Genomic DNA, 226,827 nt, shown 5'->3' with positions numbered 1-226,827 from the left:
CCGAGGTCGGCCCCGACCACCACGCCGCCTGCCTGTTCCCGCTCGACGTCGAGGCCGCCGTTCCGGCGTAGGATCGACGCCGATGACGTTCACCACCCGCCCGACGCTGCGCGGCACGTTCGGCATGGTCTCCTCGACGCACTGGTTGGCGAGTCAGTCCGCGATGGGCGTGCTGGAGCGGGGCGGCAACGCCTTCGACGCCGCGGTCGCCGCCGGGTTCGTGCTGCACGTGGTCGAGCCGCACCTCAACGGCCCCGCCGGCGAGGTGCCGGCGATCGTGGCCACGGCGGGTGATCCCACCCCGCGGGTGCTCTGCGGTCAGGGGCCGGCCCCGGCCGGCGCCACGATCGCGCACTTCCGTTCGCTCGGCCTGGACCTGGTGCCCGGCTCCGGGCCGCTGGCCGCGGTGGTGCCCGGCGCGGTGGACGCCTGGCTGCTCCTGCTGCGCGATCACGGCACCCGGTCCCTCGGCGAGGTGCTGGAGCCGGCGATCGGCTACGCCGCCGCCGGACACCCGCTGGTCGGCGCCGCCGGGGAGACCATCGACCGGGTCCGGTCGCTGTTCGTCGAGCACTGGCCGACCTCCGCCCAACTCTGGCTGCGCCACGGTCGCCCGCCCGCGCCGGGGGAGATGGTCACCAACCCGGCGTACGCGCGGACGCTGCGCCGCCTCGTCGACGCCGGTCGGGCGGCCGGGTCGGATCGGGTGGCGCAGATCGAGGCGGCCCGGCGTGCCTGGCGCGAGGGGTTCGTCGCCGAGGCGGTCGATCGGTTCAGCCGCCGCCCGTTCCGGGACTCGAGCGGCCGCCCGCACGCCGGCCTGCTCACCGGCGCCGACCTGGCCGGCTGGTCCGCCGGCTGGGAGGAGCCGGCCACGCTCGACTGGCGCGGGCACACGGTGGCGAAGACCGGTTTCTGGGGCCAGGGCCCGGTGCTGCTGCAGACGCTGGCGACCCTCGACGCGCTCGACGATGCCCGGGTGCTCGATCCGTCCTCGGTGGACGGGATCCACGCCCAGGCCGAGGCGCTCAAGCTGGCCTTCGCCGACCGGGAGGCGTGGTACGGCGACACCGACGTCCCGGGCGACGCGTTGCTGTCGCCGGCGTACGCGCGGTCGCGGGCCGCGTTGGTCGGCGACCACGCGTCGACCGAGCTGCGCCCGGGCCGCCCGGCGGGTGCGCCGCCCCGGCTCCCGGCGCACCTGCACGCGCACGCCGGCCGGCGGGCCGGCCCGCAGGATCCCACCACCGGCGAGCCGACGGTGCGGGCCGACGGGGTGACCCGCGGCGACACCTGCCACGTCGACGTGGTCGACCGGTGGGGCAACATCATCTCCGCCACGCCGAGCGGGGGCTGGCTGCAGAGTTCGCCGGCCATCCCGGAGCTGGGCTTCCCGCTGGGCAGCCGGTTGCAGATGTGCTGGCTGGAGGAGGGGCTGGCCTCGTCGCTGCGGCCGGGTCGTCGGCCGCGTACCACGTTGAGTCCGACGCTGGTGCTGCGTGACGGTGAGCCGGTGCTGGCCTGCGGCACGCCCGGTGGCGACCAGCAGGACCAGTGGCAGCTGCTGTTCCTGCTGCGCCACCTGGCCGGCGGGCAGGAGTTGCAGGCGGCGATCGACGCGCCGGCCTGGCACACCACCAGCCTGCCGGCGTCGTTCTACCCGCGCGAGGTCGAGCCGGGCGTGCTGGTGGTGGAGGACCGCGTGGACCCGCAGGTGCTGGCCGGGCTGCGCGCGCGGGGCCACACCGTCCGCCTCGCCGACCCGTGGAGCCTGGGCCGCCTCTGCGCGGTCACCCGCGACCCGCGCACCGGCGTCCTCTCCGCCGCCGCGAACCCCCGGGGCGCCCAGGGCTACGCCACCGGCCGCTGACCCCGGTCCGCCCCGGCGATCTTGGAGTTGCGGCACCTCGGATGCCCCGGATGTCCACTTCGTCAACGACCACAACTCCATGATCGACGGATCGGGGCGGGGCGGTTACGATCTCGCGGTCGGTTCACGGGGAGGAGAGTGTCGTGGGGTTGTTTCGACGGCTTCGGGGGCTGGCGCAGGAACCGGTGGGCGGGCCGGTGCTGGATCCGGCGTTCGGGGATCCGGTGGCGCGGGCACTTGTCGACGCGCTTGAGGCGCGGGACTGGCGGGCCGCCCGCGACGTGCTGACCCCGGTCACCGACCCGGACGACCGCGCGTACCTGATGGAGGCCGCCGGCCGGGTCGGCGGCGTGCAGGACTGGATCGGCGAGTGGGTCTCCGCCGAGCCGGACTCGACGCTGCCGGTGCTGGTGCGCGGCTGCCACGCGGTCTACTGGGCGTGGGAGGCGCGCGGCGGCAGGCGCGCCGAACACACCGGCCAGGACCAGTTCCGGGAGTTCCGCAAGCGGCTGCTGCTGGCGGAGAACCTGCTCGACGAGGTGGTGGCCCGGGACCCGGACGACGTGACCGCCCGGACCTGGCTGGTGGTCACCTCCCGGGGCCGGCAGGTCGACCCGGACGAGGCGGCGGCCCGCTTCGACGCGGTGGTCACGCGGCACCCCGGCCACCAGGTGGCGCACGAGCACCGGTTGCAGTACCTCTGCCCGAAGTGGTTCGGCACCGAGGAGGCCATGTTCTCCCACGCCCGGCAGGCGACCGCGGCCGCGCCGGCGGGCAGCATGTTGCCGGCGCTGATCGCCGCCGCGCACCTCGAGAAGTGGCTGGAGCTGCCGGCCGGGGAGGACGACGCGTACATGCGGTCGGACGAGGTCGGCGCCGAGCTGCTGGCCGCCGCCGACCGGTCGATCCTGCACCCGACGTTCCGGCCCGGTGCCGGCCTGGCGCCCCGGGCCGGCCTGTTCGCGCTCGCCCTGGAGCTGGCGCACGAGTTCGAGGCCGCCGCCCGGGTCTTCGACCTGCTCGGCGACCGGGTCAGCGAATGGCCCTGGGCGTACGTGGGCGAGCCGGTCGCGGCGTTCGTCCGGTCCCGGGACTGGGTGCGCGAGCACGTGTCCTGACCGGCCGGATCATCGCCGGTCGGCGACCGTGACCCGGCCGTGGCGCAGCGACCGGGCGTGGCGGATCGGCGTGCCCAGCCGCCCGGCGGTGTCGAGCAGGTGCTCGTCGTGGCCGACGGTGAAGCCGTGCCGGGCGAGCAGCCCGGCCATCGCCGCCGGACGCCATGTCGAGCGCCACGGCTCGTCCGCCCAGACGCTCGACCGGCCGGCGCCGGCGCTCAGCAGCCGGGCCGCCACCCGGCCGAGCACGGTGGTCACCGCCGGCGTCTGATAGTTGACCACCAGGCGGCTGCCCGCTGCCGAGCACGCCGCGACCGCGGCCACCGTGGCCGCCACCTGCGTCCTGGTCAGGTACGGCACGACGCCTTCCCAGATCCAGGTGCTCGGCACGTCGGCGCGGTGTCCGGCGCCGGCCAGCGCCTCGCCCAGCCGGTCCCGGCGGAAGTCCACCGGGACGTAGTGGGGCGGCGGCCCGAACAGGGCGCCGGCCCGCTCGCGCTTGTCCTGCTGGCTCGCCGGGTGGTCGACCTCGAAGACGGCCGCCCCGGCGAGCTCCGGCATCCGCCACGCGCGGCCGTCCAGCCCGGCGCCGAGGATCACCACCTGCGGGTGGGACCGGTCCCGGACGGCGTCGTCGACGGCGACCGTGCGGGGCGCCACCACCTCGGCGCTGGCGCGTACCGTCTCGTAGTCGACCCTGGGTCGCCACCCCTGCGGCGCGACGCCGGCGCGGACCTGGTCCACGGCGGCGCGCTCGTCCGGGCGCAGCAGCGGCGCGGCGGTGGGGTCGGCGAAGCGGCCGGGGGCGAGCCGCCCGTCGGCGGCGGCGCGGCCCTGGCACACCAGCACCGCGGTCCGGCTCGCCCGCGTCATGCCCGCGCCCTCCGTGCTCAGCCGTCGATCCGGGTGATGTTGCGGATCTTGTTGGCGGCGTCCAGCGCCGCCACCTTGTACGCCTCGGCCAGCGTCGGGTAGTTGAACACCGCGTCGAGCAGGTAGTCGACCGTGCCGCCGCAGCCCATCACGGCCTGCCCGATGTGGATGATCTCGGTGGCTCCGGTGCCGAAGACGTGCACCCCGAGCAGGCGTCCGTCCTCCGGCGAGACGAGCAGCTTCAACATGCCGTACGAGTCGCCGACGATCTGCCCCCGGGCCAGTTCGCGGTAGCGGGCGATGCCCACCTCGAACGGGGTGGAGCTCTCGGTCAGCTCGTCCTCGGTCTTCCCGACGAAGCTGATCTCCGGGATGGTGTAGATGCCGATCGGTTGCAGGTCCGGCAGGGCGCGGGCCGGTTCGCCGCAGGCGTGCTGCGCGGCGAGGCGGCCCTGTTCCATCGAGGTGGAGGCCAGCGCCGGGAAGCCGATCACGTCGCCGACGGCGTAGATGTTGTCGACCGAGGTGCGGTAGTTGGCGTCGACCTGGATCCGGCCGCGGTGGTCAGCGGTGAGGCCGGCCGCCTCCAGCGCGAGGTCGTCGGTCTGGCCCTGCCGGCCGGCGGAGTACATCACCGTGTCGGCGACGATCTTCTTGCCGCTGCGCAGCACGCAGAGCGCGGCGGTGCGGTGCTTCTCCACGGCGGCCACCTCCTCGCCGAAGCGGAAGGTGACCGACAGGTCCCGCAGGTGGTACTTGAGGGACTCGACGATCTCCTCGTCGCAGAAGTCGAGCATCCGCTCGCGGCGTTCGACCACGGTCACCTTGGTGCCGAGCCCGGCGAACATCGACGCGTACTCCATGCCGATCACGCCGGCGCCGACCACCACCATGCTGCGCGGCACGGCCTGCAGGTTGATCACGCCGTCGGAGTCGACGATGGTCCGGTCGTCGAAGTCGACGCTGTCCGGGCGGGCCGGCCGGGTGCCGGCGGCGATGACCGCCTTGTCGAAGGTGACCCGGTCCTCCCGACCGGAGCCGGCGTCGACCCAGACCGCGTGCGGGTCGGCGAACCGTCCGGTGCCGGTGATCATCGCGATCCGGTTGCGGGCCAGCTGGTTGCGGATGACGTCGGTCTGCCGGGTGATCACGTGCTGGGTGCGGGCGGCCAGGTCGGCGACCGTGATGTCCTCCTTGACCCGGTAGCTGCTGCCGTAGAGGTCACGCTGGCTCAGCCCGGTCAGGTAGAGGACGGCCTCGCGCAGCGTCTTGGACGGCACGGTGCCGGTGTTGATGCACACCCCGCCGAGCATGTCGCGGCGGTCGACGATGGCCACCCGCCGCCCCAGTTTGGCCGCGGCGACGGCCGCCTTCTGTCCACTCGGTCCGGATCCCAGCACCAGCAGGTCGTAGTCATACACGAGGGCCAGCGTGTCAGGGTGTGCGACTCGACGCCAGCCGTGGGGTCCCGCGCGATGGGCGGGACCCCACGGTGTCAGCGGCCCTGCAGCGCGCGGACGTTGTCGCCGAACGTCCAGCCCTTCGACCCGTCCCAGTTGATCGACCAGGTCATCAGCCCCTTGATGCCCGGGACGGCGTTGTGGGCCTGGCTCACCAGCGACGGGCTCAGGTAGCCGCCGCCCGCGCCGGGCTGCGCCGGCAGGCCGGGGACCTGCTTGTCGTAGGGGACGCGGATCGTGGTGCCCTGGACGGTGAGCCCGTTGTTCAGGCACTGCGTCTGCACGGTGAAGCCCTGCACCGTGCCCGCCGGGTACGAGTCGCCGGCGCAGCCGTACATCGAGCCGTTGTAGTACTGCATGTTCAGCCACCAGAGCCGGCCGTTGTCCGCGTACTTCTTGACGATCGGCAGGTACGCGCCCCAGATCGAGCCGTAGGTGACGCTGCCGCCGGTGACGTACGCGGTCTCCGGCGCCATGGTGAGCCCGAAGCCGGCGGGCATCTGGGCCAGCACCCCGTCGATGATCCGGATCAGGTTGGCCTGCGAGGGCGAGAGCTGGGTGATGTTCCCGCTGCCGGTCAGCCCGGTCTCGATGTCGATGTCGATGCCGTCGAAGTTGTGCCGCTTGAGGATCGGCACGACGGTGGCGACGAACCGGTCGGCGACGGCGGCGGAGCTGAGGTCGATGCCGGCGGCGGCGCCGCCGATGGAGAGCAGCACGGTCAGCCCGGCGGCCTTGGCCTGGCACACCTGCGCCGGGGTGGGCACCCTGACGCCGGCGTCCATGCCGTCCTCCCAGAGCACGGTGCCGTCGGCGCGGATGACCGGGAACGCGGCGGTGACCACGTTGTAGCCGTGCCCGGTGATCCGGGAGTCGGTGATCGGGATCCAGCCGAGCCCGGGGTGCACGCCGTTGGCCGCGCCGTCCCAGTTCTCCCAGTAGCCCTGGAGGACCTTGCCGGCAGGCCGGGACCTCAACGAGCAGGTGTCGCCGCCGGGCGTGGTCGGGCTGGACGTCGCGGTCGGGGTGGGCGTCGCAGTGCGGGTGGGGGAGGGGGACGCGGTGGGCGAGGGTGGCCGGGTGGTCGGGCTCGGTGACGGCGTGCCGCCGTCGCAGGCGCCGAGGTCGGTCCAGAGCGCCGGCACGGCGGCCGGTGTCCACCCCGCGCCGGCCGGCGGGGTGTGCGTCACCAGCGCCCGGTAGAGCCGGCCGGCGTAGCTGGCCCGGCTGCCGGCGGTCCAGGTGACGCCCTCGGCCCAGGCCGGCGCGTCGCAGGCCACCAGCGCGGTCCGGGCGGTCGCCCCGCCGCTGGCCGCCGGTAGGACCACGGCGGCGGCGAGCAGCGCGACGCCGCCGAGCAGGGCGGTCATCGAACGTCCGAGTCGCATGTCATACCTCCTCGTCGATGCGCCGGAGGTTATCAGTTAACTTTGTTAAATGTAAATGTCCAGTAGCCTGTCAGCACTTCGTTCAGGACGTGAAATGCGGGAAGGACGGCGGCGGACGTGGACGCCAGACGCACCACGGTGCGGGACATGCGCCGGGCCAACCGGTCGGTCCTGCTCACCCGGATCTGGCTGGACGGGCCGCTCAGTCGGCACGAGCTCGGCCAGTCCACCGCGCTGAGCCTGGCCAGCGTGAGCAACCTGGTCGGCGAGATGATCGCCGAAGGTCTGGTCGAGGAGGCCGGCTCGGTCGAGTCCGACGGCGGCCGGCCCCGGGTGCTGCTGCGCGTGGCGCCCGGCTACGGCTACCTCGTCGGCGCCGACGTGGGCGAGACCCGGGTCCAGGTCGAGCTGTTCGACCTGAGCATGACCGCGCTGGCCAAGGCGGAATACCCGATCGCCGCCGCCGAGCCCGACCCGGCGCGCGTCGCCGACCACCTCCGGCACGGCCTCGCCGCGGTGACCGAGCAGGCCGCCGTCGACCCGGCCGCGGTGCTCGGCTTCGGCGTCGCCGTCTCCGGCACGGTCGAGCGCACCGCCGACGCCGTGGTGCACGCCCAGACGCTGGGCTGGGACGGCGTGCCGCTCGGCGCGATGCTGCGCGCCGGCACCGACGTCCCGGTGCACGTCGACAACGGCGCCAAGACGCTCGGCCAGGCCGAGATGTGGTTCGGCGCCGGTCGCGGCGTCCGGCACGCGGTCATCGCCCTGGTCGGCTCCGGCGTCGGCGCCTGCGTGGTCGCCGGTGGCGTCGGCTACCGCGGCGCGCACAGCAGTGCCGGCGAGTGGGGCCACACCACCATCGTGTACGGGGGCCGGCGCTGCCGCTGCGGCAACCTCGGCTGCCTCGAGGCGTACGTCGGGGCGGAGGGGGTGCTCGACCGGTTCCGACAGGCCAACCGGGGTCGCCCGGCGGCCGGCGGGGACGAGGAGACCGCCTTCGGCGAGCTGCTGCGCGGGACCAGCCGCACCGCCGCGAAGGTGATCGACGAGACGGTCGGCTACCTGGGCGCCGGGGTGGCGAACCTGGTGAACCTGTTCAACCCGGAACGGGTGGTGCTCGGCGGCTGGGCCGGGCTGGCCCTGGGCGAGCGGCACCTGCCGGCGATCCGCGAGGCCACCGCGCGGCACGCGCTGCGCCAGCCGTACGCCCAGACCTCGATCGAGCTGTGCCGGCTCGGACCGGACGCGGTCGCGATGGGCGCGGCCACCCTGCCGATGACCCGGCTGCTGCGCGACGGCGGCGTGCGGCGCGAACCGGGGCTCCGACCCGCGCCGGCGCGCCGGCCGCGCGGCCGCTGACCGGCCGGGCCGGCGTTCCCGCCGGCCCGGCCGTGACGCTCAGGAGGGCAGCGTCCACTTCTGGTTGGCGCCGCGAATGAGCGAACCGTTGTTCCGGGCTTAGGTCAAGACATGAAAAAAAGGGCGGCCGCCCGGGAGGACTCCCGCGCGGCCGCCCCGGACGGTCGCCTCAGCGCTGCCCGCGCACCCGCCGCACCGTGTCGCGGTACCAGAGCGCGCTGCGCTTCGGGGTACGGCGCTGCGAGTCGTAGTCCACCCGGATGATGCCGAACCGCTTGTCGTAGCCGTACGCCCACTCGAAGTTGTCCAGCAGCGACCAGGCGAAGTAGCCGCGCACGTCCGCGCCCGCCTGCCGGGCCCGGGCCACCGCCCGAAGGTGCTCGGCCAGGTAGGACACCCGGTCGTCGTCGGCCACGAACCCGTCGGCGTCCGCCTCGTCGTCGAACGCCGCCCCGTTCTCAGTGATCACCATGGGCACGCCGGGGTAGTCCCGGTGCAGCCGCACCAGCAGGTCGGTGAAGGACTCCGGCACGATCTCCCAGTCCATCGCGGTGCGCGGCAGGTCCCGGCGGACCACCCGGCGCACCGGCTTGCCGTCGTCGTCGCGCTCGCGGCCCCGCTCGTCCACCCCGGAGTGCAGCTGCCCGAAGTAGTAGTTGACCCCGAGCACGTCGATCGGCGTGGCGATGATTGCCAGGTCGCCGTCCTCGACCGGGATCCGCACCCCCTCGGCGGCCAGGTCGTCCACCACGTCCTGCGGGTACGCGCCGCGCAGCACCGGGTCGAGGTAGAGCCGGTTGCCCAGCCCGTCCGCGGCCCGCGCCGCGTCCCGGTCCGCCGCGCTGTCGGTGGCCGGGTCGGCGGTGGCCAGGTTCACGGTCAGGCCCAGCTCGATCGGCGCCTGCGCCGCCGCGCGCAGCCGCTGCGCGGCCAACCCGTGCCCGAGCAGCAGGTGGTGCGCGGCGGCGATGCCGTCGCCCAGGTTCCGCCGGCCCGGGGCGTGGTCGCCGTACGCGTAGCCGAGCATCGCCGAGCACCACGGCTCGTTCAGCGTGGTCCAGGTGCGTACCCGGTCGCCGAGCGCGGCGAAGACCAGCTCCGCGTAGTCGGCGAAGCGGTACGCGGTGTCCCGGTTCGGCCAGCCGCCCGCGTCCTCCAGCTCCTGCGGCAGGTCCCAGTGGTAGAGCGTCACCCACGGGTCGACGCCCCGACCGAGCAGCTCGTCCACCAGCCGGTCGTAGAAGGCCAGCCCGGCCGCGTTGGCCGGCCCGCGCCCGCCCGGCTGCACCCGCGGCCACGCCACCGAGAACCGGTAGGTGTCCAGCCCCAGGTCGGCGATGAGCGCCACGTCCTGCGGCATCAGGTGGTAGTGGTCGCAGGCCACGTCGCCGTGGTCACCGTTGGCCACCGCCCCCGGGACCCGGCAGAAGGTGTCCCAGATCGACGGGGTACGGCCGTCCTCGGCCACCGCGCCCTCGATCTGGTACGACGACGTCGCCACCCCCCACCGGAAGGTCGGCGGCAGCGTGTCGATCGGGTCGGCCTGATCGACACTCGGGCGGTTGAGGTCGGTGTCCATGGTTCTCCTCGCGGTAGCGGTGGGCTCGGACTTCTCAGCGGGGCAGGGGTGCGACGGCCGGGTGCAGCCAGCACGCGACGGCCCGCGTCGGATCGTCGACGCCGGGCGGGCCCAGCAGCGGGACCCGCTCGTCGCACGGGTCGAACGCCTTCGGGCAGCGCGGGTGGAACGCGCAGCCGGCCGGCATGGCGCGCAGGTCCGGCGGGGAGCCGGGGATGCCGGTCAGCTCGCGGCGCGGCCCGTGCAGCGCCGGGAACGAGTGCAGCAACCCCTCGGTGTACGGGTGCAGTGGTTCCCGGTACAGCCGGGCGGCGGGCGCCTCCTCGACGATCCGGCCGCCGTACATGATGGCGATCCGATCGGAGAACTCCACCAGCAGCGACAGATCGTGGGTGATGAACAGCACCGCGAAGCCCAGCCGTTCGCGCAGCTCGGCGAGCTGGCTGAGGATCTGCCGCTGCATCACCACGTCCAGCGCGGTGGTCGGCTCGTCCATGATGACCAGCTGCGGCTCCAGCGCCAGCGCCATGGCGATCATGACGCGTTGGCGCATGCCGCCGGAGAGCTGGTGCGGGTAGCTGTCCAGCCGGTCGGCGGCGATGCCGACCAGGCGCAGCAGGTCCCGGGCGCGGGCCAGCCGGCCCGCCGCGGTGCTCTTCGGCTCGTGCGCCCTGATCACGTCGAGGAGCTGCGTGGAGACCTTGTGCACCGGGTTGAGGGAGTTCATCGCGCCCTGGAACACGATCGACGTCTCCGCCCAGCGGAACTCGCGCAGCCGGGCCGGGCTGAGCGTCAGCACGTCCACCGGCGGGCCGTCGGCCGGGTGGTAGATCACCTGGCCGCCGCTGACCACGCCGGGCGGGGGCAGCAGCCGGGTCAGCCCGTACGCCAGGGTGGACTTGCCGCTGCCGCTCTCCCCGGCCAGGCCGAGCACCTCGCCGCGGTGCAGCGTCAGGTCGACGTCGCGGACCGCCCGCACCGCGTCCGCGCCGATGCCGTAGTCGACGCACAGCCCACGGATCTCCAGCACCTTGCCGTTCATGGGGTGACGTCCTCTCGGGTGTGCTCCGCCGCCCCCTGCATCGGCACGGTGGCCGCCTTCGGGGCCAGCACCGGGGTGAAGCCGACCCGCATCCGCACGGTGCGGCCGTCGGCGGTGCGGATCCGGGTCCGGCCGCCGGTGCGCAACCGGGGGCTGACGAACTCGTCGATGCCGAAGTTGATCAGCGCGAGCGCGGTGCCGAGCAGCGCGATGGCCAGCCCCGCCGGCACGAACCACCACCACGCGCCCTGCGCGAGCGCCTGCTGGCCCTGGGCCCAGAACAGGATCGTGCCCCAGTTCCAGGAGCTGACCGACGAGATGCCGATGAACGCCAGGGTGATCTCCGACATCACCGCGAAGATGACGGTGCCGACGAAGCCGGAGGCGATGATCGCGGTCAGGTTCGGCAGGATCTCGAACCCGATGATCCGCCAGGTCCGCTCGCCGGTCGCGCGGGCCGCCTCGACGTAGTCGCGGCGGCGCAACGACAGCGTCTGGGCGCGCAGCACCCGGGCGCCCCACGCCCACGAGGTGAGCCCGATGATCAGCGCGACCAGCAGGTCGCCGGCCTGGTCGACGAGCGACGCCACGATGATGATCAGCGGCAGCGCGGGGATCACCAGGAACACGTTGGACAGCGCCGACAGGCTCTCGTCGGCCGCGCCGCCCAGGTAGCCGGCGGTCACGCCGATCAGGACGGACAGGACGGTGGCCAGCACGCCGGCGGTCAGCCCCACCACCATCACACTGCGCGCGCCGACCAGGATCTGGCTGAAGATGTCCTGCCCGAGATGGGTGGTGCCGAACCAGTGCCGGATCGACGGCGCCTGGAGCACGTCGGTGCCGCGTGCGTCCGGGGCGTACGGGGCGATCCACGGCCCGATCACCGCCAGCAGCGCGTACACGCCGAGGAGGACCAGCCCGGTGGCGGCCTTGGCGTTGGCCACGAAGCGGAAGCGGCGTCGCCGCGCCCGGGCCGACGGCTGCGCCATCGCGCCCTGCCCGGGGATGACCTGCTCGATGCTCGACGGGGAGATTGTCATCGGCTCAGCTCTTTCGGGTCCGCGGGTCGAGAAGCAGGTACGCGACGTCGGCCAGCAGGTTCGCCACCAGCACCGAGATCGTGATGATCAGGAAGATGCCCTGCATGAGCGGGTAGTCCTTGCTGCCGACGGCCTGGAAGAGCTGGAACCCCAGGCCCGGGTAGGAGAAGACGATCTCCACCAGCAGCGTGCCGCCGACGATGAAGCCCAGCGACAGCGCGAAACCGGAGACGTTGGGCAGCAGCGCGTTGCGGGCGGCGTAGCTGAGCGCCACCCGCCGCTCGGAGAGCCCCTTGGCGTGCGCGACGGTGATGTAGTCCTCGCTGGCGACGGTGACCATCATGTTGCGCATGCTGAGGATCCAGCCGCTCATCGAGGAAACCAGGATGGTCGCCGCCGGCAGGATGCTGTGTTGCAGCGCGCTGGGAATGAAGTACGCGTCGAACGCCGGCACCAGCCCCGGCTCGTAGCCGCCCGAGGAGGGGAAGAAGCTGCCCGGGCCGGCGAACAACGCGATCGCCACCAGGCCCAGCCAGAAGTAGGGGATCGAGGAGAGGAACGTGGTGGCCGGCAGCAGCCCGTCGATCCACGAGCCGCGCCGCCAGCCGGCGCCCACGCCGAGCGCGGTGCCGAGCAGGAAGCTGACGACCGTGGTGACGCCGACCAGGCTGACCGTCCACGGCAGGCTGCTCCCGATCACCTCCGACACCGGCGCCGGGAAGAACGTGAACGACAACCCCAGGTCGCCGTGCAGGAGCTGGCCCCAGTAGGCGACGTACTGCTCCCACAGGTTGCGGTCGGAGTCCAGCCCGAACAGCACCCGCAGCGACGCGATCGCGTCGGCGCTGATCCGGCCCTGGTTGCGGGAGATCAGCGACTGCACCGGGTCGCCCGGCACGACCCGCGGGATGAAGAAGTTGAGCGTGATCGCCGCCCAGGCGGTGAACAGGTAGAAGGCCACCCGTTGCAGCAGGAACCTCATCGGGCCGCCTCCTGTCCGGCGGTGGCGCCGGTCTTCCCGGCCGCAGCGGTGGCGCCGGTCTTCCCGGCCGCGACGGTGGCCGGGTCGAACAGCCAGCACGCCGCCCAGTGTTCGGGCCGGTCGTCGACCGGGATCGGCGGCGGCAGCTCGGTCGTGCACCGGGGCATGGCGTGCGGGCAACGCGGGTGGAACCGGCAGCCGGCGGGCGGTCGGATCAGGCTCGGCGGTTCCCCCTGACCCCGCTCGGTGGTCGCGGCGGCGTCGGCGCCCGCGCCGGTGATCCGCTCCGGGTCCGGCGCCGAGTCGGTCAACAACCGGGTGTACGGGTGGGCCGGCCGCTGGGTGACCGTCTCGCTGTCGCCGCCCTCGACCATCCGGCCGGCGTACATCACGATCGTCTCGTCGGCGAAGTAGCGGGCCGACGCGATGTCGTGGGTGATGTAGAGGATGGCCAGGTTGAGCCGGTCCTTGAGGTCCTGGAGCAGGTTGAGCACGCCGAGGCGGATCGAGACGTCCAGCATGGAGACCGGCTCGTCGGCCAGCAGCACCTCGGGGTCGGCGCCGAGCGCGCGGGCGATCGCGACGCGCTGGCGCTGGCCGCCGGAGAGTTCGTGCGGGAACGCGTCGAGGTAGCGCTCCGGCGGGGTGAGGCTGACCCGGGTGAGCAGGTCGGCCAGCGCCTTCTCCAGCCCGTCCGGGCCGGACCCGGCGTTGCCGTGGATGCGCAGCGACCGGGTCAGGTGGTAGCGCACGGTGTGCACCGGGTTCAGCGAGGCGAACGGGTCCTGGAGGATCAGCTGCACCCGGCGCACGTACGCCCGGAACCGGCGTCCGCCGCGTACCCGGGTCGAGGCGCCGTGCAGCCGGATGTCGCCGGCGGTGCGCGGGTAGAGCTGGGCCAGCAGCCGGGCCACCGTGGACTTGCCGGAGCCGGACTCGCCGACCAGCGCGGTCACCCGGCCGCGGCGCAGCGCGATCGAGACGTCGTCGACGGCGTGCACCACCGCCGGGGTCCGGGAGAGGAGGTCGCGCAGCCGCCGGCGGACCGGGAAGTGCTTGCTCAGGCCGACGGCCTCCAGCACCACCTCGTCGGCCGGCGCCGGGGCGCTCTCGGTCGTCGTCATGCCGAATTCCTGTCTGGGGTTTGCCGGGGTGAGGGCGGGGTCCGCCGCCCCGGCCGGCGGGCGTGCCGGCCGGGGCGGCGGCGCCGGGTCAGCCGGCGGTCGGCTTGAGGTGCAGCACCACGTCCAGCGCGTTGGGCTGGGTGGGCTGCAGCGCGCCGTACGGGTTCGAGTCGTCCGGCCAGCCGGTCCAGTTCTTCGCGCTGTACGCGCCGCCGATGTTGTCCGCGCCGACCGGGATCATCGGCGTCTGCTCGACGAAGATCTTCTGCAGCGTGGCGAGCGCTGCGGTGCGGGCGGCGTCGTCGGTCGCCGTGGCGTACGAGACCAGCGCGTCGGTCGCCGCCTTGTCGTTGAAGCGGCCGAAGTTGCCGGCGGGCGACGCGGTGCCGATCGGCTTGAGCACCCGGCCGTCCATGATCGTCCGGTAGATGTCGTACGGCGTGGCGCCGCTCTCGGTCCACCGGAACGTGGCGTCGAAGTTGCCCTGCTCCACGTTGCGGAACCAGGCGTCCTGGTTGGCCTTGTCGATGGTCGCCGCGATGCCGATCTTCGACAGGTTGTCCTTCACGATCTCCAGGCTGGTCTGGTAGTCGGACCAGCCGGCCGGGTCGGTCAGTTTGATCGTGACCGGCTTGCCGCTCTTGTCCTTGAGGGTGGTGCCGTCGAGCTTGTAGCCGGCGCTCGTGAGCAGCGCCTTGGCGCCGTCGACGTCGACCTTGTGCTCCTGCCCCTTGTACTCGGGCGCGATGAACGAGTCACCGGCCGGGCTGGGCAGGCCGGTCACGCTCTTGACCTCCGGGTGGAAGTAGGCGGCCGACGCGGTGGTGAAGATGTCCGTCCGGTCGACGACCATGTTCATCGCCTTGCGCAGCGCCGGGTCGTCGAACGGCTTCTTCGTGGTGTTCAGGTAGAGGCCGTGGATGCCGAGCACCGGCGGCGCCCACACCTTGTGGTTCTTCTGGTCCTTGGCCACGAAGACGGCCTGGTAGTTGGGGATGAAGACGAAGCTCCACTCCGACTCGCCGTTGGCGAGCGCCGTGGTCTGCGCGCTGTTGTCGGTGTACGAGGTGAAGCGCAGTTCCTTCACCTTCGGCGCGTCCTGCCAGTAGCCGCTGTCGCGCACGGTCAGCGTGGTGGTGGCCGGGGTGAACGACTTGAGCGTGTAGGGGCCGCTGCCGACCGGCTGCTTCACCGGGTCGGTGGTCGGGTCGGCGATCTTCTCCCACAGGTGCTTCGGCACGATCGGCACCCGCCACAGCACCTTCTGCTGGTTGACGAACTGCGGGCTGGACATGGTGATGGTGACGTCGCTGCCGCTCGCGGTCGCGTCGGTGTACGGCACGCCCTGGTCGTTGAGCGCCGGGAACTTCTTGACCAGGTTGTAGGTGAACGCGACGTCCTCGGCGGTGACCTTCTGCCCGTCGGACCAGGTGGCGTTGTCGCGGATGGTCACCTTGACCGACTTGTAGTCCGCCGACCACTCGGCCTTGGTGGCCAGCCACGGCTTGAACGGCTCGGCCGGCTTGACCGGGTTCCACATCATCAGCGGCTCGTAGAGCTGCCAGCGGTAGCCCAGCGACGCGGCGGCGGAGGTGGTGAGGAACGGGTTGTTGTTCTCCGCCTGCGGGCCGTTGGGCATGCCGACGTTCAGCACGGTCGCGGCCTGGCCGCTCTTCTTGTTCGCGTTCGGGCTGTCGCCGCAGGCCGCGACGGTGGTGGTGACCATCGCGCCGGCCAGCGCGACGGCGAGGAGTTGCCTTCTTCTCATGGAGGTCTCCCTCGGTGGTCCCGCATGTCCTCGGCGGGATGTGGTGGATGGAGGGTGTGCGGTGGTGCCACCGGCGGGCTGGGTGCTCGCCGGCGTGGTCGCCGGGTGCGGCGGGGGTGACGCTCAGGTGACGTGGGTGGAGGCGCGGGCGGCGAAGCCGGTCGGGATGACGGTCGGGGTGTCGGGCAACGGTGTGCCGGTGAGGTGGGCGATGAGGAGCCGGGCGGCGGCCGTGCCCATCTCCCGCAGCGGCTGGCGCACCGAGCTCAGCGGCGGGTGGGTGTGCCCGGCGAGCGGCAGGTCGTCGAAGCCGACCACCGCCACGTCCTGCGGGACACGGCGGCCGGCGTCGCGCAGCGCCTGCAGCGCGCCCGCGGCGGAGAGGTCGTTGTGCGCGAAGACCGCGTCGAACGGCACGCCGTCGGCGAGCAGCCGCCGCACCGCCGCGCGCCCGCACTCGAAGGTGAAGTCGCCCTCCACCACCCGCTCCGGCGCGATGGGTACGCCGGCGTCGGCGTACCCGCCGGCGAAACCGGCGAGCCGTTCCCGGGTGCAGCCGAACCGGCGCAGGCCGGTGATGACCAGTGGCCGGCGGCGTCCGAGCGACAGCAGGTGCGCGGCGGCGGCCCGCGCGCCGTCCTCGTTGGTGGTCCGCACCGACGGGAAGCCGGGCTGGTGACCGCGGTCGTCGATGAGGATGACCGGCAGGCCGCGCCGGTGCAGCCCGGTGATGTATTCGAGGGTGCCCTCGGGCTCGACCACGAGCAGGCCGTCGAAGGACTTGGCGGAGACCTGGGAGGCGAACCGCCGCATCGACTCGTCGCCGTGGGTGCAGGTGAACAGCAGCATGCCGTAGCCCTCGGCCTCGACCGCGTCGGCCGCGCCCTGCAACACCTCGCCCATCCAGGGCCAGGTCAGGGCCGGCACCAGCATGCCGACCACCCGGGTACGCCCCCGGGCCAGCCCGACCGCGCGGGCGCTCGGCACGTAGCCGAGGTCGCTGATCACCGCGCGTACCCGGTCGGCGGTGCGGATGTGCACCTCACCCTTGCCGTTGAGCACGCGCGAGACGGTCGTCTTGCTCACGCCGGCCCGGGTCGCGACGTCGGCGATGGTGATCGGCACGTGACGCTCCCGGGTCGCAGGGGATGAGGGGTGTTTCGGAACCGGTTGCGGTAGCGGTTCCGTGGCAGTCAACCGAAGTGGCGACGGTCACGTCAATAACGGACCGGTAACGAAACACGCCTAAGTTCGACCTCTGAAAAAAGCGGCGGGGCAGCGGATGCGTGGATCAAGGCGGTGAGCAGCGTCAATGCGCCGCGCCGATGTCGGTCCGATGTGGACGAACGTCAGCTCCGCGCGTACACGTCGCCGGAGTTCGCCTCGTGCGGCAGCGCCTCCAGATACGCCGCCACCTCGGCGGCCGATCGCCACCCGGGAAGGGCGAACGTCATCTCGTCGCCGAGCGCCACGGTGAACGCGGTGAAACCGAGCGCGGTGAGCCGGTCCAGGCAGCGTCCGGCCAGGTCACGGGCGATCGTGGTGAACTCGAACGACAGCGCCGGCACCGGGCGGCTCAACCCGGCCAGCACGGCGTCCTCGAAGCCCTCCACGTCGATCTTCACGAACGCCGGCACGCCGTGGGCGTCGACGAGCGCGTCCAGCGTGGTGCCGGCCACCTCGATGTCGCCGTCCCAGGTCTCGCCCTCCCAGCCGGCGGCGTGCCCGGCGGCCCGGACGAAACTCCGGGAGGCGGTGGAGACGGTCGGGTTCGCGGAGTTCACGTGCAGCCGTACCGGTCCGGTGGCCCGTCCGCAGGCCGCCTCCACCACCGTCACCGCGGCGTCGCCGGCGTGCAGGGCACGCAGCACCCGGGCGCACAGCGGCTGCGGTTCCACCGCGACCACCCGGGCGCCGAGCCGGCGGAAGCTGGCCAGCCGGTCGCCCACGTGCGCGCCGACGTCGAGGACCAGGTCGCCGGCGCGGACCAGGGGCGCGTAGAAGGCGTCGAGCGCGGCCTCGCGTGCCGGGTCGCCGTGGTAGAAGTCCAGCGACCGGCGCAGGCTCGACATCGCCGGATCCGCCTTCAGCGCCTCGATCGCCCCGTCCCGACCCCCCACACCACCGACCGTAGCCACCCCTCGGCGGACGTGAGTGGCATTCGCCCAGCGACAGCCACCACGCTATCCTCCTAGGATGCCTTACGCGGCGTGACCCGCACCGAGATCGTGGCAGGAGGGCGATCGAGGTCGTCGTCCGGTCGGGCTCGCCGAGCAGCCGCAGCGCGTAGGCGACCTTCTCCGGGGCCGTCGCCGGCGGCGGCCGGGTTGCTGTCCTGGACAGCACGAGCCGGTGGACCGGTGGTGCCGAGGGCCGTCAGTGTCGCTGGTCGTAGTCCTCGCGTGCGGTCATGATCGCGGGGATCTCGGCTTCGAGCGCGTCGAGAAGGGCGCGCAGCGCGGCGGCGATGCGGGTGCCCGGGGCGGTGAGCGTGTATTCCACCCGAGGTGGAATGGTGGCTTGCACGTCGCGGGTCACCAGGCCGTCGCGTTCCAGGGCTTGCAGGGTCCGCGCGAGCATCTTCTCGCTCACCCCGTCGACGCGGCGGCGCAGGGCGTTGAATCGGTAGGCGCCCTCGGTGAGGGCGACCAGGGCCAGCGTCCCCCATTTGTCGGCAACGGTCTCCATCGCCTGGCGAGACGGGCAGGCGCGGTTGAACACGTCGATGATCAGTTCATCGATCGGGTCGGCGGCGGTGTCTCGCGATGCAGCGCTGGTCATGCCTACGACAGTAGCCGCCGGGACGTGCCGGATTCAATGACAGTGCTCACCATTTGCTGGCACTTTCTAAAAGTTAGTGCAAGCTAGGAGGCAGGCATCTGGCCAACCAACAATCGGGAGAACCGAAATGATCACTGTCACCGCCGCCACCGGTCACCTGGGCCGCCTCGTCGTCGAGGATCTGCTGCGGCGCGGTGTGCCCGCCGGCGAGATCGTGGCCGCCGTGCGTAACCCGGACAAGGCCGCGGACCTTGCCGAGCGTGGCGTTCAGGTGCGCGAGGCCGATTACTCCCAGCCCGACACCCTCGCCGCGGCGTTCGCCGGCACCGACAAACTGCTGCTGATCTCCGGCAACGAGGTCGGCCAGCGGCTGGCGCAGCACACGAACGCCGTACAGGCCGCGACGGCCGCTGGTGTCCAGCTGATCGCGTACACCAGCACCCTGCGCGCGGAGACCAACGGCACGATTCTCGCCGAGGAGCACCGGACCACCGAGGCGATGATTCGCGAGTCCGGCGTGCCGTACGTCTTCCTGCGCAACGGCTGGTACATCGAGAACACCACCGACAACCTCGCCGCCGCGTTGCAGTACGGAACGATCGCCGGGTCCGCGGGCGACGGTCAGATCTCCGGCGCCACCCGGGCCGACCTCGCCGCCGCTGCGGCCGTCGTGCTGACCAGCGACGGTCATGAGGGCGCCGTGTACGAACTGGGCGGCACGCCCTACACCATGACCGAGCTCGCCGCCGAGGTCGCCACCCATAGCGGCAAGCCGGTGACCTATCAGAACCTGCCCGCCGAGGCGTACACCGAGGTGCTGGTCGGCGCCGGCGTGCCCGCGCCGTTCGCTGCCCTGCTGGTCGACTCCGACCTCGGCATCAGCCGCGGCGAACTGTTCACTCCCAGCACCGACCTGCAGCGACTGATCGGACGCCCGAGCACGCCGCTCGCCGACACCGTCGCGGCCGCGGTCAAGACCGCCTGAACCGGCCACACCACGAACGGGGTGGGCGTCCGTACCGACGCCCACCCCGTTCGTGGTGTTCTCCCAAGCGATCCGGACGGCGGGCATCGCCTGCCCTGGCGAGCGAGTTCCCGCCGGACGGCCCACCGGGGGAGCGTCCGGGTCAGGGAGCCTCGACGACCTCCTGGCCGAGCGGCCAGAGCGCAGCCGGAACCAGCTTGAAGTTGGCCACCCCGAACGGGATGCCGATGATCGTCACGCAGAGCGCGACCCCGGCGAGGATGTGCGACAGGGCCAGCCACCAGCCGGCCACCAGCACCCAGAGCACGTTCGCCAGACCGGAGGGGACGCCTGCGCCCGGCTTCGGCACCAGCGTGCGGCCGAACGGCCAGAGCGCGTACGAGGCGAGGCGCAGCGAGGCGACGCCGAACGGGATGGTGACGACCAGGACGAAGCAGATCAGGGCGGCCACGCCGTAGCCCAGGGCCAGGACGAAACCGCCGCCGAAGACGAGCCACAACAGGTTCAGCAGGAAGCGGATCACCACTCCATGGTGCCCGACGCCCGCAAGCGACCAATGGGCCCGGCGTTCCCGGCTAGCGTCGGGAGCGGCGGCCGGACCGGCCGCCCGGAGAGGAGCCAGCCGTGACGGACCGGTCGACCGAAGGCGTCACCCGCACCGAGTTGCAGCGTGCCCACGCCGAGGTGCCCGGTCGCCTGATCGTGCAGACCCTGTTCCGGATTCCGGTCGGCCACGACTCAGGACGGCACAGCCATCCCGGCGAGGAGGTCGGCTATCTGATCCAGGGCGACATCGTCATGGAGTTCGACGACCGGCCGGCGCTCGGCGTGGCCGCCGGAGAGCCGTTCCTGATCCCGCCGGGCGTCGTGCACAACGCCCGCAACGTCGGCGACGTCGAGACCCGGATGCTCTCCTCGTACTTCGTGGACGACAGCCAGCCCCTGGTCACCCCGCACTGAGTTCGGTCCGGCCCGGCGCTGTCAACAGGGCCGCCACGGCGTGGGCGGTGCCCGGATGCGCGGCGAGCAGCGTCGAGACGCCACTGCCGGCCGGCGGGCCGTGCACGGCGGGGGAGCGCCACGGCGCGTCGCAGCCGAGCAACGCGGCCACCGCGTCCACGGAGTCCGGGTGGGCGACCAGCACGTCGGCCAGCGGGCCCGTCCGGCCCGGCGGAGCCGGTGCCGGCGGCGGCGGCGCGGTGGGCGCGGCGGCCCATGGCGGCGTCCAGCCGTCCAGCGCGGGCAGCGTGGCGGGGAAGGTGCGCTCGGCCTCGCGGACCAGCAGCGGCACCAGCTCCGGACCGTGCTCGCGCAGTGTGGTGATCAGGGTGGGCAGCCAGGGCAGCAGCACCGGGTCGGGCAGCCCGGCGAACGCGGCGGACATGGTCTCGACCACGAACGGCGCCAGCCCCGGCACCGGGTCGAGGGCGTGCACGAACCCGGAGAGGTAGTGCGGGAACGCCGGCACCACAAGCGGGTTGGCGAGCAGCTCGGCGCAGCGCTCGCGCAGTTGCGCCAGCGGCAGCAGGCCGAGCTGGTGGCGGGCCGCCCAGAGCAGCGCGAGCTTGGCCGGCGCCTCGGGGTGGGCCTGGGCGACGGCCAGCTCGAGCTGGGAGCGGTCGCAGCCCAGCGACAGCGCGAGGCTCTCCAGGTGGAACAGGAAGCCGAGCATCGCGCCGACCTGGCGGACGCCGGTCGCCTCGTCAACGAACGCGGTGGGCAGCAGCGTGCAGTAGTGGGCGTAGCCGGTGGTGACGAACGCCCGGCACCAGGCGGGCAGCGTCGGGGCGGTGGTGCGGTGGTGGGCGAGCAGCCGGCGGATGCGGCGCAGCACCTCCGGCGCGTCGTCGACGGTGCGTTCGGCGGCGAGCAGCTCCACCGCCCGCGCGCCGATTTCGTCGACCAGGCGTGGACTGTCGAGCAGGCGGATGGCGTCCTCGACCGCGGCGAGCGCGCGGGCGGCGGTCGCGTCCGGGGCGCGCACCGCGCGGCGGAGCCGTTGCTCCAGCACCTGCTCGACGGTAACGCCCTCGTAGCCCAGCTCGATGAGGGCGCGCTGGTTGCGGCCGAGGGCGAGGTCCCAGCTCTCCTGGGTCGAACGGTGGCCGAGGCGGCGCTCGCCCATGATCGGGCGGACCGCGTCGGCGGGCAGCAGGTGCCGCAGCATCCAGAGCAGGTCGGAGCAGGATTCCAGCGCCGGGTCGCCGCGCAGGTCGAGCAGCGCGCGTTGCACGGTGCGCCGTTCCAGGTCGAGGCCGAGCGGGCGGAGCCGGTCGAGGACGTCGCGGGCCAGCGGCGGCAGGGAGTCGTAGCCGACCTGGCCGATCCGGTCGCCGCCGAGCAGGATCTCGCAGAGCCGGCGGACGTCCCGCCGGCCGGGGACCACGTCCTTCTCGATGCAGGTGACCGCGGCGTCGGCGAAGTCGTACGGCGTGGGCCGGGCCCGGTTGCGCAGGTTGGCCAGCAGGATCGAGGTCTCGAACACGGCGATCGCGTCGGCGGTGCTGGCCAGGTAGCCGTTGCGTCGGGCGAGCCGGACGATGTCGACGCACCAGCCGCGCAGCTCCGCCTCGTCCAGCTGGTCGAGCGCGGGTGGCGCGGCGAGGAAGCCGGTGAGCCGGTCGGTGGTCGCGTCGGGCGGCGCGGTCGCGGTGCTCGCGCGGGAACGTCGCCCCTTCTTCCCGGTCTGCTGCCCGGCCAGCCGGAACGGTGTGAGCCGGGTGCGGCCGATCGCGGCCGTCCAGTTGGCGGCGGCGATGGAGACGGTGCCGGGGGCGAGCCCGAACTGCGCCTCGATGGCGGAGTGGCTGGACGGGATGAGGCCGTAGCGCCAGCGGGTGCCGGTGCGGGGGCTGATCGGGAAGTCCGGCGCGGTGGAGTCGAGGCCGAACTGTTCGACGCGGCTGGCGGCGTGGAAGGCGCCGCAGACGTAGAGGCAGTCGGCCGGGTCGGCGCCGGTGGCGGTGAGGTGCTGGCGCATCCGGGTCCACATGTGGCGCTCGCGGTCCTCGTCGCGGTCGTCCCGGGCGGACCGGCTGGGGCGCAGCCGGCGGAACAGGCTGCCGATCAGCACCATGACCTGCCGGTAGGTGTCGTGGTCGGCGTCGGCGAGGGGGCGTTCGACGTACTGGTCCCACCACTCCGACCAGTGCCGCACCTTGCCGTGGTGCAGCAGGTAGGACTCCAGTTCGGCGAAGCGGGGGCGCAGGTCGCCGATCTCCAGCCCGACGGCGTCGCCGTGCAGCGCGGCGTCCTCGTCGGCGGTGGACGTCGGGTCGGGGCCGGCCGGCTGGTCGTCGCGGGGGGTCCACTGGTAGACGTGGTCGGTGGAGCGGTCCACAAGCACCAGCTCGACGCCGGGGGTGTCCAGCGCGTACGCGATGGCCTGGTATTCCGCGGAGGCCTCGGTGATCGGGGCGATGACGCTCAGCGGGCTCCACTCGGTGGGGAAGCCGTCGAGTTCGGTGGCGAACGCCTGCACGGCCACCGGCAGGCGGCAGTTGCGCAACTCGTCGAGGAGGGGGCGCAGGTCCTCGCAGAGCTCGAGGTAGATGACCTTGGGTGGGCGGGCGCGCAGTCGCCGCGCCATGGCCAGCGCGGACGCCGGGGAGTGGTGGCAGACCGGGAAGATCTCCAGGCGTTCGCCGAGCGCCCGGTCGACGTCGTCGACCATGCCGGCGAGGATCCCGGCGAGCGCGTCGGGGGAGCCGGCGAACGCGGCGGCCGCGTCGGTGAGCTGTTCGCGCAGCGCGCCGAAGAGGCCGGTCGGGGCGGGCGCGGTCATGCCAGCGACGCGATCGCCTGGCGGCCGCCGTCCAGGAAGCCGTCCCATTCGCCGCCGTCGGCCTTGGCGCGGGGCTCGACGACGCCGTGCAGGTATTTGTTGAGGATGGCGAGGTCCTCGGGGCTGCGGCGGGCCAGCGAGCCGACCAGCGAGCCGGCGAGGGTCTGGGCGCGCAGGACGCGGTCGCCGAAGAACTGGCTGTGCAGGACGGCGTCCTCCAGCACGCCGATCTGCTCGGCGGTGGACAGCGCCGACTCCAGCTTCTCGTCGTCGCTGGTGGCGGCGGAGGCGGCGGCGCGCAGGTCGGCGAAGCTCTGCAGCAGGATGTCCAGCAGGGTCGGGGGCACCTCCAGCTCGATGCGGTGCCGGCGCAGCAGCTCCTCGGTGCGGAAGCGGACGATCTCGGCCTCGCTGCGCTTGTTGGTCACCACCGGGATGCGGACGAAGTTGAACCGGCGCTTGAGCGCGGAGGACAGGTCGTTGACGCCCCGGTCGCGGCTGTTGGCGGTGGCGATGATCGAGAAGCCGGGCTGGGCGAAGACGATGTTGTCGTGGTCCAGCTCCGGGATGGAGACGTACTTCTCGGACAGGATCGAGATGAGCGCGTCCTGCACGTCGCTGGTGGAGCGGGTCAGCTCCTCGAAGCGGCCGATGACGCCCTGCTCCATCGCGGTCATGATCGGCGAGGGGATCATCGACTCCCGGGACTGGCCGCGGGCGATGACCATGGAGACGTTCCAGGAGTATTTGATGTGGTCCTCGGTGGTGCCGGCGGTGCCCTGCACGACGAGGGTGGAGTTGCGGCAGATCGCGGCGGAGAGCAGCTCGGCGAGCCAGCTCTTGCCGGTGCCGGGGTCGCCGATGAGCAGCAGGCCCCGGTCGGAGGCGAGGGTGACGATGCTGCGTTCGACGAAGCTGCGGTCGCCGAACCACTTCTGCGGGATCTCCCGGTCGAGGCCGTCGGCGCGTTCGGAGCCGAGCACGAACAGCCGGACCATGCGCGGGCTCAGGCGCCAGGAGAACGGCTTCGGCCCGGTGTCGACCGACTCGAGCCAGGCCAGCTCGTCGGCGTACTTGACCTCGGCGGGTGCGCGGAGCATGTCGGACATCAGGGGTGTTCTCCTAGGTGAGGAAGTTCTTGAGCTCGGTGACGAGCTTGCGGATGTGGCCGGAGATGACGGGGGTGCCGAGGTCCTTGAAACGCTGCCGGAACCAGGGGTTGACGCTCTGGTGGCCGGAGCTGTTGACCGAGCCGACGGGGATGAACCTCACCCCGGAGCGGTGCACGGCCTCGATGCCGTCGAACAGCGGTTGCGAGCGGTCGAACTCGTAGAAGTCGGAGATCCAGACCAGCACGGTGTTGCGCGGTTCGGCGATCTTGGGGCGGGCCAGGGCCATCGCGACCGGGCCGTCGTTGCCGCCGCCGAGGTTGGTGCGCAGCAGCACCTCGAACGGGTCGTGCACCCAGGGGGTGAGGTCCAGCGCCCGGGTGTCGTACGCGATCAGGTGCACGTCGACCTTGGGCAGGCCGGCGAAGATCGAGGCCAGGATGGTGCAGTTGACCATCGAGTCGACCATCGAGCCGGACTGGTCGACGACCACGATGAGCCGGGCCGGGGTGGTGCGGCGGGCGGTCCGCCGGTAGTAGAGCCGGTCGACGTAGAGGCGCTCGTCGTCCGGGCTCCAGTTGGTCAGGTTCTGCCAGATCGTGCGGTCCAGGTCGAGGTTGCGGAAGACCCGCTTCGGCGGCACCGAGCGGTCGACCGCACCGACGGTGGCCTGCGCCACCTGGGTGCGCAGCACCTCGGCGACCTGGTCGACGTAGCGGCGGATCAGCGACTTGGCGTTGGCCAGCGCCACCCCCGACAGGTTCGCCTTGTCCCGCAGGAGCTGCTCGATCAGGGACATGCTCGGGGTGAGCCGGGCGGCCAGCACCGGGTCGGCGAGCACCTCCCGCAGCCGCATCCGGCGGACCAGGTCGCCCTCGAGCCCGGCGAGCGTGGCGCCCAGGCCGGCGCCGTCGCGGCGCAGCTCGCCGGGGGAGACGCCGCACGCCTGCTCGAACCAGCCGGCATCGGCCTGCCAGCGCGCCAGCTGCCCGGCGCTGACCTCGCCGGCGCCGGTGGCGAACACGTTGAGCAGCAGTTTGGACGCCAGCGCGGCCCGGCGTACCTCGGCCTCGCCCGGGTGGAACGGCCCGGCCGGGGCGTCGGGGTCGGGGGTGAGCAGGCCGCGCAGCTCGTCGGCCAACGCCGGGAAGCGTTGGACGACGGTGTCGACGGAGACGGTCGGGTCGAGCAGCGCGGCGGGCAGGCCGAGGTCGTCGACCACGGCGACGCTCGCGGACTCCAGCGCGGGCTGCTCGTCGGGGCTGAACAGGCGGGCCAGCAGGCGCCAGTAGAGCACCTGGCGGCGGTTGGCGTGAGCGCGGTCGTCGGTCATCGGCGCAGCAACCGTCCCGCGCGCTCGCGCAGCACGGCCACGGCGTCGCCCGCCCTGGCCTCGGCCTTGGCGGCCTTCACGTCGGTGACGCCGCACGCCCAGTCGCCGTTGTGCGCCTCGACGGTCTGCCGCTTGACGGTGGCCCGCACGGCGAGCGGTTGCACCTGCCAGCGGCCGGCGTCCCAGCGGAGCAGGCCGAGGCAGGTGGTGGCGGCGGCGAGCAGCGCCGGGGTGAGCGGGCCGGCCGCGGGCAGCCGGTCGGCGGCCAGCGGGACCGCCCGGCCGTCGAGGTCGACCACCAGGTCGCCGTCGTCGCCGCGGACGACCCGGCCCTCGACGAGGACCGGTTCGGCGATCGCGGCGGGATGGCGTTGCAGCGGCGGGACCGCGGCGGCGGTGGCGCCGGCGAGCAGCACCCGGGCGGTGGCGAACGGGTCGGCCGGCTCGGCGAGCTCCGCGCGTGCGTCGACCCAGTGCAGGTCGCCGCCGTGCGCCGGCAGGTCGGTGACGGTCAGCGCCCGCCGCTCGGCCAGCGCCTTGAGCAGCACCGGGTAGGCCTCCAGCAGTCGCCAGCCGGCCGGGCCGACGATGGTGGCCACCTTCGCCGCGCCCACGGTGACCCGGACCAGCCGGGGCGTGCCGCCGTCGGCCGGTTCGAGCAGGGCGTGCAGTTGCGCCTGGAACGCGGTGTCGTGCTCGTGGACGTCGACGCCGAGCGGCAGCAGCCGGCCGGACACCGGCTCCGGTGACGTGGCCTCGGCGGTGGCGGCGCCGGCGGCGAGCAGCACGGCCCGGGTCCACAGGTCGGCCCACCGGCGGGCCGGCGTCCGCGTCGGGTCGGTCACCGGCAGGCCGGCGCGCAACTCGGCGGCGAGGCCGTCGAGCAGCACCGCGAGGCGACGCAGCGTCGGCTCGGCGAGCGCGGCCTCCACCGGCGCGGCGGCGTCGGAGAGCAACTCGTGGTCGGCGCCGCGCCAGCCGGCCAGCGCCAGCTCGTGCAGCCAGGCCCGGGCCCCGGCCCGGGCGGGGGCGGCGGTGGACGGGGCGCCCGGACCGCCGCGTTCTTCGTCTCCGGCGGCCTGCCGGTGCGCGGCGTCGCCGGACTGCGGCGTGCCGGTCGCGGCGGCCCACCGGGAACGGGACCGGTGCAGCGCGGTGTCGAGCCGGTCCAGCAGCGCGTCGTGGACGGCGCCGAGCAGCGCCGCGCGGGCGCCGGCGAGCACGGCCAGGTGCTCCTCGGTGAGCGCGCCGGTCGTCGCGGCGCGCACCGCCTCGCCGGCGCGGTCGGCCAACGGGGTGCCGCCGACCGCCCCGGCCAGCGCCGCCCAGGCGGCCGCGTCCGGCTCGCCGATGCGGGCCAGGCCGCGGGTGAGCGTGTCGTCGACGCCGTCGACGACGGCGAGCGCCTCGGCCAGCCCGGCCGGCGCGTCGTCGTGGAGCTGGGCGAGCTGCGCGGCGAGCATCAGCGCACCGCCGCCGTGGCCGGGAACCAGTGCAGCTCGGGCACCGGCGCGGCGCTCGGCGGGACCTCCAGGTAGGCCAGGTGGCGCAGGAAGCGGCTGAACACCACCGCCGCCGGGCCGGGCTCGTGGCGCGCGTCGGTGCGGGCCAGCAGGTCGGCGCCGCTGTCGACGCCGTCGCCGGCGTCGATGCGCAGGTAACGGGCGACCTGCTCGACGCCGTACTGCAGCACGGCCTCGTCGGCCAGCGCGTGCAGGTGCTTGCAGAGCAGGCTGCCGCGCAGGCCGCCGCAGGGCCGGTTGTTGTTGGTGCTGCAGTTGACCGCGTGGCTGCCGGCGGTCACCGAGGAGACGTAGACGCGCTCCACGTCGGACCCGCTGGACACCACCCCCTGCAGCCGCCCGTCGGCCAGTTCCACGAAGGGCACCTTGGCCAGCTTGCGGGCCCGCGCGGGAGGCGCGACCCGCAGCACGCTCCGTCGCCGCCACGAGGCGCCCGTGGGCTCCGTCATCGTTTCCGACCTCCCCGCCGGCCGGCGGCTCCGGGCAGGCCGGAACGCCGTCGCCGGCCCGTGATCCGTGCCGCTGTGACGACAAGGATCATGGACCACGGGTACGACAGGAGCGCGCCGGCTCACCCGGCGTCGAGGGCCACCAGCCGGGGCCGCAGCTCGGCCACGACCGGGTGCTCCGGCACCAGCGACGCCAGGGCGTCGGCGAGCGCCCGGCCCGGCCCGAGGTGCCGATGGTCGCGCAGCGTGTCGAGCGCCGCGAGCAGCTCCAGCCGGGCCGGTCCGGGCCGGGTCAACTGCTCCCGCACGCGCATCGGCAGCCGCGCGTACGCCTGCGCGCGGAACGCCGGGTCGGTCATGCCCGGCACCGCGAGCAGCAGGTCCACCAGCTCGCCGTCGGCGCCTGTCGACGGCGGGCCCCCGCCCGCGCGCGGCCGGGGGAGCGGAGCCACCGGCGGGCGGTCGTCGTCGCGGGCCAGGCGCAGCAACGCCTGGCGCAGCACGCCGTAGGACCGGTGCTCGGGCGAGTCGGGCCGGACGATCGTGAAGTGGTCGCCGGGCAGCACGCCGGCGTCGGGGAACACGCTGCGGGCGGAGGCCGGCGACACCACGGCGTCGCTCTCGCCCGCGAAGGCGAGCACCCGCATCGAGGGCTCGGCCGGGTGCACGATCCGGTGCAGCACGGCGCGCTGGGCATCGAGGACGGCGGCGTTCAGCGGCCGCAGCTGCCGCTCCTGCGGGTTGGCGCGCAGCAACGCCCGGCGCGCGGAGAGACCGAGGTCGGAGCCGGCCGTCGGGCAGGCGTACATCAGCAGGAGGCGGATCCGGGCCAGGTCGGGGTCGTCGTCGGTGAGCATCCGGGCCAGGGCCCGCTGCGCCACCAGGCCGCCCTGGCTGTGCGTGACGAGCGCCAGCCGGGGCCGGTCGGCCAGGTCGTGGCGCAGGAACGTGCGCAGGCCGTCGGCGACCTCGTCGAACGTCGGCACCTGCCGCAGCGGGCGCCAGGACAGCAGCGAGGTGGCGTACCGGAACGCGTGCGTCTCGACGTCGTCGAGCGCGGGGTCGGCACGGATCAGGTCGCGGAAGGCCGTCCACACCCGATCCGAGGACAGGAAACCGTGGACGAACACCACAGTGGTTCTGGCCACGACGTCACGCTAGCACCGCGCCGCACCCGGACGCCGCCACGGAAGCCGCCGCGCCACGCCACGATTCTTCGGCCCGCCGACCGTCCGGGAGGCTCGCCACTATGGATAATGACTCCCCGTGAATCAACCGTACGCTGTCGACGTCGACTCGGAGCTGATCGATCTGAAGCCGGTCGATCTCGCTCGGCTTCCCGAGCTTGACCAGGAGATTCTCGGCCCGGTCATGGGCCGGCTGCTGCGCCGTGTCGACGATCCCGAGAGCATCACCAGTGGTTACAATCCGCAACGACTCGACTGATCTCGCCCACCCGGGTGGAGGAAGCATGACCGTCACGCAGCCGATGGACGAGCTGGCCCGGCACCGGCTCGCCCGCCACCACTTCGGGGTCCTGGCGGCGGGCGGCGGCGACGCCGGGACCGTCGAGGAACTGCTCGCCGCCGAGCACAGCTGGCGGCTGCTGCAACTGCGCGCCGTGCTCGACGCGGTGGCCGGCACGCCGGAGGTGGCGGGTCCGCTGCCGCCGGTGGCCGAGGCGTGGGCCCTGCTGGTGGCGGCGCAACGCCGCGCGCCGGCCGAGGTCGACCGGCTGATCGCGCACCCGCACGTCGGCACCTGGGCCGGGTACGTGCTGCGTCGGCTGCGCGGCTCCACCGTCACCGCCGACGGCCCGCTCTGGGCGGACCTCGGCTACCTGCACGCCCTCGCGGCCGTGGCCGGGGTACGCGCGGGCCTGTCGTTCGCGTTGCGGGTGCCGGTCCGCGACGGGTTCGCCGCGCTGCCCACGCTGGGCGGCGCGGTGCTGCCCGCGGCGCACCGGTGGACGGTGGCCGAGGTGGCCGGCGCCGACGGCGGGGCGACCGTCTCGCTGGACGGTCACCGGGTCGCCTTCGACGGCGCCGGCGGGGGCGCCGACGGGTGGTTCGCGCTGCCCACCGTCCGGGCCGAGGCCGGCGGCCAGACGCTGACGGTCGGCCTGGACTTCCTCGACCCGTACCGCAACCTGCGCAGCCCGACCCCGCCGGACCTGGACACGGTCGCGGCCATCGACCGCTGGCGGACGCTGCTCACCCAGGCGTGGGAGCTGCTCGTGCGGGTCTGCCCGGAGCGCGCGGCGCCGATCGCCCGCGGCCTGTTCTCGGTGGTGCCGCAGCGGCCGGCGGAGCGGTTCCGCACCATGAGCGCGTCGGCCGGGGACGCGTTCGGCAGCATGCTCATCTCGGAGCCGGAGGACGCGCCGGAGCTCGCGGTGACGCTGGTGCACGAGTTCCAGCACATCAAGCTCGGTGGCCTGCTGCACCTGACGCCGCTGCTGACCGCCGAGCCGCCGCACCGGCTCTACGCGCCGTGGCGGGACGACCCGCGCCCGCTGGGCGGCCTGCTGCAGGGTGTGTACGCGTTCGTCGGGATCACCGAGTTCTGGCGGGCGTACCGTCCGGTGGCCACCGGCGCCGGGGGGCCGGTGGCGCACTTCGAGTTCGCCCGGTGGCGGCGGCAGGTCACCGCGACGCTGGAGATGCTGCGCGCCCGGCCCGAGCTGACCGACGTCGGGCGGCATCTGCTGGACGGCCTGGCCGGCACCGCCGCGACCTGGTGGTCCGAACCGGTGCCGGCGGAGGCGCTCGCCGCGGCCGACGCGGCGGTCGACGACCACCGGGCCCAGTGGCGGCTGCACCACCGACGCCCCGACCCGGCGGTGGTGCGGGCGTTCGCCGAGGCCTGGCAGGCCGGCGCGGCCCGCCCCGACGCGGACTGTCCCGAGCCACCGGTCGTTGCGGACGCCGCCGCGCGGCGCCTCGACACCCGCGCGGTCCTGCTGCTGTGGCGGCTCACCGACCCGGAGGGCTTCGAGCGGCTGCGCAAGGACCCGTCGACGGTCGGTGAGCGGGTCACCGGCGCCGGCCCGGCCGACCTGGCCTACGCCGCCGGCGACACCGCGCAGGCACACCACCTGCATCTCGGGGAGCTGGCCGGTGGTTCGGACACCCCGTCGGCCTGGGCCGGGCTGGCGCTGACCAGCGCCGCCCTGGGTCTCGACGAGGCGGCAGCGGCGCTGCGGAGCCGCCCCGAACTGGTCCGGGCCGTGCACCGGCGGGTCGCCGCCGGGACACCGGCCGACCCGGTGGACCTGGCGGCCTGGATCGGGCCGGCCCCTTCCGCCGGGTGAGCCGGCCCGCCCGGTGGCGGTACGCGAGGCGCCACCGGGGCGGGCCGGCTAGAGCGGCATCGGGTCGAGGTCGCAGTCGCCCCGCCGCGCCGGGTCCAGGCCGGCACGGGTCGCCGGGTGGGCGTCGCCGAGCGTCCGGTGGAACGTCGGGCCGATCTCGTCGAGCAGCGCCCGTCCCTCCGCCACCCGCTCCAGCGCGATCAGGTCCATCGCCAGGTTGCCGAGCGCGATCAGCGTGGTCGGGTGCTCCGGCCCGAACACCTCCCGCGCCCGGTCCACGGTCGCCCGGTCCAACTCGTACGCGGCCCGGTGCTCCTCGAGCACGTACAGGTCGTTGCCGAGGTTGATCGAGGCGGCCAGCGCCAGCGGATGGTCCGGGCCGAGTCGGCGGGTGAGCACGGCCAGACCGGCCTCGTTGACCGACCGGGCGAGCCCCGCGTCGCCGCGCAGCCGGTGCACGATCGCCGCGTTCGCCCGGGCCGCCACCGTGTACGGGTGATCGTCGCCGAAGAGCCGCTGGTAGCTCTCGCCGATCTCCTCACTGAGCCGGGCCGCGGCGGGCAGGTCACCGGTGGCGCGCAGGTCGACGGCGAGGCCGAACGCCGCGAGCAGCGTGTCCGGGTGGCCCTCGCCGTAGCGGGCGGCGAAGCCGTCGCGTACCTCCTGGGAGAGGGCACGGGCGGTGACGTGGTCGCCGGCCTTGCGGACCGCGGAGGCCAACCGGCGGCGGGCCAGCAGCGTCTGGGTCTGCGCGCTGCCCCAGACCAGCGGCAGCCGGTCCACCACGTTCTGCATCTCCGCCCGGGCGGGCAGGTATTCGCCCAGCTCGCGGCGGTCGATGATGAGGTTCAGGTGGGATTCCAGGGTCTGCGCGTGGTCCTCCCCGAACAGCAGCACCCGGTGCGCGTAGGTGGACCGGTCGACCGCGAAGGCCCGCCGCATGTCGCCGGTCAGGCGCAGGCTGACCGCGAGGTTGTGGGCCGCGTTGAGGGTGCTCGGGTCGTCCTCGCCGAGCAGGACCACGTGCCGGCGGTAGACGTCCTCGTCGATCTCGAGGGCCTGCGCGAAGTCACCGGCGACGCGCAGGTCGGCGGCGACCGCGCCGAGGGCGCTCAGCAACTCCTCGGTGTCCTCGTCGGTGGCGCTCTCGTGGGCGTGCAGGATCCGGGTGTTCAGCTCGGCGGCCTCGGAGTGCCGGCCGAGGCGGTAGAGCATGAAGCCGAGCCACTGGCCGATCCGCAGGGTGGTCGGATCGGTCTCCCCGAGCCGCTGCCGCCAGGTGTCGTACGCGTGCCGGGACAACTCCAGTGACGCTTCCATGTCGCCCCACCAGTAGAGGTAGCGGGCCTCGTTGTAGATGAGCTGGTGCACCCAGCCCTGGGCGGACTCGACCGCGCCGGAGACCAGCACGTGCGGGTAGAGGTCGGCGTAGCTCGGCCAGTTGGCCGGCGTGTCCGGGTCGTTGCGGTCGCCGGTGGCGAGCAGCCGGTGGGCGCTGGCCCGCATGGCGTCGCGCTCGGCGGCGTTCATCCGGTCGAGCAGAACCGCCTGGATCAGCCGGTGCATCTGGATCGAGTTGGTCCGGTGGATCACCCGGGCCAGCGCGTACCGGTTGATGTCGCGGATGGCCCGGCCGAGCCGCATCGGGTCGCGCAGCGCGCCGTTGAGCTCGGGGTGGATGTCGGCGTTCTGCGCGCCGCTGAACAGGGTGCGGGGGATGGGCTCGGGGGCCAGGAAGGAACACACCTGCAGCAGCCGGAACGCGGCCGGGTTGGCGACCACCAGCCGGTCCAGCGAGACGTTCCAGGCGGCCGCCACGGGCAGCTGGTAGTCCATCGGCGGGGCCTGTTCGAGCAGCTCGACCCGCTTCTCCTCGAACACCCGCAGGTATTCCTCGGCCGGCATGCCGGTCTCGGCGCGCCAGGCTGCCGCCTGCTCCAGGGCCAGCGGCAGGTCGCCGAGCGCGTCGGCCAACCGGTCGGCCTCGTCGTCGGTGAGTTCCGGGCCGCGCCGTCGCAGCAGCTCGACGCTCTCGGTGCGGGTGAAGACGTTCACCTCGAGGGTGCGGGCCATGGTGGCCCACTGCGGATTGCGCGAAGTGATCATGATGCTGCCGGAACCGCCGGTGGGCAGGTACGGCAGCAGCACCTCCGGGCTCTCCGCGTTGTCGAAGATCAGCAGCCAGCGCGGGTAGGGCCGGCCCAGCCGCAGCGCCTCCTGCACGGCGAGCCGTGCGCTGCCCACGTCCGGCCCGGCGGTCAGGTTCATCCGGTGGGCCAGCTCGACCAGCGAGGCGCCGATCTGGGTCGCGCGTTCGGCCGGGATCCACCAGATCAGGTCGTACTCGCCCTGGTGCTGGTAGACGTACTCGACGGCGAGGTGCGACTTGCCCACGCCGCCCATGCCGTGCAGGGCGTGCGGCAGCACCGCCGTGGTGCCGCCCTGGATCTGCCGGTGCAGCAGGGTCAGCAGGTCGGCGCGGCCGGTGAAGTTCGGGTTGCGCGGCGGGACGTTGCCCCAGACGGCGGGAGTCCGGCCGGGGGTGCTGGCGTCCACTGGGGTCGTCGACAATCCGGCTCCTTCGGCGGGGACGCTACGGGGGACGTCGGCATCGTCGCCTCTGTCCATGATGACATTCGTACCCTGCGATGCGGGAGTGTCGCGGACGTCGCGTTCGTCCGGCGTGTCCCGCTCCAGCGCGTTCCGCAGCCGCCGGGCCCGACCCAGGTAGCGGCCGGAGAGCGCGCGCAGCACCGCCATCTCGACCTCGGCGTCGGCGGCCGGCCCGGGCCGGCCGAGCGGGGCGCCGTCCGGGTCGGACAGCACCGGCCCCCACGCCGCCAGCTCCGGCCGGTCCGGACCGAGCCGCGCCGCGAGGGCCCGCAGGATCCGGACCGTCTCCGCCCGCCGGCCGATCGCCAGCAGCTCCTCCCGGACCCCGGGCCGGAAGTCGAAGCCGAGGCGCTGTGGCGCCGGCCCGACCAGCGGGCCGGTGAGCACCTCGGCGAGGTGCACGTCGCCGGCCTCGGGCACCACCTCGTCGCGGACCGCCGCGATCGCCGCCGGGTCCAGCGGCGCCGCCGCCAGGCCGGTGGCCAGCCGCAGCGCCGCCGGTGACGCCCAGGAGACGAACTCACGCACCGCCGCCGCCGGATCCCACCGCTGTGGGGGACGCCGGTCGGGAGGCTGCGGCGGCCGGGGGTACGCGAGGACGGCCGGCAGGTCGACCCAGCGGGGGTGACGGCCGGCGACCAGGTCCACCCAGGCGGCCAGCCAGCGGGGCCGCAGCTCCACCACGGGCACCGGCACCGCGTCCGGCTCGGCCGGGCGGCCGGCGTCGGCCCACGCCCGCAACGGGTCCGGCTGCCGGCACCACAGGCGCGAGTTCGGCACCCCGGCCCGGGGCGCCCGCAGGCCCATCCGCTGCGCGGCGAGGCCGCCCCGGTGCCACATCTGCTGCGGCAGCAGGTGCACCACCGCCACCGGCTGGCGCCGCGCCCACGCGTGCAGGTGCGGCAGGGCCGCGCCGGTACGCCAGGCCGGGGCGGCCCCGTCGGAGAGCACCAGGACGATCCGGTGCCGCCGTACCGCGGGCAGTCCCGCCGCGGCGGGCACGGCCGGGCCACGCCGGCTGCGGCGCAGCAGGACCTCCTCGGGGCGGGTCCCGTCGGTGGCGAGGTGGCAGACGCGCACGTCGTGGAACGCCACGTGCCGGCGCAGCAGGGTGGTGAAGGTGCGCACCCGGGCCGACCAGACCGTCATCGAGGGGTGCTCGTCCACCACCAGCACCACGTCCCAGCGGGCCCGCGCCGCCCGCCGCAGCACCGGCCGGACCAGCCCCGCCTCCGCCTGGGCGGCGGTGGCCTCCTGGTCGTACACGAACAGTTCCCGCGGCGAGACCAGCCGCCGGAACGGGCGCAGCACGTCGGCGAGGGGCTCCTCGCCGACGGCCGCGGCGCCGGGGTCGGCCGGGCCGGCGGAGAGCCGGGCCGGCAGGATCATTCCGGGTCCGCCGTCGGCCCGCCGCGCCACAGCACCTCGGCGAGACGGTCCCAGTCCGCGGCGTCGTCGGCGTCGGCGGCGGCGAGCTGGACCGCGTCGAGCAGCTGGTCCAGGGTGGGCGCCTCCGGCCCGTGCCGCCGGTCCAGGAACGCCCGGACCAGCCCGGGGGCGCCCGGGGGGCGCGCGACGAAGTGCGCGTCCACCATCCGCAGCAGGGTGGCCTCGTCCGGGTCGGCCAGCCGCAGCCGCAGGCAGTGGCGCAGGAACGCCGGCGGGAACACCCGGTCCTCGGTGCAGGTCATCACCACCAGCGGGAACTCGTGGCAGCGGACCCGGCCGCCGCGCACCGTGGCCCGGCCGCCCGGGTCGGCGGTGTGCACGGTGACCTCGGGGCTGCGTCCGGCCGCCCGGACCAGTTCGGGGATCTCGAACCCGCCGTCGTCGAAGACGGTGCGCAGTTGCTGGGGCAGGTCGATGTCGCTCTGGTCCAGCTCGTCGACGAGCAGCACCCGGGGCGTGCGGTAGGGCAGCAGGGCGGTGCCCAGCGGCCCGAGGCTGAGGTGCTCGCCGAGCTCGTCGCCGACGGAGCGGTCGTGGCTCTGGCCGGCGCGTACCCGCCCGAGCGGGTCGTGCTGGTAGAGGCCGGCGCGGACGGTGTCGTGGGTGGTCACCGGCCAGTGCAGCACCCGGCCCAGGCCGAGTTCCCGGGCGATCCGGTAGGCCAGGCTGGACCGGCCGGACCCGGCGCGGCCGGTGACCAGGAGCGGGCGGCGCAACAGCAGCGCGGCGTTGACCACATCCACCTCGCGCGGATCGGGGAGCGCCGCCGCCGTCGCCGTGCCGAGCCGCCGTTCCAGGTCCGGATCCTCGCGGGGCGCCGGCGGCTCGTCCGGCCCGCCGTCGAAGGCGCGCCAGCGCGGCGGCGCCGGCCAGCGCCGGTCCCGCTCGGCCGGGTCGAGCGGCTCCCCGGTGCCCCGGTAGACCCGCCACCCGGCGGCCCGCGGGGCGTTCACGCCGGCCGTCCCGGTCGGTCGTCGGGCCGGTGCAGCTCCGGGGTGCGTTCCGGATCGTCCCAGAGCACCACCAGGTGGCGGCCGCTGTGCCGGTCGGCGTGCGGCTCCAGGGCGAGCGCGTCCAACCGCGCCCGCCGGGCGTGCACCGGGAGGCGCGCGATGCGTCCGTCGGCGGTCATGTCCCGGATCTCCTCCCAGAACTCCGTGTCGGACGGGCGGGTGCGGTGCCAGACGATCACCGGTAGCCCCGCCCGCAGGGCGGTCATCACTTCCTTGAAGCCGAGCGGGTTCGCCGGCGTCGGCGGGGCGCTGAGCAGCAGGGTCGACCAGCGCGGGTCGGCGGTCAGCTCGGCCTCCAACCGGGTCAGGTACGCCGAGCCGTCCGGCCGGCTACGGAAGAGCCGACTGTGCGCCGGCTCGGCCTGGAGGTGTTCCCACCGCCGTCGCCAGGCCCGGTGCCACTCGGGTTGCCGCAGCCGGTTGAGGCTGCGCACGACCACCGGGTAGTCCATCGCCAGCACCTTCTGCTCCAGGTGGACACTGGCCGGCTCCTTGCGCCACCAGGCGACGTCCTCGTTGAGCAGCTCGACCGGCAGGACCAGTTCGACGGCGACGTCGGCGCGCCGGTCGGACCACTCGATCTCCATCTGGTGGACGATCCGCTCGACGGTCGCCTCCAGGCCGGCGTACGGGACGTCGGTGAGCTGGCCGTGCCGTCGGGAGTGCCACCCCTGCGCGCCCTGCCACTGGCGGTAGTGGGAGACGGTGTAGACGGCGCTGCCCGGGGCCAGGTCCGGCTCGACCTGGATGACCAGGTAGACGTACGGCTCGGGGGTCTGGTCGCCGGCGTTGACCTGGGCCCGGCGGCGGTCCAGGTCGGCGGTCAGCTCCAGCAGGCTGGCCTGGCGCCGGTTGCGGTGCCGGATCAGCTGGGCCGTCCCGGTGTCCACCTCGTGCTCCAGCAGCACCAGGAAGAGCATGCTCGGGGGCAGCCCGCGCGCCGGGGCGTTCTGCCCGCTGAGGTAGACGAAGACGTCCCAGGCGCTGACGCACCAGGGCGGGGGCGTGGCCGTCTTGTGGTCGGTGGCCCGCTGGTAGAGCCAGCCGAGCGAGTCCGGGCGGTGGCCGGAGAGCGCCGGTCGCAGGTCGGTCCAGTCCTCGGCGGCCAGCAGCTCGAACGCGTCGACCTCGTGCCGCAGCCGGTGCAGCGGGCCGAGCTGGGCCGCGGCCGGCTCGAAGAGCGCGACCACGTCGACCAGGGCGGCCAGGTCGCCCAGGCAGACGCGGACCACCTCGATGCTCTGGTCGCGGGGGTTGGCGTAGTCGTTGACGCCGGGGTCGGAGAGCCGCTCGCGAAGCTTGCCCACCATGAGCCGGCGGCTGTCGGGCTCCTGGAGCAGCCGCATCCGGGACAGCAGGTCGACCAGTTCTTCCTCGATGCGGCGTCGCTGGGCGTCGCCGGGGGAGGGAAGCTGCGTCATGGGCCATCCGGTTCGTCACACGGCGGGGTTCGGAGGTCGACCGGCGCGGCCGCGCCGGCACGGCGGCGGGCGGCGGTGGACGTCCATGATCGCAGTGGGGGTGACGGTCTCACGTCGACTGTCCGGTCCCCGACACCGTACGCATCGGCATCCTCCGATCGCTGTGGCGGAGCACGCACCATTCTGACGGTGCGGTCAAGCGCCGACCACGGGCCGTGCGCGGCCGGACTCCCGCCGACGCCCAAACGACCGTTAAGCTTCAGGGGTCCGCACCCCCGGACGCCGCACCGGCTCACCCACCCCACGGAGCTCATCGCGCTATGGACGTCGACCGGATCCTGCCCACCGACGAGGCCCACGACCTGCTGGACCTCGCCACCGAGCTCGCCGACCGGGAGCTGGCCCCGAGGGCGGCCGGCTTCGAGGAGCGCGCCGAGTTCCCCCGCGACGTGCTGCGCACCCTGGGCCGGGCCGGCCTGCTCGGGCTGCCGTACGCCGAGGAGCACGGCGGCGCCGCCCAGCCGTACGAGGTCTACCTGCAGGTGCTGGAGATCCTCGCCAGCCGGTGGCTGGCGGTGGCCGAGGCGGTCAGCGTGCACACGCTGTCCTGCTACCCGCTGGCGCAGTTCGGCACCGACGAGCAGCGCAAGCTGCTGCCCGACATGATCGGCGGGGAGTTGCTCGGGGCGTACTGCCTCTCCGAGCCGCAGGGCGGCTCGGACGCGGCGTCGCTGACCACCCGGGCGGTCCGTGACGGCGACGACTACGTGGTGACCGGCACCAAGGCGTGGATCACCCACGCCCGGGTCGCCGACTTCTACGACATCTTCTGCCGCACCGGCGGTCCCGGTCCGAAGGGCATCTCCTGCCTGCTGGCCGACCGGGGCACGCCCGGCATCCACCCGCAGGCCGCCGAGCGCACCATGGGCCTGCACGCCTCGCCGGTGGCGCAGATCGCCTTCGACGAGGCCCGGGTGCCGGCCGAGCGGCTGATCGGCGGCGAGGGTGCCGGCTTCACCATCGCCATGTCCGCGCTGGACTCCGGGCGCCTCGGCATCGCCGCCTGCGCGGTCGGGCTGGCGCAGGCGGCGCTGGACTACGCGGTCGGCTACGCCCGGGAACGCCGGCAGTTCGGCCGCGCGATCATCGACTTCCAGGGGCTCGGGTTCAACCTGGCCGACCACGCCACCGGGATCTCCGCGGCCCGCGCGCTGATGCTGGCCGCCGCGCGGCTGCGCGACGCCGGCCGGCCGTACTCGATCGAGGCGGCGAAGGCGAAGCTGTTCGCCACCGACCTGGCGATGCGGGTGACCACCGACGCGGTGCAGGTGCTCGGCGGCGCCGGGTACGTCGCCGACCACCCGGTCGAGCGGTACATGCGCGAGGCGAAGGTGCTGCAGATCGTCGAGGGCACCAACCAGATCCAGCGACTGGTCATCTCCCGCGCCCTCGCCAGGTAACGGCTAACCTGTCGCGGTGACCTTCCCCCGGATCACCGTCGACCCCGACGTCATGGGCGGCGCGCCCTGCGTGCGGCAGTCGCGCATCCCGGTGGCCACGCTGCTGGCCATGATGGCCGAGGGGATGTCCGTCACGGACATCCTCACCGACCTGCCGTTCCTCGACGAGGAGGACATGGCGGAGGTGCTGAACTACGCCGCCGACGCGGTCCGCGACCGCACGGCGCGCTGAGCGTCACGACGGCGGGGCGGGTACGCCGTGGGAGCGCTATCTCCGGTAGGTTGCACCGCGTGGAGGACATCGACCGCGCCATCGTCGCCGCGCTGACCGGCGACGGTCGGCTGTCGTACACGGACCTGGCCGAGCGGGTGGGCCTGTCGGTGTCCGCCGTGCACCAGCGGGTCCGTCGGCTGGAGCAGCGCGACGTGATCAAGGGGTACGCCGCACGCGTCTCGTTCGAGGCGCTGGAGCTGCCGCTGACCGCGTTCGTGGCGATCCGGCCGTTCGACCCGTCGCAGCCCGACGACGCGCCGGAGCGGCTGGCCCACCTGCCCGAGATCGACTCCTGCTACTCCGTCGCCGGGGAGGACTTCTATCTCCTGCTGGTGCGGGTGGCCGGTCCGGCCGACCTGGAGCGGCTGCTGCAGGAGATCCGCATCTCCGCCAACGTCACCACCCGCACCACCGTGGTGCTCTCCACGCCCTACGAGAACCGGCCGCCGAAGATCAGTGCCGAGCTGCCTGGTCGGGGGCGGTCCCGCTCGGCGTCGGAGCCGGCAGGTTCCACCGCTGGATGACCGGCCGGCCGTGTTCGTGACCGAGCACGCTGAGCGTGGCGGTGTCCAGGCGCAGCAGCCCGCCGGCCGAGGGCGGCAGCCCGATCCAGCGGGCCCCGAGCACCCGCAGGCTGTGCCCGTGCCCGACCAGCGCGACGCTGCCGCGGTCGAGCAGCGGGGTGACCCGGGCGAGGACCCGGTCGAGACGGGCGGCCACCTCGTCCGGTGACTCGCCGCCGGGGCCGCCGTCGGTCCAGATCGTCCAGTCCGGCCGTTCCTCCTGGATGGCCGCGGTGGTGCGTCCCTCGTACTCGCCGTAGTTCCACTCGGCCAGGTCGGGATCGGTGGCGTCGACGGTGAGCCCGGCGAGGTGCGCGGTGCGGGTGGCGCGCTGCCGAGGGCTGGACAGCACCCGCACGAAGCGCCGGCCGGCGAGCAGGGGAGCGAGCGCGCGGGCCTGCCGCTCGCCGTCGGCGGTCAGCTCCAGATCGGTGTACGAGGTGTGCCGGTGGCTGGCGCTCCAGCTGGTCTCGCCGTGCCGGACCAGCAGAATCTCGTTCACCGGCCCAGTCAACCACGCCGTCGGCGAGGTCGCCGGATCAGTCATCGTGGCGCTTCGGACGCGTGTCCCTCTCCGGCTCCATGCCTTACAACCTATTATCCTAGGATGCCTTAGCGGTTGTGCGTAACCACGCAACGTTTGACCACCCACGCACCGGGAACGCAGGCGGCGCAACGCTCAGCCGGACGAGGAGGGCGACATGAGCTTCACCGATAAGGCGAAGAACAAGGCCCAGGAGATGAGCGGCATGGCCAAGGAGCGCATCGGCGACGTGACCGACAACGAGCGGTTGCGTGCCGAGGGCGCCAGCGAGCAGAGCACGGCCCGCGCCAAGCAGGCCGGGGAGAACGTCAAGCAGGCCGGCCGCGACGTCAAGGACGCGTTCGAGAAGTGACCACGAGCGAAGGCGGGCCACCGGATTCCGGTGGCCCGCCTTCCTGTCCGGGAGCGCGGATCAGTCGTCGCGGTGGGCGTGCCACCAGGACTGACCGGACTCGGGCAGGGTGTCGATCGGGTCGTAGTAGGCGTAGCGCTTGTTGAGCGCCTCCAGATCGGCGGACTCGATCGAGGTGCGGTAGTTCTTGGTCCAGTAGGAGATGCCGCGCTCGCGGTCGTAGTCGGTGAGCATGTGCACCCAGCGCTTGCCGACGAACGGGACGTCGCAGACGATGCGCGGGGTCGCGTAGCCGGGCAGGTAGCCCATGATGTCGTGCTGGAGCTGCTGGGCGTGCCAGACCGGGACGCGCCAGTGCTCGGCGTTGGGGATCATGTCGCACATGTAGAAGTAGTACGGCAGGATGCCCGTTTCGCCCTGGAGCGCGAAGCAGAGGTCGAGCAGGTCGGCGTTGGTGGCGTTGACGCCGCGCATGAGCACGCCCTGGTTGCGCACGTCGCGGACGCCGACGTCGAGGGCGGTCTGGGCGGCCTTGGCGACCAGCGGGGTCAGCGACTGGGCGTGGTTGACGTGGGTGTGGATGGCGAGGTTGACGCCGCGGCGGGCGGCGGTGCGGGCGACACGTTCCAGGCCCTCGACCACGTCGGGCTGGAGCCAGTGCTGGGGCAGGCCCATCAGGGCCTTGGTGGCGAGCCGGATGTCGCGGATGGTCTCGATCTCGAGCAGGCGCATCAGGTAGGACTCGAGGTTGCGCCAGGGCACGTTGGCGACGTCGCCGCCGGAGACGACCACGTCGCGGACGCCGGGGTGGGCCTTGAGGTAGGCGATGTGGGCGTCGTAGCGGTCGACCGGCTTGAGGATGAGCTTGAGCTTGTCGACGGCGGGGGTGGAGTTGCCGACGAGGTCCATCCGGGTGCAGTGGCCGCAGTACTGCGGGCAGGTGGAGAGCAGTTCGGCGAGGACCTTGGTGGGGTAGCGGTGGGTGAGTCCCTCGGCGACCCACATGTCGTGTTCGTGGAGGCTGTCGCGGCTGGCGTAGGGGTGCGACGGCCAGTCGGTGCGCCGGTCGGAGGCGACGGGGATCATGTAGCGGCGTACCGGGTCGGCGAGCAGCGCCTCGGTGGTCATCGGCGCGAACGGCACCATGGTGTTGATCATTTGGGGCGGCACCAGCATGGACATGGTGGCCAGGGCCTTCTGGTCGGCCTCGAGGTCGGCGTAGAAGGTCTCGTCCACGAGGTCGCCGAGCACGGCGCGTAGCTGCTTGATGTTCTTGACGCAGTTGACCCGCTGCCACTGGGCGCTCTCCCACTGTTCGCGGGTGACGTGGCGCCAGCCGGGGAAGCGCGTCCAGTCGGGTTCGACCAGGGGGGTGCGGCGGTATTCGTAGGGTTGTCCGGCGGCGGGGACGGCGACCGGCGTGGAGCGGGGCGTCGGGATGGTCTCCACCGGTTGGGTCTGGGTCACGGCCCCTCCTCGTCAGCGGTGCGGGTTGATCAACCTTGCGAAGGCTACTGGAAAATCTGCGGTGAAGAAATTAGTCTGCCGTAAGTTTTCCCGCGACGCGAACCCTGGCCGGGGGTTCGGGCGGCTGGACATAGGGGGTCGTCGTGACGTCACCGGTGGGTCTGCACCGAGTCGTGGAGCCGGCGGGGGTGCTGCCGCAGGCGGCCTGGCGCCTGGACGCCGATCCGCGGATCGCGGCGAACGAGGTGCGGATCCGGGTGGAGCGGCTGAACCTGGACGCGGCGAGTTTCCGGCAGTTGGCGGAGAAGCACGGCGGGGACGGCGAGAAGGTCCGCGCCGAGGTGTTGGAGATCATCTCGACCCGGGGGAAGATGCAGAACCCGGTGACCGGTTCCGGCGGCATGCTGATCGGCACGGTGGAGGAGGCGGGGCGTCGTTCCCCGCTCGGGCTGCGGCCGGGGGACCGGGTGGCGACGCTGGTGTCGTTGACGCTGACGCCGCTGACCATCTCCGACGGGCTGGCCCGTTGGGACGGGCGCAGCGAGCAGGTGCCGTGCGACGGCTACGCGATCCTGTTCGCCCGCTCGATCGCCGCGGTGCTGCCGGCGGACCTGCATCCGGAGCTGTCGCTGGCGGTGCTGGACGTGTGCGGTGCGCCGGCGTTGACGGCGCGGGTGGTCGCCGAGCAGGTGGCGCGGCGGGGCCGTGCGGGTGACCCGCGTCCGGTGTCGGTGGCGGTGATCGGTGGGGCCGGCAAGAGCGGCTCGCTGTCCCTCGCGGCCGCGCGGCGGGCGGGCGCGGGTCGTACCGTCGGGGTGGTGCCGGTGGCGGCGGAGCGCGACGCGCTGGTGGCGGCCGGGTTGGCCGACGCGGTGGCCCTCGCCGACGCGCGGGATCCGGTGGGGTTGTCCACGGCGGTGACCACGGCGTTGAGTGCGCCGGCGGACGTGACGGTGGTGTGTGTGGACGTGCCGGGGTGTGAGCACGGCGCGGTGCTGGCCACGGCGGACGGCGGCACGGTGATCTTCTTCTCGATGGCGACGAGTTTCGCGGCGGCGGCGTTGGGTGCGGAGGGCCTGGCCGCGGACGTGACGATGCTGGTGGGGAACGGGTTCGTGCCGGGGCACGCGGAGCTGGCGTTGGAGTTGTTGCGGTCCGAGCCGGGGGTGCGTGGTCTGTTCGAGGCGCGGCTGGCGGCAGACTGAGGCCATGACGAACCCCTCGACGTTGTATCGCGGTGGAGTGCTGCACTGTCCGGCCGAGCCGAGCGCGACGGCGCTGGTGGTGCGGGACGGGCGGATCGCCTGGTTGGGCGCGGACGCGGACGCTCCGGCGGCCGACCGGGTGGTGGAGTTGGATGGTGCGCTGGTGACGCCGGCGTTCGTGGACGCGCACGTGCACGCGACGGACACCGGCCTGGCGTTGTCGGGGCTGGATCTGTCGGCGGTGCGGTCGGCGGGTGAGCTGTTGGCGGCGGTGTCGGCGTTCGCGGGTGGGTTGCCGGGCGACGCGGTGGTGCTGGGGCACGGTTGGGACGAGTCGTCCTGGGCGGATGCGGCGTTGCCGGACGCGGCGGCGTTGGATCGGGCGGCGGGGGGCCGCCGGGTGTATCTGTCGCAGGCGTCGATCCATTCGGCGTTGGTGTCGGCGGCGTTGCTGGCGGCGTGCCCGGAGGTGTCGGCGGCGGCGGGGTTCGACCGGTCGGGGTGGTTGCGGCGTGACGCGCACCATGTGGTGCGGGCGGCGGCGTTCGCGTCGGTGACGCGGGCGCAGCGGGTGGCGGCGCAGCGGCGGGCGTTGGCGCACGCGGCGTCGTTGGGTATCGCGGCGGTGCACGAGTGCGGCGGTCCGGACATCTCCGACGAGGAGGACTTCACCGGGTTGTTGGCGGTGTCGGGTGACGGGGTGCCGGAGGTGTACGGGTACTGGGGTGAGTTGCTGGGTGCGGCGCGGGCCCGGGACCTGGGTGCGGTGGGCGCCGGTGGTGACCTGTTCGCGGACGGGGCGTTGGGGTCGCGGACGGCGCACGTGTCGGCGGCGTACCTGGACGGTGAGTCGGGGGCGTGTGGGCACGGGTACGTGACGGCGGAGCAGGTGCGTGATCATCTGCTGGACTGTGCGGCGCACGGGATGCAGGGCGGGTTCCACGCGATCGGTGACGCGGCGATCGGGACGGTGTTGGCGGGGTTCGCGGAGGCGGCGCGGAAGCTGGGCACGGAGCGGTTGCGGGCGGCGCGGCACCGGGTGGAGCACGCGGAGATCATGAGCAAGCGGTTGATCGCCGGGTTCGTGGAGTACGGGATCGTGGCGTCGATGCAGCCGGCGTTCGACCGGTTGTGGGGTGGTTCGGGGCGGATGTACGAGTCGCGGTTGGGGTTGGCGCGGTCGTTGGAGTCGAATCCGATGGGTGCGATGCACGGGGTGGGGGTGGCGTTGGCGTTCGGGTCGGATTCGCCGGTGACGCCGTTGGACCCGTGGGGGTCGGTGCGGGCGGCGGTAACGCATCACAATCCGTCGCAGCGGATGAGTGTGCGGGCGGCGTTCGCGGCGCACACGCGCGGTGGTTGGCGGGCGGTGCGTCTGGACAACGAGGGGGTCCTGGCGTTGGGTGCGCCGGCGACGTTCGCGGTGTGGGACTGCCCGGCGGGGGTGGAGCGGGGTCTGCCGGTGCTGCAGGCCGAGGATCCGGAGTTGCGGGGGGCGGATGATCCGACTCCGCTGCCGGTGTGCCGGGCCACGGTGTTGCGCGGTGATGTGATCTATCAGGAAGGTTCTTCGTGACGGGCAAGCTTGGGTTGGATCCGGCGCTGGTGGCGCGGGCGCGGGAGTTGGCGCGCCGGGCGGGGCAGCCGGTGGTGGATCTGGCGCGCAGCCATACGACGGTGTCGGTGGAGCGGGCGGTGTTGCGGCTGGCCGGGGTGTCCGGCGCCGACCCGGACGGCATTCCGTGGGTGAACCGTCTGGTGGACGCGGTGGTGGCCGATGTCGGGTTGGGGCACGGGGTGGCGTTGCCGGTGTTCGACGCGCTGGCGCGTGAGGGCGTCGAGGATGTGACGTTGCTGGCGCAGAAGGCGGCGGCCGGGTCGGTGCGGTTCGACGTCCCGGTGGGGAAGGCTGCGACGGCGGCGCGGCGGGCGTCGCGGCGGGCGGTGGCGGCGGGGATCCGGCGGATCGACAGGCGTCGGGCGGAGCGGGATCGCCTCGTCAAGCGGTTCGGGGATCCGAAGCAGCGGCCGTGGATCTATCTGATCGTGGCGACGGGGGACATCTACGAGGACATTCCGCAGGCGCAGGCGGCGGCGCGGGCCGGCGCGGACGTGATCGCGGTGATCCGGTCGACGGGGCAGTCGCTGCTGGACTACGTGCCGGAGGGCGCGACCCGGGAGGGGTTCGCCGGCACGTACGCCACGCAGGAGAACTTCCGGTTGATGCGGGCGGCGCTGGACGAGTCGTCGAAGGAGTTGGGCCGGTACGTGCGCCTGACGAACTACGCGTCGGGGTTGTGCATGCCGGAGATGGCGACCCTGGCCGGCCTGGAACGGCTGGACATGATGCTCAACGACTCGATGTACGGGATTCTGTTCCGTGACATCAACCCGATCCGCACGTTCGTGGACCAGCGGTTCTCCCGGCAGGTGCACGCGCGGGCGGGGATCGTCATCAACACCGGTGAGGACAACTACCTGACCACCGCCGACGCGGTGGACGAGGCGCACACGGTGACGGTGTCGCAGTTGCTCAACGAGTTCTTCGCGCACGAGGCGGGGTTGGCGGACGGGCTGTTGGGGTTGGGGCACGCGTTCGAGATCAACCCGGATGTGCCGGAGTCGTTGCGGTTGGAGTTGGCGCACGCGTTGTTGGCGCGGGAGTTGTTCCCTGACGCGCCGTTGAAGTGGATGCCGCCGACGAAGCACATGACCGGTGACGTGTTCCGGGGCAATCTGCTCGACGGGTTCTTCAACCTGGTGGGCGCGATGACCGGGCAGGGCATCCTGCTGGTGGGGATGATGACGGAGGCGGTGGTGACGCCGTGGTTGTCGGACCGGGACATCGCGTTGCAGAACGTGCGGTACGTGTTGGGCGCGGCGGGCGGGTTGCACGAGGACTTCGTGCCGGCGCCGGGCGGGTTCATCCAGCAGCGGGCGCACCGGGTGCTCGGTGAGGCGGTGGAGTTGCTGGAGCGCATCGGGGAGCAGTCGTTGTTGACGGCGATCGCGGAGGGCACGTTCGGGATCATGAAGCGGCCGGCGGACCGGGGCAAGGGCCTCGACGGTGTCGCGAGGCACGAGGACGACTACCACAATCCGGCCACGGAGATCCTGGAGCAGCCGGCATGAGCGAGCGCACCGAGCGGAGCGAGGGCCGTGAGGGCATGCCCGGCCAGCACAGCATGAGCGAGAAGAAGGTGGTGCGGCCGTACGGGGACACCACCGGAGACGGCATGGTGCAGGTGTCGTTCACGTTGCCGGTGCCGCACGACAAGCGGGCCGAGGGCGCGGCGGTGCAGTTGGCCAACAAGATGGGCATGGACCCGGCGATGCTGGTGCACGCCAAGCCGATCGGCGACGGGTTCACGTTCTTCGTGGTGTACGGGCGGGTCAACCACCTGGTGGACCTCGACCGGGTGCAGGTGGTGGAGCGGGACTTCCCGCTGCTGTCGGCCAAGGAGGTCAACGCGGTGGTGAAGCGGCGGATGCGCCGCAAGTTGTCGGTGGTGGGGGCGTGCATCGGCACCGACGCGCACACCGTGGGCATCGACGCGATCCTGAACGTCAAGGGCATCGCCGGGGAGAAGGGCCTGGAGTACTACCGGGAGTTGAAGGTCAGCAACCTGGGCGCGCAGGTGAGCGTGCCGGAGCTGGTCGAGGCGGCCCGGCAGGAGAGGGCCGACGCGGTGCTGGTGTCGCAGGTGGTGACGCAGCGCGACGCGCACCTGCACAACACGCGGGAGATGTCGGCGGCGTTCCGGGAGGCGATGCCGGCCGGGAAGCGGCCCCTGCTGATCGTGGGCGGTCCGCGGTTCGACGAGGCGATGACCGGTGAGCTGGGCGTGGACCGGATCTTCGGTCGTGGCACCACTCCGGGCGAGGTGGCCAGCTACCTCGTCCACGCGTTGATCACTTCCAGGAGGGCGAGCAGTTGAGCGAGCAGGATCCCCGGCTGGGGTTGACCGTCACCCATCGCCGGTATGTGCCGTACGCGCACGCGCACTACGCGGGGAACCTGGTCGACGGGGCGTACGCGTTGGGGTTGTTCGGTGACGTGGCCACGGAGGTGTGTATCCGCACCGACGGCGACGAGGGCCTGTTCGCCGGCTATTCGGACGTGCGGTTCACCGCGCCGATCCGGGCCGGTGACGTGGTGGAGGTGACGGCCCAGGTCGCGCGCGTGGGCGCGCGCAGCCGGACGCTGGAGCTGAGCTGCGCGGTGGTGTGCCGGGGCCGCCCGGACCGGGGCGACTCGGCGGCGGAGGTGTTGGACCCCCCGATCGTGGCGGTCACCGCGACCGGCACGGTGGTCGTGCCGCCTCCCGCGTGAGCGCGAGGAGCGAGCCGGTCCTGCGAGCCCCGCAGTCGCGAACGAAGGACGGTACCGCGTGAGCGCGAGGAGCGAGCCGGTCCTGCGAGCCCCGCAGTCGCGCAGGACGGTGGTCTGCGCCGACGTCGGGTCGACGTACACGAAGGCGGCGGTGGTCGACCTCGACGGCGGCCGGCTGGTCGGCGCGGCGTCCGCGCCGACGACGGTGGGCACCGACGTGCTGCACGGTTTGGACGCCGCGGTCGGCGCGGCCACCGCGTCGGCCGGCGTCGGCGACGTGCCCTGGTACGTGTGCTCGTCGGCCGGTGGTGGGCTGCGCCTGGCCGTGATCGGCTACGAGCCGCTGGTGACCGCGCAGGCGGGCCGGCGGGTCGGCCTGTCGGCGGGGGCGAACGTGGTGCACGTGGCCGCCGGCCGCCTGGGCGCGGCCGATCTGGCGGCGTTGCGGGCCGCCCGCCCGGATGTGGTGCTGCTGGTCGGCGGCACCGACGGCGGTGACGCCGACACGTTGACGCACAACGCGACCCGGCTGGCGCGGGCCCGCTGGCGGGTGCCGGTGGTCCTCGCGGGCAACGTCGACGCACGCGCCGGGCTGCACGCGGCGCTCGCCGGCGCGGGGGTGCCGGTGACCGCGGCGGACAACGTGCTGCCGCGCATCGGGGTCCTGGCGCCGGGGCCGGCGCGCGCGGCGATCCGGGAGGTGTTCCTGCGGCACGTCATCGGGGGCAAGAAACTGTCCCGCGGGGCCCGGTTCGCGCGGCTGGTCCGCGCCGCCACCCCCGACGCGGTGCTCACCGGCGTGGAGGTCCTCGCCGACACCGTCGGCGGTGACCTGGCCGTGGTGGACGTCGGTGGCGCCACCACCGACGTGTACTCGGTGCTCACCCCCGACGAGCGCGCGGACGGCCCGGGCCGGGAGGTCACCGGCACGCTGTGGCGGGCCCGCACGGTGGAGGGGGACCTGGGGATGCGGTGGTCCGCGCCGGGTGTGGTGCGCGCCGCCGCCGAGGAGCGGCTGCTGGCGCCCGGCGAGCAGGACACCCTCGCGGCCGCGGCGGCGGTCCGGGCCGCCGACCCGGGGTTCCTGCCCGGCGGCGACGCCGACCGGGCCGCGGACCGGCGGATCGCGGCGCTGGCGGCGACCGTGGCGTTGCGTCGGCACGCCCGGGGCGCGGCCACCGGGGAACGCGCCGGCCGGGACCTGCGGGAGGTGCGGCTGCTGGTCGGCTCCGGTGGGGTGCTGCGCCACGCCGATCCGGCCGACGCGGGCGCGGTGCTCGGCGCGGTGCTCACCGACCACGCCGGCGGGTGGCCGTTGCCGCGCGCCGCCCGGCCGGTCGTCGACGTCGACTACGTGCTGGCCGCCGCCGGGCTGCTCGCCGAGGAGCACCCGGGCGTCGCCGCGGCGGTGCTGCGTCACCACCTCGGCGCGTGAGCCGGCCGTCCACCCATCGAGACGCGCCGACGCGACACGCCGTGGCGCATCACACGACAGGCCGGGGTGGGTTGACAGCGGCGGGGGTGCACGCCGTACCGTCTTTTAGTCCTACCATGGGAAGCGGCTGTTGTTCGCTTCGTCCTCTCGTCCGCTGGCCGAGCGACCGAAAGGTTGCGGCGGCCAGGTCCAGCGGGCGGGGGTCGGCGGGGCGGCGCGAACCGGTCGCGGTTACCGGTGTACGGGCAGGGTGTGAGGAACGGCCAGTAGACAACGGCCAGGCGGGGGCAGCCAGTCCACGTCCGGTCGGTCCGAAGGTCGGCGCCGATCATTCTCGCCCCACCGGCCGGGGAGGGCCTGGGAGCGTCGGGGCGCGGCATCAGCCGCGCCCCGATTTTCGTCTCCGGGCTGCCCCCGGGCCGGCAGGCGTCCGCGCCGGGTAGCCTTCGGCCCGTGATCGTGGTGAGGTGCCGGTGACGACGCTCGACCGGGAACAGCCGCGTGCCACCGACGGGGCACGTCCGGGCGCCGGGGGGCGTCCGCTGCCGCTGACGCTGGCCGTGCCGGCCGTTGTGCTGGCCGGGCTGGCGCTGCTGGCGGCGTTCCCGCCGTACGGGCGGTGGCACCTCGCGCCCGTCGGGGTGGCGTTGCTGGCCGCCGCCGCGCACCGGCGGCGGCTGCGCGCCGGCGCCGGCCTGGGCTTCCTCGCCGGGGTGGCGCTGTTCGCCCCGCTGCTGGAATGGACGAACCTGCACACCGGCTGGCTGCCGTGGGCGCTGCTGTCGCTGCTGCAGGCCGGCTACCTGGCGCTGCTCGGCGCCGCCACCGCCTGGGTGTCGCCGCTGGCCGACCGCCACCGGGCGGCGTGGCCGCTGCTGACCGGCGTGCTGTGGGTGGGGCAGGAGGCGCTGCGCGACCGCACCCCGTTCGGCGGGTTCCCGTGGGGGCGGCTGGCGTTCAGCCAGGACACCTCGCCGCTGCTGCGGCTGGCCGCGCTCGGCGGCGCCCCGCTGGTCACGTTCGCCGTCGCGCTCGCCGGCGGGATCCTGCTCACCGTCGCCTGGCGGGACTGGCGCCGCCCGGCCGGGCAGTGGCGGCCCATCGCCGGGCTCACCGCCGCCCTGGCGGCGCTGCTCGCCGCCGGACCGGCCGTCCCGGCGGGGGTACGCGGCGCCGGCGACACCGTCACCGTGGCCATCGTGCAGGGCAACGTGCCCCGCCTCGGCCTGGACTTCAACGCCCAGCGGCAGGCGGTGCTGAACAACCACGTCGACGCCACGCTGAAACTCGCCGAACGGGTCACCCGGGGCGCCCAGGAACGCCCCGATCTGGTGGTGTGGCCGGAGAACTCCAGCGACATCGACCCGCTGCGCAACCCGGGCGCCGGCTACCGCATCTCCCAGGCCGCCGACGCGATCGGCGCGCCCATCCTGGTCGGCGCCGTGCTGCTCGGCCCCGGCCGGGGGGAGGTCCGCAACGCCGGGCTGCTGTGGCGCCCTGGCAGCGGTGCCGACCTCGGCCAGGTGTACACCAAACGGCATCCGGTGCCGTTCGCCGAGTACGTGCCGCTGCGCTCCATCGCCCGCAAGGTCAGCGCCGAGGTCGACCGGGTCCGCTCCGATTTCGTCCCCGGTGACCGCCCCGGCGTGCTGGACGCCGGCGCGGTCACCCTCGGCGACGTGATCTGCTTCGAGGTCGCCTACGACGGCATCGTCCGCGACACCGTCACCGGCGGCGCGCAGCTGCTGGTGGTGCAGACCAACAACGCCACGTTCGACGTGGCCGAGGCCCGCCAGCAGCTGGCCATGGTGCGGTTGCGTGCCGTCGAGCACGGCCGGGCGGCGTTGATGTCCTCCACGGTCGGGGTGTCCGGGTTCGTTTCCCCCGACGGGCGGGTAGACGGGGCCACCGGGTTCAACACCGCCGAGACGGTGGTGCGGCAGATGCGACTCGGGGACGGGCGTACCCCGGCCACCGTGGCCGGGGTGTGGCCGGAGGTGGCGCTCGCGGCCCTCGCGGTCGCGGCTCTGGCCGGCGCGGCCGTGGCGCGTCGCCGCCGGCAGGTCACGCCCGGCTGACCCGACGAGAGGGGCGGTGCGACGGTGGGTGCGGCAGCCGGCCATCCCGGGGTGGGGCGGGTCCTCGTGGTCATCCCCACCTACAACGAGGCGGACAACGTGCGTCGCATCGTCGCCCGGGTCCGCGCGGCGGCGCCCGCGGTGGACGTGCTCGTCGCCGACGACAACAGCCCCGACGGCACCGGCGGCATCGCCGACGCGCTGTCCGGCGTCGACCCGCAGGTGCACGTGCTGCACCGGCCGGGCAAGGACGGGCTCGGCGCGGCGTACCTGGCCGGTTTCGGGTGGGCGCGTGAGCGCGGTTACGACGCGGTGGTGGAGATGGACGCCGACGGCTCGCACGCCCCGGAGGACCTGCCGGCGTTGCTGCACGCCGCCCGTGACGCCGACGTGGTGATCGGATCGCGGTGGGCGCGCGGCGCGCGGGTGCTGAACTGGCCGTGGCGGCGGCTGCTGCTGTCCCGCGTGGGCAACCTGTACGCGCGGGTGGCGTTGGGCATGCCGGTCAGCGACGCCACCGGCGGCTACCGGGTGTACCGGTCGGCGGCGTTGGACGCCATCGACCTGGCGTCGGTGCGTTCGCAGGGGTACGCGTTCCAGGTGGAGTTGTCCCGGCTGGCGCACCGGGCCGGGGTGCGCATCGTCGAGGTGCCGATCACGTTCGCCGAGCGGGAGCACGGCGACAGCAAGATGAGCCCGCTGATCGTGGCGGAGGCGCTGTGGCGGGTCACCCGGTGGGGGGTGCGGGACCGGCGGGCGGCGGTGCGGGGTCGCCCGCGGGCGTTGGCCCGGTGGCCGTGAGCGCGGGCGTGTCATGCTGGAGGGGCGTGACGACACACCGGGCGGATGGGGTGAGATGCGCCGAGGACTCAGATTCGTACCACCGGCTCTGCTGCTGCTGACGTTGCTGGAGCTGGCCGTTTTCGTGCTGGTCGGGCGGGCCGTCGGGTTCGGCGCGGCGCTGCTGATGGTGTTCGCCGCGTCGCTGCTGGGTCTGGTGCTGCTGCGCCGCGAGGGCATGCGGGCGTGGCGGGGGTTCCGGGCCGCCGCGCAGGCCGGCCAGCCGCCGGGGCCGCAGGTCACCGACGGCCTGGTGGGGTTGGCCGGCGCGCTGCTGCTGGCGCTGCCCGGCCTGGTCGGCGGCGCGGTGGGGTTGTTGCTGCTGGTGCCGCCGCTGCGCCGGCTCGCCGCCGGCGGGGTGCGCCGCTCCACCGAGCGGCGGGTGTCGTCGATGGTCGCCGGTGACCTGTTCGGCCCGCGCCGGGTGCGCGTCTACCCGGGTGCGCCGCAGCCGACGCCGACGACCACCGCGCAGCCGCCGACCGGGCCGCAGCAGCCCGGCCCGGCGATCGAGGGCGAGATCGTGGACCGCTGAACCGCCCGAAACGGGTCGGACGTGACGAAGCGCCCCCGGGGTGATCCCCGGGGGCGCTTCGACGCAACAGGTGCTCAGGCGCGACCGCGGCGGGTGCGGACCTCCTGCAGCCGCTCGGCGAGGATGTCCTCCAGCTCGGCGATCGAGCGTCGCTCCAGCAGCATGTCCCAGTGGGTACGCGGCGGCTTGGCCTTCTTCTGCTCCGGCTCGTTGCCGTCGACCAGCCGGGCGACGCTGCCGTCGAACTTGCACTCCCAGGTCGTGGGGACCTCGGCGTCGACGGCGAACGGCACCTCGAACTGGTGGCCCTTGGCGCACAGGTACTCGCGGGTCTGACGCGGCGCGAGCTCCGTGTTGCGGTCGGATTCGTAGCTGACCGCGCCCAGCCGGCTACCGCGCAGCATACGCTCGCCCATGATCGACTTCCCCTCGTTCGTGGTGCTGGTCCTCAGGTGTAACGGCCTGTCACCGCCCGCCCATTCCCCACCCACGCCGGCCGGGCCGCACGCGGGTCGGGAAGCTCAAGGGTAACCGGCCGCGACAGCCGACCGAATCGGTGGAGTGTTTCGCCCGTCACCGGGGATGTTACCCACCCATGCGTGCCGGAGGTGACGATGAGCAGTGACGCGTCGGTCGGAGCCCGTCCGCCCGCCGGGAAGACGTTCTTCGGCCACCCGCGGGCGCTGTCCACCCTCTTCCTCACCGAGATGTGGGAGCGGTTCAGCTTCTACGGCATGCGGGCCATCCTGGTGCTGTACCTGACCGCGGCGGTCGCCGACGGCGGCCTCGGCATCGGCGAGTCCACCGCCAACGCCGTCTACGGCACCTACAACGCCATGGTCTACCTGATGGCGCTGCCCGGCGGTTGGATCGCCGACCGGCTGATCGGGGCGCGGCGCAGCGTGCTGTGGGGCGGCGTGGTGATCGCCGCCGGGCACTACGTGATGGCGATCCCCACCGGGTGGAGCGTGTTCGCCGGCATGACGCTCATCGTGCTCGGCACCGGCCTGCTCAAGCCCAACATCTCCACCATGGTCGGTGACCTGTACGAGCGGGACTCGCCGCGCCGCGACGCCGGGTTCTCCATCTTCTACATGGGCATCAACCTGGGCGCGTTCATCGCCCCGCTGATCACCGGCTTCCTCGGCGAGAAGATCAACTGGCATCTGGGGTTCGGGGCGGCGGCGATCGGCATGACCTTCGGCGTGCTGCAGTACGTGGCCGGCCGGCGCAACCTCGGCGACGCCGGCGCCCACCCGGCCGATCCGCTGCTCGGCGCCGACCGGCGCCGCGCGTTGACCCGCGCCGGCTTGGCCGTCGGCGTGCTGCTGCTGGCGCTGCTGATACTGCTGCTGGCCGGCTGGTTCACCGTCGACACGGTGGTCAACCTGCTCGCCGTGGTCACCGTGCTGGTGACCGTCGGATACTTCGCGCGGATCCTCACCGACCGGGAGATCAGCGACACCGAACGTCTGCGGATGAAGGCCTACGTGTGGCTGTTCGCCTTCGCCGCCGCGTTCTGGCTGATCTACGACCAGGCCGGGTCGGTGCTGAACATCTTCGCCGCGGACCGCACCGACCGGAACGTGGGCGGGTTCACCTTCCCGGCGTCCTGGCTGCAGTCGGTCAACCCGATCCTGATCATCATCGGCGCGCCGCTGGCCGCGTGGCTCTGGCTCAAGCTGGGCCACCGGGTGTCCACGCCGACGAAGTTCGCCGTCGGCCTGGTGCTCAACGGCCTGTCGTTCGTGCTGATGGCCGCCGCCGCGCGCGCCGCCGTCGGCGGCGACCTGGTCTCGCCGTGGTGGCTCGTCGCGGTCTACGCGATCCAGGTCGCCGGCGAGCTGTCGCTGAGCCCGGTGGGTCTGTCCGCCACCACGAAGCTGGCCCCGGTGAAGTACGCCAGCCAGATGCTCGGCCTGTGGTTCCTCGCCACCGCCGTCGGCGACGCCATCGGCGGCCAGGTGGCCCGGCTGGCGCAGAGTTGGTCGCAGTCGACCTATTTCCTCACCTTCGGGCTGGCCTCGGTGGTGCTGGGCCTGACCGCGGTGATGTTCACCCGCCAGATCCGGCGCCTGATGGCCGGCATCCACTGACCGTGGCTCACCGCGCCGGCGTGGGCGGCAACGGCAGCGGCAGGCCGGGCAGCCCGTCGATGCTGCTCGCCACGTGCTCCTTGCCGGCGAAGTAGGCCGACAGCGACGCGTCGTCCTCCCGGTCGAAACGCCGCCCGTGCAGGTCACGGTCGGTGTCGTAGCTCATCAGCGGCACCGCGTAGCCGCAGGTGTCGCGGATCAGCTCGGCGCGCACCACGATCACCGCCCGCAGCCCGTGCGGGCCCGGGTCGATGTCGGGGAAGTGCCGCAGCAGGTCGGGCCAGCGCGGGTCGTCGCGGAACACCGGCTCACCGCGCCCGTGCACCCGCACGATGTTCGGCGGGCCGGCGAACGCGCACCACATCAGCGTGACCCGGCCGTTCTCCCGCAGGTGGGCGATGGTCTCGGCGTTGCTGCCGGCGAAGTCGAGGTAGGCCACGGTGTGCTCGTCGAGCACCGCCAGGGTGCCCCGCAGACCCTTGGGGGACAGGTTGACGGTGCCGTCGCCGGACAGCGGCGCGGTGGCCACGAAGAACATCGGTTGTGCCTCGATGAACTCCCGCAACCGGCCGTCGATGCGCTCGTACGTCTTTCCCATGCCGTCGATCATCGCCCGGCACGCCGGCGTCGCGCTGCCCCGTCCCGGTCCGCGGCCGGCTCCACGCGCCGGTCCCCGGTCGGCTGGTCCGGGTCGCGTGGTGAATCTTGGTACGGGACGGCCCCCGGAGGGGCGATCTCGCACCAAGATCTCCGCTCATCTCGAACAGTGGATGTTTCCTCTCGGGAGGCGGGAAGGATCGCGTGATCGACTCCAGGTCGCCGAGGTGGCGAGGTCGGGCGCACCGGGATACCGCCACCTCGGCGAGCTGGTGTCGATCAAGGCCCGAGGCCGCCCGAGGCCTTCGCGCCGCCGGCGCCGTCGGGTCAGCCGGTCCGCGAACCGAGCGCGGCCAGAGCCCCGGCCAGGTCGCTGACCTGGTCGGCGAGCTGTCCGGCGCGACGTTCGGCGGCGTCCCGGTCGGCCTCGGCCGCGGCCAGCCGCGCCGCCGACCCGGTCGATCGGGCCTCGGCGGCGGTCACCGCCCGCCGGGCCTCGGCCAGCTCGGCCAAAAGCGCCTCCCGATCGGCAGTCCGCGCCGCCACCTCCACCCGAGCCGCATCCGCCGCGGCCAGGGCCTCGGCGCGCGCCGCATCCGCCCGGTCCCGCTCGGCGCGGGCCGCCCGCGCGGCGCTGGCCTCGGCCTCGACCCGCTCGGTCCCCGCCTGCGCCGCGCGGCGGTCCTCGGCGGCCTGCGCCCGGGCGGCCTGCGCGTCGGCGCGCGCCGCGTCGGCCTCGGCGCGCAGGCGCTGCGCCCGGTCCAGGGCCTCGGCGGCGGAGCGGGTGGCCCGTTCGGCGTCGACCCGGGCAGCGTCGCGCTCGGCGGTCAGCTCGGCCACCCGCTGCCGCTCACCGTCGCGTTCGGCCCGCACGGTACGCAGCTCGACGCGCGCGGCGTCGCGGTCGCGTTCGGCCTGCACCCGCAGCGCCTGCGCCGCGCCCGCCTCGGCGCGCGCGGCGTCGCGGGCCGTCTCCGCGGCGGCGGCCCGCTCGGCGGCCGAGGCGGACTCCGCCTCCGCCCGGTCGGCACGCCGGCCGGCGGTGTCACGCTCGGCCTGCGCGGCCCGGGTCTCCTGCCGGTCGCGGGTGGCCGCCGCGGCGGCGTCCTCGGCGTCGCGGCGGGCCTCGTCGCGCTCGGCGTGCGCGGCCGCGACCTGCGCGGACGTCTCGGCGCGCAGCTCGGCGAGCTGCCGCTCCACCCCGGCCGGGGACAGTTCGGCGTGCAGCGCCTCGGTGAGCGTCTCCACCACCTGGTCGAGCCGGTCCACCGCCTCCCAGGTCCGCGCCACCTGCCCCGGCAGGCCGGGGGAGTTGCGGTGGCGCATGCGGGAGTTGCGGGCGGCCCGCTGGCAGGCGCCGTCGTTGTCCCGGCAGTAGCGGAACGGACGGCCGGCGCCGACGCGCTGCGGCACCTCGCGTCCACAGTGGGCGCAGGGGCGGGTCTCGGTGGCGGGCTCGGCGTCCATCGGGGGCGAAGTCTAGTGCTCGCCGCCGCCGGCGCGGGCGGAGCCGTCCAGGGTGTAGCGGCGCTGCACCAGCACGGCGAGCACCATCACGGCGGCGGGCAGCAGGCCGAAGCCGTAGCGCAGCGCCGTGAGGGCGCCGGCGGACTGGGTGACGGTCTGCCCGGCGCTCGACGCGACGAACCCGCCGGCGGCCAGGCACAACGCGTACGCGTAGGGGCCGAGCGCCGCGCCGGTGGCCTCGGTGGCGGTCCACACCCCGGTGTAGGTGCCGGCCCGCTGCGCCCCGGCGGCCCGGATCACGTCGGGCAGCATCGAGAACGGCAGCAGCTGCATGCCGGCGAACGCCACCCCGAGCACCGCCACGGCGGCCACCAGCACCGGCAGCCCCGCCGGCCGGCCGACCGCCAGCACCAGCGACCCGGCGGCGAACGCGACCTGCGCGCCGAGCAGGGCACGCTGCTTGCCGACGCGCCGGGCCAGCGCCAGCCAGGCCGGTGTGACAAGCAGCGCCGGCGCGACGAACGCGGCGACCAGCACCGTGGTGAGCCGGGCGCGGCCCAGCTCGTACTCGGCGTAGTAGGGCACCCCGGCCAGCACCAGGTGGGTGGTAGTCGACATGGCCAGGTAGGCGCCGGCGAGCCGGCGGAACTGCCGGTCGCGCAGGCTCGCCGCCAGCGCCCGCCACCCGCCGGCGCCGTGCCCGAGCGCCGGGGCGGACGCCGCGCGGCGCAGCCGGCCGATCCCGCCCACCCCGACCGCCATCGCGGCGAGCATGCCGGCGGCCAGCACCACGGCCATCCGCAGGTAGCCGGCGCGGGTGGCGTCGTCGCCGCCGGCCAGCAACGGCGCCAGCAGCCCGGCGACCAGGATGCCGAGCGTGAGCACCACCATCCGGAAGGCCATCAGCCGGGTCCGCTCGTGGTAGCCGATCCGCAGGTCCGCCGGCGTCGCCAGGTAGGGCACCTGGTAGGCGGCGAACAGCAGGTTGCCGGCGACGAAGAACACCGCCACCCAGGCGGCCGCGGTCGCCCCGGTGAGGCTGCCGGGCACCGCGAACAGCGCGGCGAACGCCACCGGCAACGCGCATCCGGCCAGCAGCAGCCGCCGGCGGTGGCCCCGGCGGGCCTGCTCGACGTCGCAACGGTGCCCGATCCACGGGTGCAGCAGCACGTCGGCGATCTTCGGCAGCAGCAGGGTCAGCCCGGCCAGCCACGGCGCGACCGCGAGGACGTCGGTGAGGAAGTAGAGCAACAGCAGGCCGGGTACGGTGACCCAGACACCCATGCCCAGCGAGCCGACGGCGAAGCCGACCAGCGGGCCACGCGGCAGGGCGACGGCCTCACGTCGCTGCTCCAGCCCGGTCATCGCCGCCTCCTGCCTCGGGGCGCGCCGCCCCCAATCCAACGGATGCTGGATTGTAGGGGGAACAATGGCCGCATGACCATGCCTCGCCGCCGGCCGGGCCGGCCCCGCCGCGACGACCAGCGACCCACCCGCGACCTGGTGCTCGCCGCCGCCACCGCACTCTTCGCCGAGCGGGGCTTCGACGCGGTCAGCGTCCGGGACGTCGCCGCGGCGGCCGGGGTCGACGTGGCGACCGTGGCCCACCACACCGGCGCCAAGGCGCAGCTCTACGACGCCTGTTTCGCCCGGGTGTTCAGCGCCGAACGGCAGGCCCTGGAGGCGGCCGGGGAACGCGCGCGTGCCGCGCTGGCGGCCGGACCGGCCGACGCGCTGCGCGCCCTGCACGACCTGGTGGACGTGTTCGTCGACTTCCTGGAGGACCGGCCGGAGACGACCGCGCTGTGGCTGCGCCGCTGGCTGGAGCCGCAGCGGCACGCCGAGCTGGACCAGCGCTACGCCGCGCCGCTGTACGCGCAGGTCGAGCGGTTGCTCGCCGCCGCGGCCGAGGCCGGGGCACTGGTCGAGCCGGCCCCGCACGTCACCGTGCGCAGCCTGGTCTGGGCGGTGCACGGGCACGTGGTGGCGCTGGCCGCGCGCAGCGGCTCCGCGGCCCGGGAGCGGCGGGAGTTCCGGGCGTTCGTGCACCGCTTCCTCGACGGGCTCTACCCGCCGGCCGCCGCTTGACCCGGACCCCGCCCGCCGGGGATTATCCATCGGTCGTTGGATAAAGGGGGACGGGTATGGCGGCACCACCGAGGGTCGCGGTCGTCGGCGTCGGCGCGGCCGGACTGGCCACGCTCAAGGCGCTCGCCGACGCCGGGGTGCCGGCGGTGGCGTTCGAGACCGCCAGCACGCTCGGCGGCCTCTGGGTCTACGGCGCGCCCGGCTCACCGGCCTACCGGACGCTGCACCTCAACACCAGCAAGGGGCGCACCGAGTTCGCCGACCACCCGATGCCGGCCGACTGGCCCGACTACCCCGACCACAGCCGCGTCGCCGGCTACCTCGACTCCTACGCCGACCGGTTCGCGCTGCGCGAGGCGGTGCGGCTGCGGCACACCGTCGACCGGGTCACCCGCGTCGGCGACCGCTGGCGGGTGCACGCCACCGGCCCCGACGGGCCGGTGGAGGTCGACGTCGAGGCCGTGGTCGTCGCCAACGGGCACAACCGGGTGCCGAACCGGCCCGAGCCCTACCCGGGCGCGTGCGCCGCCGAGCAGATGCACAGCCACGACTACCGCGGGCCGGAGCAACTCGCCGGCCGCCGGGTGCTGGTCGTGGGCGGCGGCAACTCGGCCATGGACATCGCCGTCGACGCGTCGCACGCCGCCGACCGGACGCTGCTGTCGCTGCGCCGCGGCGTCTGGGTGGTGCCCAAGTACCTGCTCGGGCGCCCCTCGGACACCCTCAACGGGGCACTGGCCCGTCGGCTGCCCTGGCGGCTGCGGCAACGGATCAGCCAGGGCATGCTCACCGCCACGGTCGGCCCGCCCACCCGGTACGGGCTGCCGGCGCCGGCGCACGGCTTCCTCCAGGACCACCCGACGCTCTCCGACGCGCTGCTGTCCCGGCTCACCCACGGCGACATCCAGGCCCGTCCCGGCATCGCCCGCTTCGCCGGCGACCGGGTCGAGTTCACCGACGGCCGCGCCGACGAGGTCGACCTGGTGATCTGGTGCACCGGCTACCGGGTGCGGGTGCCGTTCCTCGACCCGGGCCTGCTCGGCGACGGCGCCGACCGGCTGCCGCTGTACCGGCACGTGTTCCACCTGGACGCCCCCGGGCTGGCGTTCGTCGGGCTCATGCAGTCCACCGGAGCGGCGTTCCCGCTGCTGGAGGCGCAGGCCCGGCTGGTCGCCGCGCGCCTGGCCGGCGTCTGGGCGCCACCGGACCCGGCCCGGCAGGCAGCCGCGTGCCGGGACGAGCTGCGCGCCGCCACCGCCCGATGGGGGCAGCGCCGGCCACACATGCGGGTGGACTTCGACGCGTACCTGGCCGAGCTGCGCCGGGAGTTGGCCGCCGGCCGGCGGCGCGCCGGAGCGACGCGGTGAACGCGCTGGCCGGCCGGCGGGTGCTGGTCACCGGCGCGCGCGGCACCTTCGGCCGGCGCCTCGGCGCCGCGCTGACCGCTGCCGGCGCGCACGTGGTCGGGCTGGACCTGCACGCCGACACCGACGCCACACCACCGGTGCTCGGGGTGGACCTGACCGACCCGGCGGCCACCCCACCGGCCGTGGCCGCCGCCGTCCACCGGCTCGGCGGGCTGGACCTGCTGGTCAACAACGCCGGCGTCGGCGGGCCCGCGCCGGCCGAACTGGCCCCCGACGAGGTGGTGCGCCGGCAGCTGGAGGTGAACCTGCTCGCCGCCTGGCGGACCACGGCCGCGGCGCTGCCCGCCCTGGAGGCCGCCCGCGGTCGGGTGATCTTCGTGGCCAGCCGGATGGCCGTGCTGCCGCTGCCGCTGGCCGCCGCGTACGGGGTGAGCAAGCGTGCCCTGGTCGCGTACGCCGACGCGCTGCGCCACGAGGTCGGCACGCACGTCGGGGTCAGCGTCGTCTACCCCAGCATGGTCGCCTCACCGATCCATGACAGCACCGAGGCGGCCGGGCTGTCGCTGAGCGGGGTGTCCCGGCCGGAGCCGGTCGACGGGGTGGTCGCGGCGATCCTGCGCGCCGCCGCCGCCCGGCGCGCGCCCCGGGACGTCGCCACCACCCGGCGCGGCCGGGTCGAGCTGGCGCTGGCCCGGCACGCCCCGGCGCTGGCCGACCGGCTGGTACGGCGTACCGTCGCCGGTCGCATCGCCGCCGGTGACCTGGACCGCGCGGCGCTGGCCGCCGGGATGCTTCGGCGGCACCGGGAGGGTGGCCGGTAGCTCACACGCCGGCCAGGACCTGCGCATGCGCTACCGGATCAGCGCGCCTGAGCGCTCAACACACCACCTCGCACGGCTGCTCGGGCGCCAGCGTGACCCACCGCTCGCCGGCCGGTCCGTGCACCAGCAGCCGCTGCGCCACCGGCGACACCAGCCGGGCGCGCACGCCGCCGGGGCGCCAGGTCAGCTCCTCGACGGTGACCCGCCCCCGGCAGGTCACCCCGCGCAGCGTGCCCGAGGGCAGGCCGGGCAGCGGCGCGGGCAGCAACCGCAGCGCGCCCGGCCGCGACTGCACCAGCGACTCGATCAGCACCGCCGGCAGCGCGTGCGCGGCGTCCGCGTTCCAGGTCACCCGGCCCGGGTTGTGCGCGCTCATCAACGACCGGAAGAACATGTCCGCGCCGACGATCTTGAGCAGGTTCGCCGCGACCAGCGGGCCGTCGCGCAGCCGGGCGGCGGCCAGCGCCCGGTGCAGGCCGCCGTGCGCGGAGCCGTCCTCGTCGCCGCGCAGCGTCAGCGCCCGGTGCGCGGCGGCGGCCAGCTCCGGAGTGCGGTCCGGGTCGATCTCGTCCAGCGGCCACACCGGGTAGAGGTGGCTGACGTGCCGGTGGTCCTCGTCGCCGACGCTGCCCGGCCACGCCCACTCGGCCAGCGCGCCGCGCCCGTCCACCCGGTAGTCCGGCAACCGGAGCCCGGCCCACCGGTCGGCGCCGGTGACCTCGGCGGCGACGCGCACCGCGTGCCGGGCCGCGGCGACGTCCATGGTGGCGTTCACCGCCACCGGCGCGCTCCGGCCGGCGTCGTCGTGGGGCCCGGTCTCCGGCGAGTACGACGGCACCAGCGCCGGCCGGCCGTCCACCTCGGTCAGCACGTCGGCGAAGAAGTCCGCCACCTCGGCCAGCCAACCGGCCACCGGTCCCAGCGGCGCGCCGGTGACCAGATGGTGCTCGTGCAGCGGGTGCAGCAGCCAGTCCGCGCCGGCCAGCCAGGCCGTGAACGGCCAGTCCGGGTGGACGTGGAACAGGTGCCCGTGCTCACCGTCGGTGCGGCTCGGCGCCAGCAGCCCGCGCGCGCCGTACACCGCCCGGGCGTTGTCCCGCCAGTGCGCGACCTGACCGGCGACCAGCCGGGCGTGCGCCGCGGTCACCTCCGGCAGCGCGCCCACGTTCGCTGCGGCCAGTTGCAGGTTGAGGTTGGCGTCGGTGGTGAAGTCACCGGCCCAGGCGGCGTCCCAGGCACCCAGCCACAGCCCGGTGAGCCGGGGCGGCAGCACGCCGCTGGCGCTGAACAGCAGATAGCGGCCGGCGTGGAACAGCCGCTCCAGCAGCGCCGGGTCCAGCCGGCGCGGCGCGGCGGCCTGCCGGGCCAGCAGGTCGCCGACCGGCAGCTCCCGGTCGGCGTCCGGCACGCCGAGGTCCAGGCCCACCCGACCGTACGGGACGGCGTGCCGGGGCACGTGCCGGGCCAGCAGCTCGTCGTAGTCCCCGACCAGGGCGGCCAGCCGACGTTCCACCTCGACGGTGCGCCAGGGCGGCGTGTCGGGGCGCTCGACAAGCGTGGTGAGCAGCGCCGGGCCGCGTACCCGCACCCGGTCGCCGTCGACCGCCACGTCGCCGCGCAGCAGCGTCAACCCCTCGAACCCGTACGCCCCGCCGGCGTCCGGGTAGCGGGCGCGCACCCGCAGGTACACCCACTCGCCCCGGCGGTACGCGGTCGACTCGTAGCGCACGCCGGCGGGCCGGCCGGGCAGGTCGCCGGTGGCGCCGACCACGCAGTCGCCCTGGTCGAGGTGGAGCACCGCGACGCCGTCGGCGCGGGAGACGAAGCATCGCCGCCGCCCGCCCGACCACCGCACGGCCACCTCGCCGGTGGTGAAGTCGGTGCCGCGCCGGTAGCCGTGCGCCGGTCCGGGCGCGGCGTCCACGGTGAGCGCGAAGCCGGGGTGGAACGACTGGGTCCAGGTCAGCCCTCGGCCGCCGGTGAGCAGCCGGGCGGCCTCGACCCGCCGGCCGGCGAGCACCAGCGCGCGGATCTGCGGCAGCCGGTCGGCCAGCTCGGGCGCCCGGGCCGACCGGCTGCCGTTGGGCAGCACCAGCCGGTGGTGGTTGACCACGATCCGCTCGGCGTGCGGGTGGCCGGGCACCATGAGCCCCAGCTCACCGTTGCCGGTGAGGAACGCGTCGGTCCAGTCGGCGGCCGGGGCGGTGTCGTGGATCCGGTGCGCGACAGGGGTCACCGGCCGGTCCCGGCGCTGGTGTCGCGCACGGTCAGCCGGGGCTCCAGCAGCGTCACCTCCGGCACCGGCTCGTCGCGCAGCCGCCGCATCAGCAACGTCACGGCCTGCCGGCCCACCTCCTCGGCGGGCACCGGCACGCAGGTCAACCCGGACGGCTCGGCCAGCTCGTCGGGGCAGACCGCGACCACCGCGACGTCCTGCGGCACCCGGCGGCCCAGCAGCGGCAGGGTGGACAGCACCGGCCCGACCGCCGACTCGTTCTGCACCACCAGCCCGGTGACGTCGGGATGTTCGACGAACAGCGCCGCCAGGTCCCGGCGGACCGCCGCCGGGCCCTCCTCGCCGGGCCGGGTCACCGCGTCGACGCCCAGCCGGCCGGCCGCGGCCACCACCCCGGACCGGGTGCGGTGGGCGAAACCGGTGCCCCGGTCGTAGACGGCGGCCGGCGCGCCGAGCAGCGCGATCCGCCGGTGCCCGGCGCCGGCCAGGTGCTCCACGCACAGCTCACCGGCGCGCCGGAAGTCGAGGTCCACGCAGGCCAGGCCGGTGCTGTCGGCCGGGTGCCCGATCAGCACCCCGGGCAGCGCCAAGTCCCGCAGCAGCGGCACCCGCGAGTCCTGAAGCTCCACGTCCATCAGCAGCACACCGTCGACAAGCGCGCTGCCGGCGATGCGGTGCAGCCCGGCCGGGCCCTCGTCGGCGGTGACCAGCAGCACGTCGTGGTCGTAGCGGCGGGCGGTGGTGACCACCGCGGTGGCGAAGCGCATCACCACCGGCACCTGCATGCCGGTGCGCAACGGCAGCACCAGCGCGATCACGTTGGCCTTGCGGCTGGCCAACGCGCGCGCGCCGGCGTTCGGGTGGTAGCCCAGGGCGCGGACGCTTGCCAGCACCCGGCTGCGGGTGGTGGCGGAGATGGCGCGCTTGCCGCTGAGCACGTACGACACGGTGCTCGCCGCCACCCCGGCGTGGCGGGCCACGTCGGCGATGGTGACCTGCTCGCCGGCGGCCCGGCCGCTCACCGGGCGGCCCCGGAGCGCCGCGCCGCGGGCGTGGTCGCCTCGCCGCCGCCGGTCACGGCGACCGCGCCGACCAGCCGGACGTCGCGGGCGGAGCGGCCGACCAGCACCGAGTGGGTGGCGTCCTCCACCACCATGGCCGCGCGGGTCTCGTCCCACCAGGCCAGCTCGGCGGTCCGCAGCCGCAACGTCACCCGGGCCGTGCAGCCCGGTTCGAGGGTGACCCGGGCGAAGTCGCGGAGCTGCCGCAGCGGCTGCTTGACCCGGGAACGCCGCTGCCGGGTGTAGAGCTGCACCACCTCGGTGCCCGGTCGGCGGCCCGTGTTGGTGACCTCGACGCTCACCTCCACCTCCTCGCCGGCCTGCGCCGTGGCGGTGCTCAACCGGAGGCCAGCGTAGTCGAACTCGGCGTAGCTGAGCCCGTGGCCGAACGGGTACAGCGGCTCGCCCCGGTGGTAGAGGTAGGTGGCGTCGGCGTCGATGACGTCGTAGTCGAGCAGGTCGGGCAGCTCGGCCGTGTCGGCGTACCAGGTCTGGGTGAGCCGGCCGCCCGGGTCCTCCGCCCCCAGCAGCACGTCGGCCAGCGCGTTGCCGTGTTCCTGCCCGCCGTGGGCGCTCCACAACGCCGCCGGCAGGTGCTCGCGGGCCCAACCCGCCGCGTACGGGTAGCTGCTGGTCACCACCAGCACGGTGCGCGGGTTAGCCGCGTGCACGGCGCGCAGCAGCCCGAGCTGTCCGGCGGGCAGCGCCAGGTCGACCCGGTCCTCGGTCTCCCGGCCGTTGACCATCGGGTGGTTGCCCAGCACCACCACGGCCACGTCGGCGGCGGCGGCCAGCGCGGCGGCCTCGGCGGCGCCGTCGACGTGCAGCTCCACGGTGAACGCGGCGGCGTCACCGGTGGCGACGCTGAGGTGGCCGTACGGGTCGACGCCGACGTGCCGGCCGGTCGCGAGGTGGTGCAGCAGCGCGGTGCCGTCGGGGCGGTGGTGCAGGCGGAACGTCTCGCGGACCACCCAGCCGCCGGGGCCCGGACGGTCGGCGACCAGCGCGCCGGAGTCGTCCGCGCCGACGTACCGGCCGTTGTGGACCGCGCGTAGCGCCACCACGCCGTCGCCCCAGTCGACCACGTCGAACTCGGCCGGCGCCGCGTCGGCGAGCGTCAACGGCCCGCCGTCGGCGAGGCGCACCGCGCGGTGCTCGACGCGCAGCGTGATCCGGTCCGCGCCGGCGTGGGTGGTGACCTCACGCACCCGCCCGAGCAATCCGTCGTACGCGCTGACCGCGTACGGCAGGGTGCCGCTGTACCAGTCGGTGAGCACGGTGTCGGCGAGCGGGCCGAGCACGGCGACCCGCAGGTCGGCCGAGAGCGGCAGCAGCCCGTCGTTGCCCAGCAGGACGATCGACTGGCGGGCGGCCTCGCGGGCGAGTTCCCGGTGGGCGGGGCAGTTCACCACGTCGGCCGGCACGTCGGCGTACGGGTCGTGACCGGGCGGGTCCAGGTCGCCCAGGCGCAGCCGCACCGACAGGATGCGCCGGACCGCCCGGTCCACGTCGGACTCGCCGATCAGGCCACGCGCCAGCGCCTCGGTGAGCCGTTCGACGGTGGGACCCGGATCCTCGTCGTCCTCGGTGAAGCTGTCCACCCCGGCACGCAGCGCGGCGGCGAAGCCGGCGACGTGGTCGGGCAGGTGTCGTTGCACGCCGGCGATGTTGCCGACCGCGCCGGCGTCGCCGACCACCATGACCTCGTCGTCGGCCCAGCCGCGCAGCTCACCGTCGATGAGCGGGCTCAGGTGCGCCGGCACGCCGTCGACCAGGTTGTACGACGCCATCACCGCGACCGCCGCGCCGGCGGCCAGCGGCGCGCGGAAGGCCGGCAGCTCGTACTCGTGCAGCACGCGCGGCGGCAGGTTGCTGGAGGTGACCGCCCGGTCGGTCTCGTTGTTGTAGCCGAGGAAGTGCTTGAGCGTCGGCGCGGTCCGCAGCCGGGTGGGGTGCTCGCCGCGCAGCCCGAACGCGTAGGCGGTGGCGAGCCGGCCGGTGAGCCAGGGGTCCTCGGACCAGCCCTCCTCGTTGCGGCCCCACCGGGGGTCGCGCAACGGGTTGACCACCGGCGCCCACACGTTGAGGCCGACGCGCTGCGGGTCGGCGCGGTGCTTGGCCCGCACCTCGTCGCCGACGGCGGCGCCGACCGCCCGGATCAGCTGCGGGTTCCAGCTCGCCGCGAGGCCGAGCGCCTGCGGGAAGACGGTTGCCTCACCGAGCCAGGCGACGCCGTGCAGCGCCTCGGTGCCGGTGCGGAACGCCGGCAGGCCGAGCCGGGGAACCGGCGCCTGCCACTGGTGCAGCAGGCCGAGCTTCTCCGGCAGGGTGAGGCGGGCCAGCAGGTCGTCGGGGCGGTGGTGGGTGTGGTCGGTCATGGCGGGCGCCTCCGGTGGGCGTGCGAATCGCCCCCAGGTCCGTCGAAGCGCTTCGACGGACCTGCCGGTGGACGGCGGCGCGCACGCGTGAAAGGGGTGGTGGTCGGCCGGCGGGGTCGGCCCGGAGCGCTGGTGAAGCGCTTCGACAACCGCCGGAAAACACGCCGCCACGGGTTGCCCGGCCCGGAAGCGGCGCTACCGAGGTTGGCACCCGGGGCCGGTACGGTCAAGAGGTCAGGCGGCGGGCAGTTGCCCGGCCTCCACCGTGGCCAGTGCGGCGGCGGCGCCGCCCAGGGCGCTGGCCGCCGAACCCAGCTCGCTGGCCTCGATCCGGACCGTGGCCGGCAGCCCCCACGTGCGGGCGGCGATCTCGGCGCGGGCGGCCGGCAGCAGCCACGGCGCGAGCGCCGCCAGGTGACCGCCGACCACCACCACCTCCGGGTCGAGCAGGTCGACCAGGACGGACACCGCGTGCCCGAGCTGCCGCCCGATCTCGGCGAGCCCGTCGCGCACCGGGGCGTCCCCGGCGCGGGCGAGGGCCTGGATCCGCTCGATCTCCGGCAGGTAGTCGGCGATCGGGCCGTCCGATGCCACGTCGGGCAGCAGGCGGCGCACCACGGCGTCCACCCCGGCCACCGCGGCGAGGCAGCCGTGCCGGCCGCAGTGGCACGGCAGCCCGTCGGGTGAGTGCGAGGAGTGAGCCGGTCCGGCGAGCCCCGCAGCCGCGGACGGAAGGTGGCCTGCCAGCACGGGCAGGTGGCCGATCTCGCCGGCGAAGCCACGGCCGCCGCGCAGCAGCCGGCCGCCGCTGACCAGGCCGGCGCCGACCGCCAGCCCGCCGGTCAGGTGCACCAGGTCGGCCGTGCCGGCGTACGGGCCGTGGCGCAGCTCGGCCGAGACGGCGAGGTTGGCGTCGGTGTCGACGCCGACGGGGAAGCCCGGATCGCGTAGCGCGCGGCGCAGGTCGGCGGCGAGGGGCACGCCGCGCCAGCCCAGCGCGGGCGCGGCCGGCACGGCCCCGTCGGCGTCGACCAGCCCGGGCACGCCCACGGTCAGGCCGAGCACCGTGCGTCCCGCCCCGGCGACCCGGGTGACCGCCCGGCGGGTGAGCGCGGCGAGCGCCCGTACCGTCTCCTCGGGGCCGGCGGTCGCGGCGGCGAACGCGCGCCGCCAGGTGAGCAGCGGCGCGCCGGCCAGGTCGGCGGCGACCACGACCAGCTCGTCGGCGCCGATCTGCAGGCCGAGCCCGACGTAGCGGGAACCGTCGAGGACCAGCATGGTGGCCGGCCGGCCGACCCGGTTCTCGGTCAGCCCGGTCTCGCGCAGCAGCCCGTGTTCGATCAGCTCGCCGACCAGACTGGAGACGGTGGCCTTGTTGAGCCCGGTGCGCGCGGCCACGTCGGCGCGCGAGCAGGGGGCGTGCAACCGGACATGTCGCAGCACGACGGCCCGGTTGGCCACCCGCACGTCGCCCAGGTCGGCCGTCTGGAACGACCGGTCGATGCTGATCACGTGGTGCCCGCCTCCTGCGCCGCGGCCGTGGGGTTCGGCTACAGCTTAAACTAAATCGACCACGACCCTGCCGGGCGGTCTCAGCCGCCGAACCAGGGCTCGAACGGGGCCACCGGCGCCGGCTGGCCGTCGAGCACCACGCGACGCGGCGGGTCCTCGCCGACCACGCTGACCCGGCGGACGTCCAGCGGCCCGTCCACCCGTACCCGCAGCGTGTCGCCGTCGCGGGTGGCGGTGACCGTGGTGTCGCCGTCGGGGTCGCGCACCACCGTCGTGCCGTCGGTCCCGCCCCAGGCGACGAGCGTGACGTCGCGAAACGGGCCTTCGGCGACGGTCGGCGCGGGCGCCACCACCGGCACCAGCGCCCCGCGCCGCACGTACAGCGGCAGCCGGTCGATAGGCGTGCACACCCGCAGGTGCCGGCCGCCGGCGTGGCGCTGCCCGGTGGCCGCGTCCAGCCAGTCGTCGCCGGATGGCAGGTAGACGGCGCGTTCCCCGGACGGGTCGAGCACCGGCGCCACCAGCAGGTCGGCGCCGAGACGGTACTGCAGGTCGGTGGCCCAGGCGGTCGGGTCGTCGGGCGTGTCGAGCAGCAACGCCCGCATCACCGGGCTGCCGGTGCGGGCCGCGTCCACGGCGGCCGACCAGAGGTACGGCAGCAGCCGGTAGCGCAGCCGCAGCGCGGCCACCGCGTGGCGTTCCGCCTCCGGCGGGAAGTCCCACGGCAGCCGGCTGGTGGTGCCGTGCAGCCGGACCAGCGGCGACAGCGCGCCGAACTGGGTCCAGCGCACGTACAGGTCGGGCTCCGGCGTGCCGTGGAAGCCGCCGGTGTCGTGGCTCCAGAACGGCACCCCGGACAGCCCGTGCGACAACCCGCCGCGCAGGGTGCTCGCCATGCCCGGCCAGGTGGCGTTGACGTCGCCGCTCCACTGCGCGCTGTGCCGCTGCCCGCCCAGGTAGGACGAGCGCGCCCACACCGTCCGGTGCCCGGCCACCTCCTCGGTGACGTCGGCGACCACGTCGTTGAACAACAACGCGTAGACGTTGTGCAGCTCGACGCCGGTCATGCCGTTGTGCGCCACCGCGTCGGCGGGCACCGCCTCGGCGAAGTCGGTCTTGAACACCGCGACGCCCTGGGCCAGCAGCGGCCGCAGCAGCCCCTGGAACCAGCGCACCGCCGCCGGGTTGGTGAGGTCCACGATGGCGCAGACCGGATAGCTGCCGTGCCAGGTGTCCGCGACGTACGTGCCACCGTCGGGGCGGCGCAGGAAGTAACCGGCGGCCTCCGCCTCGGCGTAGAGCGGGCTGTCGGTCATCAGGTAGGGGTTCATCCACAGGCACACCCGGAAGCCCTGCTCGGTGAGGTCCTTGAGCATCCCGGCCGGATCCGGGAACGCCTGCTCGTCCCAGCGCAGCTCGGACCAGCGCCCGGCGACCTGCCAGTAGCAGTCCAGGTGCAGCACGTCGCAGGGGACGTCCCGCTCCCGGATCAGGCGGGCGCGCTCCCGGACACGTTGCTCGCTGTCCGGGAAGAACCCGGAGGAGATCCAGGCCCCGAACGCCCAGCGGGGCGGCAGGTACGGCCGGCCGGTCAGCGCGTCGAGCCGGTCCAGGATCTGCGCCGGGGTCGGGCCGGCCAGCACGTAGTAGTCGAGCAGGTCGTCCGGGACCAGCAGCTGCACGCTGCTGTGGGTGCTGGCGCAGACGTCGAACTGCACCGGCAGGCCGCTGTCGACGAGCACCCCGTAGCCGCGGTCGGACAGGTAGAACGGCACGTTCTTGTGCGACCGGTCGGACTCGCCGCCGAACGCGTCGAAGTTCCACATCAACGGGCGCTGGCCGCGCTTGTCCAGCGGGGTGAACTTCTCGCCGAACCCGACGAACCGCTCGTCGCCGGGCGCGACGAAGCTCTCGTGCCAGGCGACCGGCTCGCCGTCCACGGTGGAGCGGCCGAGCGGCAGCGTGCGCCGCCGGCCGCTGATGTCCCGGGTGCCGCCGTCGGTGGCCACCAGCAGCCGGCCGTCGCGGTCGAGGAACCGCAGCCCCCACGGGTCGAGGCGGATCTCGGCGACCACCGCGCCGGCGTCCACCCGGGCGTACGCGTCGTCGACGGTGATCTCGGCCGGGTGCGGTTCGGGCCGGGTCAGCGTGGTGGCGCGCGCGGAGCGGCTGCGCACGGAGAGGTCGTCGGTGAGGCGCACCCGGACGATCCCGTCCCCGGCGGCCTCGATCCGGGCGACGAGCGTGCGGCCGGAGGCGCAGGTGGCGGTGAGCGTGACCCCGTGCGGGTCGGTCGCGACCACCTCGGCCCGCAGCACGTCGTCGGCGCCCTGCTCGCCGGGGGAGCGGACCGGCAGGTCGGGCGGGTCGGCCACGAACGTCTCGTACGGGACCAACGGCGGGCGGTACGGCATGGGCGTCTCCTTGCGGCGACCCGGGCGGCGGTACCGCCAGTTTCTTGGGAACCACAACTAACTGTCAATGATCGGGCGCATTGACTTTCCGCCTCACCTGTTCTTAGTTTGGCCGGGATGACAACTAAAGCGCTGTGGAGCGGCGGTCGGCTCAGCTACGGCGGGGACTGGAACCCCGAACAGTGGCCCCCCGAGGTGTGGCGGACGGACGTCGCCCTGATGCGCGAGGCCGGCGTCAACCTGGTCACCGTCGGCGTGTTCGCCTGGTCCCGCCTGGAACCCGCCCCCGGCCGGTACACGTTCGACTGGCTCGACCGGGTGCTGGACCTGCTGCACGCCGCCGGCATCCGGGCCGCCCTGGCCACCCCCACCGCCTCGCCGCCGCCCTGGTTCACGCACGCCCACCCGGACGCCATGCCGGTCACCGCCGACGGCGCCCGACTGCACCACGGCAGCCGGGACACCTACTGCGCCGCCGCGCCCGCCTACCGCGCGGCGGCCCGCCACATCGCCGCGACGCTCGCCGCCCGGTACGCCCACCACCCGGCGCTGGCGCTGTGGCACGTGCACAACGAGTACGGCACCATCTGCCACTGCGTGCACGCCGAGGCGGCGTTCCGCCGCTGGTTGGCCGACCGGCACGGCGACCTCGACGCGCTCAACGACGCCTGGGTCACCAGCTTCTGGGGCCAGCACTACGCCGACTGGGCGCACGTCGGCGCGCCGCGCGCCACCCAGTACCTGGGCAACCCGGGCCAGCTGCTCGACTTCCGCCGCTTCTGGTCGGACACGCTGCTGACCGCGTATACCGAGCAGCGCGACGTGCTGCGGGCGGCGAACCCGGCGGTGCCGGTCACCACCAACTACGTGCTCGGCGACTGGGTGCCGGTCGACCACGCCCGGTGGGCGCGCGAGGTGGACCTGGTGGCCGTCGACCACTACCCGGACCGGGTCGACGGCGGCGCCGAGGAGCAGACCGCGCTCGCCGCCGACCTCGCCCGTGGGTGGGCCCGCCACGGCGCCGGCCGGCCCGCGCCGTGGCTGCTGATGGAGAGCGCGCCCGACCAGATCCACACCCCCGGGCGGATGCACACCAAGGAGCCGGGACGGATGACCCGGCACAGCCTCGCGCACGTCGCCCGGGGCTCCGCCGGGGTGATGTTCTTCCAGTGGCGCGCCCCGGCCGGCGGCGCGGAACGGTTCCACTCCGCCGTGGTGTCGCACGCCGGCGCGGACACCCGGGTGTTCCGCGAGGCCACCGCCCTCGGCGCGGCGCTCTCGCGGCTCGGCGGGACCGAGGCCGGCCGGGTGGAGGCGCGGGTGGCCATCGCGTACGACGCGGCCAGCGGCTGGGCGCTGCGCCACCCCGGGATGCCCCGCGCCGGCCTCGACCACCCGGGCGAGGTGGCCGCCGCGCACCGGGCGCTGTGGCACGCCGGCATCACCACCGACCTGGTGATGCCCGGCGACCCGCTCGACGGCCACCGGCTGCTCGTGCTGCCCGCGCTCTACCTGACCTCCGACGCCACCGCCGACTGGGTACGCCGGCACGTCCACGCCGGCGGGCACCTGCTGGTCACCTGGCTCAGCGGGGTCGCCGACGAACACGCCCGGGTCCGCCTCGGCGGCTACCCGGGCGCCTACCGGGACCTGCTCGGGGTGCGGGTGGAGGAGTTCCACCCGCTCGCCGACGACGAACGGGCGCCGCTGACCAGCGGCGGGTTCGGCCGGATCTGGTCGGAGACGCTGCACCTGGCCGGCGCGGAACAGGTCACCGCCTACATCGGCGGGGTGCTCGACGGCCGACCCGCGGTCACCCGGCACCGGATCGGCGACGCCCGCGCCTGGTACGTCTCCACCCGGCCCGACGACGACACCTATCGCCGGCTGCTCACCGACGCGGCCCGGCTCGCCGGCGTCGTCCCGACCTGCCCGGCGGCGCCGCCCGGCGTCGAGGCGGTACGCCGGCGCGACGGCGAACGGAGCTGGCTGTTCCTGCTCAACCACACCGACCGGCCGCAGCGGGTGCCGGCCGCCGGGCACGAGCTGCTCACCGGCGAACCGGTCGACGACCAGGTCACCGTGCCGCCCGGCGGCGTGGCGGTGCTGTGCGAACCGCCGCGCTGACGCGCGTACCGGATCAGGGGGTGGCGACGGCGGCGCGGGAGCGGTCGGCGGCGATCCGCACCGCGAGCCCGGCCAGCACGGTGCCCATCACGTACCGCTGGAGGCGGGCCCAGCCCGGCCGGCGGGTGAGGAACGCCGACACCGTGCCGGCGCTGAGCACGATCAGCGCGTTCACGGTCAGCGCGATGCCGATCTGGGTCAGCCCGAGCAGCAGGCTCTGCACCGCCACGTGCCCGCGCGCCGGATCGACGAACTGCGGCAGCAGCGACACGTAGAGGATGGCGATCTTCGGGTTCAGCAGGTTGGTGACCAGGCCCATGGTGAACAGCCGTCGGGGCCGGTCCGGCGGCAGCGGCGCCGGCGTGAACGCCGACCGGCCGTCCGGGCGCAGCGTGCGCCAGGCCAGCCACAGCAGGTAGGCCGCGCCGGCCAGCTTCACCGCCGTGTAGAGCGGCGGGACCAGCACGAAGACGGTGGCGATGCCGGCCACCGCGGCGGCCAGGTAGATCAGGAAGCCGACCGCCACCCCGAGCAGCGACACCAGACCGGCGCGGCGCCCCTGGGTGACCGACCGGGACACCAGGTAGACCATGTTCGGCCCGGGCGTGAGCACCAGACCGAGCGCCACCAGGGCGATTCCCACCACCGCGCCGAGCGTGACCATGCCGCCTCCCCGCCGTCGACCCTGCCCGGACCCTACGCCGCCGGCCTCGCCCACGGGTGCGGGGTCGCGGCCGGAGCGCGTGACGCGCGACACTCGGCAGATGTCCGTCGTGCTGTCCGCCGCCGCCACCCCGTCCGCCCCCGGCCTGCTGCTGCGCCCGTTCCGCGACGGCGACGCGGAGGCGCTGCTGGAGGCGTACCGGGACCCGGTGCTGCGCGCCTGGGTCCGCCGACCGGTGACCACCCGGGGCGAGGCGCGCGCGTTCCTGCGCCGCAGCCGGCAGGGCTGGGCGGCCGACCGCCGGTTCAGCTTCGCCGTGCTGGAGGACACGCCGGCGGGGGAGCAGTTGGTGGCCTGCGTGGTGCTCAAGGAGGTCCGGCCGGGCCACCCGGCCGCCGAGGTCGGCTACTGGACCGCCGCGCCGGCCCGGGGGCGGGGCGTCGCGCCCCGGGCCGTCGACGCGGTCACCGGGTGGGCGTTCGCCCGCTTCGCCGCCGCCGGGCTGGCCCGGATGGAGCTGTTCCACCAGATCGACAACCCGGCCTCCTGCCGGGTGGCGGAGAAGAGCGGATACGCGTTCGCCGAGGTGATGCCGGCCCGACCGCCGTTCCCCCGCGACGGCCACCGGCACGTACGCCTGCGGGGCTGACCGGTCACCCGGCGCGCTCCGGGGCGTCGCCGAGCAGGCGCAGCAGCAGCCGCGGCTCGCCCGGCCACGCGTCCAGCAGCACCTGCCGGGGCACCTGCCGCCCGGCGTAGCGCAACGCGAGCGCGACCACGACGATGTCGTCCAGCGGGCCGATCACCGGCAGGAACTCCGGGATCAGGTCGATCGGGCTGGCCAGCCAGACGCCCGCCACCACGATCGCGATCCGGGCCCGGCGCGGCACCCGGGGGTCACGACGCAGCCGCCGCACCGTGGTCAGACAATCGGGAATGAAAGCGGCCAGATCGCGCAGGATCCCCGGCGGCAGCCGCCGCGCCAGCAGCACCAGCAGCGCCCAGCTTCCCACCAGGCAGACCACCGCCACCCCGAGGCCGACCAACCAGTCCCGCACCGTCACCGCCCCCTCCCGTCGCGGAACCCTACGCGCCGCCGGGAACACCTCGGCGCCCTCCGGCGCTGACCATGGGCGGGAACCCCCGCCGGATACGGTGGACACGGGAGGTGACGGCGATGACGTACGGCTGGGAGGCCGCGGTCGAGGCGCAGATCCGCTCCGCCCAGGAGCGCGGCGAGTTCGACAACCTGCCGGGCGCCGGCAGACCGATCCCGGGCCGCAACGAGCCCTACGACGAGGGCTGGTGGATCCGTAGCTTCATGGAGCGCGAGCAGATCCCGTCCGACCTGATGCTGCCCACCCCGTTGCAGTTGCGCCGCCGCATCGAACAGCTCCCCGCCGACCTGCGCGACCTGCCCACCGAGGCGGCCGTCCGGTCGTACGTGGCGGTGCTGAACGCCGAGGTGGTGGCCTGGCTGCGCGCCCCCACCGGGCCGCGAGTGGTGGTCCGGCCGGTCAACGTCGAGGAGGCGGTGCTGCGCTGGCGCGCCGACCGCAGGCCCGCCGCGGGAGCGACCCCGCCGGAGCGGTCGCAGCCACCCGCCGAGCGGCCCGCCCGCACACGGCGCCGGTGGCGCTGGTGGCGTCGCTGAACCCGAGCGCAGGTCAACCCGGCTATTCTGTACCCATGGACCCGATCGGCTCCGTTCGAGGCACGAACACGCCCGCGGCCCGTCCCGGGCGCCGGGCGGTCGTGGCGAACGATCTCCGCGAGCTGCGCGGTCCCACCACCGGCGTCGTCGAGCTGCCACACCGGCTGTTCTGGCAGCCTGATCGGCACGTCGACCTCGATCGGCCAGGCATGTTGCCCTGGATGTACGAGACAGTGCTGACCGAAGCCGTCCGCGCCGATGAGCTGCACACCTGGCTGCACGGGCCGACCCTGGTCCGACTCTGGCGGACGCTGTATCTGCCTCGTGGCGTCCGCCGCGCCTGGGAGCAGCGCCACATGATGCTCCGCGTCCGGAACATCGCGGCCTGATGCCGCTCATCCCCGAACCGTTTCAGTACGACGTGGCCCGGCTCGCACTCACTGCGGCCGCGGGCCACGGATTCGCCCTCGCCGGCGGGCAGGCGCTGGTCGTCCACGGCGTCGTCAATCGTCCGACCGAGGACGTCGACCTTTTCACCGATGTCGACGGTGGGGTAACTGCGGCCGCCGAACTGGTCCGCGAGGCACTCCGCGACGCTGGCTACCAGGTCGAGAGCGTCGCCGATCCCACCGAATTGGATGAGGTTTTCTACGGGTTCGACCAGGACATGGTCGAGTTCGAGGTTCGCCACGACGACGAAGCCGTCCGGGTGCAGCTCGTCCGCTTCGCCCGGACCAACACTCCCGTCGTCCTCGACATCGGCCCTGTCCTGCACCTTGACGACCTCATCGGCACCAAGGTGGCTGCCATGATCACTCGGGCTCAGCCTCGTGACTACATCGACGTCGCGGCAGTCCTCGACCGTTATGACCGATCCGACCTAATCGTGCTCGGTCGGCGCGCCGACCCCGATCTCACCGAGGACGAGGCCCACGACGCCCTCCGACGGCTCGATCGCCTTCCCGACGCCGTCTTCACCCTGTACCGCCTCACGCCCTCGGAGATCGACGGGCTGCGCAAGGCCTTCGCGGACTGGCCGCGAACGTGACGACAGTCCCGGCGCACCTGGGCGGGCCGGTGATGTCGGACCTCGGCCATATCCTCGGGACGTGACGATTCACCGGATGGACAACGTCGGCATCGTCGTCGACGACCTCGACGCCGCCGTCGCCTTCTTCACCGCGCTCGGCATGGAGCTGGAAGGCCGGATGCCGATCGAGGGAGACTGGGCGGGGCGGGTCGTCGGGCTGTCCGACATGCGCAGTGAGATCGCGATGATGCGGATCCCGGACGCGGCGGGCCGACTCGAACTTGCGACGTACCACGCCCCGAAGTCGATCACCCCCGAGCCGGCGATCACCCCGGCCAACACGTTGGGCCTGCACCGCGTCATGTTCGCCGTCGACGACATCGAGGCCACGCTCGCCCGCCTCCGGCCCCTCGGCGGCGAACTCGTCGGCGAGGTGACGCGCTTCGAGGACAGCTTCCTGCTCTGCTACCTGCGCGGGCCGAGCGGCATCATCCTCGCCCTGGCCGAGCAGCTGAACTGAGGCGTACGCCCACAGCAGGGAGCAGGACTGCGGCTGCGTACGCTCTGGCCATGTCTCGACGGGGATGGACTCTGGTCGTCGTCGCCGCGAGTGTGCTGGCGTTGGCGTCGCTCGCCTCGAACGTGACCAGTACGAGCCAGCTCGAAGGCAGGGCGGACATCCTGTTGGCCGGTCGGTTGACCCTGAGTCAGCTGGTCAACGCGGGAGCAGTCTGGGCCGGGTTGGCAGTGCTGTCCGGGTGGCTCGTCCGCCGCCCCGCGCCGGCCGCCGCCGCTGGTGTGGTCGCCCTGCTGACCGCCTGCGTCGTCCACTACGGGGTGGGGACAGCGTTCGGCATGTTCGACCTGACTGTCTGGGCGGCCAACCTGCACTGGCTCCTGGCGGCGCTGGTCGTGGGCGGACCGCTCGGCCTGGTGGGCGCGATCGCCCGCCGTTCGGATGCGTGGGGGGTGGCGGCCCGCCTTGTCGTCCCCCTCGGAGCGGTGCTCGAGCCGTTCGCCGTCGGCCGGTTCACCACCCCCGCGATCCTGCCCTGGCCGAACCGGGTGGCCGACCTCATCAGCGGACTGGTGCTGTTGGTGACCGGAACGGTGGGCTGCTGTCGGGTCCTTGCCGCCGGTAGGCGGCGGACCGCAACGCGCGGGCGGCGGGCGACTGCCGAAATCTGAGCCCCGTCCCGCAGTCCTAGCTGGGAGCACGGGTGGGCTGGACCGCGCTCAGCCGCGCGCCGCCTGCCACGTCCACGCGGTCCGCCGCGGGCGCCGGCCCAACGTCGCGCGGCCGGTCAGCCAGAGCAGCACCGGCGCCGGGTCGCCGGCGGGCGCGTCGGGGAACAGCCGTCGCACCACTCCGGCGCACAGTTCGGTCGGCGGTGACCAGGGCAGGCCGAGGCCCCGGGCCACGTCGTGGGTGTGCACCAGGATCTCGGCCACACCCATCGCGGCGAAGCCGCCCGGATCGCACCGGCCCCAGTGCCAGCCGCGGTCGGCCGGATCGGCGGTGTCCACCACGGCGGCGAGCATCCCGGCGGCGGCCACCGCCACCGCGAGCACCTCGGCCGGTGGCACGTCGGGACGGATCCGCAGGTCGAACGGGAGATAGCCGTCGGTGGGTCGGCCGGTCACCTGACCGGCGTACCCGGCCAGGTCGTGCGCGACGTGGGCGGCGGTGGCCCAGCAGGACCAGTCCAGGTCTCCCGCGCGTACCGTCCAGTCCCGGTCGGCGGCCGGCAGCAGCACGGCGGCCATCGCCGCGGCGGCCGTGCGGACGTCCGTGCCGTTCACCGACGTCGCACGCGCAGCACGCAGGTCGACATCGGCAGGGTGAACTCGCCGTGCGCGGTCTCCGGGCGGCTCGCCAGGTACGCGCGGATCCGGTCGAGCGCGGCCTCCCGCTCCGGCTCCGCCATGACCAGCATGCCCGCCCGGGTGGCCAGCGTCGCGACCAGTGAGTCGGCGGTGCGGCGCTGCCCGTGCGGGAACTCGGCCTGCTCCGGGTTGTCGAACCGGGCCGGGTCGCCGGTCTTCGGCAGGTGCATCCGCGCCGTCTCGACCCGCCAGCTGGCGGGCGTGTCCCGGGGGCCGACGGCCGCGCTGCCGCTGACCTCGGCCAGCCCGGCGACCCAGTCGACCCGGTCGTCCAGAACGTTCCACAGCCCGGCCAGGACGCCACCGGGGGCGAGGACCCGGGCGATCTCCGGACCCGCGACCGCCATGTCGAACCAGTGCATGGCGTTGCCGGCGAGCACGGCGTCGACGGACGCGTCCGGCAGCGGGATCGCCTCGGCGCTGCCCGGCAGCGCCCGGGCGGCCGGCAGGGCGCGACGCAGCTCGGCCAGCATGGCCGGGTCCGGCTCGACGGCGGTGACGTCGACGTCGACCGTGGCGAGCGTGGCGGTCAGCTTGCCGGTGCCGGCGCCGAGGTCGAGCACCCGCGGCCCGGGCGCGGCCTCCAGCGCCCACCGGACCGCGGCCCGCGCGTAGTCCGGGCGGTGCTCGGCGTACGCAAGCGCCGCCGCACCGAACGACGAGGAGTGCCGGTCGTGTTCGTCCTGGTCCATTCAGACGTTACGCTCGTCGAGCGCGGCGAGCAGGCGCAGCGGATTGATGTAGTCGCGGTAGGACACGACCAGGCCGTCGCGGACCCGGAACACCGCGATCACGGTCTGCTCGAACGGCGCACCGGTCGCGACGACGGCGCCGTGGGCTTCGTATTCCACGACGACCACCTCGGGGTCGGTGCTCTCGTGCAGCACCACGTCACGGTGCTCGTCGATCGTGACCAGGGCGTTGGCCGTCTCGGTCAGGTGCCGCCGCAGCTCCGCGTGCCCCTGCACCCGGCCGGGCACGCCCGCGGGCCGGAACGGCCACTCGATGTGCCCCTCCGGCGCCATCAGCGCCACGAACGCCTCGACGTCCTGCTCCCGGCCGGCGCGCAGCACCCGCTCGACGACCTCACGCGATGACACTGGCACCTCTGCCTCCGGAGTGGATCGGTGTTGTTGCCGCCACCGTAGTACCGGTCGCGGCGGACCGGGTGCCCGCCGAGCGGCACTTCGACATCGGCGACGACAGCGCCGCCGTCGCCGCCGAACTGGGGACGACCGCGCCGCGCGTCGCGCTCGCGTGGCTCCGCGGCCGTCCCGAGATCACCTCGGTGATCGTGGGGCGCCGCCTGACCGCGCACCGTCCGTCGCGTCACTGCGGCACATTAACGGAATGTCAGTAACGATAATCCATTTATTTGAGCGAACAAAACACCCGAATCGGACGTGCATCATAATGACAGTTCTTGTGCGTAAGCAGATGGCCTGGTGTACGAGGCCCACTAATCTACAGCGGTGAGCGTCATCGACAAGGTCGCGTGGATCCGGATGGAGAACGGCGCCATCCTGAGCACCCGTTCGCAGGGCAAGGACGTCTACTACCTGCCCGGCGGAAAACGGGAGGCCGGTGAGAGCGACCTCGACACGCTCGTCCGCGAGGTCCGGGAGGAACTCAGCGTCGCCGTAGACCCCGACAGTGCCGCGTTCGCCGGTGCCTTCGAGGCCCAGGCGCACGGTCATCCGGACGGCATCGTGGTGCGAATGCGCTGCTACACCGCCGGCTACCGAGGCGCCCTACGACCGGCGGTCGAGATCGCCGAGGTCGCCTGGCTCTGCTATGCCGACCGTCACCGGGTCTCGCCGGTCGACCAGGTCATCTTCGATCATCTGCACCGCGACGCCGGGCTCCGCTGAACGACGCAAGCCCGCTCAAGGCCGGTAGCCGGCCCTGGCCGCGGCGACCTCGGCGGCGCGCCGCTCACGCCACCGCCGCTGGGCGTCACTGTTGCAGCGCCGGCACACCTTCCGGAACCGCCCGGTGGCCGGGTCGGCCTCCCGGTCGTGCCCGTTGCGGCAGGTCGGCTGCTGTTGACGCTGCCGGCAGTTGTCGGCGTGGCTGAGCTGCCGCAGGTGGGTCGGCTCGATGCAGTCCGGCACGCCGCAGTCCTGGCGTACCTCGAGGTCCGGCCGGTAACCGCCGACGAGCACCACGTACGCCGCGACGTGCGCCCAGGCGCGTCCGGCGACCTTCTGGTGAACCCCGCGACGGCCGCCGTAGCCGCGCACGATGAGACATCCGGTGGGCGAGCGCTCCGAGCGGCTCAGCAGGTGGGCCCGTAGCGACTCCTCGGTGAAGTGTCGGGACAGTCCGGTCACCTGCGACAGCATGCCGCCGAGAATACGAGAACGCTGCGGCGTGCGGGCCGCCCGGATCGGTGGGCGGCCCACGCGCCGTTCTCAGCGTTGGGTGCGGTCGTCGATCTCGCTGCCGGACTCACCGGGCCGGGCGCCGATCGCCTCCTCGGCGGCACGGCCGCCGGTGCTCTCGTCGCCCTGCCGCAGCGAGCTGCGGGGCAGCCCGGCCAGGTGTGCCGGGTCCTGGATCGGCTGGTCCGGCCAGTCGTCCTGGGTGCCGTCGGCCAGGCCGGCCCGGCGCAACACCTCGACCAGGTCGTCGTGCGACAGACGCTCGGCATCCGGAATCCCGGCCCCGCGCGCCATCGACCGCAGCGTCTTCAGGTCTTCGCTCACGAATGTCTCGGCCATGCCGGAGCCTTCCCGGCGCTCAGGGCAAGGAAACCGGCCCGGGCCCGGAAGCTCGGTCACGGCCGTGTGACGGGCGGAGGGAACTGCTCGGTGGGACCGGCAATGCCTCTGAGTCACAACTATGACGCACAGTCATACCGCTCTCGACCCGACTGTCCGATCGATGGCGACACGCCCGGCGAGCGTAAGTCGGACCGCCCGGTCACGGGTGCGTCAGCACCTCGGGAGGGTGGACCGGCGACACGTGGATCCGCTCGTGACCGCGGCCGAGCGGCCCGCCGGCACGACCGGTACGCACCGCGATCACCTCCGCGGCGATGCTGATCGCGGTCTCGGCCGGCGTGCTGGCGCCCAGGTCCAGCCCGACCGGCCCGGCGAGCCGCGCCAGCGCGCCGGCGTCGACACCGGCGGCCCGCAGCCGGGTGAGGCGCTCGGCGTGTGCGCGGCGGGACCCCACCGCGCCGACGTAGGCCGCTGGGCCGGCGAGAGCGACCTCCAGCAGTGGCAGCTCGAACTTCGGGTCGTGCGTCATGGCGATCAGCACCGTTCGCCCGTCCACCCGAGCGCCGGCGGCCTCGGCGGCGAGGTAGCGGTGCGGCCAGTCGACGACCACCTCGTCGGCCGAGGGGAACCGGCGGCGGGTGGCGAAGGCGGGACGGGCATCGCAGACGGTCACCCGGTAGCCGAGCTGTGCACCGACCGTGGCCAGCGCCGCGACGTGATCGGTCGCGCCGAACAGGATCATCCGCGGCGGCGGTGGGTACGGGGTCACCAGCACCGAGAGGTCGTCGGTGTGCCGGCGCACCTCGGTGCGGGCGGCGGCCAGCGCTGCCCGCGCGTCGCGCACGGCCGCCGCGTCGAGCCGCGCGTCGCCGAGCGAGCCGTGCTCGCCCCAGGGGCCGAGCAGCATCCGCCGGCCCAACCGGTGTCGGGGCCCGGCGACACAGGTCAGCACCGCCACCGGCTGGCCGGCGTGCACGGCGGCGACCACGTCGTCCAGTCGGGGAAAGGTGACCCGGTCGAGGCGCTCGACGAAGACGTCGATCGCGCCACCGCAGGTGAGTCCGACACCGGTCGCCGCCTCCAGGCCGGCGCCGTAGCGCAGCGCCCGGGCGACCCCGGCGTCGCGCACCAACTCCGCCTCGACGTGCACCGCCGCCTCCACGCAACCGCCCGAGACGCTGCCCAGGACCGCGCCGTCCGGCCCGACCAGCATGGTCGCGCCGACCGGACGCGGTGCGCTGCCCGTGGTGCCGGTGACGGTCGCGGCGGCCACCGGCCGGTCCGCCAGCCACCACCGCAGCAGGTCGGCGAGGTGCTCACGCATCGAGCAGCCCCGCCTGGTCGGGCCGGTCCACATCGGTCCCGTCGGCGACGTCGGCGCAGGGCACGACCAGCAACCGGTCGCGGTGGGCCCGCAGGTAGTCACGCGCGCCCCGGTCGCCGACCGCCGCCCGGGCCGCTCCCGCCCAGTGGTCGCGGCCGAGCAGCACCGGATGCCCCTGGCGACCGTCGCGGTGGACGGCCACGGCGAGCGAGCCTGCGGTCGCGTCCCGGGCCACCCGGCGTACCGCGGCGGGCGTCAGGCCGGGCATGTCGACCAGGGTGACGACGGCCGCGACGGCCGGGGTGGGCATGAGCGCGGCCAGCCCGGCGCGCAGGGACGAGCCCATGCCGGTCCGCCATGCCTCGTTGCGGACCACCTCGGGCAGCCGGGCACGAGCCCGCACCTCGTCGGCGGCGGCGCCGAGCACCACCACGACCGGATCGCAGCCGGCGGACGTGAGGATCCCGGCGGTGTGCTCGACCAGCAGCCCGCCCCGACAGGCCAGGAGCGCCTTCGGCGTGCCGTACCGGCGGCCGGCGCCGGCGGCGAGAAGCAGTCCAGCCGTGGCCATGGGCCGAGCGTAGCGTGAGAACCGAGATCCGCCATCCCTCGCTTGTTGGTTTCTCACCTAGCATGTATCTCGTATTTACTGTCGGGATGGCGGTGAGGTGCCGGGTGACACCAGACGAAGCGCCCGCGTGGCGGCGGCTCTGCCCGCTGCCCATGGACCGGTTGGCTCCGCTGCCGGCCCTGGTCGACCATCTGGACCGGCCCCAGGCCGGCCGGCGGCTGGCCGAGGCCGACGCGGCCCGCACACCCCCGGACGACGTGCTGGCCGAGTTGCGGTCCCTCGGCGTCGCGGCGGTGTACGACCCGGACACGGCCACCGCCGTGCACGTCAACGCGCTCAACGCCGCCCTCGCGCGGCACAGCGGCAGCCTCGCGATCACCCTCGGCGTCAACGCGCTGGCGCTGCTGCCGATCTACATCGCCGGCACCCCGCAGCAACGCGACCGGGCCGGCGCCGTGCTGCGGGCCGACGGATCGGCCGCCATGCTGCTCACCGAGCTGGAGCACGGCAGCAACCTCGCCCGCATCGCGACGCGGGCCGTGCCCGGCGCCGACGGCTGGCGGCTGACCGGCGAGAAACACCTGATCAACGGCGGCGCGCGGCACGACCTGCTGGTGGCCCTGGCCCGGGTCGACGGCGGGACGGATCTCGGGCTGTTCCTCGCCGAGCGGGACGACTCGGTCACCGCCCTGCCCGCCTGGCGCACGCTGCCCACGGCCGCCGCCGACATCTCCGGCGTACGCCTCGACGACACCGTCGCGCAGCCGATCGGGGCCCCCGGGGACGGCGCGGGTGTGCTGCGGCTGACCCTCGCCCTGTCCCGGGGCGGCATCGGCTCGCTGGCCTCGGGCGCCGCAAGTGGTGCGCTGGCCCAGGCGGTCGCCTACGCCCGCGGGCGGGACGTCTACGGCGAGCCGATCGTCCACCTGGGAGCGATCGCGGAGCACCTGTTCCGGGCCACCGCCCTCGACGTGCTGGTCGCGGCCGCCGCCGTCAAGGCCACCTTCCTGATCAACACGCTCGGGCCGGCCGCCGCGCACGCCACCGCGGTGGCCAAGTACGCCTGCTGCCTGCTGGCCGAGGAGGCCGTCGCCGAGGGCCGCGCCGTGCTGGGCTCACGCGCGCTGGTCGAGGAGTTCGGCTACGCCGCCCGGGTGCGTGACGTGTTGCTCTACGGGGTCTTCGACGGCACCAGCCACATCCTGCTCGACCAGTTGCAGTGGCGGCTGGAACGCTTCACCGCCGGCCCGCCCCAGGGCGGGGACGGCTACCGGACGCTCGCCGAGGCGTACACGACCGGACCGCAACCCCTGGTCCAGGTGGCCCGGTTGCGGGTGCGCCCGTTCGCGCCGAACCCGGCGGCGCGTGCCGCGACGCTGGCCGAGGCTACCGGCCGCCCGGCGGTGGGCGCGCTGGCGACGCTCCTGCGGCACCTGTTCGACCTGGTCGGGCGGGCCCGGCGCAGCGGACGCTGGACCGCCGACCAGGCCTGGCGTTTCGCCGGCGCCGGAGTCCTCGCGGAGGTGGAGGCGCTGCTGGCCGCCGTCGAGCTGACCGATCCGCGCGGGCGGGTGACGGCCGGCCTGCCCGGCCGCGCCGGTGAGGTCGACGAGGCCGCGCTCGGCTACGCGCTCGGCTGGCGGGGCGCCGTGCTCGCGGCCCGGGTCGACGAACTCGCCGCGGATCTGGCGGCCGACGGACCACCCGGACCCGAGCCCGCTCGGGCGGACGACCTGCTGGCCGCGTTCGCGGCCGAACGGGCGCCAGCGCGCGCGGCGCTGCGGCGCTGGCTGACCGCGGCGCCCGGCGACCGGTCGCGGCCCGGCCCGGCGGAGCCCCCTGTCACGGCACCGAACGGATCCGTCGACCAACCGGCGGGCCGGTCGGCCGCCGGGGCGTCCAGGTGAGCGCCGCCGGCCGCCGGCCGCGGGTGGCCGTCGACGTCGCCGGCGCGGACCTCGGGCCGCAACCGGTGGTCGCCGGGGCGCTGGCCGCCGCGACGACCACGGATGTGGTGCTGGTCGGCCCGCGCGAGCGCATCCGGCCGCTGCTGCCCGACGGCGTGCCACCACCCGGGGTACGGCTGCTCGACGCCCCGGACGTGGTGGGCATGGCCGACGACCCGGTGGCCGCCACGTACGCCAAGCGGCGCTCCTCGCTGCTGCTTGCCGCGGCGGAGGTGGCGGCGGGCCGGGCCGACGCCATGGTGACCCCGGGCAACACCGGCGCCGCCGTGCTGGCGGCGGCGGCGCGGCTGGGGCGGGTGCCGGGCGTGACCAACCCGGCCCTGGCGACGGTCCTGCCGGTGCCGGACGCCGGGCCGACCGTGCTGCTCGACATCGGCGCGACGGCGACCGCGCAGCCGGAGTGGCTGGTCGAGTTCGCGGTGCTCGGCGCCGAGTACGCCCGCTGCCGCCTCGGCGTGGACCGGCCCCGGATCGGGCTGCTGTCAAACGGCCACGAGTCGGTCAAGGGCGGCCCGGTGCGCCGCGACGCGCACCTGCTGCTGGCCGCGATGCCCGGCTACGTGGGCCAGATCGAGGCGTACGACGTGCTGGGCGGCCGGGTGGACGTGGCGGTGACCGACGGGTTCACCGGCGACGTGGCGTTGAAGATGTACGAGCGCACGCTGGACGCCACCGTGGGTCTGGCGCTGGCGGCGGTACGGGCGTTCTCGCCGATCGGGGCGCTGGCGCGGGACCGGGAGCGGCGGGTGACCGCGGCGGTACGACGGGGGTTGGCGGCCGAGGCCGGCGGCGCGTTGCTCGGCGTACGCGGCGTGTGCGTGGTCTGCCACGGCGCGGCCGGCGCGGCCGACGTGGCGGCCGGGGTGGACATCGCCGTCGAGTGTGTCCGGGCCGGTGTGGTCGAGCGGACGGGTGTCGCCTTCGCGGCCTCGTCGCGCCGTCGTCGGGGGGTTCGGCGGGTCGCCGTCGACGGATGACTCATTCGTTCTTGTATCTGGTTTTCCACATACGAGCGTTGATATGGTGCCGGGGACTTCCTGGGGTGAGGGTGGTGCGATGTCAGAGCAGATGATCCAGGTCCACGATCTGCGCCGGTCGTTCGGCGCGACGACGGCGGTCGACGGGGTCGGATTCTCCGTCGGCCCCGGCGAGGTGGTCGGCCTGCTCGGCCCGAACGGCGCCGGCAAGACCACCACGATCCACTGTCTCACCACGCTGCTCAAGCCGGATTCGGGCAGCGCCCGCGTCGCCGGGTTCGACGTGGTCGACCAGGCCGCGCAGGTCCGCCGCAGCATCGCCGTCACCGGCCAGTTCGCGGCGCTCGACGAGATGCTCACCGGCCGGGAGAACCTGGTGCTCTTCGGCCGCCTGCTCGGGCTCGACCGGCGGGCCGCCGCCGCCCGCGCCGACGAGCTGGTCGAGCGTTTCGACCTGGGGGAGGTGGCCGGCAAGCCGGTCCGCACCTACTCCGGCGGCCTGCGCCGCCGCGCCGACCTGGCCGCGAGCCTGGTGGTCGACCGGCCGGTGCTGTTCCTCGACGAGCCGACCACCGGCCTCGACCCGCGCAGTCGGCGGGCGTTGTGGGAGGTGGTCCGGCAGCTGCGCGCCAACGGCACCACGGTGCTGTTGACCACGCAGTACCTGGAGGAGGCGGACCAGCTGGCCGACCGGGTGCTGCTCATCGACCACGGTCGGGTCGTCGCCGAGGGCAGCCCGGACGAGCTGAAGGGCCGCCTCGGCGGCGCGGTCTGCGAGGTGCGGGTGGAGGACCCGCGGGCCCGGGAGACGGCCGCCGCGCGGCTGCGGGAGGCGTTCCCGGAGCTGACCGAGGACGACGACGTGCTGCGGGTCGCGGCGGGCGCGGGCACGCTGACCGAGGTGGTCCGCCGGCTGGAGTCCGCCGGCGTCGAGGCCGACGACGTGATGGTGCGCCGACCCACCCTGGACGAGGTGTTCCTGTCGCTGACCGGGTCGGCCGCCGGCGTACCCGACGCGGCGGGAGCCGGGCGGTGAGCGTCGCGAGCCCGCCGGCCGCCGGTCCGGCGCGGCAGTTCGCCGTGCTTGCCGCGCGCAACCTGCGGCAGGCGCGCGCCGGCCGGTCGATCGGGCTGACCGTGGTGTTCCCGCTGACGTTCTTCGCCGGCTTCATGGTGGTGTTCCACCGGCTGATGTCGGACTACGGGATCGCCTACGAGCAGTTCCTCCCGCCGGCGATCGTCGTGCAGACCACCGTCCTGGTCGCCATGTCGGCGTGCTACATGGTCGCCGGTGACGCCCGCAGCGGGTTGATCGCCCGCTACCGGACGCTGCCGATGGGCGCGGCCGTGGTGCCCGCCGCCCGGCTGGTGGTGGACGCGGCGCGGGCCGCCGTCGCGGTGGCGGTGATCCTGGTCGCGGCCGTCGTGGTCGGTTTCCGGTTCACCGCGGGCGCGGCCGGCGCGGTGGGTTTCGTGCTGTTGGCGGTCGGTTTCGCGGTCGTGCTGGCGGCCGGTTGCGCCGCGCTGGGCCTGGGCGCCCGCGACCCGGAGCAGGCCTACTCGGCGCTCACCCTGCCGTATCTGGTGTTGACCACGGTCTCCACCGCCTTCGTGCCGGTCGACGCGTTCCCGGGCTGGTTGCAGCCGGTGGTCCGGGCGTCGCCGTTCTCCGCCCAGGTCGACGCGCTGCGGGCGCTGTCCACCGAGGGCGCCGACCAGCGGGTGTGGCCGGCGCTTGTCTGGTTGCTGGCGTTGGGCCTGCTGTTCGGCTTCGCCGCCGCTCGTTCGTTCCGGAGGACCCGATGAGCACTGTCACCCAGGCGTCGCTGTTCGCCGGGCGCAACCTGCGCCGGTTCTTCCGCGCCCCGCCGGCGCTGATCTACTCGTTCGCGTTCCCGGTCCTGCTCCTGCTCACCCAGTACGCGGTCTTCGGGCGCATCGTCGGCGACGGCGACCGCCAGCACTACCTGGAGCGACTCGCGCCGCTGGTGGTGCTCTCGACCGCCGCGTTCGGCTCGCCGTCGAGCGCGGTGGGTTTCCTGCGCGACCTCAAGGGCGGGCTGGTCGACCGGCTGCGGGCGATGCCGGTGCGCCCGGGGGCGCTGCTGGTCGGCCGGCTCACCGGTGACGTGCTGCGCATCGTGATCATCGGCGTGCTCACCACCGCGGTGGCGCTGCTGCTCGGCTTCCGGTTCCGGCAGGGCGCGGCGGCCGTGGTGGGCTTCTTCGCGGTGGTCGCGCTGTTCGGCGCGATGTGGGCGGCGATCGCGCTGTGGCGCGGCTCGGGTCCGGGCGACGAGGAGTCCCTGCCGCCGTCGCTGACCGGCCCGGCGACGCTGCTGTTCATCTTCTCCTCGGGGTTCGTGCCGGTGTCGGCGTTCCCGTCGGTGGTACAGCCGCTGGTGCGGGCCAACCCGTTCTCGACGGCCACCGAGGCGCTGGTCGGGCTCTCCTCGGGCGGGCCGGTCCTGGCGCCGGTGCTGCAGACGCTCGCCTGGGTGGTCGGGCTGGGCGGGGTCTGCCTGCTGGTGGCGGTCCGCCGGTTCGCCCGGCGCACCGCCCGCTGACGGCCGGTCAGACCGGGCTGGCCATCCGGTAGAGCATCTGCTGGCCGCCGGTGGCCAGCAGATGCCCGTCGTCGGACCAGACCCGGGCGCGTGCGCCGAGGGTGCCGCCGTTGGCCGAGGCGGCCTCTCCCTCGACCAGCAGCCACTCGCCGGCGTCGCCGCCGGCCTGGAAGCCCACGTACAGGTCCATGCTCGGGGCCATGAACGTGGTCCGCTCGAACGCCTGCACGATGGCCGGGAACTGCACCACGTCGACGGCGAACACCAGCCGGGCGGCGGCCAGCCACGGGTCCGGGTCGGCCGGCAGCGGCTCGTGCAGCCGCAGCCAGCCGCGCACCGTCGGCACGCCGTCGCGCTGCGGCGACCAGCCACCGGCGGGCCAGCCGGACAGGCGTACCTCGTAGCAGCGTTCCCAGATCGGCAGCACCGGCAGGCCGTCGCGGCGCATCAGGTCGACAAGCGCCGGCAGTTCGTCGGGCGCGGGCAGCTCCGGCGCCGGCATCCAGCGGCGGTCCGGGCCGACCAGGCCGTCCGCGACGGTCCACACGTGCGCGGCGAGCACCGTCCGGTTGCGCTGGCGCAGCGTGACGTGGAAGGCGGCGGCGCGGCGGGTCCCGTGCACCCGTTCCACCGTGAGGTCGGCCTCGCCGTAGCGGGCCGGGGCGAGGAACTGGCAGCTCAGGCTCACCGGCAGCATCCCGCCGGCGGCGTCGCCGGCGGCCCGCAGGGCGACGGCGGCCAGGTAGCCGCCGTTGGGTCCCCACACCGACCAGTCCTCGGCCAGGCTGGCCCGGTAGCGACCGGGCGCGGTCCGCTCGACCGCGGCGTCGTCCGCGAGACTGGCCATCCGGACCTCCCTCTCCGCGCACCATCCGTCGAACCAAGATACTGCACAACAAAAGCAGATACGAGTACGATGCGGCGCATGGATCTGCGTGACAGCGCCGAGGAGGCCGCGTTCCGAGCCGGGCTGCGCGACTGGCTGGCCCGGTCGGTGCCGGTGACCGCCGGGGCGGACGGCGCACCGGCGCGGGGACGGTGGGACGACGTCGACGCCGTCCGGTCCTTCAGCGCCGCGCTGCACGAGGCCGGCTACGCCGGGCTGACCTGGCCGGTGGAGTACGGCGGACGCGGGCTCTCCCCGGTGCACCAGGCGATCTACCTGGAGGAGAGCGCCCGGGCCGAGGCGGGTGAGCACATCGGAGTGATCGGTCTGGGCATGGTCGGGCCGACCGTCATCGCCTGCGGGTCGCCCGCCCAGCGGGCCTGGTACCTGCCCCGGATCCTCACCGGCGAGATCATCTTCTGTCAGGGCTTCTCCGAGCCGGAGGCGGGCAGCGACCTGTCCGCCGTGCGGACCATCGCCCGCCGCGACGGCGACGAGCTGGTGGTGACCGGGCGCAAGCTCTGGTCCTCCTACGCGCACCTGGCCGACCACTGCCTGCTGCTCGCCCGCACCGACCCGGACGCCACCCGCCACCGTGGCCTGTCCTGCCTGCTGGTGGATCTGCGGACGCCCGGCGTGACGGTGCGCCCGATCCGGCAGATGACCGGCGAGGCCGAGTTCGCCGAGATCGAGTTCGACGAGGTGCGGGTGCCGCTCGACGCGGTGGTCGGTGAGATCGGTGACGGCTGGCGGGTGGCGATGACCACGCTGGCCCACGAGCGCGGCACCTTCGGGTTCACGCTCACCGCCCGGCTGGAGGTGGCGTTCCGCCGGCTGGTCGCGACCGCGCGGGCCCGTGGCCGGGACACCGACCCGCTGGTACGCGACCAGATCGCCGCCCGCTACGTCGAGCTGGAGGGGCTGCGCTGGACCAACCGCCGCGCCCTGGCCGGACTGCGGCGCACCGGGACGCCGGGGCCGGAGACCTCCGTGGTCAAGCTGCGCTGGTCGCAGGCGCACCAGCGGCTGACCGCGCTGGCCGTGCTGCTCACCGCCGGTGGCGAGCCGGACGGGTGGGACCGCTACTGGCGGCGGGAGATGCTGCGCAGCCGCGCCAACACCATCGAGGGCGGCACCTCGGAGGTGCTGCGCAACGTGATCGCCGAGCGGGTGCTCGGCCTGCCCAGGTCGTACTGACGCACCGACCACCCCGTCCGGAGGAGACAGCGCCATGGACTTCGCACTGACCGGCGAGCAGGAGGCGTTGCGCGACACCGCGGCGAAGTATCTCGCCGACGAGCGTGCCTGCGCCGACGGCGACCGGGCGTGGGCGGACGTCACCGGTCTCGGCTGGCTCGACCCCGAGCTGGGCACGGTCGAGCTGGCCCTGCTCGCCGAGCAGCTCGGCCACGCGCGCAGCCCGCTGCCCTGGTGGGCCGCCATGGGGCTGGCCGGCCCCGCGCTGCGGGCCGGCGGCCGTGCGGTGCGCCGGCCGGCCACGCTGGCCTGGGCCGAGGAGCCCGGCCCCGGCACGCTCGCCGGCCTGCTGGCGCTGGCCCGGTCCGCCGGGCCGGGGGACGGGACCGCGGGCTGCGCGGTCGCTCCCGACGGCACCCTCACCGGGCGCAAGGTCGCCGTGCCGCACGCGGGGGAGGCGGTGGACCTCGTGGTGGGCGTCGCCGGCCCGGACGGCATCGAGCTGCGCCTGGTCGACGCGGCCGCGCTGCGCCCGACGCCGAGCGACGCCGGGCCGGCGGGCCTGGACCCGACCCGGCCGGCCGCCACGGTGGAGCTGTCAGGTGTGGCGTCGACGCCGCTGGTCGCGGCACACGCGAGCGCGGACGTGCTCGCGGAGATCCGGCGGCGCACGCTGACCCTGCTCGCCGCCGAGGCCGTCGGCGTGGCGACGCGCGCGCTGGCCTGGGCCACCGGCCACGCCACCACCCGCACCCAGTTCGGCCGGCCGATCGGCGCCAACCAGGCGGTGGCGCACCCGCTCGCGGAGCTCTACGGCCAGGTCGAGACGGCCCGCTCACTGGCCTACCGGGCCGCCTGGTCGGTCGACGCCGAGCCGGGCCCGGTCGCCGACCGGGCGGTCGCCGCCGCCGCGGTGGCCGGGCGCGAGGCCGCGACCGCCGCCTGCGAGACCGCCGTCCAGACGTACGGGGGCAGCGGCTTCACCTGGGAGCAGCCGCTGCACCACTGGTATCGGCGGGCGTGGTGGCTGGCCACGTTCGACGGGACGGTGAGCGACCTGCGCGCCGAGCTGGCCGCGTCGCTGCTGGACGAGGCGACCGGTCAGGACGCCCCGGGCCGGTAGGAGCCGAAGCTCCAGATGTTGCCCTCGGAGTCGCGCACCGAGTAGCCCTGCCCGCCGTAGTCCTCGTCGCGCAGCTTCTGCACGATCTCGGCTCCGGCCGCCACCAGCCGGTCGTGGTGCGCGGCCACGTCGTCGAGGACCACGTAGGTCGAGCCGGGGCCGGTCTCGAGCACCAGGCGCCCGTCGCTGCCGTCGGTTTCGGAGGCGAGCATGACCATGCCGTTGCCCCAGGTCAGCTGGGCGTGGCTGATGGTGCCGTCCGGACCGGGGACGACCAGGGCCTCGCGGAAGCCGACGACGTCCACCAGCCAGCGGACGGCGGCCGGCGCGTCGCGGTAGCGAAGCGTGGGGATGATTTCCGGGCCTGCGCTCATGCCGAAGAGTCTAATGAAGAATCGCGGATAGCACATGCGCTACGCATGGCATGTCGGATCTTCGGCTACGCTGTGCCCATGCTTCGCTACGACTACGTCATCGTCGGCGCGGGAGCGGCCGGCGCGGTGCTCGCCGCGCGGTTGAGCGAGGAGCCCGGGCGTTCGGTGCTGCTGCTGGAGGCCGGGCCGGATCTGGTCGGTGACGCCGGGCCGGAGGCGTTGCGCACCGGCTCGGTGGAGGCGGAGGACGGCTTCGACTGGGACCTGCGCGCCACCGTCGTGGCCGGGCGCGAGGCGCCGCTGCGCCGCGGCCGGGTGGTCGGCGGCTCGACGCGGATCAACGACCGGGGCGCGATGCGCGCGCCGGCGGCCGACTTCGCCGCCTGGGGTCGCGACCTGCCGGAGTGGGACTGGCCGGCGGTGCTGCCGGCCTTCCGCCGGTTGGAGAGCGACGAGCAGTTCGGCGACCGCGACTACCACGGCGCCGACGGTCCGGTGCCGATCACCCGCTGGTCGCGTGGACAGCTGACCCCGGCGATGGACTGCTTCCTGGAGGCGGTGCTCGCGCTCGGGCACGACTACCAGGAGGACATGAACGCCCCCGCGGCCGTCGGCATCGGGACCTATCCGCAGAACCGGCGCGACCGGCTGCGCATGTCGACCGCGCTCACCCACCTCGACCCCGCCCGGTCCCGGCCGAATCTGACGGTCCGGGGCGACGCGGAGGTCGAGCGGGTCCTGCTCACCGACGGCCGGGCGGTGGGGGTGCGGGTCGGCGGTGAGACGATCGGCGCGGGCGAGGTGGTGCTGTGCGCCGGCAGTCCCTACAGTCCGGCGTTGCTGTTGCGCTCGGGCATCGGCCCCGCCGACGAGCTGCGGGCCGCCGGCGTCACCCCGCTGGTGGACCTGCCCGGCGTGGGCGCCGACGTGATCGACCAGCCGGGCGCGATCATCCTGGTGGTGCCCGAGCCCGAGGCGGTCGGCGGCGACTGGCCCCGCACCCAGCTCATCGGGCGTCTCGCCGGCATCCCGGGGCACGCCGCCGACCAGGCCTTCTACCTGAGCCTGTTCACCGGGATGAGCACCTCGCGCGGCGCCGGCGCGGGCCTGGACCGGCTCGTCGGCACCGACCTGATCAACACGGTGATGATCGGTGACATGGCGATGGCGTCGCGTGGCCGCGTCGGCATCCGCTCCGCCGACGCCGCCGCGCCGCCCGTCGTCGACCTCAACTTCTATTCGGCCGACGGCGACCTCGCCCGGATGCGCGACGCCTACCGGCACGCGTGGGAGATCGCCAACCAGGCGGCGTTCACCAAGACCGTCGCCCGCTTCGCGCTGGTGGACGACGCGGTGGTGGGCGACGACGAGCAGCTCGACCACGTGCTGCGCAACACCACCTACAGCCGGCTCAACCTGGTCGGCGGCGCCCGGATGGGCGCCTCGGGCGACCCGGGGGCGGTGGTCGACGGGCACTGTCGGGTGCACGGCGTGGCCGGCCTGCGGGTGGTGGACGCCTCCGTGGTGCCGGTGCCGCTGCGGGCGCCGGCGGCGCTGACCAGCATCATGATCGGCGAGCGCGGCGCCGAGTTGATCCTCGGCTGAGCGGCCCGCCCGGGTTCGACAGGACGATCGCCGGCGTGGCCCGGTGGCCCGCCGGCGCGGCCGGGTGGTCAGCGGCGCAGCAGGCTCGACAGCGGCGTCCGCGGGTCGGCCGCCACCGTGCGCGCGGCGGTCACGTAGCCGTCGAGCAGCCGTTGGGCGTCGGCGGGCGCGAGTCGGGGCGTGTGGAACAGCACCACCCGCAGGCCCGGCCCGCGCGGCGCGATCGCCAGTTCGGTGCCGAACCGGCTGCCGATCGCCTCGGGCAGGAGCAGCTCGAAGTCGGCGTCGGCGACCGGGACCCGGTGGGCGAGTTCGGCCATCATCTGGAACACCACGTCGTCGACCCGGCCGCCCAGGTTGGCGCTGCCGGTCGAGACCGCCTGGTAGGGCTGCTCCTGGTTGGCGAAGGCGGCGGCGGTGGTCGCGTGGGTGGCCCCCAGCAGCGCCTGGAAGGTGGCGAACGGCGGCAGCCGGGTGCGCAGCACCACCATGTTGGCGCAGAAGCCCACGGTGCGCTGGCTGTCCGGGTGGCTGCGGTTGGCGAACAGCGAGGCGACGGCGAGGTCGCCCTGACCGGTGATCCGGTGCAGCACCGCGTAGTAGACCGCCAGCGTGACGGTGAACAGCGTGGTGCGGTGCTGCCGGGCCAGCTCCCGCAGCCCGCCGGCCACGGCGGCGTCGAGGTCCCGGCCCAGCACGCCCGGCGTGGCGCCCGGAGGCGGGTCGCGGTAGGGCAGCCGGGGCAGCCGCAGCCCGGTGAGCTGGGCGCGCCAGAACTCCCGCTGGCGGTCCAGCTCGGCGCCGGCCAGCCGGGCCTCCTGCCAGGAGACGAACTGGCCGTACTGCCACGGCACCGGGGGCAGCTCGGCGGGCCGGCCCAGGTGCCGGGCGTAGAGCGCGCGCAGTTCCTCGAAGAGCAGCCCGCACGACCAGGCGTCGGTGACCAGGTGGTGCATGGTGAAGCAGAGGACCACCTCGTCGTCGGCCACCCGCCAGGCGGTGGCCCGGGTGGGCCACTCGCCGACGTCCACCCGGGTGGCCAGCTCCGTCGCGACGGCCGCGTCCGCCGCGGCGCGCGGGTCGGGGGCGTCGCGCAGGTCGACCACCGGCAGCGGAACCGGTCGGGGATCCTGCACCAACTGGGCCAGGCGGGGGCCACGGCCGGTGAAGGTGGTCCGCAGCGCCTCGTGCCGGGCGGTCAGCGCGGTCAGCGCCGCCGCCAGGGCGTCGATGTCGACCTTTCCGGTCACCCGGCACAGCAGCGGGCAGTTCAGCGCCCCGTGGTCGGCGCGGTAGTGGTCGATGATGCCGAGCAGTCGCTGTCCGACGGAGGCCGGTAGAGGTCGGGGCGCCACGCTGCGACGGTACCCGGCTGCCCGCGTATCTGTCATCAAGGGTCTGGCATCTTGTGTTGTTCGTCGGTACCTTGGGCGCATGTCTGGTCTGTCGGTCACCACGCCCGTGCCGGCTCGGCTGACGTGGCGGTACGAGTCCGAGATGCCTCGGGTGCTCGCCCTCTACGAGCGGGCCAAGAGCGCGCAGTGGAACGCCACCACCGACGTGGACTGGTCGATCCCGGTGCCGTTCGGTAAGCCGTTGCCCGACGACTCCGCGTTCGCCATGGCCTCCTTCGAGGCGTCCCCGCTGGCCGCGCGCGGTCGCCCGATGTGGGACACGTTCCGCTGGGAGCTGCAGTCCTGGATGGTCAGCCAGTTCCTGCACGGCGAGCAGGGCGCGCTGGTCGTCGCCGCCCGCCTGGTCGAGGTGGTTCCCGACCTCGACAGCAAGTACTACGCGGCCAGTCAGGCCGCCGACGAGGCGCGGCACGTCGAGGCGTTCTCGCGCTACCTGCGGGAAAAGGTGCCCGAGCCGTACCCTATCAACCCGGCGCTGGCCGAACTGCTGGAGGACCTGCTGTCCGACGCCCGCTGGGACATCACCGCGCTGGGCATGCAGATCATCGTCGAGGCGCTGGCGATGGCCGCGTTCCGGTTGGCCAACAGCACCTTCCACGACCGCCTCATCTGCGACATCACCCGGCTGGTGGCCCGCGACGAGGCCCGGCACGTGTCCTTCGGCGTGCTGTCGCTGGAGGGCATCTACGCGGAGATGACAAGCGCGGAGCGGGCCGACCGGGAGGAGATGGTGCTCGAGTCGGCCAGCCTGATGCGGCGCCGGTTCCTGCTCGAGGACGTGTGGGACCGCATCGAGGTCGACCGCGCCGAGGGCGTCGACTTCGCCGCGCACAACGAGCTGATGATCAAGTATCGGCAGGCCATCTTCGCCCGGGTGGTCACCGCCCTGGCCAACATCGGCCTGCTGACCCCCCGGGTCCGCTCGGGGCTGGAACGCCTCGACCTCATCGGGTTCGCCGACCGCTCGATCCGCCTACCTCGCGCCTGACCGGAGTGGACATGCCAGTGCTGACCACGCTGACCCTCGACGGCATGTGCGGCGACGTCGCCGGGCTGCTCGAGGAGCCGGTGTCGCCGGACGACGACCTGCTCGAACGCGGTCTGGACTCGATCGGCCTGATGCGGCTGGCGGCGCAGTGGTCGGCCGCCGGCGCGAGCCTCACGTTCGGCCAGCTCATCGAGCACCGGACCGTACGGCAGTGGCACGCCCTGGCGCACGCGCCCGGCGGCGACCCGACGCCCGCGCCGGCCGACGACGAGGCGGTCGACCCGGACGCGCCGTTCGCGCTGGCCACCATGCAGCACGCGTACTGGGTCGGACGCGCCGGGGACCAGGCCCTCGGCGGCGTGGGCGCGCACTTCTACAACGAGTTCGACGGCCGGCACGTGGACCCGCCACGGCTGGAACGGGCCGTGCGGGCGCTGGTGCGGCGGCACGACATGCTGCGGGCGCGGTTCCTCGACGACGGCCGCCAGCGGATCACCCCGGACGGGGCGTGGCCCGGCCTGAGCGTGCACGACCTGCGCGACCTGGCGCCGGCCGAGCGGGATCGGCGTCTCGGCGAGCTGCGCGACACGCTGTCGCACCGCAGCCTGCGGGTGGACCGGGGCGAGGTGTTCGACATCCAGCTCTGCCTGCTGCCCGAGGGCCGCACCCGGATCCACGTCGAGATCGAGATGCTGGTCGCCGACGCGCACAGCTTCCGGGTGCTCCTGGCCGACCTGGCCCGCCTCTACGACCGCCCGGACGAGCCGCTGCCGCCGATCGACTACAGCTACCCGCGATACCTGGCCGTGCACGCCCGCCGCCGGGAGGCCGCGCGGGAGGCCGCGTCCGCCTACTGGCGGGAGCGGCTGCCGCGGTTGCCCGGCGGCCCGGAGCTGCCGGTCGCGGTGGCGCCCGAGCGGGTGACCGGGCACCGGGTGACCCGCCACCACCACTGGCTGCCCGGCGCCGACCGGGACCGCCTCGCCGCCCGCGCCCGGGAGCACGGCATCACCCTGCCGATGGTGTTCCTCACCGCGTTCGCCGAGGTGCTGGCCGCCTGGAGCAGCCGGCAACGCTTCCTGCTCAACCTGCCGTTGTACGACCGCACGCCTTACCACCCGGACGTGCCGCTGCTCAGCGGCGACTTCACCAACCTGCTGCTGCTGGAGGTCGACGCGACCGACGAGGTGCCGTTCGTCGACCGGGCCCGCCGGCTGCACGAGCAGTTCACCCGCGACGTCGCGCACAGCGCGTACGCCGGGGTGGACGTGCTGCGCGACCTGGCCCGCCACCGCGCGGACCGGGCGGTGCTCGCGCCGGTGGTCTTCACCAGCGCGCTCAGCCTCGGCGAACTCTTCGGCGCGGACGTGCGGACGTGCTTCGGCGACCCGGTGTGGACCAGCTCGCAGACCCCGCAGGTGTGGCTGGACAACCAGGTCACCGAGCGGGAGGGCGGCCTGTACCTGAACTGGGACGTGGTGGCCGAGCTGTTCCCGGCCGGGGTGTCGGAGGCCATGTTCGACGCGTACGTGGGGTTGTTGCGCGGGCTGGTGGACGGCGACTGGTCCGTGTCGGTGGGGTTGCCGGCCGGGCAGCGGGCGGTGCGGGACCGGGTGAACGACACGGCCGCCGCGTTGCCGGTGGGTGTGTTGCACGAGGGCTTCTTCGAGTGGGCGCGGCGGGAACCGGGCCGCCCGGCGGTGCTGGGCGACGGCGTGTCGGTGTCCTACGGGGAGCTGGCGCAGCGGTCGTTGCGGCTGGCCGGGGCGTTGACGCGCGCGGGTGTCGGTGCCGGGGACGCGGTCGGGGTGTGCCTGCCCAAGGGCGTCGAGCAGATCGCGGCGGTGCTCGCGGTGCTCGCCGCCGGCGGCGTGTACGTGCCGGTCGGCGTGGACCAGCCGGCGGTGCGGAGGAACCGGATCCTGGCTCGGGCCGGTGCCAAGGTGCTGATCCACGCCGACGGCAACGGCGCGCCCCCTGCGGTCGGACCGGTGGCCGGGGGCATGGGGCCCGGCGGCGACGGCGAGCTGGGGCCGGACGGCGACGGTGGGCCTGCGCTGGAACGGCCGGTGGACGCCGACCCAGCCGCGCTGGCGTATGTGATCTTCACGTCGGGGTCGACGGGGGAGCCCAAGGGTGTCGAGGTGTCGCACGCCGCCGCCGTCAACACGATCGAGGCGATCCGCCGCCGCTTCGACATCGACTCCGACGACCGGGTGCTGGCGGTGTCGGCGTTGGACTTCGACCTGTCGGTGTTCGACGTCTTCGGCCTGCTCGGCGCCGGCGGCGCGCTGGTGGTGGTGACCGAGGAGCAGCGCCGCGACGCCCGCGCCTGGCTCCGCCTCGCCACCGAACACCACGTCACGCTCTGGCAGTCGGTGCCGGCGTTGCTGGACATGCTGCTCACCGCCGCGGAGGCCGACGGCGCGACCACCCACCTGCGGCTGGCGCTGCTCGGCGGCGACTGGGTCGGGTTGGACCTGGCGGCCCGGCTGACCGCGCTGCGCCCGCACGCCCGGTTGGTCGCCCTGGGCGGCACGACCGAGACGGCGATCCACTCCACCGTCTTCGAGGTCGGCGAGGTGCCGGCGCACTGGCGGTCCATCCCGTACGGCCATCCGCTGCCCAACCAGCGCTGCCGGGTGGTGGACGGGCGCGGCCGGGACTGCCCGGACTGGGTGCCCGGCGAACTCTGGATCGGCGGCGCCGGAGTCGCCAACGGCTACCGGGGCGACCCGGAACGCACCGCCGAACGGTTCGTCGCACGCGACAACACCCGCTGGTACCGCACCGGCGACCTCGGCCGCTACTGGCCCGACGGCACCCTCGAATTCCTCGGCCGCACCGACCACCAGGTCAAGATCCGCGGCCACCGCATCGAACTCGGCGAGATCGACACCGCCCTGCACCAGCACCCCGCCGTCCGCGACGCCGTCACCGTCGCCATCGGCACCACCACCCGCCGACTCGCCGCCGCGATCACCACCCACCCCGGCCACGATGCCCATGACCTGCACGAATACCTGACCGAACGCCTACCCGCCCACATGATCCCCGAGCACGTCGCGGTTCTCGACGACCTGCCGCTGAGCGGCAACGGCAAGATCGACCGGAGGGCGTTGGCCGAGCGGCTGGCCGTCCGGGCCGACCGGCCCACCGAGGTCCAGCCGCCGATCGGCCCGGTGGAGACGGCACTGGCCGCCGTCTGGGCCGAGCTGCTCGACGTACCGGCCGTCGGCCGCGCGGACAGCTTCTTCGCCCTCGGCGGGGACAGCCTGCTCGCCACCCGCCTGCTCGGCCGGATGCGGACGGCGGGGCTGGCCGGCGGGCAGCTGCGGCGGCTCTTCGCCGAGCCGACGCTGAGCGGGTTCGCCGCCGGCCTGCGGCTGGAGCGCGGAACCGGCGCGACCGTCACGCTCACCGAGGACCTCGCGCACCGGCACGAACCGTTCCCCCTCACCGACGTGCAGCGGGCCTACTGGATCGGGCGCACCGGCGACTTCGCGCTCGGCGAGGTGGGCTCGCACTGGTACTGGGAGTTCGACGGCGCGGACGTGGACCTCGACCGGCTCGCCGTGGCCTGGAACCGGCTGGTGCGACGGCACGAGATGCTGCGCGCGGTCATCGACCCCGACGGGCGGCAACGCATCCTCGCCGAGGTGCCCGAGGTCGCCATCGGAGTCACCGAGGGCGGGGCGGCGCTTGCCGAACTGCGCAACCGGCTGTCGCACCGCGTCGCCGACCCGACCCGCTGGCCGCTTGTCGCCATCGAGGCCGTCCGGTACGGCGAGAACCGGGTCCGCCTGGCGTTCAGCTTCGACTACATCGTGCTCGACGCGCTGAGCATCGTCACCGTCTTCGCCGAGCTGTCCGTGCTCTACGCCGACCTCGACGCGCCGCTGCGCCCGATCGGGGTGTCCTTCCGGGACTACGTGCTCCACGCCCAGCCCGACGAGGCCACCGTCGACGAGGACCGGCGCTACTGGTCGGCGCAGGCCGCCGAGCTGCCGCCCGCGCCGCAACTGCCGCTGGCGGTCGACCCGGACCGGGTCCACGCGCCCCGCTTCGTCCGGCACGAGGGACGCCTCGACCCCGGGCAGTGGACCGCTCTCGTGGCCACCGCCCGTACCCACGGCGTGAGCCCGGCCGCGGTGCTGGCCACCGCGTACGCCGAGGTGCTCTCGGCCTGGAGCGGCCGGGGGGACCTCACGCTCAACCTGACCCTGTTCGACCGCCGTGAGGTCCACCCCGACATCGACCACGTGTTGGGCGACTTCACCTCGCTGCTGCTCGTGCCGCACCGGCCCGCCACCGGCGACGACTTCCTGAGCCTGGTCCGCCGGCTCCAGGAGCGGATGTGGGACGGCATGCAGCACCACGGGGTGTCCGCCCTCTGGGTGCTGCGGGAGATCGCCCGCCGCACCGGGGCGCCCGCGGCGGCCATGCCGGTGGTCTTCACCAGCGCGCTCGGCATCAGCGACGAGTTGGTCACCATGGACCTGCCGTTCGGCGAGCAGATCTGGGGCGCCTCGCAGACCCCGCAGGTGTGGCTGGACAACCAGGTCATGGAGCGCGACGGCGGCCTGCTGGTGAACTGGGACCTGGTGGCCGAGCTGTTCCCGGCCGGGGTGTCCGAGGCGATGTTCGACGCCTACCTGGAGTTGCTGCGCGGGTTGGCGCAGGGGGACTGGTCGCGGCCGGTGTCGGTGGGGTTGCCGGCGGCGCAGCGGGCGGTGCGGGACCGGGTGAACGACACCGCGACGGCGCTGCCGGCCGGCCTGCTGCACGAGGGGTTCTTCGGGTGGGCGCGGCGGGAGCCGGGCCGCCCGGCGGTGCTGGGCGACGGCGTGTCGGTGTCCTACGGGGAGCTGGCGCAGCGGTCGTCGCGGTTGGCCGGCGCGCTGGTCCGGGCCGGTGTCGGCGCCGGTGACGCGGTGGGGGTGTGCCTGCCCAAGGGCGCCGACCAGATCGTCGCGGTCCTCGCGGTGCTGGCCGCCGGGGGCGTGTACGTGCCGGTGGGCGTGGACCAGCCGCCCGCTCGCCGGGAGCGGATCCTCAGCCGCGCGGGAGCCAAGGTGCTGGTGGGTGCCGGCGGCCTGGACGCCGGCGGGGACGGTGGACCGGCGCTGGAGCGGCCGGTGGACGGCGATCCGGCGGCGCTGGCGTATGTGATCTTCACGTCGGGGTCGACGGGGGAGCCCAAGGGCGTCGAGGTGTCGCACGCCGCCGCGGTCAACACCATCGAGGCGATCCGGCGGCGCTTCGACATCGGCGCGGACGACCGGGTGCTGGCGGTGTCGGCGCTGGACTTCGACCTGTCGGTGTTCGACGTCTTCGGCCTGCTCGGCGCCGGCGGCGCGCTGGTGGTGGTGACCGAGGAGCAACGCCGCGACGCCCGCGCCTGGCTCCGCCTGGCCACCGAACACCGGGTCACGCTCTGGAACACCGTGCCGGCGCTGCTCGACATGCTGCTCACCGCCGCCGGCGACGAACCCCTGGCGGCGCTGCGGCTCGCGCTGGTCTCGGGCGACTGGGTCGGGCTGGACCTGCGGGACCGGCTGACCGCCTGCCGGCCCGGCGCACGGCTCGTCGCGCTCGGCGGGGCCACCGAGGCGGCGATCTGGTCGAACGCGTGCGAGGTGGACGAGGTGCCGGCGCACTGGCGGTCCATCCCGTACGGCCATCCGCTGCCCAACCAGCGGTACCGGGTGGTGGACGGGCGCGGCCGGGACTGCCCGGACTGGGTGCCCGGCGAACTGTGGATCGGCGGCGCGGGCGTCGCGGCCGGCTACCGGGGTGACCCGCAGCGCACCGCCGAGCGTTTCGTCGTCCACCAGGGCACCCGGTGGTACCGCACCGGCGACCTCGGCCGCTACTGGCCCGACGGCACCCTCGAATTCCTCGGCCGCACCGACCACCAGGTCAAGATCCGCGGCCACCGCATCGAACTCGGCGAGATCGAGGCCGCGTTGCTGCACCACCCCGCGGTGCGGGAGACCGTCACCGTCGCGGTCGGTGCCGCCATTCGCCGGCTCGCCGCCGCCGTCACCGTCCACCACCGGGTCGACACCGACGACCTGCGTGCCTTCCTCACCGACCGGCTGCCCGGCTACATGATCCCCGAGCACGTCACGGTCCTCGACCAGCTCCCGCTCACCCCCAACGGCAAGGTCGACCGCAGCGCGGTGGCCCGGCTGCTCGCCACCGGCGACGGCGCGCCCCCCGACGAGCCGCCCCGGCCCGGGCTGGAGACCGAACTCGGCGCGCTCTGGGCCGAGCTGCTGGACTGCCCGACGCCCGGCCGCAACCGCAACTTCTTCGGCCTCGGCGGGGACAGCCTGCTCGCCACCCGCCTGCTGGCCGTGCTGCGCGACCGCTACGGCGTCGACCTGCCGATGCGCGGGCTGTTCGACCGACCCACCATCGCGGACCTGGCCAGCGCCGTGCAGGACGCCGCCGGCGCGTACGAGGAAGGGGCGATATGACCGGGCAGGACCTTCTCGCCGAACTGGCGGAACTCGGTGTCCGACTCTGGGAGGAGGACGGCCAGCTCCGCTTCCGCGCCCCGGCCGGCGTCCTCACCGACCAGCGGCGGGCGGCGCTGCGCCAGCACCGGGAAGAGGTGCTGGCCGCGGTGCGCGACGCCGCCGTCCCCGCCGCCGTGCCGCACCCCGAGCAGCGGTACGAGCCGTTCCCGCTCACCGACGTGCAGAGCGCCTACCTGCTCGGACGCGGTGACACGTTCGCCTACGGCGGCATCGGCTGCCACGGCTACGGCGAGCTGAGCTTCACCGACCTCGACGTCGACCGCCTCGAACACGCCTGGCGGGAGGTCGTCGCCCGGCACGACATGCTCCGCGCCGTGGTCGACCGCGACGGCTCCCAGCAGGTACGCCCCGACGTCCCGCCGTACCGGATCGAGGTCCGTGACGCCGACCCGGACGGCTTCGTCGAGGCGGTCGCCGGGATCCGGGCGGAGCTGGACCACCACCGCTACGACCCGCAGCGGTGGCCGCTGTTCACGTTGCGGGTGACCCGCAGCCCGCGGCGCAGCGTGCTGCACTTCTCGATCGACTTCCTGGTCTGCGACTTCGTCAGCATCAACCTGCTCCTCGACGAGCTGGGCCGCCGCTACGCCGGTGACCCGCCGGGCGAGGACCTGGAGCTGACCTTCCGGGACCATCTGCTGGCCACCGCGCCGCTGCGCGACGGGCCCCGCCGCGACGCCGACCGGGACTGGTGGCTGGCCCGCCTCGACGACCTGCCGCCCGCGCCGGAGCTGCCGCTGCGCCCCGACGCGCTCGCCGCCCCGCCCCGGTTCCGCCGCCTCGACCTGCGACTCGACGCGGCCGAGTGGGCCGGCCTGCGGCAGCGTGCCGGCCGGCACGGCATCACCCCGTCCGGCGCCGTGCTCGCCGCGTACGCCGAGGTGATCGCCGCCTGGAGCACCCACCCGCGCTTCAGCGTCGACGTCACCCTGCTCGACCGCACGCCGACGCACCCGCAGGTGGACCGGATCGTCGGCGACTTCACCTCGGTCAGCCTGCTCGCCGTGGAGCAGGACCCGGACGCGCCGGTGCAGGAGCGGGCCAAGCGCCTCCAGGCCCAGCTCTGGTCCGACCTGGACCACCGCCGGTTCTCCGGCGTCGACGTGCTGCGCGAGGTGGCCCGGCGGCGGGGACCCGACGCCGCGCTCATGCCGGTGGTGTTCACCAGCGCGATCGGGCTGGGCGGCGACACCGGGGTGGAGGGCTTCGGCGAGTTGGGCTACGGCATCAGCCAGACGCCGCAGGTCTGGATCGACTGCCAGAACATCGAACGCTCCGGCGGGCTCGCCACCAACTGGGACGTCCGCGAGGGCGTCTTCCCCGACGGCGTGGTCGACGAGATGTTCGCCGCGTACACGGCGTTGCTGCGCCGCCTGGCCGGCACCGACGAGGCGTGGGAGGAACTCGCCCCGGTCGCGCTGCCGGCGGCGAGCGCCCGCCGGCGGGCCGAGGTCAACGACACCGCCGCGCCGCTGCCCGACGGGCTGCTGCACGAGGGCGTGCTCGCGCAGGCGTTGCGCACCCCGGACCGGGTCGCCGTGGTGGCCCCGGACGCGACCCTGACCTACCGGCAGCTCACCGGTCGCGCGAGCGCGGTGGCGGCCCGGCTCGCCGAGGCCGGCTGCCGCCCCGGTGACCTGGTCGCGGTGGTCGCCGACAAGGGCTGGCGGCAGGTCGTCGCGGTGTTCGGCGCGCTGCTCGCCGGCGCCGCGTACGTGCCGATCGACACCAACCAGCCGCCGGCGCGCCGCGACCTGATCCTCGACGGCGCGGCGGTGCGCTTCGTGCTCACCGAGTCCGGCCGCGCGGACGGTGGCTGGCCGGAGCGGGTCCGGGTGATCGCCGTGGACGACTGCGACGGTCCCGCGCCGGCCGCCCTGCCGGCGCGCCTGGCCGGCCCCGACGACCTCGCGTACGTCATCCACACGTCCGGCTCCACCGGCACCCCGAAGGGCGTGATGATCACGCACCGGGCGGCCCTGAACACCGTGGCCGACATCAACACCCGGTTCGACGTGACCCCGGACGACCGGATCCTCGGCCTGGCCAACCTCGGCTTCGACCTGTCCGTCTACGACCTGTTCGGTCCGCCCGCCCTCGGCGCCGCCCTGGTGCTGCCCGCGCCCGAGCGGCGCGGCGACCCCACCCACTGGGCGGACCTGGTGACCGGCCACGAGGTGACGCTCTGGAACTCGGTGCCGGCGCAGTTGCAGATGCTCGCCGACTACCTCGCCGCCGCGCCGATGGTGCGCACGCCGTCGCTGCGGCTGGCCCTGCTCAGCGGCGACTGGATCCCGGTGACCCTGCCGGATGCGATCCGCGGCCTGGTGCCCGGCCTGGCCGTGGTCAGCCTGGGCGGCGCGACCGAGGCGGCGATCTGGTCGATCATCCACCCGGTCGGCGCGGTCGACCCGTCCTGGCCCAGCATCCCGTACGGCGTGCCGCTGGCCAACCAGAGCTGGCACGTGCGCGACGCCGGCCTGCGGGAGCGCCCGGACTGGGTCACCGGCGAGCTGTACATCGGTGGCGCCGGGCTGGCGCTGGGCTACCTCGGCGACGCCGAGCGCACCGCCGAGCGGTTCGTCACCGACCCGGTCACCGGGCGGCGGCTGTACCGCACCGGTGACCTGGGCCGATACCGGCCCGACGGGGTGATCGAGTTCCTCGGCCGGGAGGACTTCCAGGTCAAGGTCCGCGGCCACCGGATCGAGCTGGCCGAGGTGGAGTCCGCGCTGCTCGCCCATCCCGCGGTCGGCGCGGCGGTCGCCGTGGTGGACGGGGACCGCCCGCTGGAGCGCAAGCTGGCCGCCGTGGTCCAGCCGGCCGCCGTGGAGCCCGGACCGGCCGCGTCCGTCGACCCGGACGGACCCGCCGCCGCCGGCGCCGCCGTGGTCGCCGGCACCGACCTGGACGGGTACGCCGCGTACCTGCACGACCTGGACCGGCTCGGCCTGGCCGCCATGCTGGACACGCTGCGCGCGGCCGGCCTGTTCCTCGACGACCGCCCGCACCCGCCGGCCGAGGTGTACGCGGCCACCGGCGTCGCGCCCCGGCACCGCCGGCTGCTGCGGCGCTGGCTGCGGGCGCTCACCGACTCCGGCGTGCTGCGGCGCGACGACGACGCGTACCGGCTGGTGCGGACGCTGTCACCGGCGGCCCGGGCGTGGGACGCGGCGGCGCGGCGGGCGGCCGAGGTGGGGGAGGCGCCCGAGCTGGTGCGCTACTTCCAGGGCAGCGCCGCGGCGCTGCCGGCGCTGCTGCGCGACGACGAGGACCCGCTGGCGCTGCTCTTCCCCGCCGGCGAGCTGGCCGTGTCGGACCACCTCTACGCCGGCGCCCTGTTCAACCGCTGGGCCAACGCGGTCGCCGCGTCGGCGGTGCGGGCGCTGGTCGAGCGGCTGCCGGGGCCGGTGCGGATCGTCGAGGTCGGCGCCGGTTCGGGTGGCACCACGGCGGCCGTCCTCGACGCGCTCGACGGGCTGGACGTCGACTACCTCTACACCGACCTGTCCGGGTTCTTCGTCGAGGCCGGCCGGCAGCGCTTCGGCGACCGGCCGGGGCTGCGCTTTGCCGCGCTGGACCTCGACGCCGACCCGGCCGGGCAGGGCCTCGCCCCGAACAGCGCCGACCTGGTGATCGCCGGTGACGTGTTGCACGCCACCCGGGACGTGCCGGCCACCCTGGCCCGGCTGCGCGGCATCCTCGCCCCGGGCGGGCATCTGGTGCTGCTGGAGATGACCCGGGAGCACTACCAGATCATGACGTCGCTGGAGTTGCTGGTGCGGCTCGACGACGAGCTGGGTGACTTCGCCGACCTGCGGCGCGGCACCGACCGGACGTTCCTCGACGCGGACGAGTGGCGGGTCCTGCTCACCGGGGCGGGCGCCGCGCCGGTGCTGGACCTGCCCGCGCCCGACGATCCGATGGCCGCTCTCGGGATGCGGATCATCGCCGCCCGGGTGAAGGCGGACCGGCGTCGGGTGGTGCCGGACGAGTTGCGGACGCACCTGGCCGAGCGGCTGCCCGACTACATGGCGCCGAGCGTGTTGCAGGTGGTCGACGAGCTGCCCCGCACCGCCAACGGCAAGCTGGACCGCGCGGCCGTGGGCCGGCTGGTGGCGGCCACCACGGCCGGCCCGGAGACGGGCGGCGCCGCGCCGAGCACCGGGCTGGAGGAGGAGATCGCGGCCGAATGGGCGGACGTGCTGCGGGTCGACCGGGTCAGCCGCGACGCCGACTTCTTCGCGCTGGGCGGTGACTCCCTGCTCGCCGCGAAGCTCGCCGGGCAGCTCACCGAGCGGGTGCCGGCCGCGTCCGGGGTCTTCTTCGACGAGCTGCTGCGGACCATCCTGGAACATCCCACCGTCGGTGCACTGGCCGAGCGGCTCGCGGTCACGGCCGGGACCGCCGCTCCCGACGACGGCGAGGACGCCGGCGCGGTCGAGGTGACCCGGCTCGCCGGTGACGGCCCGCCCCGGTACGTGCTGGTGCACGACGGCAGCGGCCGGCTCGACCCGTACGCCGGTCTGCCCGCGCCGCTCGCCGTCGGCGGCGCGGTGTGGGGGGTGGCCGACGGCGGCCTGCACCGCTACGCCGGCCTGGACCCGGCGCCGCTGGTGCAGCGGCTCGCCGCCGACTACGCCGCCGACCTGGCCGGGCACCTGTCCGGGGAGCCGCTGACCGTGGTGGGTCGGGGCGAGGCCGGGGCGCTGGCGCTGGAGCTGGCCCGGCAGCTCACCGAGTCCGGGGTGGACGTGACCGGGCTGGCGGTCGCCGATCCGGTGCCCGGCGACGCGTACGCCAGCTCGCCGTACGCCGGGGACGTGACGCTGCTCTGCCCGGGCGAGCCGGACCAGGCCGGCGTGGCGTGGTGGCGCGAGGTGTGCCTCGGCGAACTGACCGTGCGCCGGGTGCCGGACGACCCGGCCGGCTGGGCCGGCGCGATCGCCAGGGAGGGCTGACGTGCCCGGCACGATCGCGCTGGTCGGCACGACAGGCGGGGTGGGCCGGCACGCGCTGGCGCACCTGCTGTCCTGGACCGTGGACACCGTCCGCGCGGGCAGCCGCGACCCGCGGCGGGTGCCGACCGGTGACCCGCGGGTCCAGGCGTACCCGGTGGACCTCACCGACCGGGGCAGCCTGGACGCGTTCTGCGCGGGCTGCCACACGGTGGTCAACTGCGCCGGTCCCGCCGTCACGGTCGGCGACACGGTCGCCCGGGCCGCCGCCCGCGCCGGCGCCGCCTACGTGGACGCCGCCGGTGACGACGGGCTGTACCGGGCCGTCGCCGCGCTGCCCGGCGCCGCCGACCGGCTCGCGGTGCTCTCCGCCGGGATGATGCCGGGGCTGTCCGGGCTGCTCCCGGCGTACCTGGCCGCGCACCTGCCGGACGCCCGGCGGATGACGGGTTGGGTCGGCGGGCGGGACGGTTTCACCCCGGGCGCCGCGCGGGACTTCCTCGCGGTGGGCGACGCCGGCTACGGCGAGCCGCTGGCCGCCTGGCGCGACGGGGCCCGGCGCAGTCGGGCGCTGGCCGCCCAGGGCGGCGTGGTGGTGCCGTTCTTCGACGAACCGGTGCTGCTGCAGCCGTACCTGAGCACCGAGACCGAGCGGCTGGCCGGCCGGCTCGGCCTCACCGACGTGGACTGGTGGTCGGCGTTCGCCGGCAGCCGGGTGCCGGCCGCGCTCGCCGACGGCGCCAGACGCGCCGCCGCCCCGGTCGGGGCGGCGGGGCTGGCCGACGCGGCGGACGCGCTGTGCCGGGCGGCCGAGCTGGACGCCTTCGGTCGACCCCGCTACCAGGTGCTGGTCGTGGAGCTGAGCGGGCCGACGGGCAGCCGGGTGCTGGTCTGCCGGGGCGTCGGCGCGAACGCGCTCACCGGTGCCGCGGTGGCCGTCGGCGCGGTGGCGGCCGCCGCCGGTGACCTGCGGGCCGGCGTGCACCACCTGGCCGAGGTGGTCGACCCGGCCTGGGCGGTGGACCGGTTGCGGGCCAGCCCGGCGGTCACCGCGCTGCACGTCGAGGACGGTCCGCTGGCCCGCTACGAACCGATCGAGGAGGGGGTGGCGTGAAACCGAGGGTGCTCGTCGCCGGTACCAAGTTCGGCCAGGTCTACCTGCAGGCGTTCCGGCAGCCCGGCTTCCCGTTCGAGCTGGCCGGGATCCTGGCCGGCGGCAGCGCCCGCTCGGTGGCCTGCGCCCGGCACTACGGGGTGCCGCTGTGGACCGACGTGACGCAGGTGCCCGAGGACGTGCGGCTGGCCTGCGTGGTGATCCGCGGCGGCCTGCTCGGCGGGCCCGGCGGCGAGGTGGCCCGGGCGTTGATGGCACGCGGCCTGCACGTGCTGCAGGAGCATCCGCTGCACCACGACGAGCTGGTCGAGTGCCTGCGCACCGCCGGCCGGGCCGGGGTGGTCTACCACCTCAACTCGTTCTACGTGCACACCGCGCCGGTGCGCCGGTTCGTCGCCGCGGCCCGCGCCCTGCTGGCCCGCCGGCCGGCCCGCTACGTCGACGCGGCGTGCGGCTTCCAGGTCGCGTACGCGCTGCTGGACATCCTCGGCCAGGCGCTCGGCGGGGTACGACCGTGGGGCCTGGCGGCGCCGGCGGACCTGCCCGAGCAGGTACGCCGGCTGTCCCCGGTGGACGTGCCGTTCCGCAGCGTCGACGGCGTGCTCGCCGGGGTGCCGCTGACCCTGCGGGTGCAGAACCAGATGGACCCGGCGGACCCGGACAACTACGCGCACCTGCTGCACCGGGTCACCATCGGCACCGAGGCCGGCAACCTGACCCTGCTCGGCACGCACGGGCCGACCGTCTGGAGCCCTCGGCCCGACTTCCCGCAGCAGGTGCAGGACCGGGCGGTGGGCCGCCCGCACTTCGCCGGCTCCGCCGCGGACGAGCCGGACCACCTGGACGCGCCGAGCGCGCAGCCGCTGGACGAGCCGACCGCGCCCAGCTACCGGGACGTCTTCGAACGGGTCTGGCCGGCCGGCGTGGGACACGCGCTGGGCGAGCTGCACCGCGCGGCGCAGGCGGGCGAGAAGCCGGTGCGCCACGGCCAGTACCACCTGACCCTGTGCCGGCTGTGGCAGGACGTCACGGCCCGCCTCGGACCGCCCGAGCTGCTGCACTCCACGCCGCCGCGGATGCTGCTGCCCGCCGAGGTGACGGAACTCGCCGACGCGGCGGCCCGGGCGGTCGAGCCGGAGCCGATCGGAGCGAGCCGGTGAACGCCGCCCGGACCTGGCTGCGCTGCCCCCGGCCGCTGCGCTGGCCGGCGCTGCGACTGATCTGCTTCCCGCACGCCGGTGGCAACGCGGCGTTCTACCGGCCCTGGGCGGCGCACCTGCCCGACGACGTCGAACTGCACGGCGTGCAGTACCCGGGCCGGATGGACCGCACCGGGGAGCCGTTCGCCGCCGACCTGCCGAGCCTGGCCGCCGGCGTCGTCGAGGCGCTTCGCGCGTTGCCGGGCGACACCCCGGTGGTCCTGTTCGGGCACAGCCTCGGCGCGTCGGTGGCGTACGAGACGGCGCGCCGCCTGGACGGGCCGGGCGGCGGGCTGCGGGCGCTTGTGGTCTCCGGCCGACCGGCGCCGGACCGGCTGCGGGACACCCGCGTGCACCTGGCCGACGACGACACGCTCTGGGCCGAGACCGGCCGCCTCGGCGGGACCGGCCGGGAGACGCTGGAGCACGACGGGGTGAAGGCGGTGGCCCTACCGGTGCTGCGGGCCGACTACCGGATCGCCGAGACCTGGCGGCCGGAGCCGCCGCTGCCGTTGCGCGCCCCGGTGCTGGCCTGCATCGGCGCGGACGACCCCGAGGTGACCGCGGCGGAGGCGGGCGCCTGGGCGGGCCGGACCCGGGGCCGGTTCACGCTGCACACCTTCCCGGGCGGCCACTTCTATCTGCTCGCCCACCGGCACCGGCTGGTCGAGACCATCCTGCGCGCCACGCACCGCAGCCCGGTGCCCACCTGGTCGGCGGCCGGCCCGTGATCCCGGCCCACCTGCGCTACCACCGCGCCGGCGACCTGACCGAGGCGTTGCGGCTGCGGCGCGAGCACGGCGACCTGCTGCGACCGCTGGCCGGCGGGCAGTCCCTGCTGCCGGCGCTGAAGCTGCGCCGCGACGCCGTCGACACGCTGCTGGACCTGGGCCGGCTCACCGACCTGGCGTACGTGGCGGTGCGCGGCGACCACCTGGCGGTCGGCGCGTTGACCCGCTACCACCGGCTGCTCACCGACCCGCTCGTCGACCGGCACGCGCCGATCCTGGCGGCGGCCGCCGCGGCGGTCGGCGATCCGCAGGTCCGCCACGCCGGCACGGTCGGCGGCGCGCTGGCCCAGGCGGACCCGGCCGCTGACCTGCCGACCGCGCTGGTCGCGCTGGCCGCCACCGCGGTCCTGACCAGCGTGGACGGCTCCCGGCTGGTGCCCGTCGCCGAGCTGGCCGTCGCGCCGGGCGTCACCGTGTGCCGACCCGACGAGCTGCTCACCGAGGTACGGGTGCCGCTGCCCGGCCCGCGCCGGTGGAGCTACCGCACGTTCGCCCGGCCGGCGCTGGAGTGGTCGCTGGTGGCCGTCGCGGTGGCCGACGGCCGGGTCGCGCTGGCCGGCATGGACCGGACCGTCCGGCGCGCCGGCGCCGTCGAGGCGGCGCTCGCCGAGGGCGCGTCGGCGGCGAGCGCCGCGGCGTACGCGGACCGCGACTGCGAGCCGCCCGACGACGTACGCGGCTCCGCCGACTACCGCCGGCACCTGAGCCGGGTGCTGGTGGCCCGGGCGTTGGCCGACCGCACGGAGGAACAACGATGACCATCGACACCCGACCCGGCGCCGCGACCGTCACGGTCACCGTCACCGTCAACGGCCGCCCGCAACGCCGGGAGGTGCCGGCCCGCACCCTCCTGGTCCACCTCATCCGCGAGGAGCTGGCACTGACCGGCGCCACCGTCGGATGCGACACCTCCTCCTGCGGCGCCTGCACGGTCCTGCTGGACGGCCGGTCGGTCAAGTCGTGCACGCTGCTCGCCGCGCAGGCCGACGGCGCCGAGATCGGCACCGTGGAAGGGCTGGCCGACGGCGACCGGCTGCACCCGGTGCAGGAGGCGTTCCGCGAGCACCACGCGTTGCAGTGCGGCTTCTGCACGCCCGGCATGGTGCTCGCGGCGGTGAGCCTGCTGGCCGAGCACCCGGGCCCGCTGAGCGAGCAGGAGGTGCGGCACGGGCTGAAGGGCAACCTGTGCCGCTGCACCGGCTACCACAACATCGTCCGTGCCGTGCTCGCCGTGGACGCGGCCCGCCACGCCGGGTGACCGCCAAACCGGAAGGGAGGCCGACGATGTCGGCACGCTACGTACTCGGGGTGAACATCGGCTTCCACGACTCCAGCGCGGTGCTGCTGCGCGACGGCGCGCTCTGCTCGCTCGTCGAGCAGGAGCGGGTCAGCCGGCGCAAGCACGCGGTGGGGCAGCCGCCCGCGGAGGCGGTCGCCGCCTGCCTGGCGATGGCCGGCATCGGGCCGGCGGAGGTGGACACCGTGGCGATCGGCTGGGACTTCCGGCAGATCCCGCTGGGCCGCAACCGCCGGTTCACCACCGAAGGGCTGCGGGCGATGCTCTTCCCCGGCCAGGAGGACCTGGTCATGCCGGCGGTGCGCTGGGTGCCGCACCACGTGGCGCACGCGGCCAGCGCCGCGTTCAGCTGCGACGCCGACGAGGCCGCGGTGCTGGTCGTCGACGGCGCCGGCGAAACCCAGTCGACGTCGATCGGTCGTTTCGCCGACGGCGAGGTGGAGATCCTGCGGGAGTGGCCGGTCGAGGAGTCGCTGGGCTTCTACTACAACGCCGCCGCCGAGTGGGCGGGGCTGGGCTACTGGGGCACCGGGAAGCTGATGGGGCTCGCCGCGTACGGGCGGCCCGCGCCGGGCGCGCCGGTGCGGGCGGTGCCGGGCGGGTACGAGCTGGTCCGGGCGCCCGCCGCGCAGGTGCCGGCCCGGCGGATCGCGTCGCTGGGCCCGCTGATGGCCTACTACCCGGCCGTGGCCGAGTCGCTGCGACCGGGGTTCGGCGCCTTCTTCCCGTACGCGCCGCGCGAGGCCGAGGAGCCGATCGCGTACGCGGACTTCGCCGCCACCGTCCAGCAGGGGCTGGAGGAGGCGGTGCTGTCGCTCGCCACCGAGCTGCGCCGGCGGGTGGACACACCGGTGCTGGCGCTGGCCGGCGGCGTGGCGATGAACTGCACCATGGTCGGGGTGCTGGTCCGCAGCGGGCTGTTCGACCGGGTCTACGTGCCGCCGGTGCCCACCGACGCCGGGGTGTCGCTGGGCGCCGCGCTGGTTTCCGCGCGCGAGTGCGGATCGTTCACGCCCACCCGGATCGACCACGCGTACTGGGGGCGGCCGGTCACCACGCAGGCGGGGGAGGCGGCCGCCGCCCAGGCCGGCCTGGCGCACCGCCGCCTCGGCGACGACGAGCTGGCCCGGTTCGTGGCCGGTGAGATCGCGCGGGGACGCATCGTCGGCTGGGCCCGGGGCCGCGGTGAGATCGGCCAACGCGCGCTGGGCGCCCGCAGCATGCTCGCCGACCCGCGCGACCGGCGCAGCCTGGAACGGCTCAACGTGGTGAAGGGACGGGAGATGTGGCGGCCGGTGGCGCCGAGCATCCTCGCCGAGCACGCGCACGCGCTGATCGAGGACCGGCTCGACGACCCGTCGAGGTTCATGCTGGCCGCCGCGTCGGTGCGCCCGGACGCCCGGCTGCGGATCCCGGCGGTGACCCACGTGGACGGGTCGGCGCGCCCGCAGACGGTGCACCGCGACACCAACCCCGGCTACTGGGCGCTGATCGAGCAGTTCCGGCAGCTCACCGGCGTGCCCGCGGTGGTCAACACGTCGTTCAACCTGGCCGGCGACCCGATCGTCGACTCGGCCGCCGACGCGGTGGACACGTTCACCCGCGCCAAGGAGATCGACCTGCTGGTGCTCGGCGACACCGTGGTGACCCGCGGCGAGGACGAACTGCCGTCCTGAGCGTTCCGGGGCGGGCCGGCAACCGGCCCGCCCCGGATCCGTCGTTCAGCCGGCGGTACGCCGGCGCTCGCGCCGCCACACCTGCCGCAGCCGGTCGACGAAGAAGTCCCGGTTGACCCAGTAGAACTCCAGCCAGATGTGGTCCGGATCGCGCAGCCAGATCTGCGAGCCCGCCTCGTGCTTCGAGGTGGTGACGCCGGAGTGGGTCACGCCGAGGGCGTCCAGGTGGGCGGCCCAGTCGTCGAGGTCGGCCCGCTCGGGCACGTGGTAGGCCAGGTGGTGCAGGCCGGGGCGGCGCTCGTCGAAGCGGTCCGGCACGGCCGGGTCACCCGGCGGTTCGGCCCGGCCGAGCACCACCGAGGCGAACGAACCGGGGTGCACCAGGGTCCGGAACCGGAACCCGGACTCGGGCGGGGTGACGTCGTTGACCACCACCATCTCGAAGACCGCCTGGTAGAACTCCGTGCTGCGGTCGAGGTCGACGACGGTGAGGTTGATGTGGTTGCGGCCGTCCAGGCGGGGCATCGGATCCTCCTCAGCCGGCCCGGCCGGCCGACACGGCGTCCACCGGGTCGTCGTCGGTGCGCGGGCCGGCCGGCACCGCCTCCAGGACGGACATCGACGAGGTGGGGGTTACCCGGACCAGCCGGAAGCCGGCGTCGTCGAGCAGCGCGCGGAACTCGTCAGCGGTGCGGGTGTGCCCACCGAAGAGGGCCAGCGCCTTGACGTCCATCACCTTGCCGGTGTCGTCGTGGTTGCCGTAGCGGCTGACGGACTCGACGATGACCACCCGGCTGTCCGGCCGGACGGCGGCGCGCACCGAGCGCAGGATCCGCCCGGCCCGCTCGTCGGGCCAGTCGTGGATGATCGTCTTGAGCAGGTAGACGTCCGCGCCTTCGGGCAGCGGGTCGAAGAAGGAGCCGCCGCGGATCTCGCACCGGTCCGCGACGCCGGCCCGGGCCAGCACGGCCGGCGCCTCGGCCACCACGTGCGGCAGGTCGACCAGGACGGCGCGCAGTCCCCGGTGGCGGGCGAGCAGGCCGGCGGCGAAGGTGCCGTGCCCGCTGCCCACGTCCACGAGCGTTCCGGCGTCGGCGAGGTCCAGCACGGGCAGCACGGTGCGCAGCACGAACGGGTTGACGCTCTCCGCCGAGCGTTCGAACCGGACGCACTCGTAGGGGTGGTCGGCGAAGTGGTCGTAGTAGCGGGCGCCGTCGTGGACGTGGCCGAACGCGGTCTCCCCGGTGCGGATGCTGTGGGTCAGCCGCGCCCACGAGTAGATGTCTGGTGGCATGAGCGGGAAGCACTCGCGGACCGAGAACGGGTGGTCGCTGCGCAGCGGCTCGGCCAGCGGGGTGAGCCCGAAGACCTCGGGCTCGGTCTCGGTGAAGATGCCGCGCCCGGCCAGGGCGCGCAGGCCCCGGGTCAGCGCGCCGGGGTGCGCGCCGACGCGGTCGGCCAGCTCCCGCACCGGCAGCGGGCCGTCGGTGAGCTGGTCGGCGACGGCGAGGTCGCACATGACCCGGATGGTGAACGGGACGATGTAGTCGGCCAGCTCGGTGAGCCGGGTGACCGAGGCGAGGTCGATGCGGGGCGTCACGGGCATGACGACACCGTATCGGGTCGACTGTTGCCATACCAGATACGATACGCGATGCTTGATACGTGCATCTGAATCTGTTCACCCAGTGCTCGCCGTCCCCGCAGTTCAAGGGCTTCTGGCGGCATCCCGCCGACCGCAGCGCCACCGGCTACCGCGACCTCGGCTACTGGGTGGACCTCGGCCGCCGGCTGGAGGCCGCCTGCCTGGACGCGCTCTTCTTCGCCGACGTGCACGGCGCCTACGACGTCTACCAGGGCAGCTGGCGGGCGGCGGTCCGGCACGCGGTGCAGATCCCCTCGATCGACCCGCTGCTGGTGCTGCCCGCCATCGCCGCCACCACCTCCCGGCTCGGCCTGGCCGTCACCTACTCGACCACCTACCACCCCCCGTACGAGTGCGCCCGCGTGTTCAGCTCGCTGGACCACCTCACCGGCGGCCGGGTCGCCTGGAACATCGTCACCTCGTATCTCCGTTCGGCCTCGGCGAACGGGCTGGGGGAGCACCTCGACCACGACGACCGCTACGACCGGGCCGACGAGTACGTGCAGGTCGCCCGGCGGCTGTGGGAGGACAGCTGGGACGACGGCGCGGTGGTACGCGACGCCGACGCGAACGTGTTCACCGACCCGGACCGGGTGCGCCAGATCGACCACCGGGGACGGTGGTTCGACGTGCGCGGGCCGCACCAGTGCGAGCCGTCGCCGCAGCGTACGCCGGTGCTCTACCAGGCCGGGGCGTCCGGACGGGGGCTGACGTTCGCCGCCCGGCACGCCGAGGTGGTGTTCCTGACCATGGCCGAACCGTCCGACGGCGCGCCGCAGGTGGCGAAGCTGCGGTCCCTGGTCGCCGCGCACGGACGCGACCCGAGGTCGGTCAAGGCGTTGCAGGGCAGCATGGTGATGGTGGCGCCGACCCGCCAGGAGGCCCGCCGCCGCGCCGAGGAGTACGTGGCGCTGTGGAGCGGGGAGGGCCAGCTGGCCAAGTGGTGCGGCTGGATGGACGTCGACCTCGGCGCGTACCCGGACGAGACGCCGGTGGCCGAGATCGCCGGGCAGGGCAGTCACAGCTTCCTGGGCTTCCTGCACCGGCTCGGCCCCGAGCGCGAGTGGACCGTCGGCGACGTGCGCTACCTGGTGTCGACCGCGCGGCGGCCGCGCACCAACGCGCCGGTCACCCTGTTCGGCACCGTGGAGCAGGTGGCCGACCGGATGGAGCAGTGGCTGGAGGTCGCCGACGTGGACGGCTTCAACCTCATTCCCTGCCCCACCACGCAGGGCATCGCCGACATCTGCGACCTGCTGGTGCCGGAGCTGCAGCGCCGGGGGTTGTTCCGCACCGCGTACGACCCGGCGGAGCGGACGCTGCGGGAGCGCTACTTCGGCGCCGGCGCGGCCGCGCCCGCGCGGGTGCCGGCGCTGGAGCCGGCGTCGGCCTGAGGGGCGCTCAGAACATCGTGGTGTCGACCGGCGCGCCGGCCAGCAGCGCGCCGACCGTGGCGTAGCTGTCGCGGCCGTTGACGAAGTGCTGGGTCGCGGTGTTGATGTCGCGCAGCCGCCGTTGCAGCGGCGAGCCGTCGAACACGGTCGACGCGCCGGCCAGCGCGTACGCCGCCTGCACGGCCTGGTGGGCGACGGCGGTGACCTGCGCGGCGGTGGCCCGCAGGCAGGCCCGGTCCAGCGGGCTGAGCACCTCGCCCCGGCGGGCGGTCTCCCAGGCGGTCTCGGCCTCGGAGTGCAGCAGCGCGCGGGCCGCGCGCAGCGCCACGTGGGCCTCGCCGAGGCGGTCGTGGAAGACCGGGGAGTCGGCGAGCGAGCGGGCGCTGAAGGTGCGCCGGCGCCCGGCGGCGGCCTGGGCGGCGGCGTCCTGCACCGCGCCCTGGGCGATGCCGAGGTCGACCGCGGCGATGAGCAGCCCGGCCTGGGCGATCCGGAACACCGTGCGGTGCACCTCGTCGCCGCCGCCGACCAGGCTGAAGCCGCGGTGCTCGGGGCAGGTCCGGGCGGCCGCCCGGACGTCCTGGCTGGCGGTGCCGCGCAGGCCGAGCACCTGCCAGGTGTCGAGGAGGTCCAGCTCGGCCGCGGGGAAGAGCACCATCCGGGTCAGCGGGGCGCCGTTGGGCAGCGTGCGCGGCGTGCGCCCGTCGAGCACGAGGCAGTTCAGGTAGATCCAGCTCGCCTGCGGCGCGCCGGTGACGAACGGCCACCGGCCGTTGACCTGCCAGCCGCCCGCGCCGTCCGGCGCGGCCCGACCCTTGGGCGCGACCGCGCCGGCGCCGAGCACGTCCGGGCCGGCCGCGTAGATCTCCTGCCGGGCCGCCTCGGGGAAGCAGGCGAACAGCAGGTGCGCCAGCCCGACCTGGCCGACCAGCCAGCCGGTGGAGGAGTCGGCGACGGAGAGCTGCTCGACCACCCGCAGCGCCTCGACCAGCGGCAGGTCGGCGCCGCCGTGCGCGGCCGGCACCAGCATGCGCAGGCAGCCGGCCGCGGCGAGGCCGGCGAGAACGTCGTCCGGGATCCGGCCGGTGCGGTCGATCTCCGGCGCCCGTTCCGCCAGGTCGGGAAGCAGGCTGTCGACCCGGGGCAGCGTACTGGTCACGAACGCACTCTATCGGCTCACTCGTATCTTGTTTAGCCTTGTATCTGCTATCAATCTCAGATACATGTACTGAGGGAGGAGGTGACGGCTCGATGACCGCAGGCGCCACGTCGGGTTCACCGTTGCTGAGCTGGCTGGAGCGACCCCGCTCGGACCGGGGCGTGCACTTCGCCGCCGCCGGCGACGACTGGGACTTCCGCTCCTACGCCGAACTCGCCGACCGCACCCGGGCGATCCTCGCCGGCCTGACCGCCGCCGGGGTGGGCCCGGGCGACGTGGTCTCCGTCGTCGAGCCGGCCGGGCCCGACTTCGTGGCCACGCTGTTCGCCGCGATGGCCGCCGGGGCGGCGCCCTCGCCGATCGCCCCGCCGCTGACCTTCCAGGACCGTGACGTCTACCGCGAGCACGTGCTCGGGCTGCTGCGCGCCGCCGCGCCCCGGGTGCTGGTCTGCGCGCAGCGACTCACCGCGACGATCGGGCCGCTGGCCACGGCCGCCGGCGTGCCCCGGGTGCTCAGCGCCGAGGAGCTGGTCTCCGCCGGCGGCGACGCCCGGGGCGCGGTCGTCGAGCCCGGCCCGCTGGCCCTGCTCCAGTTCACCTCCGGCTCCAGCGGCCGGGCCCGCGGCGTACGCGTGCCGCACGCCGCGCTCGCCGCCAACGTCGCCGCGATCCGGCGGTGGCTGGCCATGACCCCGGACGACCCGACCGCCTCGTGGCTGCCGGTGCACCACGACATGGGCCTGATCGGCTGCCTGGTGACCCCGGTGGTCAACACCAGCGACCTGTGGCTGATGCCGTCCGAGGAGTTCGTCCGCGACCCCGCCCGCTACCTGCGCTGCTTCGGCCGGCACGGCGCGCGGCTGACCTCGATGCCGAACTTCGGGCTGGAGTACATCGCCCGGCGGGTGCGCCCGACCGCGCTGGACGGGATGGACTTCTCCGCCTGGCGGGCGGTGATCGTCGGCGCCGAGCGCATCGACGTCGACGCGCTGCGCCGGTTCTGCGACCTGCTCGTCCCGCACGGCTTCGACCCGCGGGCGTTGCTGCCCGCGTACGGGCTGGCCGAGGCCACCCTGGCGGTGACCGGGCTGCCGCTGGACGAGCTGTACCGGGCCGTCGACCTGCGCCCGGACCGGCTGCGCCCGGGCGCGCGGGTGGTGGCCGGCCCGGACGAGCCCGCCGGCGACGAGCCGACGCAACCGGTGGTCGGCTGCGGCCGGCCACTGGCCGGGGTGGCGGTGCGGATCCTGGACGCCGACGGCGCGCCGGTGCCCGACGGCGTGGTCGGCGAGATCGAGGTGCGGGGTCCGGCGGTCGCCCAGGGATACGTCAACGACGGCGAGTCGGCGTCGCAGACCGCGCTGGACGGCGGCGTGCTGCGCACCGCCGACGCCGGTTTCCTGCACGAGGGCCAACTGCACGTGCTCGGCCGGCTCGGCGACAGCATGAAGGTGCGCGGCCGGGCGGTCTTCGCCGAGGACCTCGAGTGGGCGGTGTGCCGCCCCGGCGTGCCGGCACAGCGGATGGCCGCCCTGCTGGGCCACCGGGCCGGCGCGGCGACCGTGGTCGCGGTCTTCGAGCAGGCCCGCCCGGAATGGCTGGCGCAGGCGTCGCAGGAGCTGCGCCGGCGGGCCGAGGGCGCGCAGGTGGTCATCGTGGACGCCCCGCGCGGCACGATCGCCCGCACCTCCAGCGGCAAACCCCGGCGACGCCAGATGTGGCAGGCGTTCGTCGACGACCGGCTGCCCGGCACCGTGGTCACCCCGACCGCCGGGCAGCGGCAGCAGACCACCGAACACACGACGGCGTCCTGAGGGATGTCCGGACAGGAGGCGGCAATGACCGAGGCGACCAGGTCGACCCCGACCGAGGTGCGTACCGAGGAGGACGTCCGTGAGTCGGTGACGGCGATCGTCACCGAACTGGCACCGAACCCGGAGCAGATCGAGGGGGCCGGCGACTCGCGACTGGTCGAGGACCTCGGCTTCCACTCGCTGGCCCTGCTGGAGCTGGCGTTCACCCTGGAGGACGAGTTCGAGCTGCCGCCGATCGACGAGACGACGGCCCGCAAGATCGTCACGATCGACGCGGTCGTCGAGCACGTGACGGGCATCCTGCGCGAGCGCGGCGAGATGGCCAGTTGACCACCCGCACCGGGCCCGCCCCGGAGCCGGCGGCGCCCGGTGCGCCGGCCGACGGGCCGCAGCGCCGCGCCCGGGCGCTGTCGCTGCGGTTGTTCCTCGCCATGCTGCACACCCAGGAACTGCTCGCCGGCTACCTGGGCACCCGGCTGGGACTGTACGAGGCGCTGCACCGGGGCCCGGCCGACGTGACGGAGCTGTGCAAACGCGCCAGGATCGCCCCCCGGTACGCGCGCGAGTGGCTGGAGCAGCAGGCGGTGGCCGGCTTCCTCGACGTCGACGACGTCACCGCGCCACCCGAGCGGCGGGTCTACCGGCTGCCGGAGGGGCACGCCGAGGTGCTGCTCGCCTCGGACAGCCCGCTGTCGCTGGTGTCGCTGACGATGCTGCCGCTGGGTGGGGTGGCCGGGGCGCTGCCGGCGCTGCTGGAGGCGTACCGGACCGGGGCGGGGGTGCCGGACGAGATGTTCGGCGACGACTGGCGCCACGGGCACTCCGGCGCCAACCGGGCGTTGTTCACCCACGCGCTGCCCGGGTGGCTCGCCGCGTTCCTGCCGGAGATCCACCAACGGCTCACCGCCGGGCCGAGCCGGATCGCCGACGTCGGCTGCGGGGCCGGCTGGGCGGCCGTCGCGCTGGCCCGCGCGTACCCGCTCGCCCAGGTCGACGGCTTCGACCTGGACGCGGCGACGCTGGCCGCGGCGGCGGAGAACGCCGCGGCGGCGGGGGTGGCCGACCGGGTCCGGTTCCATCGGCGCGACGCGGCCGAGGCGGAGCCGGCCGGCGGCTACGACGTGGTCTGCGTCTTCGACGCGCTGCACGAGATGAGCCGGCCGGTGCCGGTGCTGCGGGCCTGCCGCCGACTGCGCGGACCGGCCGGCGCGGTGCTGGTGCTCGACGCCAAGGTGGCACACCGGTTCGTGGCGCCCGGCGACGAGGTGGAGCGGTTCCAGTACGCCACAAGCGTGCTGCACTGCCTGCCGGCGGGCCTGGCCGGGCCGGACTCGTCGGCCACCGGGACCGCGTTGCGCCCGGCCCAGGTGCGGCGGTTCGCCACCGACGCCGGGTTCGCCGACATGCAGATCGTGCCGGTGGACGACCGCTTCCACCGGCTCTACCACCTCACCGGCTGAGCGGCCGGGCCGCCGGGCGTGCCGGCGGCCCGGCCGCTCAGGCCGCCAGCTCCGCGGCGAGCGCGCGCTTGTCCACCTTGCCCACCCCGGTGTACGGCAGGGCGGCGCGAAGCTCCAGCCGGTCGGGGAGCTTGTAGCCGGCCAGGCCGCGTCCGGTGAGGAACTCGCGCAGCCCGCCGAGCGTGGGCGCCGGCTCGTGCGCCACCACCACCGCGCAGGTCTTCTCGCCGAGCACCCGGTCGGGCACGGCGACCACCGCCACCTCGCGGACGCCCGGGTGGGCGAGCAGGTGCTCCTCCACCTCGCCGGCCGGGACCTTCTCGCCGCCCCGGTTCACCACCTCCTTGATCCGGCCGGTCACCACCAGCTCGCCGGTCGGGGTCCAGCGGACCAGGTCGCCGGTGCGCAGGAAGCCGTCCGGGGTGAAGGCGTGGGCGTTGTACCCGGCCGCCCGGTAGTAGCCGCGTAGCGTGGTGGGTCCCTGGACGACCAGCTCGCCCACCTCGCCGGCGGTTACCGGCGCGCCGTCGGCGTCGACGACGCGGAACTCGTCGGCGGCCGACAGCGGCCGGCCCTGGGTGTGCGCGGCCAGCTCCGGCGGGTCGTCGGGGCGGGTGCAGGCGATCGGGCCCTCCGCCATGCCGAAGAAGTGCGTCAACCGGATGCCCAGCTCGTCCACCGCGCGGGCGGCCACGTCGGGGCTCAGGTTGGCGCCGCCCACCTCGACCACCAGACCGGACAGGTCGGCGCCCAGCAGCGGCGCGAGGTCGGTCCAGAGTGGCAGGAAGGCCGGCATCAGCGTGGTCAGCGTGACCTTCTCCCGGGTGATCAGCCGGAACGCCTCGTCGGGGCTGGGGCTGCCGGCCAGCACCGCGGTGCCGCCGGCGCGCAGGGCGCCGAGCACGCCCGGGCAGCCGAGGGCCGCGTTGTGCGCGGCCGGCAGCGCCGCCAGGTACACCCCGTCGGCGCCGAAGCCCATCGCCGCCGCGGTCGCCCGCAACTGGTACGCGTAGTCGTCGTGGGTGCGGGGGATCAGCTTCGGCACGCCTGTCGAGCCGCCGGAGAGCAGGAAGAACGCCACCTCGGCCGGATCCGGGCGGGGCAGCGGCACCGGCTCGGCGTCCACCTGCGCCAGCGCGGTGAACTCACCGGGGTCGCCGACGACGAACACCTCCCGCAGCGACGGCGTCTCGGCGCGGACGTCGGCGGCCAGCTTGCGCAGGTCGAAGCCCTGTGTCTGGTCGACGGTCAGGTAGGCCACCGCTTCGGTGTGCGCGCACAGGTGGCCGATCTCGGCTCGGCGGTGCGCGGGCAGCGCCAGCACCGGCAACGCGCCGAGGCGGAACAGCGCCAGGCACACCACCACGAACTCGACGGAGTTCGGCAACTGGACGACGACCCGGTCGTGGCGGCCGATGCCGCGCTCGCGCAGGCCGGCGGCCAGCCGGTCGGCGCGGCGGTCCAGGTCGCGGTAGCTGACCCGCTGCTCGCCGGCGACCAGCGCAATCCGGTCCGGATCGGTTCGGGCCAGGTCCCGGCCCAGGTCGCCGAGCACCTCGCCGCGCCAGTAGCCCTCGGCGCGGTAGCGCGCGGCGAGTTCCTCCGGCCAGCCCACACAACCGTCGAGCATCGAAGCCTCCCGGGACGACGGTGACAGCGATCCCCACACAAGCTAGTGTGCACATACACGAGATACAAGACACGCGATAGGGGAGGCGGTTGATGCTGGTGGCCCGGCCCCGCGCCGATCTCGGTGCCCTCACCCGGCTCACCGAACTGGCCGACTACATCGTGCCGTTCACCGTCCGCGCCGTCGCCGACCTCGGCGTGGCCGACCAGCTCGCCGAGGGCCCACGCCCGGTGGACGAGCTGGCCGAGGCCACCGGCGCGCACGCCCCCTCGCTGCTGCGGGCCCTGCGCGCCCTGGCCGGCAAGGGCATCTTCACCGAGGTCGAACCCGAGGTGTTCGGCCTCACCCCACTCGCCGAACCGCTGCGCACCGACCACCCGCTGTCCCTGCGCGACGCCTACCCGCTGCTCGCCGCCGACGTGCGCGCCTGGGCCGGGCTCGGCCGCTGCCTGCGCACCGGCGAGGCTGCCTTCCCGCGCGTGCACGGCGCCGACTACTGGTCGCACCTGGAGCGGCACCCGGCCGACAGCCTGGCCGTCGACCGGTGGATGTCCAGCCTGACCCGGCTGCACCTGCGTACCGTGCTGCCGGCCTGGCCGTGGGACCGGGCGCGCGAGGTGGTCGACGTCGGCGGGGGCGACGGCGCGTTCCTCGCCGGGCTGCTGGCCCGCTACCGGCAGCTGCGCGGCGTCCTGCTCGACCTGCCGCACGTGGTGGCCGCCGCGCCGGCGCTGCTCGACCGCGCCGCGGTGACCGACCGCTGCCGGATCGTGCCCGGCAGCTTCTTCGACCCGGTCCCGGCCGGCGCCGACCTCTACGTGCTCAAGACGATCCTGCCCGGCTGGGACGACGCGCAGGCCACCGCCATCCTGCGTCGCGTCGCCGAGGCGATGCGGCCGGACAGCCGGCTGCTGCTGCTGGAGGCGATCATCCCGGCCGGCGACGCGTTCGACGTGGCGAAGCTCGTCGACGTGCACACCCTGGTCCTCACCGCCGGCCGGCACCGCACCCACCCGGAACTTCTCGGCCTGCTCGCTGATGCCGGCCTGCGGCTCGACCGCGTCGTCGGCACCCCCACGCTCACCGTGATCGCCGCCGGTCCCGCCGGGGCGCGGCCGACCACCCCCTAGGAGGTAATCGATGGCCCCGAGCCGACCCCGGATCGACATCGAGTCGGTGTTCCGACTGACCGAACTGGCCGACTACATCGTGCCGTTCACCGTGCGCGCCGTCGCCGACCTCGGCGTGGCCGACCAGCTCGCCGAGGGCCCACGCCCGGTGGACGAGCTGGCCGAGGCCACCGGCGCGCACGCGCCCTCGCTGCTGCGGGCCCTGCGCGCCCTGGCCGGCAAGGGCATCTTCACCGAGGTCGAACCCGAGGTGTTCGGCCTCACCCCACTCGCCGAACCGCTGCGCACCGACCACCCGCTGTCCCTGCGCGACGCCTACCCGCTGCTGGAACCCGACATCGAGGCGTGGGCGCACTTCGACCACAGCATCCGCACCGGGAAGGCCGCCTTCGACGAGGTGCACCCGGAGGGCTACTGGTCCTACATGGCCGCCCACCCGCGCGACAGCGCCCGCTTCGACGCCTCCCAGCAGGCGGCCACCCGGCTGGAGCTGCGCGCCGCGCTGCCCGCGTACCCGTGGGGCGAGCTGGCCACGATGGTCGACGTGGGCGGCGGCAACGGCGCCTTCCTCGGCGGCATCATGGCCCGGTTCCCGAACCTGCGCGGCACCCTGTTCGACCTGCCGCACGTGGTCGCCGAGGCCGAGCCGGTGCTGCAGAAGCTCGACGTCGCGCAGCGGTGCACGGTCACCGGCGGCAGCTTCTTCGAGACGGTCCCGGCCGGCGCGGACGCCTACATGCTCAAGCGCATCCTCTACGGCTGGGACGACGACAACGCGGTCCGGCTGCTCAGCGCGGTGCGCGCGGCGATGCGGCCGGACAGCCGACTGCTGGTGCTGGAGCCGGTGGTCGAGCCCGGCGACCGGTTCGACGTCGGTCGTCTCTACGACCTGCTGCTGCTGGCCATGGTCGGCGGCGGCGCCCGGTCCCGCGAGCACATCGAACGGCTGTTGGACGTCGCCGGCCTGCGGCTGGCCCGCAGCCTGCCGACGATGATGTTCCCCATCCTCGAGATCGTGCCGAAGACGGAGGCGTGAGCAATGCGACTGGTCGTGGACTACTCCCGCTGCGAGAGCAACGCCGTGTGCGTGGGGCAGGCTCCCGAGGTGTTCGACGTCGGTGACGACGACCGGCTGCACGTCACCGAGCAGCCGCTGGAGGGATCGCTGGGCAAGCGGGTGCGGGAGGCGGCCCGCCGGTGCCCGAAGCAGGCCCTCTCCGTCGTCGACGACTGAAGACCGGCGGTGTCGCCACGGCTCGGACTCCCGGCCGTGGCGACACCGCCGGCACGCCCGCGGCTCAGGTGTCGGCGGCCCGGATCGCCGACCAGACCCGCTCCGCGGTCAGCGGCATGTCGACGTGCCGCACGCCCAGATGGCGTACGGCGTCGACCACCGCGTTCTGCACCGCCGGGGGCAGACCCACCGCGCCCGACTCACCCAGGCCCTTGACGCCGAGGGCGTTGACCGGGGTGGGCGTCTGCATCGCCACCGTGTCGAAGGAGGGCAGCTCCGCCGCCCCGACGAACGCGTAGCGGTGCAGGTCTGGGTGCAGGGGCGTGCCGTCGGGGGCGAACCGGACCTCCTCCACCAGCGCCTGCCCGGCGCCCTGCGCCAGCCCGCCGTGCACCTGCCCCTCGGCCAGCAGCGGGTTCAGCAGGACACCGGCGTCGTCCACCGCCACCACCCGCAGCAGGGTCACTTGGCCGGTCTCCACGTCCACCTCGACCACCGCCAGGTGCGCCCCGTACGGGCAGGTGGCGGCCGACGGCTGGAACGTCGCCTCGGCGTACAGGCCGTCGCCGGCGGCCAGGTCGGCCCAGCCGACGTCGCACCCGGACCCGGCCCGGAACCGGCCGCCGGCGAACTCGACCGCCTCGCCGGGCACGCCCAGCCGGCCGGCCGCCGCGTCCCGGCCCCGCTCGACGAGCGCGAGCGCCGCCTCCCGGACCGCCATCCCGCCGGTCTGCAACGACCGGGAACCGCCGGTGCCACCGCCCGCCGGCACGACGCCGGTGTCGGAGAACACCACGTCGACCCGCTCCACCGGCACGCCGAGCACGTCGGCGGCGAGCATCGCCCAGGCGGTGCCGTGGCCCTGACCGTGCGGGCAGGTGCCGGAGTGGACCGTCACCCGGCCGTCCGGGCCGAGCCGCGCCGAGGCGTACTCGCTGCGGGTGTCCGCGCCGGTGAGTTCGACGAACGTGGACAGGCCGACGCCGAGCTGGCACACGTCGCCGCGGGCCCGCCGGGCCGACTGCTCGGCGCGCAGCGCCGGATAGTCGGCCTCGGCGAGCACCCGTTCCAGGGCGGCCGGGTAGTCGCCGTTGTCGTAACGCGCACGGGTGACGGTGGTGACCGGGAAGCTCTCCGGCGGCAGCAGGTTGCGCCGCCGCACCTCGGCCGGGTCCAGGCCGATCTCGGCGGCGTACAGGTCGATCATCCGCTCCAGCGCGGCCACCGCCTCGGGCTGCCCGGCGCCCCGGTAGGAGACCACCGGGGTGGTGGTCGTGGTGACGCTGGCCGAGGAGAACCGGGCGCGGCTGATGCGGTACGGGCCGGTCAGCATGGTCCTGGTCCAGAACGGCAGGATCGCCCCGATGCGCGGGTACGCGCCGGCGTCCTGCACCACGTCCAGCGCGTACGACACGATCCGCCCGTCGCGAGTGCCGCCCAGCTCGGCGCTCTGCTGCTGCGCCCGGCCGTGCCCGGCGGCGACCATGCTCTCGCTGCGGGTCTCCGCCCAGCGCACCGGCCGGTCCAGTCGACGGGCCGCCCAGGCCAGCAGCACGTCCTCGCGGCTGGCGAACGCCTTGGAGCCGAACGCCCCACCGACGTCGCCGTTGACCACCCGGACGCGGTCCTCCGGCTCGCCCAGCGCCGCCGCGAGCTGCGCCCGCCACAGGTGCACCGCCTGGCTGCCGGCGCGGTAGCGCAGCCCGTCCGTACTCCACTCGGCCTGCCCGGCCCGCGCTTCGAGCGGGCACGGCGCGACCCGCTGGTTGGTCATCCGCTGCCGGATCACCACCTCGGCGCCGTCGTGCAGCCCGGCCCGGCCGGCCGGACGGCGGAAGCCGAGCTTGAGCACCAGGTTGGTGCCGGCCTCCGGGTGCAGCACCAGCGCGTCGGTGAGCGCCTCGTGCGGGTCGACAAGCGGCGGCAGCGGCGCGACGTCGACGTCGACAAGCTCGGCGGCGTCGACCGCCTCGGCCCGGCCGGTGGCCACCACCGCGGCGACCGGTTCGCCGACGAACCGGACCACGCCGTCGGCCAGCAGCGGCGTGGTCATCTTCTGGTTGAGCACCCCGGCCTCGGGTGGCAGTGGCGGCAGGTCGACGTCCGCGGCGGTGAACACGGCGACCACGCCGGGCGCTCGCCGGGCGGCCGAGGTGTCGATGCCGCGCAGCCGTCCGTGCGCCACGGTGGACCGGACGAAGACCAGTTCCAGGCTGCCGGGCACGACGACATCGTCGACGTACGTCCCGCCGGTGGTGAGCAGGACACGGTCCTCGGTGCGCCGGACCGGGCGGCCGATCAGGGACATCTGGCGACTCCTCGCGATGCCGGCTCAGGCCGGTGTGACGGCGAGCGGGATCGACGCGTAGGACCGGAACAGGGCGCTGGGCTCCCGCTCCGGCGTCGCGGCCAGCTCCACGCCGGCGAGCCGCCGCGCGAGCCGGTCGAAGATCACCGCTCCTTCGATGCGGGCCAGCGCCGCGCCGAGACAGCCCCGGACGCCGCCGCCGAACCCGACGTGCGGGTTGGGCCGCCGACCGATGTCGACCCGGCCGGGGTCGGCGAACACCTCCTCGTCGTGGTTGGCGCAGCCGAGCAGCAGGAACACCGAGCGGCCGGGGCGGATCACCCGGTCGCCGACCGCCACCGGCTCCAGCGCCAGCCGCGCGGTGTACTGGATCGGCGCGTCGAACCGGACGAACTCCTCGGCGGCGGTGGCGGCCAGCGACGGGTCGGCGCGCAGCCGCCGCCACTCGTCCGGCTGCCGGGCCAGCGCCACCGTGCCGGTGCAGACCATGTTCATGGTGGTCTCGTAGCCGGTGAAGCAGAGGAAGACGACGTTGTCGACGACCTCCTCGACGCCCTCGGCCGGGTCGGCCACCGCGAGCATCCGGTCGAGCAGGTCGCCGTCCGGATCCGCGCGCCGCTCGGCGAGCACGTCGCGGACGTAGCCGCGCAGCCAGCTCAGCGCGTCGTCGGCGGCCGGCCGGTCGGCCGCGGGCAGGAACGGGGTGAACGCCCGGCCGAGGGCGGACGCGCGCGGCCACACCTCCGCCCGGGTGCGCGCCACCGGCAGTCCGATCAGCTCGCACACCACGCTCGCGGCGACCGGGAACGCCAGGTCGGCCACCGCGTCGAGGCGGCCGGTGTCGCGCGCGGGCACCAGCAGCTCGTCCACCATCGCGCCGATGCGCTGCGCGGTGCGCCGGGCGACGCCGGGGCTGAAGGCGCGCACCATCTGCTGGTGCAGCCGGCTGTGGTCGTCGGGATCGCGGGTCGGGATGATCCGCCGGAACACGTCGCGGGACAGGTCCGGCGCCATCCGGAACTGCGGGTCGTCCGCCGGGAAGGTGTTGCTCAGCCGGCGGTCACGCAGCAGGGCGACCACGTCGCGGTGGCGGGTGACGCCCCAGCTCGCCGGGCCGAAGCGGCACAGCGGCCCGGCGGCGCGCATCCGCGCGTACGTGGGGTAGGGGTCGGCGACGACCTCGGGGGAGAGCGGGTCCATCCGAGCCGGCAGGACCCGGCCGGGGGGCGTCACGGGCCGACCGCCACCGGGACGCTGGCGTACGAGCGCAGCGTCCCGTCGGTCTGCCGGCGCGCCGGGCCGGCGGCGGTAAGCGTGGGGAACCGGCGCAGCAGCGTCTCGAACGTCACCTGCGCCTCGACGCGGGCCAGGTAGCCGCCGAGGCAGTGGTGGATGCCGCCGCCGAAGGACAGGTGCGGGTTCTCCTCGCGGGTGACGTCCAGCCGGTCCGGGTCGGCGAACTGCTCGGGGTCGCGGTTGGCGCTGCCGAGCAGCAGGATGAGCACCCGCCCGGCCCGGATCGTGCGGTCGCCGACGGTGACGTCCTCGCGGGCCAGGCGGGCGACGCCCTGGATCGGGCCGTCGTAGCGGAGGAACTCCTCCACGGCCCGGGGCACCAGCGCCGGGTCGGCCCGCAGCAGGGCCTGTTGGTCGGGGTGTTCGAGCAGCGCGGCGACCCCGGTGGCGATCAGGTTGGTGGTGGTCTCGAAGCCGGCGAAGAACGCGAACACCGCGTTGTCCACGATCTCCTCGGCGGCGAGCACCGCGCCGTCGTCGTCGGTGGCGGCGAGCATCCGGGACAGCAGGTCGTCGCCGGGTTCGGTCCGGCGCCGGTCGAGGATCTCACCGAGGTAGCCGCGCAGCCACTCGACGGCCCGGTCGGCGGCCGGCCGGTCGGAGTCGGGCACGATCGCGGCGAACGCCTTGCTGAGGTCGAGCGCGTGCGGCCGGATCAGCTCGTGGTCGGCCGGCGGGATGCCCATCAGCGCGCAGACCACCATCACCGGCAGCGGAAAGGCGAGATCCGAGACCGCGTCGAACCGGCCGGTGCGTTCCGCCGGGTCGAGCAGCTCGGTGACCATGCCCGCGATGGTGGGGCGCAGCCGGCGCACCAGGGCGGGGTTGAACGCCCGGGCCATGAGCCGGCGCAGCCGGCCGTGCTCGGGCGGGTCGCGGTAGAGGATGATGCTGCCGAAGAACGATCCGGCGGGTCCGTCCCCGGCCGACATCCGGTGGTAGTCGGGCGGGAACTCGCTGCCCAGGCGGGGGTCGCGGACCAGCCGGGCGACGTCGGCGTAGCGGGTGACGCCCCAGCTGCCCGGCCCCATCCGGCACAGTGGCCCGGCCGCGCGCAGGGCGGCGTAGGCGGGGTAGGGGTCGGCGACCACGGCCGGGTCGCGCGCGTCGAATCTCGGCGGCATGCGGGTACGGGCCGACGTCATGCCCGCCAGTATGCGCAACCAAAGATACGAGAAACAAGTGCTTCCGAGATACGGGAAACGCGATTAGGCTTCCGTGTCATGACCGAGACCGTGGCGAGCGCTGATCCCCAGATCATCGCGATGGAGTTGCTGATGAAGGCCCCGGCCACCGTCAGCAGCCCCTACCCGCACTACCACGCGCTGCGTGCCGCGGCGTCGAAGTACCGGATGGAGCAGCCCGGCCAGGGAGTCGGCTGGGTGCTCACCGGCTACGACGAGTGCCGCGCCCAACTGCGCAACCCGGCGCTTGACAAGTCGGCGCAACGCCCCCGCATGGGCGACTCCCGCGGCCGGCAGGGCGCCCGCACGCTGCTCTTCCTCGACGGGCCGGAGCACACCCGGCTGCGCGGGCTGGTCAGCCGGGTGTTCACCCCCCGGCGGGTGGAGACCCTGCGCCCCCGGCTCGCCGGCTTCGTCGACGGGCTGCTCGACGACGTCGCCCGCCAGGTCGGCCCGGGCGGCGGCGAGGTCGACATCGTCGGCTCGTTCGGCTTCCCGCTGCCGGTGATGGTGATCGGCGAGCTGGTCGGCGTGCCGCCGGAGGACTGGCCGCTGCTGCGCCGGCTCACCCGCGCCGCCTCCGCCGGGCTGGAGATCTTCGCCCCCGAAGAGGTGCTCAAGGCGTCCGACCAGGCGCTCGGTGAGATGGAGGAATACTTCACCGACCTGGTCCGCAAGCGCCGCGAGGACCCCTGCGACGACCTCGCCTCCGCGCTGGGGCAGGTCGAGATCGACGGCGACCGGCTCGGCCTCGACGAGCTGATCCAGGTCATCGTGCTGCTCTTCGGCGCCGGGTTCCAGACCATGACCGACCTGATCGGCCTCGGCACCCACGCCCTGTGCCGCAACCCCGACCAGCTCGAACGCCTGCGCGCCGAGCCGGACCTGACCCGCTCGGCGATCGAGGAGCTGCTGCGCTACGACTCCCCGGTGCACGTGCTGGGCCGGGCCGCGGTCGAGGACACCGCGTTCCTCGACGGCACCCCGCTGCGCGCCGGCGAGCACGTGATCACGCTGATCGGCGCGGCCAACCGGGACCCGGCCCGCTACGCCGACCCGGACACGCTCGACATCGCCCGCTTCGCCGGCGCCGAACCGCCGGAGACGCCGCTGTCGTTCGCCTGGGGCCCGCACCACTGCCTCGGCGCGCAACTCGCCCGCGCCGAGGGCCAGATCGCGTTCCGCCGCCTGGTGGACCGGTTCGCCGTGGTCGAGCTGGCCGACCCGGACATCGACGAGATCGACCTGGAGTGGCGGCACAGCAGCACCTTCCGCGGGCTGGAGGAGCTGCGCGTACGGCTCGTGCCCGCCTGAGAAGCCACACCACCACACGCCGACAGCCGAGAAGGGGGGACAGATGCCGGAGGCGGTGATCGTCGAGGCGGTCCGCACCCCGATCGGCCGGCGGGACGGCGCCCTGTCCGGCCTCAAGGCCGTGGAGCTGCTGCGGCACGTGCAGGTCGAGGTGCTGCGCCGCGCCCACGTGGAGCCGGGCGACGTCGACCAGATCATCGGCGGCTGCGTCACCCAGGTCGGCGAGCAGAGCCTCAACGTCACCCGCAACGCGTGGCTCAACAGCGGGCTCGACCACGAGGTCGCCGCGAGCACGGTGGACACCTCGTGCGGCTCGGCCCAGCAGGCCAACCACCTGATCGCGGCGTTGATCACCGCCGGCGCGATCGACGTGGGCATCGCCTGCGGCGTGGAGTCGATGAGCCGGGTCCCGGTCGGGACCAACCTCTACCAGGGGCCCGGCCACTACAAGACGCCCGACTACCCGTACGACGATCCGCCGCGGGCGCAGTTCGGCGGCGCCGAACGCATCGCCGCCCGGCAGGGGCTGACCCGCGCCGACCTGGACGCCTACGGGCTGCGCTCGCAGCGGCTCGCCGCGCGGGCCCGCGACGAGGGCCGCTTCGACCGGGAGATCAGCGCCGTGCCGCTGCCCGACGGCACGCGGGTCACCACCGACGAGGGCATCCGCGACAGCACCGCCGACGGCCTGGCCGCGCTGCGGCCGGTGGTCCCCGACGGCCGGCACACCGCCGCCACCATCTCGCAGATCTCCGACGGCGCGGCGGCGGTGCTGTGGATGTCGCGGGACCGGGCCGCGTCCCTCGGGCTGCGGCCCCGGGCCCGGCTGGCCCACCAGGTGGTCACCGGCGCGGACCCCTACTACCTGCTCGACGGGCCCGTCGTCGCCACCCGCAAGCTGCTCAAACGCGCCGGGATGAGCCTGGCCGACGTCGACCTGGTCGAGGTCAACGAGGCGTTCGCGGCGGTCGTGCTGTCCTGGGCCGCGCACCACGACGCCGACCTGGACCGGGTCAACGTCAACGGCGGCGCGATCTCGCTCGGGCATCCGCTCGGCAGCAGCGGCGCCCGGCTGCTGGTCACCGCGCTGCACGAGCTGGAGCGCCGCGACCAGCACAGCGCCCTGGTCACCATGTGCTGCGGCGGCTCGCTGGGCACCGCCTCGCTGCTGGTGCGGGAGTAGGCGGGCATGGACACCGAGACGACCGCCACCACCGACGCCGCCGCGTTCTACGCCGACGCGCGCGCCGACCTGCCCGGGCCGCTGCACGGCGTACGCGTGCTCGACGTGACGAAGGTCTGGTCCGGACCGGTGGCCAGCTGCGTGCTGGCCGACCTCGGCGCCGACGTGCTGCGGGTGGAGATGCCCGGCAACCGGGAAGGGCTGATGCCGCCGCACATCCCGGGCACCGGGCTGTCCTGGTTCCGGCAGAGCGTGCACCGCAACAAGCGCAGCATCGGGCTGGACCTACGACGCCCCGGCGCGGCCGAGGTGTTCCTGCGGCTCGTCGCCACCGCCGACGTCGTGGTGGAGAACTACAAGCCCGGCACCCTGGACGCCTGGGGGGTCGGCTACCGGGCCTGCCGCCAGGTACGGCCCGACGTCGTGCTGGTCTCCATCTCCGGCTACGGGCAGTACGGCCCGGACGCCGGGCGGCCCGGCTACGACCCGACCACGCAGGCCGCCGCCGGATGGATGTCGCTCAACGGCGAACCCGACGGCGCCCCGCTCAAGGCGCCCACGTTCCTGGCCGACGACATCGCCGGCCTGCACGCGGTGATCGGCGCGCTCGCCGCCCTGCGCCACCGCGACCGCACCGGCGAGGGCCAGCACGTCGACGTGAGCATGCTCGACGCGTTGCTGTTCTCCAGCAACGGATACCTGACCCTCGGCGCGACCGGGGTGCCGCTGCGCCGCTGGGGCGACCAGGCCGACTTCGTGGTGCCGGCGGGCTGCTTCCGCTGCGCCGACGGGCACGTCTACGTCGCCGTCGCGCTGGACCGCTCCTGGCGTGGCCTCGCCGAGGTGATCGGCCGGCCGGAGCTGGCCCGGGCGCCCGGGTACGCCACCAACGAGGAGCGCCGGGACAACCGCGACGAGGTCAACGCCGTGCTCGCCCGCTGGTGCGCCGAGCGGAGCTGCGCCGAGGTGGTCGCCGCCCTCGACGACGCCGGGATCACCGCCGAGCGGGTCCGCACCTTCGCCGACGCGGCGGCCGACCCGCAGGTGCGGGCCCGGGCCATGGTGCAGCAGACCGTGCTGGCCAACGGCAGCACCGCGCCGCTGACCGGGCCGGCGGTCAAGTTCTCCCGCACGCCGACGGCGGTGCGCGCCGGCGCTCCCGAACCGGGCGCCGACACCGAACGGATCCTCGACGAGCTGAAGGTGGACGCGGCCACCCGGGCGCGACTGCGGGCGGAACGGGCGATCGGATGACCGGAGGTGCCATGGACACGGCGGGTGAGACGCCACGCTGCGCGCTGGTGACCGGGGCGTCGCGGGGCATCGGGCGGGCGGTCGCGCTGCGGCTGGCGGCCGAGGGCTACGCGGTCGCGGGCTGCTTCAGCACCGCCGGCGAGGCCGCCGAGAAGACCCGGGCGGAGGTCGAGGCGTACGGCGTGCCGAGCTGGTTCGCCCCCTGCGACGTCACCGACCGCGCGGCGGTCGACGAGTTCGTCGCCACCGCCGAGAAGCGCCTCGGCCCGCTCACCGCGCTGGTCAACAACGCCGGCATCACCCGGGACCGGCCGATGGTGCTGATGGGCCCGGACGACTGGCACGACGTCATCGACACCAACCTGACCGGCACCTGGAACACCTGCCGCACGGTCGCGTTCCGGTTCCTCAAGCGCCGCCGCGGCGCGGTGGTCAACCTCTCCTCGGTCGCCGGCGTCACCGGCAACACCGGGCAGACCAACTACGCCGCCAGCAAGGCCGGCATCATCGGGCTCAGCCGCTCGCTGGCCAAGGAGGTCGCCGGGCACGGCGTCCGGGTCAACGTGGTGGCGCCCGGCTTCATCGAGACCGACATGACCGCGGCACTGTCGCAGAAGCTGCGCGACCAGGCGTTGAAGCAGATCCCGCTGGGCCGCTTCGGCACCCCGGAGGACGTCGCCGAGCTGGTCGAGTTCCTGCTGTCCGACCGGGCCGGGTACCTCACCGGCCAGGTCGTGCGGGTGGACGGGGGGATCGTGCTGTGACCGCCGTCGCGCCCGCCTTCGCCCCCGACCGCACCCCCGCCCAGACGTACGCCGAGGCGGCCGCGCCGCTGCCGGCCGTCGCCTGGGTCGAGGTCTCCGCCGGCCCGCGCGGCGGGATCAACCTGCGCGCCGGCACGACCGTCGACCCCGACGACGTCTACCTGACCGGGCACTTCCCCGAGCTGGCCGTCTACCCGGGGGTGTTCACCCTGGAGACCGTCCGGCAGGCGGTCGTCGCGGCGGTCGGCCACTGCGCCGGCCGGCTGCCCGAGCTGCACCGGCTGCGCTCGGCCCGGTTCCTCGCCCCGCTGCTGGCCGGCGACACGCTGACCGTCGAGGCGTCCGTCGGCCCGGTCTCGCAGGACCAGTCCTTCGAGGTCACCGCCCGGTGCGTACGCGGCGACGGGGTGCGGGCCGCGACCGTGCGGGCCGCGTACCGCTGGCCGGCCGAGGACGGGGACGACGGTCGATGAGACTGGACCACGCCGCGCTGCGCGCCCTGCTGCCGCACCGCTACCCGATGCTGCTGCTCGACCGGGTCGAGGCCGTCGAGCCGGGCACCAGCCTGACCGGCGTCAAGGCGGTGAGCGGCTGCGAGCCCTGCTACCGGGGGATCGCCGAGGGGCAGCCCGCCGACCGGTACGCCTACCCGGCGTCACTGCTGATCGAGTCGTTCGGCCAGGGCGCGGCGGTGCTCTGGCTGCTGTCCCGGCGGCCGGGCACGGCGGGGCTGCCGATGTTCACCGCGGCCCGCGACGTCGTCCTGCTGCGCCCGGTGCACCCGGGCGACGTGATCCACCACCGGGTCCGGCTGGAGCAGGTCGTCGACGGCGCCGCGTTCGCCTCCGGCTCCAGCTGGGTCGGGGAGCAGCGGGTGGCCGAGTTCGACTCGATGATGGCCGTCGTCCGGGCGGTCGACGCCATCGTCGAGCCGCGAGATGAGAGGGAGGAACCGCGATGAGTGAACGCGACCAGCACATGGAGCAGCTGCGGGAGATCGTCGCCGAGGTGCTCGAGATGGAGCCGGAGGAGGTCGCCGACACGGCCGACTTCGTCGAGGAGTACGAGGCGGACTCGCTGCGGGCGATCGAGATCCTGGCCCGGATCGAGAAGACGTACAAGGTGGAGATCCCGCAGGCCGAGCTGAACGAGATGCGCAGCCTCAAGGCCGTGCACGAGGTGGTGGCGCGGTACGCCGGCTGGCAGGACTGAGGCGTGCACCGGGTAGTCGTCACCGGGCTCGGCCCGGTGTCGGGCATCGGCATCGGGGTCGACGAGTTCACCGACGGGCTGCGCCGTGGCCGCTCCGCCGCCGCGCCCATCACCAGCTTCGACGCGTCCGGCTTCCCGCACCGGTACGCGGGCGAGGTGCCCGCGTTCCGGCCGGCGGAGGTACTGCGCCGGGTGCGGGTCGAGGAGTGGGGCCGCTCGGCGCTGCTCGCCGCGGCGGCCGCCCGGCTGGCCGTGACCGACGCGCGCCTGCCGCTGCCGCTGGCCGACCCGGGGCGCTCGGGTGCGGTCATCGGCACCACCAGCGGGGAGTCGACGGTGGTGGAGCAGCTCGTCGCGGACCTCGTCGCCGGCGGCTACCCGACCATGTCGGAGCGGGCCCTGCGCCAGGCGCCCGCCGAGCGACTGGCCTACGCGGTCAGCGCCGAGCTGGGCCTGGCCGGTGAGTCGGTCACGCTGACCACCGCCTGTTCGGCCAGCAACTACGCCATCGGCTACGCCTACGACCTGCTGCACACCGGCGAGGCGGACGTGATGGTGGCCGGCGGGGCGGACTCGGTGTGCCGCTGGGCGCACGCCGGCTTCTTCCGGCTGGGCGCGCTGACCGAGCGGCAGTGCCGCCCGTTCGACCGGGACCGCTCCGGCATCCTCACCGGCGAGGGTGGCGCGGCGCTGGTGCTGGAGACGCTTGAGCACGCCCGGGCCCGGGGCGCCCGGATCTACGCCGAGGTGCTCGGCCACGGCCTGAACTGCGACGCCCACCACATGGTCGCGCCGAACGAGGACAGCATCGCCGCCTGCATGCGGCTGGCCCTGGACAACGCCGGGATCAAGCCGGTGGACGTCGACTACGTGAGCACCCACGGCACCGGGACACCGGCCAACGACCTGTGCGAGGCCCGGGCGATCCGGGCGGTGTTCGGCGACCGGGTGCCGCCGGTCAGCTCGATCAAGTCGATGCTCGGACACACCATGGGCGCGGCCAGCGGCTTCGGCGCGATCGCCACCACCCTCGCCATCCGGCACGGTTTCCTGCCCCCGACGATCAACTGGGCCCACCCGGATCCGGAGTTGCCGTGGATCGACCCGGTGCCCAACGTCGCCCGGCCGGCGACCGTCCGGGTGGCGCAGAACAACGGGTTCGCCTTCGGCGGCAACAACGCCATCACGATCTTCGGGGCGATCCGGTGAGCGGGGTGGTGACCGGCTGCGGGGTGGTGTCCGCGGCGGGGGACTCCGTCACCGACGTGCTCACCGCGATCCGCGCCGGCACGGCCGTACGCACCGACGTGCGCGACCGGTTCGCGGAGCCGCTGCCGGAGGCCGAGGCGCCGGCGATCGCCGGGTTCGACGTGCGCGGCCTGCTCGGCCGCAAGGGCACCAGCTTCCTGGACCGCGCCACCGCGCTGGCGATGGTGGCGTGCGGGCGCGCGCTCGCCGACGGGGAGCTGACCCCCGACGACGACAACCGGCACCGCATCGGCGTGGTGCTGGGCACCACCACCGGCAGTCTGAAGTCCACCATGGACTTCTCCCGGGAGACGCTGGTGCAGGACAAGCCCTACCTGGTCAACCCGGTGCTGTTCCCGAACACCGTGATGAACTGCGCCGCCGGCCAGGCGGCCATCCGGTACGGCCTGCGCGGCGTCAACGCCACCGTGGCCGGCGGCCCGCTGGCCTTCCTGTACGCGCTGCGCTACGCGCTCAACGCCATCCGTCGCGGCTACGCCGACGCGCTGCTGGTCGGCGGCGTGGAGGAGTACACGCCGAACACGGCGTGGGCGGCGCGGCTGACCGACGCCGGGCCGGCCGGCGAGGCGTCGGCGGTCTACCTGCTGCGCCGTCGCGACGCCGAGGCGGTCGGCGCCCGCGCCGAGGTGCTCTCGGTGGCGACCGGCTTCGCGCCGGACGCAGCCGACGCCGGGCTGGCCGGCTGTGCCCGCCGGGCGCTGGCGGCGGCCGACGTTCGCGCCGCCGACGTCTGGGCGCTCGCCGGTGACGACTCCGACGGCGACGCCCTGCGGGGCGTGGTGCCCACCGCGGTGGAACGGCTGCCGGTGCGTCCGGCGCTCGGCGACTGCCAGGCCGCGGCCGGCGCGCTGGCCTTCGGCGCGCTGCTGGCCCGGTACGCCGAGGAGCCCGAGCCGGCCGGACGCCCGGCGCTGATCATGGCCCGCTCCCGCGACGGCGGCGTGGCGGCAGCCGTGGTGAGGGGGTGGGCCCGTGGCGGCGACGATCACCGCTAGCGCGGTGCGCACCTGCTTCGGCGACGGACCGGCCACCTGGGACGCGCTGGTGCGGGGCGACTGCGGCGCCGCCCCGTTGCGGCGGGTGGACCCGCGACGCGTCGGGGTGGGGCACGGCTACCCGATCGCCGACGACCGGCCGTTCGGTCCCGGCCGGTGGCTCGCCGACTGCGTCACCGAGGCGCTGGCCGCGGCCGGCGTGGACCCGCGACGCCGCCGGGTGGTCAGCCTGGTCGGCACCGGGCTGCGCGAGTCGGCCGAGGTGGAACGGGCCGCGCTGGCCGGCGCGGTCGACTTTCCCGCCGAGCGGCTGCACTTCGGCCCGGCCGTCGCCGACGCGGCGCCCGGCGTACGGCGGGTGGTCACGCTGGCCAACGCGTGCAGCGCCGGCGGGCACGCCCTCGCGCTGGCCCAGGACCTGGTGGAGACCGGCGAGGCGGACGCGGTGCTGGTCGGCGGCACCGACGGCAGCACCGCCTCGATGCTGGCCATGATCGGTCGGGTCGCCGCCCGGCCGACCGAGCGGGTACGGCCGTTCGACGCCGACCGCACCGGGGTGCTGCTGGGCGACGGCGCGGTCGTGCTCGTCGTCGAGGCGGACCGGCCGGGTACGGGGCTGGCCCGCCTGCTGGGCACCGGACTGTCCTGCGACGCCGGGCACGAGACGGCGCCCGACCGCCACGGCATCCTGCGGGCCGTGCACGACGCCCACCGCCGGGCCGAGCGCCGGCCCGAGCAGGTCGACCTGGTGGTGGCCCACGGCACCGGCACCGCGCTCAACGACGAGACCGAGGCCGGGGTGCTCGCCGAGGTCTTCGCCGGCTGCGAGCCGGGACCGCTGGTGACCGCGCTCAAGGGCGCGGTGGGACACACCTCCGGCGGGTCGGCGCTGCTCAGCGTCGCCGTCGCGATCGAGGCGCTGCGCACCGGGCAGGTCCCGCCGGTGGTCGGGCTGAGCCGGCCGCTGCCCGAGGCGACCGGGCTGCGGCTGGTCCGCGACCGGGTCGTGGCGGCGGCGCCACGCGTCGCCCAGGTCGACGCGTTCGGCTTCGGCGGCCTCAACGCGGTCACCGTCCTGGAGGCCCCGCGATGACCGTCCACACCGGTACGGCCGCCCACCGGGCGGCGCACCCGCCGGCCCGGGAGGCGACCGACCGGGAGCGTCCGGTGGCCGCGGTGCTCGGCGCGGCGCTCAACCTGCCGGGGACCGACGTGCCGACCCTGCTGGCCGCCGCCGGCCACCACCCGGGCGGCGCGAACCCCGGCGCGGGCCACGCCACGGTCGACGGGGGCGCTGTCGGCGGCGGGCCGGCCGGGGAGGCCGGCGCGGAGCACGACCGCGCCGCCGACGAGCCGGGCTGGCCGCCGGAGCGGGCCGCGGACCTGCTCGGCCGCAAGGGCCTGCTGGCCAAGGAGCCGGCCACCCGGCTCGCGCTGTGCGCCGTACACCTGGCACTGGGCCTGCCGCCGAAGGCGCCCCGCCGGACCGGGCCGGCCGACCCGCGTACCGCCGTGGTGGTCAGCTCCAACCTGGGCAACGTCGCCACCGTGGGGGACATCGCCGGGCGGCTGCGCGACGTCGGGCCGCGCGAGGTCGGGCCGCTGGAGGCCCCGAACGCCTCCAGCAACGTCATCGCCGGGGCGATCGCGATCTGGTTCCGGTTCGGCGGCCCCAACCTCACCGTCTGCTCCGGCGCCACGGCGGGACTGGACGCGATCTGGCTCGCCGGCCTGCTGCTGCGCGTGGGCCGCGCCGACCGGGTGGTGGTGGTCGGCACCGAACCGGACGACGCGCAGGCCCGGGCCCTGCACACGGCCCGGCGCGGCGCCACGCCCGGCCGGCCGCTGCGCGCCGGCGCCGCCTGCCTGCTGCTCGGCCCGGCCGACGCGGCGGACCGACCGCTGGCGCTGCTCGGCCCGGTTCGCGACGGGGTGTCCGGCGACGGCCCGCTGGTCGACGAGGCCCGGCTGGGCGGCGACCACTACGGCGCCGCGGGAGTCGTGCACACCGCGCTCGCCGTCCGGCTGACCGCCGGCACGTCGGCCGTCGCGGTGCGCTGCGGCGACCCGGTCGACGGCGTACGCGAGCTGACCGTGCGGGCGGTGCCGCGATGACCCGGAGCGCACCCGCAGCGCCGGTGCACCCGGTCGCGGGCCCGGACTCCGGGGCGCCGGCCGTGCTGCTGGTGCACGGCATGTCCGACACCTGGCAGAGCTGGCGGCACCTGGCGGCGCGGCTGCCGGCCACCTGGCGGCTGCTCGCGGCCGAGCTGCCGTGGAAGGCCGGCACCGACCACCACTGGCGCCGGCGGGGCACCCCCGGCTCCTGGCTCGCCGCGACCGTCGAGGCCATGCCCGCGCCGCCCGACATCGTGGTCGGCCACTCGCTCGGCGCAAACGCGGTGCTGGAGATGCTGGCCACCGAGACGGCGGTGACGCCGCGCGGCGCGATGCTGATCGCGCCCTTCTACTGCCCGCCCGACCTGCCGATCACCTGGGCGGTGCACGAGCGGGCCCAGGCCAACTTCGTCCGGATCATCGACGAGGGAATGCGCAACCGGCTCGGTCCGCGTCTGGCCACGCTGGACGCGGCCACGCTGGCGTCGATGCGCGACATCATGGTCGACCGGATCGGCCCGGTCGGGTTCACCGCCCTGTTCGACCACTTCACCGCGACGGCCGGCCTGCCGCTGCACGCGGTGACCGTACCGACCAAGGTGCTCACCGGCGGGCGGGACCCGAGCCTGGACGGCCCCCGCGCGAGCGCCCTGCGCGCCCAGCTGCCCGGCGCCGAGGTCGTCGTCGAGCCGGAGTTCCACCACTTCTGCCACCTCGACCGCGCGGCCGAGGTGGCCCGGCACATCGCGGTCTTCGTCGAGCAGGTCTGCCCCGATCCCGCGATCCGAGGAGGTACGCCGTGACCACGACGGTCCAGCACGAGCCCGTGACCCTGCCCGCCCGGCCCGGGTTCGAGGGCGCCAACATCCGCACCTGGATCGGGTTCAAGCACTTCGCGTACCTGGTGGAGCAGGGTGTCCTGCAGTGGTTCCGGGAGCGCGGCCACGGCCCGGGCCGGCTCTACCTGGAGCACGGCGTGGGGTTGTCGGTGCGCGACTGTTCGCTGCTGCTGCCGGCCGTCCTGGAGGTCGACGACGAGGTGAGCGTGACGGCCACCCCGGGCGCGGGCGGCCGGTTCGCGGTGCGGATCGCGCGCGCGGGCGGCGCGGCCGGCGCCGGCCCGGTCACCGCCTGCCGGGCCCGGGTCCGGGTCGCGCTGGTCCGCGAGCCGGACGCGCCGGCCTCGGCGCCGCTGCCGGCGGAGCTGACCGGTCTGCTGGAGGAGCCGGGCGGCGGGGAGCCCGGCCCGGCCGCCGGCGCCGACCCGGCGGCCAGCCTGCGCGCCGGCGGCGCGGGCTTCGTCTGGGCCTGGCGGGTGCCCTACTTCTACTGCCAGTACTCCCAGCGCATGCAGCACGCCGGCTACGTCCGGCTGCTGGAGGAGGTGGTGGACCGCTACCTCGCCGACCGGGGCGTGTCGGTCGGGCGGATGCTGCGCGAACGAGGCTGGATCCCGGTGGTCTCCCGGGCTCGCGTCGAGGTGCGCGGCGACGCGTGTGTCGAGGAGCCGATGTGGATCACCTTCACCGTCACCGACGTGCTCAAGGACGTCACCTACGACGCCCGGATGACCTGCCACGTGGTGCGCGACGGCCGGTTGGTGCAGGTGGCGACCGCCACCATCCTGCACGGTTACGCGGCCAGCCGGGGGCCGGAGGCGGGCCGCCTGGCCACCCTCGACCCGGAGACCGTGGCCGCGCTCACCGCCGGGGGCCGGTGATGGCGCCCCGGCCGGCCCGGTTGCACTTCTCCTTCCGCAGCCCGTACAGCTGGCTGGGGGTGGAGCGGCTCACCCGGGCGCTGCGCCGCCCGCAGGAGGTGCTGGAGTTCATCCCCTACTGGGACCCGGACCCGCGTACCGAGGCGGCGCTGACCGCGGCCGGCGGCACCTTCCACTACGTGCAGATGAGCAAGCCGAAGCATCTCTACCTGCTGCAGGACGCCAAGCGGCTGGCCCGGCGACTGGACCTGCCGATGCGCTGGCCGATCGACATCGACCCGTGGTGGGAGCTGCCGCACCTGGGTTTCCTCGCGGCCCGGGAACGGGGCGCGGGGGAGGCGTTCTACCGGGAGGTGATCGCGGCGCGCTGGCAGCGCGGCGAGGACGTCTGCACGCCGGAGGTCCTCGCCGGGGTCGCCGAGCGGGCCGGGGTCGACCCGGACGTGGTGCTCGGCGCCGTCGACGACGACGCGGTCCGGGCCGCCGGGGTGGACTGCCTGATGCGCGCGTTCACCGACGACATCTTCGGCATCCCGTACCTGCGGCTCGGCCCGCACCGGTTCTGGGGGTTCGACCGGGTCGACGACTTCCTGGCCGCCTGGGCCGACCGCTCCGGCGCTCCGGCGCGCCCGGCGGAACCGGTGCCGGCCGGCGCCGGCGGGTACGACACCGACACCGGAGGCGGCTGTGGCTGACCGACGCACCCCCGAGCAGGAGCGGGCGTACCGCCGCCGGCACCTGGTGCTGACCGTGCGCGCCTTCGCGCTGGCCGGCTTCGACGAGGGCGCCGGCGGTCACGTGACCGCGCGGGACCCGATCGAACCGGACACCTTCTGGATCAACCCGTTCGGCCGGCACTTCCGCCACGTCCGCGACGACGACCTGCTGCGGGTCGACCACGCCGGTCGGGTGGTCGACGGAACGGGCCGGGTCAACCCCGCCGGATACGCCATCCACTCCGCGATCCACAAGGCGCGTCCGGACGCGGTGGCCGCCGCGCACACCCATTCGATCCACGGCCGGGCGTTCTCCGCGCTGGGCCGGCCGCTCGCGCCGATCACCCAGGACGCCTGCGCGTTCTTCGAGGACCACGAGGTCCACGACGAGTACGGCGGGGTGGTGCTCGACGGGGCGGAGGGCGACCGGATCGCGGCGACGCTGGGCACCGGCAAGGCGGTGGTGCTGCGCAACCACGGCCTGCTCACGGTCGGCGGGTCGGTGGCCGAGGCGGCCTGGTGGTTCCTCGCCATGGACCGCTGCTGCCAGGTGCAACTGCTCGCCCAGGCGGCCGGCGAGCTGGTCCTGATCCCCGACGGCGCGGCCCGGGCGGCGCGCGCGGACATCGGCACCGCCGGAATCGCCCGGCTCAACTTCCGGCCGGTGGCCGAGCACGTCCTGGCCGTCAGCCCGGACCTGACGGCCTGAACCACGCACAGACAGGAGGTTCCGGTGGCCGAGCTGCTGGAGAACATGGTCCGGGACGCCGGCGGCGACACCGCGCTGGTCGACGAGGACGGCACCCGCACGTGGGCGGAGCTGGACCGCGCGGTCGACAGGTGGATCGGGGCGCTGCGCGGCGCCGGCCTCACCGTCGGCGACCGGGTGGCGTTCGTGCTCGGCAACCGGCACGAGACCTTCGAGGCGCTGCTCGCCTGCGTGCACGCCGGCCTGGTGGCGGTGCCGGTGAACTGGCATCTGACCGCGCCGGAGATCGCGCACATCCTGGCCGACTCCGGCGCCCGCGCGGTGCTCACCGAGGCGGCCTACGCCCCGACCGTGCGCGCCGCCGTCGACCGGGTGCCGGAAGCGCCTCCCGTGCTGGTCACCGTGGACGGCGGGGACGGGTTCACCCGGGTCGCCGAGCTGCCCGCCGGCGACGTGGGGCCGGCGGTCTCCGGCGGCGTCCTGCTCTACACCTCGGGCACCAGCGGCCGGCCCAAGGGGGTGGTCAACCCGCTGCTCACCGTCGGCGCGCCGATCGAGCGGGTGGCCGGCACCACGGCCGCGCTCGGTGGCGGGCTGGGCATCCCGACCGGCGGGCGGGCCCTGCTGGTGGGCCCCTGGTACCACTCGGCCCAGCTTTTCTTCGCCCAGTTCCCGCTGCTGCGCGGCTGCACCCTGGTGATGCGCCGGCGGTTCGACCCGGTCGAGGTGCTGCGGGTGATCGACGACGAGAAGATCACCATCAGTCACCTGGTGCCGACGCAGTTCATCCGCCTGCTGCGGGTCGACGAGGCCACTCGCGCCGCGTTCTCCGGCGCCAGCCTCGCCCGCATCTGGCACGGCGGCGGTCCGTGTCCGCCGGAGACCAAGCGCGCGATGATCGACTGGTGGGGTCCGGTGCTGGTGGAGTACTACGCCGCCACCGAGGCCGGCATCGTCACCCTCGCCGACTCGCCCACCTGGCTGGCCCGACCCGGCACGGTGGGCCGGCCGGCGCCGCCGACCGAGGTCCTGGTGGTCGACGACGAGGGCCGCCCGGTCCCGGCCGGGCAGGAGGGCCGGGTCGCCGTCCGGCGTCCCCCGGGCCGTGGCTTCCACTACCACAACGCCCCGGAGCAGACCGAACAGGCGCACGTCGCCCCGCACACCTTCACCCTCGGTGATCTCGGCCGGCTCGACGACGACGGCTACCTGTACCTCACCGGACGCTCGGCGGAACTGATCGTCTCCGGTGGGGTCAACGTGTATCCGGCCGAGGTGGAGGCGGTGCTGCTGACCCACCCGGCGGTGTCCGACGGGGTGGTCGTCGGGGTGCCGGACGCCGAGTTCGGCGAACAGGTCCGGGCGCTGGTGCAGCTCGACCCGGCGTGGCCGGCCGAGGGCGTCGAGGCGATCCTGGACGCGCACTGCCGGGCCGGGCTGGCCGGGTTCAAGGTGCCGCGCTCCTACGAGCTGGTCGACCGGATCCCCCGGGAGCCCACCGGCAAGGTGCCGCGCGCCGCGCTGCGGGACCGCCACCGGCACGCGCCGGCCCCGCCGGGTCTGCTCGCCGACCCGGAGACGTACCTGACCGGCGTGCCGCACGCCGAGTTCGCCCGGCGACGTCGGGAGACGCCCGTCGCCTGGGTCGACGAGGTCGCCTTGACCCGGACCGACCAGCACGGCGAGACCACGTCTCGGGGGCCTGGTTTCTGGGCGGTCACCCGGTACGCCGCCGTGTCGGCGGTCTCGCGTGACCCGGCGCTCTTCTCCTCGGCCGCCGGCGGCGCCTTCCTCGCCGACGCGCGTACCCCGCAGGACCTGGACCGCAACCGGCAACTGCTGATCAACATGGACGCGCCCGAACACGCCTGGGTACGCCGCCTGGTGGCCGGCGCGTTCACCCCGCGCGCGGTGGGACGCCTGCGCGAGATGGTCACCCGGCACGCCGAGGAGGTGGTCTCCCGGGCGGTGGCCGCCGGTGACATCGACGTGGTGGCCGATCTGGCGGCCGAGCTGCCGCTGCTGGTCCTCACCGACCTGCTGGGCATGCCGGCCACGGACCGCAAGCTGCTGTTCGAGTGGAGCAACAACCTGGTCGGCTTCGACGACCCGGAGCACGGCGGCGGCAGCGTGCAGCGCTACCGGGACACCTTCGCGGCCGCCTTCGCGTACGTCCGGCAGCTCGCCGCGCAGCGGCGGGACCGGCCCACCGAGGACCTGATGAGTCTGCTGGTGCACGCCGAGTCCGACGGCCGGGGCCTGACCGACGCGCAGCTGTGTCAACTGTGGCTGCTGCTGGTCATCGCCGGCAACGAGACCACCCGGCACCTGATCGCGGGCGGCGTGCAGGCCCTGCTGGAGCATCCGGCGCAGCGGGACCGCCTGATCGCCGAGGCGGACCTGACCGGGCCGGCGGTGGAGGAGCTGCTCCGCTGGGTCACCCCGATCATGCAGTTCCGGCGGACCGCCACCCGCGACACCGTGCTCGACGGCGCCCGGATCGCCGCCGGCGACAAGGTGGTCGTCTTCTACAGCTCGGCCAACCGGGACCCGGAGGCGTTCGCCGACCCGGACCGGCTGGACCTCGGCCGCGATCCCAACCCGCACCTGGCGTTCGGCATCGGACCGCACTTCTGCCTCGGCGCGCACCTGGCCCGGCTGGAGATGGCGGCGTTCCTCACCGCGGTCCGCCCGCACCTGGCCGGCCTGCGGCTGACCGGACCGGTTCGCCGGATGCGGACCAACTTCATGAACGCGATCACCGCGATGCCCGCGCGCTTCGACACCGCGCCGAGGGGGGAGTGACCCGATGCCACTGGAACTGCACTGGTTCCTGCCCTCGCACGGCGACGGCCGGGACCTGGCCGAGCCGTCGCGGGGCGGCAGCCGGCCCACGCGGATCACCCGCCGCCGGCCGGACGTCGGCTACCTCGCCCAGGTGGCCCAGGCCGCCGACCGGCTCGGCTTCGCCAGCGTGCTCACCCCGGCGGGGCTGTTCTGCGAGGACCCGTGGATCGTGGCGTCCGCGCTGGCCGCGCAGACCGAACAGCTCAAGTTCATGATCGCGCTGCGGCCGGGGCTCGTCTCGCCCACTCTGGTCGCCCAGATGGCCGCGACCCTGGACCGCGTCACCGGCGGCCGGGTCCTGCTCAACATCGTCGCCGGCAGCGACCCCGACGAACAGCACCGCTACGGGGACTGGCTGGACCACGACGACCGCTACGCCCGGGCCGAGGAGTTCCTGGCCATCCTGAACCGGCTCTGGTCCGGGCAGCCGGTGGACCACACCGGCGAGCACTACCGGGTGCGGGGCGCGCTGCTGGCCCGGCCGCCGGAAACCGCGCCGACGGTGTTCCTCGGCGGCTCGTCACCCGCGGCGCAACAGGCGGCAGCCCGCCACGCGGACGTCTATCTCGCCTGGGGTGAGACCCCGGCCCTCCTCGGTGAGCTGCTGCAACGGGCCCGCGACCGGGCGGCCGAGGCGGGGCGGACGCTGCGTACCGGCAGCCGGCTGCACGTGATCACCCGGGACACCGCCCGGGAGGCGTGGGCCGAGGCGGAGCGGCTGCTCGCGGGCGTCGACCAGGCGCGCATCGACGCGGCGCGCAAGCGGTTCTCGCGTACCGAGTCGGAAGGGCAGCGGCGGGCCGCGGCGCTGCACGCCGGCGGCAACGCCCGGATGGAGGTCCACCCGAACGTCTGGGCCGGCTACTCGCTGGTCCGGCCGGGCGCCGGGGCGGCGCTGGTGGGCAGCCACGAGGAGGTCGCCGAACGGATCGCCGAGTACCACGCCGCGGGCGTCGACCACCTGATCCTCTCCGGACAGCCGCACCTGGAGGAGGCGTACTGGGTCGGTGAGGGGGTGCTGCCGTTGCTCCGGCACGACGGCCTGCTCGCCCCGGACGCCGGCCGGGCGCCCGAGTTGGCGGCGCGGTGATGGCGGCGTCGTCGCGGCACCTGCCGATGACCGTGGTGATCGGCAATCCGAAGCCGCACTCCCGGACCCGGACCGTCGCGCTGAGCACCGCGGCGGCGCTGCACCAACGGCTGGCCGGCAGCCCCACCCCGGTCGGGCGGCCGAGCGTGGTCGACCTGTCCGAGCTGACCGCGGAGCTGGTCGGTCAGGGCAGCCGCCCGGAGGCGCTGGACGAGGTGCTGGAGTCCGTCCGCCGTCCCGGGCTGCTGCTGGTGGCCAGCCCCACCTTCAAGGCGGCGTACAGCGGCCTGTTGAAGCTCTTCGTGGACGTGCTTCCCCGCGGCGCGCTCGCCGGCGTGGTGGCGGTGCCGCTGATGACCGCCGCCCGGGCCGGGCACCGCCGCGTCGTCGACACCCACCTGGGCGCGTTGCTCGCCGAGGTGGGCGCCTGCGTTCCGGTGCCCGGGCTGTGCGTGCTCGAACGCGAACTCGACACGGCCGAGGTGGGCATCGGGCGGTGGCTGGACGGCGCGGCGCCGGCCGTGGCCGAGGCGTTGGCCGGGCCGGCCCGGCCGGCCTGAGCCGTGCGGTCGGCCCGCGCTCACCACGGCCCGGACGGCCCGAGCCGGGCCCGGGCGGTCAGCCCGCGCCCATCACGGCGGGCGGTCAGCCCGCGCTCACCTCGGTGCCGTGCTTGCGTCGCAGCCGGCTGATCCAGCCCTGTGCGGTGTGCACCGGCACGTCGAAGTGCTCGGCCACCCGGCTGATGGTGCCGACCTGCTCGTAGACCGCCTCGAGGTCGGCCGGATCGGGCGCCCGCCGGTAGGCCCGCCCGCTCTTGAGCCGACTGAGGCGCTCCGGCTCGACCGGCCGGCGGGCGGGTCGCGGCGGCGGCTGCGCGGGCGCGACCGCGGCGGGGGTTACGGCGACGGCCGCGGGGACCGGCCCCACGCCCTGCTCGGGGCGGTTGCCGGACCCGGGGCTCCGGCCGCGCTCGCGGTCCTGCGGCGGGACGAACGCGCGCAGCAGGGCGTCGAAGTCGACATACGGCAGCTCGCCGGTCAGGCCGGCGCTCTGCGGAGCACGGACGGTGAGCTCCCGGACGACCGGGTGACCGTCGCCGGTGTCCAGACGCACGACGGTCTGGGCCACCGGACCGGTGATCTCCTCGCCGTCGTCCTCCACCGGGACGATGGTGATGATGTATTGGCTCACGGCGATGCCTTCCTGCGCATGTCCGGTGGGGCAGCGAGGCCGTCCGATCTGCTTGAACGGGGGGTGCTCGATGGTGGGAGACAAGATATCGGATCTCAGTATGACAGGAGCCTAGATGTCCGACACCATCCTGCGGTCGCCTATCCTTCATCTCTCTTCGGTCCACCCGCACGAACTGGGGTGCTATGCGGGGCCCCGATAGTTGACGGCGCCGGTGGCCAGTAGCGCCGCCAACGCCGCCCGTGAGGACACCCCGGTCTTGCGGAAGATCCGGGTCAGGTGGGCCTCCACCGTCTTCACGGTCACGTACACCTGCTCCGCGGCCTCGGCGTTGCTCGCCCCCGCGGCGACCAGGCGGGCGATGTCCCACTCCCGCCGGGTCAGCGTCAGCTCGCCTCGGGACGCGCCGTCGGGGCGTCGCCCCGCCGCGCCGGCCGCCCGGCTCTGCACGCTCGCCACCGCCCGCCGCAGCGGTGGCGAGCCGACCAGGTCGGCGATCCGGCGCGCCTCGGCCAGCTCCACCTCGGCGGCCGTCCACTCCCGCACGTCGCACAGCGCCCGCGCCCGGACCAGCCGGGCCGACGCCTCGTCCAACCGCCAGCCCATGTCGGCGAAGCTGTCGGCGGCGGCGCCGGCGAGCTCCGCCGCGCCGCGCGGGTCGGCGTCGAGGGTGAGCCGGGCCCGGCTGATCCGCACCATGGCGCTCTGCCCGCGCAGTCGCCGCCGCTGCGCGTGCCGCCCGGCCACCGCCAGCCAGTGCAGCGCCTCGTCCCGCCGGCCGGCGCGGTGGGTCATCTCGGCCAGTGACGAGGCCCAGCAGGCACGACCGGACGCCTCCACCTGGCCGAGCTCGACGCCACCGCAGGCGCGCAGCAACGCCGGCGCCGCACCGACCCGGTCGCCGGCCAGGAACCGCAGCCGCACGGCCACCCGCTGGCTCACCCCGTCGTACCAGTTGGGCCGCCGGGTGGCGGCGTCCAGGACGGCGGTCTCGGCAAGCTGGCGGGCCGCGGCGGGACCCCGACGCCAGGCCACCGCGATGGCGCGGTGCGCCCGGGCCAGCCCGACCAGCGGTTCGACCCCCATCGCCACGGCCACCTCCTCGGCGTCCTCGCCCTCGCTCAGGGCCCGGTCGAGGCTGCCCAGCCGGCACGTCACCGCGCAGCGCCCCACCAGCAACCACGGGGTCAGCGCGACCAGGCCGGCGCGGCAGCAGACCTCCAACGCCCGGTCGAAGTGGTGCAACGCCGACCGGTCCCGTTCGAGCAGGTGCTCGGCCCAGGCCAGCAGCGCCAGCAGGTCCGGGTGCCGAGCCAGTTCGTCGTCGGCGAGCGTGTCCACCTCGGACGACGCGCGGCCCAGCGCCTCCTCGGCCGGGAAGCCGCAGTCGACGTGCGCCGCGACGAAGCAGCGGACCACCACGGCGGTGGTCCGGCACCCGGGCTCGTCGAGCTGGTCGGCGAGCCGGCCCAGGTCGCACGCGTGCTGCCCGGCGCCGGCCGCGCCGCACAGCGCGCCCGCCACGGCGGCCTCCACCGTCAGGTCGAACCGTGCGCGCGGCCCGGCCGGCGCGTCGAGGCGCGGCAGCAGCAGGGCGTACGCGTCGAACGGCCGCCCCAGCAGGCGCTCGACGCGGGCCCGGGCGACAAGCGCCCGCACCCGCTGGTCCTCGTCCGGCAACGCCCGGCGGCTGAGGTCCTGCAACAGCGTGCGGGCCTGGCGCAGCCGTCCCGCGCCGACCAGGGCGTCCGCGGTGGCGAAGTCCAGGCGGATCCTGCGCGGGTCGGTCGGCCCGGCGTCCGGCAGCAGCCGGCCCACTCCGCTCAGCCACCGGATGGCGTCCAGCCGTGGCGTCCGCGGGTTCTCCGCCGCCTCGATCAGCGCGTCGGCCGCCGCCGGATCGGTGCACTGCCCACCGGCCGACAGGTGCTCGGCGTAGCGCGTCACCGGGTGGCCGAGGTCGCGCAGGATGTCGGCGGCGACGGCGTGCAGGCGGCGGCGCCGCCCGGGGGACAGCGAGCGGTAGACCACCGCCCGGTCGACGTCGTGCCGGAACCGCAGGGTCGGCGCGAGCGCCGGGTCGGTGCGCAGCAGGTCGGCGGCGACCAGCCCGTCCAGCAGGTCACTGGTGGCGGCGGGATCCCGGCACGCGAGCGCGCCCGCGAGCGTCGGCTCGAACCCCTCCGCGCACACCGAGACCGCCTCCAGCATCTGCCGCTGGTCGGGCTCGAGCGCGTCCACGTCGAGCTGGACCGCGGCGGTGACCTCGAACGGCAGCTCCACGGGCAGGCCCCGCAGCGCGGCCACCGCGCCGTCCAGCGCCTCGGGGCGGTAGGCGAGCACGTAGCGGGGCACCCCGCCGGAGAGGCGGTGCACGCGCTGCCCGGCCCGGCCGTCCGGGAGCCCGAGCAGCGCGGCCACGCCGGCCGGGTCCAGCGGCGACAGGGTGAACGTGCGACGGTTGAGCTGGACGACGCCGCCGAGCGCGGCGGTCGCCCATCCGGGCATCTGTCGCGGACGGTACGCGACGACCAGCAGCAGCCCGGCCGGCGGCGCCTGCGCGAACCGGGCCAGCAGCGCCGCCACCGTCGGCGGCACGAGGTGCAGGTCGTCCAGGAGCAGCACCACCGCGCCCGGGGCCGGGTCCGGCCGGTGTGCCGCCGTGGCGGCCGGGTCCGCCGAGGCGGTGAGCAGCCGCCGCATCCGGTCGCAGTCGCCGCCGGCGGCGGCGAGCACCGGCACGGCGGCCCGCCCGGCCCGGACGGCCAGTTCGCGCAGCAGGCGGGTCTTGCCGCAGCCCGGGTCGGCGGCGAACTCCAGCATCGACGGCTGCCCGGCACGGGCCGCGCACAGCGCCCGGTCGAACAGGTCGAGCGCGCAGTTGCGACCGATCAGCGGTTCGAGGGGTCCGCCGGGCGACGCCGGCTCCACGCCGGTCACCGGCGCACCGCTGGGCGGTCCGCACCGACGCGACCAGGTCGGGCGACGCCAGGTGACATGGTCCGGTCCAGCATCAGCCGCCCCCCAGTTCCGCCCCTTGTGGACCGCGTGGCGTGCCCGACCCAGCGGGAACATTGCCGGCGTCGGGCGAGCGCCCGGTGCCACTGTACGATCGTGAAACAACTGTGACGATCGCGAGAGTGGCTGAATCTGGCCGTCTTGGAAGAGGAATCGGCCGTGGTCAACCGACCGCGTTCGGTTTCCGGTCCCGCTACTCGCCGCGCCGCCGCGCTCGCGTTCAGTTCACCCCACTGTCGGGTTTTCCCTACTGTCGCATCGGTGGGCTTCGCCTACCGTCGACTGCGGCGGGTGCGACGCCTACGTTGGGGGAACCGTTCATGACGATGCATGTTCCATCCTGCCTGGACAGTCCACCGGAGATCGGGGTCGAGGAGGCAACGCCCGATCGCTGGCACGTGTTTCGATGCCTGCTGCCCCCGCGCGCCGCGGTGGCCGACGCGTTCGTGACGCGGGGGATCGGCCCGCTCCTGCGCGAGTTGCAGGCCGTCGGGGAGCTGTCCGGCTGGTCGTTCACCCGCCAGTCGCCGCGGGTGGTCGACATCCACCTGCTCGGTGGCGCGCCGGGGCTGCTGGCGGCGCGGCTGGCCGGGCTCTGCGCGGCGGTCGGCGCGCACGGGCCGACGCGCCTGCCGCGGCTCTGCGGGCCGCCGACGCCCGATCTCCGGCTGGTCGACGTGGCGGTGGAGCTGATCGGGATGACGCCGAACCGGCCGGCCCGGCTCGGCGCCGCCGTCGATCTGACCATGGTGGCGGCGGTACGCACCTGTCCCGCGCTGCGCGTCGCCGACGCGCCCGTCGTGGCGGGCGCCCGGGACGTCGCGGTGGTGTCGCCGGCGCGGTGGCGGCGGATCGCCGCCGCGCTGGCCACCGAGCGGCACCCGCTGACCTGCTGGTCACGGCTGTTGGAGAGGCACCGGCACGCGCCCGGCTACGACGGGGCCGCGGCGTTCGGCATGGTGCACCTGCTGCACAACCAGCTCGGGCTGACCGAACGCGACGAACAGCGGGTGCACGCCGGGTTGATCCGTTCGATGTCACGGCGCTCCGGTGGCCCGCGCCGTTCGCCGCGCTGGCACCAGGGCGTCGTACCCCCGGGGGCTGTCGGGCGGCGCGGCTGAGGGCGGCGGCCGGGCTCAGCGGCGGGCGGGCCGGCGTTCGGGGCGGGGGCGGTCGCGCTCCGGGTCGACGCCGACCTGCACGGCGAAGGCCGGGTCGACGGCGAGCAACGGTCGGGGGCCGAACAGCGCCATGGCGGTCAGCAGCGCGTCGGTGTCCCGTCCCTGCCAGGCCGGGCGGCGTTCCGGATCGAGGTCGGCGTGTTCGCGGCGCAACCGGCGCAGCAGACGGCGGGCGGCGGCGCCGGTCTCGGGCACCTCGGTCAGCCACCAGCCGCCCAGCGCGGTGGCCAGGCAGCAGAGCAGCAACCCGGCGACGGACGCCGGGCCGCCGGCGGTGCGTCCCTCGACCGCGCTCTCCACGAGCCGGGTCACGCCGACGGCGGCGACCGCGAACAGGGGCAGGGTGCCCAGGGCGACCCGCCGCCGCTGCGCGGGGGTGAGCAGCCAGCCGTCGCGGGCCAGCCGGCCGACGCTGCGGCGCAGCACCCGACCGACCTCGGGGTCGGCGAGGACCGCGGCCCAGGTCTGCGGGCGGCGCAGCGCGGTGTGCAGGGCGCGGACCAGCGCGGGTGAGCCGGGCGGCGGGGGACCGTCGGCGTGCAGGGTGGCGAGTTCGCCGACGGTCACTCCGCCGGCGCGGCGCAGCGCGGCCACGCCTACCTGGCAGGCCAGCAGCGCCCGGTCGGTGAGGTACGCCAGTTCGACCCGGTCGGGCGTCGCGCCGCGGGCCCGGCGCCCGGTCAGCTCCCGCACCGCCAGGGCGACCGTGACGGCCAGGGCCACCGCGCCCAGGTAGTCGAGGAGGAAGAGCGGCCCGCTGACACCCCAGAGCATGGCGACAAGTATGGCCCGCCGGCCGCGCCGGTGATCAGGAGGCGTGACGGACCTCGCCGTCCCAGATGTCCGCCCAGGGGCGGCGCAGGCCCCGGCCGAGGAAGATCGGTTCGCCGTTCTCGTCGTTGTCGACGTCGACCCGCTGGTCGACCCGGCCGGCCTCGGTGACCTCGGTGAACCAGCGACGCAGCTGGTCGGGGCGGGACCAGCCGACGGCGATCACCACGTCGGCGTCGGCCGGCGGTCGGCCGAAGCCGGCCATGCTGTTGTGCCCCGAGTAGGCCCGGGGCAGGCCACGCGCCGGACCGTAGCGGGCCAGCGCGCCGGCCTCGCCGTAGTTGCCGGTGAGCACGACCGCCCGGTCGCGCTCCGAGGCCGGCAGGCCGCGGTGCACGGCGGCGACCGAGTCGGCGAACGCCGGCCAGCCGATGGTCTCACCGGCGTCGTAGTTGACGGCGACCACGAAGCCGGGCAGCCGGTCGGCCGGCAGGGTGGGCAGGAGCAGCACCGCGCTGCCGGCCACCATCTGCACGGCGGCGACGGCGACCAGCGCCTGCCGGGCACGGGCCGCTCCGCGGCGGGCCCACTCGACGGTGGGCACCGCGCCGGCCGCGGTGAGCACGAGCATCAGCGGCGCGTCGTAGTAGCCCTTGCCGCCGGCCAGCACGACGATCGCGAGCACCACCAGCCACGCCCAGGCCAGCGCGCGGTAGGCCGCCCAGGCCGGGCGGCGCAGCAACGCGACCAGCCCGGCCACCCACACCGGGATCGCGAGCGGGCTGATGATGACCAGGTGCAGCAGGGCCGCGTCGACGCGGCCGCTGTAGGAGCTGTCGCCGCCGGCGATGGCGGCGGCGACGGAGAGCTGCGGGAAACCGTGCGCGGCCTGCCACACCAGGTAGGGCGCGGCGAACAGCGCGGCGACCGCCGCGCCGGCGAGGACCCACCTGTCGCGCAGCAGCGGGCGTGGCCCGGCGATCAGCACGCCGGTGACCAGACCGACGCCGAGCAGGGCGGGTAGCGGCTTGTTGAGCAGCCCCACGCCGAGGGCCAGTCCGGCACCGAGCGCCCACCGGGTGTCGCCGGTGCGCAGCATCCGCGTCACGCAGAACGCGGCGACCAACCACACCAGCAGGTCGACGGTGGTGGTGCTGAGCAGGTGACCGCCGGCCAGGACGATGCCGGAGGCGGCGGCGAGCGCGGCCGCGGTCGACTGGGCGGCGCGGCCGGCGCCGAACTCCCGGGCGAGCGCGGCGACCAGCACCACCGCGGCGCCGCCGATCAGCGCCGACGGGGTACGCAGCAGCACCAGGTTGCCTGGCGCGATCGTGTCGGCGGCGCGGGCCAGGGCGGGCACGAGCGGCCCCTGGTCGACGAAGCCCCAGTCGAGGTGCCGCCCGCACAGCAGGAAGTAGAGCTCGTCGCGGTGGTAGCCGTAGCGGCCGGCGAGCAGCAGCAGCACGGCGGTGACGGCCGCGCCGACCAGCCAGGGCACCGCCGTGCGCGGCCCGGTGGGCGGCGGCCCGGCGGGCGTGGCGAAGCCGGGGCGATTAATGTCGGTGACGGGTTCGGCCATCCGCCCATGATGGCCCGGCCGAGGTGGGCGGCGCTGCCCGGGTTCGCCACAAAGCGGTGGCGGGACGCCCCCGGCCGGCGCTACCGTGCCGGCGATGCGCATCCGGGACTGCACCGACGCCGACTGGCGCCACGTCTGGCCGATCGTCCAGGACGTCGTCACCGCCGCCGACACGTTCGTCTACGACCCGGCCTGGCCGGCGGAGGTGGCGCGTGAGGTGTGGATGGAACGCCCGCCGGGGCGTACCTCGGTGGCGGTGGACGACGACGCGGTGCTCGGCACCGCGAAGATGGGCGCCAACCGGCCCGGGCCGGGGTCGCACGTGGCGACGGCGAGTTTCATGGTCGCCGCGGCCGCCCGCGGCCGGGGCGTCGGCCGGGCGCTGTGCGAGGAGGCGCTGGACTGGGCCCGCCGGCGGGGTTTCGCCGCGATGCAGTTCAACGCCGTGGCGGAGACCAACACCGCGGCGGTGGCGCTCTACCGGCAGCTCGGCTTCACGGTGGTCGGCACCGTGCCCGAGGCGTTCGCCCATCCGCGCGCGGGGCGGGTGGGCCTGCACGTCATGCACCGGTTCCTGTGACGCGCGACGGTGCGTGAGGATCGCGGGATGAGCGCTGAACCGATCGAGCTGGCCGCCGCCCTGGCGCGTTTCGACCAGCTGTGGAGTCCACGAATCGTCACCACGGTCAACGACTACGACGTGCGGATCGCGAAGGTGGCCGGTGAGCACGTCTGGCACAGCCACGACCACACCGACGAGTTCTTCCTGGTGCTCGACGGAGAGTTGCGCATCGCGCTGCGCGACGGCGCCGACGGCGGGCAGCGCGAGGTCACCCTGCCGCGCGTACGGTCCCGGCCTGAGTCCGGCGCCCGCGAAAACGCCTGGCCGTCCCGGGTGGCTGCTGGCAGGCTGCGGCCGTGACCGCACAAGCTTTCGCGGGGGCGCTCGCCGACGAGCGTCGCCGCGCCGTGTTCGCCGCGATCGTGCTCGGCGCCCGGGACGTGCCCGCCGTGGTGGCCCGCACCGGCCTGCCCGCCCGTGACGCGGCCACCGCCGTGCGGCGGCTCACCGACGTGGGTGTGCTGGCCGACGACGACGCCGGGCTGCGGGTCGACGGTGAGCGGCTGCGCGAGTTCGCCCGGGCCGCCGCGACGTCACCGGCGGCGCCGGCGGCCGACCCGCGCCAGGCGATCCTGCGCACGTTCCTGCGCGACGGCGCGCTGACCCGGCTGCCGGCGCAGCGCGGCCGGCGTCGGGTGCTGCTGGAGCACATCACCGAGCGCACCTTCGAGCCGGGGCTGCGCTACCCGGAGCGTGCGGTGGACGACGCGCTGCGCCCCTGGTGCGAGGGCGGCGAGGCCGACCACGTCTCGTTGCGCCGCTACCTGATCGACGACATGCTGCTCACCCGCGAGCACGGCGTCTACTGGCGGACCGGCCCGTGACCGGCTGGACGACCCACCTCGCCCGGCCCGACGAGCCCGACGCGGAGGTGCTGCTGCGCGAATACATGTCGGAGATGGTCCGCCGCTGGTACGGCCGCCCGGAGCGCCCCGGGGAGGTGGACGCCGCGCTGGCCGAGATGCCCAGCGACGACCTCGCCCCGCCGACCGGGCTGCTGGTGCTGGCCCGCCACCACGGCCGGCTGGCCGGGTGCGCCGGGCTGCGCTGGCAGCTGGGCTGGGCGGAGCTGACCCGGGTCTACGTGCGCCCCGCGCACCGGGGCGCCGGTGGCGGCGCCGCGCTGCTCGCCGCGGTCGAGGCGTGCGCGGGCGACGCCGGCGCGGGCCGGATCCGGCTGGACACCCGCTCCGACCTGGTCGAGGCGCGCGGCCTCTACGCCCGGCACGGTTACCGGGAGATCCCGGCGTTCAACGCCGGCCCGTACGCGCAGCACTGGTTCGAGAAGTCGCTGCCGGCGCGGGTTGACGACATGGCGGCGCCGCGCTGAAACAGAAATCGAAAGTTGAGTCGCCCTGACTCAGCTCACCACCGCCTGAGCGCCTCACGCCGACGCGGGGGAGGCTGGTGCGCCGGCGTCCCCCGCGTCGGCGTCGGCCGGATAGAGCCGGGTCAGCGCGTGCGCGGTCGCGGTGAACCGGTCGCGCAGCTCCGCCGGCGCCAGCACCTCCACCTCGGCGCCGAGCTTGAGCAGCTCGGCGTGGGCGTGCCGGACCGACTCGATCGGCACGGTGGTGTCCAGCCAGCCGTCCGGGCCGGGTTCACCGGCCGCCGCCCGGGCCGCCCGGCTCATCTCCGGCGGGAAGACGTACGGCATGAACTCCAGCGCGGCGGCGGTGAGCCGGATCCGCGCCTCGCCCCGGTAGACGTCGCGCTCGTAGCGGGCGGTCCACTCGCGCCAGTAGGCGGCCAGGTCGAACCCGTCGGGCCGGTCGAAGCGCTCGTCGGCGACGCTCGCGTCGAGCACCGCGCCGACCCGGTAGGTGCGCACCTCGTCCTCGCCGCGGGCCACCAGATACCACCGGCCGGCCTTGAGCACCACGCCCAGCGGGGCGACCAGCCGGGTGACCTCGCGCGGGGCGCGCCAGCGCCGGTAGCGCAGCCGCACCAGCCGGTCCTCCCACACCGCGCCGGCCAACGTCTCCAGGTACGGCACCGGTTCCGGGTGGCGGAACCAGCCGGGCGCGTCCAGGTGGAACCGCTGCCGGATGCGGCCGCTGCGGTCGGCCAGTTCCCCGGGCAGCGCGGCGCGCACCTTCAGCTCGGCGGCGGTCACCGCGGACGCCAGTCCCAGCTCCGCGGCCGGCCCGGGCAGGCCGGCGAGGAACAGCGCCTCGGCCTCCGGCCCGGTCAGCCCGGTGAGCCGGGTACGCCAGCCCTCCAGCAGCCGGTAGCCGCCGGCCGGGCCCCGGTCGGCGTACACCGGGACGCCGGCGGCGCCGAGCGACTCGACGTCGCGGTAGACGGTCCGCACCGACACCTCCAGGGCGTCGGCGAGTTCCCCGGCGGTCATCCGCCCCCGGGTCTGCAGGAGCAGCAGCAGGGAGACCAGCCGGCTGGCGCGCATCCGGTGACGGTAACCCGTGCCGGAAATCCTTCTCGGGCGCGCCTCGTCGCGAAACGCGCCACCGACTGAGAACCTTTCTCACATGCTGCGTCCCGAGGTGCTGCCCCGCGCGCGTCCCGCCCTGCCCGGCGGCCCGGCCGACTTCACCGAGGCGTGGCTGCGCAACCGGCGCCTGTCCGAGCACACCCGCGACGCCTACCGCCGCGACGTCAACGGCTGGCTGCGCTGGTGCGCCGAGCGCGGCGTGGAGCCGCTGCGGGTCACCTTCCTGGACGTCAACGCGTACGGCCGGGAGCTGGAGTCCACCCCGCGCGGGCGCGACGGACGCCCGCTCACCCCGGCCACCGTGGCCCGCCGGCTGTCCGCGCTGTCCAGTTGGTACGACTTCCTGGTCAGGTTGGGCGCGGTGCCGGCCAACCCGGTCGCCGCGGCGGACCGGCCCCGGGTCGACCGGGACCACTCCGCCACCGTCGGCCTGAGCCCGGAGGAGGTCGACGCGCTGCTGGCCGCCGCCGAGGCCGACACCGGCCCGACCGCGGCCCGCAACCGGGCCGCGCTCGCGCTCCTGGCCGACCTGGGGCTGCGCGTCGGCGAACTGGTCTCGCTGAACCTGGCCGACCTGGGCGCGGAGCGCGGTCACCGCAGCGTCCGCTTCGTCGGCAAGGGCGGCAAGGTACGCCGTCGCGCGCTCACCCCGGGCACCGCCTACGCGCTCGACGCCTACCTGGCGGACCGGGCCGCCGCCCAGGGGGTGACGGTGCCGGAGCTGACCGGCCCGTTGCTGGTCACCGCCACCGGCGGGCGGCTGGACCGGCACGCCGTGTTCCGGCTGGTGCGCCGCCTCGCGCAGAGCGCCGGGATCGCCGCCTGGGCGCGCCTGTCGCCGCACTCGCTGCGGCATGCGTTCGCCACCACGGCGCGCTCGGAAGGGGTGCCGCTGGAGGACGTGCAGGACGCGATGGGGCATGCCGATCCGCGCACCACCCGCCGCTACGACCGGGACCGGCACAACCTGGACCGCGATCCGGCGTACGCGATCTGGGCGGCCCGCGCCCGTCGACGCGGATAATCCATTGACGGAGTGAGTCCTCACTCCGCATGCTCGACCCTATGATGTCCCCGGCCTGAGCGTCGCACCCGCGCCGTAGGGTGCCGCCATGCGACACGGGTTGGAGATCTCCTGCGGCGGCGCCTCGGTGACGGTGGCCGACCTGGTCGCGCTCGGCGAGTCGGCCGAGCGGTCCGGCTGGGACGGCGTGTTCCTGGAGGACTACCTCATCCACCACGCCGGTGACGACCCGCCGACCTGGGATCCCTGGCTGGTGCTGGCGGCGGTGGCCGGCCGCACCGAGCGGATCCGGCTGGGCACCACGGTGACCGCGCTGCCCCGGCGCCGCCCGGCGAAGCTGGCCCGGGAGGTGCTCACCCTCGACCACCTCTCCGGCGGGCGCGCGGGCGTCGCGGTCGGGGTCGGCGATCCGGCCGACCGCGGGCTGGCCGCGTTCGGCGAGCCGACCGACCTGAAGACCCGCGCGGCGATGCTCGACGAGGGCCTCGACCTGCTGGTCGCGCTGCTCGGCGGTGAGCGGGTCAGCCACCGGGGCGTCCACTACCGCGCCGAGGACGTGGCGCTGCGACCGACGCCGGTGCAGTCCCCCCGGGTGCCGGTCTGGGTCGGCGGCAGCACCCAGGCGAAGGCGGTGCTGCGGCGGGCGGCCCGGGCCGACGGGATCGTGCCCTACAAGTTGACCGACACCGACGGCTGGTCCGACTTCACCGCCGAGGAGGTGGCCGCCCTGGTCGCCGCGCTGCCGCCCACCCGCGCCGACGGCCAGCCGTTCGACGTGGCCGTCGGCGGCCGGCGGCGACGTGCGGACGAGCGCGCCGAGCGCGCCTACCTGGCCGACCTGGCGGCGGCGGGCGCCACCTGGTGGCTGGAGTACGTGCCGGCCGGCGACCCGGCCGCGATGCGGGCCGCGGTCGCCCGCGGCCCGCTGCGCTGAGCCGGTCAGTCCTTCCGGCGGGGGCACAGGCAGAACGGCTGCCCGACCGGGTCGAGCAGCACGGTCCAGCTCTCGCCGCCCGGCTGGTGGTCCGGGCGGGTCGCGCCGGCCGCCACCAGGTCCTTCTCCGCCAGCGCCACGTCGTCGACGACCAGGTCGAGGTGGTAGCGCTTGGCGCCGGTCCCGTCCGGCCAGGCCGGCGGCGCGTACCCGGGCACCAGGCCGAAGCCGATCGAGGTGCCACCGGAGACGATCATGGCGTACTCGGCCTCGCTGTGGGTGATCTCCCAGCCGAGGGCGTGGGCGTAGAAGGCCGCGTGGGCGGCCGGGTCGGAGCTGTCCAGGTTGACCATCGCGAGGTCGGCGTGTGTCGTCATGTCGAGGGAGTCTGCCGCCGGTACCTGCCACCTGCTGTCAGGTACCGGCGGCGGGTCGCACGGTCAGCCGGCCGTCGGGGCCCCGGCAGGCCAGCGCGTCGGCGACGAGGTGACAGTCGCGGATGCCGGCGGGCAGCGTCGCGCCCGGGTGCGGGCCGTCGGCGCCGACGTCGACGACCAGGGTGCGACCGTCGCCGCCCGGGCGCAGCAGCACCTGCCGCGTCGCGTCGCGGTCGCCGGGCACCGGCTGCCAGCCGGCCCCACCGGGCCACCGCCACACCTGCGCGCCGGTGTCCGGGTCGAGCGCCCGCCGGTCCGCGAGCCCGACCAGGCAGAGCAGCCGGGGGCAGCCGGGCGCGGTCGTCTCCCCGACCGGCAGCAGCAGCCGCCAGCGCGGGGTCAGCGACGGCAGGTCGTAGCCGCTCAGCGTGGTCCCGCCGGGAGCCGGGTGCCGCAGCACCAGGTGGTCGCCGACGGCGAGCGGGTTGTCCGGCGCGTATCCGGCCGGTGGCAGGCGGGTCTCGGCGATCGCCACGCCGTGGCGGACGTCGTACACCCGGGCCAGCCCGGTGTCGTGCACCACGACGATCCGGCCCGGCGCCGCCACGAGCACGGCGGTCGACGGCACCGGCGTCGACCAGCGGTCCGCGCCGGTGGCGAGGTCGACGCCGCGCACCGCGCCCTGGATCCGCCGCCGGCCGGGGTCGGCGACGCCGCGGACCTCGGTGACCGCCACCGCGGCGGCGCCGGCCGGCTGGACGCGGTCGGGGCGGCGCCAGCGCGGTTGCCCGGTGCCGGCCGCGTACGCCGAGGTGCCGGTCACCTGGCCGGCGGAGTCGCGCGTGGTGACCAGCACCAGGTCACCTACGGACGCGGCGGACCACGCGCCGGCGGGCGCCGGGACGCGCCAGGTCATCCGGCCGGTCGTGGTGTAGCCGGTCAACGTGGTCGCGTCGGCGACCAGCAGCAGCCCGCCGGCGGCCAGCAGGGCGGCCCGGGCCGGCAGCGGCGGCCCGGTGATCGCCGCCGGTCGGGTCGGCGCGGCGGCGCCCAGCAGCAGGCAGGCGGCGAGCACCGGCGCGATCCACCACCGCCGGGGTGACGCCGGTCGGGGCGCGGCGGCCGGCCGGTTCAGCTCGATGGTCGCCGGTCCGGAACGGTCCGTGCGCCGGTCCTGCGTCATCCGGGCTCCTCGCGACTGGTCGCCCGACGGTAGACGATCCGCGGTCACGGGGGCGACTGCGGCACAACCGGCTGCGGACCGGCCGCCGGTTGCCTACCGTCGGTGGTGATGGGCAGGGAGCAGGTGTGGCACCGACCGGCCCGGCGTCGCCGGCCGATGCGCGCGGGTGTGCTGGTCGCCGGGCTCGGCCTGGGCACCTGCCTGATCGGGGTGGCCGGGCTGGCGGTGTGGAACGCCCAGGTGGTGTTGCAGGCCGGCGGGCCGGTGCGGGAGACCGCGGACGGGTTCTTCCGCGACGTGGCCGCGGGCGACACCGACCGGGCGTACGGGCGGCTGTGCGCCGAGGCGCGCGGGCGGTGGAGTCAGACCGGCTTCGGCAGTTGGGTGCGGACCCCGCCGCTGGTCAGCGGCTACGAGATCGTCGACGTGTCGGTGACGACCCGCGCCGGGCGTCCACGCGCCACGGTGGTGGTGCGGCTCAACCGCGACGGCGGTGGCAGTGAGGAACGTGAGCTTCCGGTGGTGCCGGAGGACGGGGGCTGGCGGGTGTGCGGGGACCCGTTCTGAGGCTCAGGCGCGCGGGCCGAGGTCGCCGGAGCGGTAGTGCCGCCGGCACAGCACCTGGTAGCGCACGTCGGCGCTGTCGACGGTGTCGCCAATGACGACCTGCGCGCCCTCGCGGACCACCCGGCCCTGCACCACCCGGGCGTTGAGCAGCCCCTCACGTCCGCACCAGCAGAGCACCTCGACCTGGATGCGGGCCACCTCGTCGGCCAGTTCGAACAGCCGCTGCGCGGCCGGGAACAGGCAGGAGCGGAAGTCGGTGGCCAGGCCGAAGGCGTAGACGTCGACGTCGAACTTGTCGACCAGCTCGGCCATCTGCTCGACGTGTTCCAGGGCGTAGAAGGACGCCTCGTCGCAGATCAGGTAGTCCACGCGTACCCCTTCGGCCCAGGCGGAGCGGACCAGGTCGCGCAGGTCGAGGCCGTCGGTGACCTCGACGGCCTCGTGGGCCAGGCCGATGCGGGTGGTGACCTGCGGACCCAGCGAGCGGTCGATGCGGGTGGTGACCAGGCCGCGGCGGCCCTGCCGGGCGTGGTTGTAGTTCATCTGCAGGGCCATGGTGGACTTGCCGCAGTCCATCGGGCCCCAGAAGAACTTCAGCGCGGCGGCGTGCAGCGGACGGCCGTCGACGCCACGGGCGGCGGCGCAGCCGCCGGCGCGGTCGTCGCCGGGCCCCGGCAGGGGGCGGGCCAGGCAGGTCGGGGCGGCAGCGGGGTCGTCGGTCACGTCGGGGCAGCCTAGCCGATCGACGCCGCTGCATCCGGGCCGCGATGATCCGCCGGCGGCGCCGGCCCGCCTCAGAGCACCCGCGGTGGGGTGTTGCCGGCGGCGAGGATGGCCCGGCGCATCGGCACGGCGGCCAGCAGCGCGAAGCCGACCACGAAGAAGATCAGCAGGGAGACCAGGCCGACGCGGTAGGACGAGGTGAGCTGGAAGACCAGGCCGAAGGCGAGCGGGCCGAGCCAGCTGGTGCCCTTGTCGCTGATCTCGTAGAAGCCGTAGTACTCGCCCTCCTTGCCGGCGGGGATGAGCTGGCTGAACAGCGAGCGGCTCAGCGCCTGACTGCCGCCGAGGACCAGGCCGATGCAGCCGCCGAGGATCATGAACGGCACCGGCGCCTCGGCGGGCAGCCGGAACGCCGCGATGATCACGCCGGTCCAGAGCACCAGCGACAGCAGCACGGTCTTCCAGGCGCCGATGCGCTTGGCGAGGGCGCCCAGGGCGAGCGCGCCGCCGAAGGCGAGGAACTGCACCAGCAGGATCGTCACGATCAGCGTGCCCTGTTCCAGCCGCAGTTCCTCGGTGCCGTACTGGCTGGCGAGCGTGATGACGGTCTGGATGCCGTCGTTGAAGACCAGGAAGGCGAGCAGGAAGAACAGCGTCAGCGGGTACGCCTTGATCTCACGCAGGGTGTGGCCGAGCTGCCGGAACCCGTCGGTGAGCACGTTGCCGCCGCCGTGGCGGGCGGCGGCGGTGGGGCGCTCACGCAGCCAGCGCAGCGGCAGCAGGGTGAACGCCGCCCACCACACCCCGGCCGAGACGATCGACCAGCGGGCCAGGTCGAGGGTGCGCTGCGCGTTGCCCTCCTCGCTGAGCATCGTGACCGCGACCAGGTTGAGCGCGAGCAGCAGCCCGCCGCCGAGGTAGCCGATGGCCCAGCCCCGGCTGGAGATGCCGTCGCGGTCGTCCGGGCCGCCGAGCTGCGGCAGGAACGAGTTGTAGACCACCACGGCGGCGCCGAAGGAGATGTTCGCGATCAGGAACAGCGCGCCGCCGAGCAGGTAGCGCTCGCCGGTGACGAACGCGAACGCGATGGTCGCCGCGGCGCCGGTGAACGCGGCGGCGGCGAGCAGCCGCTTCTTGTGCGCCGACCGGTCGGCGATCGCGCCGACCACGGGTAGCACGAACACGGTGAGGAAGACCGACAGCGAGATCAGGTACGGGTAGTAGGAGCCGGCGGCGACGCGGATGCCCAGCGGGTGCACCACGCCGTCGCAGCTGTCGGCGCCCAACTCGCAGCCGGCGGCCAGCTCGGTGACGGTGGTCAGGAACGGCCCGAGGAAGACCGTGATGACGGTAGTCTGGAATGCGGAGTTCGCCCAGTCGTAGAAGTACCAGCCGGTGCGTTCGCGGCGGGTGCTGCCCGGTGACGCGGGCTCGGCGACGGCGGGGGTGACCGTATCGGCCATCGGGCGGTCCTCGAGTGGCTCAGGCGGCCCAGTGGCCGCGGCTGCGGTAGACGTCGCGGAGCACGCCGACGTGATCGGTCATGATGCCATCCACACCAAGATCAAGTAAGTGGTGCATCTGGGCGGGTTCGTCGATCGTCCAGACGTGCACCTGCAACCCGATCCGGTGGCAGTAGGCGAGGAAGTGCCGGTCGACCACCGGGATCCGCCGGTAGGAGACCGGGACCTGGGCGGCGACCACGGACGGCGGCAGCCGCAGCGACCGCCCGTGCAGCGAGGCCATCCGCAGCCGGGCCACCCCGCGCATGCCGAGGCTGGTGGCGACCGTCGGGCCGGCCAGGGCGCGCAGCCGGGTCAGCCGGGCGTCGCTGAACGAGGCCAGCAGCACCCGGTCGGCGGCGCCGGCCCGGCCGACCGCGGCGACGGTGGGCTGCACCCCGCCGTCGGCCTTGACGTCGACGTTGAACCGGACCTCCGGCCAGGCGGTGAGGACGTCGTCGAGGCGGGGCACCACGGCGGCGCCGCCGACGCGTACCGAGGCGAGATCGGCCCAGCGCAGGTCGGCGATGCGGCCGGGCTCGCCGGTGACGCGGCGCAGCGTCGGGTCGTGGAAGACCACCGGCACGCCGTCGGCGGTGGCGTGCACGTCGGTCTCCACGTACCGGTAGCCCAGGGCGACGGCGCGGGCGAACGCGGCGGCGGTGTTCTCGTCGCCGTCGGCCGCGCCGCCGCGGTGAGCGAAGGCCAGCGGCGTGGGCGCGTCGAGGTAGCCGTGACGGGGCTGCACGCCGGCAGTATGCCGGGCGCGGACGGCACCCGGGTGGCCCGGCCGGGGCCAATTCCCTATCGTTCCCTGTTACGGCTAGCATAGGGTGCGATGAGTAACGACATGTACTCGGTGGAGCAGGTAGCGGAGCTGCTCGGGCTGCACGTGCGCACGGTGCGCGGCTACATCCGCGCCGGGCGGCTGCGCGCGACGCGGATCGGCAAGCAGTACCGCGTGGCCCGCGCCGACCTCGACGCGTTCACCGGCCGCCCGGCGTCACCACCCGGCGCGGCGGCGGAGGTGTCGAGCGTCGTGGCGCTCGACGGCGTCGACCGGGCCGCCGCCGACCGGCTCGCCACCCTGGTGCTGGCCGGCGTCAACACCCACCACGACCCGGACCGTCCGCTGCGGGTGCAGACGGTCCACGACGAGGAGCGTCACCGCATGAAGATCGTGATCCTGGGCGACCTGGCCGCCACCGCCGAGCTGCTACGCCTGCTCGACGCGGTGCTCGACGGCGACAACGGCCTGCTCGCCGGGGAGGCCGACCGTGGCTGACGAGTTGTGCGAGCGCGCCGGGGTGACGGTGCTGCGGTGCGATCCGGCCGGCCCGCCGATCGCCACCGAGGCCGACGCGCTGGACCTGATCGGCGCGGCGTTCGCCGGCGCCACGGTGGTGGCGGTGCCCGCCGAGCGGCTCGACCCGAGTTTCTTCGCGCTGGGCACCCGTTTCGCCGGGGAGGTCATGCAGAAGTTCGTCAACTACCGGCTGCGCCTGGTGGTCGTCGGCGACATCTCCGCGCACCTGGCCGCGAGCGACGCGCTGCGCGCGCTGGTCGCCGAATCCAACCGCCACGACCAGGTGTGGTTCGTGCCGGACCTGGCCGCCCTCGACGACCGGCTGCGCGCTGCCGGCTGACTACCGCAGCCAGCCGGCGGTCAGCGCGGTCACTCCCAGGCCGTCGGTGTCGGCCAGCTTGATCGCGACGAACTGCCGCGCGGCGGGGGAGGTCTGCACCCGGGGCGCGGGCTCCGGGTCGGTCAGCGTCGCCACCACCGCCGCGGCGGCATCGGCCGGGGACTGCGCGGCCGCGAACGCGCCGGAGCTGCGATCGAGGTACGCCCGCAGCGCCGGCCCGTACGGCCCGGCGGCGGCGACGGCGGCGTCCGGGTCGATCCCGACGTTGGCGACGAACTCGCTGGCCACCGCGCCGGGCTCGATCACGCAGACGCTGACGCCCACGGTGGCCGCCACCGGAGCGAGGGACTCCATGAACCCCTCGACGGCGAACTTCGCCGCGCAGTACGCCTCGTTGAACGGCTGTCCGACCACGCCGCCGACGCTGGTGACGGTGATCAGCCGGCCGTTGACGGCGCGCAGGTGCGGCAGGGCGGCGCGGGTGACGTGCAGGACGCCGAAGAAGTTGACCTCCAGCACCGTCCGGACCTCGTCGACGGTCTCCTGTTCCAGCGTGCCGACGTGTCCGGCGCCGGCGTTGTTGACCACCGCGTCGAGGCGTCCGTGGCGGGCCACCACGTCGGCGACGCAGGCGGCGACCGAGGCCTCGTCGACGACGTCGAGCCGGCGTACCTCCAGCAGGTCGCCGACCCCGGCGGCGTCGGCGGCGTCGCGCAGCGGGCCGGCGCGACGCGGGTCGCGCAGCGTGGCGACGGTCCGCCAGCCGGCGCGGGCCGCGCCCACGGCGGTGGCCAGGCCGATGCCGGTGGACGTGCCGGTGATCAACACGACGGGTCCGCTCACGCCTGTCACGGTCTCACCCCGGCGGCGCCCGTACGCCGGGTTCAGCCGGTTCGGTGCCGGCGGTGCGCGCGGCTCGGGTCGACCGGACGGCCGGGGTCGACGTGGCGCGGCAGGTCCGGCTCGTGCGGGCGCAGCGGGGCCAGCGTGTCGGTGATCGCGTCGATGATCCGGTCGGTGGCGTGCCGGGCCGCGCCGGGGAGGCCGGGGCGCAGGTCGCGCAGGACCACCGGGGCGCCGAAGTGCACCCGGATCACCGGCCGGCGACGCAGCGCGCGGGCCAGGCCGCGCAGCATCCCTTTCGGGGCGCGGTACGGCAGCACCTCGTGCGAGCCCCACTGGGCGACCGGGACGACGGCGGCGCCGCTGGCGAACGCGAGCCGGGCGGCGCCGGTCTTGCCCCGCTCGGGCCACATGCCGGGGTCGAGGCCGATGCGCCCCTCGGGATAGACCAGCACCACCGAGCCGCCGGCCACCGCCTGGGCGGCGATCTCCAGCGAGCGGTGCACGGCGGTGGTGCCCCGGTCGACGCGGATGTGCCCGGCGCGGCGCATCAGCGCGCCGATCACCGGGGCGCGGAACAGCCCGCCGGTGGCCATGATCCGGGGGGCGACCCGCCGGACCTGGCAGGCGGCGGCGAGCACCACCGGGTCGAACGGGCTGATGTGGTTGGCCGCCAGGATGAGCGGCCCGCGGCGCAGGTCCGCCGGCACGTCGCCGGTGACCTCGAGGCGGCCGATCAGCGCGACGGCGGCCCGGGCGAGCGTCTGCGCGCCGCGCCACAGCAGCGGCGCGCGCCAGGGGGAGGTGTCCATCAGTGCTGGATCGTCGCACGCCCGGGTGAGCAGGGTCATTGGTCCCGGGCCGTTTCGGGCCGTGCGGCCCTGCCCGCCGTCTACGACGACGAGTAGTATTTACTACGTCTCGTAGTACGAAGGCTGGGGGTTTCAGGTGGACGCGTTGGACGTCGCCCGCTGGCAGTTCGGTGTCACCACCGTCTACCACTTCTTGTTCGTGCCGCTGACCATCGGCCTGTCCGTGCTGGTCGCCATCCTGCAGACGATGTGGCACCGCACCGGCAACGAGCGCTACCTCAAGCTCACCAAGTTCTACGGCAAGCTCTTCCTGATCAACTTCGCGATGGGGGTGGTCACCGGCATCGTGCAGGAATTCCAGTTCGGCATGAACTGGAGCGACTACTCCCGCTTCGTCGGCGACATCTTCGGCGCGCCGCTGGCCATCGAGGCGCTCGTCGCGTTCTTCCTGGAGTCCACGTTCATCGGCCTGTGGATCTTCGGCTGGGACCGGCTGCCCAAGCGGCTGCACCTCGCCGCGATCTGGGCCGCCGCCATCGGCACCAACCTGTCAGCCTACTTCATCCTCGCCGCGAACTCGTTCATGCAGAACCCGGTCGGCTTCCGGATCAACCCCGACAGCGGCCGCGCCGAGCTGACCGACTTCGTCGCCGTGCTCACCAACAAGGTCGCCCTGATCACCTTCCCGCACACCCTCGCCGGGTCGTTCCTGGTCGCCGGGTCCCTCGTGGTCACCGTCGGGCTGTGGCACGTGATGCGCAACCCCGGCAGCGCCGACACCGGCGCCTACCGCTTCGCCACGAAGTTCGGCTCCTGGGTGGTGCTGGTCTCCTCGGCGCTGGTCGTGCTCACCGGCGACATCCAAGGCAAGATCATGACCGAGGTGCAGCCGATGAAGATGGCCGCCGCCGAGGGCCTCTACACCACCGAGAGCCCCGCCTCGTTCTCCGTGCTCACCGTCGGCAGCCTCGACGGCAGCCGCGAGCTGTTCGCCGTCAAGATCCCGTACCTGCTGTCGTTCCTCGGCACCGGCGACCCCAACGGCACCGTGCAGGGCATCAACGACCTGCAGGCCCAGTACGCCAGCCAGTACGGCCCCGGCAACTACGCCCCGATCATCCCGGTCACCTACTGGAGCTTCCGCTTCATGATCGGCTTCGGGTTGGCCGCCGCCGCCATCGCGCTGCTGGTGCTCTTCAGCCAGCGCAAGGGCCGCACCCCCACCAGCCGGTGGCTGCTGCGCGCCGGCCTGGTCATGCCGGTGCTGCCGCTGCTGGCCAACTCCTTCGGCTGGATCTTCACCGAGATGGGCCGCCAGCCCTGGATCGTCTTCGGCGAGATGCTCACCCGCGACGGCGTGTCCCGCAGCGTCTCCCTGACCGAGGTGCTCACCTCCTTCACCGCCTTCACCCTCATCTACGCCACCCTCGCGGTGATCGAGTTCAAGCTGCTGGTCCGCTACGCCCGCGCCGGCGTACCGGACGTCACCGAACAACCCGCCGACGACGACACCGACGACGCCGAGCGCCCGCTCGCGTTCGCCTACTGACCCGGAGAGCCCACCGTGGAACTGACGACCGTCTGGTTTCTGCTCGTCGCCGTGCTCTTCACCGGCTACTTCATCCTCGAGGGCTTCGACTTCGGCGTCGGGATGCTGCTGCCCGTGCTCGGCCGCGACGACCGGCAACGCCGCGTCCTGATCAACACCATCGGCCCGGTCTGGGACGGCAACGAGGTGTGGCTGATCACCGCAGGCGGCGCCATGTTCGCCGCCTTCCCCGAGTGGTACGCCACCCTGTTCTCCGGCTTCTACCTGCCGCTGCTGCTCATCCTGCTGGCCCTGATCGCCCGCGGGGTGGCCTTCGAATACCGGCACAAGCGCACCGAGGCGTCCTGGAAACGCCGTTGGGACCAGGCCATCTTCTGGGGCTCGGCGCTGCCGGCCGTGCTGTGGGGCGTGGCGTTCGCCAACATCTTCCGCGGCGTGCCGCTGGACGCCGACCACGAGTACGTCGGCGGCCTGCTCGACCTGCTGCACCCGTACGCGCTGCTCGGCGGCCTGACCACGCTGGGGCTGTTCCTCACCCACGGCGCGGTGTTCCTCGCGCTCAAGACCACCGGCGACATCCGTGAGCGCGCCGGCGCCCTCGCGGTCAAGCTCGGCGCCGGCACCGCCGTGGCCGCGGTGGCGTTCCTCGGCTGGTCACTGACCATCCGCTCCAGCGCCGCCGCCGTCGTGCTCGCCGTCGGCGCCGCGCTCGCCCTGCTCGGCGGGCTCGCCGCGGCGAGGGTACGCCGGGAGGGCTGGGCGTTCGCCGGCACCGCGGCGGCCATCGCCCTGGCCGTGGCGACCCTGTTCGCCGCGCTGTTCCCGAACGTCATGCCGTCCACCCTCGACGCGGCCGGCACGCTGACCGCCACCAACGCCGCGTCCACCCCGTACACCCTGAAGATCATGACCTGGGTGGCGGTGGTGTTCACCCCGATCGTGCTCGCCTACCAAGGCTGGACCTACTGGGTGTTCCGCCGCCGAATCGGGGTACAGAACATCCCGCAACACTGATGGACCTGTGGGCGCAGGGGTACGCGGGGCAGGTGCGAGGGGGTCGCACCTGCCCCGCGGGGCGTCCGGCGCAGCTCAGCGCGCCTCGCGCAGCTCCGCCAGCCGCGCCTCGATCTCGGCCAGCTCGGCGCGCAGCTTCTCCGCCTGCTGCTCCGCCTCGGCCCGCTCGGCGGCCAGGATCTGCTCCACCGCCTCCTGCACCCCGGGCACGTCCACCAGCGCCACCATCCGCAGCGCCTCGGCCGGCTTCACCACGTACGGTCGGGCCAGCGCCTTCGTGCCCTGCTGCGCGGCGACCGTCCACTCACCCTCGGCGTAGGCGAGCGTCACCGTCAGCCCGGCCGGGCTCTTCGGCTTCGCCGCCTTCACCGCCCGCTTCGCCGGCTTCGGCTCCGCCTGCTGCTCCACCCTCGGCTCCTCCCGGCGCGGCGCCGGCACCCGCGGCGTGTCCAGCACGAACTCCGGCTCCGCGAGCGCCGGCGCGCCCGCCGGCTCCGGCTCCGGCTTCGCCTCGGCGGCGGGCCGGCGACCGGCCCCCTTCGGCGCGATCGCCACGTCGGCGGGGGAGAACGGCAACTCGTCGCGGCCGAAGCGCACCACCACGAACTCCTCCGACGCCGCCGGGTCGGTCAGCTCCACCACCTGCCCGAGCTGCCCGGCCACCTGCCCGGCCGCCTCGGTGAACACCACCCGCGGCTTCCGGCCCGCCGCCAACGACTCACGGATCTGCTGTACCTCGTCAGTGGACAACCCCTGGACCGCCATCACGCCCTCTTCCGTACACCTGTTTGATTGCAGCCTTGATACCAGGCCGGGACGACAGCGCGGCGGTCAACCCCCGAGCGCGCGCAACGCCGCGTCGGCGTGCTCGTTCATGCTCAGCTCGCTGTGCACCACGGCCAGCACCCGTCGGTCCGCCCCGATCACGAACGTCATCCGCCGGGTGCTCAACGCGCCCAGCGGCAGCCGCCGCCGCACCCCGAACGCATCCGCCACCGTGCCCTCGACGTCCGACAGCAGCGGATAGTCGAAGCCGTGCCGGCGGGCGAACTCCGCCTGCCGGTCCACCGGGTCCCGGCTGATCCCCACCCGGGTCGCGCCCAGCGCCGCGAACTCCGCCGCCAGGTCCCGGAAGTGGCAGCTCTCCGCCGTGCAACCCCGGGTCATCGCCGCCGGGTAGAAGAACAGCACCACCGGGCCGGTGGCCAGGAACTCCGACAGCCGCCGTGGCGTACCCGTCTGGTCCGGCAGCGTGAAATCCTCGACCAGGTCACCGACACCCAACGCGTTACTCATGGCACGAGAATAGGTAGACATCGCCGATCCGGCTCCGACGTACCCGGTGAGCGACGGAAGCGCCGCCGCCCGAGACGAGGGAACGACCGTGAAGTACGTCATCATGATCCACTCCAACCCCGAACCGTGGGGACACCCGACCTCCGACTACCTGGCCGCCCACCAGGACCTGCCCGACGAGGTACGCCACCGGCTCAACGCCGACTTCGAGCAGGTGATGACCGAGCTGCACGCCAACGGCGAACTGATCGGCGGCGAAGCACTCGGCGCCCCCTCCACCGCCCGGCTGTACCGGTGGCACGACGGCACGCCGCTGGCCAGCGACGGCCCCTACTCCGAGGCCAAGGAACACCTCGCCGGTTTCTTCCTCGTCGACGTCGAGGACCAGGCCCGCGCCGAGGCCGTCGCGGCGAGGTTCGCCGGCCCGGGGGAGACGGTCGAGCTGCGGCCCCTGATGTGGCCGGGCGGCGACGATCAGTAACGACGTGCCCCCGAACCTCGCGGACGTGTGGCGCCGGGAGGCGCCGCACGTCCGCGGCGCGCTGCTGCGCCGCTACGGCCACCTCGACGCCTGCGAGGACGCCGTGCAGGAGGCGGCCGAGGCGGCCGTGGCCCGCTGGCCCCTCACCGGTGTCCCCGACGACCCACGGGCGTGGCTCATCCGGGTCGCCTCACGACGCCTGATCGACCGGATGCGCGCCGACACGGCCCGCACCCGACGCGAGACCCTCGACGCGGCACGGCGACCGGACGCCGACGTCGTGCCCGCCGCCGACGACGCACCCGCGACCCCCGCCGACGACCCGCTCCGGCTGCTGTTTCTCTGCTGCCACCCGGCCCTGAGCAGGCCGTCCCAGGTGGCGCTGACCCTGCGCGCCGTGGCCGGGCTGCGCGTGGAACAGATCGCCGCCGCCTTCCTGGTCCCGGCCCGGACCATGACGCAGCGCCTCAACCGCGCCCGCGGCACCCTGCGCCAGGCCGGCGCCCGGTTCACCATGCCACCCCCGCGGGCGCTGCCCGCCCGGGTCGCCGCCGTGCTCGACGTGTGCCACCTGGTGTTCACCGAGGGCTACACCCGGACCTCCGGCGAAACCCTGGTCGACGTGGAACTGGCCGAGGAGGCGATCCGGCTCACCCGCCAGGTCCACGCCGCGCTGCCCGACCACCACGAGGTGACCGGCGCCCTCGCGCTGATGCTGCTCACCCACGCCCGGTCACCCGCCCGCACCGACGCGTCCGGTGACCTCGTGCCGCTGGCCGACCAGGACCGCACGCGCTGGCGCGGCGACCTCATCGACGAGGGCGTCACCCTGCTCGGGCAGGCCCTGCCCCGGGGCCGGGTGGGCCGCTACCAACTCCAGGCGGCCATCGCCGCCGTCCACGCCGAGGCCCCGACCTTCCAGGCCACCGACTGGCGCCAGATCAGCATCCTCTACGACATGCTCAGCCGGGTCGCCCCCACCCCGTTCGTCACCCTCAACCAGGCCGTGGCCGTGGCCATGGCGCACGGCCCGGCACTCGGCCTGGCCCTGCTCGACCCGCTGCTCACCGACCCGGCGATGCTCCACCACCACCGGCTGCACGCCGTCCGCGCCCACCTGCTGGAGCTCAACGGTGACCCGGACGCCGCCGCCGAACACTACCGCCGCGCCGCTGGACTGACCGGAAGCCTGCCCGAGCAGCGGTACCTCAACCGGCGACTCACCAGACCGTGACGCCCCTCGGGGCGCCGGCGGCGCTCACCGCCACACCGCCGCCACCTCGTCGGCCACCACCGCCGCCTGCGCGAACCCGGCCCGCGCCGACGCCGCCCGCCGCGTCGGATCCAGCACGTTACGCCCGATCGCCGCCCGCGCCGCCCGGTCCGGCGCCACCACCGCCACCCGCGCCCCCGCCGACCGCAACGCCGCCACCTGCGCCGACAGCCGCGGCATCGGCCCGACCGCGCCACTCGTCGGCGCCAGCACCACCACCTGCCGAGCACCGGCGGCCAGGTCCGCGTTCACCGGCGAGCGCACCCCGCCGTCGACGAAGCGCCGCCCGCCCACGGTCACCGGCGGCCACACCCCGGGCACCGCGCAGCTCGCCCCGACCGCGTCGACCAGCGACACCCCGCTGCCGGCGTCGAACACCACGAACTCGCCCGAGGCCGCGTCGACCGCGGTGACCAGCAGCCGCCGCGCCGGCCACGCCGCCGTGGACAGCCGCGCCGCGATCACCGCCCGCCGCGACTCCTCCGACGGGGTACGCGCCGACAATGCCAACGCGCCCACCCGCGCCCGGGCCCGGGCCGCGTCCCGCCCCCGCCCACCGGCCCACGCCCACCGCGCCAGCACCCCCAGGCCGAGCCGGGCCGGGACCTCGTCGCGCGGCGGGCGCAGCTGCGCCGCGAACAACTCCGCCGGCGGCGTCCCGGAGCACACCTGCGCCCCGACCACCGACCCGGCCGACGTGCCCACCACCAGGTCCGCCTCACCCAACGCCACTCCCCGCCCGGCGAGCCCGGCCAGCAGCCCCAACTCCCAGGCCACCCCGGTCACCCCACCGCCGCCCAGCACCAGCGCCCGCCCCATGTGACCGTCCTCTCATCCCCGGTGGTCCCGCCCACGGTAACGTCGCCCCCATCAACGGGGCAGGGGAGAACGCATTGACCTGGATCACCATCGTCACCGGGGGTGGGCGGGGCATCGGCGCGGCCACCGCCCGCCGACTCGCCGCCGACGGACACGACCTGGTCATCGGCTACCGCGCCGACCACGACGCCGCCGCGTCCGTCGCCGCCGACGTGCGCGCCGCCGGCCGCCGCGCCGTCACCGTCGCCGCCGACACCGGCGACCCCGAGCAGGTCCGCCGGCTCTTCGCCGCCGCCGAGCAACTCGGCCCACTCACCGGCCTGGTCAACAACGCCGGCGTCACCAGCCCGATCGGCCCCTTCACCGACCTGCGCGCCGAGGACCTGCGCGAGGTCGTCGACGTCAACCTCGTCGGCTACGTCCTGTGCGCCCAGCAGGCCGCCGCCCGGATGACCGCCGGCGGCGCGATCGTCAACGTCTCCTCCGCCGCGGCGACCCTCGGCAGCCCCGGCGAATACATCCACTACGCCGCCGTCAAGGCCGCCACCGACACCCTCACCGTCGGCCTGGCCAAGGAACTCGCGCCGCGCGGCATCCGGGTCAACGCGGTCGCCCCGGGCATCATCCGCACCGACATCCACGCCCGCTCCGGCGCGCCGGACCGCCCCGACACCGCCGCCGGCCGCATCCCGCTGGGCCGCGCCGGCGAGCCCGACGAGGTCGCCGGCGCGATCGCGCACCTGCTCGGCCCCGACGCCTCCTACACCACGGGCGCGGTCCTGCGCGTGGCCGGCGGCCTGTAGAGAAGCGGCGGGGGGGGGGGGGGGGGGGCCCCCCCCCCCCCCCCCCCCCCCCCCCCCCCCCCCGGCCCGTTATCCGAGCGTGAACCGGAAGAACCGGGGGCGGTAGATCCCCGGGTCCCGGTAGTGGTCCCCTTCGGGACTCACCCTCGTGTCCATGCTGTTCACGTTGTACGAGGCGACGAACGTGTTACCCGAACTCAGCGACGCGTGGACGTGCGCGTTGTAGGAGATGATGTTGGGGTTCCAGTAGCTGCCGTACGGGCCCGGTTCGGGCATCCGGTAGACCTCGGTGCGGTGGTTGAACGGCCCGAACGGCGAGCACGACGTGTACGCCATGATCCGGCCGCTGAACGCCTCCGTGCTGTCCTGGCTGAGCAGCAGGTACTGGCCGTTCCACGGGGTCACGCTGTACTCGTTCGCGATGCCGGTGAGCATGTTGCGCGCGTTCTGCTCCCGGAACGTCCAGCCCCACGGGGTGTAGTACTGCCAGGTGCCGGAGGCGAGGTCGCTGCCCTGCACGCGGGCGATCCGCATCTGCTTGTGCGTCGGCGAGTCGTCGACGCCGTAGATGTAGGTGTAGCCGTCACCGCTGCGGCTCGCCGGCAGCAGCGCCGAGCCCCACGCCACCCCGCTGGCCGAGGGCAGCTCGCGGACCCGGACCGGGGCATGCAGGTTGCTCAGGTCGAAGTCCGCCACGACGTTGCGGTTGAACCGGAAGTCCCACCCGCCGGGACCGAACCTCAGGTACTCCTGGAACACCACCTGGAGTTGGCCACCGGAGAGGTGTCCGTCGCCGATCCAGTACCAGGTGGAGGTGGACGTCGGGCCCATGATGGGGCGGGGCGCCCCGGCCGTTCCGCCGTGGTACGTGGTGAGGCTGCTGCCGTTCTGCACCACGAACGTGTTGTTCACCAGCGGCGCGCTCGTCGGCCGGGTGCCGTTGGAGTTCAGCGGACCGATCCAGGTGTCGGAGAACAGCCAGATGATGCGGCCGTCCGGCAACTTCACCGAGTAGGTGGAGTCGCCGCCGGTCCAGCCGTCGCGGGTGGTGGCCGCGTACGAGTTGAACGTCGACTCGGGGGCGACGTTCAGGTCGAGGCTGGTGACCCTGGGGGCGCGCAGCGTGCAGCTCCGCTCCTTCAGCGGCAGTGTGGTCTCCATGTAGGTGTCGAACGTCTTGGGGGAGTTGTCCGCGTCCTGCGAGTGGATGTCCAACTCGGTCCAGGTGGTCACCAGCGTGGCCACCATCGGGTAGGCGAAGTTCGACACGGTGATGAGCCCACCGGCGTCGGGGTACTTCACGGTCTCGATGGTCGGGTACTCGGCGAGGTTGCCGGGGCTGCCCTTGGGCGACCACACGATGATCGCGGAGCTACGGTTCGGGTCCTTGGTGGTGTCCACCATCAGCGTCGAACAGTAGCCGCAGTCCGGGTCGCCGGACTGCGCCTTGGCCCAGAAGTCGTGGTAGACCGCACCGCCCTTGCGCAGGATGTCGTGGTACTCGGTGTGCGTACCGGCCGGGACGGTGTGCTTCTTGCGTGCCGGCCGGGCGTCACCCAGCCCGTCGTCGGTGGTCTCGCCGTAGCTGTACAGGTAGGTCCGCCACACGTTGTGGGCGTCCGAGTCCTGGTAGCCGTAGCGGCCCCAGACGTCCGGTGGCGGGGCGGCGTTCGCCTTCGTCAGCCGGTAGTTGGCGATGTGGTAGTCCAGCAGCATGTACTTGAAGTTCATGCTGTAGCCCTCGACGGTGTTGCGGATCGCCTCGATCGGCAGGTGGTCGTGGTTTCGGACGCTCTCCCACGTGCGTCGCACGAAGGCGCCGTCGGTCCGTTCGGTCAGGTACGCGGGCAGCAGGAACGCCCCGTACTGGGAGCCTCCACCGAGCCCGCCCCACGAATTCAGCGCCTGGCCGGGCTTGCGCAGCACCTGGGAGACGTTGCGGGCGTAGGCCTCGTGCTGCCTGTCGTTCGGGTCGTCGATCGGATGGAGCCCGGTCCGGACGTAGGTCTGGTGGGCCGCCCACTCGGCGGTGCTCTCCATCCACCAGTTCATTGAGCCGAACTCTTTGCCGCCCACCAAGGCCCACAGGGCGTCCAAGCCCACGCTGGACTTGTCCCAGTACTGGTACTGCATGATGTGGAACAGCTCGTGCCGCGGCATGTAGTCCCACCTGGTCTCGCTGGTCGGCACCAGGATCGTCGGCTGCTCGTTCAGGCCGAACGGCAGCACGAACGGGGCCGTGTTCGGCTGCCCGAGAATGCTGTTTACGCCGTACACGAGCACGTACGGCTTGTCTGGGCGGACGGGCAGCGGATACCCCATGGCCCGGTACTCGCTGGCGGCGATGTGCAACGCGTTCAGCATGTACTGAACGGCCTTGGCCCGTCCGTTCGGGTTGTAATCCGCTGGGACGCCGGGCTGGCCGCCACCGGCGATGTTGTACAGGATGAGGAACTCGTCGGAGCCGGCCCGGCACTGGTAGATGACGCCGTTGTACAGGAGGTCGTCGGCCGCGCAGTCGCCGGCCGCCGCGGCGGCCGGTGCGGCGACCGTCGAAGTGAGGGCGCGGGAGGCGGCCGGCGCCGCGCCGGCCGACAGCATCGACAGGTAGGTCAGGTACGTCGCCGGGTCCTCGATGGCGCCGGTGGGGCGCAGCCGCGCGGGCACCGAGGCCGGGGAGTCGACCGACATGGTGCCGTACCGCACGGTGTCGTCGAGCGACAGCTGGCCGCGGTGGTACGCGCGGACGATCTTCTCGTGCGGCCCGAAGTCCGGCCGCTCCGCCTTCGGCCGCTTGGCCTTGCGGTCCGGCGTCACGGGCTGGTACGGCTTCGGCTGCTGGGACGCGTACCGGTCGTCCTCGGGTGCGGGCGTGGTCGGTGCCGGCCGGTCACCGACCCGACGTGTGGTGTCGTCGGGTGACACGGCCTGGGCTTGGCCGCCGACCAGTACGGCGGCGGCCAGGGTGAACGCCGCCGTACTCATTGCCAGGATGGTTCTCACACTGCTCCTTGCTCTGGGGTGGGCGAGACGTGCGCGCCGGGATCACGACGCGCCGTCGGTCTCCGCAGGGGGCTGCCCTCAGGATGGGCCGAGGGAAAGTAACGTGCGCCGCTGATCGGGCATTGAAATTCCCTTGAAAGGGTTGTCGCCGGTCCGGTCACCGGCAGCGCCACACGATGGCCTGGAGCTTTCCCGTCGAATCGTCGGACTGTCCGGCGATGGTGCGCCCGTCATCGCTCAACGTGGTCGCGATGGTGGAGAGTCCGCCCGGCGGAGGATCGGCGAGGTCCGGCAGGACCACGGTGGCGGCGTCGGTGCGGAATACCGCGCGTCCCTGCCGGTCCGTGCCGACCTGCCAGCCGTGTGCGTTCGTCGCCTCGGCGCCGAAGCGCAGCTCGTCGAAGACGCGCACCTCGCCGGTCTGGATGTGCCAGCGGACCGCCCGGGTAGCGGCTGCCCGGTCGGCGCCGCCCGGGCTTCCCGACCCCAAGGTCTTCGTGTCGCGGCCGGCAACGCCGATCGCCCAGCCGTTGCGGACACTGGTGACGCTCGCGGTCGCGGCCTGGACACCGTCGATGGTCGGCATCGGCAGCTGGCGGTGGGTGCCGTCGGGGAGCCAGACGTACGGCACGGTCGGGGCGATGCCCGCCGCTGACGGTGTGCTTCGCCCGCCCACGGTCATGGTGCCCACGACCGTGCCGTCCTCGTCGATGTCGCGGGCCGTGGCTCTCGACGCGCCGGCGGGCAGCGGCAGCCGGATCGGCTCCGTGGTCGCCGACGGCCAGACCAGCGCGGCGTCGCCGGAGTCGTCGCCCACGATGGCCCCGGCGTTGTTGATCGCGTATGCCGATCCACGCCGTACGCCGGGCAGCCTCGACACCTTGCCGTCGTGGTAGACGTACGGGACCGGGCCGGTGTCCGCCTCGCCGCTACCCGTGAAGCTCCAGCCGACCGCGGTACCCGCCGAGTTGACGTCCTGCAGCGATTCCTCCAGGTCGCCGGGGAGCATCACCTTGTCGGCCCTGCCGTCGTGCCAGATGACCGCCTGGTAGCCGCCGGTCTTCGGGTACGAGCGGCCGACGAGGTACCGGCCGGTGGGTTCGGCGCCGGAGACCACCGCAGCCGGGGCGTTGTCCGGTACGGGTAGTCGGTCGAGAGTGCACCTGGTGGGCGGGGTCGCCGCCGGCACGCTCCAGCCGGGGGTGCCGGGAATGACGTACGGCGGCTGCGTCGCGTTGGCGACGGCGGTGGATGCGGTACCGGTCGCCGCGGGCTGCGTCGGCCAGTGCGCCCCTGCCGCGACCGACGCGACGGCGACGGCGAGCGCGGTCACCGCCGCGGCGCCCGTGTAGGCGATGCCGCGGCGGGCGCGGCGACGCCGACCATCGGCGATCGCGCGTTCGATGTTCACTCGGGAGGGGCTGCGCGGCCCCTCGTCGAGCGAGTTCAGTAGGTCACGTTCGCTCGGCATGTCTACTCCTCAATTCAAGGCGGGATGACGTGTGAAACCCCGCTCGTCGAGCAGGCGTCGCAGCGTCGCCAACCCACGAGAGGTCTGGCTCTTCACCGTGCCGGCCGAGCAGCCGAGAATCGTGGCCACCTCGTCGACCGGCAGGTCATAGCAGAACCGCAGCACCAGCACGGCCCGCTGCCGGCGAGGCACCCGGGCCAGCTCCGCCCGGACGATCTGGCGGTCTTCGATGCCGTGTTCCTCGACCGGATCCGGATCCGGCACCTTCTGGAACAGCCGGACCCGGGCCCAGGCCAGCCGCCGCTCGTCCAGGTGCGTCCGCACCAGCATGGTCCGGACGTACGCGTCGAGATGGTCGGCCGCCTGCGCACGCTTCCACTTCACGTACAGGGTGGTGATGGTCTGCTGGACCAGGTCATCAGCGCGGTGCTCGTCGCCAACCAGGAGATACGCCAGCCGTCGTAGCGCGGGCAGGCGCCCCGTCACGTAGTCGACGTACTCCCGCTCCGAGGCATCCCGCATCGTCGGTTCCCTCCGTTGGGTCATCCACCCTCAGACGGGCGCGGGCGACCAAGCGGTTGTCCGGGCTACGGATTTGCTGTGCGTGATTTTCTCCATCCGTCCGGACAGGCAACCTCGCGACCGTCCGAGCCCTTCTAAGGGGCATGAATCTCTCGATGGATGGTGGGTGGTTGCGCAGCCGCCGCCCACTGATGGTCGGACTACCCACCGTGGGGGTCCTGCTGGCGGCGCTCGGGATGGCCGTCGTCCCCGGCACCGCGGACGCGGACCAGGGCGGTACGCGGGGCACGGCCACCATGGCCACCCCGGCGTCGCTGCTCCCCGCCGGGCGGACGTACACGGTGACGCTGTTGACCGGGGATGTGGTGACCGTCCGGAGCACGTCGTCGGGCTGTCCCACGGTGAGCGTGCGCCCGGCCGAGCCGAGCGGCGTGATGAACCGCAGCTGCGGCCCGGACGGGCACGTGCGGGTGGTGCCGGCCCGGATCGCCCCGCTGCTCGACACGGTGCTGGACCCGGCGCTGTTCGACGTGACCACGCTGATCCTCGACGGCTACGACGACGCACGCACCAAGGAGTTGCCGCTCATCGTCCGGCCCGGCGGGCAGGCTCGCCAGGCAAAGAGCGACCCCCTCGTCACCGGCCTGACCGATCTTCGCGAGCTGCCGAGCATCGCGGCGGTCTCGGGCCGGCGCGCGAAGGCGGCGAGCACGGCGTTCGTCCGGTCGCTCACCACCCGCCCGGCGACGCTCCGCTCGTCCGACTCGTCGCCGAAGGTGTGGCTGGACCGTCGGGTACGGGCCACCCTCGCCCCCGCGACGACCCCCGCGACCGGGAGCGGAACCGGCACCGGGGACGGGCGGTGGGACCGGAACCTGCGGCAGGTCGCCGCGCCGCAGGCGTGGGACGCCGGCTACACCGGCAAGGGCACCCGTGTCGCGGTGCTGGACACCGGGATCGACGCCACCCACCCGGACCTCGCGGGACGGGTCGCGGAGAAGAAGGACTTCACGGCCGACGACGGTGACGCCGGCGACCACCACGGCCACGGCACCCATGTGGCGGCCACGATCGCGGGCACCGGTGCGGCCTCGAACGGCGCCCGACGAGGCGTGGCACCCGACGCACGCCTCGTCGTCGGCAAGGTCCTCGACGACCAGGGCGAAGGCACCGACTCACAGGTGATCGCCGGGATGGAGTGGGCGGCGAGCCGGGCCGACGTGGTGAACATGAGCCTCGGCGGTTGGGAGTCGAGCGACGGCACCGACCCGATGTCGCTCGCGCTCGACGCGTTGTCCACGCGGACCGGGGCGCTCTTCGTGGTCGCGGCCGGCAACTCCGGACCGCTCTACGGCACGGTCTCCGCACCGGGCGCCGCCAGCAGCGCGCTCACCGTGGGCGCGGTCGACGGCGACGACGTACTCGCCGACTTCTCCAGCCGGGGACCGCTGGTCGACTCCGGTGCCGCCAAGCCGGAGCTGGTCGCGCCGGGCGTGGACATCGCCGCGGCCCGGGCCGCCGGGACCACCCTGGGCCGGCCGCTCGACGCGCGGTACGTGTTCGCCTCCGGTACGTCGATGGCCGCCCCGCACGTCGCCGGCGCGGCCGCTGTCCTGGCCCAGCGCCATCCCGGATGGAGCGGTGAGCGGCTCAAGGCCGCACTGACCGGCGCGACCACCCCGGTCACCGACGGCGACCCGTACACCAGCGGCAGCGGGCGGCTCGACGTGGCCCGGCCGCTGTCCGGTGTGGTGAGCGCCGATTCGGTGGTCAACCTCGGCACCTTCGACCACCCGCAGTCCGGTACGACCGACGCGAAGCTGGCGTGGGTAAACACCGGGACCGGCCCGGCCACGGTCGACCTCGCCGTGGCGGTGACCGACCACGACGGTGTCGCGGCGCCGGCCGGCGCCGCCGCCCTCTCCGCCTCCCGGGTGACCCTCGGCGCGGCGGCGAGCGGCGGCGTAACGCTGCGCGTCGACCGCGCCGCGTTCGCGACCCGCCCCGGCCGCTACACGGCCGTGGTCACGGCCCGCGTCGGCGGCCGGGTGGCAGCGCGTACGCCGGTGACGTTCCAGGTCGAGGCGCCCAGCCACGACCTCACTGTCGAGACGACCGCGATTCCCGGTGCCCCGGACGGGGCATCGGCGTGGTCCCTGGTGACGGTGGTCAACCTCGACGACCCGGCCCGGTACGTCGGGGTGGAAAGTGCTGAAGCCGGTGACACGCTGACCTTCCGGGTACCCGCCGGCCGGTACAGCGTCATGGCGAGCTTCATGTCCTGGGCGCCCGGGGACGAGCGTGCGGTCATGGCCGGGGACCCGGATCTGACGGTCACCAGCGACACGTCGCTGCGACTCGACCTGGACAAGGCCCGCCCGCTCACCGCGAGCGTGGACGGCGTCGCCACCGAGGCCGTCTCGCTCGGCCTGACCTACATCCAGCAACCTCGGCCGGACTTCGGCTGGACCGACTTCGCCTTCGCCTGGGGCGACGCGGCCCGGGCGGGGAACGTGTCGGCGGTGCCGAGCGACGGCACCGGCATCGGGACGTTCGACGTGTACGGCGCCTTCGGCCTGGTCGCACCCGGTGACGCGCAGAGCCCCTACCTCTACGACCTGATCCACCGGTTCGACCACCGCATCCCGGACCAACCCGGGTACCGGGTCACCGCGGCCGAGCACACCACCCTGGCCCGGATCGACCAGCGCTTCCACACCCTGGACCGCCCGGGCTCGGTCACCAGCCACAAGCGGTACGGGCTCAGCCCAGAAGGTGTGTTCATCGCCGAGACCTACACCGAGTCGCTCTCCGGCGACCGCGTCGACTACGTGTCGCCCGGCGTCGACTGGATGGACGAGGCGTTCTGGGACGGGATCGTCACCCACGAGGCGACGCGCCGGTACGCGCCGGGCAGCCGGCAGGAGAAGGTGTGGGTCCGGCAACCGCTGCGCTCCGACTGGTACGACGACCCGGCGAGCTCGCCGGGCGCATGCACTCCCCGTGCACCGAGTCGCACCAGCGGCAACCTGCACATCGAGGTCGTCACGTTGACCGACCAGCACGGGCGGTTCGACTGCCTCGCCGACGGTTGGGACCTGGACATCCCGCGTACGCTCACTCTGCAGCGGGACGGGCGGACCGTGGGCCGGGTCAACGGCGCGATCGCCGACTTCGCCGTGCCCCAGCAGGCCGCCGACTACCGGCTGACCTTCGACATCGACGCCAGCGCCGTGCTGCCGATCTCCCGCCGGGTCAGCACCTCCTGGACCTTCCGGTCCACCGGGCCGACCGGTACCCGATCCGTCCCGCTGCCGCTGCTGTCGGTGGACTACGACCTGCCGCTGGACCGGGCGAACCGTCCCATCCCCGCCGGTACGGCCACCTTCGCCGTCCGCCAGGCACACGGCGTGCCGGCCCAACCCATCACCTCCTTCACGCTCGCTGTCTCCCTCGACGGGGGTGCCACCTGGCAACCTGTGCGGGTCAACCAGTCAGGCGACGGCGCGTACCAGGCCCGACTGCCGCAACCCACCGCTGGTCAGACGGTGTCGTTGCGGGTGATGGCGCGGGGCAAGGCCGGTGGCGGCATCGAGCAGACCATCCTCGACGCCTACCGGGCCGGATAACCCGGCCAGGCAGGGCGCGGTCGTCCGCGGTGCGCCACTGCCGGCGGACCGCGGACGACCTGGTGGTCTCTCCGCCGAGTGGGGATCGCTCGTGATGGTTTCAGCTCCCGGCGCAGGTGGTCGACGCCTCGGGCAAGGGCGTCCCGGCAGCCGGGGGACCGGCCGCCGGGACGCCCTCATGACGGTTCAGTTGTCGGAGAACCGCCACAGCGCGTTCGCCATAAACTGATTCCTGTTTGCGAAGTAGCCGCCACTGACAGTTTTGGTACCCGACTCGGTCCAGTCAAAGTTGCACTTGGCCCAGGTGCCGTATCCATAGGGGTTGCGACAGAACCTTTTCCAGATGTCGCCATCTCCGCCACTGACCTCCGCGACCGCCGCATGCCCGTCGGCTTGGCCGTCTCGGACGTAGATGTAGTCACCGTCGTACTTGACGCAGACCTGCGTGTAGTGCGACGCGGCGCTCGCCGTCATGCACTGGCCTTCCACCAGTCCGGCTTCGACACCGGTCCGGCAACTTGCGTAGGTGACCTCGCAGATGTTGGCGTAATTCTCGCTGGCCATGGCCGGCGATGGCGCGGCAAGGACCACGACCACTGCGGTCACGAGGGCGAGGACACCGCCGACCGTGCGCCGAAATCGCGAAAGCCCCTTCAGGACGGTGGTCATGTGCTTCAAGAGCTGCATTCTTTCTTACCTTCCCGGCAAGGTGGTCTGCCGCTGGTGTCAGCAGCCCCGGGTGAGGCTGTCCACGGTGTAGACCGTCTTGTCCCACACGAGCCAGCCCTTCGCCGAGACGCAGTTGTTGGCGGTGCCGGTGACACCGACCGGTCCGGCGTAGGAGGAGTAGATGCCCTCGTCCGGGTTGGAGAGTGCGTCGAAGTTGCAGGTGCGTCCTTCGCCTGAGCTTTGGGCGCAGCGGGCGATCTGGACGCCGGTCAGCGCTGACTTGCCGTAGGAGACGCCTCGGTGGTAGAAGCAGGCGCTGTTGGTGCCACCGTTGCTGCTGTTGTAGTAGATGATCAATTCTGCGATGGGGCTGCCGCTGCGCGAGACGGTCTTGCTGTATGTCACGGTGCCGGAGCAGGAGGTCGCAGCCTGCGCGGGTGCGGCGGTGATCAGGGCCGAGGCGGCCAGGGTGACCAGGCCGACGGCCAGTACGCCGGCACGGCGGAGGGTACGACGGATCATTCAGCACTCCCTGGGGTCAGATAATCGATCTTGACCGGCGGACCGTATCGGCGACGGGTGAAAGGGCGCTGAAATACCGCTGACGGCGATGCCCGCGGTCCTCGACGCCTACTGGGGTGGGGTTCGTAGTCGCGGGCCAGCCGGCGGTGGGCGGTGGGCACCCGACGGTCGTCGAGCGGACCATCGCCCTACCGCACTGGTTCCGCCGCCTACGCATCTGCTGGGAGATCCGCGACGACATCCACGAAGCGTTCCTCACCCTCGCCCGGGCGTCCCGCCTCCGATGTGATGTCGATCTATGAAGCGGTGACGTATCACATTCAAGTAGCTGATTGCAATTCGTGGCGTCGCGTTGTGTGGACCGGTGGGGTGGGTTAGTTGTGCGACGCCGAGAACTAAGGGGCGTATCACGTCAAGATCCTCGCTACGCTTGCCCAGCAAGCGTCCATGATGATCGATGGATGGTGCTGCTCCGGCAGCAACCGAGTGGGCGACGACGGGGCGGTTGACAACCAACGGTGCCGGTGCATACGGGGCAGCCGCGGGATCGCCTGCGGCATCGCTCGCGTCGCCCGGAAACGGTGCCCGACGAGACCGTCCGCCGCGTCGTCCCACCCGGCCGACGGACAGGTCGTGCGCCGCACCCGGCCGCCCGGTCCGGTCGCTCGTCGCTGAAGCGCTGGTCGTGCATTGTCCACCCGAAGGGGGCACAAATGGAGGCAACGGGTCGGAACCGACGGCTACGACGGCTGTGGGGCTCGGTCAGCGGACGGACCGTGCTCATGCCGATCGACCAACCGGTGACGATGGGACCGATCACCGGCCTCGACGCCATCGACACGCAGCTCACCCGGCTGCTGGCGGGCGCGCCGAACGCCATCATCGGCCACCGCGGCGTGCTGCGCCGCGTCCCGGCCGAGGCCGCCCGCGCCACGAGCGTCATCATGCACCTCTCCGCGGGCACCGCCCTGTCCGGCCGCGGTCACGTCAAGAAACTCACCGGCGACGTCGCCGAAGCCGTCCAGCTCGGCGCCGACGCCGTCTCGGTGCAGGTCACCTTCGGTGTGCCCGAGGAGACCGACATGCTGCACGACCTCGCGCAGGTGGCCGCCGGCTGCGCCCGGTGGGGCATGCCGTTGCTGGCGATGGTGTACGTGGCCGGCGTCGACCCGGCGCACGCGCCGGAGAAGATCGCCCATGGCGCACGCGCCGTGGCGGAGCTGGGCAGCGACATCGTCAAGGCACCCTACACGGGCTGCGCCGACTCGTTCGCGACCGTCGTGGCCGGCTGCTTCGCGCCCGTGGTGATGGCCGGGGGCGAGCCCTCCGACTCGTGGGAGGACGTCCTGCTCGACGTCAAGGACGCCCTGTCGGCCGGCGCCGCCGGGGTCTGCATCGGACGCAAGGTGCAGCAGCACCGCGCGCCCGACGAAGCCCTCGCGGATCTCCACGCGCTGGTGCACGCGACCAATTTCGGCTGACCCGACCAAGGAGGCACGCCCGTGTCCGACAGCGACCCGCTGATCCCCCTCTGGTGCGACCTGTCGCACCTCCGCGAGGGCCTGCACGACATGGTGGCCGCGGTCGTCCAGGCACCCGTCCGGGGCGTCATGGTGCCGCCCGACGCGGTGCCGGAGACCGCCCTGCCCGACCGGGTGGAGGTGGCGGTGCTGGCCACCGAGCCGGCCCAGCTCGACAAGCTCGATCCGTCCCGGGCGCTGACGGTCGTCGCGGCGGACGCCGCCACGCTGGCCGCGATCCCGGCCGGCGGCCGGTGGCGCCGGGGCCGCTGGATCGACGTCACCGACGCCGAGACCATGCAGGACGCGGTGGCGGCGCTGGGCCAGGTCGACGTCCTCCTGGTCAGCTTCGCCGACGAGACGAACATCCCGCTGGAGCTCATCGTGGCCGAGGCGCAGTCCCGGCGCACCACAGTCGTCAAGCGGGTGCACAACGCGGTCGACGCCATGGTCACCCGGGGCGTGCTCCAACACGGCCCGGACGCGATGCTGCTGCGCGTCGACGACCCCGCAGCGGTGGCCCGACTCTCCCGGGACCTGCTGGCGCGCCGCACCGAGCAGCTCGACCTGGTCGCCGCCGAGGTGACCGCCGTGCGCTCCATCGGCATGGGCATGCGGGGCTGCGTCGACACCACCGACCTGTTCGAGCCGGACGAGGGCATCCTGGTCGGCTCGACCTCCTCGGGTGGGCTGCTGGTCTGCGCCGAGGTGCACTACCTGCCGTACATGAACCTGCGTCCGTTCCGGGTCAATGCCGGCGCCGTGCACTCCTACGTGTGGACGCCGGCCGGCCGGACCGCCTACATCACCGACCTCAGCGCGGGGGAGCAGGTGCTCGCGGTCTCCACCGCCGGGCGCGCCCGGCCGGTGCTGGTCGGCCGGATCAAGTCCGAGATGCGCCCGCTGCGCCTGATCGAGTGCCGGCTCGGCGACGCCACCATCAACACCATCGTCCAGGACGACTGGCACGTACGGCTGTTCGACGCCGACGGCGCGGTACGCAACTGCACCTCCATCGCCGTCGGCGACCGGATGCTGGCGATGGCCGCCACGCCCGGTCGTCACGTCGGCATCCCGGTCACCGAAGCGATCAAGGAGAACTGACATGGCGGACGGCGACAGCACTCTCGACCAGCTCGTGTCGCTGCTGCTGCGGCGGCAGGGCAACCAGGTGGACTCGATCGGCGCCGACGACCGGCTGCTCGACCTGGGCGTCGACTCGATCGACATGGCGTACCTGATGTCGCACTTCGAGCGCAGCCTCGACGCGGACTTCACCGACGAGGACTTCGAGCTGAGCCGGTACGTCACCGTGGCCGACCTGGCCAAGACGATCGACGCGCGGATCCATGGCTGACGGCGCGGCGGCTCTCCGCCGCCCCCCGGTGCTCGACCCGGACCTCTCCCTCGGCTGGGACGACGGCCCGTTGGACGGCCTGAGCTGCCTGCTGCGCTGCGTCGAGTCGGCGCTGCGGGCGCGGGGACTGTCCAACCCGGAGATCGCACGCGCCCTCGCGGTGCCGTTGGACCTGCGCGGTGACCGGCGCGAGTCGTCGTCCTTCCGGCACGGGCACCTGCACTGGCGCAACGCCGTGGACGGCCGGGAGCACTGGGCCGAGTTCGTCGCGCTCGTCGAGTCCGGCACGCCCTGCGTGCTGATGCCGGACCGCTACTACTGGCCCGGGGACGAGTTCGAAGGGGTGAAGCACTTCCTCGACCACATGGTCCTCGCGGTCGCGCTCGCCGACGGGGTGATCGAGGTGCTCGACACCGACGCGCCGCCGTCGGACGGGTACCGACGCCGCATCCCGGTCACTCCCGAGCTGATGCGCGGGTGCTGCCGGTTCGCCACGGTGCACGTCACACCGGTGCCGGACGACGCCACCACCCTGCGGGCCACGCTGCTGGAGCCGACCGCGACCGCGCTCGGGGAGGACCTCCCGGCGCTGCGCACGGTCGGGCGGCGGTGGCGACGGGACGGCCTCACCGGATCCGCCGCCCGGGCCCTGCACGTGGTGGTGCTGGGCGCGGTGCAGCCGTCGCTGTTCCTGACGGCCGCGGCCGTGCGCGAGACCCACCCCGGGCTGGCCGACGAGTTGTTGACCGCCTCCCGGGCGGCACAACGGCTCGGCAAGGCGCTGATCGGCGCGCACCGGTGGGCCGGGGCGGATCCGGACGACACCGCCGTCTACGCCCCGGTGCTCGGCGCCTTCACCGCCTGCGAGTCGGCCCTGACCCGACTCCGCGACGAACTGCACCGGCAACTCGACATCCCGCCGCCACCCGCGGCCGACCCGGACCGGGACGACGACGGCGTCTGGCGGCGGGTGGTGCGCAACGAGGCGTGGTGCTACGGCGACCAGGTCGCCGCGGCCCAGAGCGAGGAGGGTGGGCGATGAGAATCGGAACGCCACTGGACCTGAGCCGATCCGCGGCACTGCGGCGGCGCGCGGTGGCGGTCGACGCCACCCTCGCCTACGAGGGCTACGTCCTGCAACGCGACCGCCTGGTGGACGGCGCGTACCCGCTGTTCGGCGAGCGGGCCGCCGGCGCCCACGTGTGGGACGTCGACGGCAACCGCTACCTCGACCTCATCCTCGCCTACGGCACGATCATCCTGGGCCACGCCGACCCGGTGGTGTCCGAGGCGGTGATGCGGGAGATCCGGGACGGCTTCGCCATCACGCTGCGCAAGCGGGTGCAGGTCGAACTCGCCGAGCTGCTCACCTCGGTGATCCCCCACGCGGAGAAGGTCTTCCTGCTCAAGACCGGATCGGACGCCACCAGCGCCGCGGTGCGCCTCAGCCGGGTGCACACCGGGCGCGACCGGGTGATCCGCTGGGGCTACAACGGCTGGCACGACTGGTGCGCCACCCGGCCGGGCGGGGTGCCCGCCGAGGCGCAGTCGGTGGTGGACACCTTCGACTACAACGACCTGGACAGCCTGCGGCGGGCGTTCGAGCGGCATCCCGGCGAGACGGCCTGCCTGCTGATGATGCCGTTCGAGGTGGAGCCGCCGGCGCCGGGATTCCTGGCCGGCGCGGCGGAGCTGGCCCGGGAACACGGTGCGCTGTTCGTGCTCGACGAGATGCGCTCCGGCTTCCGGATGGCGCCGGGCGGCGCGCAGGAGCGCTACCACGTGCGCGCCGACCTGGTGACGTTCAGCAAGGCCATGGCGAACGGCTACCCCATCGCGGCCCTGGTCGGTCGGGAGGAGGTCATGCGGGCCGTGGGCGAGGTGCACATCAGCTCCACGTTCCACGTCAACGGCGCCGAGATGGCCGCCGCGGTGGCGACCATCAACCAGCTCCGCGACGGTCGTCTCCTCACCCACGTCGAACGCCTCGGCGAGCGGCTCCAGGCGGGACTGCGGGACCAGCTCGTCGAGCACGGGGTGCCGGGACGGGTGCTCGGGGTGCCCCAGATGCCGTTCCTGCGGCTCACCCATCCCGACGAGGCGATCCGGTCCCGCGCGCACGACGCCTTCTACACCGAGACCACCCGCCGCGGCCTGCTGCTGCATCCCAACCATCACTGGTACGTCTCGGCGGCGATGACCGACGACGACGTCGACGCCGCGCTGGAGGCCACCGCGGCGGGCTTCCGGGCCGCCGACAGGGCATCCGATGAATGAGCCGAGCCGGCGGGAGGTCGTCGACCGGATCCGCCAACTGCTCGCCCGGCAACGGCCCCGGGCCGAGGTCGACGACCTCGGCGAGCGGGAGCCGCTGGTCGTGCTCGGGGTCGACTCCGTCACGTTGATCACCATCGCGGCCGAACTGGGCCAGCGCTGGGACCTGACGGTCCCGGACGAGGCCGTGCTCGACCCCGCCGCCTCGCTGGCGTCGCTGGCCGACGCGGCACTCGCACCGGCCGGGGGCGGCGACGGCCGGCTCGACGTGGTCGGCATGGGGGTGGTCGGACCCACCGGCCGTGGGGTGCCGGCGCTCTGGTCCGGCCTGCTGTCCGAACGGGCGTACCGGCTGCCCATGCCGTACGAGCCGGCCCGCGGGCACCGCCTCGGCGCGGTGCCCGGCGCGGCCACGACCGACGTGGTGGCGCCGGACCGCCTGCTGGAGCTGGTCCTCGTCGCGGCAGGGGAGTGCCTCGACGGACTCGAGCCGGACCGGCGCGCCGGCATCACCCTCGTCGTCGGGACCACCGACACCGGTGGCAACGCCCTGGGGCATGCGCTGCGGGAGCGGGGGGACCACGCGGCGGCGCTGGCCGGCTGGATCGCCGACCGGGCCGCCGAGCAGCTCGGCCTCGGCGCGGCGACCACCGTCGGGAGCGCGTCCGCCTCCGGCGCGGTCGCCCTCGGCTACGGACGGGACCTGCTCCTGGCCGGCGAGGCGCAGGAGGTGCTCGTGGTCGGCGCGGACACGGTGTCCCGGTCGGCGTTCCACGGGCTGGCTGCGCTGCGGACCCTCGGGGTGGACGGGTGCCGGCCGTTCCACGCCGAGCGGCGTGGCATCGCGCTGTCCGAGGCCGCCGCCGCCTGCCTGCTGCGCCGCCCGGCCCCGGCGACGCGCGGCACCGTCCTCGGCCGTCTCGCCGGTTACGGGGCGAGCAGTTGGACGACCCACATGGCGGCGCCCGAGTCCGCCGGGATCGAGCTGGCGGTGCGCCGGGCGTTGGCCGCCGCAGGGCTGGCGCCGTCCGACGTGTCGTTCGTCAACGCGCACGGCCCGGGCACGAAGCTCGGCGACGTCGCGGAGATGCGGGCGCTGGCGGAGGTCTTCGGGGACCGCGTGCGCACGCTGCCGATCAACAGCGTCAAGGGCCTGCTCTGGCACTGCCAGGGCGCGGCCGGAATCATCGAGTCGCTGGCCTGCCTGCTGTCGCTACGACACGGGACGCTGACCGCGACCACCGGGGCGGAACCGCTCGATCCGCAGTGGGAGGGCTACGACATCGTGACGACGCACCGTGAGATCACCGAGGCCCGGACAGCCGTCTCCGTCTCCTGCGGGCTCGGCGGTGTCAACACCGCCCTGGTGTGGGAGCGGGCATGACGGCCACGATCGCCACGGCGTGGCTGGCCGCCGGGGCCGCCGACCAGTTCGACCTCGGCGAGGCGACCGCGAACCGGCGGCGGGGCCGTGACGGCTGGCCCGCCGAGCCCGCGCTCGCGCGCGTCGTGGTCGACCGCTTCACCGACGTCGTCGGTCGGGTCGTCAAGGCCGCCGGGCTGGACGAGGCCGCCCGCCGCGACACCGAGCTGGCGGTGGGCACCCTCTACGGGATGGCGCGGGTCGGCGAGGTGATGCACGAGCAGCTCGACCTCGCCGGCCCCAGATGGCTGGCGCCGGAGATGTTCGTCTACTACTCGCCGCACTCCGTGGTGTCCGCCGCGGCGATGACGCACGGACTGGGTGGCGCGGCGACGACGCTGCTCGGACGCGACGGCGGGACCCAGGCCCTCGGCCACGCCGTCCGGCGGCTCACCACCGGTCAGGCGGACACGGTCGTGGTGGGCGGGTACGAGGCGTTGACCCCGTTCGCCGACACCGCGCTGGATCGGCTCGCGGTCCCGCATCACGCCGAGTTCGGCGAGGTGGCGGCCGTGGTGCTGGGCCGGGCGGCCGACGGCGCCGGTCGCCGGCTCTTCGTGGCCCGGGGGGTTGCCGACGGCCGGGCGGTGTACGACGTGCTGGACGCCGCCGAGGTCGCGCCGGACGCCGTCTCCGACGCGCGCCTGTGCGGTGGCACCGTCGCCGACCAGCAGGCTGCCCGGACCGACTTCGCGGCGGCCCTGCCCCGGGTCCGGACCTGGGTCGGTGGGGCTTCCTCGCCGGCGGTCGGTCCGTTGCGCGCCCTGGCCGAGGCCGCCGGACCGCCGGGCGACGAACCGCCCGGCGCGGTGCTCGTGGTGGCCGGCCGGGCCGGCGCCTGGGACGTGGTGTTGCTGCGATGAGTGACGCGACCTGGTTCGTGGACACGCTCGCCGAGGTGGCGCGCCGCCAACCCGGCCGGCCGGCGGTGGTCACCGCCGACGAGGTCCTGACCTACGCCGAGCTGGTGCGCCGGGCGGAGCGGCTCGCGTCGCGCCTGGCCGGCCGGCCGGCCGTCCGGGCGCGGTGTGCCGCCCGGGTCGCCGAGGCGGTCACCGCCGCCACGATGGCGGACGTGCCGTTGCTGGTCGGTGACCCGAGGGCCGGCGAGGCCGAGCGGGCCCGGGCGGCTGCGCTGTTCGGCGCCGACCGCGACCTGCCCCTCGACGGTGAGGCGATCCGGGCGACGGACCGTCGGGAACCGGATCTCGGGTCACCGCCGGGCCGCCCGGCCGGCCTGGGACTGTCCACCTCCGGCAGCGAGGGCTGGCCGAAGTGTGTGGAGCGGCCGTGGGCGGCGGTGACCGCCAACGCCCGCGCGTTCGCCCGGGCACTGGAGCTGGCCGAGGGCGAGGCCGTGGCCTGCACGACGCCGCCGCACCACAGCTACGCCCTCTGCGGCGGCATCGTCACGACGCTGACCGCCGGCGGCACCTACGTGGCGCTGGACCGGCAGCCCGGTCCGCGTACCGTGGCCGCGGCCCTGGACCGGCACCGGCCCGCGGTGCTGCTCTCGGTGCCGCTGCTGTACCGGTGGTTCTCCGCCGGGCTCGACACCCGGCAGCGGCCCCGGCGGTGCGTCTCCGCGGGCGCGCCGCTGCCGCCCGAGGACCGGCAGCGCTGGATTGCGACGGTCGGCTGGCCCCTGGGCGAGCACTACGGCACCTCGGAGCACGGGATGCTGACGCTCGACACCGAGTCGGTGCCCGGGTCGGTGGGGCGGCCCCTGGACGGGGTCACCCTCGGCGTCGATCCCGCCCCCGGCCCCGGTGACGTCGTCGTCCGCTGCGCCGGCCCGGCGACCCGGGTGCACACCGGCGAGCCGTCGGTAAACGCCACCGTCGCCGCGTCGGACGGCCCGACCGCCACCGGCGACATCGGCCGGCTCGACCCGGACGGCCGGCTCTACCTGCTCGGCCGCCGCGGCGGCACGCTCAACGTGGCCGGCAACAAGGTCTCCACGGTGGAGGTGGAGGAGGCGCTACGCCTGTTCCCCGCCGTCCGGGAGTGCGCGGTCGTGGGCGCGCCGGGCGCCGCGGGGGACCAGGAGGTGGTGGCGTTCGTGGAGACCGGCTCGGCGCTGGACCACCGGTCGCTCGTCTCGTTCCTGCGCGAGCGGTTGGCGCCCCACAAGGTGCCGGCCCGGATCGTGACGGTCGACCGGCTGCCCCGCAGTCCGAACGGCAAGCTGCTCCGCGCCGAACTGCTGCGGGGACTGGCCGCCGGCGCCTGGCGCTGACCGGCCGGCCCGCGCGCCGCGCCGGCGTCCCGGTCAGCGCAGCAGCGCGGCGAACAGCTCCGCCAGGTCGACGTCGGCGCGTAGCCGGCTCAGGCCGGCGCGGGCGTAGTCGGCCCGCCGCGCCAGCCCCGGGTCGTCGAGCGCCTCCTCGATCGTCTGCCGCAGGTCGGCCGCCGGCACCACCGGATCGTCGGTGTCCCCGGAGTGCCTGTTGACGTACCGGATCCGGCCGTCCGGCTCCACCCGGGTCGTGCGCGCCACCAGGCCCGCGCCGTGGCCGGCCAGGAACAGCCGTCCGTTGGCCTCCTGCTCCGACATGAACGGCAGCACCACCTGCGGGGTGCCGTGCAGCAGGCCGGCGATCACCGTGGAGTAGCCGCCGTGGTTGACCATCAGGTCCGCCCAGGTGATCGGGCCGGTGATCCCGGTGAAGCCGCCCGGCTCGACGTTGCGGTGCCGGGCCAGCCAGTCCCGTCGCTGGAAGCCGGCGGACAGGAAGACCGACAGGTCGGGACGGTCGCAGGCGGCCAGCACCTCGCGCAGGGCCGTGTCGGTGACCATGCCGCCGCTGCCGATGGAGACGTACACCCGCCGGGTGCCGGGGATGGCATGCGGCAGGTACGGCGGACCGGGCGGGTCCCAGTAGAGCGGACCGACGTAGACCGGGTCGGGACGGCCCGGCGGCGCCGGTGGCGGCGGCTCCACCTCCGGTGAGCTCGGCACCACCGTCAGGTCGCCCCACAACAGCTCGGGAACGCTGCCGGTCGGGTCGAGCCCGGACCCGGTGGCGACCTCGTTGATGGCGTCGAGGGCGCTGGGGTGCGGCAGCAGGGCCGCCGGTTCGGCGCGGCTCCACGGCATCCACGAGGTCGGGGACGGGTCGAGGAAGTCGGTGTCGGCGATCGACACCAGCGGCAGCCCGCGCAGTCTCGCGGCCAGCACCGCCGTCGGCTGCATGTCGGTGACCACGATGTCCGGCCGGTACTCGTCGATCGCGGCCAGGTCGCGTCGGAGGTGCTCGGCGAGCACGCGCGGACGGTAGTAGCGCGCGGTGACCGCGTAGACCCGCTCGACGTTGGCGAACGGCAGGAACGCGGGGACGACCTCCGGCGCGGTGTCCGCGGCCGGTTCGCCGATCATCCGGTGGCCGCCCTCGGCGACCATCCGGGCCACCCCGGACGGGCCGAAGGCGCACGTGAAGCGCCCGTCCAGGCGGGCCGCGGCGGCCAGGGCCCGCCCGGTGTACCCGGCGCCGCCCCCGGCCGACCAGGGGCAGAAGAGAACTCTCGGGCTCATGGCAGCAACGCCTCCGCTCCACGGGGATGGTCCAGCGAGTGCACCGCGTCGGCCGGCAGGTCCCGACGCATCACCTTGCTGAGGGTGCGCCCGGGGCCGCCGTCGACGAGGAGGTGGGCGCCGGCCTCCCGGGCGGTCTGCAGGCACCGCCACCAAAGCACCGGGGCCAGCATGTGCCGGTGCAGGTCGGCCCGGATCTCCGCGACGTCCCGGGAGGCGCGCCCGGTGGTGTTGAGCAGCACCGGCGTCCGGGGCTCGCGCAGCGCCGCGGCGGACACCAGCGGCGCGAACCGCTCGGCGGCCGGGGCCATCAGCGGCGAGTGCGCGGCGAGGGCGATGGCGAGCCGTACCACCCGCTCGGCCCCCGCCCGCAGCGCACGATCCATCACGTCCGTCACGGCGGCGTCGGCGCCGGAGACCACCACCTGGTCCGGGCCGTTCACGGCGGCGACCGACACGGCGTCGTGGCCGACCTCCCGGACGAGGCCGGCGACGGTGGGCTCGGCCAGCCCCACCAGGGTGGCCATCGCGCCCCCCGACGTCAGGCTGGCCGCGTGCATCAGCTCGCCCCGGCGGCGGACCAGGTCGACGGCGTCGGATGTGGACAGCGCGCCGGCCGCCACCAGGGCGGTGAAGTGGCCCAGGCTGTGCCCGGCCACGCAGACCGGCGGGTTGGTCACCCCACGGCGCTCCCACTCCTCGGTCAGCGCGTACCAGCCGGCGATCCCGGCCAGGAACACCGCCGGCTGGTTCCAGTCCGTGCGGGCCTGGTCGATCCGGTCGGTGTGGAAACAGATCCGGCGCAGCGGCAGGCTGGTCTGGCGTTCCGCGGCGTCGAACAGGTCCCGCACCGTCGGCGACAGGTCGTGGAGCCGTTCGGCCATGCCGGGGAACTGCGCGCCCTGGCCCGGGAACAGCAGCGCGTACCGGGACGTCGTCACGCGCTCATCCCCCCGTCGACCGCCAGGACCTGACCGGTGACGTACGAGGCCGCGGGCGAGGCCAGGAAGGCGACCGCCGCCGCCACCTCCGCGGGCGTGCCGACCCGCCCCATCGGCGTCTGGGCCAGGATCGCCTCGCGCGCGCGGTCGCCGCCCTGGGCGCTCATCGCCGACGGGACGTAGCCGGGGGCCACCGCGTTCGCCGTCACCCCGAATCGCGCGGTCTCCCGGGCCACCGACTTGACCAGGCCCACCAGGCCGGCCTTGGCGCTGGCGTACGCGGCCTGGAACGGCCAGCCCCGTAGCCCGGCCACCGAGGTGGTGACCACGATCCGCCCGTACCCCCGGCCGGTCATGTCCGGGACGACGCCACGGATGAGCGTCATCGCCGCCGTCAGGTTGACCGCCAGGCTCGCCGACCAGTCCTCGTCCCGCAGCCGCGCCACCGCCGCCGGGCGTAGCGTCGCCGCGTTGCTGACCAGGACGTCCACCGGCCCGACCCGCCGCGCCGCCGCCAGGACGGTGGCGAGGCCGGCCGGGGAGCCGACGTCGGCGCGGACCGTCGTCACGGCGGCGGCGCGCGGCGACAGTTCACCGGTGAGCCGGGCGGCCGCCTCGGCGTCCCGGTGGTAGTGCAGCAGCAGCGTCGTGTCCGGGGCGGCCAGGGCCGCGGCGACCGCCCGGCCGATCGCCCCGGTCGCGCCGGTCACGAGGACGGTACGGCGCGTCATGCCGACGCCCGACCGGTGCCATGGCAGCGCTGGAGCACCCCGACCCACTGCCGCATCAGGTGGGCCATCTGGTGCACGAAGCCGCGTAGCTCGTGGGTCCACAACCGGCCGGACATCGCCTCCACGGCGTCCTGGAGCTGGTAGGACAGCGACAGGTACGCCTCGCCGTAGGTGTCGCCGTCGAGCTTGCAGCCGGGCAGCCACGCCAGGACGTCCTCCAGCAGCGCGATCGCGGTCAGCTCCTGCTGGAGGTCGCGCAGCAGCAGATGCTCGTTGCGGACGTGCATGGCCAGCGGGTCGCCGAAGCGCACGGCGTGACCGAGATGCTTCGCGCAGGCCTGGACGAAGTAGCCGCTGAAGATGTCGGCGTACCTGTCGATCTCCTGGCCGTGGTGGCGGTAGCCCATCCGGGGGAAGTAGTAGGCCGGCAGCGCGTCCCGGTGCACGGCGGTGTTCTGCGAGTTCACCGGCGCCCAGGTGTCGGCGTCGCAGACCGCGGCCGGGGCCGGCATCGCGGCCACGTCCGGTCGCACGGCGATCCGGGTGATCGCGTCGACGTCGGGGTCGCCGAGCCACAGGCCGGCGTTGACCCGCACGTCGACGGTCTCGGTGCGGTCCGTGGTCGGCGTGGGCGTGCGGTGCGCGTACGGGAAGCCGCGCGGGTACACCGGCATCGGCCCGACCGTGAGCTGGTCGCACGGATTCCACCAGCCGGAGCCGGCGGAGACGACCCGCGCGGGACGGGGCCCGGCGGCGACCACGGCGTGCGCGTCGAGGAACCGGTCGTCCACCGGGAAGTTGTCGTCGTCGACCGAGATCAGGAAGTCGGCGTCGGACTGCCAGGACATCAGGTAGCCGACGTTGCGCCGGTTGTCGGAGTCGTACGGGACGAGGGTGGGCGCGCCCAGCGCGGCCAGCATCGCGTCCTGCTCGGCGACGGTCGGGCAGACCACGTCCAGGCCGGCCCGCCGGGCGATCGCGACGTTCTCGAACAGGCTGGCCGGGGTCTTGCGGTCGGGGACGACGACGATGCGTACCCGCTCGGCCGCGCCGGTGCGGCCCAGCAGGTCGCGGTAGGCCGACAGGAACGGCGCGCCGTCACCGATGGTCGTCATCACCACGTCGACGCGGGGCGGTGTCTCGCTCATAGCTGGTAGACCTTTCGTGACCTCGGGAAGCCCGCCGGGTCGGCGAGCAGCCGGAGCACCGCGTCCAACGCGCGGCCACCGGTCAGATCGGTGACGACCGAGTCCGCGCCGGCCGCGTGCAGGCCCTCCGGCGAGGTCGCGCCGGTCGCGACCGCGACGCACCGCAGGCCGGCCGCGTGCGCCGCGGTGACGTCCTTGGCGGTGTCGCCGACCACCACGCCGTTGCCGGGCGCCCCCAGCGCCGCGACCCCGGCGGCCACCACGTCGTCGCGGTCCCGCGCGACGTCGCCGAAGCCGCCGTCGTGCACCAGGTCCGCCAGGCCGGTCCGGCGCATCTTCCACCGCGCCACCGCCCGGGCGTTGCCGGTGCTCATGCCCAGCCCGCAGCCGTGCCCGCGCAGCGCCTCCAGCAGCGCGCGGCAGCCGGGGAGCAGGTCGTCGGCCCGGTCGCCGGCCGGATCCCGGCCCTGTCCCAGGCGCGCGTCCATGGCGGCCATGACGCGCCGGCTGAGCTGCCGCACCCGGGCCGCATCGACCCCGTGGTGACGCAGGGCCGCGTGCACCGTGCCGGCGTCGGTGAAACCCGCGAGGTCGATGTCGGCGTACCAGAGTTGGCCGTCGGCGTAGCGGAACTCCTCGGCGACGCCGCAGACGTCGGCGATGGCGGCGGCCATCGTCGACATGTGGCGGCGCTGGATCCGGGCGCCGGGCCGGACGAGCGTGCCGTCGAGGTCGAACAACACGAAGCCGGGTGGGCTCATGCCAGGGCCGTCTGCGCCGGCACGCCGCGCCGGGCCGCCGCCTGATCGGCGATCCACCGGTACGTGACCCGCAGGCCCTCCTCCAGCGGGATCTCCGGGGTCCACCCGAGAACCTCGTGGACCAGTGTGTTGTCGGAGTTGCGCCCGCGTACGCCCTGCGGGCCGCTGACGTGGCGCAGCCGCACGTCGTCCCGGCCGGCGGCGGTCATCACCAGCGCGGCCAGGTCGTCGATGGTCACCAGGCGGTCCGAGCCGATGTTCACCGGTTCGGCGTGGTCGCTGCGCATGAGGCGGTACGTGCCCTCCACGCAGTCGTCGACGTAGCAGAACGACCTGGTCTGCCGGCCGTCGCCCCAAATCTCCACGTCCCCGCCGGGAGGCGCCTCGGCGACCTTGCGGCACAGCGCCGCCGGCGCCTTCTCCCGGCCGCCGTCGTAGGTGCCGTTCGGGCCGTAGACGTTGTGGTAGCGGGCGATCCGCACGTCCATGCCGTACTGCTCGGCGTAGTAGACGCCGAGCCGCTCCGCCATCAGCTTCTCCCAGCCGTAGGAGTCCTGCGGCCCGGCGGGGAAGGCGTCGGACTCGCGCAGCGGCCGCACGTCCGGTGTCGTCTGCACGTGCTCCGGATAGACGCAGGCGGACGAGGCGAGGAAGTAGCGCGACGCGCCGGCCAGCCGGGCGGCCTCGATCGTGTGCAGGTTGATCAGGGCGTTGTTGCGCAGGATCGTGGCCGGGTCCTTCGAGATGAAGCCCATGCCGCCCATGTCGGCCGCCAGCGCGTACACCTCGGTGACCCCCTCGCAGGCCCGCCGGCAGGCGTCCGGCTCCCGCAGGTCGCCCAGGACGAAGTCGTCCGCGTCCGAGTCGCCGAACTCCGGCCGCTTGAGGTCGGCGCCCCGCACCCACCAGCCCCGGCTCCGCAGGTAGGTCACGAGGTGGCTGCCGATGAAGCCGCCGGCGCCGGTGACGAGTGCGCGTCTGGTCATGGAGAACCCTCCAGGTCAGGTGGTCACGTGGGGTCGGTCGACGGGCGTGCGGTCACGCGACGTCGACGGGCGGGACGAACGCGTTGGTCCGCACGGACCGCTCCGCGGCCATGGCGAGGGCCAGCGCGGCGTACGAGTCACGCCAGGAGCCGGCGCGCGGGTCGGCGTCGCTGCCGCCCGCCGCCGCGAGGAAACCGTCGAGCTGCGCCCGGTACGCCTGCGCGAACCGGTCGCGGTAGTCGCGGTGGCGGACGTGGTCGTCCGGGCCGCGCGCGGTGACCTGCCGCATCGGGGTCCGCTCGTCGAGCCCCACGGTCAGGCAGTCCCGGGAGCCGAGCACCTCGATGCGGACGTCGTAGCCGAGCGGGCTGTGCCGTCCGGCGGTGAGGACGGCGACCCCTCCGCCGGCGATGCGCAGCGTCGCCGCCACCGCGTCGTAGTCGTGCAGACCGGCCAGCTCCGGCACGGCGAGCACGTCGCCGATCGCGGCCACCTCGGTGACCTCGCGGCCGGTGAGCCACCGCACCATGTCGAAGTCGTGCAGCATCAGGTCCCGGAAGATGCTGCCGGAGGCGGCGAGGCGTTCGATCGGCGGCCAGGAGGCGTCGTGCGAGAACATCCGCAGGGTGTAGAGCGTCCCCACGTCGCCGGCGGCGACCCGGTCCCGCAGGTGGCTGAAGCCGGGGTCGAAGTGGCGTTGGAAGCCGACCCACAGCGGGGTGCCGCTGCGGTCGGCGGCGGCGCCCAGCTCTCGGGTGCGGTCCAGGTCCAGGGTGAGGGGCTTCTCGCAGAACGTGGGGAGCTTGCGTTCCAGCGCCATGGTCACCAGCGCGTCGTGGCTGTCGGTCGAGGAGGTGACGACGACGGCGTCGACGGTGTCCAGGAGGCGATCGACGTCGGCGTACGCCGACCCGCCGACCCGGTCCGCCAGGGCCGTCGCCTCCTCGCCCCGCATGTCGTGGCAGGAGATGACCGCGCCGCCGGAGGCGGCCAGGTGGTCGGCGTACATGTGGCCGATCCGGCCGCATCCGACGAGACCGACGCGCAGCCGGTCCGCGGCGCTCACGGGCGGTCCCCGGGTCCGCCGCGCGTGCCGCGCACCAGCCGGCCGGGGCGTGCGCCGGTGTGCTCCCCGTCGACGAACGTCACCTCGCCGGAGACCAGCGTGGCCCGGTAGCCGTCGGCCTTCTGGATCAGCCGTCCACCGCCGGCCGGCAGGTCGTGCACGAACTCCGGGGCACGCAGCGCCAGGTTGTCGAAGTCGATGACGTTCACGTCCGCCTTGTAGCCGGGCCGCAGCAGTCCCCGGTCGCGCAGCCCGTACAGCTCGGCGGTCTGCCTGGTCTGCTTGTGCACGACGAACTCGAGCCCCAGCCGCTCGCCCCGGGTGCGGTCGCGCACCCAGTGGGTGAGCTGCGAGGTCGGGGTGCTCGCGTCGCAGATCATCCGGCAGTGCGCGCCCGCGTCGCTGAGCCCGACCAGGCAGTGCGGCTCCTGGAGCATCTCGTGGATCGGGTCGAGGTGGAACTCGCTGTAGCCCAGCAACGGACGCAGGAACGTCTGGGTGCCGTCCCCGGCGACGAGCAGGTCGTACATGACCTCCTGGGCGGGCCGCCCGGCGCGTGCGGCGACGGCGGCGACGCTCTGCTCACGGCTCGGCTCGTAGTCCGGTTGCCGGCCGAACGGGAAGAACTTCTCGTAGTCCTCGGGGAACAGGGGGGCGCGCGGGTTGACCGACGCCGGGTCCTCGGACAAAATCCGCCGACGGATCTCCGGGTCCCGCATCCGGCGGGCGCGCTCGGCCAGCGGCAGGTGGACGATCTCCTGGTAGGTCGGTCGGCGCTTGAACGGGTGGGTGCTCTCCAGGCCGACGATGACGCTGAACGGCCGCCCGGCGATCTGCGGGTGCAGGCGCGCTCCCTCGGCGTTGGCCCGCCGCGCCTCGTCGACGATCTCGCGCCACAGGTGCGGTTCGTGGTCGTTCTGGAACAGGCCGAACGTGATCGGCCGTCCGGTGCGCGCCGAGAGCCGCCGCATCCAGGAGATCTCGCGGAACTGGTCCTCCATCGGCTCGCCGCCGGCCCCGGCCGGCACGAGTTGGAACACCCCGGTGCCCAGTTCGCCGAGCACCCCACCGAGGGCGAACAGCTCGTCCTCGGCGGCGAACGTGCCGGGCACCGGTTCGCCGGTGATCGCGAGGTGGGTGGTGGTCCGGGAGGTGGAGAAGCCGAGGGCGCCGGCCCGCATCGCGTCGCGGACGATCGTCACCATCGCGGCGATGTCGTCCGACGTGGCCGGCTCATTGGCGGCGCCCCGGTCCCCCATCACGTAGGCGCGCACGGCGCCGTGCGGCACCTGGGCGCCGACGTCCATCACCCGGTCGAGGCCGGCGACGGCGTCGAGGTATTCCGGGAAGCTCTCCCAGGCCCAGGCGATGCCCTCGGACAGCGACGCGCCGGGGATGTCCTCGACGCCCTCCATCAACCCGATCAACCACTCCCGGTTGGGTTCGGTCACCGGGGCGAAGCCGACTCCGCAGTTGCCCATCACCACCGTGGTCACGCCGTGCCAGCAGGACGGGGTGAGCAGCGGGTCCCAGGTCGCCTGGCCGTCGAAGTGGGTGTGGATGTCGACGAACCCGGGGGTGACGACGCACCCGTCCGCGTCGATCTCCCGGGCTCCGCGTTCGGGGATCCGACCGATGGCCGCGACGCGGCCGTCGGCGATGGCGAGGTCGCCGGTACGGGCGGCCTCGCCGCTGCCGTCCACGATCGTCCCGCCCCTGACCACGACGTCATACATCGAGCAGATGTCCCTTCTCTGTGGCGACGAAAACGAGGTTGTCGTACTCGTAGGACGACCGGGGCCGGTGCGCGTGCGGTACGCCGTCGCGCAGCTCGTAGGCCCGGTAGTCGTAGCCGGCCAGCATCGTCACCAGGTCGGTGCTGCGGGCCGCGCCCGGCACGTCGAGGTCGCCCACCTCCACGGTGACGACCGGGCGGTGCCCGGTGAGCAGACCGCGCATCCCCTCCAGGACGTCGCGTTCGGCGCTCTCGGCGTCGACCTTGACCACATCTGGGGTGAGGCCCCGCTCGGCGACGATGCCGTCGAGCGTGACCGCGGGAACCTCGTGCACGGTGGTGGCGACCCGCTGCCGGACCGCCTCCGGCAGCCGGGACCGGAAGGCCGAGTTGTAGGGGCTGTAGCCCACGCCGTGGTCGGTCAGGCGCAACGTGCCGGGCGAGGACCAGACCGCGGCGTCGACGGCGGTGACCTGGCGCAGGCCGGCGGTGTTCGCGGCCAGCAACGCGTACGTGGTGGGGGTGGGCTCGAACGCCACGACCCGACCGGACGGGCCGACGCAGCGGGCCGCCAGCACGGTGAAGTAGCCGAGGTGGGCGCCGACGTCGAGGAATGTCATGCCGGTCCGCAGGTGGCGCAGGAAGAAGGAGCTCAGCTCGTACTCGACGAAGCCGTGTCGGCGGATCGCGATGGAGATCTCGTCCGGAAGCCGGACCTGGAGGCGGTCTCCCCAGAACGTCCGTCCCCGGGAGAGCCGGGCCCGGTTGCGGTGCCGCCATCGGCGCAACCGCGCCGTGGTGGGGCACGCGTTCGCGTAGGGGCGGTGCAGCAGGGCGCTGAGCCTCCGACCGGCCGCCGCCTCGCTGCGACGCAATTTATCAGCGAGGGCGTGGCGTTCAGCATTAGTCATTGCAGCGCCAATTCAACGGTTTCCCCCGCAGTGTGAAATGGTTGTGAAAAGGCGGGATGATCGCGCCTAGGACAGCAGCGTATGTCAATGTTTTGCGGGTCGCGACGGTCCAGCTGGAAAATAGGGGGGTCCTGGGGCGGGTGCTTTTCCGCCCGCTCGTGTCGACCGGCCGCCGACTGTGCGATGTGTTAGCGTGATCCATGATCGACGATGTCTTGGGCCGCCGGCCCGGAGAGGGTGGCGTGGATGGGCGACACCGCACAGGACGCGATTCTCGACCGGATCCGTGACGCGCTCTCGCAGGTGTCCGGTGTGGCCGGGCTCGCGCTCGGCGGCAGCCGCGCTCGCGGCACCGCGGATCCGACCTCCGACGTGGACGTCGGCGTCTACTACCACCGCCACGACCGGCCCGACATCGCGGAACTCGGCGCGGCCTTCGCCCGCGTCGACGACGGCGACGGCGCCGCCTGCACCGGGTACGGCGAGTGGGGCCCGTGGATCAACGGCGGCGGCTGGCTGATGGTCGACGGGGTCAAGACCGACGTGCTGCTCCGGGAGATCGACCGGGTCCGCGCCGTGGTCGAGGCGTGCGCCGCCGGCCGGCCCGAGATCCACTACCAGGTGGGCCACCCGCACGGGTTCTGCACCGTGATCTACGCGGGGGAGGTGCACCACAACGTGCCCTTCCACGACCCGCAGGGCGTGTTGGCCGAGTTGCGGTCGCTCACCGACCCCTATCCCGAGCCGCTGGCCAAGGCGCTGATCGGCCAGTTCGGGTGGGAGTCACAGTTCGCCCTCGACACGGCGGCCACCGCCGCCGGGCGAGGCGACGTCGCCTACGTCGCCGGCTGCGCCTACCGGTCGGTCGCCTGCCTCAGTCAGGTGCTGTTCGCCGCCGCCGGCCGCTATCTGCTCAACGAGAAGGGCGCGGTGGCGGAGGCGGCCTCCTTCCCCTCGACCCCGGCCGGCTTCCGCGCCGGCGTCGAGGAGGCGTTGGGCGCGCTGACGGCCGAACCCGCCGGCCTGAAGCGCTCGCTGGCTCTGCTGGGCGCGGTGCGGGCGGATGTCATGGCCAGTGTCGACGCCTGACCGCCCGCCCCGGGTCTGGATGGTGACCGGGGTGCCCGGCGCCGGCAAGTCGACGGTCGCCGGCGCGCTCGCCCGGTCCGAGGCCCACGGCGCGCACGTCGAGGGCGACGTCCTGCAACGGATGATCGTCTCCGGCGGCCGGCCCCCGCAGCCGGATTACGACGAGGAGTGCGAGCGGCAGATCCTGCTCAACGTGCGCAACCAGTGTCTGCTGGCCCGCTCCTTCGCCGACGCGGGCCATCTCGTCGTCCTCGACTACGTCGTCACCTCCCGGCACCGCCTGCGTCACTACCTGGAGCTGCTGCATCCCGCCCCGCTGGGCTTCGTCATGCTCCGGCCCGACCTCGCCGTCGCGGCCCGACGCGACGAACGGCGGCCGCACAAGACGGTGCTGCCCCAGTGGCGGCACCTCGCCGCGGAGATGGCCGGTGAGCTGAGCGGCATCGGGTTCTGGCTGGACAACGGGAACCTGTCGGTAGCCGAGACCGTGCGGCGGATCCGGGCCGGTGCCGCCGCCGCCACCCTCACCGTCGACCTGCTGGACGCCGCGTCGGCGCGGCGGGCCGGCGACCGGGCTCAGTTCCCGGCGCTCTCGTAGCGTCGCAGGCCCCGGCGGAACACCGTGACCGCGAGGAACACGCAGTAGCCGGCCACCACCGGGGTCAGCAGGCCGACCCGGGCGAGCCGGCCGTGGTCCAGGAAGACCGAGACCGGGAAGAAGCCGATGAACGCGAACGGCAACGCGGTCGCCAGGACGGCCTGCAGTCCCACCCCGTAGATGCCGAGCGGATATTTCGTCAGCTCGCCGAGCTGGTCCATCCCGGCGGCGAAGGTGTTGATCGCGCCGCGCAGCCAGAAGGAGGTCGAGTTCGCCACCACGGTCAACGACACCTTGATCACCAGTGCGCTCGGCAGCAGGACCAACGCCAGCCCGACCCGCGCCGGGGTCCACGCGACGTCCAGGTGCAGCAACGCGGTGACCAGCAGGCCGCCACCGACGGTCAGGTTGCCGAACGCGTTCATGCCCACCCGGCTCGCGCAGACCTGCAACAGGCACGGGTACGGGCGCAGCAGCATCCGGTCCAGCTCACCCCGGTTGATCAGCCCGGCCAGGTTCCACGTGCCCTCGGCCAGCAGTTCACTGGCGCCCTGGGCCAGCACCATCATGCCGAAGATCAGCACGACCTCCCAGACGCCCCAGCCGTGGATGCGGGGCACCCGGGCGAAGATCGTGGCGATCAGCACGAGCCCGGCGCCCTGGGTGAGCACGGCGGCGACCACCAGGATCCAGAAGTCCGCCTGGTATTCCAGGGTGGCCCGCAGGTGGGCGCCGAGGTTGCGCCGGTAGACGCGCAGCGTGTGCATGTCAACCCCCGTGCACGGTCAGCCGGCGGACCGCGACGTGCCACAGTCGCCGGGCGAGCCACCACAGCCCGACGATCCAGAGGAGCTGCACCGCCAGCGCCGGGACGACGGACAGCCCGGGGGACCGGCCGAGGAACAGCATCGCGGGGGTGTTGGTGATCGCCTGGAACGGGAGCACCTCGGCGACGTGGCGCAGCCATGGCGGGAAGAAGACCAGCGGCACGGTGGCGCCGGACAGGATGCCCGAGATGGCCGTCCGGGCCAGGCTGATGCCCAGGTAGTTCTGTGTCCAGAAGCAGAGCAGCCCGCACATGTAGACGATGAGGAACTTCAGCGGCACCACGGCGACGAGGCTCACGGCGAACAGCGCGAGCCGCGCCGGCGAGGGCCACGGCACCCCGCCGAAGGCGACCAGGACGACGGCGCAGACCACGAGGGCCGCCGTCGCCTCCAGAAACGCGAAGCCCAACGCCTCCGCGAGCCGACCCTTCTGGTAGTCGACCGGCTTGACCAGGTCGACGGCGACCGCCCCGCTGCGGATCCGGGACGCCATGGCGAAGTCGGTGAAGGTCGACACCAGGCAGTTGGTGACGAAGGAGACGAGCAGGTAGGCCTTCATCTGCGGCCAGGTGAACCCGGCCAGCGAGTTGCCGTCGCCGAGCAGCGCCTGCCACAGCGCGAACATGGCCGCCAGGTTGAACACGAGCATGGACAGGCTCATCAGGAACGGCACCCGGTAGGCCAGCGCGTTGCGCCGGGCGACCCGCGCCATCGCCCGGTACGGCCCCATCAGGCGACGCCGTCGCCGGCCGCGACCTCGCCGGGCCGGTGGATCCGCCGGATGAGGTCGGCGACGCCCTCGTCGTCGATACGCAGGTCCCGCACCTCGACCAGGCCCATCACGGTGGCGGCGACCGCACCCGCGGTCCGGGTGGTCCGGTCGAAGCGGACCACCAGTTCGCGTTCGCCGGTCACGGTCACCTCGGCGTCGTCGAGCCGGTCGCGGATCAGGTCGAGCGGCGCGGACGCGGCGAGTTGGAAGCGCACCGAACTGAAGCTGGCCAGGGCGTCGCGTAGCACCTCGACGGGGCCGTCGTGGCGGATCCGACCGGCGTCGATGACGACGATCCGCCCGCAGACCTCCTCGATGTCGCCGATGTCGTGCGTGGTCAGCAGGACCGTCGTGCCGTCGGCGACGAGCTGCCGCAGGAAGGCGCGGACCCGGTCCTTGACGTCGAGGTCCAGGCCGATGGTCGGTTCGTCGAGGTAGAGGAGGCGGGGCTGGTGCAGCAGCGCGGCGGCCAGGTCGGCCCGCATCCGCTGCCCGAGGGAGAGCTTGCGCGCCAGCACCGGCAGCAGCGGACCGATCTCGAGCACCTCGGTGAGCCGCCCGATCGAGCGGCGGTAGTCGGCCGGCGGGATCCGGTACATGTCGCGCAGCAGCTCGAACGTGTCGCCGACCGGAAGGTCCCACCACAGTTGGGTGCGCTGGCCGAAGACCACCCCGATGTTCCGCGCGTTCGCGGTCCGGTCGCGGTGCGGGACGATGCCGGCGACCCTGACCTCGCCGGCGGTGGGCACGAGGATGCCGGTCAGCAGCTTGACCGTGGTCGACTTGCCGGCGCCGTTGGGCCCGGCGTACGCGACCGACTCGCCCTCGTCGACGCGCAGGTCGACGCCGTCGACGGCGCGGTGGGTGTCGAAGCGCCGGGTGACGAGGTGCGTGAGCGCGCCGGCCAGGCCCGGGCCGCGGCGCGGGCGCCGGAACTCCTTCACGAGGCCGGTCGCCTCGATCAGTGCGGCCATGGCGTCATGCTCCGATCAGTCGGACGGACGGGGACGAACGGCGCGGGGGCGGTCAGCCCCGGTCCCAACTGTCACCGGCGGCCAGGCCCAGCGCCGCAAGCCGGGCCGGCGCCGCGCCGAGGCGCGCGACCTCGTCGTGCCGCAACCGCGGGAACATGCCGCCCAGGGCGAGCGTCTCCAGCACCCGGGTCCGGATCGCCGGCTCCACCCGGCTGCCCCAGCGTTCCCACGCCGAGCGGAACGGCTCCACCCGCGATCGGGCGAGGCCCATCAGGCATGCCGTCACCCACAGGGCCCACAGCTGGTCGTCGGGAACCCGCGCGGCGAGGTCCGCCAGCCACGGCTCCGGCCGGGCGACGCAGCGCCGGTAGCCCTCCCGCAGGTCGGACTCGTTGACGCCGAAGCGGTGGACGGCGGTGGCGAGCGGCACCGGGCTCCAGTTGTTCGTGGGTCGGTCGTTCTCCACCACGATCCGCGGCTCACCGTGCTTGAAGTACGGCAGGCAGTCGAAGCCGTCGAGGACGCGCGTCGGGTCGAACGACCAGCCGTCCGGCGGCGCCCCGATGTAGCAGGATGCTTCCCGGCGCCCCCGCGAGTCGTTGCCGACCACGCTGGGCACGTCGTGGTGACCGGTGAGGTTGGGCACGGCGAGCCGGACCGGTAACCCGACCTCGCGCGCGAAGTGGGCCACGGCGATGTCGTCGGGCTCGTCCGGGTCCAGCCCGGCGGAGTAGTCGGTCAACCCCTTGGCCGCCGCCGCGGGCAGCGCCAGCGCGATGGTCGGCACGTAGTCGCAGACGGCGCGGACCCAGTGTGCGCCCAGCAGCGCGGCCATCCGGACGGCCGCGCCGTTGCGCGACCCCCAGTCGCTGTGCAGGGCGACGCCGGCGTCGGGCTGGGCCTCGACCGCGCGGAAGGCGTGCGCCAGGAAGCCGGCCGGCACCACCGCGTCGTCCTGGAGCACCAGGTGGTGGGTGCAGCCCGGCCCGACGGCGGACCACGCCGCGGTGGCGGTGCGCAGGGTCCGTCGGGGGCCGTCCGGCTCGGGGTCGGGCACGATCTGGACCGGGTACGGCGCCAGCCGGCGGGCCAGGTCGTCCGCGAGGTGACGGCGGGACGGGTGCGTCATGATGGCTACCGAGACGGCACCGAGGGCGGCCACCCGTTCATGGATCATCATCAACTTTTATCAGCGAACCGGACCAGGTGCGACCCCTGCCGTTGAGTGCAGGGGTCACGTCGGCAGGGGTGCGCGCCGCCGTCCGACGTCGAGGGTCAGCGCCATGCCGAAGTGGTCCGAGGCGTACTGCCCGTCGTCGTCCGGCTCGGTGCCGAGCAGGGCGGGATCCCGCACCGCCCGGACCGGGTCCGTCGCCCGGTGCAGCACGTGGTCGAGCCGCCAGGTCGGCGCCGGCACGGGCATGGTCAGCGCGTCGGCGGACCCGCCGCCGGCCCGCCAGGCGTCGACCAGCACGGCCCGCTCCCGCAGCCGGTCCATCAGCGGGCCGTCGGCCGGGCAGTTCAGGTCGCCGCAGAGCAGCAGGGGGTGGTCCCGCGGCGCCGCCACCGCCGCTGCCTCCAGGCCCCGCAGGCACGCCTCCTTGACCTCGTCGGGCCCGACCGGCAGGTGCGCCACCCAGACGGTGGCCGCCGGCGCGGTCACCGCCAGCACGGTGGGATGGCCGCCGAAGCCGCCGAAGCCGGGCACCGGGAAGGACCGGCTCTCCACCGCCGGCGACCTGCTGAGTACCGCCAGGCCGGTGGCCGTCACCGCGTGGTAGGGCACACCCCGGGCGCGCAGGTCGTCGAGCAGGCCGGCCAGCCGGCTCGGGTCGGACGGCACCTCCTGGAGCGCGACCAGGTCGGCGTCGGCGCCGGCCAGGGCGCGGGCCAGGAGCGCTGCCCGCCGCCGCCAGACCCGAGGCTCGTCCGCCTCGCGCAGGGCCGGGCTGCCCGCCCGCGCGCCGCGCAGCACGCCCCGGTCGGTCCAGTACCGGTGGGGAATGCCGGTACCCCAGAGATTGAACGTGACGACACGCAGTCGCATCGGACTCCGGTCCTCCCTTTCGGCGGCGGATTCCCACCTCGTGGGCACCGGTTTCCTGCACGGTAACAATCCCCGCGGGAGCCGATAGGGGTTCGTCCGACCGCCGGCCAACGTATTGACTGGCTACTATGGCGCCCTTATCGAACAAAGGAGTCATCGTGAGCCTTGATCGGCGACGGTTTCTGGCCCAGTCGGGCATAGCGGGTGTCGGGGTGGCGTTGTCGGGCGCGATCGACGCGCTCTTCACGGCGGCGAACGCCTCGGCGGGTCCCCGCCACGGATACGGGGCGCTCGTGCCGGACCCGGCGGGGCTCCTGGACCTGCCGCGGGGGTTCCGCTACCGGGTCCTCTCCCGGGAGGGCGACGCGCGACCCGGCGGCGCGGTGCCGAGCAGCTTCGACGGCATGGGCGTGTTCCCCGGCCCGGGCCCCGAGGTCCGCCTGGTGCGCAACCACGAGAACCGGGTCGGGGCCTCCGTGCCGGTCGTCGCGCCCCCGGAGTTGACCTTCGACCCGGTGGCCGCCGGCGGGACCACGACGTTGCACGTCCGGCCGAACCGGGTGGAGGAGCGGATCAGCCTGGGCGGGACCTCGACCAACTGCGCGGGCGGGCAGACGCCGTGGCAGACGTGGCTGACCTGCGAGGAGACGGAGATCCGCCGGGGTGACGGCGGCCACCAGCAGGACCACGGCTGGATCTTCGAGGTCGACCCCTACCGGGCCGACCGCAACCAGCGGCCCACACCGCTGACGGCCATGGGCCGCTTCGCCCACGAGGCGATCTGCGTCGACCCCCGCACCGGCGTGGTGTACGAGACCGAGGACGCGTACGGGGAGAAGTTCGGTTGCTTCTACCGGTTCCTGCCCGCCCGGCCGCTCGGCGGTCACGGCAGCCTGCGGGCCGGCGGCCGGTTGCAGGTCATGCGCGTCCCCGACCTGCCCGACCTGTCTGTCGTCCAGGAGCCCGGAGCCACCTTCCGCGGCGTCGAGTGGGTCGACGTGCCGGACCCGGTGGCCACCACCACCTCCCTGCGGTTGCAGGACTACGGGCCGCGCGGCGTCACGCACGCGCAGAAGCTCGAGGGCGCCTGGTGGGGCACGGACGGCGGGGCGTACTTCGTCTCCTCGTTCGCGGTGCGCGCTCAGGGGTCGGAGGCGGACCACCAGGGCCAGGTGTGGCGCTACGCGCCGGTCACCGGCGAACTGCGCCTGGTCGTCGTGTTCCGTGCCACCGACCCGGACGCGGACCTGTTCAAGACCCCGGACAACATCTGCATGACCCCGTCCGGCGGGCTGATGCTCTGCCAGGACGGTGACGGGGACAGCTACCTGATGGGCACGACCGTCACCGGGGAGCCGTACCTGTTCGCGCGTAACCGGCAGAACATCGGCACCGAGTCGGCGCCGGTGTACGGCGAGTTCGCGGGGGCCTGTTTCTCCGCCGACCAGCGGACGCTCTTCGTCAACTGTTATGCCCCGGGCACCACGTACGCGATCACCGGACCGTTCCAGCGGTAGCCCTCCGCGGGTGGCGTCAACCTGCGGATTCCGTACGGTCAGGCCCTCGCGGTGGTCGGACTCGACGGCGCGGGGAAGTCCACCATCGCCAAGCTGCTGTGTCGGCTCTACGACCCCACCCGAGGCGCGGTGCTCTGGGACGGGACAAACATCCGCGACGTAGAGGTGACCGCGCTGCGACAGCGGGTGGCCGCCCAGGACTACATGCAGTACGACCTGTCGGCGGCGGAGACGCTCGGAGGGTGCCCGCGCGACGCGGGCACCCTCCGAGGGCTGGCGGTGCCGGATTCCCGGCTCGCCTCAGCTCGTGGGGCCGGACGCCGCTCCGCCGAGGGTCACCTTGAGGATCTTCTCGTTGCTGTTGTTCGGGGTGCTGTCCTTGTCCCCGCCGGTGCTCGTGGTCAGCCACAGGTTGCCGTCGAGGGTCGGTTCGACGGTGCGCAGCCGGAAGTACGTCCCGACGAAGTACTGCTGGACGTTGGTGAGCGTGTTGCCGCTGATCTCCGCGCGGTACATCCGGTTGCCGCGCAGGCAGGCGATGTAGAGCACGTCCCGGACGATCGCGATGCCGCTGCACGAGGCCTCGGCCACCGGGTACGTCCGGATCGGGGCCCTGAAGTTCGGGTTGGCGCAGTCGCCGGAGGTGCCCTCGCAGGCGGGCCAGCCGTAGTTGCCGCCCTTGACGATGATGTTGGTCTCGTCCATGACGTTGTTGCCGAACTCCTGCTCGAAGAGCCGGCCCTGGGAGTCGAAGGCGAGTCCCTGCGGGTTGCGGTGGCCGTAGCTCCACACGTAGTTGCCGAAGGGGTTGTCCGCCGGCACGGTGCCGTCGGGGTTGAGCCGCAGCACCTTGCCGCCCAGGTTGTTGGTGTCCTGGGCCACGTCCGGGTCCTGTCCGTCGCCGGCGGAGGCGTAGAGCTTGCCGTCGGGGCCGAAGCGCAGCCGGCCGCCGTTGTGGTACTTGTTGCGCGGGATTCCCGTGACGAGCACCTGCTCGGTGTTGGTTTGCAGCGTGCCGTCGTAGCGGATGCGCACGATCCGGTTGTCGGTCGTGGTGGTGTGGTAGATGTACAGCCAGTGGTCGGTGGTGAAGTTGGCCGAGACGGCCAGCCCGAGCACGCCGCCCTCGCCGTTGGTGCCGGCCACGTTCGGCACGGTGCCGATGCTGTGCTTGTCGGTGCCGTCCGGCTTCATGGCGACGATGTCGAACAGGTCGCGCCGGCCGTAGAGGACCGTGCCGTCGGGCAGTTGCACCAGGCCCCAGGGCAGGTCCTTCTCGGTGGTGATCACCGTGGCCCCGCAGATCGGGCTCGTGCAGCCCGAGCCGGTGTGGGCGGTGACCGCGCCGCTCGCGCCCGAGACATTGCCCTGGGCGTCCCGGGCGGTCACGGTGTACCGGTAGTCGGTGTCGGGCGTCAGCCCGGTGTCGGTGAACGTGGTCGCCGGCGGGTTGCTGGCGGTGCCGGTGGTGGAGCCGACCGCCGTACCGTTGCGCAGGATGGTGTAGCCGGTGACCGCGACGTTGTCGGTGGAGGCCGACCAGGTGAGGGTCACGTCCGTGCCGTTTACCGTCGCGGCCAGGTTGGTCGGCGTGCTGGGCGGAGACGTGTCCTGCTGGCAGAACGGCGGGGTGACCGAGAGCGTGGAGCTGGCCTGCGAGACGTTGCCGGCGGCGTCGCGGGCGTTGACGTACCAGCCCCAGGTGACACCCTGCACGACGCTGAGCGTGGCGGTCAGCGTCCGCCCCGGGACCGAGGTGACGAGCTGGCCGTCGTGGTAGATGTCGTAGAAGGCGACGCCGACGTTGTCCCGGGAGGCGTACCAGGAGAGCGTGACGGACTGGCAGGTCAGCCGGGTGCTGCGCAGGCCGGTCGGCCGGGTGGGCGGGCTGGTGTCGGCGGCGAGCCGGGCCGCTGTCCGGCTCCCGGTCGCCGGTGCGGCCGGCGCGGCGTTGGCGGGTACGCCGGTCAGGATGGTGCCGGCGCAGATCAGCAGGGCGAGCGGGACGCGGTGTCGGGGCTGGTGAGGACTGATCCGCACGGGTGCTTTCCTTCCGGGGTTCTTGGTCAGTACGGGTAGCCGGGGACGTTGAGTCGCACGCTGTACAGGCCGGAGTCGTTCGTTCGGCCGGAGGTCATGTAGAGGGTCTGCCGGTCGGGTCCGCCGAACGCCACGTTCGTGGTGCCGGTGCCGCCGGAGCGGATCGTGCCGAGCTGGGCGCCGGCGGGCGAGTAGACGTGGATCAGCCCGTCCGAGCCGGAGGCCCAGTACACGTTGCCGGCGCAGTCGATGGTGACCCCGTCGGGACCGCCGAGGTAGTTCACGAAGACGCTGCGGGCGCCGGTGCTGCCGTCGGGCTGGACGACGTACTTGTAGATCTTGTTCTCGGAGTAGGCGCCCACGTAGAGCGTGCTGCCGTCCGGGGAGAGCGCGATGCCGTTGGGTTGCCGCAGCCGGTCGTCCACCAGCGACACCTGGCCGCCAGAGACGCGGAAGACGCTGGTACGTCCGCTCATCTGGTCGGGTCGGTTGCCGCGCTGGAAGTTGGGGTCGGTGAAGTAGACGACGCCGTCGGAACGGACCGTGACGTCGTTGGGTGAGTTGAACGCCCGGCCCTGGTAGTCGGCGGCGACGGTGCTGCGGGCCTGGTCGCTCAGCCGGTATGCGGAGACGTTTCGCTGGTCGTGGGTGGCGGCGATGATCTGCTGGGCGTCGGGGCTGAGCGCCAAGCCGTTGCTGCCGGCGTTGGCGATGAAGGTGTCGAAGGTCGCCGGCGGGGTGAACCGGCGGATCGTGGAGGGCTGCACGTTGTTCGGCCCGGTGCCCGCGGCCATGTCGGACATCAGCAGGTAGCCGCCGTCGGCGATCCAGACCGGTCCTTCGAGGAACGAGAACCCGCTCCGGATCTTCGTCGCGGACACGGAGCTGGCCGGCAGGGGTGGGCCGTACCCGGTGCCGCCCGGGCAGACCCCGGAGGGCGCGCCGGGTGGGCCGGCGAGCGGGTTGGTGTGAACGTTCACATGAGCGGCGTCCCGAGGTGCCGGCGGTGCGGGTGCGGCACCGGCGGGGCCTGGTGCGGTGGTGAGTGCGAGGCACAGGCCGGTGAGTGCGGCGATGGTTGGACGCCAGGTCATCGGGGTACTCCAATCGCGGTAGGTGAATGCGAGGCCCGTGGTTGCCAGTGAACTGGCCCCGAACCACCAACGCTTACTATTGATAAAGATCGATGCATACGTGACGCAGCTTAAGCGAGGAAGCAGCGCCCCGCATCAGTTGTCCACGATCACCTTCGGCACATGCGGCAGCGGCAACGCGAATGCGGCGTGGACCTCGCCGCCGTCGACGCGGGTTTCGAGGGGTACGAGCAGATGATCCGCACCGTCAACGCCGTCAAGGCATCGCTCACGTAGATCGGCCGGATTGCACGGGGACGCCCCGTGACCACACCGGTCGCGGGGCGTTCGTCGTCATACGGTCCGTGCCCTGCTCGCGGGTCCAGCCCTGGTGCTGGGCCCGCTGGCAGACGCTGATGTCGGCGGGCTACAGGTTGTTGATTCGGGCCAGCAGCTCTGCCTCGGTCAGGTTCTCCAGGGCCGCGTCCTGTTTGCGGTCCAGGACCGCCAGCAGCTTTTCCTTCTCCAGCTTCTTGGCCGCCGCCGCCTTCGCCGCCTGGTCCTCCGCGAGGCGGACGGCGATGACGTGCTTGATGACCTCCAGCTTGGTCTCCAAGGTTACCTTGGCCGGATTGGCCTCGGTGGCCACGAACGACTCGGTGTCGACGGCCTTGAGTTCGGCGTTGACCGCCTTGGCCACGTCATCGAGGCTGAAGCCGGACTTGGCGGTCAGCGGAAGCTCCCACAGCTGTTCCGTGGTCAGTAGTCCCTTGGCCGACGGGTAGCGGAATTTCTCCCGGGTGGCCTTTTCGAAGATGGTCACGGTGGCCTCTCTGGAGTATCTGGGTACGGAATCAGAACTGGATGCTGATGAGGCGACGTCGGCCGCCGGTCATGGTCACCTTGGCGACCACGGAGTTGCGGATCGTGGAGCTAAAGCCCAGGCCGGAAAGCTGATCCGGAGACGGCTCACACTTGGTGCGGTCGCCCAGAACCTCGAACACCTTGCGGTGCGGTTGCAGGTCGCTGCGGAGGAACTCGTTGTAGATCCCCCGCGTCGGCTGGTCGTTGACGCACCCCTTGAGCATGAAGAAGTAGTGCCGGTTGCCGACCTCGTTGTCGTCGAAATAGTTCGGCGAGTACATGATGGTGGACACCGGTACGAACCGTTCGGTGGTGATGCCCCACAGCTCCTTGGCCGCACTGCCCGGCTGCACGTCTTGACCCGGCCGGAAGGCGGTGATCACCCCGCCGACAACCGTCATCCGGCCCACCTCGACGGTCTCCTTGTGGCCGACCGCGCGCTCGTGGCGGTAATGCTCGATCTTCCCGTTGCTCTCGGTCTCGACCACGAAGCCGACCTGGGTGCTGTTCCGCTTGCGATACTGGTTCACCTCGATCCGGTACTCACCGTCGGGGACACGGTCGGTCCAGGTGACGTTCTCCACCGGCTCGCGGGAGAGCCTCCCGCCGGCGTTCATGTCGACGTCCAGCTTGTTGCGCTTCTCCTGATACCAGATGTGGTCGCCGTTGGGCTCGTACACGTGCAGGTCCAGGTCGTCGTGGTTGAACCAGGACAGGCTCACCCGCAGCTTGCCGGTGACGTTGCCGCCGGCCCGCTTCACCTTCTCCCTGATCGAGTCGGTGACGTTGCCCCCGTACGACCAGCCGAAATCGTTGTCCCACTTGAACAACCGCGGAGCAGCCGGATGGCGGCCGGTGGTGAGGCTGACGAGGTGCGGCTCGTAGGAGTTGGCGACCCACAGGTCGATGGTGGTGGCGCCGGGCAGGATGTCCTTCATGAAGGAGACCACGGGAATCTCCTCCGGCTGTGCGTCCCGACGGAGCGCACCTGACGACCGGGTGTTGGCCGCCTGCATGAGCAGCCCTTCGATGCCGTACTTCATCCGTGCCTGGGTGTCGTTGTCGACCCACAGCACGTTGGTGACCGACACGTCGGACAGCCGGGCGAACCGTCGCTGCAACGACTCCTCGATGCCCAGCTCGGCAATGGTCTTCATGGCGGCCTTGACCATGGCCGGGGTGATCAACGCCGTGGGGCGCTGGTAATTCTGCGGCGCCACCTTCGTCTCGAACGACCGGACCGCCTGCTCCGGGTCGACGCCCGCGCAGAGATCCTGGACGAGGGTACCGATCACCGTGTTGCGGAACCGGGCCGCCGGGTCCATGGCGTTGGCGAAGACGAAGGCCCGCCGGTCGGTCGCCTGGGTCCACCGGTTCTGCAGCGAGCGGAACTCGGTCACCGCCCGGCGATGCTCCGCGCCGCGGTAGAGGGCGTTGTCGTCGATGAGGTCGACGACGGTGTTCAGAGCGTGCTGGGTCAACTCGGCCAGGCCACGCTGGAAAACCTGCACCGCGGCGTTGAAGTTGCCCTGCGCCGCGCCGACGTCCTCGATGCGATGCCGCTTCTCCACCCGGCCGTGCAGGTGATGCCACACCTCGACCTGACCGTCGCGCAGCGTTCGGGTGGTCTTCGTCCCGTACTGCGCCTGGGTGGACCGGAAGATGGTGGACAACGGCAGCGAGCGAACGAACTCGTCCAGAGCGGCGGCGACGACGGAGAAGACCGGGTCGGATGCCGACACCCCGGACCAGACGGTACGGACCCTCCCGTCGTGGATCTCGACGACGTTGCCGAGGTGCTTGATGAAACCGCGGCAGGTCGAGCAGTCGTACTCGGACCGCTCACGGAACCGCAGATTGGTGCCGGCGGGGAAGGAATCGAGAAAGGTGAGCCAGAGTGAGTCCCGGTCGAGACCGTCGCCGACGACGTACAACTCGCCCTTCGACATGGTGGACAGACGGGACGTCACATCCACCACGAACTGCTGGAAATCGCCCACCGTTGCATCCCCCTTGATCGTCGGAGATCCTACGGAGCGAACGCCAATCGGAGAAACGCGTATTCGGCCGTCCGCCCGGTCACAGGCGGACGCCGGTGGCCGGCGGTCAGCGGTTCCGCCGGTCGGCCGGTCTCGCCGTTGAGCCGATCGCGGCCCACGCCGTGGTTGCCTTCCCCGCCATCGCGGCAGGCTGGGTGGTCGTGGGCGCGCCGATCACCAGGCGCAGGGCGCGTAGTCCTTCAGGAAGCAGCCGTACAGGTCCTCGCCCTGCTCGCCGCGGACGATCGGGTCGTAGACCCGGGCCGCGCCGTCGACCAGGTCCAGCGGGGCGTGGAAGCCGGCGTCCGCCAGCCGCATCTTCGTCGGGTGGGGCCGCTCGTCGGTGATCCAGCCGGTGTCGACGCTGGTCATGAGGATGCCGTCGGCCAGCATTTCCTGGGCGCTGGTCCGGGTGAGCATGTTCAGCGCGGCCTTGGCCATGTTGGTGTGCGGGTGCCCCGGCCCCTTGTAGCCGCGGGCGAACTGGCCCTCCATCGCCGACACGTTCACCACGTACTTCCGGCGGGCGGTCGCTGCGGCCATCGCCGGTCGCAGTCGGCTGACCAGCACGAACGGCGCGGTCACGTTGCACAGCTGCACTTCGAGCAGCTCGATCGGATCCACCTCGTGCACCCGCTGCACCCAGCTGTTGACCGGGTCGAGGTCCGGCACCAGACCACCGGCGTCGATGGCGGTGGCTGCCGCGATCCGTTCCGGCGAGGCGGAGCCGCTGGTCAGCGCCAACGCGGTGAGCGCCTGCGGGGTGATCGTGGCCGACTGCGGCGGGGCGATCAGGCCCGCCGGGTCGCCCTGGCCGGTAGGTTTGGCGAACGTGATCAGCTCCGGCAAAGGACCGTCCGGCAGGGCCGCCGCCTCCGCGGCGACGAGCTGCGCGTACGCCCCGGGCGTACGACGGACGGTCTGCGCCGCATTGTTGATCAGAATGTCGAGTGGTCCCTGAGCGCTGACCGAGTCAGCGAGGGCGATCACCTGGGCGGGGTCGCGCAGGTCGATCCCGACGATCCGCAGGCGGTGCAGCCAGTCCCCGCTGTCCGGCATCGCGGCGAATCGGCGGACCGCGTCATGGGGAAACCGCGTGGTTACCGTGGTGTGCGCACCGTCGCGCAGCAGCCGCAGCGCGATGTACATGCCGATCTTGGCTCGGCCGCCGGTGAGCAGCGCGCGCCGGCCGGTCAGGTCGGTGCGGGCGTCCCGGCGCTCCCGGTTGAGCGCGGCGCAGGGCGGGCAGAGCTGATGGTAGAAGGCGTCCACCTCGCGGTAGCGCTGCTTGCAGACGTAGCAGCCGCGCGGGTTGTGCAGGACGCCGGCCGTGGCACCGGCGGTGGGGGAGGCGAGCGGGATGCCCTGGGTCTCGTCGTCGATCCGGCCCGGGGCGCCGGTGGCGGTGGCCGCCGTCACCGCGCGATCGGCCGCTGCGACGGCATCCCGCCGTTCCTCGCGTCGCCGCTGCTTGATCACCTTGTAGAGCTTCGCGGTGGCCCGTTGCACCCGCACCACGTCGGGGTGGTCGGGAGGCAGGTCCTCCAACGCCTCGAAGACGCTGAGACAGGTCTCCAGCCGTCCGCGGTCAATGCCGTATTGACCGGTTTCGGTAATGTTGTCCGCCGTCATGCGTCGCTGTCTCGTTCCGTTCCCTGCGCCGGATCTACCCGGCCCACCCCAAGTCCGACCTGGAACTGTACGCACCGCACGGCCTCCGACGCATCCCGCGTCTGGACGCACCGGTGTGCAGCCCACGAATGGTGGAGCGGGGGCAGGGATGTGGCGACCGGGCGGGGCGCAGGGATGTCGCCTGTCGCCGCCCGATCGCCGGACGGCCGCCGGTCACGTCGCCGGTTCAGGGTGGACGATCATCACCGGGCAGTCGGCGTGGTGCAGCAACTGCTGACCGACCGAGCCGAGAAGGCTGCCGACCAGCGCGCCGTGGCCGCGGCTGCCCACGATGAGCAGAGCCGCGCCACGGGAAACGTCGATCAGGTTCTTTGCAGGGCTCCCGGCCACGGTCAGGGTCTTCACCGGCACCGCGGGGTACTTGTCGCGCCACGGCGTCAGCGCCGTGTCGAGGTCGCGGGCCGCGTCTCGCGAGGCGGCGTCCTGGTCGTAGGACACGAGCGGAATTTCCATCCCGTACGGCGGCATCGGCACCCGGTAGCTGCTGACCGCAAGCAGCCCACCGCCGCGCCGCTGCGCCTCGTCGAAACCGAGCGCCAGGGCGCGCAGCGCCGAGGCCGAACCGTCGACGCCGACCGCGATCGGACCGGATGGGGTTTCGCGTCGGCCGCTACGGACGACCACGACGGGACAGATCGCGTGGGTGGCGACCTCCTGGCCGACCGACCCGAGCAGCAGGCTGGCGAAGCCGCCGCGCCCGCGGTTCCCCACGACCAGCATGGCCGCGGTGCGGGCGGCGTCCAACAGCACTGCGGGCGGATCGCCGATCACGGCGGCGCCGGAGACCTCGATGCCCGGCTCCTGCGTCCGCGTCTCGGCGACGGCAGCAGCTGCCCTCTGGTCGAACTGTTGCGTGTTGGCCTCCTGCAGTTCGCCGCTGCTGCCGAACGCTGCTGGCGGCCCGCTCCAGGAGTAGCAGGTGATAATCTTCAACGGGGTGGCGTGTAGTCGGGCCTCGGCGGCGGCCCACCGCACCGCGGCCCTGCCCTGTTCGGAGCCGTCGGTGCCGACGACGATTTCGGGGTGTCTCATCTGTGCCTCCAGACCGGGCGGATGCAGGTCAGCCGGGCTGCGACCGCGAACCGGACGTCCTGGATGCCGTCGAACCGCTCGGCGACGCGTGCGGCCACGCGGTCGGGCCGGTTCCTTCCGGCGGTCCGGCCACCGCCACGTCGTCCGTGTCCGGCGCGTTCGGTCGGGCTCCGGTGCCGGCGGCACCCCCGCGACGGGTCGGATGGGCGCGGACGATCGCGACGGGGCTGGACGCGTGGTGCAGGACGCCCTGGCTGGTGGAGCCGAGCAGTAGACCGGTGAACCCGCCGCGACCACGGGTCCCGACCACAGTCAGCGCCGCCCCGGCCGATTCGGCGGCCAGGACGGCGGCCGGTCGGCCGTGGATCAGCTTTTCCCGCACCGGCACGTGCGGGTACGTGTCGCGGTAGCCGGCCAGTGCGTCGGTCACCATCCGGGCACGGACTTCGTCCTGAGCGTCGGACCCGGCGGCGGCCCGCTGATAGGCGTGGACCGCTACGACGCCCAGCCCGTGCCGTGCGGCGTGGGCGAAGGCGAAGTCGACGGCCGGGCTCGACACATCCGAGTTGTCCACGCCCACCACCACCTGTCCGGCGGCCGGTCCGGCTTCCGTACGGCCATGGCCGTCGTCGCTGTCGCTTGCGCGGATGACGATGACCGGGCAGGCGGCGTGCGCGGCGGTCTGCACGCCGACGGATCCGACGAGCAGGCCGGTGAACCCGCCGAGGCCTCGGTGGCCGACGACCAGCAGGTCAGCGCCGTCGGAGGCATCGATCAGCGCCGCCGCGGGCACCTCTGCCGGCAGGTCGGTGCTGACCGTCACGGTGGGTGCGGCGGCTCGAGCCCGATCGGCGGCGGCCGACAGCATCCGTTCGGCGGCGTGCTGGAGCCCGGCGTCGGGTGGGCCCACCGCGGGTGGTCCCATCAGTTCGTTGGTCAGCGGCCATCGGAACGCGTGCACGATCCGCAGCGGGCGGTGCCGGGCGGCGGCCTCCCGGGCGGCCCAGTCCACAGCGTGCAGGCTGGGCGGCGAGCCGTCGACGCCGACCACGATCGCCCCGGTGGAGTTGCTGGTCATTATCTGTTGCTCCTTGCGGTGGCAGGCGGCTGGGTGTCGATGGTTGTGACGTCCTCGAGGGCGATGCCGGGGTCGGCGAGCCGGGCGAGGTCGACCGGCTTCTGGCTGCGGATCAGGTCTGCGATCTGCGGTGTGACATCCCAGATGTTGACGTTCATGCCGGCCATCACCCGGCCGCCTGCGGTCCAGAACGCGATGAACTCGCGCTGGGTGAGGTCGCCGCGGACCACGACGGTGTCGTATCCGCCGGGTGGGGCGTAGCCGGTGTACTCCATGCCCAGCTCGTATTGGTCGGTGTAGAAGTAGGGCAGCCGGTCGTAGACGACCTCTGCGCCCAGCATCGACCGGGCGGCAGCCGGACCGGAGTGCAGCGCCGTGGCCCAGTGCTCGACCCGCAGGTGCGTTCCGTACAGCGGGTGGTAGGCGTCGGCGATGTCCCCGGCGGCGTAGACGCGTGGATCACTGCTGCGTAGCGCCTGGTCGACCACGACGCCGTTGTCGACCGTCAGTCCCGCCTGCTCGGCCAGCGTGACCTCGGGTCGGACCCCGACGCCGACGACGACCGCATCGGCCCGCAGCTCGGTGCCGTCGCCCAGTACTACCGCGGACACCCGGCCCGCGCCGCGGAACGCCTGTACGGTGGCGCCGCGGCGGAAGGTGACCCCGTGGTCGCGGTGCAGATCAGCGAAGACCCGGGCGATGTTAGGGCCGAGCACCCGCAGCAACGGCAGCTCGGAGCGTTCCACGACGGTCACGGTGGCGCCGCGCGTTCGGGCGGCCGCGGCGACCTCCAACCCGATCCAGCCGGCACCGACCACCACCAGGTGGGCGCCGTCGACGAGCGCGGCCGCGATCCGGTCGCTGTCGGACAGGGTCCGCAACGCCAGCACCCCGTCGAGGTCGGCGCCGGGGACGTCCAGGCGGCGGGGTGTCGCCCCGGTGGCCAGCAGCAGCGCGTCATAACCGACGCGGTGGCCGTCGGCCAGCTCGACCTGCCGGGTCGCGCGGTCGATCGAGGTCGCCCGGACGCCGGTGCGCAGGTCCACGTCATGCTCGGCGTACCAGCCGGCCTCGTGCACAAACACCGACTCACGCTCGGCCGCGCCCAGTAACAGGCCTTTGGACAGCGGCGGCCGCTCGTAGGGGCGTTCGGGTTCCTCCCCGAGCAGCACGATCTCGCCGCCGAAGCCGGTCTCCCGTAGCGTCTGCGCGGCTTTCGCCCCGGCCAACCCGGCTCCGACGATCACAAACACCTGTCGTTCTTTCATCGACTTCTCCTGCGATAGGTCATCGGTTGCGCGGGCTAGGGTGCGTTCACGGGCCAGCGCCTGCGCTGGGGCTGGGGCTGGTAGGAGGCGGACGGATGGGTGCCCACGGCGTCAGCCGCGCTCGACGTAACGCGTCTAACGACGGTGCGCAGCAGGACCGCGTCTTCCAGGGCGGTCAACGTGTGTCGGGCGCCGGGCACGATCAGCAACTGTCCTGTGGAGCCGTCGGTCGTGTCATCGCCGGCGGTGACGCGTACCCGGCCGCGGAGCACCTGCACCGTGGCCCCGCCGGGGCTGTCGTGCTCGTCCAGCCTTTGTCCCTTGGCCAACGCGATCACGCTCTGGTGGAGCAACTGCGGACGTCCACCGTCAACGGTGCGGATGCCGCGGCCCTCCGACGATTTCAGCGCATTTCCCAGCAGTCCATCGGCGAGCGTCGTCAACGACCACTTCTTCATCACCAACTCCAATTCGTGTCAGGGGCGAACACCTGGGCGGTCGGGGTGCGGGCGGCTCCGCCGCAACTCGCCGATCGTCGCGGGAGCGCCCGGGCGGTCGTGACCGCGCTGGTGGGCTGTCCACGGGTTCCAGTGACAGGCGCGGACCCGTCACGGCCCGCACGGTGTGCGCGTCTGCGTGTGGCGGCACCATGGCACGCGCGAGGCCCGCCTCCCGGCTCGTTCGGAACAACCCCTCGGTTGCAGCCTGGGCCGCCCCGAGCGCAATGGCACGGGGCGCAACCGGTCAACACCGGACCGTGTGGTCTGCCGACCGTCGGCAAGCACCGAGTTCTTCAGCCCGAGCCGGTCGAAGTCGGCGTCCGGATTGACGTGCTCACTGTCCGCAGTGTGTAGCCAGGCAAGCGATGCCGCCCCGATCGACACTTGCCGCGCGGCAGTCGGGCGCGGCTGCGGGATGGCCTCACGGCTGATCCGAGTACGCGCCTTGCCGAGCAGCAGCGCCAGCGCCATCGTGGAGCACGACGAGTGGGCAGCGGCGACCGGTTCCTCCGGGCTGCTCCTGCCGCCGGGCGTTTCCGTCCGTGCCGCCCAAGTCTGTCCAGCCCGATCCGCTGCCCGAAGCGGAGCCGCCGTTGCATCCATCGCACTTGCCGCGATCCGGCAACCCGGCACCGCGTCAGGTGCTGGCCGGACACCTGTCCAACGGCGAGCCCGCGGCGCGAACATTGACCTCGGCGCTTCGCTCCGCGGCCCGCGACGGCAGCCGCAAGCGACCGACCCGACCGGCATGAAGGAGGACCCGTGCAACGGCAGGTAAGAGTCCGCCGGGTCTACCACGACCGGTCACCTGACGACGGCCTTCGGGTGCTGGTCGATCGGGTGTGGCCGCGCGGTCTGGCCAAAGCCGTGGTCGACCTCGACGAGTGGGTGAAGGACATCGCACCGTCCGCGCCGCTGCGCCGCTGGTACGGCCACCGACCGGAGCGGTTCACCGAGTTCCGTCGCCGCTACCTGATCGAACTGCGCGACGCGCGACCCGCTGCCAGCCTCGACCGGCTCCGGAGGCTCGCCCGCACCGGGCCCGTCACGCTGCTGACTGCCACCAGGGACGTCGAGCACAGCCAGGCAGCCGTACTCAGCGGCCTTCTGGGCGACGCCCGAACAGCCCACGAGCCGCAACCGGAGCCCGCCGGTACGACCAGGGACGCCCCTCCCGCGAGTGCCGGGCGTGCACAGCATACGGATTCCCGGAAGGCCCGAGGATGAGTCACGAAACGACATTCGTAGACCGGCTACCCGCAGCCGCATTCGCCGACGCCGCGACCGCGGCCAGCAAGGCGCCGTCGATCCTCAACACCCAACCGTGGCTATGGGAAGTACACCCGGACCGGCTGGACCTGTTCGCCAACCGCCGCCGGCAATTGGCGGCCGGAGATCCTCAAGGCCGACAGCTGATGCTCAGCTGCGGAGCCGCCCTGCACCATGCCCGGGTCGCGCTCGCCGCTGACGGCTGGGCGGTGCACGTGGACCGGCTACCGCATGCAGGCGATCCTGACCTGGTGGCCACCCTCGTCGTGTCCGGCCGCGCTCCGGTGACGATGGAGGGGCTGCGCCTGGCACACATGATCTGGATCCGGCACACCGACCGGCGACCAGTCAGCGAGCAGCCCATACCGGAGGTCGGGTTGCAGGCCATCGAGGCCGCGGCCCGCGCGGAGGGCGACCTGCAGATCCTCAGCTCCGAGGACGTGGCGGACCTGGGTTCGGCGGCATGCCGGGCCGCCGCGGTCGAAGCCGGCGATGCGCAGGTAGCGGCGGAGCTGGCCTACTGGACCGGCCGCGCCAGGCTGGCAGGTACGGGACTTCCCCCCAGTGTGCTGCCCGCGCACCCCACCCAGACCATCGTGCCCAGCCGCGACTTCGGTCGGCCCGGGACCCTACCGGTCGGAGCCGGCCACGACCACGCCGCGGTCTACGCGCTGCTGTTCGGCGACGGTGACGGACCACACGATTGGCTGCGAGCCGGCGAGACGCTGTCCGCGGCCTGGCTGACCGCCACCACCATCGGCGTGTCGGTGGTACCGCTCAGCGGCGTCGTCGAAGTCGCCGACACCTGGCACACACTGCGGCGTCTACTCGCCCGCCTCGGTTATCCGTACCTCGCCCTGCGGTTGGGGATCGCCAACCCGGAACAGCCGGGGCCACCGCCGCGGACACCGCGGCTTCCGCGCGCACGGGTGGTCGACGACTCAGCACTGTCAGACCAGCGCTAGTCGCAGCCTGGGGCCGCCACTGACCGACGCCAGGTCCGTTGTCGCGACGGGGTTCGCACGCGACTGCATGAACGGCACCGGGCCACGCCACCTCGTTCTCCACCGCCGTCAGGGGCCGGGTCACTTCACCGCGCTGCCTGGCCGCAGCCGCACACAGCAGCGGCCGGGGCTCGGGACGAGCTCCGCGATACACCGCGAGTCTCCGGCACCATCGGCGACGCCGCGCAACAGGTGCAGGTTCACCCCGCACACGAGCGCCGTGTACTGCTGGGCGAGCCGGTGGAACGGGCAGTTGCCCAGCACCACGGCGCCGCCGTCATGCTCCGGCCGCCGTGGCTCGTAACCCGCGTCTTCCAGCGCCGCGAGCAGGTTGCCGGCCGCCGCGCCGATGGTCCTTCCGGTGTCGTAGGCCGTGCGGTGCAGCACCTCCCGCACTGCGGCGCCGGTGTCGATCGACTCGGTCACGGCTGCCGCGAGCAGGCCGCCGACCAGGTCGTAGTGCCGCTCGGGCACCGACACCGCCACCTCGTCGTCGTCGGTCCGCCGGTACAGCTTGGCGGGGCGGCCGGCGCCGGGACCGCCGCGCCCCGGCGGCCGGCGGTATTCGACGGCGAGCAGTCCCTGTTCGGCGAGTCGGTCGAGGTGGGAGGCGGCGACCCTGCGGCTGAGGCCGAGGGCTTCCGCGGCCGCGTCACGGCTCACCGCCGCCCCGGCGCGGGCGACCAGGTCGAACACGGCGCGCCGGGCCGGGTCGTCGAGGGCGGCCAGGGCGGCGACGCGGTCGGGCATCGGGCGAGGGGCCATGACCCCAGTGTAAAACACGAACATCTTGACTTTAGAAGGGAGGCGGCCTAGCTTTCTAACGCACGGAGATTCAGCTTTTAGAAGATCGGAGTACATGTCATGAGCATCAACGCACCGGGTGCGGCAACGATCTCCCGGCTGTCCGGCCGAGCCGCCGATCCGGCTCAGCAGGCCTTTCTGCTGCTGCGCACCGTCTTCACGGTGGCGCCGATAGCCTTCGGCCTCGACAAATTCGCCAACCTGTTGACCGACTGGCCCGGCTACCTGGCACCGTTCGTCGACCGGCTCGTCCCGGGCACCGCGCAACAGGCGATGTACGCCGTCGGCGTGATCGAGATCGTGGCCGGGCTCCTCGTGGCGGTCCGGCCGAAGTACGGCGCCGTCGTGGTGGCCGCCTGGCTGGCCGGGATCATCGTCAACCTGCTGATCCTGGGCGACTTCTTCGACGTCGCGCTGCGTGACTTCGGCCTGCTCGTCGCCGCTCTCGCGCTGTGGCGGCTAGCCAGCCGCCGACCGGCGAACCCGGCCTCGACTCGAGAGTAGACCTACTTCCTGACGATTCGGGCAGCTTCGCGAAGCAAAGCGGCCCGCGACCAGCCCCGCAGGTAGCGGCCGAGGTTCTCGACCAGCACCACTCACGACCCTCGTCCAGCTGAAAGGTGGACCGATGAGCACCCTGGAACGTCTCTACACCGAGTACGGCCAGAGCCCGTGGCTCGACAACCTCACTCGCGGCTACCTGCGCAACGGCACCCTGAAGCAGTTGGTCGCCGACGGCATCCGCGGCGTCACCGCCAACCCGACCATCTTCGCCAAGGCGATCGTCGGCTCCACGGACTACGACGAGCAGTTCGCCGCGCTGACCGCCGCCGGGCGGCCACCGCAGGACGCGTACTGGCAACTGGTCGTCGACGACGTCACCGCCGCGCTGGCCGTGCTGCGCCCGGTCTTCGACACCAGCGGCGGGACCGACGGATTCGTGTCCGTGGAGGTGGCCCCCGAGCTGGCCCGCGACACCGGGGCCACGCTGGGGGCCGCCCGCGCGCTGCACGAGCGGATCGCCGCGCCCAACCTGTTCGTCAAGATCCCCGCGACCGAGCAGGGCGTCCCCGCCATCCGCGAGATGATCGCCGACGGGCACAGCGTCAACATCACGCTGATCTTCTCCCTCACCCGTTACGAGCAGATCATCGAGGCGTACCTGTCCGGGCTCGAAGCCCTCGTCGAGCGCGGTGGCGACCCGTCGCGGGTGCACAGCGTCGCCTCGTTCTTCGTCAGCCGGGTCGACACCGAGGTCGACCGGCGCCTCGAGACGGCCGGCACCCCGCCAGCCCTGGCCCTGCGCGGTCAGGCGGCGATCGCCCAGGCCAAGCTCGCCTACCGACTGTTCCGGGAACGCTTCACCGGCGAGCGGTGGCAACGACTGGCCACCCTCGGGGCGCACCCGCAACGGCCGCTGTGGGCCTCCACCTCCACCAAGAACCCGGCCTACCCCGACACCCGCTACGTCGACCACCTCATCGGCCCGGACACCGTCAACACCCTGCCCGAGGTCACCATCGCCGCGTTCACCGACCACGGCACCCTGGCCCGCACCATCGACACCGAAGTCGACGAATCCGCCGCGGTGATGCGCCGACTCGCCGCGGCCGGCGTCGACATGGACGACGTCGGACTGACCCTCGAAGACCAAGGCGTGGCCGGCTTCCACGCCTCTTCCCAGCGGGTGCTGGCCGCGCTGGCGACCAAGGCCGAGCAGCTCAGCCACCGCTGAGTGGGAATGGGCCGGATGGGCGCGGTCCGGGTGTCGGCTCCGCCTGAAAACTGACCACGTGGTTCCGGCTGAATCGGGACCACCTCCTGAAGCATCGGGAGGTGCTGAGCGTGGAGGACTGGGCAG

General features: G+C 74.1%; 201 protein-coding genes and 2 pseudogenes (1 of these 203 only partly in view). 108 read left to right on the top strand and 95 right to left on the bottom strand.

The window, feature by feature from the left end:
• The 3 genes and pseudogenes from ACGFI2_RS10305 to ACGFI2_RS10295 all read left to right on the top strand — a co-directional run.
• A pseudogene (locus tag ACGFI2_RS10305) lies at positions 1-71 on the top strand (oligopeptide/dipeptide ABC transporter ATP-binding protein); its annotated part reaches 226 nt to the left of the window's first position; the annotation flags it as partial.
• An 11-nt stretch (positions 72-82) separates the two neighbouring features.
• Positions 83-1,870 carry a gamma-glutamyltransferase family protein gene (locus ACGFI2_RS10300; protein ID WP_393513736.1) on the top strand — a complete coding sequence of 596 codons (1,788 nt, stop codon included), beginning with the start codon at positions 83-85 and terminating at the stop codon, positions 1,868-1,870.
• 143 nt (positions 1,871-2,013) lie between these two features.
• Positions 2,014-2,988: a DUF4034 domain-containing protein gene (locus ACGFI2_RS10295; protein WP_393513733.1), complete on the top strand. Its 975-nt coding sequence runs from the start codon at positions 2,014-2,016 to the stop codon at positions 2,986-2,988.
• 9 nt (positions 2,989-2,997) lie between these two features.
• On the opposite strand, the gene ACGFI2_RS10290 is transcribed toward ACGFI2_RS10295, so the two are convergent.
• The 3 genes from ACGFI2_RS10290 to ACGFI2_RS10280 all read right to left on the bottom strand — a co-directional run bounded on the left by ACGFI2_RS10290 (position 2,998) and on the right by ACGFI2_RS10280 (position 6,709).
• Positions 2,998-3,861: a class I SAM-dependent methyltransferase gene (locus ACGFI2_RS10290; protein ID WP_393513730.1), complete on the bottom strand. Its 864-nt coding sequence runs from the start codon at positions 3,859-3,861 to the stop codon at positions 2,998-3,000.
• A gap of 17 nt (positions 3,862-3,878) precedes the next feature.
• On the bottom strand, positions 3,879-5,282 hold the full coding sequence (sthA, locus tag ACGFI2_RS10285) for a Si-specific NAD(P)(+) transhydrogenase (protein WP_393513727.1): 1,404 nt from the start codon (positions 5,280-5,282) through the stop codon (positions 3,879-3,881).
• 74 nt (positions 5,283-5,356) lie between these two features.
• The gene (locus tag ACGFI2_RS10280) at positions 5,357-6,709 is read right to left on the bottom strand and encodes a glycosyl hydrolase family 18 protein (protein WP_393513724.1); all 1,353 of its coding nucleotides are present in this window, start codon (positions 6,707-6,709) and stop codon (positions 5,357-5,359) included.
• 117 nt (positions 6,710-6,826) lie between these two features.
• Between ACGFI2_RS10280 and ACGFI2_RS10275 the strand changes: the two genes are divergently transcribed.
• A complete protein-coding gene (locus tag ACGFI2_RS10275; RefSeq protein WP_393513721.1) occupies positions 6,827-8,068 on the top strand; it encodes an ROK family protein in 1,242 nt (413 codons plus the stop codon).
• A gap of 169 nt (positions 8,069-8,237) precedes the next feature.
• Here ACGFI2_RS10275 and ACGFI2_RS10270 read toward each other — a convergent pair whose 3' ends face one another.
• From ACGFI2_RS10270 to ACGFI2_RS10230, 9 genes are all read right to left on the bottom strand, one after another.
• Entirely contained in the window at positions 8,238-9,647 is a 1,410-nt protein-coding gene (locus ACGFI2_RS10270) for a GH1 family beta-glucosidase (protein ID WP_393513718.1), read from the bottom strand.
• Positions 9,648-9,681: 34 nt separating this feature from the next.
• Entirely contained in the window at positions 9,682-10,689 is a 1,008-nt protein-coding gene (locus ACGFI2_RS10265) for an ABC transporter ATP-binding protein (RefSeq protein WP_393513715.1), read from the bottom strand.
• A complete protein-coding gene (locus tag ACGFI2_RS10260; RefSeq protein ID WP_393513712.1) occupies positions 10,686-11,732 on the bottom strand; it encodes an ABC transporter permease in 1,047 nt (348 codons plus the stop codon). The genes ACGFI2_RS10265 and ACGFI2_RS10260 overlap by 4 nt, the downstream gene beginning before the upstream one ends.
• A gap of 4 nt (positions 11,733-11,736) precedes the next feature.
• Entirely contained in the window at positions 11,737-12,714 is a 978-nt protein-coding gene (locus ACGFI2_RS10255) for an ABC transporter permease (protein ID WP_393513709.1), read from the bottom strand.
• Complete coding sequence (locus tag ACGFI2_RS10250; protein ID WP_393513706.1) at positions 12,711-13,838, bottom strand: ABC transporter ATP-binding protein; 1,128 nt, start codon at positions 13,836-13,838, stop codon at positions 12,711-12,713. Before ACGFI2_RS10250 ends, ACGFI2_RS10255 begins: the two co-directional genes overlap by 4 nt.
• Positions 13,839-13,926: 88 nt before the next feature.
• Entirely contained in the window at positions 13,927-15,606 is a 1,680-nt protein-coding gene (locus tag ACGFI2_RS10245; RefSeq protein ID WP_393513703.1) for an ABC transporter substrate-binding protein, read from the bottom strand.
• Between the two features lie 123 nt (positions 15,607-15,729).
• Positions 15,730-16,731 carry a LacI family DNA-binding transcriptional regulator gene (locus ACGFI2_RS10240; protein ID WP_393513700.1) on the bottom strand — a complete coding sequence of 334 codons (1,002 nt, stop codon included), beginning with the start codon at positions 16,729-16,731 and terminating at the stop codon, positions 15,730-15,732.
• Between the two features lie 224 nt (positions 16,732-16,955).
• On the bottom strand, positions 16,956-17,678 hold the full coding sequence (locus ACGFI2_RS10235) for an FkbM family methyltransferase (protein ID WP_393514145.1): 723 nt from the start codon (positions 17,676-17,678) through the stop codon (positions 16,956-16,958).
• 304 nt (positions 17,679-17,982) lie between these two features.
• Complete coding sequence (locus tag ACGFI2_RS10230; protein WP_393513697.1) at positions 17,983-18,387, bottom strand: winged helix-turn-helix transcriptional regulator; 405 nt, start codon at positions 18,385-18,387, stop codon at positions 17,983-17,985.
• Between the two features lie 127 nt (positions 18,388-18,514).
• Here ACGFI2_RS10230 and ACGFI2_RS10225 point away from each other — a divergent pair, with 127 nt between their 5' ends.
• Positions 18,515-19,372, top strand: a complete 858-nt coding sequence (locus tag ACGFI2_RS10225) for an SDR family oxidoreductase (protein WP_393513694.1) — start codon at positions 18,515-18,517, stop codon at positions 19,370-19,372.
• A 142-nt stretch (positions 19,373-19,514) separates the two neighbouring features.
• Here the strand turns inward: ACGFI2_RS10225 and ACGFI2_RS10220 are convergent, their stop codons facing one another.
• Positions 19,515-19,895, bottom strand: coding sequence for a YccF domain-containing protein (locus tag ACGFI2_RS10220; RefSeq protein WP_393513691.1), 381 nt, complete (start codon positions 19,893-19,895; stop codon positions 19,515-19,517).
• A 101-nt stretch (positions 19,896-19,996) separates the two neighbouring features.
• Between ACGFI2_RS10220 and ACGFI2_RS10215 the strand changes: the two genes are divergently transcribed.
• Positions 19,997-20,332, top strand: a complete 336-nt coding sequence (locus ACGFI2_RS10215; protein ID WP_393513688.1) for a cupin domain-containing protein — start codon at positions 19,997-19,999, stop codon at positions 20,330-20,332.
• Here ACGFI2_RS10215 and ACGFI2_RS10210 read toward each other — a convergent pair.
• The 6 genes from ACGFI2_RS10210 to ACGFI2_RS10185 all read right to left on the bottom strand — a co-directional run bounded on the left by ACGFI2_RS10210 (position 20,319) and on the right by ACGFI2_RS10185 (position 28,718).
• Positions 20,319-23,156, bottom strand: coding sequence for a hypothetical protein (locus tag ACGFI2_RS10210; protein WP_393513685.1), 2,838 nt, complete (start codon positions 23,154-23,156; stop codon positions 20,319-20,321). The two genes, ACGFI2_RS10215 and ACGFI2_RS10210, sit on opposite strands and share 14 nt — an antisense overlap.
• Positions 23,153-24,265: an AAA family ATPase gene (locus ACGFI2_RS10205; RefSeq protein WP_393513683.1), complete on the bottom strand. Its 1,113-nt coding sequence runs from the start codon at positions 24,263-24,265 to the stop codon at positions 23,153-23,155. The genes ACGFI2_RS10210 and ACGFI2_RS10205 overlap by 4 nt, the downstream gene beginning before the upstream one ends.
• A gap of 13 nt (positions 24,266-24,278) precedes the next feature.
• Positions 24,279-25,598, bottom strand: coding sequence for a VWA domain-containing protein (locus tag ACGFI2_RS10200; protein ID WP_393513680.1), 1,320 nt, complete (start codon positions 25,596-25,598; stop codon positions 24,279-24,281).
• On the bottom strand, positions 25,595-27,061 hold the full coding sequence (locus tag ACGFI2_RS10195; protein WP_393513677.1) for a hypothetical protein: 1,467 nt from the start codon (positions 27,059-27,061) through the stop codon (positions 25,595-25,597). The genes ACGFI2_RS10200 and ACGFI2_RS10195 overlap by 4 nt, the downstream gene beginning before the upstream one ends.
• On the bottom strand, positions 27,061-27,531 hold the full coding sequence (locus ACGFI2_RS10190; protein WP_393514142.1) for a hypothetical protein: 471 nt from the start codon (positions 27,529-27,531) through the stop codon (positions 27,061-27,063). The genes ACGFI2_RS10195 and ACGFI2_RS10190 overlap by 1 nt, the downstream gene beginning before the upstream one ends.
• Before the next feature lie 161 nt (positions 27,532-27,692).
• Positions 27,693-28,718, bottom strand: a complete 1,026-nt coding sequence (locus ACGFI2_RS10185; RefSeq protein ID WP_393513674.1) for an esterase/lipase family protein — start codon at positions 28,716-28,718, stop codon at positions 27,693-27,695.
• 118 nt (positions 28,719-28,836) lie between these two features.
• On the opposite strand from ACGFI2_RS10185, the gene ACGFI2_RS10180 reads away from it, so the two are divergent.
• On the top strand, positions 28,837-29,016 hold the full coding sequence (locus ACGFI2_RS10180; RefSeq protein ID WP_393513671.1) for a hypothetical protein: 180 nt from the start codon (positions 28,837-28,839) through the stop codon (positions 29,014-29,016).
• A gap of 25 nt (positions 29,017-29,041) precedes the next feature.
• Entirely contained in the window at positions 29,042-30,883 is a 1,842-nt protein-coding gene (locus ACGFI2_RS10175; RefSeq protein WP_393513668.1) for an HEXXH motif domain-containing protein, read from the top strand.
• Positions 30,884-30,931: 48 nt separating this feature from the next.
• Here ACGFI2_RS10175 and fxsT read toward each other — a convergent pair whose 3' ends face one another.
• The gene (gene fxsT / locus ACGFI2_RS10170; protein ID WP_393513665.1) at positions 30,932-35,875 is read right to left on the bottom strand and encodes an FxSxx-COOH system tetratricopeptide repeat protein; all 4,944 of its coding nucleotides are present in this window, start codon (positions 35,873-35,875) and stop codon (positions 30,932-30,934) included.
• A gap of 19 nt (positions 35,876-35,894) precedes the next feature.
• Positions 35,895-37,379 (bottom strand): hypothetical protein, encoded by a 1,485-nt coding sequence (locus ACGFI2_RS10165; protein WP_393513662.1) that lies wholly within the window; start codon positions 37,377-37,379, stop codon positions 35,895-35,897.
• Positions 37,380-37,699: 320 nt separating this feature from the next.
• Between ACGFI2_RS10165 and ACGFI2_RS10160 the strand changes: the two genes are divergently transcribed.
• Genes ACGFI2_RS10160 through ACGFI2_RS10150 form a run of 3 tightly spaced genes read left to right on the top strand, consistent with a single transcriptional unit; the run spans position 37,700 to position 39,637 of the window.
• Positions 37,700-38,839: an acyl-CoA dehydrogenase family protein gene (locus ACGFI2_RS10160; RefSeq protein ID WP_393513659.1), complete on the top strand. Its 1,140-nt coding sequence runs from the start codon at positions 37,700-37,702 to the stop codon at positions 38,837-38,839.
• Positions 38,840-38,855: 16 nt separating this feature from the next.
• On the top strand, positions 38,856-39,071 hold the full coding sequence (locus ACGFI2_RS10155; RefSeq protein WP_013286269.1) for a DUF433 domain-containing protein: 216 nt from the start codon (positions 38,856-38,858) through the stop codon (positions 39,069-39,071).
• 59 nt (positions 39,072-39,130) lie between these two features.
• The gene (locus ACGFI2_RS10150) at positions 39,131-39,637 is read left to right on the top strand and encodes an Lrp/AsnC family transcriptional regulator (protein WP_393513656.1); all 507 of its coding nucleotides are present in this window, start codon (positions 39,131-39,133) and stop codon (positions 39,635-39,637) included.
• On the opposite strand, the gene ACGFI2_RS10145 is transcribed toward ACGFI2_RS10150, so the two are convergent.
• Positions 39,567-40,178 (bottom strand): histidine phosphatase family protein, encoded by a 612-nt coding sequence (locus ACGFI2_RS10145; protein WP_393513654.1) that lies wholly within the window; start codon positions 40,176-40,178, stop codon positions 39,567-39,569. The two genes, ACGFI2_RS10150 and ACGFI2_RS10145, sit on opposite strands and share 71 nt — an antisense overlap.
• A 199-nt stretch (positions 40,179-40,377) precedes the next feature.
• On the opposite strand from ACGFI2_RS10145, the gene ACGFI2_RS10140 reads away from it, so the two are divergent.
• Positions 40,378-40,572, top strand: coding sequence for a CsbD family protein (locus tag ACGFI2_RS10140; RefSeq protein ID WP_091057359.1), 195 nt, complete (start codon positions 40,378-40,380; stop codon positions 40,570-40,572).
• Between the two features lie 60 nt (positions 40,573-40,632).
• On the opposite strand, the gene ACGFI2_RS10135 is transcribed toward ACGFI2_RS10140, so the two are convergent.
• A complete protein-coding gene (locus ACGFI2_RS10135; protein WP_393513651.1) occupies positions 40,633-42,039 on the bottom strand; it encodes a KamA family radical SAM protein in 1,407 nt (468 codons plus the stop codon).
• A 155-nt stretch (positions 42,040-42,194) separates the two neighbouring features.
• Here ACGFI2_RS10135 and ACGFI2_RS10130 point away from each other — a divergent pair, with 155 nt between their 5' ends.
• The 9 genes from ACGFI2_RS10130 (at position 42,195) to ACGFI2_RS10090 (ending at position 52,465) form a co-directional block, all read left to right on the top strand.
• The gene (locus tag ACGFI2_RS10130) at positions 42,195-43,244 is read left to right on the top strand and encodes a zinc-binding alcohol dehydrogenase (RefSeq protein ID WP_393514139.1); all 1,050 of its coding nucleotides are present in this window, start codon (positions 42,195-42,197) and stop codon (positions 43,242-43,244) included.
• Between the two features lie 4 nt (positions 43,245-43,248).
• Positions 43,249-44,820 carry an amidohydrolase gene (locus ACGFI2_RS10125; protein ID WP_393513648.1) on the top strand — a complete coding sequence of 524 codons (1,572 nt, stop codon included), beginning with the start codon at positions 43,249-43,251 and terminating at the stop codon, positions 44,818-44,820.
• Complete coding sequence (locus ACGFI2_RS10120; protein ID WP_393513645.1) at positions 44,817-46,376, top strand: lysine 5,6-aminomutase subunit alpha TIM-barrel domain-containing protein; 1,560 nt, start codon at positions 44,817-44,819, stop codon at positions 46,374-46,376. The genes ACGFI2_RS10125 and ACGFI2_RS10120 overlap by 4 nt, the downstream gene beginning before the upstream one ends.
• Positions 46,377-46,429: 53 nt before the next feature.
• Positions 46,430-47,182 carry an OAM dimerization domain-containing protein gene (locus ACGFI2_RS10115; RefSeq protein WP_393514136.1) on the top strand — a complete coding sequence of 251 codons (753 nt, stop codon included), beginning with the start codon at positions 46,430-46,432 and terminating at the stop codon, positions 47,180-47,182.
• Positions 47,179-47,577, top strand: coding sequence for a hotdog domain-containing protein (locus tag ACGFI2_RS10110; protein WP_393513642.1), 399 nt, complete (start codon positions 47,179-47,181; stop codon positions 47,575-47,577). Before ACGFI2_RS10115 ends, ACGFI2_RS10110 begins: the two co-directional genes overlap by 4 nt.
• A gap of 109 nt (positions 47,578-47,686) precedes the next feature.
• Positions 47,687-49,012: a glutamate mutase L gene (locus tag ACGFI2_RS10105; RefSeq protein WP_393514133.1), complete on the top strand. Its 1,326-nt coding sequence runs from the start codon at positions 47,687-47,689 to the stop codon at positions 49,010-49,012.
• A gap of 473 nt (positions 49,013-49,485) precedes the next feature.
• Positions 49,486-51,090: an apolipoprotein N-acyltransferase gene (gene lnt, locus ACGFI2_RS10100; protein WP_393514130.1), complete on the top strand. Its 1,605-nt coding sequence runs from the start codon at positions 49,486-49,488 to the stop codon at positions 51,088-51,090.
• Between the two features lie 24 nt (positions 51,091-51,114).
• Positions 51,115-51,891: a polyprenol monophosphomannose synthase gene (locus tag ACGFI2_RS10095; RefSeq protein WP_393513639.1), complete on the top strand. Its 777-nt coding sequence runs from the start codon at positions 51,115-51,117 to the stop codon at positions 51,889-51,891.
• A 55-nt stretch (positions 51,892-51,946) separates the two neighbouring features.
• Positions 51,947-52,465: an FxsA family protein gene (locus ACGFI2_RS10090; protein ID WP_393513636.1), complete on the top strand. Its 519-nt coding sequence runs from the start codon at positions 51,947-51,949 to the stop codon at positions 52,463-52,465.
• 74 nt (positions 52,466-52,539) lie between these two features.
• Here ACGFI2_RS10090 and ACGFI2_RS10085 read toward each other — a convergent pair whose 3' ends face one another.
• On the bottom strand, positions 52,540-52,881 hold the full coding sequence (locus ACGFI2_RS10085; RefSeq protein WP_007460094.1) for an RNA polymerase-binding protein RbpA: 342 nt from the start codon (positions 52,879-52,881) through the stop codon (positions 52,540-52,542).
• 198 nt (positions 52,882-53,079) lie between these two features.
• Between ACGFI2_RS10085 and ACGFI2_RS10080 the strand changes: the two genes are divergently transcribed.
• Positions 53,080-54,561 carry a peptide MFS transporter gene (locus tag ACGFI2_RS10080; RefSeq protein ID WP_393513633.1) on the top strand — a complete coding sequence of 494 codons (1,482 nt, stop codon included), beginning with the start codon at positions 53,080-53,082 and terminating at the stop codon, positions 54,559-54,561.
• 7 nt (positions 54,562-54,568) lie between these two features.
• On the opposite strand, the gene ACGFI2_RS10075 is transcribed toward ACGFI2_RS10080, so the two are convergent.
• From ACGFI2_RS10075 to ACGFI2_RS10065, 3 genes are all read right to left on the bottom strand, one after another.
• Entirely contained in the window at positions 54,569-55,159 is a 591-nt protein-coding gene (locus ACGFI2_RS10075; protein ID WP_393513630.1) for a pyridoxamine 5'-phosphate oxidase family protein, read from the bottom strand.
• Positions 55,160-55,485: 326 nt separating this feature from the next.
• Complete coding sequence (locus ACGFI2_RS10070) at positions 55,486-56,625, bottom strand: hypothetical protein (protein ID WP_393513627.1); 1,140 nt, start codon at positions 56,623-56,625, stop codon at positions 55,486-55,488.
• A gap of 12 nt (positions 56,626-56,637) precedes the next feature.
• On the bottom strand, positions 56,638-57,990 hold the full coding sequence (locus tag ACGFI2_RS10065) for an MFS transporter (RefSeq protein WP_393513624.1): 1,353 nt from the start codon (positions 57,988-57,990) through the stop codon (positions 56,638-56,640).
• Positions 57,991-58,062: 72 nt separating this feature from the next.
• Between ACGFI2_RS10065 and ACGFI2_RS10060 the strand changes: the two genes are divergently transcribed.
• From ACGFI2_RS10060 to ACGFI2_RS10050, 3 genes are read left to right on the top strand one after another with little or no spacing between them, the layout of a single operon-like run.
• Positions 58,063-58,713, top strand: coding sequence for a TetR/AcrR family transcriptional regulator (locus tag ACGFI2_RS10060; protein ID WP_393513621.1), 651 nt, complete (start codon positions 58,063-58,065; stop codon positions 58,711-58,713).
• A 56-nt stretch (positions 58,714-58,769) separates the two neighbouring features.
• On the top strand, positions 58,770-60,080 hold the full coding sequence (locus ACGFI2_RS10055; protein WP_393513618.1) for a flavin-containing monooxygenase: 1,311 nt from the start codon (positions 58,770-58,772) through the stop codon (positions 60,078-60,080).
• Complete coding sequence (locus ACGFI2_RS10050) at positions 60,077-60,901, top strand: SDR family NAD(P)-dependent oxidoreductase (RefSeq protein ID WP_393513615.1); 825 nt, start codon at positions 60,077-60,079, stop codon at positions 60,899-60,901. The genes ACGFI2_RS10055 and ACGFI2_RS10050 overlap by 4 nt, the downstream gene beginning before the upstream one ends.
• Positions 60,902-60,956: 55 nt before the next feature.
• On the opposite strand, the gene ACGFI2_RS10045 is transcribed toward ACGFI2_RS10050, so the two are convergent.
• From ACGFI2_RS10045 to ACGFI2_RS10025, 5 genes are all read right to left on the bottom strand, one after another.
• Positions 60,957-63,137, bottom strand: coding sequence for a glycoside hydrolase N-terminal domain-containing protein (locus ACGFI2_RS10045; RefSeq protein WP_393513612.1), 2,181 nt, complete (start codon positions 63,135-63,137; stop codon positions 60,957-60,959).
• Positions 63,134-64,159 carry a LacI family DNA-binding transcriptional regulator gene (locus tag ACGFI2_RS10040; RefSeq protein ID WP_393513609.1) on the bottom strand — a complete coding sequence of 342 codons (1,026 nt, stop codon included), beginning with the start codon at positions 64,157-64,159 and terminating at the stop codon, positions 63,134-63,136. The genes ACGFI2_RS10045 and ACGFI2_RS10040 overlap by 4 nt, the downstream gene beginning before the upstream one ends.
• Positions 64,156-66,576 (bottom strand): beta-glucosidase, encoded by a 2,421-nt coding sequence (locus ACGFI2_RS10035; RefSeq protein WP_393513606.1) that lies wholly within the window; start codon positions 66,574-66,576, stop codon positions 64,156-64,158. The genes ACGFI2_RS10040 and ACGFI2_RS10035 overlap by 4 nt, the downstream gene beginning before the upstream one ends.
• 234 nt (positions 66,577-66,810) lie before the next feature.
• Positions 66,811-68,088, bottom strand: coding sequence for an ROK family protein (locus tag ACGFI2_RS10030; protein ID WP_393513603.1), 1,278 nt, complete (start codon positions 68,086-68,088; stop codon positions 66,811-66,813).
• Between the two features lie 80 nt (positions 68,089-68,168).
• On the bottom strand, positions 68,169-70,502 hold the full coding sequence (locus ACGFI2_RS10025) for a TIM-barrel domain-containing protein (protein ID WP_393513600.1): 2,334 nt from the start codon (positions 70,500-70,502) through the stop codon (positions 68,169-68,171).
• Between the two features lie 117 nt (positions 70,503-70,619).
• On the opposite strand from ACGFI2_RS10025, the gene ACGFI2_RS10020 reads away from it, so the two are divergent.
• Positions 70,620-72,629 carry a beta-galactosidase gene (locus tag ACGFI2_RS10020; protein WP_393513597.1) on the top strand — a complete coding sequence of 670 codons (2,010 nt, stop codon included), beginning with the start codon at positions 70,620-70,622 and terminating at the stop codon, positions 72,627-72,629.
• A gap of 13 nt (positions 72,630-72,642) precedes the next feature.
• On the opposite strand, the gene ACGFI2_RS10015 is transcribed toward ACGFI2_RS10020, so the two are convergent.
• Positions 72,643-73,293, bottom strand: coding sequence for a LysE family translocator (locus ACGFI2_RS10015; protein ID WP_393513594.1), 651 nt, complete (start codon positions 73,291-73,293; stop codon positions 72,643-72,645).
• Between the two features lie 100 nt (positions 73,294-73,393).
• On the opposite strand from ACGFI2_RS10015, the gene ACGFI2_RS10010 reads away from it, so the two are divergent.
• Entirely contained in the window at positions 73,394-73,942 is a 549-nt protein-coding gene (locus ACGFI2_RS10010) for a GNAT family N-acetyltransferase (RefSeq protein ID WP_393513592.1), read from the top strand.
• A gap of 4 nt (positions 73,943-73,946) precedes the next feature.
• On the opposite strand, the gene ACGFI2_RS10005 is transcribed toward ACGFI2_RS10010, so the two are convergent.
• Complete coding sequence (locus ACGFI2_RS10005) at positions 73,947-74,351, bottom strand: YkvA family protein (RefSeq protein WP_393514127.1); 405 nt, start codon at positions 74,349-74,351, stop codon at positions 73,947-73,949.
• 119 nt (positions 74,352-74,470) lie between these two features.
• Between ACGFI2_RS10005 and ACGFI2_RS10000 the strand changes: the two genes are divergently transcribed.
• The 5 genes from ACGFI2_RS10000 to ACGFI2_RS09980 all read left to right on the top strand — a co-directional run bounded on the left by ACGFI2_RS10000 (position 74,471) and on the right by ACGFI2_RS09980 (position 77,165).
• On the top strand, positions 74,471-74,947 hold the full coding sequence (locus tag ACGFI2_RS10000) for a DUF1992 domain-containing protein (RefSeq protein WP_393513589.1): 477 nt from the start codon (positions 74,471-74,473) through the stop codon (positions 74,945-74,947).
• Complete coding sequence (locus ACGFI2_RS09995; RefSeq protein WP_393513586.1) at positions 74,926-75,336, top strand: hypothetical protein; 411 nt, start codon at positions 74,926-74,928, stop codon at positions 75,334-75,336. Before ACGFI2_RS10000 ends, ACGFI2_RS09995 begins: the two co-directional genes overlap by 22 nt.
• Positions 75,336-75,995: a nucleotidyl transferase AbiEii/AbiGii toxin family protein gene (locus ACGFI2_RS09990; protein WP_393513583.1), complete on the top strand. Its 660-nt coding sequence runs from the start codon at positions 75,336-75,338 to the stop codon at positions 75,993-75,995. The genes ACGFI2_RS09995 and ACGFI2_RS09990 overlap by 1 nt, the downstream gene beginning before the upstream one ends.
• A gap of 61 nt (positions 75,996-76,056) precedes the next feature.
• The gene (locus ACGFI2_RS09985) at positions 76,057-76,497 is read left to right on the top strand and encodes a VOC family protein (protein ID WP_393513580.1); all 441 of its coding nucleotides are present in this window, start codon (positions 76,057-76,059) and stop codon (positions 76,495-76,497) included.
• 50 nt (positions 76,498-76,547) lie between these two features.
• Positions 76,548-77,165 (top strand): hypothetical protein, encoded by a 618-nt coding sequence (locus ACGFI2_RS09980; protein ID WP_393513577.1) that lies wholly within the window; start codon positions 76,548-76,550, stop codon positions 77,163-77,165.
• Between the two features lie 48 nt (positions 77,166-77,213).
• On the opposite strand, the gene ACGFI2_RS09975 is transcribed toward ACGFI2_RS09980, so the two are convergent.
• Genes ACGFI2_RS09975 through ACGFI2_RS09965 form a run of 3 tightly spaced genes read right to left on the bottom strand, consistent with a single transcriptional unit; the run spans position 77,214 to position 78,964 of the window.
• Positions 77,214-77,780: a hypothetical protein gene (locus tag ACGFI2_RS09975; protein ID WP_393513574.1), complete on the bottom strand. Its 567-nt coding sequence runs from the start codon at positions 77,778-77,780 to the stop codon at positions 77,214-77,216.
• A complete protein-coding gene (locus ACGFI2_RS09970) occupies positions 77,777-78,556 on the bottom strand; it encodes a class I SAM-dependent methyltransferase (protein WP_393513572.1) in 780 nt (259 codons plus the stop codon). The genes ACGFI2_RS09975 and ACGFI2_RS09970 overlap by 4 nt, the downstream gene beginning before the upstream one ends.
• Entirely contained in the window at positions 78,557-78,964 is a 408-nt protein-coding gene (locus ACGFI2_RS09965) for a nuclear transport factor 2 family protein (protein ID WP_393513569.1), read from the bottom strand.
• Between ACGFI2_RS09965 and ACGFI2_RS09960 the strand changes: the two genes are divergently transcribed.
• Complete coding sequence (locus ACGFI2_RS09960; RefSeq protein WP_393513566.1) at positions 78,958-79,224, top strand: hypothetical protein; 267 nt, start codon at positions 78,958-78,960, stop codon at positions 79,222-79,224. The two genes, ACGFI2_RS09965 and ACGFI2_RS09960, sit on opposite strands and share 7 nt — an antisense overlap.
• A gap of 112 nt (positions 79,225-79,336) precedes the next feature.
• A complete protein-coding gene (locus tag ACGFI2_RS09955) occupies positions 79,337-79,735 on the top strand; it encodes an NUDIX domain-containing protein (RefSeq protein ID WP_393513563.1) in 399 nt (132 codons plus the stop codon).
• Positions 79,736-79,750: 15 nt separating this feature from the next.
• On the opposite strand, the gene ACGFI2_RS09950 is transcribed toward ACGFI2_RS09955, so the two are convergent.
• From ACGFI2_RS09950 to ACGFI2_RS09935, 4 genes are all read right to left on the bottom strand, one after another.
• Complete coding sequence (locus ACGFI2_RS09950) at positions 79,751-80,209, bottom strand: HNH endonuclease (RefSeq protein ID WP_393513560.1); 459 nt, start codon at positions 80,207-80,209, stop codon at positions 79,751-79,753.
• A gap of 69 nt (positions 80,210-80,278) precedes the next feature.
• Complete coding sequence (locus ACGFI2_RS09945; RefSeq protein ID WP_393513557.1) at positions 80,279-80,587, bottom strand: hypothetical protein; 309 nt, start codon at positions 80,585-80,587, stop codon at positions 80,279-80,281.
• 202 nt (positions 80,588-80,789) lie between these two features.
• Positions 80,790-81,914, bottom strand: a complete 1,125-nt coding sequence (locus tag ACGFI2_RS09940; RefSeq protein WP_393513554.1) for an XdhC family protein — start codon at positions 81,912-81,914, stop codon at positions 80,790-80,792.
• Positions 81,907-82,485, bottom strand: coding sequence for an NTP transferase domain-containing protein (locus ACGFI2_RS09935; protein ID WP_393513551.1), 579 nt, complete (start codon positions 82,483-82,485; stop codon positions 81,907-81,909). The genes ACGFI2_RS09940 and ACGFI2_RS09935 overlap by 8 nt, the downstream gene beginning before the upstream one ends.
• Before the next feature lie 104 nt (positions 82,486-82,589).
• On the opposite strand from ACGFI2_RS09935, the gene ACGFI2_RS09930 reads away from it, so the two are divergent.
• The 5 genes from ACGFI2_RS09930 to ACGFI2_RS09910 all read left to right on the top strand — a co-directional run bounded on the left by ACGFI2_RS09930 (position 82,590) and on the right by ACGFI2_RS09910 (position 87,996).
• Complete coding sequence (locus tag ACGFI2_RS09930; RefSeq protein ID WP_393513548.1) at positions 82,590-84,392, top strand: acyl-CoA dehydrogenase family protein; 1,803 nt, start codon at positions 82,590-82,592, stop codon at positions 84,390-84,392.
• Positions 84,389-85,429: a phosphate acyltransferase PlsX gene (locus ACGFI2_RS09925; RefSeq protein WP_393513545.1), complete on the top strand. Its 1,041-nt coding sequence runs from the start codon at positions 84,389-84,391 to the stop codon at positions 85,427-85,429. The genes ACGFI2_RS09930 and ACGFI2_RS09925 overlap by 4 nt, the downstream gene beginning before the upstream one ends.
• 79 nt (positions 85,430-85,508) lie before the next feature.
• Positions 85,509-86,465 carry an ATP-binding cassette domain-containing protein gene (locus tag ACGFI2_RS09920; protein WP_393513542.1) on the top strand — a complete coding sequence of 319 codons (957 nt, stop codon included), beginning with the start codon at positions 85,509-85,511 and terminating at the stop codon, positions 86,463-86,465.
• Positions 86,462-87,235: an ABC transporter permease gene (locus tag ACGFI2_RS09915; RefSeq protein WP_393513539.1), complete on the top strand. Its 774-nt coding sequence runs from the start codon at positions 86,462-86,464 to the stop codon at positions 87,233-87,235. Before ACGFI2_RS09920 ends, ACGFI2_RS09915 begins: the two co-directional genes overlap by 4 nt.
• Positions 87,232-87,996, top strand: a complete 765-nt coding sequence (locus ACGFI2_RS09910; protein ID WP_393513536.1) for an ABC transporter permease — start codon at positions 87,232-87,234, stop codon at positions 87,994-87,996. The genes ACGFI2_RS09915 and ACGFI2_RS09910 overlap by 4 nt, the downstream gene beginning before the upstream one ends.
• 7 nt (positions 87,997-88,003) lie before the next feature.
• Here ACGFI2_RS09910 and ACGFI2_RS09905 read toward each other — a convergent pair whose 3' ends face one another.
• Positions 88,004-88,843 carry an acyl-CoA thioesterase gene (locus ACGFI2_RS09905; protein ID WP_393513533.1) on the bottom strand — a complete coding sequence of 280 codons (840 nt, stop codon included), beginning with the start codon at positions 88,841-88,843 and terminating at the stop codon, positions 88,004-88,006.
• 78 nt (positions 88,844-88,921) lie between these two features.
• Between ACGFI2_RS09905 and ACGFI2_RS09900 the strand changes: the two genes are divergently transcribed.
• Complete coding sequence (locus ACGFI2_RS09900) at positions 88,922-90,079, top strand: acyl-CoA dehydrogenase family protein (protein WP_393513530.1); 1,158 nt, start codon at positions 88,922-88,924, stop codon at positions 90,077-90,079.
• Between the two features lie 34 nt (positions 90,080-90,113).
• Positions 90,114-91,202: an acyl-CoA dehydrogenase family protein gene (locus ACGFI2_RS09895; RefSeq protein ID WP_393513527.1), complete on the top strand. Its 1,089-nt coding sequence runs from the start codon at positions 90,114-90,116 to the stop codon at positions 91,200-91,202.
• On the opposite strand, the gene ACGFI2_RS09890 is transcribed toward ACGFI2_RS09895, so the two are convergent.
• On the bottom strand, positions 91,181-91,576 hold the full coding sequence (locus ACGFI2_RS09890) for a VOC family protein (RefSeq protein WP_393513524.1): 396 nt from the start codon (positions 91,574-91,576) through the stop codon (positions 91,181-91,183). The two genes, ACGFI2_RS09895 and ACGFI2_RS09890, sit on opposite strands and share 22 nt — an antisense overlap.
• A 78-nt stretch (positions 91,577-91,654) precedes the next feature.
• On the opposite strand from ACGFI2_RS09890, the gene ACGFI2_RS09885 reads away from it, so the two are divergent.
• Positions 91,655-93,181 (top strand): GMC family oxidoreductase, encoded by a 1,527-nt coding sequence (locus ACGFI2_RS09885; protein WP_393513521.1) that lies wholly within the window; start codon positions 91,655-91,657, stop codon positions 93,179-93,181.
• A gap of 68 nt (positions 93,182-93,249) precedes the next feature.
• Here the strand turns inward: ACGFI2_RS09885 and ACGFI2_RS09880 are convergent, their stop codons facing one another.
• A complete protein-coding gene (locus ACGFI2_RS09880) occupies positions 93,250-94,536 on the bottom strand; it encodes a condensation domain-containing protein (RefSeq protein WP_393513519.1) in 1,287 nt (428 codons plus the stop codon).
• Positions 94,537-94,615: 79 nt separating this feature from the next.
• On the opposite strand from ACGFI2_RS09880, the gene ACGFI2_RS09875 reads away from it, so the two are divergent.
• From ACGFI2_RS09875 to ACGFI2_RS09835, 9 genes are read left to right on the top strand one after another with little or no spacing between them, the layout of a single operon-like run.
• Positions 94,616-95,584 (top strand): ferritin-like domain-containing protein, encoded by a 969-nt coding sequence (locus tag ACGFI2_RS09875; RefSeq protein ID WP_393513516.1) that lies wholly within the window; start codon positions 94,616-94,618, stop codon positions 95,582-95,584.
• A gap of 11 nt (positions 95,585-95,595) precedes the next feature.
• A complete protein-coding gene (locus ACGFI2_RS09870; protein WP_393513513.1) occupies positions 95,596-102,069 on the top strand; it encodes an amino acid adenylation domain-containing protein in 6,474 nt (2,157 codons plus the stop codon).
• Positions 102,066-107,093 (top strand): amino acid adenylation domain-containing protein, encoded by a 5,028-nt coding sequence (locus ACGFI2_RS09865; RefSeq protein ID WP_393513510.1) that lies wholly within the window; start codon positions 102,066-102,068, stop codon positions 107,091-107,093. Before ACGFI2_RS09870 ends, ACGFI2_RS09865 begins: the two co-directional genes overlap by 4 nt.
• A 1-nt stretch (position 107,094) precedes the next feature.
• Positions 107,095-108,204, top strand: a complete 1,110-nt coding sequence (locus ACGFI2_RS09860) for an NAD(P)H-binding protein (protein WP_393513507.1) — start codon at positions 107,095-107,097, stop codon at positions 108,202-108,204.
• Positions 108,201-109,364 carry a Gfo/Idh/MocA family oxidoreductase gene (locus ACGFI2_RS09855; protein WP_393513504.1) on the top strand — a complete coding sequence of 388 codons (1,164 nt, stop codon included), beginning with the start codon at positions 108,201-108,203 and terminating at the stop codon, positions 109,362-109,364. The genes ACGFI2_RS09860 and ACGFI2_RS09855 overlap by 4 nt, the downstream gene beginning before the upstream one ends.
• Positions 109,361-110,134 carry a thioesterase II family protein gene (locus tag ACGFI2_RS09850; protein ID WP_393513501.1) on the top strand — a complete coding sequence of 258 codons (774 nt, stop codon included), beginning with the start codon at positions 109,361-109,363 and terminating at the stop codon, positions 110,132-110,134. Before ACGFI2_RS09855 ends, ACGFI2_RS09850 begins: the two co-directional genes overlap by 4 nt.
• Positions 110,131-110,952 (top strand): FAD binding domain-containing protein, encoded by an 822-nt coding sequence (locus tag ACGFI2_RS09845; protein WP_393513498.1) that lies wholly within the window; start codon positions 110,131-110,133, stop codon positions 110,950-110,952. The genes ACGFI2_RS09850 and ACGFI2_RS09845 overlap by 4 nt, the downstream gene beginning before the upstream one ends.
• Positions 110,949-111,452 carry a (2Fe-2S)-binding protein gene (locus tag ACGFI2_RS09840; protein ID WP_393513495.1) on the top strand — a complete coding sequence of 168 codons (504 nt, stop codon included), beginning with the start codon at positions 110,949-110,951 and terminating at the stop codon, positions 111,450-111,452. Before ACGFI2_RS09845 ends, ACGFI2_RS09840 begins: the two co-directional genes overlap by 4 nt.
• A gap of 26 nt (positions 111,453-111,478) precedes the next feature.
• Positions 111,479-113,167 carry a carbamoyltransferase gene (locus tag ACGFI2_RS09835; protein ID WP_393513492.1) on the top strand — a complete coding sequence of 563 codons (1,689 nt, stop codon included), beginning with the start codon at positions 111,479-111,481 and terminating at the stop codon, positions 113,165-113,167.
• Positions 113,168-113,212: 45 nt separating this feature from the next.
• Here the strand turns inward: ACGFI2_RS09835 and ACGFI2_RS09830 are convergent, their stop codons facing one another.
• Together ACGFI2_RS09830 and ACGFI2_RS09825 are read right to left on the bottom strand one after the other, a co-directional pair.
• Positions 113,213-113,692, bottom strand: a complete 480-nt coding sequence (locus tag ACGFI2_RS09830; protein ID WP_393513489.1) for a VOC family protein — start codon at positions 113,690-113,692, stop codon at positions 113,213-113,215.
• 10 nt (positions 113,693-113,702) lie between these two features.
• Positions 113,703-114,773: a methyltransferase gene (locus ACGFI2_RS09825; RefSeq protein ID WP_393513486.1), complete on the bottom strand. Its 1,071-nt coding sequence runs from the start codon at positions 114,771-114,773 to the stop codon at positions 113,703-113,705.
• 59 nt (positions 114,774-114,832) lie between these two features.
• Here ACGFI2_RS09825 and ACGFI2_RS09820 point away from each other — a divergent pair, with 59 nt between their 5' ends.
• Positions 114,833-116,206 carry an LLM class flavin-dependent oxidoreductase gene (locus ACGFI2_RS09820; protein ID WP_393513483.1) on the top strand — a complete coding sequence of 458 codons (1,374 nt, stop codon included), beginning with the start codon at positions 114,833-114,835 and terminating at the stop codon, positions 116,204-116,206.
• A 7-nt stretch (positions 116,207-116,213) separates the two neighbouring features.
• On the opposite strand, the gene ACGFI2_RS09815 is transcribed toward ACGFI2_RS09820, so the two are convergent.
• Complete coding sequence (locus ACGFI2_RS09815) at positions 116,214-117,365, bottom strand: acyl-CoA dehydrogenase family protein (RefSeq protein WP_393513480.1); 1,152 nt, start codon at positions 117,363-117,365, stop codon at positions 116,214-116,216.
• Between the two features lie 92 nt (positions 117,366-117,457).
• Here ACGFI2_RS09815 and ACGFI2_RS09810 point away from each other — a divergent pair, with 92 nt between their 5' ends.
• From ACGFI2_RS09810 to ACGFI2_RS09800, 3 genes are read left to right on the top strand one after another with little or no spacing between them, the layout of a single operon-like run.
• Positions 117,458-119,179: an AMP-binding protein gene (locus ACGFI2_RS09810; RefSeq protein ID WP_393513477.1), complete on the top strand. Its 1,722-nt coding sequence runs from the start codon at positions 117,458-117,460 to the stop codon at positions 119,177-119,179.
• A 24-nt stretch (positions 119,180-119,203) separates the two neighbouring features.
• Positions 119,204-119,509: an acyl carrier protein gene (locus ACGFI2_RS09805; RefSeq protein WP_091057136.1), complete on the top strand. Its 306-nt coding sequence runs from the start codon at positions 119,204-119,206 to the stop codon at positions 119,507-119,509.
• Positions 119,506-120,639, top strand: a complete 1,134-nt coding sequence (locus tag ACGFI2_RS09800) for a class I SAM-dependent methyltransferase (RefSeq protein ID WP_393513474.1) — start codon at positions 119,506-119,508, stop codon at positions 120,637-120,639. The genes ACGFI2_RS09805 and ACGFI2_RS09800 overlap by 4 nt, the downstream gene beginning before the upstream one ends.
• Before the next feature lie 37 nt (positions 120,640-120,676).
• Here the strand turns inward: ACGFI2_RS09800 and ACGFI2_RS09795 are convergent, their stop codons facing one another.
• A complete protein-coding gene (locus ACGFI2_RS09795; RefSeq protein ID WP_393513471.1) occupies positions 120,677-122,269 on the bottom strand; it encodes a (2,3-dihydroxybenzoyl)adenylate synthase in 1,593 nt (530 codons plus the stop codon).
• 92 nt (positions 122,270-122,361) lie between these two features.
• Here ACGFI2_RS09795 and ACGFI2_RS09790 point away from each other — a divergent pair, with 92 nt between their 5' ends.
• Genes ACGFI2_RS09790 through ACGFI2_RS09780 form a run of 3 tightly spaced genes read left to right on the top strand, consistent with a single transcriptional unit; the run spans position 122,362 to position 124,633 of the window.
• Positions 122,362-123,399, top strand: a complete 1,038-nt coding sequence (locus tag ACGFI2_RS09790; RefSeq protein WP_393513468.1) for a methyltransferase — start codon at positions 122,362-122,364, stop codon at positions 123,397-123,399.
• A gap of 10 nt (positions 123,400-123,409) precedes the next feature.
• A complete protein-coding gene (locus ACGFI2_RS09785; RefSeq protein WP_393513466.1) occupies positions 123,410-124,435 on the top strand; it encodes a methyltransferase in 1,026 nt (341 codons plus the stop codon).
• A gap of 3 nt (positions 124,436-124,438) precedes the next feature.
• Positions 124,439-124,633, top strand: a complete 195-nt coding sequence (locus ACGFI2_RS09780; RefSeq protein ID WP_393513464.1) for a ferredoxin — start codon at positions 124,439-124,441, stop codon at positions 124,631-124,633.
• Between the two features lie 64 nt (positions 124,634-124,697).
• On the opposite strand, the gene ACGFI2_RS09775 is transcribed toward ACGFI2_RS09780, so the two are convergent.
• From ACGFI2_RS09775 to ACGFI2_RS09765, 3 genes are read right to left on the bottom strand one after another with little or no spacing between them, the layout of a single operon-like run.
• Positions 124,698-126,941, bottom strand: a complete 2,244-nt coding sequence (locus ACGFI2_RS09775; RefSeq protein WP_393513461.1) for a xanthine dehydrogenase family protein molybdopterin-binding subunit — start codon at positions 126,939-126,941, stop codon at positions 124,698-124,700.
• A gap of 24 nt (positions 126,942-126,965) precedes the next feature.
• Positions 126,966-128,174, bottom strand: a complete 1,209-nt coding sequence (locus ACGFI2_RS09770) for a cytochrome P450 (protein WP_393513458.1) — start codon at positions 128,172-128,174, stop codon at positions 126,966-126,968.
• Positions 128,171-129,382 carry a cytochrome P450 gene (locus tag ACGFI2_RS09765; RefSeq protein ID WP_393513455.1) on the bottom strand — a complete coding sequence of 404 codons (1,212 nt, stop codon included), beginning with the start codon at positions 129,380-129,382 and terminating at the stop codon, positions 128,171-128,173. Before ACGFI2_RS09765 ends, ACGFI2_RS09770 begins: the two co-directional genes overlap by 4 nt.
• Before the next feature lie 78 nt (positions 129,383-129,460).
• Here ACGFI2_RS09765 and ACGFI2_RS09760 point away from each other — a divergent pair, with 78 nt between their 5' ends.
• Genes ACGFI2_RS09760 through ACGFI2_RS09675 form a run of 18 tightly spaced genes read left to right on the top strand, consistent with a single transcriptional unit; the run spans position 129,461 to position 147,172 of the window.
• Entirely contained in the window at positions 129,461-130,735 is a 1,275-nt protein-coding gene (locus ACGFI2_RS09760; RefSeq protein WP_393513452.1) for a cytochrome P450, read from the top strand.
• A 43-nt stretch (positions 130,736-130,778) separates the two neighbouring features.
• On the top strand, positions 130,779-131,918 hold the full coding sequence (locus ACGFI2_RS09755; protein WP_393513449.1) for a steroid 3-ketoacyl-CoA thiolase: 1,140 nt from the start codon (positions 130,779-130,781) through the stop codon (positions 131,916-131,918).
• A gap of 6 nt (positions 131,919-131,924) precedes the next feature.
• Positions 131,925-133,172: a CaiB/BaiF CoA transferase family protein gene (locus ACGFI2_RS09750; RefSeq protein ID WP_393513446.1), complete on the top strand. Its 1,248-nt coding sequence runs from the start codon at positions 131,925-131,927 to the stop codon at positions 133,170-133,172.
• 11 nt (positions 133,173-133,183) lie between these two features.
• Positions 133,184-133,936: a 3-oxoacyl-[acyl-carrier-protein] reductase gene (gene fabG / locus ACGFI2_RS09745; RefSeq protein WP_393513444.1), complete on the top strand. Its 753-nt coding sequence runs from the start codon at positions 133,184-133,186 to the stop codon at positions 133,934-133,936.
• Positions 133,933-134,409 carry a hypothetical protein gene (locus tag ACGFI2_RS09740; RefSeq protein ID WP_393513441.1) on the top strand — a complete coding sequence of 159 codons (477 nt, stop codon included), beginning with the start codon at positions 133,933-133,935 and terminating at the stop codon, positions 134,407-134,409. The genes fabG and ACGFI2_RS09740 overlap by 4 nt, the downstream gene beginning before the upstream one ends.
• Complete coding sequence (locus ACGFI2_RS09735; protein ID WP_393513438.1) at positions 134,406-134,897, top strand: 3-hydroxyacyl-ACP dehydratase FabZ family protein; 492 nt, start codon at positions 134,406-134,408, stop codon at positions 134,895-134,897. The genes ACGFI2_RS09740 and ACGFI2_RS09735 overlap by 4 nt, the downstream gene beginning before the upstream one ends.
• A complete protein-coding gene (locus ACGFI2_RS09730) occupies positions 134,894-135,148 on the top strand; it encodes an acyl carrier protein (RefSeq protein WP_393513435.1) in 255 nt (84 codons plus the stop codon). The genes ACGFI2_RS09735 and ACGFI2_RS09730 overlap by 4 nt, the downstream gene beginning before the upstream one ends.
• A 3-nt stretch (positions 135,149-135,151) precedes the next feature.
• Positions 135,152-136,357 carry a beta-ketoacyl-[acyl-carrier-protein] synthase family protein gene (locus ACGFI2_RS09725; protein ID WP_393513433.1) on the top strand — a complete coding sequence of 402 codons (1,206 nt, stop codon included), beginning with the start codon at positions 135,152-135,154 and terminating at the stop codon, positions 136,355-136,357.
• Positions 136,354-137,412, top strand: coding sequence for a beta-ketoacyl synthase N-terminal-like domain-containing protein (locus ACGFI2_RS09720; protein ID WP_393513430.1), 1,059 nt, complete (start codon positions 136,354-136,356; stop codon positions 137,410-137,412). The genes ACGFI2_RS09725 and ACGFI2_RS09720 overlap by 4 nt, the downstream gene beginning before the upstream one ends.
• Complete coding sequence (locus ACGFI2_RS09715) at positions 137,390-138,505, top strand: beta-ketoacyl synthase N-terminal-like domain-containing protein (RefSeq protein ID WP_393513427.1); 1,116 nt, start codon at positions 137,390-137,392, stop codon at positions 138,503-138,505. The genes ACGFI2_RS09720 and ACGFI2_RS09715 overlap by 23 nt, the downstream gene beginning before the upstream one ends.
• Positions 138,502-139,527 carry a beta-ketoacyl synthase N-terminal-like domain-containing protein gene (locus ACGFI2_RS09710; RefSeq protein WP_393513424.1) on the top strand — a complete coding sequence of 342 codons (1,026 nt, stop codon included), beginning with the start codon at positions 138,502-138,504 and terminating at the stop codon, positions 139,525-139,527. Before ACGFI2_RS09715 ends, ACGFI2_RS09710 begins: the two co-directional genes overlap by 4 nt.
• Complete coding sequence (locus tag ACGFI2_RS09705; RefSeq protein ID WP_393513421.1) at positions 139,524-140,333, top strand: alpha/beta fold hydrolase; 810 nt, start codon at positions 139,524-139,526, stop codon at positions 140,331-140,333. Before ACGFI2_RS09710 ends, ACGFI2_RS09705 begins: the two co-directional genes overlap by 4 nt.
• Positions 140,330-141,250, top strand: a complete 921-nt coding sequence (locus ACGFI2_RS09700) for an acyl-CoA thioesterase (protein WP_393513418.1) — start codon at positions 140,330-140,332, stop codon at positions 141,248-141,250. Before ACGFI2_RS09705 ends, ACGFI2_RS09700 begins: the two co-directional genes overlap by 4 nt.
• Entirely contained in the window at positions 141,250-141,945 is a 696-nt protein-coding gene (locus ACGFI2_RS09695; protein ID WP_393513415.1) for a 2-hydroxychromene-2-carboxylate isomerase, read from the top strand. The genes ACGFI2_RS09700 and ACGFI2_RS09695 overlap by 1 nt, the downstream gene beginning before the upstream one ends.
• Complete coding sequence (locus ACGFI2_RS09690) at positions 141,938-142,675, top strand: class II aldolase/adducin family protein (protein ID WP_393513412.1); 738 nt, start codon at positions 141,938-141,940, stop codon at positions 142,673-142,675. Before ACGFI2_RS09695 ends, ACGFI2_RS09690 begins: the two co-directional genes overlap by 8 nt.
• A 24-nt stretch (positions 142,676-142,699) precedes the next feature.
• On the top strand, positions 142,700-145,480 hold the full coding sequence (locus tag ACGFI2_RS09685; protein WP_393513409.1) for a cytochrome P450: 2,781 nt from the start codon (positions 142,700-142,702) through the stop codon (positions 145,478-145,480).
• A gap of 4 nt (positions 145,481-145,484) precedes the next feature.
• Complete coding sequence (locus ACGFI2_RS09680) at positions 145,485-146,612, top strand: LLM class flavin-dependent oxidoreductase (RefSeq protein ID WP_393513406.1); 1,128 nt, start codon at positions 145,485-145,487, stop codon at positions 146,610-146,612.
• On the top strand, positions 146,612-147,172 hold the full coding sequence (locus tag ACGFI2_RS09675) for an NADPH-dependent FMN reductase (protein ID WP_393513403.1): 561 nt from the start codon (positions 146,612-146,614) through the stop codon (positions 147,170-147,172). The genes ACGFI2_RS09680 and ACGFI2_RS09675 overlap by 1 nt, the downstream gene beginning before the upstream one ends.
• A gap of 85 nt (positions 147,173-147,257) precedes the next feature.
• On the opposite strand, the gene ACGFI2_RS09670 is transcribed toward ACGFI2_RS09675, so the two are convergent.
• Together ACGFI2_RS09670 and ACGFI2_RS09665 are read right to left on the bottom strand one after the other, a co-directional pair.
• Positions 147,258-147,806 carry a hypothetical protein gene (locus tag ACGFI2_RS09670; protein ID WP_393513400.1) on the bottom strand — a complete coding sequence of 183 codons (549 nt, stop codon included), beginning with the start codon at positions 147,804-147,806 and terminating at the stop codon, positions 147,258-147,260.
• A gap of 183 nt (positions 147,807-147,989) precedes the next feature.
• A complete protein-coding gene (locus ACGFI2_RS09665; protein WP_393513397.1) occupies positions 147,990-150,746 on the bottom strand; it encodes a LuxR C-terminal-related transcriptional regulator in 2,757 nt (918 codons plus the stop codon).
• Positions 150,747-151,144: 398 nt separating this feature from the next.
• Here ACGFI2_RS09665 and ACGFI2_RS09660 point away from each other — a divergent pair, with 398 nt between their 5' ends.
• On the top strand, positions 151,145-151,945 hold the full coding sequence (locus ACGFI2_RS09660; RefSeq protein ID WP_393513394.1) for a hypothetical protein: 801 nt from the start codon (positions 151,145-151,147) through the stop codon (positions 151,943-151,945).
• Between the two features lie 15 nt (positions 151,946-151,960).
• Here ACGFI2_RS09660 and ACGFI2_RS09655 read toward each other — a convergent pair whose 3' ends face one another.
• Complete coding sequence (locus tag ACGFI2_RS09655) at positions 151,961-152,779, bottom strand: TIGR04222 domain-containing membrane protein (RefSeq protein ID WP_393513391.1); 819 nt, start codon at positions 152,777-152,779, stop codon at positions 151,961-151,963.
• Positions 152,780-152,813: 34 nt separating this feature from the next.
• Entirely contained in the window at positions 152,814-154,355 is a 1,542-nt protein-coding gene (locus tag ACGFI2_RS09650) for an ArnT family glycosyltransferase (RefSeq protein WP_393513388.1), read from the bottom strand.
• Positions 154,356-154,449: 94 nt separating this feature from the next.
• On the opposite strand from ACGFI2_RS09650, the gene ACGFI2_RS09645 reads away from it, so the two are divergent.
• Genes ACGFI2_RS09645 through ACGFI2_RS09630 form a run of 4 tightly spaced genes read left to right on the top strand, consistent with a single transcriptional unit; the run spans position 154,450 to position 156,307 of the window.
• Positions 154,450-154,935 (top strand): GNAT family N-acetyltransferase, encoded by a 486-nt coding sequence (locus tag ACGFI2_RS09645; protein ID WP_393513385.1) that lies wholly within the window; start codon positions 154,450-154,452, stop codon positions 154,933-154,935.
• Positions 154,936-154,962: 27 nt separating this feature from the next.
• The gene (locus ACGFI2_RS09640; protein WP_393513382.1) at positions 154,963-155,277 is read left to right on the top strand and encodes a hypothetical protein; all 315 of its coding nucleotides are present in this window, start codon (positions 154,963-154,965) and stop codon (positions 155,275-155,277) included.
• Entirely contained in the window at positions 155,274-155,801 is a 528-nt protein-coding gene (locus tag ACGFI2_RS09635; protein ID WP_393513379.1) for a DUF2087 domain-containing protein, read from the top strand. Before ACGFI2_RS09640 ends, ACGFI2_RS09635 begins: the two co-directional genes overlap by 4 nt.
• Positions 155,798-156,307 carry a GNAT family N-acetyltransferase gene (locus ACGFI2_RS09630; RefSeq protein ID WP_393513376.1) on the top strand — a complete coding sequence of 170 codons (510 nt, stop codon included), beginning with the start codon at positions 155,798-155,800 and terminating at the stop codon, positions 156,305-156,307. Before ACGFI2_RS09635 ends, ACGFI2_RS09630 begins: the two co-directional genes overlap by 4 nt.
• Positions 156,308-156,361: 54 nt before the next feature.
• Here ACGFI2_RS09630 and ACGFI2_RS09625 read toward each other — a convergent pair whose 3' ends face one another.
• The gene (locus ACGFI2_RS09625; protein ID WP_393513373.1) at positions 156,362-157,384 is read right to left on the bottom strand and encodes a helix-turn-helix transcriptional regulator; all 1,023 of its coding nucleotides are present in this window, start codon (positions 157,382-157,384) and stop codon (positions 156,362-156,364) included.
• Between the two features lie 82 nt (positions 157,385-157,466).
• On the opposite strand from ACGFI2_RS09625, the gene ACGFI2_RS09620 reads away from it, so the two are divergent.
• Entirely contained in the window at positions 157,467-158,453 is a 987-nt protein-coding gene (locus ACGFI2_RS09620) for a tyrosine-type recombinase/integrase (protein ID WP_393513370.1), read from the top strand.
• A gap of 88 nt (positions 158,454-158,541) precedes the next feature.
• Positions 158,542-159,387, top strand: a complete 846-nt coding sequence (locus tag ACGFI2_RS09615; RefSeq protein ID WP_393513368.1) for an LLM class flavin-dependent oxidoreductase — start codon at positions 158,542-158,544, stop codon at positions 159,385-159,387.
• A 5-nt stretch (positions 159,388-159,392) separates the two neighbouring features.
• On the opposite strand, the gene ACGFI2_RS09610 is transcribed toward ACGFI2_RS09615, so the two are convergent.
• Both ACGFI2_RS09610 and ACGFI2_RS09605 read right to left on the bottom strand, forming a co-directional pair.
• Entirely contained in the window at positions 159,393-159,764 is a 372-nt protein-coding gene (locus tag ACGFI2_RS09610) for a VOC family protein (protein ID WP_393513365.1), read from the bottom strand.
• Positions 159,765-159,801: 37 nt separating this feature from the next.
• Complete coding sequence (locus ACGFI2_RS09605) at positions 159,802-160,947, bottom strand: PQQ-binding-like beta-propeller repeat protein (RefSeq protein ID WP_393513362.1); 1,146 nt, start codon at positions 160,945-160,947, stop codon at positions 159,802-159,804.
• 108 nt (positions 160,948-161,055) lie between these two features.
• Between ACGFI2_RS09605 and ACGFI2_RS09600 the strand changes: the two genes are divergently transcribed.
• Complete coding sequence (locus tag ACGFI2_RS09600) at positions 161,056-161,514, top strand: hypothetical protein (protein WP_393513359.1); 459 nt, start codon at positions 161,056-161,058, stop codon at positions 161,512-161,514.
• 3 nt (positions 161,515-161,517) lie between these two features.
• Here ACGFI2_RS09600 and ACGFI2_RS09595 read toward each other — a convergent pair whose 3' ends face one another.
• The 3 genes from ACGFI2_RS09595 to ACGFI2_RS09585 all read right to left on the bottom strand — a co-directional run bounded on the left by ACGFI2_RS09595 (position 161,518) and on the right by ACGFI2_RS09585 (position 164,487).
• On the bottom strand, positions 161,518-162,204 hold the full coding sequence (locus ACGFI2_RS09595) for a thymidine kinase (RefSeq protein WP_393514124.1): 687 nt from the start codon (positions 162,202-162,204) through the stop codon (positions 161,518-161,520).
• Between the two features lie 104 nt (positions 162,205-162,308).
• A complete protein-coding gene (locus ACGFI2_RS09590; RefSeq protein WP_393513356.1) occupies positions 162,309-163,700 on the bottom strand; it encodes an MFS transporter in 1,392 nt (463 codons plus the stop codon).
• A gap of 19 nt (positions 163,701-163,719) precedes the next feature.
• On the bottom strand, positions 163,720-164,487 hold the full coding sequence (locus tag ACGFI2_RS09585; RefSeq protein WP_393513353.1) for a glycerophosphodiester phosphodiesterase family protein: 768 nt from the start codon (positions 164,485-164,487) through the stop codon (positions 163,720-163,722).
• A 90-nt stretch (positions 164,488-164,577) separates the two neighbouring features.
• Between ACGFI2_RS09585 and ACGFI2_RS09580 the strand changes: the two genes are divergently transcribed.
• Positions 164,578-165,024 (top strand): helix-turn-helix domain-containing protein, encoded by a 447-nt coding sequence (locus tag ACGFI2_RS09580; RefSeq protein WP_393513350.1) that lies wholly within the window; start codon positions 164,578-164,580, stop codon positions 165,022-165,024.
• Positions 165,017-165,385 carry a DUF4180 domain-containing protein gene (locus tag ACGFI2_RS09575; protein ID WP_393513347.1) on the top strand — a complete coding sequence of 123 codons (369 nt, stop codon included), beginning with the start codon at positions 165,017-165,019 and terminating at the stop codon, positions 165,383-165,385. The genes ACGFI2_RS09580 and ACGFI2_RS09575 overlap by 8 nt, the downstream gene beginning before the upstream one ends.
• On the opposite strand, the gene ACGFI2_RS09570 is transcribed toward ACGFI2_RS09575, so the two are convergent.
• Both ACGFI2_RS09570 and ACGFI2_RS09565 read right to left on the bottom strand, forming a co-directional pair.
• A complete protein-coding gene (locus tag ACGFI2_RS09570; protein WP_393513344.1) occupies positions 165,386-166,228 on the bottom strand; it encodes an SDR family NAD(P)-dependent oxidoreductase in 843 nt (280 codons plus the stop codon).
• Positions 166,229-166,269: 41 nt separating this feature from the next.
• On the bottom strand, positions 166,270-167,040 hold the full coding sequence (locus tag ACGFI2_RS09565; RefSeq protein ID WP_393513342.1) for a lysophospholipid acyltransferase family protein: 771 nt from the start codon (positions 167,038-167,040) through the stop codon (positions 166,270-166,272).
• Between the two features lie 136 nt (positions 167,041-167,176).
• On the opposite strand from ACGFI2_RS09565, the gene ACGFI2_RS09560 reads away from it, so the two are divergent.
• Both ACGFI2_RS09560 and cydB read left to right on the top strand, forming a co-directional pair.
• Complete coding sequence (locus tag ACGFI2_RS09560) at positions 167,177-168,589, top strand: cytochrome ubiquinol oxidase subunit I (RefSeq protein WP_393513339.1); 1,413 nt, start codon at positions 167,177-167,179, stop codon at positions 168,587-168,589.
• Positions 168,590-168,604: 15 nt separating this feature from the next.
• Positions 168,605-169,603, top strand: a complete 999-nt coding sequence (gene cydB / locus ACGFI2_RS09555) for a cytochrome d ubiquinol oxidase subunit II (RefSeq protein WP_393513336.1) — start codon at positions 168,605-168,607, stop codon at positions 169,601-169,603.
• Positions 169,604-169,678: 75 nt separating this feature from the next.
• Here the strand turns inward: cydB and ACGFI2_RS09550 are convergent, their stop codons facing one another.
• Together ACGFI2_RS09550 and ACGFI2_RS09545 are read right to left on the bottom strand one after the other, a co-directional pair.
• Positions 169,679-170,368, bottom strand: a complete 690-nt coding sequence (locus ACGFI2_RS09550; RefSeq protein WP_393514121.1) for a hypothetical protein — start codon at positions 170,366-170,368, stop codon at positions 169,679-169,681.
• Positions 170,369-170,434: 66 nt separating this feature from the next.
• Positions 170,435-170,899: a peroxiredoxin gene (locus ACGFI2_RS09545; RefSeq protein WP_393513333.1), complete on the bottom strand. Its 465-nt coding sequence runs from the start codon at positions 170,897-170,899 to the stop codon at positions 170,435-170,437.
• Positions 170,900-170,987: 88 nt separating this feature from the next.
• On the opposite strand from ACGFI2_RS09545, the gene ACGFI2_RS09540 reads away from it, so the two are divergent.
• Together ACGFI2_RS09540 and ACGFI2_RS09535 are read left to right on the top strand one after the other, a co-directional pair.
• Entirely contained in the window at positions 170,988-171,380 is a 393-nt protein-coding gene (locus tag ACGFI2_RS09540; RefSeq protein ID WP_393513330.1) for a YciI family protein, read from the top strand.
• Positions 171,381-171,384: 4 nt separating this feature from the next.
• Entirely contained in the window at positions 171,385-172,614 is a 1,230-nt protein-coding gene (locus tag ACGFI2_RS09535) for an RNA polymerase sigma factor (RefSeq protein WP_393513327.1), read from the top strand.
• A gap of 24 nt (positions 172,615-172,638) precedes the next feature.
• Here ACGFI2_RS09535 and ACGFI2_RS09530 read toward each other — a convergent pair whose 3' ends face one another.
• A complete protein-coding gene (locus ACGFI2_RS09530; protein ID WP_393513324.1) occupies positions 172,639-173,472 on the bottom strand; it encodes a patatin-like phospholipase family protein in 834 nt (277 codons plus the stop codon).
• Positions 173,473-173,546: 74 nt separating this feature from the next.
• Between ACGFI2_RS09530 and ACGFI2_RS09525 the strand changes: the two genes are divergently transcribed.
• Positions 173,547-174,275 (top strand): SDR family NAD(P)-dependent oxidoreductase, encoded by a 729-nt coding sequence (locus ACGFI2_RS09525; RefSeq protein WP_393513321.1) that lies wholly within the window; start codon positions 173,547-173,549, stop codon positions 174,273-174,275.
• Positions 174,276-174,344: 69 nt separating this feature from the next.
• Here ACGFI2_RS09525 and ACGFI2_RS09520 read toward each other — a convergent pair whose 3' ends face one another.
• The 3 genes from ACGFI2_RS09520 to ACGFI2_RS09510 form a co-directional block, all read right to left on the bottom strand.
• Positions 174,345-177,260 (bottom strand): DUF4185 domain-containing protein, encoded by a 2,916-nt coding sequence (locus ACGFI2_RS09520; RefSeq protein ID WP_393513318.1) that lies wholly within the window; start codon positions 177,258-177,260, stop codon positions 174,345-174,347.
• 175 nt (positions 177,261-177,435) lie between these two features.
• Positions 177,436-178,749, bottom strand: coding sequence for a hypothetical protein (locus tag ACGFI2_RS09515; protein WP_393513315.1), 1,314 nt, complete (start codon positions 178,747-178,749; stop codon positions 177,436-177,438).
• A gap of 9 nt (positions 178,750-178,758) precedes the next feature.
• A complete protein-coding gene (locus ACGFI2_RS09510) occupies positions 178,759-179,271 on the bottom strand; it encodes a SigE family RNA polymerase sigma factor (protein ID WP_393513312.1) in 513 nt (170 codons plus the stop codon).
• A 209-nt stretch (positions 179,272-179,480) separates the two neighbouring features.
• Between ACGFI2_RS09510 and ACGFI2_RS09505 the strand changes: the two genes are divergently transcribed.
• Entirely contained in the window at positions 179,481-182,900 is a 3,420-nt protein-coding gene (locus tag ACGFI2_RS09505; protein WP_393513311.1) for a S8 family serine peptidase, read from the top strand.
• A gap of 186 nt (positions 182,901-183,086) precedes the next feature.
• On the opposite strand, the gene ACGFI2_RS09500 is transcribed toward ACGFI2_RS09505, so the two are convergent.
• Positions 183,087-183,587, bottom strand: a complete 501-nt coding sequence (locus ACGFI2_RS09500) for a hypothetical protein (protein WP_393513309.1) — start codon at positions 183,585-183,587, stop codon at positions 183,087-183,089.
• Between the two features lie 39 nt (positions 183,588-183,626).
• Entirely contained in the window at positions 183,627-184,091 is a 465-nt protein-coding gene (locus ACGFI2_RS09495) for a hypothetical protein (RefSeq protein ID WP_393513307.1), read from the bottom strand.
• 713 nt (positions 184,092-184,804) lie between these two features.
• Here ACGFI2_RS09495 and ACGFI2_RS09490 point away from each other — a divergent pair.
• From ACGFI2_RS09490 to ACGFI2_RS09455, 8 genes are read left to right on the top strand one after another with little or no spacing between them, the layout of a single operon-like run.
• Positions 184,805-185,572: a class I fructose-bisphosphate aldolase gene (locus ACGFI2_RS09490; RefSeq protein WP_393514118.1), complete on the top strand. Its 768-nt coding sequence runs from the start codon at positions 184,805-184,807 to the stop codon at positions 185,570-185,572.
• Positions 185,573-185,593: 21 nt separating this feature from the next.
• Positions 185,594-186,715, top strand: a complete 1,122-nt coding sequence (locus tag ACGFI2_RS09485) for a 3-dehydroquinate synthase II (RefSeq protein ID WP_393513305.1) — start codon at positions 185,594-185,596, stop codon at positions 186,713-186,715.
• 1 nt (position 186,716) lies between these two features.
• A complete protein-coding gene (locus ACGFI2_RS09480; RefSeq protein ID WP_393513303.1) occupies positions 186,717-186,968 on the top strand; it encodes an acyl carrier protein in 252 nt (83 codons plus the stop codon).
• A complete protein-coding gene (locus ACGFI2_RS09475; RefSeq protein ID WP_393513301.1) occupies positions 186,961-188,010 on the top strand; it encodes a hypothetical protein in 1,050 nt (349 codons plus the stop codon). Before ACGFI2_RS09480 ends, ACGFI2_RS09475 begins: the two co-directional genes overlap by 8 nt.
• On the top strand, positions 188,007-189,245 hold the full coding sequence (locus ACGFI2_RS09470) for an aspartate aminotransferase family protein (protein ID WP_393513299.1): 1,239 nt from the start codon (positions 188,007-188,009) through the stop codon (positions 189,243-189,245). The genes ACGFI2_RS09475 and ACGFI2_RS09470 overlap by 4 nt, the downstream gene beginning before the upstream one ends.
• A complete protein-coding gene (locus tag ACGFI2_RS09465; protein ID WP_393513296.1) occupies positions 189,238-190,626 on the top strand; it encodes a beta-ketoacyl synthase N-terminal-like domain-containing protein in 1,389 nt (462 codons plus the stop codon). The genes ACGFI2_RS09470 and ACGFI2_RS09465 overlap by 8 nt, the downstream gene beginning before the upstream one ends.
• A complete protein-coding gene (locus ACGFI2_RS09460; RefSeq protein ID WP_393513293.1) occupies positions 190,623-191,528 on the top strand; it encodes a beta-ketoacyl synthase N-terminal-like domain-containing protein in 906 nt (301 codons plus the stop codon). Before ACGFI2_RS09465 ends, ACGFI2_RS09460 begins: the two co-directional genes overlap by 4 nt.
• A complete protein-coding gene (locus ACGFI2_RS09455; RefSeq protein ID WP_393513290.1) occupies positions 191,525-192,904 on the top strand; it encodes a class I adenylate-forming enzyme family protein in 1,380 nt (459 codons plus the stop codon). Before ACGFI2_RS09460 ends, ACGFI2_RS09455 begins: the two co-directional genes overlap by 4 nt.
• 33 nt (positions 192,905-192,937) lie before the next feature.
• Here the strand turns inward: ACGFI2_RS09455 and ACGFI2_RS09450 are convergent, their stop codons facing one another.
• The 9 genes from ACGFI2_RS09450 to ACGFI2_RS09410 are packed head-to-tail and all read right to left on the bottom strand — an operon-like array spanning position 192,938 to position 202,479.
• The gene (locus tag ACGFI2_RS09450) at positions 192,938-194,200 is read right to left on the bottom strand and encodes a glycosyltransferase (RefSeq protein WP_393513287.1); all 1,263 of its coding nucleotides are present in this window, start codon (positions 194,198-194,200) and stop codon (positions 192,938-192,940) included.
• Positions 194,197-195,141 carry an ACP S-malonyltransferase gene (locus tag ACGFI2_RS09445; protein ID WP_393513284.1) on the bottom strand — a complete coding sequence of 315 codons (945 nt, stop codon included), beginning with the start codon at positions 195,139-195,141 and terminating at the stop codon, positions 194,197-194,199. Before ACGFI2_RS09445 ends, ACGFI2_RS09450 begins: the two co-directional genes overlap by 4 nt.
• Positions 195,138-195,872: an SDR family oxidoreductase gene (locus ACGFI2_RS09440; RefSeq protein ID WP_393513281.1), complete on the bottom strand. Its 735-nt coding sequence runs from the start codon at positions 195,870-195,872 to the stop codon at positions 195,138-195,140. The genes ACGFI2_RS09445 and ACGFI2_RS09440 overlap by 4 nt, the downstream gene beginning before the upstream one ends.
• A complete protein-coding gene (locus tag ACGFI2_RS09435; RefSeq protein WP_393513278.1) occupies positions 195,869-197,020 on the bottom strand; it encodes a hypothetical protein in 1,152 nt (383 codons plus the stop codon). Before ACGFI2_RS09435 ends, ACGFI2_RS09440 begins: the two co-directional genes overlap by 4 nt.
• Positions 197,017-197,781, bottom strand: coding sequence for an HAD family hydrolase (locus tag ACGFI2_RS09430; protein WP_393513275.1), 765 nt, complete (start codon positions 197,779-197,781; stop codon positions 197,017-197,019). Before ACGFI2_RS09430 ends, ACGFI2_RS09435 begins: the two co-directional genes overlap by 4 nt.
• The gene (locus tag ACGFI2_RS09425) at positions 197,778-198,767 is read right to left on the bottom strand and encodes an NAD-dependent epimerase/dehydratase family protein (protein WP_393513272.1); all 990 of its coding nucleotides are present in this window, start codon (positions 198,765-198,767) and stop codon (positions 197,778-197,780) included. The genes ACGFI2_RS09430 and ACGFI2_RS09425 overlap by 4 nt, the downstream gene beginning before the upstream one ends.
• 52 nt (positions 198,768-198,819) lie before the next feature.
• Complete coding sequence (locus ACGFI2_RS09420) at positions 198,820-199,833, bottom strand: Gfo/Idh/MocA family oxidoreductase (RefSeq protein ID WP_393513269.1); 1,014 nt, start codon at positions 199,831-199,833, stop codon at positions 198,820-198,822.
• On the bottom strand, positions 199,830-201,569 hold the full coding sequence (locus ACGFI2_RS09415; protein ID WP_393513266.1) for an amidohydrolase family protein: 1,740 nt from the start codon (positions 201,567-201,569) through the stop codon (positions 199,830-199,832). Before ACGFI2_RS09415 ends, ACGFI2_RS09420 begins: the two co-directional genes overlap by 4 nt.
• Positions 201,562-202,479, bottom strand: coding sequence for an FkbM family methyltransferase (locus ACGFI2_RS09410; RefSeq protein WP_393513263.1), 918 nt, complete (start codon positions 202,477-202,479; stop codon positions 201,562-201,564). The genes ACGFI2_RS09415 and ACGFI2_RS09410 overlap by 8 nt, the downstream gene beginning before the upstream one ends.
• Before the next feature lie 246 nt (positions 202,480-202,725).
• On the opposite strand from ACGFI2_RS09410, the gene ACGFI2_RS09405 reads away from it, so the two are divergent.
• Together ACGFI2_RS09405 and ACGFI2_RS09400 are read left to right on the top strand one after the other, a co-directional pair.
• Positions 202,726-203,568 (top strand): nucleotidyltransferase domain-containing protein, encoded by an 843-nt coding sequence (locus ACGFI2_RS09405; protein ID WP_393513260.1) that lies wholly within the window; start codon positions 202,726-202,728, stop codon positions 203,566-203,568.
• Positions 203,543-204,166: an AAA family ATPase gene (locus ACGFI2_RS09400; RefSeq protein WP_393513257.1), complete on the top strand. Its 624-nt coding sequence runs from the start codon at positions 203,543-203,545 to the stop codon at positions 204,164-204,166. The genes ACGFI2_RS09405 and ACGFI2_RS09400 overlap by 26 nt, the downstream gene beginning before the upstream one ends.
• On the opposite strand, the gene ACGFI2_RS09395 is transcribed toward ACGFI2_RS09400, so the two are convergent.
• The 5 genes from ACGFI2_RS09395 to ACGFI2_RS09375 all read right to left on the bottom strand — a co-directional run bounded on the left by ACGFI2_RS09395 (position 204,145) and on the right by ACGFI2_RS09375 (position 208,786).
• Positions 204,145-204,933, bottom strand: a complete 789-nt coding sequence (locus tag ACGFI2_RS09395; RefSeq protein ID WP_393513254.1) for an ABC transporter permease — start codon at positions 204,931-204,933, stop codon at positions 204,145-204,147. The two genes, ACGFI2_RS09400 and ACGFI2_RS09395, sit on opposite strands and share 22 nt — an antisense overlap.
• A 1-nt stretch (position 204,934) precedes the next feature.
• The gene (locus ACGFI2_RS09390) at positions 204,935-205,723 is read right to left on the bottom strand and encodes an ABC transporter permease (RefSeq protein ID WP_393513251.1); all 789 of its coding nucleotides are present in this window, start codon (positions 205,721-205,723) and stop codon (positions 204,935-204,937) included.
• Positions 205,723-206,739, bottom strand: coding sequence for an ATP-binding cassette domain-containing protein (locus ACGFI2_RS09385; RefSeq protein WP_393513249.1), 1,017 nt, complete (start codon positions 206,737-206,739; stop codon positions 205,723-205,725). The genes ACGFI2_RS09390 and ACGFI2_RS09385 overlap by 1 nt, the downstream gene beginning before the upstream one ends.
• A 52-nt stretch (positions 206,740-206,791) precedes the next feature.
• A complete protein-coding gene (locus tag ACGFI2_RS09380; RefSeq protein WP_393513246.1) occupies positions 206,792-207,868 on the bottom strand; it encodes a hypothetical protein in 1,077 nt (358 codons plus the stop codon).
• A gap of 105 nt (positions 207,869-207,973) precedes the next feature.
• A complete protein-coding gene (locus ACGFI2_RS09375; protein WP_393513243.1) occupies positions 207,974-208,786 on the bottom strand; it encodes an endonuclease/exonuclease/phosphatase family protein in 813 nt (270 codons plus the stop codon).
• Positions 208,787-208,944: 158 nt separating this feature from the next.
• On the opposite strand from ACGFI2_RS09375, the gene ACGFI2_RS09370 reads away from it, so the two are divergent.
• Together ACGFI2_RS09370 and ACGFI2_RS09365 are read left to right on the top strand one after the other, a co-directional pair.
• Positions 208,945-210,303, top strand: coding sequence for an alkaline phosphatase PhoX (locus ACGFI2_RS09370; protein ID WP_393513240.1), 1,359 nt, complete (start codon positions 208,945-208,947; stop codon positions 210,301-210,303).
• 21 nt (positions 210,304-210,324) lie between these two features.
• Positions 210,325-210,483, top strand: a pseudogene (locus ACGFI2_RS09365) (ATP-binding cassette domain-containing protein); the annotation flags it as partial.
• A 120-nt stretch (positions 210,484-210,603) separates the two neighbouring features.
• Here the strand turns inward: ACGFI2_RS09365 and ACGFI2_RS09360 are convergent.
• The 9 genes from ACGFI2_RS09360 to ACGFI2_RS09320 form a co-directional block, all read right to left on the bottom strand.
• Positions 210,604-212,343: a PQQ-dependent sugar dehydrogenase gene (locus ACGFI2_RS09360; protein WP_393513237.1), complete on the bottom strand. Its 1,740-nt coding sequence runs from the start codon at positions 212,341-212,343 to the stop codon at positions 210,604-210,606.
• Between the two features lie 26 nt (positions 212,344-212,369).
• Positions 212,370-213,323 (bottom strand): SMP-30/gluconolactonase/LRE family protein, encoded by a 954-nt coding sequence (locus ACGFI2_RS09355; protein WP_393513235.1) that lies wholly within the window; start codon positions 213,321-213,323, stop codon positions 212,370-212,372.
• A gap of 520 nt (positions 213,324-213,843) precedes the next feature.
• Positions 213,844-214,239 carry a hypothetical protein gene (locus ACGFI2_RS09350; RefSeq protein ID WP_393513232.1) on the bottom strand — a complete coding sequence of 132 codons (396 nt, stop codon included), beginning with the start codon at positions 214,237-214,239 and terminating at the stop codon, positions 213,844-213,846.
• Between the two features lie 31 nt (positions 214,240-214,270).
• The gene (locus ACGFI2_RS09345) at positions 214,271-216,280 is read right to left on the bottom strand and encodes a hypothetical protein (protein ID WP_393513229.1); all 2,010 of its coding nucleotides are present in this window, start codon (positions 216,278-216,280) and stop codon (positions 214,271-214,273) included.
• A gap of 213 nt (positions 216,281-216,493) precedes the next feature.
• Positions 216,494-217,951 carry an SDR family NAD(P)-dependent oxidoreductase gene (locus ACGFI2_RS09340; protein ID WP_393513226.1) on the bottom strand — a complete coding sequence of 486 codons (1,458 nt, stop codon included), beginning with the start codon at positions 217,949-217,951 and terminating at the stop codon, positions 216,494-216,496.
• A gap of 213 nt (positions 217,952-218,164) precedes the next feature.
• Positions 218,165-219,043, bottom strand: coding sequence for a universal stress protein (locus ACGFI2_RS09335; RefSeq protein ID WP_393513223.1), 879 nt, complete (start codon positions 219,041-219,043; stop codon positions 218,165-218,167).
• A gap of 28 nt (positions 219,044-219,071) precedes the next feature.
• Positions 219,072-220,121, bottom strand: a complete 1,050-nt coding sequence (locus tag ACGFI2_RS09330; RefSeq protein WP_393513220.1) for a universal stress protein — start codon at positions 220,119-220,121, stop codon at positions 219,072-219,074.
• Positions 220,121-221,389 (bottom strand): NAD(P)/FAD-dependent oxidoreductase, encoded by a 1,269-nt coding sequence (locus ACGFI2_RS09325; RefSeq protein WP_393513217.1) that lies wholly within the window; start codon positions 221,387-221,389, stop codon positions 220,121-220,123. The genes ACGFI2_RS09330 and ACGFI2_RS09325 overlap by 1 nt, the downstream gene beginning before the upstream one ends.
• A gap of 35 nt (positions 221,390-221,424) precedes the next feature.
• Positions 221,425-221,847: a cupin domain-containing protein gene (locus ACGFI2_RS09320; protein ID WP_393513215.1), complete on the bottom strand. Its 423-nt coding sequence runs from the start codon at positions 221,845-221,847 to the stop codon at positions 221,425-221,427.
• 804 nt (positions 221,848-222,651) lie between these two features.
• Between ACGFI2_RS09320 and ACGFI2_RS09315 the strand changes: the two genes are divergently transcribed.
• Positions 222,652-223,116 (top strand): DUF488 domain-containing protein, encoded by a 465-nt coding sequence (locus ACGFI2_RS09315; protein ID WP_393513212.1) that lies wholly within the window; start codon positions 222,652-222,654, stop codon positions 223,114-223,116.
• Positions 223,113-224,123 carry an Acg family FMN-binding oxidoreductase gene (locus ACGFI2_RS09310; protein ID WP_393513209.1) on the top strand — a complete coding sequence of 337 codons (1,011 nt, stop codon included), beginning with the start codon at positions 223,113-223,115 and terminating at the stop codon, positions 224,121-224,123. Before ACGFI2_RS09315 ends, ACGFI2_RS09310 begins: the two co-directional genes overlap by 4 nt.
• A gap of 120 nt (positions 224,124-224,243) precedes the next feature.
• Here ACGFI2_RS09310 and ACGFI2_RS09305 read toward each other — a convergent pair whose 3' ends face one another.
• On the bottom strand, positions 224,244-224,927 hold the full coding sequence (locus ACGFI2_RS09305; protein WP_393513206.1) for a helix-turn-helix transcriptional regulator: 684 nt from the start codon (positions 224,925-224,927) through the stop codon (positions 224,244-224,246).
• A gap of 99 nt (positions 224,928-225,026) precedes the next feature.
• Here ACGFI2_RS09305 and ACGFI2_RS09300 point away from each other — a divergent pair, with 99 nt between their 5' ends.
• Both ACGFI2_RS09300 and tal read left to right on the top strand, forming a co-directional pair.
• On the top strand, positions 225,027-225,470 hold the full coding sequence (locus ACGFI2_RS09300) for a hypothetical protein (protein ID WP_393513203.1): 444 nt from the start codon (positions 225,027-225,029) through the stop codon (positions 225,468-225,470).
• Between the two features lie 124 nt (positions 225,471-225,594).
• On the top strand, positions 225,595-226,701 hold the full coding sequence (gene tal / locus ACGFI2_RS09295) for a transaldolase (protein ID WP_393513200.1): 1,107 nt from the start codon (positions 225,595-225,597) through the stop codon (positions 226,699-226,701).
• Positions 226,702-226,827: the final 126 nt, after the last annotated feature.

This window comes from Micromonospora sp. NPDC049282 (assembly GCF_043197045.1).
Lineage (GTDB): Bacteria > Actinomycetota > Actinomycetes > Mycobacteriales > Micromonosporaceae > Micromonospora.
This window is presented reverse-complemented; position numbering and strand designations above follow the sequence as displayed.

What these genes read in the sequence shown, in the direction of transcription:
- ACGFI2_RS10300 (WP_393513736.1), top strand. Translation starts at nt 83, where the DNA reads ATGACGTTCACCACCCGCCCGACGCTGCGCGGCACGTTCGGCATGGTC.
- ACGFI2_RS10290 (WP_393513730.1), bottom strand. Translation starts at nt 3,861, where the DNA reads ATGACGCGGGCGAGCCGGACCGCGGTGCTGGTGTGCCAGGGCCGCGCC.
- ACGFI2_RS10280 (WP_393513724.1), bottom strand. Translation starts at nt 6,709, where the DNA reads ATGCGACTCGGACGTTCGATGACCGCCCTGCTCGGCGGCGTCGCGCTG.
- ACGFI2_RS10270 (WP_393513718.1), bottom strand. Translation starts at nt 9,647, where the DNA reads ATGGACACCGACCTCAACCGCCCGAGTGTCGATCAGGCCGACCCGATC.
- ACGFI2_RS10265 (WP_393513715.1), bottom strand. Translation starts at nt 10,689, where the DNA reads ATGAACGGCAAGGTGCTGGAGATCCGTGGGCTGTGCGTCGACTACGGC.
- ACGFI2_RS10260 (WP_393513712.1), bottom strand. Translation starts at nt 11,732, where the DNA reads ATGACAATCTCCCCGTCGAGCATCGAGCAGGTCATCCCCGGGCAGGGC.
- ACGFI2_RS10255 (WP_393513709.1), bottom strand. Translation starts at nt 12,714, where the DNA reads ATGAGGTTCCTGCTGCAACGGGTGGCCTTCTACCTGTTCACCGCCTGG.
- ACGFI2_RS10250 (WP_393513706.1), bottom strand. Translation starts at nt 13,838, where the DNA reads ATGACGACGACCGAGAGCGCCCCGGCGCCGGCCGACGAGGTGGTGCTG.
- ACGFI2_RS10245 (WP_393513703.1), bottom strand. Translation starts at nt 15,606, where the DNA reads ATGAGAAGAAGGCAACTCCTCGCCGTCGCGCTGGCCGGCGCGATGGTC.
- ACGFI2_RS10235 (WP_393514145.1), bottom strand. Translation starts at nt 17,678, where the DNA reads ATGTCGAGCCTGCGCCGGTCGCTGGACTTCTACCACGGCGACCCGGCA.
- ACGFI2_RS10230 (WP_393513697.1), bottom strand. Translation starts at nt 18,387, where the DNA reads ATGACCAGCGCTGCATCGCGAGACACCGCCGCCGACCCGATCGATGAA.
- ACGFI2_RS10225 (WP_393513694.1), top strand. Translation starts at nt 18,515, where the DNA reads ATGATCACTGTCACCGCCGCCACCGGTCACCTGGGCCGCCTCGTCGTC.
- ACGFI2_RS10210 (WP_393513685.1), bottom strand. Translation starts at nt 23,156, where the DNA reads ATGACCGCGCCCGCCCCGACCGGCCTCTTCGGCGCGCTGCGCGAACAG.
- ACGFI2_RS10205 (WP_393513683.1), bottom strand. Translation starts at nt 24,265, where the DNA reads ATGTCCGACATGCTCCGCGCACCCGCCGAGGTCAAGTACGCCGACGAG.
- ACGFI2_RS10200 (WP_393513680.1), bottom strand. Translation starts at nt 25,598, where the DNA reads ATGACCGACGACCGCGCTCACGCCAACCGCCGCCAGGTGCTCTACTGG.
- ACGFI2_RS10195 (WP_393513677.1), bottom strand. Translation starts at nt 27,061, where the DNA reads ATGCTCGCCGCGCAGCTCGCCCAGCTCCACGACGACGCGCCGGCCGGG.
- ACGFI2_RS10175 (WP_393513668.1), top strand. Translation starts at nt 29,042, where the DNA reads ATGACCGTCACGCAGCCGATGGACGAGCTGGCCCGGCACCGGCTCGCC.
- ACGFI2_RS10165 (WP_393513662.1), bottom strand. Translation starts at nt 37,379, where the DNA reads ATGACGCAGCTTCCCTCCCCCGGCGACGCCCAGCGACGCCGCATCGAG.
- ACGFI2_RS10160 (WP_393513659.1), top strand. Translation starts at nt 37,700, where the DNA reads ATGGACGTCGACCGGATCCTGCCCACCGACGAGGCCCACGACCTGCTG.
- ACGFI2_RS10140 (WP_091057359.1), top strand. Translation starts at nt 40,378, where the DNA reads ATGAGCTTCACCGATAAGGCGAAGAACAAGGCCCAGGAGATGAGCGGC.
- ACGFI2_RS10125 (WP_393513648.1), top strand. Translation starts at nt 43,249, where the DNA reads ATGACGAACCCCTCGACGTTGTATCGCGGTGGAGTGCTGCACTGTCCG.
- ACGFI2_RS10115 (WP_393514136.1), top strand. Translation starts at nt 46,430, where the DNA reads ATGAGCGAGAAGAAGGTGGTGCGGCCGTACGGGGACACCACCGGAGAC.
- ACGFI2_RS10090 (WP_393513636.1), top strand. Translation starts at nt 51,947, where the DNA reads ATGCGCCGAGGACTCAGATTCGTACCACCGGCTCTGCTGCTGCTGACG.
- ACGFI2_RS10085 (WP_007460094.1), bottom strand. Translation starts at nt 52,881, where the DNA reads ATGGGCGAGCGTATGCTGCGCGGTAGCCGGCTGGGCGCGGTCAGCTAC.
- ACGFI2_RS10080 (WP_393513633.1), top strand. Translation starts at nt 53,080, where the DNA reads ATGAGCAGTGACGCGTCGGTCGGAGCCCGTCCGCCCGCCGGGAAGACG.
- ACGFI2_RS10075 (WP_393513630.1), bottom strand. Translation starts at nt 55,159, where the DNA reads ATGGGAAAGACGTACGAGCGCATCGACGGCCGGTTGCGGGAGTTCATC.
- ACGFI2_RS10070 (WP_393513627.1), bottom strand. Translation starts at nt 56,625, where the DNA reads ATGGACGCCGAGCCCGCCACCGAGACCCGCCCCTGCGCCCACTGTGGA.
- ACGFI2_RS10065 (WP_393513624.1), bottom strand. Translation starts at nt 57,990, where the DNA reads ATGACCGGGCTGGAGCAGCGACGTGAGGCCGTCGCCCTGCCGCGTGGC.
- ACGFI2_RS10060 (WP_393513621.1), top strand. Translation starts at nt 58,063, where the DNA reads ATGACCATGCCTCGCCGCCGGCCGGGCCGGCCCCGCCGCGACGACCAG.
- ACGFI2_RS10055 (WP_393513618.1), top strand. Translation starts at nt 58,770, where the DNA reads ATGGCGGCACCACCGAGGGTCGCGGTCGTCGGCGTCGGCGCGGCCGGA.
- ACGFI2_RS10035 (WP_393513606.1), bottom strand. Translation starts at nt 66,576, where the DNA reads ATGACCGACCACACCCACCACCGCCCCGACGACCTGCTGGCCCGCCTC.
- ACGFI2_RS10025 (WP_393513600.1), bottom strand. Translation starts at nt 70,502, where the DNA reads ATGCCGTACCGCCCGCCGTTGGTCCCGTACGAGACGTTCGTGGCCGAC.
- ACGFI2_RS10020 (WP_393513597.1), top strand. Translation starts at nt 70,620, where the DNA reads ATGACAACTAAAGCGCTGTGGAGCGGCGGTCGGCTCAGCTACGGCGGG.
- ACGFI2_RS10015 (WP_393513594.1), bottom strand. Translation starts at nt 73,293, where the DNA reads ATGGTCACGCTCGGCGCGGTGGTGGGAATCGCCCTGGTGGCGCTCGGT.
- ACGFI2_RS10010 (WP_393513592.1), top strand. Translation starts at nt 73,394, where the DNA reads ATGTCCGTCGTGCTGTCCGCCGCCGCCACCCCGTCCGCCCCCGGCCTG.
- ACGFI2_RS10000 (WP_393513589.1), top strand. Translation starts at nt 74,471, where the DNA reads ATGACGTACGGCTGGGAGGCCGCGGTCGAGGCGCAGATCCGCTCCGCC.
- ACGFI2_RS09990 (WP_393513583.1), top strand. Translation starts at nt 75,336, where the DNA reads ATGCCGCTCATCCCCGAACCGTTTCAGTACGACGTGGCCCGGCTCGCA.
- ACGFI2_RS09980 (WP_393513577.1), top strand. Translation starts at nt 76,548, where the DNA reads ATGTCTCGACGGGGATGGACTCTGGTCGTCGTCGCCGCGAGTGTGCTG.
- ACGFI2_RS09970 (WP_393513572.1), bottom strand. Translation starts at nt 78,556, where the DNA reads ATGGACCAGGACGAACACGACCGGCACTCCTCGTCGTTCGGTGCGGCG.
- ACGFI2_RS09960 (WP_393513566.1), top strand. Translation starts at nt 78,958, where the DNA reads ATGACACTGGCACCTCTGCCTCCGGAGTGGATCGGTGTTGTTGCCGCC.
- ACGFI2_RS09950 (WP_393513560.1), bottom strand. Translation starts at nt 80,209, where the DNA reads ATGCTGTCGCAGGTGACCGGACTGTCCCGACACTTCACCGAGGAGTCG.
- ACGFI2_RS09945 (WP_393513557.1), bottom strand. Translation starts at nt 80,587, where the DNA reads ATGGCCGAGACATTCGTGAGCGAAGACCTGAAGACGCTGCGGTCGATG.
- ACGFI2_RS09940 (WP_393513554.1), bottom strand. Translation starts at nt 81,914, where the DNA reads ATGCGTGAGCACCTCGCCGACCTGCTGCGGTGGTGGCTGGCGGACCGG.
- ACGFI2_RS09935 (WP_393513551.1), bottom strand. Translation starts at nt 82,485, where the DNA reads ATGGCCACGGCTGGACTGCTTCTCGCCGCCGGCGCCGGCCGCCGGTAC.
- ACGFI2_RS09920 (WP_393513542.1), top strand. Translation starts at nt 85,509, where the DNA reads ATGTCAGAGCAGATGATCCAGGTCCACGATCTGCGCCGGTCGTTCGGC.
- ACGFI2_RS09910 (WP_393513536.1), top strand. Translation starts at nt 87,232, where the DNA reads ATGAGCACTGTCACCCAGGCGTCGCTGTTCGCCGGGCGCAACCTGCGC.
- ACGFI2_RS09905 (WP_393513533.1), bottom strand. Translation starts at nt 88,843, where the DNA reads ATGGCCAGTCTCGCGGACGACGCCGCGGTCGAGCGGACCGCGCCCGGT.
- ACGFI2_RS09900 (WP_393513530.1), top strand. Translation starts at nt 88,922, where the DNA reads ATGGATCTGCGTGACAGCGCCGAGGAGGCCGCGTTCCGAGCCGGGCTG.
- ACGFI2_RS09895 (WP_393513527.1), top strand. Translation starts at nt 90,114, where the DNA reads ATGGACTTCGCACTGACCGGCGAGCAGGAGGCGTTGCGCGACACCGCG.
- ACGFI2_RS09890 (WP_393513524.1), bottom strand. Translation starts at nt 91,576, where the DNA reads ATGAGCGCAGGCCCGGAAATCATCCCCACGCTTCGCTACCGCGACGCG.
- ACGFI2_RS09885 (WP_393513521.1), top strand. Translation starts at nt 91,655, where the DNA reads ATGCTTCGCTACGACTACGTCATCGTCGGCGCGGGAGCGGCCGGCGCG.
- ACGFI2_RS09875 (WP_393513516.1), top strand. Translation starts at nt 94,616, where the DNA reads ATGTCTGGTCTGTCGGTCACCACGCCCGTGCCGGCTCGGCTGACGTGG.
- ACGFI2_RS09870 (WP_393513513.1), top strand. Translation starts at nt 95,596, where the DNA reads ATGCCAGTGCTGACCACGCTGACCCTCGACGGCATGTGCGGCGACGTC.
- ACGFI2_RS09865 (WP_393513510.1), top strand. Translation starts at nt 102,066, where the DNA reads ATGACCGGGCAGGACCTTCTCGCCGAACTGGCGGAACTCGGTGTCCGA.
- ACGFI2_RS09840 (WP_393513495.1), top strand. Translation starts at nt 110,949, where the DNA reads ATGACCATCGACACCCGACCCGGCGCCGCGACCGTCACGGTCACCGTC.
- ACGFI2_RS09835 (WP_393513492.1), top strand. Translation starts at nt 111,479, where the DNA reads ATGTCGGCACGCTACGTACTCGGGGTGAACATCGGCTTCCACGACTCC.
- ACGFI2_RS09830 (WP_393513489.1), bottom strand. Translation starts at nt 113,692, where the DNA reads ATGCCCCGCCTGGACGGCCGCAACCACATCAACCTCACCGTCGTCGAC.
- ACGFI2_RS09825 (WP_393513486.1), bottom strand. Translation starts at nt 114,773, where the DNA reads ATGCCCGTGACGCCCCGCATCGACCTCGCCTCGGTCACCCGGCTCACC.
- ACGFI2_RS09810 (WP_393513477.1), top strand. Translation starts at nt 117,458, where the DNA reads ATGACCGCAGGCGCCACGTCGGGTTCACCGTTGCTGAGCTGGCTGGAG.
- ACGFI2_RS09805 (WP_091057136.1), top strand. Translation starts at nt 119,204, where the DNA reads ATGACCGAGGCGACCAGGTCGACCCCGACCGAGGTGCGTACCGAGGAG.
- ACGFI2_RS09795 (WP_393513471.1), bottom strand. Translation starts at nt 122,269, where the DNA reads ATGCTCGACGGTTGTGTGGGCTGGCCGGAGGAACTCGCCGCGCGCTAC.
- ACGFI2_RS09790 (WP_393513468.1), top strand. Translation starts at nt 122,362, where the DNA reads ATGCTGGTGGCCCGGCCCCGCGCCGATCTCGGTGCCCTCACCCGGCTC.
- ACGFI2_RS09785 (WP_393513466.1), top strand. Translation starts at nt 123,410, where the DNA reads ATGGCCCCGAGCCGACCCCGGATCGACATCGAGTCGGTGTTCCGACTG.
- ACGFI2_RS09780 (WP_393513464.1), top strand. Translation starts at nt 124,439, where the DNA reads ATGCGACTGGTCGTGGACTACTCCCGCTGCGAGAGCAACGCCGTGTGC.
- ACGFI2_RS09775 (WP_393513461.1), bottom strand. Translation starts at nt 126,941, where the DNA reads ATGTCCCTGATCGGCCGCCCGGTCCGGCGCACCGAGGACCGTGTCCTG.
- ACGFI2_RS09765 (WP_393513455.1), bottom strand. Translation starts at nt 129,382, where the DNA reads ATGACGTCGGCCCGTACCCGCATGCCGCCGAGATTCGACGCGCGCGAC.
- ACGFI2_RS09760 (WP_393513452.1), top strand. Translation starts at nt 129,461, where the DNA reads ATGACCGAGACCGTGGCGAGCGCTGATCCCCAGATCATCGCGATGGAG.
- ACGFI2_RS09755 (WP_393513449.1), top strand. Translation starts at nt 130,779, where the DNA reads ATGCCGGAGGCGGTGATCGTCGAGGCGGTCCGCACCCCGATCGGCCGG.
- ACGFI2_RS09750 (WP_393513446.1), top strand. Translation starts at nt 131,925, where the DNA reads ATGGACACCGAGACGACCGCCACCACCGACGCCGCCGCGTTCTACGCC.
- fabG (WP_393513444.1), top strand. Translation starts at nt 133,184, where the DNA reads ATGGACACGGCGGGTGAGACGCCACGCTGCGCGCTGGTGACCGGGGCG.
- ACGFI2_RS09735 (WP_393513438.1), top strand. Translation starts at nt 134,406, where the DNA reads ATGAGACTGGACCACGCCGCGCTGCGCGCCCTGCTGCCGCACCGCTAC.
- ACGFI2_RS09730 (WP_393513435.1), top strand. Translation starts at nt 134,894, where the DNA reads ATGAGTGAACGCGACCAGCACATGGAGCAGCTGCGGGAGATCGTCGCC.
- ACGFI2_RS09710 (WP_393513424.1), top strand. Translation starts at nt 138,502, where the DNA reads ATGACCGTCCACACCGGTACGGCCGCCCACCGGGCGGCGCACCCGCCG.
- ACGFI2_RS09705 (WP_393513421.1), top strand. Translation starts at nt 139,524, where the DNA reads ATGACCCGGAGCGCACCCGCAGCGCCGGTGCACCCGGTCGCGGGCCCG.
- ACGFI2_RS09695 (WP_393513415.1), top strand. Translation starts at nt 141,250, where the DNA reads ATGGCGCCCCGGCCGGCCCGGTTGCACTTCTCCTTCCGCAGCCCGTAC.
- ACGFI2_RS09680 (WP_393513406.1), top strand. Translation starts at nt 145,485, where the DNA reads ATGCCACTGGAACTGCACTGGTTCCTGCCCTCGCACGGCGACGGCCGG.
- ACGFI2_RS09675 (WP_393513403.1), top strand. Translation starts at nt 146,612, where the DNA reads ATGGCGGCGTCGTCGCGGCACCTGCCGATGACCGTGGTGATCGGCAAT.
- ACGFI2_RS09660 (WP_393513394.1), top strand. Translation starts at nt 151,145, where the DNA reads ATGACGATGCATGTTCCATCCTGCCTGGACAGTCCACCGGAGATCGGG.
- ACGFI2_RS09655 (WP_393513391.1), bottom strand. Translation starts at nt 152,779, where the DNA reads ATGCTCTGGGGTGTCAGCGGGCCGCTCTTCCTCCTCGACTACCTGGGC.
- ACGFI2_RS09650 (WP_393513388.1), bottom strand. Translation starts at nt 154,355, where the DNA reads ATGGCCGAACCCGTCACCGACATTAATCGCCCCGGCTTCGCCACGCCC.
- ACGFI2_RS09645 (WP_393513385.1), top strand. Translation starts at nt 154,450, where the DNA reads ATGCGCATCCGGGACTGCACCGACGCCGACTGGCGCCACGTCTGGCCG.
- ACGFI2_RS09640 (WP_393513382.1), top strand. Translation starts at nt 154,963, where the DNA reads ATGAGCGCTGAACCGATCGAGCTGGCCGCCGCCCTGGCGCGTTTCGAC.
- ACGFI2_RS09625 (WP_393513373.1), bottom strand. Translation starts at nt 157,384, where the DNA reads ATGCGCGCCAGCCGGCTGGTCTCCCTGCTGCTGCTCCTGCAGACCCGG.
- ACGFI2_RS09620 (WP_393513370.1), top strand. Translation starts at nt 157,467, where the DNA reads ATGCTGCGTCCCGAGGTGCTGCCCCGCGCGCGTCCCGCCCTGCCCGGC.
- ACGFI2_RS09615 (WP_393513368.1), top strand. Translation starts at nt 158,542, where the DNA reads ATGCGACACGGGTTGGAGATCTCCTGCGGCGGCGCCTCGGTGACGGTG.
- ACGFI2_RS09610 (WP_393513365.1), bottom strand. Translation starts at nt 159,764, where the DNA reads ATGACGACACACGCCGACCTCGCGATGGTCAACCTGGACAGCTCCGAC.
- ACGFI2_RS09605 (WP_393513362.1), bottom strand. Translation starts at nt 160,947, where the DNA reads ATGACGCAGGACCGGCGCACGGACCGTTCCGGACCGGCGACCATCGAG.
- ACGFI2_RS09600 (WP_393513359.1), top strand. Translation starts at nt 161,056, where the DNA reads ATGGGCAGGGAGCAGGTGTGGCACCGACCGGCCCGGCGTCGCCGGCCG.
- ACGFI2_RS09590 (WP_393513356.1), bottom strand. Translation starts at nt 163,700, where the DNA reads ATGGCCGATACGGTCACCCCCGCCGTCGCCGAGCCCGCGTCACCGGGC.
- ACGFI2_RS09580 (WP_393513350.1), top strand. Translation starts at nt 164,578, where the DNA reads ATGAGTAACGACATGTACTCGGTGGAGCAGGTAGCGGAGCTGCTCGGG.
- ACGFI2_RS09565 (WP_393513342.1), bottom strand. Translation starts at nt 167,040, where the DNA reads ATGGACACCTCCCCCTGGCGCGCGCCGCTGCTGTGGCGCGGCGCGCAG.
- ACGFI2_RS09550 (WP_393514121.1), bottom strand. Translation starts at nt 170,368, where the DNA reads ATGGCGGTCCAGGGGTTGTCCACTGACGAGGTACAGCAGATCCGTGAG.
- ACGFI2_RS09545 (WP_393513333.1), bottom strand. Translation starts at nt 170,899, where the DNA reads ATGAGTAACGCGTTGGGTGTCGGTGACCTGGTCGAGGATTTCACGCTG.
- ACGFI2_RS09530 (WP_393513324.1), bottom strand. Translation starts at nt 173,472, where the DNA reads ATGGGGCGGGCGCTGGTGCTGGGCGGCGGTGGGGTGACCGGGGTGGCC.
- ACGFI2_RS09520 (WP_393513318.1), bottom strand. Translation starts at nt 177,260, where the DNA reads ATGAGTACGGCGGCGTTCACCCTGGCCGCCGCCGTACTGGTCGGCGGC.
- ACGFI2_RS09515 (WP_393513315.1), bottom strand. Translation starts at nt 178,749, where the DNA reads ATGCCGAGCGAACGTGACCTACTGAACTCGCTCGACGAGGGGCCGCGC.
- ACGFI2_RS09510 (WP_393513312.1), bottom strand. Translation starts at nt 179,271, where the DNA reads ATGCGGGATGCCTCGGAGCGGGAGTACGTCGACTACGTGACGGGGCGC.
- ACGFI2_RS09500 (WP_393513309.1), bottom strand. Translation starts at nt 183,587, where the DNA reads ATGCAGCTCTTGAAGCACATGACCACCGTCCTGAAGGGGCTTTCGCGA.
- ACGFI2_RS09495 (WP_393513307.1), bottom strand. Translation starts at nt 184,091, where the DNA reads ATGATCCGTCGTACCCTCCGCCGTGCCGGCGTACTGGCCGTCGGCCTG.
- ACGFI2_RS09490 (WP_393514118.1), top strand. Translation starts at nt 184,805, where the DNA reads ATGGAGGCAACGGGTCGGAACCGACGGCTACGACGGCTGTGGGGCTCG.
- ACGFI2_RS09480 (WP_393513303.1), top strand. Translation starts at nt 186,717, where the DNA reads ATGGCGGACGGCGACAGCACTCTCGACCAGCTCGTGTCGCTGCTGCTG.
- ACGFI2_RS09475 (WP_393513301.1), top strand. Translation starts at nt 186,961, where the DNA reads ATGGCTGACGGCGCGGCGGCTCTCCGCCGCCCCCCGGTGCTCGACCCG.
- ACGFI2_RS09470 (WP_393513299.1), top strand. Translation starts at nt 188,007, where the DNA reads ATGAGAATCGGAACGCCACTGGACCTGAGCCGATCCGCGGCACTGCGG.
- ACGFI2_RS09465 (WP_393513296.1), top strand. Translation starts at nt 189,238, where the DNA reads ATGAATGAGCCGAGCCGGCGGGAGGTCGTCGACCGGATCCGCCAACTG.
- ACGFI2_RS09460 (WP_393513293.1), top strand. Translation starts at nt 190,623, where the DNA reads ATGACGGCCACGATCGCCACGGCGTGGCTGGCCGCCGGGGCCGCCGAC.
- ACGFI2_RS09455 (WP_393513290.1), top strand. Translation starts at nt 191,525, where the DNA reads ATGAGTGACGCGACCTGGTTCGTGGACACGCTCGCCGAGGTGGCGCGC.
- ACGFI2_RS09450 (WP_393513287.1), bottom strand. Translation starts at nt 194,200, where the DNA reads ATGAGCCCGAGAGTTCTCTTCTGCCCCTGGTCGGCCGGGGGCGGCGCC.
- ACGFI2_RS09440 (WP_393513281.1), bottom strand. Translation starts at nt 195,872, where the DNA reads ATGACGCGCCGTACCGTCCTCGTGACCGGCGCGACCGGGGCGATCGGC.
- ACGFI2_RS09435 (WP_393513278.1), bottom strand. Translation starts at nt 197,020, where the DNA reads ATGAGCGAGACACCGCCCCGCGTCGACGTGGTGATGACGACCATCGGT.
- ACGFI2_RS09430 (WP_393513275.1), bottom strand. Translation starts at nt 197,781, where the DNA reads ATGAGCCCACCCGGCTTCGTGTTGTTCGACCTCGACGGCACGCTCGTC.
- ACGFI2_RS09425 (WP_393513272.1), bottom strand. Translation starts at nt 198,767, where the DNA reads ATGACCAGACGCGCACTCGTCACCGGCGCCGGCGGCTTCATCGGCAGC.
- ACGFI2_RS09415 (WP_393513266.1), bottom strand. Translation starts at nt 201,569, where the DNA reads ATGTATGACGTCGTGGTCAGGGGCGGGACGATCGTGGACGGCAGCGGC.
- ACGFI2_RS09410 (WP_393513263.1), bottom strand. Translation starts at nt 202,479, where the DNA reads ATGACTAATGCTGAACGCCACGCCCTCGCTGATAAATTGCGTCGCAGC.
- ACGFI2_RS09405 (WP_393513260.1), top strand. Translation starts at nt 202,726, where the DNA reads ATGGGCGACACCGCACAGGACGCGATTCTCGACCGGATCCGTGACGCG.
- ACGFI2_RS09400 (WP_393513257.1), top strand. Translation starts at nt 203,543, where the DNA reads ATGTCATGGCCAGTGTCGACGCCTGACCGCCCGCCCCGGGTCTGGATG.
- ACGFI2_RS09395 (WP_393513254.1), bottom strand. Translation starts at nt 204,933, where the DNA reads ATGCACACGCTGCGCGTCTACCGGCGCAACCTCGGCGCCCACCTGCGG.
- ACGFI2_RS09390 (WP_393513251.1), bottom strand. Translation starts at nt 205,723, where the DNA reads ATGGGGCCGTACCGGGCGATGGCGCGGGTCGCCCGGCGCAACGCGCTG.
- ACGFI2_RS09385 (WP_393513249.1), bottom strand. Translation starts at nt 206,739, where the DNA reads ATGGCCGCACTGATCGAGGCGACCGGCCTCGTGAAGGAGTTCCGGCGC.
- ACGFI2_RS09380 (WP_393513246.1), bottom strand. Translation starts at nt 207,868, where the DNA reads ATGACGCACCCGTCCCGCCGTCACCTCGCGGACGACCTGGCCCGCCGG.
- ACGFI2_RS09375 (WP_393513243.1), bottom strand. Translation starts at nt 208,786, where the DNA reads ATGCGACTGCGTGTCGTCACGTTCAATCTCTGGGGTACCGGCATTCCC.
- ACGFI2_RS09340 (WP_393513226.1), bottom strand. Translation starts at nt 217,951, where the DNA reads ATGACGGCGGACAACATTACCGAAACCGGTCAATACGGCATTGACCGC.
- ACGFI2_RS09335 (WP_393513223.1), bottom strand. Translation starts at nt 219,043, where the DNA reads ATGAGACACCCCGAAATCGTCGTCGGCACCGACGGCTCCGAACAGGGC.
- ACGFI2_RS09330 (WP_393513220.1), bottom strand. Translation starts at nt 220,121, where the DNA reads ATGACCAGCAACTCCACCGGGGCGATCGTGGTCGGCGTCGACGGCTCG.
- ACGFI2_RS09325 (WP_393513217.1), bottom strand. Translation starts at nt 221,389, where the DNA reads ATGAAAGAACGACAGGTGTTTGTGATCGTCGGAGCCGGGTTGGCCGGG.
- ACGFI2_RS09320 (WP_393513215.1), bottom strand. Translation starts at nt 221,847, where the DNA reads ATGAAGAAGTGGTCGTTGACGACGCTCGCCGATGGACTGCTGGGAAAT.
- ACGFI2_RS09310 (WP_393513209.1), top strand. Translation starts at nt 223,113, where the DNA reads ATGAGTCACGAAACGACATTCGTAGACCGGCTACCCGCAGCCGCATTC.
- ACGFI2_RS09305 (WP_393513206.1), bottom strand. Translation starts at nt 224,927, where the DNA reads ATGGCCCCTCGCCCGATGCCCGACCGCGTCGCCGCCCTGGCCGCCCTC.
- ACGFI2_RS09300 (WP_393513203.1), top strand. Translation starts at nt 225,027, where the DNA reads ATGAGCATCAACGCACCGGGTGCGGCAACGATCTCCCGGCTGTCCGGC.
- tal (WP_393513200.1), top strand. Translation starts at nt 225,595, where the DNA reads ATGAGCACCCTGGAACGTCTCTACACCGAGTACGGCCAGAGCCCGTGG.